We start from the raw sequence: 229384 nt of genomic DNA, 5'->3' as shown, positions 1-229384 counted from the left end.
GCCGCCTCGGCTTCCAGAACCAACAGGCCCTGTACGGCGACCGCCTGGCCGTCCTGGCGCAACTGGAGGTCACCACTGCCGACGGTGAGACCCACGTGTTCGCCACCGATGACACCTGGACCGCCCGCGAGAGCCAAATCCTCGCCGACGACCTGTACGACGGCCAGCGCACCGACTTCACCTACCCGGCGGCCGACCCGACGCCGGTCGACGTACTGCACGCAGACCTCGGCCTGCTGGTCGCTCCCGACGGCCCACCCGTTCGGATCACCGACGTACTTCCGGCCGTCGAGATCACCACCTCACCCACCGGCAAGACGCTCGTCGACTTCGGCCAGAACCTGGTCGGCCGAGTCCGCCTCCGGGTCCGTGGCGGCAACAGCGGCGACGAGGTCGTACTACGCCACGCCGAGGTGCTCGAGAACGACGAACTCGGCGTCCGCCCTCTCCGCACCGCGAAGGCCACCGACACGTACGTGCTCGCCGGCCCCGACGAGCAGACCCTCGAGTCGCCCCTCACCTTCCACGGCTTCCGCTACGCCGAGGTGACCGGCGTCGGCAACCTCGCCAAGGAGGACCTCGAAGCAGTAGTCCTCGGCTCCGACCTGCAACGCACCGGCTGGTTCGAGTCGTCGGACGACCTGCTCAACCGCTTCCACGAGAACGTCGTCTGGGGGATGCGCGGCAACTTCCTCGACGTCCCCACCGACTGCCCACAGCGCGACGAGCGACTCGGCTGGACCGGCGACATCCAGGTCTTCTCCCCCACGGCCTCCTTCCTCTACGACAGCGCCGGCTTCCTCACCAGCTGGCTGGCCGACCTGGCCGCCGAGCAGCACAAGGACGGCTCGGTGCCTTTCGTCATCCCCGACGTACTCCGTGACGCCGGTCCGTCGACCGCTGCTTGGGGTGACGCGGCAACAGTCGTCCCCTGGGTGCTTTACCAGCGCACAGGCGACCGGAGCCTCCTGGTCCGGCAACTGCCGAGCATGCGGGCCTGGGTCGACCGGATGACCGAGCTGGCCGGTGAGGACCTGCTCTGGTCGGGCGGCTTCCAGTTCGGCGACTGGCTGGACCCAACTGCCCCGCCCGAGGACCCGTTCCGCGCCAAGGTCGACCCGGACGTCCTCGCCACCGCACACCTGGCCCGCTCGGCCGAGATCGTCGGATGGGCTGCCGACCTGGCTGGTGACGCCGAAAGCGCCCGCCAATACACCGAGCTCGCAGCGAAGGTCAGGGCGGCGTTTGCGGCGGAGTACACGACTGAGGGCGGGCGGGTGCTCAGCGACTCGACCACGGCGTACGCGATGGCCCTGCAGTGGGCACTGCTGCCTACTGCTGACCAGCGCAAGCGTGCTGGTCAGCGACTGGCCGACCTGGTTCGCATTGCCGGCTTCCGGATCAGTACTGGCTTCGTCGGTACGCCGCTGATGACGGACGCGCTGTCCGACGCGGGCCAGCCTGACCTGGCGTACAGGCTGCTCCTGCAGACCAGCTGCCCGTCGTGGCTTTATGCGGTGACCATGGGCGCCACCACCGTCTGGGAGCGGTACGACAGCATGCTGCCCGACGGGAGCATCAACCCCGGCGAGATGACCTCCTTCAACCACTACGCCCTCGGCGCGGTCGCCGACTGGATGCACCGCCGGGTCGCGGGCCTGGCCGCAGGCTCACCTGGCTATCAACACCTGGCAATCCACCCACTGCCAGCGGCACAGCTCACAAGAGCCGCAGCTCACCACCTCACCCCGTACGGCGAGGCAAGCGTCGAGTGGACCCGCAGCGACGGCCGCTTCCACCTGGTCGTCACCATCCCCGTTGGTGCGACCGCGACGGTCCAGCTACCCGACGGCAGCGCACCCCTCGAAGTACGGCACGGCAAGCACGAATGGACCGTTGCCGACCCGCACTCCGACGTACCGCCACTCGGCTCCGATGCCACCATCCGGCAGCTCATCGACCACGAACCGAGCTGGCAATCGATTGTGAGCACGGCCGTGGAGGCCGGTGTCGCCAACGACGAAGCCCAGCTCGCCGGCCGGCTCGAGCACTACCTCGACGCGCCGGCGACCAAGCTCGTCGATCTTGCTGGCGGCAACTTCTCGCCCGCGGCCGAGGCCGTCCGGGAACGTCTCGACTCCTTGCTCACCCCGCAGTGAACCTCCGGAGGCCATCATGATCCGCTCACGTACGACCGCACTGGCCACCCTGGCCGTGGCCGCGCTGGCGCTGACCGCCTGCAGCGCGGGCAGCCTCGGCTCCAGCGACTCAGGCGGTGGCGGCGACGCCGTCACGCTCAACTTCCTCGTCGACAACGGAGAGCAGACGGTCAAGACGGCCGAGCAGCTCGGCAAGGACTTCACCGCCAAGAACCCCGGCATCACGGTCAAGGTGGAGACCCGTCCGGCCGGCAGCGAGGGTGACAACATCGTCAAGACCCGGCTGTCCACCGGCGACATGACCGATGTCTTCATGTACAACTCGGGCTCGCTGTTCCAGGCGATCGCGCCGCAGAAGAACCTCGTCCCGATGGGCGACCAGCCGTGGGGCGCCGGGCTGGACGACAACTTCAAGAGCACCGTCACCGCCGGCGGGCAGATCTACGGCGCGCCGTACGGCGGCTTCATGGGTGGCGCGATCCTCTACAACAAGCCGGTCTACGCGCGGCTCGGGCTGCAGGTCCCGAAGACCTGGGCGGAGTTCATGGCCAACAACGCCAAGATCAAGGCGGCCGGGATCGCGCCGGTGATCCAGACCTACGGCGAGACGTGGACGTCGCAGCTGTTCGTGCTCGGCGACTTTCACAACGTCGCGGCGGCCGAGCCGGACTTCGCCGACAAGTACACCAAGAACCAGGCGAAGTACGGCACCTCGCCGGCCGCCCGGAAGGGATTCGAGCACCTCCAGCAGGTGCACGACCTCGGCTACGAGAACAAGGACTTCGCCTCGGCCAAGCTGCCGGACGGACTCAAGTTGCTTGCCCAGGGCAAGGGTGCGCACTACCCGATCCTGTCCGCGGTGGTCAGTGACCTGGCCGCTACCTACCCGAACTCGACCAAGGACGTCGGCCTGTTCGCCATCCCCGGTGACGACGCCGCGAAGAACGGCCTGACCGTCTGGGCTCCGGCCGGCGTCTACATCCCGACCAGTACCACGGGCGCCAAGCTCGACGCCGCCAAGAAGTTCCTCGGATTCATCGCCAGCAAGGAAGGCTGCGACTCGCAGGCGAAGGCCGGTGCGGTCACCGGGCCGTTCGCGGTGAAGGACTGCAAGCTGCCGGCCGACGTACCGCAGGTCGTCCAGGACATGCAGCCCTACATCGACAAGGACGGCTCGTCGAGTCTCGCGCTGGAGTTCCTGTCGCCGGTGAAGGGGCCCTCGCTGGAGCAGATCACGGTCGAGGTCGGCTCTGGTATCCGCAAGGCCGCCGCCGGCGCCTCGCTGTACGACGAGGACGTCAAGAAGCAGGCGCTGCAACTCGGCCTGGCGGGCTGGTGAGCCGTGGCCACAACGTCGATCCATACGTCCACCAAGACGCGCACGGCCGTCGCCGGACGCGACCGTGGCCGGCTGCGCAGCCCGTACTCGACCTGGTTCTATCTCCCGGCGGCCGTCGTCTACGGAGTGCTGTTCGCGGTCCCGACGTTCGCGTCGTTCTACTTCAGCCTGACCCGCTGGAGCATCTTCGAGTCGAGGTTCATCGGGTTCGGCAACTTCACCACGTTCTTCCAGGAGCCCGCCCTGGTGAAGGGCTTCACCAACACACTGATCTACGCGGTCGTCACGTCCGGCACGAAGGTGGTCCTCGGGCTGCTGCTGGCGGTCCTGCTCACCTCGCAGATCGTTGCCCGCGGCTACCTGCGGTCGGTCGTGTTCTTCCCGGTGCTGGTCTCCACGATCGGCGTCGGCCTGACCTTCACCGTCTTGATGAACCCCGAGCGCGGGCTGATCAACAGCGGGTTGTCCGTGCTCGGGATCGACGGGCCTGGGTGGCTCACCGACCCGAAGTACGCGCTGTTGTCGGTGGCACTGGTCGATGTGTGGAAGGGCGTCGGGTTGGCGACGCTGATCTACATCGCCGGGATCGTGTCGATTCCGGCGGAGTACCTGGAGGCGGCGAAGGTCGACGGCGCGACCGCCTGGCAGAGCTTCCGGCGGATCATCCTGCCGCTGGCCCGGCCGGCCACCGTGACGGTCATCATCTTGTCGCTGATCGGTGGGTTGCGTTCGTTCGACCTGATCTGGGCGATGACGCGCGGCGGGCCGGGCTTCACCTCGGACGTGATCGCGTCGGTGATCTACAAGCAGTACCAGGCCGGGTTCTACGGCTTGTCGACCGCGGGCAACGTCGTCTTGTTCGTCGTGGTGACGGCGATCGTGCTGCCGTTGTCGCGGTTCCTCAACCGTAAGGAGGTGGAGCTGTGAGCACAGCTGTCGTCAGTGGCCCGAGGCCGCACAAGAACTACCTGCTCAGCGTGGTGGCGATCCTGGTCTCGATCGTCGTCTTCCTGGTGCCGTTCGCCTTCATCGTGCTGACCGCGGTCAAGGACCGCCAGCAGGCCTCGCTGCTGGACTTCTCCTGGCCGCACCAGTTCCATTTCGTCCAGAACTTCGCCGACGTGGTCAAGGCCCGCGACTACATGCTGATCATCGCGTTCATCAACAGCTCGATCCTGACCGTGGCCAGCGTGGCCGGGATGGTCGTGCTGGCCGCGATGGCCGCCTTCGTCCTGCAACGCAGGGCGAGCCGCTGGAACGGCCTGATCAACTTCCTGGTCCTGGCCGGGCTGATCATCCCGCCCGCGGTGGTCCCGACGATCTGGGTCCTGCAGCGGATCGGCCTGTTCCGCACGATGCCCGGGCTGATCCTGGTCGAGATCGCCTTCGGGCTGTCCTTCTGCGTCCTGCTCTTCCGGGCGTTCGTCGCGACCATCCCGCGGGAGCTGGACGAAGCCGCCGTCATCGACGGGGCCGGACCGCTGCGGCTGTTCTTCCAGGTGATCTTCCCGTTGCTGCGCTCCGTCATCGTGACGGTCGTGGTGGTCCAGTCGGTCGTCGTCTTCAACGACTTCGTCAACCCGCTCTACTTCCTGCCCGGGGACAAGAACGCCACCGTCCAGCTGACCCTCTACAACTTCTCCAGCCAGTTCACCACGCAGTACAACCTGCTCTTCATGAACATTCTGTTGATCACCGTTCCACCCCTGGTGATGTTCCTCTTCTTCAACCGCCAGATCGTCGCCGGCATGACGGCCGGCGCGGTGAAAGGCTGATCTAGCATGAGGCCATGGGCTTCTACTCCGAGCGGGTGGTACCCCGGCTGGTCAACCTGACCTGCGGTTCCAAGCTGGCCGAGCCGGTGCGGCAGCGGGTCTGCGAAGGGCTGCACGGCGAGGTCGTCGAGATCGGATTCGGGTCGGGCCTCAACGTGCACCACTACCCCACGACCGTGACGGCGGTGACCGCCGTCGAGCCTTCTGACGTCGCCTGGCGACTCGCCGCGCATCACCTGGACGCGGCCCGGATGCCGGTACGGCGTGCGGGGCTCGACGGCCAACTGCTGCCGTTCGAGGACCAGAGCTTCGACAGCGCGCTGTCCACCTGGACGCTGTGCACCATCCCGGACGCCACCGCGGCGTTGCACGAGATCAGGCGTGTTCTAAAACCAGGAGGCACGTTCCACTTCATCGAGCACGGACTCGCCCCCGACGAGCCGGTACGCCGCTGGCAGCACCGCTTGGAGCCGGTCCAGCGCCGCATGGCCGGCGGTTGCCACCTCACCCGACCGATCGCCGACCTGGTCACCGGCGCCGGGTTCACGATGACCGACCTCGACGTCTTCTACCAGGCCGGCGCACCGAAATTCATCGGCGCCTTCACGCTCGGAAAAGCAAGCTAGAGCATCGGGGGCAACCACTCGGCCAGGCGCTGGTAGTCGTGGAGGCTGTTGTAGGCGTGGGCTGACAAGCGGATGAAGACCCGGGTGTCGAACCCCGTCAGCGTGATCTCCGCCTTCAGCTCGCGGGAGACCTTCTCCTTGAACGCCTCCCCTGCGTCCGGCGAGCGCTCGCCGGGGAAGGGCAGCTCGACCAGGCGCATGGTGGCGGCGGGGTGGGCGACCTCGGCCACCGAGGTGCCGAGCGACTTGGCGAGGATTCGCGCGCCTTCGTCGACGAGGGTGGACAGTTCGGAGCGACGGCGGGGCCACTCGAGGTCCGCCAGGACCCGCAGGGACTCGGGGGCGGCGATCCAGGAGGCGTAGTCGGCGGTGCCCTGCTGGTCGAAGCGTTCGGGGAGGCGTTCGTCGTACTCCGACCAGCTGACGATCAGCGGAAGGGTCGCCGTCCGCCACTGCTCCGCCACCACGAGGCCGGCCGTCGCGCGGGGCGCGGCCGGCCACTTGTGGAAGTTGCCGGTCCAGAAGTCCGCGCCGTCCTCGGCGGGGGCGTCGAGCAGAGCCGGTGCGTGCGCTCCGTCCACGATCGACGCGATGCCCAGCGACCGGCACAACGCGGCGAGTCGCCGGATCGGGAACACCATCGCGGTCGCCGAGCTGATCTGGTCGACGATCAGCGCCGCGGTCCGCTCGTCCAGCACCGCCTCGACGGCCGCCACCACTGCGTCGTCATCGGCTTCCAGAGGCACGTCGACGACGACAATCTCAGCCCGGTTGGCCTTGGCGAAGCGCTCGGCGGCGTACCGGACCGCGCCGTACGCGTGGTTGGTCAGCACGAGCTTGCTGCCGGCGGGGATCGGGATCGTGCTGAGGGCGGCCGTCACGCCGGCGCTGGCGTTGGGGACGAGCGCGAAGCCCGCCGGGTCCGTCTGCAGGAAGGCGGCCAGCTCCAGCCGGCTCGCCGTCAGGCGCTCCGGGACCGAGCGGAACCAGCGCATCGGGTTCGCCTCGGCCTCGGCGCGCAGCAAGGCCAGCAGCTCCTGCGTACGCCGCGGCACGGCGCCGAACGAGCCGTGATTCAGATGCACGTAATCGGGGTCGAGGGTCCACAGGTCGGGGCGGGGGCTGAGTACCGTCACCTGCTGAACGGTACATACTTCTCGGCGTGTATCCCTATCTCGACCACGAGGGGCCGATCGCGATGGCCCACCGCGGCGGCGCCTTGCACCCGGACAACGTCGGCTACGAGAACTCGATGCACGCCTTCGAGCAGGCGGCCGGCCTCGGCTATCAGTACATCGAGACGGACCTGCACGCGACGAGGGACGGAGTCGTGGTCGCCTTTCACGACCACCGGCTCGACCGCGTCACCGACCGCACCGGGGTGATCGCGCAGCTGCCCTGGTCCGAGGTCCGGCAGGCGAAGATCAACGGGCACGAGCCGATCCCGCTGCTGTCCGACGTACTCGAGCACTTCCCCGAGATCCGCTTCAACCTCGACATCAAGGCCGACAACGGCGTCCAGCCCGCCGCCCGGGTACTGCGCGAGCACGACGCGATCGACCGGGTCTGCGTCTCCTCCTTCTCCCAGGCCCGCGTCGACCTGATCCGCCGCGAGCTCGGCGAGCGCCTGGCCACCGGCTTCGGGCAGCGCGAGATCGCCAGGCTCCGCTTCGCGCCGTACCGGATGGTGTCGCGAGGAGCCTGCCTGCAGATCCCCGAGTACTACGGACGCCTGCGCGTCCTCACCCCCGGCCTGCTCCGGCGGGCGCATGCCCTCGGCAAGCAGGTGCACGTGTGGACCGTGGACGACCCGGCCGCGATGCACCGGCTGCTCGACGCCGGCGTCGACGGGCTGATCACCGACCGGACCGACCTGCTGCGCGACGTACTGATCGAGCGGGGTCAATGGGTCAGATCGTGACCCACGTCCGGCATCCCTTCTGCCACACTCCTCCGCATGGGAATTCTCTCGGCCCCGGCGAGTGTCGACAAAAGTGAGTACTGGGGCTTCAGCCTGTACGACTGGGCCAACTCCGGCTACGTCACGACGGTCGGCACGGTGCTCTTCGCGCCGTACCTGACCTCGGTCGCCGAAACGGCCGCCTGCGGCCGGGTCGGCACGACGGACGACCCGTGCACCACGAACCTGCACGTGCTCGGGCTCGGTATCTCGCCCGGCTCGCTCGCGTTCTACGTGGTCACGGTCGCGACGTTGCTCTCGGCGCTGCTGCTGCCGATCGTCGGGGCGATCGCGGACCGGTCGGCACGCAAGAAGATGCTGATGTGCGGCTTCGCGTGGGCCGGTGCGCTGGCCGCCTGCTGCATGGTGTTCGTCGGCGACGGGCGGTGGGCGCTCGGCGCGTTGCTGCTGTTCCTCGGCAACCTGTGTCTCGGGTCGTCGCTGGTGGTCTACGACTCGATCCTGATCGACATCGCCGGGCCGGATGACCGGGATGACGTGTCGTCGCGGGCCTGGGCCTTCGGGTATCTCGGTGGGTTCATCCTGCTGGCGCTCAACCTCGGAGTGGTCACGGCGCATGACGCGTTGGGTCTGGACAAGTCGACGGCGGTTCGGCTGAGTCTGCTGAGCGCGGGGCTTTGGTGGGGGTTGTTCACGTTCATCCCGTACCGCAAGCTCAAGAACAGGCCGCCGGCGAACGTCGTACCGGTCGGTGGCGGGAACCTGATCCGGCAGAGCTTCGGGCAGCTGTTCGCGACGCTGAAGCACGTGCGGACGTATCCGATGACGTTGCTGTTCCTGGTCGCGTATCTGTTCTTCAACGACGGGATCCAGACGGTCATCTCGGTGTCGTCGACGTATGGGGAGAAGCAGCTCGGGTTCGAGACGCAGATCCTGATCATGACGATCCTGCTGGTGCAGTTCATCGCGTTCTTCGGGGCGCTGGCTTTCGGGCGGTTCGCGCGGAAGTACGGGACCAAGCACACGATCATGGGCGGGCTGGTGGTCTGGATGGTGATCGTGATCGCCGGGTTCCTGCTGCCGGCGCATCAGATCGCGCCGTTCCTGGCGATGGGCGCGGCGATCGGGATCGTGCTCGGTGGGACGCAGGCGCTGTCCCGGTCGGCCTTCAGCCAGCTGATCCCGCGGGGACGGGAGGCGGAGTACTTCAGCCTGTACCAGGCGGGCGAGCGCGGTACGTCGTGGCTCGGCACCCTGGTCTTCGGCCTGGTCCACCAGATCACCGGCTCCTACCGTCCCGCGATCGTCGCCCTCGGGCTCTTCTTCGTCGTCGGACTGGTACTGCTCTCCCGCGTCGACATGCGCCGCGGCATCGACCAGGCCGGCAACACCCAGCCGACCGTCCTCGTCTAGCCCCCAGGAACGCGCGGTGCCTCGGTGAGGAAGAAAGGCCCGGCCAGGAAGAGGCGAATGCCTCTGGCCGGATGAGGCCCCGGGACCGACTCTCAGGCCATGCGAAGAATTGCCATGGTCCTGGTGGTGGCGCTTGCCGGAGCTGGGCTCGCGGCCCAGTCCGCGGCGGCGGAGTCCCCGTCCTCTCGAGAAGTCAGCGCGTACGCCGAGGCGCTCTGGTACCCCGCGGACGGTGGGGAGCACTACCTGCACACCTTGGCCGTTCGGACCTCAGCCGGTGTGTCGATCGGCGCCGACGGGTACGCGCGCGAACCCGTCACGTGCGCCGACGGCTCCACGACCGAAGCGTTCACGTACTTCAGTGGCGCGGGGACAGGCCCTGTGACGGTGACAGGGGCCCTGGACCATGCAGTCGTCCGGACGACTCTCGACCTGACGTACGAGACCTTGCTCGGGTGCCCGGAGTCGGTCGGACAGACGGTCGTCGCGCCGGATCAGGCCGTCCTGTTGGTACTCGACCAGGTCGGCGCGCCGCTGCGCGAGCGATCGGCCGCCCGGATCCGCATTCCCGGCGCCCGTAACGACTCCTACATCCAGCGGGTGGACCTCCACAGAGCTGCCGGCACTCTGACGATCGGCTCCGAGACGAGATCGACGACCAGCGCTGGGATCGAGCGCGACCTTACGGTGACACACGGTTCGGTGGAGGCGGCCGGCGTACTGACCACGCCGTCCTTCTTCGCAGACCTGGCGGCGGTGACCCGTACCCGGTCAACCATCCTGCAGGCCCGAGGTGGGCTGCTGGAGCAGGCGACCGGTGATCCGGCTCCGGGCTCGGTGCTGAGCCGGTACGTCGATGTGACGGCCGAGACCGTGGATCGCACCGGTACGACGGTCTACGCGCTGGTGGTGACCGACACGGTGGTGCGTTGCGCGGATGGCGCGCTCGGCGTGGTCACCACGGAGCGGTATGGCTCGGCGACCGGAACGCTGACCGTGGGGCCGCAGTACCGGACCGCGCAGGCGACCGCGACCGTTCCGCTGACCCTCACGACGTTCAACGGATGCGACGACAGTTCGTCGACGGTGGAGCTGGGGGCGGCCCCGGTACGACTCGACCTGATGGGCACGGCTGCTGTGATGACAGCCGTCGACTCGCGAGTGTTCACCTCCCCACCCGACGTCCGCGGGCACGAGCGGACGGTTCTCACCGGCCGCGGATCCGTCCAAGGCACGGTCGGCGTCGGCGACCTGACAGTGACGCCCACTTTCGGCGGAATCGGCCAACGCAAGTTCGCCTCGCAGCAAGTCGGCTAGGTCCTGTGCCGATGGCGTGAAGCATCACGCCAGCGGCACGAAACCCGCAGCGAACCCCCCTTCTTCGCCGGCTGACGCCCTGCGGGTCCCCAGCGGCCGAACAACCCGCCAGCCGACCCATGCCACCACCTCCGGGGACGATTCCGCCGATCCGTCGCCGCACAACAGCATCAACCTCACCGACACACCTGTCGCCCCGCGACGAAGCGCGCCCCCGGACCGCCACGCACGCATAACCCACCCGAACCGCCCCGACAGGCCCGGGGCAAGCTCTTCCCGACCGGGTTAGGTATGCACACCGATCCGGCCATTGCCTCCAGCAACCAATCCCGAGCTCCATCCCGAGGGTTGACCCCCGAACTGGTGGGTTGCCCCACCAGAATCCGGGCAGGCAACCCACCACCTGCGGGGTTAACCCCGCCCAATCCACGCCACCCTCACCGCGCCCCCACCCTCACCGCGAGCGCCCCGGATGGCGATCGTCAGGCGGCGGGTGGCGGTCGGTGGCACCGCACGCGGGGCCGGGCCGTCTCGCCGACGTCGCGCTGGCGGCACGGGTTCGGCGGGAGGGGGCGTCGAGTCGGCGGGAAGCGGCGGTGGGAGGGGGTGGTGGGTCGGCGAGAGGCGGCGGTGGGTCAGTGGGAGGGGGTGGTGGGTCGGCGAGAGGCGGCGGTGGGTCAGTGGGAGGGGGTGGTGGGTCGGCGAGAGGCGGCGGTGGGCCGGTGGGAGGGGGCGGTGGGGCGTTAGGGTGCGGTGGGGCCTACGTCGGATGGGGTTAGTGGGCGGCGTACTGGTGACGCGGTTGAGTACTCGTCGGCGCCTACGTCGTACGGAGCTGTACGGGTTTGGCCGTCGAGGTCGTCGGTTACCTCGCTTGCGTGGTTGACGCTTGCTGCGTTGATGGCGGCGCTGCCGGAGCCCAGGCGGTAGATGCCGTCGGTGCCGGCGGTGAGCTTGGGGTCGGCTCGGGTGAAACCGGAGGTGGGGATGTTGCCGTTGGGTGCCGCGCCCCAGAGGATGTTGCCGGACCAGGTGATGCCTTGCTGGTAGGGCATATCGGTCAGGGAACCGCTGGCGCCGACCAGGAGGTTGTCGGTGATTTTGCAGGCGAGCGGGGGGATCGTGCGTTGGGATTCGCCGGCGATCGCGCCGTTGTTGTTGCGCAGCGTGTTGAGAGTGATCGTCACCCGGTCCGGAGCGTCGTTGCCCTTGCGGGAGGTGTCGGACTCACCAGGGGTGTGGTCGCGTTCCGAGCCGCTGCCCAAGATGATGCCGGCGCTGGCGACATCGCCTACGTAGTTGTTGATGATGAGGTGGTCGTTGCCGTAGATCCGGATGCCGTTCTCACCGGACAGCAGATAGTTGCTCTCCACCCGGTTGTTGTTGCCGTGCCGCAGCACGATGCCGCCGGCCGACGAGCGCACCGTGTTGTACCGGATCGTGCTGCCCGACGACTTCACCGAGATCGCCTCGGGGTCGCCGTTCACCCGCTCGAACAGGTTGTACTCGACCGTCGCGTCGGCGTCGGCCAGCGCCCGGCTGCTGACGCCGAGCCGGATCGGCTCCCCGCCGTTGTCGCCGGTGAACGAGTGGTCCCGGAAGTGGTTGCGCAGGATGTACGTCCGCTGCGCGATCACGTCGTCACCCGACGGGCCGTCGACCACCAGGTAGCAGCCGGCCGTCGACTTGTCGTGGAACACGTTCCGGTCGACCTTCACATCGTTGCCCCGGACAACGACAGAGTGGCTGACCGAAGAGGCGAGCTGGAAGTCGTTGCGCGTCAGCCGCAGCCGCGACGAGTTGGCGGCCAGGTCCAGCGTGACGCTCTGCCGGAAGTTGAAGCCGCTGATCGTGACGTAGGACGAGTTCGAGAACACGAAGGTCTGTGACCCGGTCAGCGTCACCCCGCCCCGTGTCTCGGCCTGGATGACGATCGGCGCGGCGCTGGTCCCGTTCCGCCCGCTGATCGTGATCGCCGAGTTCACCGCGTACGAGCCGTTGGCCAGCGTGATCGTCGTACCGGCGGTGGCGGAGTTGATGGCGGACTGGAGCTGGGACAGGGAGGTGACCAGAGCGGTCGTCTGAGCGGCGACCGATCTGGGCCTTTGGAGCTCTACAGCGGCGATCGCTGCGACAGCGATCCCGCCGACTAAGAACGCACGACGATCCATGGCAAGTCTCCTCAACCGTTGGGGCGGTACAGCTTGCGGTATTCGCTCGGCGTCACCGAGCTGACTTGACGGAACACTTTGGAGAAGTACGACTGGTCCATCCCGACCTCGGCCGCGATCTCCTCCATCGGCCGGGTCGTCGAGGCGAGCTCACGCTGCGCCCACTCGATCCGGACACGCTTGATGTACTGCTTCGGCGACAACCCGAACTCCGTGCGAAAGCGCCGCACGAAGGTCGCCAGATCCTGCCCGAAGTGCGCGGCCAGTTCCTCGACCGACAACGCAGTACCGAGGTTCTGCTGGATGTACTGGACGACGCTGGTCTCCTCGGTCTGCTGCTGCGCCAGCCGCACAGATCCAGCCGGCGCACTGTCCAGGTAGTGCGCGAACAGGGCGGTCAACGCGGACCGCAGCCGCAACGGCGTCGCCAGACTCGGCGGATCGCGGTCAGCCGCACCGACCTGCTCGAAGAGCGTCGCAGCCTCTTCCGGCGCCTTGCTCGGCACGATGTACGGCAACGACAGCAGCTCGCCGATGTCCCGGTCGCCGATCAGCGCGGAGAAGTGCAGCCAGTGCTTGCGGAACACGTTGTCGCTGATCGTCTCGTACGACACCGGTACGTCGGCCGGCAGATAGCAGAGCTCCCCCGGCTTCGGGTAGAGCTCCTGCTCCCCCACCACCAGCCGGCCCTCGCCTTCGAGGATCAGGTACAGCCGGGAGAACGGATCCGGCTGCAGCGGACGCGACCATTCGCGGTGCACCTTGGTGATCCTGGCGGCGACGACGAGGTCCAGCCGCAGCCGGTCCAGATGCGTCCGGATCAACTCGTCCTCCCGCCGGGTGCTGACGCCAAGCTCCTGGGTCTTCATCACGCGTTCGGCCCGACCTCGGCGGCGGTGAGCGGGCGGAGTACCGGCCGCCGCCGCGAGTACTCGTCGGCCCCGACATCGACCCGGCCGGTACGCCGGTCGCCGTCCAGGTCGAAGTCGACATCCCGGTACGACCGGCTCGCGGCGTTGATCGCCGGGCTGCCCGCGGTGAGCCGGCGGATCCCGTCCACTCCCGCCGCCAGCTTCGGATCCGCCCGGAAGAAGCTGCCCGCCGGAGCGTTCCCGTCCGTCGCCGCGCCCCAATGAAGGTTGCCCGCCCAGCTGATGCCGTCCTGGAACGGCATGTTCACGTGTTGCCCGTTGTCAGCCACCAACAGATTGTCCGTGATGATGCAACCGAGCGGCGGGACAGTCCGATGGCTCTCGCCACTGATGGCGGTCGTGCTGTCCAGCACGGTGTTCAGCGCGATCAGCACACCGTCCGGAGCGTCGTTGCCACGCCGCGACGCCGGCGTCTCTCCCGGCAGGTGGTCCCGCACGCTCCCGCTGCCGAGCACGATGCCCGAGCCGGCGATCCGCTCGAGGTAGTTGTTCACGATGTAGTGGTCGTTGCCGTAGATCCGGATCCCGTTCCTGCCCGACAGCAGGTAGTTGCCCTCGACCCAGTTCGCGTTGCCGTGCCGCAGTACGATCCCGCCGAGGCTGTCGCGGATCGTGTTGTGCCGGATGATGTTGCCGGTCGACTTCACCGAGATCGCCTCGGGGTCGCCGTTGGCGCGCTCGAACAGGTTGAACTCGACCACCGCGTCCGCCTTCGACAACGCCCGCGGGCTGACCCCGAGCCGGATCGGCTCACCACCGTTGTCGCCGGGGAAGCTGTGGTCGCTGAAGTGGTTGCGATAGATGTGCACCCCGGTCGCCATCTCGTCAGTCCCGGCGCCCTCGACGCCGAGGAAGATGCCCAGCGTCGTCTTGCCGTGGAACGCGTTGTGGTCGATTGTCGAGTGGTCGGCCCGGACCATCACCCAGTGCAGGCCCTCGATGTCGGCCAGCTGGAAGTCGTTGCGGGTGAGCCGGATGCGCCGGCAGTCCGGCGGGATGTCCAGCGTCGTGCTCTGCCGGAACCCGAACCCGCTCAGCGTGATGTCCGACGACCCGGTCAGCACGAAACTCTGCTCGCCGGTCAGCACCACCCCGCCCGGCGACTCGGCCCGGATCGTGATCGGTACGCCCGGCGCACCGCGTTTGCCGGTGATCGCGATCGGCTCCCCGGCCGGTACGGGATAGTGGCCATCGGCAACGGTGATGACGGTGCCCGGTACGGCGGTGGCGAGCGCGCGGCGCAATTCGTCGAGCGTACGGACGTACCGGCGATCGCGGCGGTGGGCGACGGCGGGCAACGTGCCGGTCATGGAGATACCTGCCAATCCGGCTGCGGTGCCGGCGGCGAGAAAGGTGCGGCGGTTCATGGGTTCTCTCCAGAGGCGGTTGGTGAGAGGAACAGTTCGATGACCGGTACGGCGACCTCGGGGCGGCGTACCGGGAGTTGGAGAGTCAGCGTCCCGGGCGGCTGGGCGCCGGGCTGGGTGTTCTCCGCGACCCGGCTCGGGTCAGGCTCGATCAGGTGGATCTCCGACGCGTCCGAGAGCAGTTGCGCGTAGCTGACCTGGCCGGCCAGGTCAGGCAGGTGGACGTGCTTGAAGGGCCAGCTGAACAGGTGCAGGTAGAGCCGGTCGCCGTTCTGGGTGTAGCGGGCGTCGGGCGGAGCGGCGTACTGCGAAGCGCCGGCGCCCCGGATCGACCGCTCGTGCAGCCGCATCCAGTCGCCGATCGCCTGGAGTGTGCCCTCGGCGATCGGATCGATCAGCCCACGGCCGGTCGGACCGACGTTGAGCAGCAGGTTGCCGTCCTTCGAGACGCCGTCGATCAGCATCCGGACGAGCAGGTCGGGACTCTTGTAGTCGAAGTTGTCCCGGTCGTAGCCCCAGCTCCCGTTGAGCGTCTGGCACGCCTCCCACGCGATCGGCCCGTCCGGACCCTCCATCGGTCCGGCCGGCTGGTACTGCTCCGGCGTCACGAAGTCGCCGGGCAGTCCGGTCCGGTCGTTGACCAGGATGTCCGGCTGCAACTCGCGGACCATCGCGAGCAGCTCCTCGGAGCCCCAGTCCTCCGCGCCCTTGCCGCCCCACCACAGGTCGGAGCGGCCGGCGTACGAGAAGTCGAAGAAGAGGTAGTCGATCTGCCCGAAGTCAGTCAGTAGCTCGCGGACCTGACCGTGCAGATACGTCCGGTACGCCGCGATGTCCCGCGGCTGCTTCTTCGCCTCCTCGTCGTCGCGCTGCGGGTGCACCCCGTCGATCGGGAACGACGGGTGATGCCAGTCGATCAGCGAGTGGTAGAACCCGACCTTGAGCCCCTCGGCCCGGCACGCCTCGACGAACGGTTGCAGGAGATCCCGGCCGTACGGGGTGTTGGTGACCTTGTACTCCGTGAGCGCGCTGTCCCACAGGCAGAACCCGTCATGGTGCTTCGTCGTCAGTACGACGTACCGCATCCCCGCGCCTCGAGCCGACCGGGCCCACTCGCGCGGGTCGTACAGATCGGGGTCGAAGCGTTCGAAGTACCGGTCGTACTGCGCATCCGTCATCCGCTCGCGGTTCTTGACCCACTCGTGCCGGGCCGGCAACGCGTACAGGCCCCAGTGGATGAACATCCCGAACCGGTCGTGCCGGAACCACGCCTTGGACATCGTGCATCAGCCTTTCAGGGCGCCCGCGGTCAGGCCGCGGGCGAAGGAACGCTGGAAGAAGAGGAACACCATCACCGATGGAAGCAGGGCCAGCAGGGACGCCGCCATCACCACGCCGGGCGTGACGACCGGGTCGATCCGGAGCGTCCTGAGCGCCAGCGGCAGGGTGTAGGCGTCCGAGTTGGTTGCCACCAGCAACGGCAGCAGGTACTGGTCCCAGATCATCGTGAAGCCGAACACCCCGATCACGCCGAGCGCCGGCTTGCACAGCGGCAGGATGATCTGGCCGAAGATCCGGAACTCGCCGGCCCCGTCGATCCGGGCCGCCTCCTCCAGCTCGGGCGGCACGTCCTTCATGAACTCGGTCATCACCAGGATCGAGAACGCCCACGCGCCGAGCGGCACGATCATCCCGGCCAGCGTGCCCATCAGGTTGAGATGGACGAGCGGCAGGTCGGCCAGCACGAGGGTCAGCGGCAGCGCGAGGATCTCCTCGGGCAGCATCATCGTGGCCAGGATCGCGACCATCACCAGCGTCATGAAGCGGAACTTCTTGCGGGCCAGGGCGTAGCCCGCAAGAACGGAGACCGCGACCTGGAGCAGCAGTCCGAAGCCGACGACGAAGAACGAGTTCGCGAGATAGCGCAGTACGCCGTGGTCGAACGCGACCCGGAAGTTGTCCAGCGTCGGGCTCTTCGGCAGGATGCTCAGCTGGGTCGGGTCGGACACGTGGTTGAACGAGCTGACCAGCAACGCGAGCAGCGGGCCGGCGAAGATCACGAACAGTCCGGCGTACACGACGAACTTGATGGCCTTGGCGATCGGCCCGGTTCTCTCGGTGAGGCCGAGGGCGGTCTCGGTGGCGGCGCTCATACGGTCCTCCTTCTCCGGAGCAGCTGCACGCAGACGGTCAGCACGAGCGTCGCGACGAACAGCAGGACGGCGCCGGCCGAGCCCACGCCGAGCCGGTTCTGCTCCAGCCCCAGCTTGTAGATCAGGGTCATCACGACCTCGGTCGAGCCGTTCGGGCCGCCGTTGGTCAGCAGGAAGACCTCGGTGAAGCTGCGGAACCCGCGGACTGCAGCGAGTACGAACAGAATCGCGAACACCGGCCGCAGACCGGGCAGCGTGACATGCAGGATCCGCTGCCTCGTCGACGCGCCATCGACCGTCGCCGCCTCGTACAGACCGCGGTCGATCCCCGCCAGCCCGGCCAGGAAGATCATCATGTCGTACGGCGCGCCCCGCCAGATGCCCGTGACGGCGATCGACGCGAGCGAGGTGTCCGGGTCGTTGATGAACCCGGACGGACCGAGCCCGATCAGGCCGAGCAACTGGTTGAGCAGGCCGTCACTCGTGGGGTGGTACATGATCCGCCAGAGCTCGGCGACCACGGCGATCGGTACGACGACCGGCAGGAACGCCGCCGACCGGATGAAGGTGAGCTTGCGGGTCTGGCCCTCCACCAGCAGGGCCAGACCGAAACCGAGCACCATCGAACCGAACGTCTGGCCGATCGCCAGCACCACCGTGTTGCCCAGCGCCGAATGGAAGCTGTCCGACGAGAGGATCTCGTGGTAGTTGGCCGAGCCGACCCAGGTGTTGCCCAGGTACGGCCGGACCTCCTGCACGGACATCGAGACGGCCTGGGCCATCGGGATGAACTTGAAGTACAGGAAGAGGATCAGCGCCGGAGCGAGGAAGAGCCACGGGATCCACCACTGGCTGTTCTTTCTCTTGGGACGTGTCTTGGGCTGTTGTCGTCTGGGCGCGGCTCGCGGTGGAGCGGCTTCCTTGACGCTCACGATGCGGCGATGCCTTGCTTGCTGAGCGCGGCGGCCAGCTTGCCGTCGAGCGTCGACATCTCGGTCTCGAGGTTCAGGCCGCAGTCGGCGATCAGGGCGTTGATGGTGTCGGCCGAGTCCTGCCGGATCGGCGTCCAGTTCGGGATCGACGGCGCGTACCGGGCGTGGTCGCGGTAGACGTCGGCGTACACCTTCCAGCGCGGGTCACTGCGAACCGTGGTGACGTCGACGGTCTTGTTGACCGGCAGCTGCACGTTGAACGCCTTCTCGCCCTGCATTCCGACCTTCTGCCCCTCGGCGGAGATCACGTAGGAGGCGAAGGCTTCCTGCGCGGCTTGGTTGGCCGAGCCGGCCATCAGGTAGACGCTGCCGCCCTCGGCGAGCACGGTCGAGTCCTTCGCACCCTTGGGAACGGGTACGACCTCGTACTTGTCCTTGCCGAGCGACTTGTCGAAGCGCGGCATCAGGTACGGGCCGACGACGTACATGCCGGTCTTGCCCGCCTCGAACGTCTCGTTGGTCGGGGGCGTGTCCATCGTCGCGGCCCCCGGCTGGATGACCCGGTCGGTGCACGCGAGGTCGCGGAACCACTTCACCGCTGCGGTCGACTCCGGCGTCGACATCGACGGCTTGTAGTGGCCGTCGGGCTGCTTGGTGATGAAGTCGCCGCCGGCGCCCCAGAGGAAGTTGGAGAAGTACCAGGAGGCGTACCCACGCTTGGTGGACCCTGGCACGGCCAGCCCGTAAGTGTCGGCCTTACCGTTGCCGTCCGGGTCCTGGGTGGTGAACGCCTTCGCCAGGGCGGTGAACTGCTCCAAGGTCTTCGGCACGGGGAGGCCGGTCTTGGCCCGCCAGTCCTTGCGGATCAGCAGGGCGCTCGCCTGCGCGGAGTACGGGACGCCGTAGACCTTGCCGTCGCCGGCCGTGGCCGACGCCAGCGCGGAGGCGAGCAGCTGGTCGGTGCCCGGCACCTTGCTCAGATCGACCTCGCGGACGATCCCCTGGCTGACCATCGTGCCGAGCTGGGACGAGTCGTTCATGACGATGTCCGGCAGATCCTTCTGCGCGGCCCGCTGCGACAGCTTCGTCTCGAAGTCGTCGAAGATCGCGGTCACCGTCACCTTCCGCCCGGTCTTCGCCTCGAACGCGGCCGCGAGCTTCTTCATCCCCTTCTCACCGTCCCCACCCGGCGTCGTCCGCGTCCACAGCTCCAGCGCCGCGTTCGGATCCTGCTTCACTTCGGCTGCCCCGCTGGTGCCGCACCCACCCACGGCGAGCACCGCCCCCAACCCCAGAGCAACCCACGTCAACGCCTTACCCATGCCGTCTTCTCCTGTCGACGAAGAGGCGATTTGTACTTTTTGCGCCTCATTTCGTCGGAAGATAGCGCTTTCCAAGCCAGCCCGTCAATCATCCGACCCACTGCTGCCGATGAGAGCGCGACCACCCAACCCCCACCAGGCGACGGGTTTTCGGCTAGTGGGTGATTGAGATGGCGAAGGGTTTGAAGCCGGTAGCCCGGATTACGTGGGGGACGAAGAGGATGGCGGCTTCGGGGGCTCTGGCGGTTTGGATGGTACCCAGGTCGGTGATCCAGTCGGGGTGCCAGCCGAGGTCTGTGAGGAGGGCGCGGACGGATTGTTTGGCTTGGGGGTCGTCGCCTGAGAGGAAGGCCGTGGGGGTCGCGGTGAGCATGGTCGGTGCGGTCATCACTGGGTAGAGCATGGTGTTGAGGGTTTTGACGACGTGGGTGTCGGGGAGGGCTTGCTGGAGTTGCTCGGCGAGGCTGGAGCCGGGGTAGAGGAGGTCGGCGGGCAGGCCGTCGGGCCCGTCGACGGTGGCGTTGGAGACGTCGATCAGGAGCTTGCCGCGCAAAGGGTCGCGGAGGGCGGTCAGGCGTTCTAGGGAGCCGGCGCCGGGGGTGGCGTTGATGATGATCTCGGCGGCAGAAGCGACCTCGGCAGCGGCGCCGGGCGTGCGGTCGGCGGTGGTTACTTCGTGGCCGGCGTTGGTGAGGGCGGCGGCCAGGTTGGCGCCGACGCGGCCGTTGCCCAGTACGGCGATCTTGGTAATCACGCCACCGCCTTGGAGAGAGTCGAGACAGCTTCGGCCTGCACGCCGGGCGCGGCGGCCAGGAAGCTCTCGCTGGCCGGCGTCCAGTCGTTGCCTTCGGCATCGGAGATCCGCCCGCCTGCCTCGGTGACGAGCAACGCGCCGGGCGACAGGTCAGCCCGCGCACCGGCGTACTGCCAGAACGCGTCGGTGCGACCAGCGGCCACGTTCACCAGGTGCAAAGTCGCCGGTACGGACGTACGCACAACAAGTGCCTCGTGGAGCATCGCGGTGATCGAACCGCCGACGCGCCGGGTGACCGCCTCGGCTTCATCCGGCCGCGCCTGGCTCGTCGCGACCACGCTCAGGGCGAGACTCGAGGTCTGCGACACGTGGAGCGGCTGGCCGTTCCAGAACGCGCCCGCACCGGCGACGGCGGTGTAGGTGTCCGCGGTCAGCGGGACGTGGACGACGGTCAGCACCGGCTGGTTGTCGCGCACGAGGGTCGCAGTCACAGCCCACTCGGGGATGCCGCGCAGGTGGTTGATGTTGCCCTCCGCCGGATCCACGACCCACCACTCGCCGGGCGGCAACGCTCCGCCGTCGAGCTCCTCCTCCACCCAGCGAGCGTCGGGCCGAAGCTCTGTCAGGCGGGGCCGCAGGATCGCGAGGGCCGCGTCGTCGTTGGCGGCGAGCGCGGTCATCAGCTGGTCGAAGGTCTCGTACCGGACGACCGGACCGAAGCGGTCGAGCAACTCGGAGCCGGCTGATCGCACGGCCTCGATGGTGTTTTCCAGAAGCTCATCAGTGGTCATGGCTCGACGGTAGGTAGGCCGTGGATTAACCGCAAATGCATGCTATGCACGTCTAGGATTACTCTCATGCAACTGGATTTGAACCTGCTCGCCGCGCTCGACGCCCTGCTCGAAGAAGGCAGCGTGCAGGCGGCCGCCGATCGTCTGCACGTCACCTCGCCCGCGATGAGCCGGAGCCTGGGCCGGATCCGGCGGACGACCGGGGACCAGATTCTGGTCCGCACCGGTCGCACGATGACGCCGACGCCGTACGCGATCGCCGTCCGCGAGCAGGTCCATGAACTGCTTCAGCAGGTCCAGGGCGTGCTGGCACCGAGTCGCGAGCTCGACCTCGCCACCCTCGACCGCACCTTCACCCTGCGCTGGCACGACTCACTGGTCGCCGTCGCCGGCCCGAAGCTCCTCACCGCCGTCCGCGAGCAGGCGCCCGGCGTACGGCTGCGCTTCATCGCGGAGTCGAGCGGCGACACTCCCGGACTCCGCCGCGGCGAGGTCGACCTGGAGGCCAACGCCAACCACACCCCCGCGGCCGACATCCGCAACGAACTGGTGGTCGGCGAGATCCGGCAGGTCGTCGCCGTACGCCGAAATCACCCGCTCACCAAGCGCAAGACGATCACCGCCGCGCAGTACGCCGCAGCCGAACACGTCACCGTCTCCCGCCGCGGCCACCTCACCAACGCCATCGACGAGGTCCTGGCGCAACGAGGGCTCACCCGGCAAGTCGTGGCCTCAGCAGCAACCGAAGCCGCCGCGTTCGCGATCATCCGCACAACCGACCTACTCGTCACCGTTCCCGAGCTAACCGCAACCACAGCAGCCCAAGACCTCGACCTGGCCCTACTCCCCCTACCGCTGGAAACCCCACCAGCAGCCGTCTACCTCTCCTGGCACCAACGCTACGAAACAGACCGAGCCCACACCTGGCTCCGCAACCAAGCCCGCACCGCCCTCCGATCAGCCAGCGAGTAGGGCGCCGTTCAGCTGGCGCGTGATGGCGGCGCCCCGCAGGTGCGTGCGCACGCGTCGCGCCCCGGTGCGGGGCCTCCCAAGAGCCTCGCACCGGGGGCGGGTCAGCGGGTTGAGGGGGTGGCGTTGGGGTTGCGGCCGAAGCCGGTCTCGCCTTCTCGGACTGTGCGGGCGGTGAGGGTGCCGTCGGTGGTTTCGCCGCTGACGATGACCTGCTGGCCGGCCTTGAGGTCGGCAGCGGTCCCCTGGGTCGTGGTCGTGATCGCGGTGTCTCCGGTCAGCTTGATCGTGACGTCGCCGTTCTGCGTCTTCACCACCAGCTGCGAACTGGAGGCCGACACGACCGTACCGATCGCCGCACTCCCCGGAGCGCCGCCAGGTAGTTGCCCTTGGCCACCACCACGGAAGCCGCCGTACCCACCGGCACCACGCCCAGCACCAGGCCCAGCAGCGGCGGCCGGCGTGGAGTCCTTCGCGAAGGCGGCGTGCAGCCCGGCCCCACCGGCAAGGCCGATCGCCAGGACGACCACGCCGGCCAGTACGGCGGTTGCCGCGGGCAAGTTCAGCGTCTTCTTCGGCTTCAGCGCTTCGCCGACCTCTTCGTCGGTACCGATCTGCGCGAACTCGTCATCGGGGTGTTGCGTGCTCATGGCTGGTCCTTCTTACTCGTGGCGGAGTGCATCGATGGGACGGAGACCGGCGGCCCGGTGCGCGGGCATGCTGCCGAAGAACAGGCCGACGGCAGCGGAGACGCCGAAGGCGAGAGCGATCGAGGAAGGCACCAGCACCGGCTGTACTCCGGCCAGCTGGAACCGGCTGACGATCAGCGCCGCGACCACGCCGACCGCCCCGCCGATCAGGCTCAGCAGCGTCGCCTCGATCAGGAACTGCCCGAGGATCGTCCGCCGCCGCGCACCGAGCGCCTTGCGGATCCCGATCTCACGGGTCCGCTCGGTGACGGTGACGAGCATGATGTTGGTGACGCCGATCCCGCCGACGATCAGGCTGATCGCCGCCACCGTGGCCAGCAGCGCGGTGAACGTCGCGGCCGTGTCCTGGCTGGTCTGCAGGATCTGCGCGGAGTTCTGGATCCGGAACGGCGATGTCGTCGTCGCAGGTACCTGATGCCGCGCCGTGAGCAACTGCGTCACCTCGGCCTGCGCGGTGTCGACCCGCTCTTTGCTGGTCGCCTGGACGACGATCTGCGACAGCGCGCCGTACCCCGCCTGCGTCTCCCGCAGCGTGCTGATCGGCACGATCACCGTCGCGTTCGGATCGGTGAACCCGGCGGCGTCCTTGGCCGCCAGCACTCCCAGTACGTCGAACTCGACCGCGCCCAGCTTGATCGTCTGCCCGACCGCCGAGTTCGCCCGCCCGAACAACTCGGTCGCCGCCGTCTGCCCCAGCAGCACAACCCGCTGCGAACTGTCGACGTCCTGCTCGGTGAACGCCCGGCCGACCCCGACCGGCGTGTTCGTCGCAGGCAGGTACTCCGGGGTCGTACCGATCAACTGGCTGACGGAGTAGCTGACGTCGCCGTTGGTCGCCGTCCCACCCGTAGCCGTCATCACGGGAGCCACTGCCGCCACGTCAGGAGCGAGCCGGTCGTCCCCCAGCGCGTCGGCATCGGCCATCGTCAGGCTGTACTGCTGCGCCGACGGCCCGGCCTGGCCGCGAGCGAAGCCGCCGCCTCCCCCGGTCGTCGAGACGGTCAGCAGGTTGGTACCCAAAGCTTCGAGCCGGTCCTGCACCGCCTTCCCCGAGCCGTTGCCGACAGCAACCAGGACGATGACGGCCCCGACGCCGATGGCGACACCGAGCACGGTCAGCAGCGAGCGCAGCTTGTTGGCGCCGAGGCCGCGCAGAGCGGCCCCGAGCAGATCCCGAGGAGACATCAGCCGGTCACCTCGTCAGCGACGATCCGCCCGTCCGCGACCCGGATCAGCCGCCGCGCCCGCCGCGCCACCTCGTCCTCGTGAGTGATCACGACGACGGTCCGGCCCTCCGCGTTCAGCTCGTCGAACATCCCCAGTACTTCGTCCGTCGAGTGCGCGTCCAGGTTGCCCGTCGGCTCGTCCGCGAGCAGGATCCGCGGCCCGGTGGCCAGTGCCCGCGCGATCGCCACCCGCTGCTGCTGACCACCGGACAGCTGATTCGGCCGATGGTCTTCGCGATCCGACAACCCGACCAGCTCCAGCGCCCGGCGCGCACGCCGCCGCCGCTCGGCCTTCTTCAAGTGCGCATAGGTCAGCGGCAACTCGACATTCGCCAGCGCCGAGGTCCGCGGGATCAAGTTGAACGACTGGAAGATGAACCCGATCTTCCGCCCCCGTACGAGCGCCTGCTGGTCCTCCGACAGCCGGGCCACATCGGTCCCGTCCAGCCAGTACTCGCCCCGGCTCGGTACGTCGAGACAGCCGAGGATGTTCATCAACGTCGACTTGCCCGACCCGGACGACCCCATCACCGCGACGTACTCGCCCGCATCCACCCGCAGCGACACCCCGCGCAGCGCGTGCACAGCGGTCTCACCCAGGCCGTAGGTCTTGGTGACGCCCCGGATCTCGATCAGGCCATCAGCGGCCACGGTTCGCCCCCGTACCTGCACCCGGGAACTGCCCCGTGCCGCCGCCCGGAAACTGCCCGGTACCGCCGCCCGGGAACTGTCCCGTGCCGCCGGCCCCGGTCCGTCCCTGACCAGCGCCACCCGTACCGATCGCGCCCTGGATCAGCTCGATCTGATCGCCTTCGTCGAGCCCCGACGTGATCTGCGTGAAGCTTCCGCCCTGTACGCCGATCTGCACCTCACGGCTGCCGGCTCCGTTGGCCATCGTCACCGTGTGCGTCGTCCCGCTGGTCACGATCGAGGTGGTCGGCACGTAGAGGACGTTGGTCGCCTTCGCCGTCTGCACCGTCACGTTCGCGGTCTGCCCGATCCGCGCCGACGCCGGCACCTTCGCCAGCGTGAAGGTCGCGGAGTACGAGACCACGCCGTTCGTCGTCGTGGGAGTCGGCGAGACCGACGTCAGCGTCGCCGTGAGTGTGCTGCCGGGCTCGGCGTTGAGGGTGACCGTGGCGGCCTGCTTGGTCTTGATCTTGACCGCGTCCGCCTCGGGGAAGGACGCGACCACCTGCAGCGTCTTGAGGTCGGAGATGTCGACGAAGCCGGTACCGGCCGCGCTGCTCGTCGTGGTGCTCGAACTGCCGCCGGTCGAGCCCTGCCCGGTCGCGCCGGTTCCGGTCGAGCCGGTCGAACCCGAGCCGCTCGACCCGCCGGCCACTGAGCCGACCGAGCCGTTGATCGCTGTGATGGTGCCCGCGATCGGCGCCTTCAAGGTGGTGTTGGTGACATCGGACTGGGCCGCCTCGAGGTTCTGGTCGGCCTGCTCCTTGTCCGCCTTCGCCCGAGCCAGGCTCGCCTCCGCGTTGGACACCGCGACCTCGGGACTCTGCCCTTGGCTCTGCGACTGCGCCTGGGCCTGGGCCTGCTCCCCCGGGGTCGGCGTGGGCGTCGGCTCGGCCGCTGCCTCGTCAGCTGCTTGCTTGGCGTCCTCGGCGTCGTCCAGCGTCTCCTGGGCGGCGGTGACCGAGTTCGCCGCCGCGATCTGGTTCTGCTCGGCGATCCGTACTTCGCGCTCCGCGGCCGCCGGATCGATCCGCGCGATCGCCGCGCCCTTGGCCACCACCTGGCCCACCTTCACCAGGACGGCTGTCACCGTCCCCGAGGTGGCGAACTGCGGGGACGCCGTCTGGGAACTCTGCAGGGTCCCGCTCGAACTGACCCCCGCGGTCACGTCGCCGCGCGCGACGGTCACCGTCGGGCGGGTGGTACCGGCCGCTTCCGGCTCGCCGCGGAAGAAAAGCAGGTAGGCGGCTGTTGCAATGGCCAGAACGATGGCCACCAGGGCGACGTTCAGCATGCTGAGACCACGGAGTTTGTGCCGTGGGAGGAGACTGGCTTTGGTCACGGACGCAGACGCTAGGGCCCGTAACTGAGGAATGGATCGGGCCTTCCTGGCAACTGGCTGTGAAGATCAGGCGGCGCGATCACTGTGGTCTGCGACACACAGTGATTCGTGAACACCTGATGACAGGGCGTGATGACGGTGCTGTCAGGTGCGTACCTGGAGCTCGGGCATGCCAAAATGGGAATGATCCGGGTCGGCCGACCGTTGTCTCGGATGACGAATCTCGGAGGTTTGACATGTCTAATCGCGTTCTGCGTGGTTCGGGGCTGGGTGGGGTCAGCTTCGAGGATGACCGCGGCGTCGAGTTCGCGCCGCGTCAGATGATCACTTACGACTGCCCCCGCGGGCACGTGGTCGAGGTAACCATGGCGCACGACGCCGAGGTGCCGGCGATCTGGGAGTGCCCGCACTGCGGCAGCGAGGCCGCCCGTTCGACCGGTGAGAAGCCGGAGCCGAAGCAGGAGAAGCCGGCCCGGACGCACTGGGACATGCTGCGCGAGCGTCGCAGCATCTCCGAACTGGAGGAGCTGCTCGCCGAGCGCGTCGCGTTGCTCCGGTCCGGCGAGATCGGCCCGGCGCACCTGCACCGCGCCCCCCGCGCCTCGACCAAGCGCACCGCCTGACACAGCGTCAGTTCAGGAACGCCGAACGGGCCGTCACCACATCGGTGGTGACGGCCCGTTCGTCATGCCTGGCCGCATCCGGTCAGTCGGGAGCGGTGTCTTGTCCGCGCCTCCCGCCTGCGCCTACGTTTCGCTGAAACGATTCAGGATCCGGTGGATCAGGTGACGGAGGACGATCATGAACGGCAAGGCGATCGCGGCGGTCTGCGCGTGGGTTCTGCTGCTGGCAGGGGCGGCAGCACTGCCGGCCCAGGCCGTCGACGGCTCAACGGCGCTGCCACCTTCGGGCCTGAGAGTGGCAGGGCAATCGGCTGATGTACTGGTCGGCACGGAACACCCGACGCTCTCGTGGGTCGTCAACGACTCCGGCCGGGGCCAGGTTCAATCCGGCTATCAGGTCAGGCTGTCCGGCGTACCGAGTGACCGCGGCAGCGCCCGTCCCCTGGTCTGGGACTCAGGGCGGGTCGCCTCGGACGAATCGACCGGCGTCGTCTACGCAGGCCCTGCGCTCGAGGCTGACCACACCTACGAGTGGGTCGTGCGCACCTGGAACCGCGAGGGACAGGCTTCGTCCTGGTCGCCCGTCAGCACCTTCGATGTCGGTCCGATGACAGCACCGGACTGGACGGCGTCCTGGTTGCAGGCGCCCTCCGGCTCCCTGGTCCGCCGGTCGTTCGACCTGCCCAAGCCGATCGCCCGCGCACGCCTGTACGTCGGTGCGCAGGGGCTGGTCGAGCCGCACCTCAACGGTTCCCTGGTCGAGCCGAAGCAACTGCTCGACTCCTCCGTCACCGACTACGCGAAGCGGGTCACCTATCGCGCCTTCGACGTGACCAACCACCTTCACCAGGGCCGCAACGCGCTGGCCGTCATGCTGGGCACCGGCCAGCACAGCGGTCAGCCGACGTTCGTGGCGCAGCTCTCGGTGACCTTCACCGACGGCACCCGGATGACGGTCGCCGGCGACGCGGCGTGGCGCAGTGCCGCCGGGCCGGTCACCCGGGACGACTTCTACTACGGCGAGAGCTGGGACGCCCGCAAACTGCCGAAGGGCTGGGACAGCGCGGCGTACGACGACAGCTCGTGGGCTCTCGTACCGGTGTACTCCCCGGTCTCCGGCCCAGTCAGTCTCGCCTTGCGCCAGCCGGTGACCGCGTCGGATGAGACCGCGTGCTGCGGCTGGTCGCGGGCGAATCTCGTGGACGGCATCACCACCTCCGTCACCGCCAGCCAGGGCTTCCACTCCGCGGTCGCGGCCACTCCGGACACGACCAAGTGGGTGCAGGTGGATCTCGGCAGCAGCCAGCCGATCGCCGGTGTCACGCTGTATCCGGCGAGGCCGACCAACGACCCGGCCGGCGACTTCCCCGGCGCGGGCTTCCCGGTCCGGTACCGGGTCGAGGTCAGTGATGATCCCGCCTTCGCGACGGCGACGACTGTTGCCGACCGCACCGAGAGCGACCAGCCGAATCCGGGGACGGCTCCGGTCTCGATCAGCGCGCCTGGCAGCGGGCGCTATCTGCGGGTCACCGCGACCAAGCTGGCGTGTCGCGACACGAGTTGTACCTTCCGGCTGGCGGAGCTCGGCGTCTTCGCGCCGCAGCCCGAGCTGTCCTGGGCCCTGACCGCGCTCGAGGCGGACTCCACTCCACCGACCCGGATCGTCAGCACCGTCGGACCGAAGAAGATCACCAGTCCGGCCACCGGCGTTCAGGTCTACGACTTCGGTCAGAACTACTCGGGTCAGGTGACGCTGCGCGCGGAGGCCCCGGCCGGCACGAAGGTCACCATCACCAAGGGCGAACTGCTCGACGCGAGCGGCCGGGTGAGCACGGCGAACATCAGCTTCTCCCCCGCCGAGACCGGCCGCCAGATCGACGACTACACGTTCGACGGCTCCGGCAGCCAGACCTGGATGCCCCGGTTCAACTACGCCGGGTTCCGGTACGCCGAAGTGTCCGGGCTCCCGGCGGGCACCAAGGCCGATGTTCTCGCCCAGGTGATCCACAACGACGTCGCCACGACCGGCTCGTTCAGTACGTCGAACCCGCTGCTCAACCAGATCCAGAACGCCCTGGTCCGGACCCAGCTCAACAACCTCCAGGGCATGCCACTGGACTGCCCGACGCGCGAGAAGCACGGCTGGCTCGGCGATGCCGGCGACACCGCCGCCGAGGCGATGGCGAATCTCGACCTGCAGTCGTTCTACGCCAAGTGGTTCGGCGACATCAGGACGAGCATCAACCCCGATGGCAGCGTGCCTTCGGTGGCACCCGATCAGGGTGAAGGGCCCGGCCGGTGGTTCACCGACCCGGCGTGGGGCTCCGCGTATCCACAGGTCGTCTGGGACAGCTACACGCAGTACGGCGACGCCAGTGTGCTCCGGGACAACTACACGCATCTCAAAGGCTGGGTCGACTATCTCGGCACGATCAGCAACGACCGGCACATCGTCACGAACGCTCCCGGCTCGTGGGGCGACGACTGGCTGTCGACCGTGAGCACTCCGCACGTCTACTTCCAGACGCTGTTCTACCTGATCGACAGCCGCATCCTGGGGGACATCGCCGAGGTCCTGGGCAACCCGGCCGACGCGGCGAAGTACCGGCAGCTGGCCGAGGCGATCCGGACCGGTTTCACCGCCGAGTACTTCGATGCCGCGACGAACAAGTACGCCCCGAACACCCAACTGGCCTACGCGATGCCGCTGGCTCTCGGGATCGTCCCGGCCGGGCACGAGCAGGCGGTCCTGGATCGGCTGCTCGCTGATCTGGCCGGCCACGGCAACCACGTCACCACCGGCTTCGTCGGCACGAAGTACGTCTACCAGGCGCTCGGCAAGTACGACCGCAACGACGTCGCCCTGGCTGTCTCCGAACGCGTCGACTTCCCGAGCTTCGGCTACATGGTGAAGAACGGTCCCGGCACGATCTGGGAGAGCTGGGTGAACTCCTCAGCCGCCAACGGCACCTCGTCCAAGGACCACATCGGCCTGGCCGGATCGATCGGCCAGTGGTACTACGAGCAACTGGCGGGCATCCAGCCCGGCACCCCCGGGTGGCGGACGTTCACCCTCGCGCCGAGCGTGGTCGGTGACCTCACCCACGTGACGTCGGCTCAGCAGACTGTGCGCGGACCGGTGGAGAGCTCCTGGCAGCGCTCGGGCAGCACCCTCACGTACCACGCCGTCGTCCCGGTAGGCAGCACGGCGACAATCGAGCTGCCACTGCTCGGTGGCTCTGCCTCGACAGTCCGCGAGGGCAACCAAACCCTCTGGTCCGCTGGACATCCGGCCGATCCGGTGGCCGGACTGACCGTCGGCTCCGCCACCGAGAAGTCGCTGCGCCTCACCGCGGGCTCAGGCGACTACACCTTCACCGTCACAGCACCGGACACGACGATCACCGCCCTCACGGTCACCTCCGGCGGGAACCCGGCGCCCATCGTCGCCGGGCACAGCGGCGACGTCAGCCTGCTCGTCGAAGGACGCTCGACCGGCGGCGGTACGGCACGAATCTCCACCGACGCGCCGGCGGGCTGGACCGTCCAGGCACCGACGATTCCCCTGTCCCCCAGCCAAACGGCCACCCTCGCGACGCTGCACTTCGCCGTACCGGCAGGTGTTCCCGGCGGAAAGTACCCGGTGACGGTGACGGTCACGGCGCCCGACGGCACCCGGGCCACGACCACGGTGGAGGTGCTGGTGTTCGGGAGCTGGCCATCCGGCACGACCGCGGTCGCGTCGAGTGAGCATGCCCCCAACGACGTCGACGGCAGGACGCGGACCTATCTCGCGTCCAACGCGCTCGACGGCGATCCAGCGACGTTCTGGAACGACGACACCGCAAACGCCTACCCGGACAGCCTCACGGTCAGCTCACCGACCGCGGTGGAGCTGCGCGGTGTGGGGCTGACGTCGCATCCCGACGGCGTGCCGACAGACTTCAGCGTGCAGACCTGGGACGGCACGCAATGGTTGACCCAGGCAACTGTCACCGGGAACACGGCAGTCGCCCGCTGGGTCCCGTTCGCGGCGCCGGTCAGTACCGCCAAGGTCCGCGTCGAGGTCACCGGAGCGCAGGCCTCGTTCAGCCGGATCGCCGAACTCACGCCCTAGTGGTGGTGGGGCCGGCGCTGCAGCGTAGCGCCGGCCCCCGTGCAGGTCAGTCGGGTGGGAGTACCGAGACAGGTAGTCCGGCCAGACCGTGCAGCAGGGCGCTGCTCGTCCACCGCACGTCGTCGGCCGGTACTGCGAGCCGCAGGTGCGGGTAGCGGGCCAGCAGCCGCTCCAGCGCGATCTCGATCTGCATCTTGGCCATCGGGATGCCGATGCAGTAGTGCACGCCGTGCCCGAAGGAGAAGGTGCCCTGCGGGCAGCGGGTGACGTCGAGCCGGTCCGGGTCCTCGAACTTGGTCTCGTCCCGGTTCGCCGATCCCCAGGACAGAGCCAGGATCTGGTCCTTCGGGATCACCACGCCGCCGACCTCGATCTCGGCCTTGGTGAACCGGAAGGTGCCGACCGAGGCGGCCGGGTCGTACCGCATCAGCTCGTCGACCGCCGCCGGGATCAGCGACGGATCGTTGCGCAGCTTCTCCAGCTCCTCGGGGTGGGTGAGCAGGTTGAAGACGCCGTTGCCGATCGAGTGGACCGTGGTGACGTGGCCCGCGGTCACGACGATGAAGATCATCCCGACCATCTCGCTCTGGGTGAGCTGGTCGCCGTCGATGTCCATCTTGAGCATCTCGCTGATCATGTCGTCACCGGGACTCTCCCGGCGGGCGTCGATCAGCGAGTTCGCGTACTCGGTCATGTTCTTGGACGCGGACGCGACCTCTTCGGGGTCCTGACCGGCACCGGTCAGCGTGCCCGACCACTTGCGGAAGTTCTCCCGGTCCTCTTCCGGCATCGCGAACAGGTCGCAGATCGTGCCCAGCGGCAGCGGCCAGGCGAACTCGGCCAGCAGGTCGACCACCGGCGCTTCCTCGAGCTTGTCCAGCAGCCGCTCGACGGCGACCTCGACCTTCGGGCGCAACGCCTCCTGGCGGGCCGGCGTCACCGCCTTGATGGCGAGCTTGCGCAGCCGGGTGTGGTTCGGCGGGTCGCTGTTCAGGACGTGCGCGGCGAGTTCGTCGTCGAAGCCGGGCTCGGCCTCCTCGTCCTCGTCCCTGGTCGAGTGCATCGGCGAGCTCAGCGTGGAGTGCTTGGCATACATCTCGTTCAGCCGGCGGCCGTCCTTGCCGACCCGCGGATCCAGCGCCAGCATCTTGCAGTCGGCGTACCGCGTCACCAGCCAGACCTTCGCACCGTGCGGGAAGATCACCTCGTGCACCGGGCCCTCGCCGCGGAACCGGCGAAGATAGTGCGCTTGCCTCTGGACAAAATCCTCGCCCAGCTCTTCAATCGTTTGAGTTACCTCTTCTGGCATATCCGGGTTCCCCTCCTAGGTGGACGCGCGGGCTCCAGGCACCCCCGCTCCGCAACGCCTTCAGACTTGAAGAGGCGCGAGACCGGCCAGTTCTGATACACGCGGGCGCGGGCCGTTCGGCCCTGCCTGAACGGGCAGTCCGCCGGATCTGTATCAGCGGGGCCCCGCCGCGCCCTCAGTAACCAGAGCAGCGCCAGTCGCTGGGTGTGGGGGAACAGAAAGGTGAATCGCCGATGAGCGGTGAGGTAGCGGACGAGACGGGGACGAAGGCCCGACCGGGGGTGTTCGAGACCTGGCGGCAGACTCCACGCGAGGCCAAGGCGCTGCTGGCCGGTGTGTTCGTCAGCAAGCTCGCCTCGTTCTTGCAGATCTTCCTGGTCCTGTTCCTGACCCATCGCGGGTTCTCGGGCAGCCAGGCCGGCTGGGCGCTCGGTGTCTACGGCGCGGGCGCGGTGCTCGGCACCGCGATCGGCGGCTGGCTCAGCGACCGGCTCAGCCCGCGCTCGGCGACGGTGATCTCGATGATGGGATCCGCGGTGCTGATCGCCTCGCTGATCTACATCAAGTACTACCCGCTGATCCTGCTGGCCGTCCTGCTGGTCAGTGCGGTCGGTCAGTTCTACCGCCCGGCGGCGCAGTCGATGATCACGCAGCTGACCCCGCCGGACAAGCTGGTGATGGTCACCGCGATGTACATGCTGTGCGTGAACCTCGGTACGACGGTCGCGCCGCTGATCGGTGTCGCGCTGGCCGAGATCTCGTACAACCTGCTCTTCTGGGCCGAGGCGCTGGCCGTCCTCACCTTCGGCGTGATCGCGCTCGTCGCGCTGCCGAAACCGGATCGCAGCGCTGCCGCAGCAGCGGCCAAGGCGAAGGCGGAGGAAGCCGACCCGCCGATCCGCGGCCGCTACGTCGACGTCCTTCGCGACTACCGGTACTCGCTGTTCATGGTCGCGTTCTTCCTCCAGGCAGTCGTCTACGTCCAGTACACGGCGGCCCTGCCGCTCGCGATCAAGGCGGCCGGGCAGAGCATCTGGTGGTACGGCGCGCTGATCACGATGAACGCGATCATCTGCGCGACCTGCCAGATGATCGCGACCAAGTTCGTCCAGGGCTGGCCGATCCGGGTGGTGCAGCTGACGGGATTCACGCTGGTGGCGCTGGGCTATGCGATGTACGCGATCGACATGCTGCCGGTGTTCCTGATCCTGGGCACGCTGTTCTGGACGCTGTCGGAGATCGTCGGTGTGCCGACGATGTTCGCCTATCCGGGCATGATCGCGCCGCCGCATCTGCGCGGCCGGTACATCGGCGCGATGCAGACCATGTTCGGCCTCGGCGCGACCGTCGGCCCGGTGCTCGGTGTGCTGCTGTTCGAGCACATCGGCCAGCGGGTCTGGATCTGGATGACGCTGATCGAGGTGGTCGCCACGGTCATCGGCGCGATCGGCATCCGCCGCGCGACAGCCCCTGGAACCGACGACACTCCGACGCCCGACTCGGTGGTCGAGTCGCCGACCGGTGTCGCCGTCGACCCGGCGGACTGACCTACTTGGTGTCCTGTGGCCGTTCGGGGTCGACGACCTCGCCCTGAATGACCTCACCCTGTACGACGTCGTCGCGGGCCTCCCGCTGACGGTGCGCCCGGTCGGCGTCCTCAGCAGTGGGCGGCCGGAACGTACCGGGCATGAAGCCGGTGATCGGATTGCCGCCCAACTGGGCGGCAATCCGGCGACTCAGGAACGCGGCCAGCGCCTTGCGCGCCAGCGGCCGGGTGAACGGCAGCACGAAGAAGAACCCGAAGATGTCGGTGATGAAGCCCGGCGTCAGCAGCAGCGTGCCGCCGACCAGAACGAGCGCCGCGTCGGCGAGCTCGCGGGTGGGCATCCGCGCCGTCTCGGTGGCCTGCTGCAGCGCCTTCCACGCCCGCCGGCCCTCCCGCTTGATCAGCCAGGCACCGAGCGCGCTCTCGAACAGCAGCAGCGCGACCGTGGGCCAGCCACCGATGGCCTGGCCGACCTGGATGATCACGTAGATCTCCGCCACCGGAACGACCAGCAATGCGATTGCGACGAACCAGGGCATCCTCAACACCTTCTTACTGAACCTCTCGGCACTTAGACGGGAACAGTCTCACGGTCTGGGGTCGTGGTGGGCGGGTTGCCGGGGTCCTCGGTGCGTGGCTTGCGCCGGGCCAGCAACGCCAGTACTGCTCCAAGGATGCCCAGGCCGGTCAAGATCCACTGCGGCCAGCCGCCCAGCGTGGTGGCCAGCGTCTTCTGGTCGCGGACCGGAACCTTCGCCACGTACACGTCCGGGACGAACTGACCCGACTTGTGCTCGACCTTGCCGTCGGGGTTGATCACGCCCGAGATGCCGCTGGTCGAGGCGATCAGCACGGTCCGGCCGGTCTCGATCGCGCGCATCCGGGTGATCGCGAACTGCTGCTCCGGCTGCCCGGTGTCGCCGTAGGTCGCGTTGTTGGTCTGCACGATCAGGATCTGCGCGCCGCCCTTGGCCACGTCCGACACCACGTTGTCGTAGGCGAGCTCGAAGCAGATCAGGTCGCCGTACATGACGCCCTTGATCGGCATCAGCCCGGGACCGACGCCGGGGATGGTCTGCCGGCCGATCATCTCGAGCCGCTTGATGTAGGGCAGCAGCTGGTCGCGGAACGGGATGTACTCACCGAACGGCACCGGGTGGCGCTTCGCGTACCGCTGACCCGGTCCGGTCGCCGGGTCCCAGACGATGCCGGTGGTCTGGCGCTCGTTCGGGCCGGGGCCCTCGGTCACCGCGCCGACCAGGATCGGCACCTTGACCGCTTGCACGGCCGCCTCGATGTCCTGCTTGGTCTCGAAGTCCTTGTACGGATCGATGTCGGTCGAGTTCTCCGGCCAGATCACCAGGTCGGGCTTGACCTGCGAGCCGGCCTCCACCTGCTTCTCCAGGTCGAGGGTCGCGTTCATGTGGTTCTTGGTGACGGTCCTGGCCCGGCCGAGGAACTCCAGTCCCTTGCCCGGCACGTTGCCCTGGATCATCGCGGCGGTGACGGTCTTGCCGTTGCCCTCGGTCGAGAGCGTGACGAGCCCGCTGAGGCCGACGATGGCGATCCCGGCGACGAGGCTGACGGCGCGCAGGCTCAGGGCGCTGCGGCGACGGAGTACGGCGTACACGAGAACGCCCAGCAAGGCGATGACGAAGCTCAGGCCGGCGATCCCGACCAGGGAGGCGAGCCTGCCCAGTGGGGAGTCGGCGAAGGCCCAGGCCAGCCGGCCCCACGGGAAGCCGCCGAACGGGACGGAGCCGGTCGCATACTCGGTGGCGACCCACAGGCTCGGCACCCAGAGGATCCAGAGCTTGTGCTTCAGCGTCTGGCTCGCGAGCGCCCCGAAGACTCCGTAGAAGAGTCCTTCGAGGATGGCCAGCGCGATCGCGGCGTCGCCACCGATCACGGTCAGCCACGGCACCAGTACGGCGTAGTACGTGATGCCGAAGCCGGCGCCCACCAGGAAGCCGCCCTTCATCGAGACGCCGTTGAGCATCGCGAGCAGTAGCGGGACGGCGGCGATCGCCAGCCACGGATGATCGTGCGGCTGATAGGCCAGCCCGAGCAGCGCGCCCGCGCCGACCGCGACGGCCACCCTCGGCAAGATGCGCACCAATGCCCTCAGCCGCTCCACAACCACGCCCCTTCGCCTCACCATCCGGCTGCCACCGGTCGGACGACCGTACAACGTCCGGTGGGCGCAGATATATCCGGTCAGTAGCCGGGACAGGTACGCAGGCCGATCCGAGACCGTCGCGGGCCGGAATGGGGAGGAAAAGGAAAGAGGCTCGGCGCTCCTTCGGACCAACCGTCGACCCGCTGGATGCGAGCCACCCGGTTGTTGTCTACTGGGCGCCGAGCCTCTTCCACCTCTGCCCCGCGGGGGGCTAACCACCAGCGATCTCAGCCCCCGTCGACTCAAGCCTGGCACTGGCCTGGTCAGCGTCGCGGGATCATCCGGTGGCCGAACTTCTTTGAACCGTTGAAAAAACGGGTGGTGACGACTCCCAAAACGATGCTCGTTCGCCGCCGATGTGTCAACCTTTCCGGCGCTGACTTGAAGTCGTTGTAACACATTTGGCTGCCCTGACAGGACAAACGAGCAGCCGCCACCGATGTCACGTTACAGAGCCGTCTCAGCACTCCACGTGATCGTTACCCAGGGCAACTAATCGTCACGCGACCGGTACGACGACGGTCCCGGTTGCGCGTGTGATCACAAGCGGTTCGGCCAGTACTTCGGCCGCCGACTCCGACAGATCCGTGCGGCCACGGCACACCACGGTGGCGACGAACTCCAGCTCGCGGCTGCGGTTGCCGACCCGGGAGATCGTTGCCTTCACCTCCACAACGTCGCCGGCCCGCAACGGCTGCAGGAACTGCACGTCCGAGTAGGAAGCGAAAAGTCCTTCATCTCCGTCGGCCTGGATGCACACCTCGGTCGCGACGTCGCCGAACAGGCCGAGGACATAGGCGCCGTCCACCAGGTTGCCCGCATAGTGCGCATGGCTGTACGGCACGTAGCGACGGTGGACTGCGGTCAGGCCGATAGTTGCCTTGGTCATGCACTTCTCCGAACGGTTGCGTGCTTGCGACGGGTGACGAGCGCATCGACGAGATAGCTGGCGACCTCGCCAGGAGTGGTACCGCGGCCGAAGACCCGGTCGACGCCGAGCTCCGGCGCCATCGCCTCGGTGAAACGGGGGCCACCGGCAACCAATACGGGCCGGGCGTCCTCGGCGTACGCCTCGCGGAAGGCGGCCGACATCTCCTTGGTGTTGAGCACGTGCGCCTCCCGCTGGGTGACGACCTGCGAGACCAGGATCGCGTCGGCCTTCTCCGCCTTGGCGCGACGGACCAGCTCCGGTACGGCGACCTGGGCACCGAGGTTGACCACCTTCAGCTCCCGGTAGTACTCCAGGCCCTTCTCCCCCGCGAACCCCTTGATGTTCATGATCGCGTCGATGCCGACGGTGTGCGCGTCGGTGCCGATGCAGGCGCCCACGACGGTCAGCCGGCGGCGCAGGCCCTTGCGGATCGCCAGGTTCGCGTCCTTCGGCGTCAGCAGCGGGTAGTCGCGCTCGATCACCTCGACCTTGTCGGTGTCGACCAGATGGTTCACCGGCCCGTACACGACGAAGAAGGTGAAGTCCGGACCCATCGGCTTGGCGTGCACGACCAGCGCGGGATCCATCCCCATCTTGTTGGCGAGCTGGATCGCCGCGCCCTCGGCGCGCTTGTCGTGCGGGATCGGCAGCGTGAACGACATCTGCACCATCCCGTCCCCGGTGGTGTCTCCGTACGGCCGGATGATGCTCACTGTGCCTCCTCGAGGAGCTCGATCGCTGGGTTGTAGTACTCGCTCGACCGGCGGGCGACGCCGTCGAGGCCGCGGCCGGCGTCCTGCGGGCGCTTCATCAGGCCGAAGGTGCCGTCGCCGATCGCGTTCAGCAGCCCGTCGTCGACGATCCGTTCCAGCAGTTCGACCGACTCCCCCAGGACCTGGCGCGCGCGTTGAGCGATGAAGCCGTTCGGGGACGGGTGGAAGTCCTCGTGAAGGTTGCCTGCGGCACCCAAGACGTAGCGGACGTTCTGCAGGGCGAGGTCGCGGTCGGAGATCCACGGAGTGACGACGGCCTCGGTCATCATGCCGACCAGCAGGATGCCCTGGCCGGTCATCGCGCCGACCAGGTTGAAGAAGCCGTCCAGCAGGTAGCCGCGGAAGACGTCGCCGGTCATATGCCGGGTCGGCGGCATCCACTTCAGCGGCGCGTCCGGGAACAGTTGCCGGGCGAGCATCGCGTGTGCGAGCTCGAGGCGGAAGGAGTCCGGGATCTCGGGCGTGATCTCGAAGGCGTGGCCGAGCCCGAGCTGCCAGTCCTCGAGACCTGCCTCCTTGGCGAAGTACTCGTTCAGCAGCTGCGACACCGTCACGGTGTGCGCGGCGTCGACCGCGTCGGCGGTGGTCAGGTAGTTGTCCTCGCCGGTGTTGATGATGATCCCTGCGCGGGCGTGGATCTGGCGGCTGAACCGCTGGTCCACGAAGGTGCGGATCGGGTTGATGTCGCGGAAGAGGATGCCGTACATCGAGTCGTTCAGCATCATGTCCAGCCGCTGCAGACCGGCCAGCGTCGCGATCTCCGGCATGCACAGGCCGGACGCGTAGTTGGTCAGCCGGATGTAGCGTCCGAGCTCTCTCGACGACTCGTCCAGCGCCGCCCGCATCAGGCGGAAGTTCTCCTGCGTCGCATACGTACCGGCGAAGCCCTCGCGGGTCGCACCTTCAGGGACGTAGTCGAGCAGGGACTGTCCGGTCGAGCGGATGACCGCGATGATGTCCGCGCCGGCCCGGGCGGCCGCCTGTGCCTGCGGGATGTCCTCGTAGATGTCGCCGGTGGCGACGATCAGGTAGATCCAGGGCCGCTGCTCCGGGTCGCCGTGCTTCTTGATCAACCGGTCGCGCTCACGCCGCCGCCCGTCGACCAGCCTGAGCCCCGCGGCCGCTGCCTTCCGCGATGCGGCACGCGCTCGTACGGCGTCGCGTCCCTCGGGCAACCGGAAGGTCACCGACCCGGATGCAGCCTTCTGCGCCAGGACGGACAGGTCCTCCGCCTCGCCGCGGAGCAACGCGTCCCAGACCGGCAACGCGAGTCCATGCTCCAGGCCGACGTCGGCCCGGACAGTGTCGGCGAGCCGGTTCACCCACGGGATGCCCTCGGTGTCGGCTCCGGCCAGGCCGGCCAGGCGTAGTACGGCTCGCTCGACGGAGACCGTCGTGTGCTGCTTGGCGATGTTGACGATCGGCCGCCCGGCCTTGCGGGCCAGGCTCCGTGCTTTGCGCACGGTGACCGGGTCGAGGTCGAGCTTCTTCACTGCACGGGTCACGATGACCATCCTTCGGATTCATACACGACACGACCGCCTACTACGGTCCGCCGGCAGGTCGGTACGGGTGCCTCATCACTCAAGTCCGGCAGAACCGGTACGCCGGCGCGCGGGTCGGTCGACCACGCGGCAACCCGGTCGTCCGGGGTCTGCACGACCAGGTCGGCGTCGCTCTCCCAGACCGCATAGGTCGCTGCGGTTCCCGGTGCGAGTACGCCGGCGTCGTCGATGCCCGCCGCTCGCCAGCCACCTCGGGTGTGAGCGGCGAAGGCGGCTCGGACGGTGATTCGCTGGCCGGGCTCGTGGTGGAAGGCGGCTGCCCGCACCGCTTCCCAGGGGCCGACCTCGGTCACGGGCGAGTCGGATCCGAACGCCAGTACTACGCCCGAGCGGGCCAGCGAACCGAATGGGTTCATGCCCGACCAACGGTCGCCCACGCGTTCGGCGTACATGTCGCTCGGTCCGCCCCAGAGGCGATCGAACATCGGCTGGACGCTGGCGACGACTCCGCAGCGGGCGAGGGTGGCGATGGCCGCGTCGTCGACCATCTCGACGTGTTCGAGCCGGTGCCGTGCGGCCACGAGTGCCTGGACGCCGACCTTCTCGGCAGCCAACTCGAAGCCGCGCGCGATGTTGTCGAGCGCCAGGTCGCCGATGCAGTGGAAGCCTGCCTGGATGTTCTTCTCGGTGCAGGCGATCACGTGCTCGGCGATCTGCTCGGCGGTGAGATAGGCGTGGCCGCGATGATCGGCCAGGTCCTCGTACGGCGCACGCAGCGCGGCCGTGCGCGAGCCGAGGGCGCCGTCGGCGTTGAGGTCGCCCGCCAAACCGGCCAGGCCGTACGTGGTGACGTTGTCGAAGACGCCGGGCTCGCCCCAGTACAAGGTTGCCGAGAGCCCCAATTCGCCTGCGGCCTGGCGGACGAGCGGCAGCTCCCACAGAGGGCCGATGTGCGGGGCGGCCATCTCGTGGAAGGCGCCGACGCCGCGCTCGGCCATTGCCTTGACTGCTGCGCGCGAATCGGCGAGGCGTTGCTCGGGACCGACCAGCTCGCTCAAGGCGTCGCGGACGTCGTGATGGGCGTCGCGTTCCACCCGGCCGGTGGCGTCGTAGCCGGCCTGGTTCTTCAGGTTCGGAACCGCTGCGGCGAGGGAGGACGAGATGACGCCGGAGTGGCCGTCGACTCTCGAGAGGTAGACGCGCCGGCCGCCGGCGGCGCGGTCCAGTTCTTCGGAGGTCGGCGGGCGGTGCTCGGGCCACTTCGTCTCGTCCCAGCCGGAGCCGTCGATGACGGCGTCCGGTCCGAGGCCGGCGGCGAAGGTGGCGAGGCGGTCGAGGGCTGCGGCGAGGTTCGCCGTACCGGTGAGGTCGAGGCCGGTGAGCAGGGCGCCGGTCTGCGCGGTGTGGATGTGCGCGTCGACGAACGCGGGCGCGACGAGTTTGCCCTGCAGGTCGATGACCTCATCGGCGCCGTTCGCGTAGGAGGCGGCGCTGATGTCGTCGCCGAGCCAGGTGACGACACCGTCGTCGAAGGCGATCGCGGTGGCGTGGGGATCGGCGGGTGAGTAGACGGAACCGTTCGTCAGAAGTGTGCGCACGGGGTTAATCCTCCGCCAGCCTGCCCTCGAACAATTCACGGACACCCGGCTCGTCCCGCAACAGCGTCAGCGCGTACTCCGCGTGGCCGGGAACGTACCCGTTGCCGACCAGCATCGTCACGTCGGCCGCCAGTCCCTCAGCGCCGAGCGCGGCGGCGGAGAAGGAGGTCGCCATCGAGAAGAAGATGACGGTCCCACCGGCCTTCGTCGACAGCACGGCACCGTGCTCGCACCCCGGCACGTCGACACAGACGACGGTCACGTCAGCGGGACCGCCGGCTTGTTCGACAGCCTTCAAGAGAGCTACCGGGTCACGGGCATCAGCAAGGGCGACGGCATCGGCCAGGCCGGCCTTCTCGAGCTTGCCGGCCTCGGCCTGGAACGGGACGATGCCGATCGTCCGGGCGGCGCCGGCATCGCGGGCAGCGGCCAGCGAGAGCGAGCCCGACTTACCTGCGCCGCCAATTACTGACACGACAGGCTTTATGCCTTTGTCGACATATGAGCGCACCACGCGAGCGGTCAGCGCGGGTGCTCCACAGACGTCCATGACCGCCAGCGAGAGCTCCGGAACCAGGTCGTCCGGGAGCTTCGCGACGATCGACCGGGCGAAGAGAATCGCGTGCCCCTTGGCCGGCACCTGCTCGCTGCGACCGTCCCAGTCCGCCAGCCCGTCGGTGATCTGCAACGGGGTCAGCGTCAGCGACACGAGGGTGGCGACCCGGTCACCCTTGGCGACACCGAGCGGCGACTCCGGGCCGACCTCGTCGACGGTGCCGACGAGCATGCCGCCCGAGCCGGTGACCGGGTTCTGCATCTTGCCGCGCTCGGCGACGATCCGCAGTACGGACTGCTTGACCGCCTCACCGTCGCCGTCGTGCGCCTCGGCCAGCTGCCGGTACGACGCGGCGTCCAGGTTCAGCCGCTCGACCGAGATCCGCACCTCGTCCGGCCAGATCTCCGCCCGCGAATCGAGTCGCTGCGCAGCCTGCGGCAGCACGCCGAGCGGCTCCAGGACCCGGTGCAGACCGACCGGGGAGGCAGTAGTATCCGGCACGAGCGCTCCTTCAAGGGAAATCTTGCGGTGTTCTAATGGATCTACCATAAGTTCTATCGCTATCCTCACATGAGACCGACACCGTCGTTGAGCCCCCAGGAGGACTCGTGACCGATTTGATCAGCCCGGAGCTTGCTGTTGCCGAACAGAACGGGCAGCCGTACGCGTACCGTCGGGCCGACCTGATCGAGCCTGACTGGACCCGGATGCCGGGCTTCAAGGACACCACCGCCGAGGAGTGGCGCTCGGTGCAGTGGCAGCGCTCGCACTGCGTGAAGAACGTGAAGCAGTTGCGTGACGTGATGGGCGACCTGCTCGAGGAGCGCGCCTACGAAGACCTGAGCCGCGACCAGGCCGAGCGCGCGACGATGTCGATGCTGCTGCCGCCGCAGATGCTCAACACGATCGTTCCGGCCGGCGCTGCCGCCGGGCACGACTACACCGAGGCGTTCTACGCCGATCCGGTTCGCCGCTACATGCTGCCGATGTTCAGCGACCGCCGCGCTGACTGGCCGTCCCACCCGCACGCGACGAGGGACTCACTGCATGAGCACGAGATGTGGGCCACGGAGGGGTTGACCCACCGGTACCCGACCAAGGTCCTGGCGGAGATCCTGCCGACGTGCCCGCAGTACTGCGGCCACTGCACGCGGATGGACCTGGTCGGGAACTCGACCCCGGTGATCGAGAAGCTGAAGTTCACCATCAAGCCGCAGCAGCGGCTGGACGACATGCTCGACTACCTGCGCCGCTCCCCCGGCGTCCGCGACGTCGTGGTGTCGGGCGGCGACGTGGCGAACATGCCCTGGCCGCGGCTGGAGTCGTTCCTGACCAGCCTGCTGGAGATCGAGAACATCCGCGACATCCGGCTCGCCACCAAGGCGCTGATGGGGATGCCGCAGCACTGGTTGTCGGACGACGTCCGGGCCGGCGTCGAGCGGGTCGCCCAGCTGGGCCGCAAGCGCGGCGTGATGATCGCGATGCACACCCACGTGAACGCTGCCCAGTCGGTGACGCCGCTGGTGGCCGAGGCGACCAAGGCGATGTTCGAGGCCGGTCTGCGTGACGTCCGCAACCAGGGCGTGCTCATGCGCGGGGTCAACGACTCCGTGCCGCAGTTGCTCGACCTGTGCTTCGCACTCCTCGACGGCGCGACCATCACGCCGTACTACTTCTACATGTGCGACATGATCCCGTTCTCCGAGCACTGGCGGGTCTCCGTCAAGGATGCCCAGCACCTGCAGCACGGGATCCTCGGCTACCTGCCCGGCTTCGCGACTCCCCGCATCGTCTGCGACGTCCCGTACGTCGGTAAGCGCTGGGTGCACCAGTTGTCGGAGTACGACGAGGTCCGCGGCATCTCGTACTGGAAGAAGAACTACCGCACCGGGATCGAGCAGCAGGACCCGGAGGCGTTGAACCGCACCTACGAGTACTACGACCCGATCGACACGCTCCCGGTCGAGGGCCAGGACTGGTGGAAGCAGCACGCGGGCGACTCGCTCGCCCAGGCCGAGAAGCAGGCCGCCGCGTCCCGTGAGGCCGCCGAGGCCCAGAAGCTCCTCCAGATCAACTGACCCTCGGGTTTCCGCTGGTGCCGTTCCACAGGGGATGACGGCACCAGCGGAAGGGCACCCTCAGGGCAGCTTCACGGTGGCCGTACTGCCGTCCCGGTAGGTCACCTGCAGCAGTACGCCGACGTCGATGGCATGCTCCATGTCCTTGCCGGGCAACCACAGCACGAAACGGCCCCCAGCCACTGTCCCCTTCACCTTTCCGTGGGTCCGGCTGTTGTAGGAGACCCCGACGACGTCGCGTCCGGCGAGGCCGTCGATGAGCGACAACACTCTTCCGTCCAAGAAGCTGGTCCCGAAACTGTTGACCTGGAGTTCACGACGGCCGGGGTATTCCGTGACCGAACCGGAGGAACCCATGAACCACCGCGAACCAGGCTCGATCCGGTCATCGATGCAGAGGGCGTTCACCCCGCTACGACCGGTCAGTACCACCAGGGACCAAGGCCCGCGCCGCTCCGAGATCGCGACGGTCGCCGCCGACAGGGCGGCCTGCTCGTCCGCATCCATTCCGCCGTACCGGGCACCGCTCTCGACCATCTTGGTGCGGCAGGTCGCCGCAGCCCTCGCGGTGTCCTCCGCCGAGAGGGTGGTTGGGTCGGCAGTCCAGTTGGCGATCGCCTGATCGCCGCCAACCAGCGACGGCACGACGAAAGCGATCGCCGTCGTCGCAGCAACGACGCCGATGGCCGCGCCCAGCCGCCTGCGACTCCGCCACCCCTTCTTCCTTCCTTTACTTGTTTTCAGCGTGGGATCAGTGGCGAGGATGCGCTCGAGGTCGGTCAGCGCACGCGGGCAGTACAGGTCTACGTCTCCGGCGGCCGGGTCGAGGGTCTTCAGGACGGCCAGTTCGTCGATGCGGCTCATGAGGTCTGCCCTTCGGGGATCCCCGCGGCGGCGGGAGCTGTTCGCGGGAGGTGGCCGAGCTGAAGGCGCAAAGCACGCCGGGCGCGGCTGAGGCGTAGCCGGAAGGCCACCGGCGAGATGCCGAGGACCACTGCCGCTTGAGGCGCGGCCAGGTCCTCCAGGACGGACAGCGCGAGCGCCTCCTGGTGGACGGCCGAGAGCTGGTTCCAGGCGGTCTTGAGGTCGAGCTGGGCGGCTACGAGATCGGCATCGCCGCCTGGTGGTGCCACGGTCGTCTCGGCCAGTCGTACGGCGAGTGCTTGCTGACGTTCGGCGCCGCGGCGGGCGTTCAGCATCGTGTGCCGGACGATCCCGAACAGCCACGCGCGGGCGTCCAGCGTTCCGTCCGGTACGTCGTCCAGCCGGCGCCAGGCGACCAGGAACGCCTCCGCGACGATGTCGTCGGCGTGCGTGGGATGCGCCCGGCGCCGGGCGAAGCGGATCAGATCGGCGTACGCCGCGTGGTACAGCGCGGTGAAGCGAGCCTCGCGATCGGGACCGCGGGAAGGATTCGTCATGCCCCGTACCTGTCCGGCACGGTGTGGAGTGTGTCGCGCCTCCGCTCAATTATCGCCCGGGGGCGGGTCAGTTGTGGCTGATGATGACTCGGCCGAAGGGGGTGCCGGTGCGGTAGTACTGGAGGGCTTCGGGGAGGTCGTCGAAGGTGAAGACTCGGTCGATGAGTGGGCGCATCGCGGTGGACTCGACGGCGCGGTTGAGTTCGAGGTGTTGGCGGCGGCTGCCTACCGCCATCGGGCGGATGGTGGCGCCGGAGCGGAAGACTGTTGCTGCTGACAACGGTTCCGCGTTGGCGGCCTTGCCTTGGCTGGCGCCGACCAGGGTGACCTCGCCGCCTTGGGCGACTACCCTGACGGACTGGTCGAGGACGCCCGCGACGTCGATCACGTGGTCGACGCCGCGCTGGCCGGTGAGGGCCCGGACCTCTTCGGACCAGTTCGGGTTCTTGCTGTAGTCGACGACGGCGTTCGCACCGAGGGCCTTCAGGCGGTCGGTCTTCGCCGGGCTGGACGAGGTGGCGAAAACGTCTGCGCCGGCCAGCTTCGCGAGCTGGATGGCGAGGAGGCTGACGGCGCCGGTGCCGAGGGTCAGTACGGTCTCCCCTGCTCGAAGGCCCTGGCCGCCCGTCAACGCGTTCCAGGCGGTCAGGCCGATCAGCGGGAGGGCGGCGGCTTCGTCGTACGAGAGGTGCTCGGGGATCGGGACGACGCCGGATTCGGGCAGTACGGCGTACTCGGTGAAGACGCCGTCGAGGGATGAGCCGAGCTGGGCGGCGTACTCGAACTGGAACGGGCCGTCGATCCACCGCGGGAAGACGGAGGCCGCGACGCGTGCGCCGACCTTGACGCGGCGGACCGCATCGCCGAGCGCGACGACCTCGCCGACACCTTCGCAGCCGGCGACGACGCCGGGCGTGATCGGCAGCGGGTAGTCGTTTTCGAGGACCTTCAGTTCACGCAGGCTGAGCGCGCCGGCCCGCATCCGGACCAGCACCTCGCCGGGGCCGGGCTCGGGTATGGGCCGCTGCCTGGTCTCGAGTTCGCCGATCCCCTGGCCCGCGGTCACGTGGTAGCTCTTCATCGTCTCGGTCATGCCCGCAATCCTTCGGCGTGGCGATCTGCGCGGCAATTCCCGGCAGGGAATGGGGCGGAGGCGCTAGTGTCGTCGGACAGGGGAATTGGGGGTGGGTTCGATGGGTTGGTACAGCGTTCGCTGCATCTTCCAGCTGAACGGCATACCGGCGGGGACGGGGCCGGACGAGGGGCCGTACGAGGAGCGGATCACGCTCTGGCGCGCGGACGACTTCGACGCGGCGATCGCACTGGCCGAGAACGAGGCCCTCGACTACATCGAGGACACCGACTGGGCCTACCTCGGCCTGGCCCAGTGCTTCTACCTGGGCGACGACGTCACCCAGATCCTGCAAGGCACCGAGGTCTACTCCCTGATCCGCAGCAGCCCACTCGCCCCCGAGCCCTACCTCGACACCTTCTTCGACACCGGCACCGAACACCAGCGAGAGGCGGACTAGCCCCTTGGGTGGTTAGCCTCTCGGCGTGACCGATCTTCTTGCCGCCACCAGGGCGTCCTACGACGCTGTCGCCGAGAACTACGCGGAGTTCATCGCGGGCAAGCTCGAAGGGCTGCCGATGATGCGGGCGGTGCTCGGGGCGTTCGCGGAGCTGGTCGATGGGCCGGTGGCGGAGATCGGGTGCGGGCCGGGCCACATCACGAGCTATCTGGCGTCGCTCGGGGTGGACATCAGCGGGATCGATCTGTCGCCGCGGATGGTGGAGATCGCGCGTACGGCGTACCCGGCGCTGCAATTCGAGGTGGGGTCGATGACGTCGCTCGAGCTGGGTGACGGCTCGTTGCGGGGGTTGATCGCGTGGTATTCGATCCATCATCTGCCGCCTGCAGAGCTGCCTGGCGTCTTCGCCGGATTCCACCGGATCCTGTCGCCCGGCGGCCGGTTGCTCATCGGGAGCCACGCGGGCGTGGAGGAACACCGCAAGCCGACCGAGGGCTATGGCGGCATACCGGTCTCGTACGAGTCGTTCATCCAGCCGGTGGACCGGATCGTCGAAATGGTCCGGGCGGCCGGGTTCACGATCACCGCGGAGCTGGTCGAGCCTGGGGACAAGCCGGGCCGCAAGTACCTGTCGCTGTTCGCGCAGAAGGACTAGAGCGCGGGTGGGCGGCGCTCGTACGGCGTGCTGAGCACGATCGTCGTCGTGGTGGACACGTTCGCCCGGGCCCGGATGACGGCCAGCAACTGCTCCAGCGCGTACGGCGTCGCGACCCGGACGATCAGGATGTAGCTGGAGTCGCCGGCCACCGAGTAGCAGGACTCGATCTCCGGAACCTCCCGCAGCCGCTCCGGCGAGTCGTCCGGCTGGGATGGGTCGATCGGCCGGATCGAGATCAGCGCGGTCAACGGCAGATCGAGCGCGGTGTGGTCGATGGTTGCCGCATACCCCAAGATGATGCCGCGCTGCTCCAGCCGCTTGACCCGCTGATGCACCGCCGACGTCGACAACCCGGTCGCCTTCCCCAGGTCGGTGAAGCTCATCCGCCCATCAGAAGCGAGCAACGCGACAATCTTGCGATCCAGGTCCTCCATGCGCAGACCTTACTCTGAGAAACCGTTCCCCAGCAGCAGGCGCCCAGCGCCGGCCCGGAGCGGGCCCGGGATGTGAAAGCATCGGCGGCATGGCTGAGAGGTTGATGTTGCTGGATACGGCGTCCCTGTACTTCCGTGCGTTCTTCGGGGTGCCGGACACGATGAAGGCCGCGGACGGTACGCCGACCAACGCGATCCGCGGGCTGCTCGACTTCATCGCGCGGCTGGTGGACAACCATCGGCCGACGCATCTCGTCGCGTGCTGGGACGACAGCTGGCGGCCGTCGTGGCGGGTCGCGCTGATTCCGTCGTACAAGGCGCAGCGGGTCGAGTTCGTCGCCACGGGCGGGGTGCAGGTCGAGGACGTGCCGGACCGGCTCGAGGTGCAGGTGCCGTACATCCGCGCCTGTCTCGACGCGCTCGGCATCGCCATCGTCGGCGCGCCCGACCATGAGGCCGACGACGTGATCGGGACGCTCTCGCACCAGGCGACGATGCCGGTCGACGTCGTCACCGGCGACCGCGACCTGTTCCAGCTGATCGACGACTCGCGCGGGATCCGGATCATCTACACCGCTGCGAAGGGGGTCGGCCGGGCGGACGTGTACGACGAGAAGGCGCTGCTCGCGAAGTACGAGATCCCCGCCAACCGGTACGCCGACTACGCGACCCTCCGTGGGGACGCGTCGGACGGGCTGCCCGGCGTGAAGGGGGTCGGCGAGAAGACAGCCGCGTCGCTGGTCACGGCGTACGGGGATCTCGCCGCGATCCGGCTGGCCGCGGCCGACCCGAGTACGCCGATGGCGCCGGGCGTCAAGCGCAAGATCCTCGACGCGAGCGACTACCTCGACGTCGCGCCGAAGGTCGTCGCGGTCGCCAAGGACGCACCGGTGGGCATCTTCGACGCGACGATGCCGACGCAGGTGCACGACCCGGAGAAGTGGCTCGACCTGGTCGAACTGCTCGAGCTCGGCGGCAGCGCCCAGCGCGTGATGTCCGCCCTTAACCTCGGGCCGAAGGCATGAGTCGCACGGTCGAGCTCGCCGGGAAGTACGGCGAGAGCATCATCGACTTGCGTCGTGCTCTGCACCAGGTACCGGAGTACGACCTCGATCTCCCCAAGACCCAGGGCCTGATCCTGCAGGCGATCGAGGGTCTCGACCTGGAGATCACACTGGGCAAGGAGCTGTCCTCGGTCACCGCCGTACTGCGAGGTGGCGCCGGCCCCGGCCCAGTCGTGCTGCTGCGTGGCGACATGGACGCGCTGCCCGTGACGGAGCGGGTGGACGTGCCGTTCAAGTCGACGCACGTCGGGTTGATGCACGCCTGCGGCCACGACCTGCACGTGGCCGGTCTGGTGGGCGCGGTCAAGATCCTGCACGAGCTGCGCTCCGAGTTGGCCGGCGATGTCGTCTTCATGTTCCAGCCGGGTGAGGAGACCACGGGTGGGGCACCGATCATGATCCGCGAGGGCCTGCTGGAGGCGGCCGGGCGGCGCGTCGATTCGGCGTACTGCCTGCATGTCCAGTCGGCAGGCGACCCGCTCGGCGTGTGGAACAGCAAGGCGGGCCCGTTGATGGCGGCCGCTGACCAACTGAGCGTGCGTGTGGTCGGCGCCGGTGCGCACGGCTCGGAGCCTTATCGCGGCAAGGACCCGATCCCGGTGCTGTGCGAGATCGTCGGCGCGCTGCAGACGATGGTGACCCGGCAGTTCGACGTGTTCGACCCGATCGTGCTGACGGTCGGCAAGATCGCCGGCGGCACCAAGGAGAACATCATTCCCGACGACGCCTTCTTCGACGCGACCATTCGCAGCTTCTCGGTCGAGGCGCAGGCGAAGGTCCAGGAGTCGAGCGTCCGGCTGGTCGAGCACATCGCCGCCGCACACGGCCTCACCGTCGAGGCCAACTACCGCGTCGGCTACCCGGTGACCGTCAACGACGCCGCCGAGTACACCTTCGCCCGCCAGGCAATCGTCGACCTCTTCGGCCCCGACCGCTTCCGCGAACGCGCCCACGCCGAGTGCGGCGCCGAAGACATGTCCTACGTCCTCAACGAGGTCCCCGGCGCCTACGTCAACCTCAGCGCCTGCGCCGCCCCCGACCCCGAAACGGCAGCCGACAACCACTCCCCCTTGGCCGACTTCGACGACTCCGTCCTCCCCGACGCCGCCGCCCTCCTGGCCGAACTGGCAGTACGCCGCCTAGCCCGGGGCGTGTAATGCGGCGTCGAGCCAGTTCATGAATGCCGGGTAGTCGACGCTGGTTGACATGGTGATCTCGGTACCCGGCTCGCTTCGGGTCATCCGGCCGATCTCGTCGAGGGTGACTCGTTCGCGGGCGAAGCGGATACCTGGCCAGAGCATCGCGGCTGCGAGCGTCAGGCCGTCGTGCTGCATCGATCCCGGGTACCGCTCCATCCAGCGATCGGAATGCGCTCGCAGGATCCGCGCCCACAGTGGTGCGTCGAGGTCCGTCCAGCGCTGGTAGATCGTGGCCTTCGGGGTGATCTCGATCGCCGGATTGAACGTCACGTCGGACACGACAAATGTCGGCTGCCAAGGCTCGAGGACCGGCAGCATCCGAACCACCGCGTCCACGTCGACCCGGAAGTTGTGCTCGGCCCGCGATGGATCCCGGTAGACGATCGCCCCACCCATCTGCGTCACCACCAGCCGAGCAACCAGCTCCGGCCGCTCCGCCTGCAGCGTCGCCAGGTTCGACAACGGCCCCATTCCGACCCATCGAATCGGCCCCGCCGTGGCGTCACAGACCTCAGCCACCGCTGCGACCACCGAGCCGTCCTGCTTGGGCACATCCGGCGGAAACAGCCCATCCACGAAGTACAACCGGCTGTTCCCCAGATCCGATCCGGCGACCACCTTCACATCCGCCCGCCCCACCACATCGAGCAGATGCCTGACAAACCGAGCCCGCTCTCCACCGAACTCGTCACTGGTGATCACCAGCTTCAACTCCGGCACCCTCCGGGCCGCGGCCACCAACGCCACCGCGTCATCCGGATCGCCGCCGGCATCGGTATCGATGATCATCGGCGCGCGTGAGATGGCTGCCGGCCCTACCGCGGGCGGAGGCCCGCCCTCGATCAGCGCGTCGGCGACCTCACCGAACTCCTCAAAGCTCTCGCCCAGCCCCGCGAGCGCCATCCACTCGCCGCCCGGATCCCGGTCGCTCCGGCTGCCGCCCATCCATACCTCCGCGTGGTTGTGCTGAGCTGAGAACATTCTGTACGAAGACCCGCTTGTCATCGTCGCTGCCACAGCGGTCGTAGGCGGCCCAGATCGCGGCGCCATCGGTGGCCGGCGCCCGCACACTGTCCAGCGTCCGCTGCAGCAGCTCGGCATGCTGCTTGTCGCCGCGACGGACGAACGAGTCGAGAAACTCCTTCAGCCGCGGATCGGTCTCGCCGCCGCTGATCCATGCCCTGATCTCGGCACGGTACCGGAGCGCGTCGTGCTCCAGGCGAGGGCGGTACTCCCGGCCCGCGTCCCGAGCCGAGGCAGCATCCTGCGCACGGCCGGCGACCGCCAGGAGGTTCACCACCTTCACGCCCTCCCGCACCCGCAATCCCTGAAGCCGCGCAGAGATGCGTCCTCGACTCAAGCCCGTGAGTAGCTCGGGAGCGTTGCGTTGCCCCGTCTGCGCGGGCCCTCCTGCGCCGATCCGCACCGGACTGGTCATCGGGCCGTCGAACTGCTCCTCGATGCTGTTGATCGCAAGCTGATGCGCGAAAGTTTTCGACTCGTCCGCCGGTAACACGTAGAACGGTTTACCCTGTCGCGTCTGCGCCGCGCTCAGATGCACCTCGTAGCCCTTCTTGCTGCCCGGATGCGGATCATGCGGCGACTCCCCCAGAAACGCGTACCTGCCGTTGAAAGTCGTCTCCGGATACGTTGCCGAGAGCAACTCTTGCACGGTGCCCTTGAAACTGGTGTCGAACACGGTGACCCGGCTGTCCGGCCGGCCCACCGGAATCCGATGCCGCTGCAGGTAGTCGCTCAGCACTCGCAAGCCACCGACCGTGTCCGCCGGATCGACCCGGGAGGCGACCCGCCGAAAGCCCTGGACCTGCGGAAACTCCCGCCCGAGGTGATGCTCGAGATCCTGCAGCGCGTTCTCCACCAACGCGCGCGACAGGACGATGTTCGAGCAGTGTCGCCGGAAGAAGCGTCCGTCGAGGCGTGCCATGGCGATCGCGAGACTGTGCCCGTCTCGCCCAAGAGCGACAACCCGGTCGGTACGCCGGGAGCCGATGTCTGACCGTAGATCGGCCAGCATGTCGTCGGCGACCCTGACGATCAGGGCCGCCGGAAGATCGTACGCAACGTTGTAGGCGTCACGCAGGGTTTGGATGTCGCCGTCATCGATGATGCCCAGCTTCGCGGCGACGCGGCGGGCTGCCAGGTCGCCGCGGTCGGAGGTGGATTCCCCGGGTTCCATCGCCATGCCTCAAGTACCTCATGGATGGCGACACCGCGTCGGGAGTTATCCACAGGGCCGACCGCCCTGGGCGGGGACGCCGAGTCGGCATCCCCGCCCAGAAAGGCCAGGCTCGGTCAGGGTGTGAAGTTCTCCTCGGTTTCGTCCTCGTCCCAGCGGGCCGGGGGGCCGGCGGGGACCGGGGCCGGGATGGCGGCCAGTTCGTCGTCGAGTTTGGCGACCGCGCCGCTGAACTGGGCGTTGTAGAGGCGGGCGTAGGCGCCGTCGACGGCCAGGAGCTGGGCGTGGGTGCCTTGTTCGACGATGGAGCCGTTCTCCATCACCAGGATCAGGTCCGCGTCGCGGATGGTGGAGAGGCGGTGGGCGATGACGAAGCTGGTGCGGTCGGAGCGCAGGGCGGCCATGGCGCGTTGGACCAGGACCTCCGTGCGGGTGTCGACCGAGCTGGTGGCCTCGTCGAGGATGAGCAGTTGCGGGTCGGACAGGAAGGCTCGGGCGATGGTGAGGAGCTGCTTCTCACCGGCGCTGACGTTGCTGCCTTCCTCGTCGATGACCGTGTCGTAGCCGTCCGGCAGGCTGTGCACGAAGCGGTCGACGTACGTCGCCTTGGCCGCGGCGAGCATGTCCTCCTCGGTCGCGTTCAGGTTGCCGTACAGGATGTTGTCCCGGATCGTGCCGCCGAACAGCCAGGTGTCCTGCAGCACCATCCCGATCCGCCGGCGCAGGTCGTGCCGGGTCAGCTCGGTGATGTCGACGCCGTCGAGCGTGATCCGGCCGCCGTTCAGCTCGTAGAACCGCATGATCAGGTTGACCAGCGTGGTCTTGCCGGCGCCGGTCGGGCCGACGATCGCGACGGTCTGGCCCGGCTCGGCGACCAGGCTCAGGTCGGTGATCAGCGGCTTGTCCGCGGAGTACGAGAACGACACGTGCTCGAACTCGACCCGCCCGTGCGAGTCGTTCAGCCTGGCCGGCGTCTTGTCCTCCGGCACCTGCTCCACAGCGTCCAGTACTTCGAACACCCGCTCGGCCGACGCCACACCGGACTGCAGCAGGTTCGCCATCGACGCCACCTGGGTGAGCGGCTGGGTGAACTGACGGGAGTACTGGATGAACGCCTGGACGTCGCCCAGCGACATCGAGCCGTTCGCGACCCGCAGCCCGCCGAGCACCGCGATCACCACGTAGTTCAGGTTCCCGATGAACATCATCGTCGGCATGATCAGGCCGGAGATGAACTGCGCCCCGAACGAGGCCTGGTACAGCTCCTCGTTCTTCTGCGCGAAGCTCGCCTCGATCTCCTTCTGCCGGCCGAACACCTTGACCAGCTCGTGGCCGGTGAAGGCTTCCTCGATCTGGCCGTTCAGCGCGCCGGTGTGCCGCCACTGGGCGACGAACCGGCCCTGGGACCGCTTCGCGATGACCGCGGTCAGGATCATCGAGATCGGCACCGTGACGAGCGCGATCAGGGCCAGTACCGGCGAGATCACGAACATCAGCGTGATCACGCCGATCACCGTCAGCAGCGAGGTGAGCAACTGGCTCAGCGTCTGCTGCAGGCTGGTCGAGATGTTGTCGATGTCGTTGGTGACCCGGCTCAGCAGCTCACCGCGCGGCGCACCGTCGAAGTAGCTCAGCGGCAGCCGGTTGAGCTTGTCCTCCACCTCGGAGCGCAGCTCGAACACGGTCCGCTGGACCACGCCGTTCAGGATGAAGCCCTGCATCCACGACAGCAGGAACGAGCCGACGTACAGGGCCAGCACCAGCATCAACACGTTGCGCAGGGCATCGAAGTCGATGCCGACGCCGGGGATCAGGTCGATCCCGCCGAGCAGGTCGGCCTTCCGGTTGTCACCGGAGGCGCGGAGCTGGTCGATCAGCTGTTGCTTGGTCTGCTCCTTGGGCAGCAGCTTGCCGATCGCGCCGGCGAAGATGATGTCGGTGGCGCGACCGAGGATCTTCGGCCCGATCACCGACAGCCCGACGCTGGCGATCGCCAGCAGGATCACCCCGCCCACCTGTAGCCGGTGCGGCCGCAGCCGCCGGAGCAGCCGCTTGGCGGACGGGACGAAGTTCATCGATTTGTCCCCCGGGATGCCGCCGGGAGGTCCGAAGGCGCGCCCGGTCGTCGGGCGCTCGGTCGCCTTGACCGTCTCGGCCGGCTGGTCCTCGCCGGGGGTCTCTACCACGGTCTGATCGGTCATGCTGCTTCCTCCGCGGACCGCTGGGACTCCACGATCTCGACGTACGTCGGACAAGTCTGGAGTAGTTCCTGATGGCTGCCCTTGCCGACGATCGCGCCGTCCTCGAGCACGACGATCTGGTCGGCGTCGATGATCGTGGACACCCGCTGCGCGACGATCACCACGCACGCCTCGGCGGTTACCGGTCGCAGCGCGGCCCGGAGCCGGGCGTCGGTGGACAGGTCGAGCGCCGAGAACGAGTCGTCGAACAGGTAGATCTCGGGCTTGCGGACGAGCGCCCGGGCGATCGCCAGCCGCTGCCGCTGACCACCGGACACGTTCGTCCCGCCCTGCGAGATCGGCGCCTCGAGGCCGAGGGCCATCGACTCGACGAAGTCCTTGCCCTGGGCGATCTCCAGCGCCTCCCAGAGCTCCTCGTCGGTGGCGTCGGGGTTGCCGTAGCGCAGGTTGCTCGCGACGGTGCCGGAGAACAGGTACGGACGTTGCGGGACCAGTCCGATCCGCTCCCACAGCGCCTCGGGCTCGATGTCGCGGACGTCGATGCCGTCGACCAGCACCCGCCCGTCGGTGGCGTCGAACAGGCGCGGTACCAGCGAGAGCAGAGTCGTCTTGCCCGCACCGGTGCTGCCGATGATGGCCGTCGTCTGGCCCGGCGACGCGGTGAAGGTGACGTCTCGTAGTACGGGCTCGGCCGCGCCCGGGTACTGGAAGGTCGCGTCGTCGAAGACCAGCTCGCCGTGGCCGATGAAGTTCTTGATCGGCGTGACCGGTGGGCGGACCGAGGACTCGGTGTCCAGTACTTCGGTGATCCGGTCCGCGCAGACCGCGGCGCGCGGCACCATGATCAGCACGAAGGTCGCCATCATCACCGAGAACAGGATCTGGATCAGGTAGCTGATGAACGCGGTCAGCTGACCGACCAGCATCGCGCCGCTCTCCACCCGGGACGCGCCGAACCAGAGCACCGCGACGGTGGACATGTTCAGGATCAGCATCACGACCGGGAAGACCAGCGCCATCAGCCGGCCGGCCGAGATGGCGGTGTTGGTGACGTTGGTGTTGGCCTCGCCGAAGCGCTGCGTCTCGTGCGGCTCGCGGACGAAGGCCCGGACCACCCGGATGCCGGAGATCTGCTCGCGCAGCACCCGGTTGACCGAGTCGATGTTGACCTGCATCTTGCGGAACTGCGGCACCATCCGGCTGGCGATCAGCCCGATCGACGCCGCCAGCAACGGGACGGCGACGGCCACCAGCCAGGACAGGCCGGCGTCCTCGCGGACCGCCATGAAGATGCCGCCGATCATCGTGATCGGCGCCGCGACCAGCATCGTGCAGGTCGTCACGACCAGCATCTGTACCTGGGTGACGTCGTTCGTACTCCGCGAGATCAGCGTCGGCGCACCGAACTGGTTGACCTCACGGGCCGAGAACTCGCCGACCCGGTGGAACACCGCCGCGCGGACGTCACGGCCGAACAGGGCGGCCGTCTTCGCGCCGAAGTAGACGGCCGCGACCGTACAGATGATCTGCGCCAGGCTGATGCCCAGCATCCAGCCGCCGTTGCGGACGATGTAGCCGGTATCGCCCTTGGCGACCCCGTTGTCGATGATCTTGCCGTTCAGGCTGGGCAGGTAGAGAGAGGCGACCGTCCCGATCAACTGCAGGACGACCACCATGGACAGGTTGCCGGCGTACGGCCGTAAGTGCGTACGCAACAGGCGAAGTAGCATCAGCGGTCCCCGGGTTCGTGGATGCGGACACCGTCGAGCGCGAAGTCGACGATCTCCTCGGCGGTCATGGTCCGACCGTCCGAAATCAGTGGGTGGGTGGCGGCGAACGTCATCAGCCGCAGCCGGTGGACGACCTCGTCGGGCGTCAGCCGCAACTGGTCGGCGTCGGGTTTCAGCAGGTCGGCGAAGGCTGCGTCGGCGCGCAGACCGTCGGCGCGCGCCTTGTCCCGCTCCTCGGGCGCACCCTTCCAGTCCGGCCGTTGGTGCATCCGCATCGCCATGAAGAGCTTGAAGACCTTGCTCAGCCGGCTCTGCGAGATCTCGACGGCGGCGATCATCCGCTCCCGCAGCGGCAGCAGCCGGTCGACCCCGGCCAGCTCCGCCAGGAACGGCTCGACGTCGAACGCGGTCTTGAAGGTGGCGTCGATGAGCGCGTCCTTGCTGCCGAAGGCGCGGAAGATCGTGCCTTCCGCGACGCCGGCCGCCTCGGCGATCTGCCGGGTGCTGACATCGACGCCGTACTTCTCCAGCAAGGGCATGGTCGCCGCGACGATGGCCGCGCGGCGCTCGTCGGGGGGCAACGGGGTTGCTCGTGGACTCACCCGATCGACACTAACTGAGTGAGCACTCACTCACAACTGCATTAATCCGGTGCCGACGCCTTGTGCCGGATGGTTAGACTCGGCCACGTATTTTCGTACGGCATACCGGATCTACAGGGGCGGGGAGCTTGACCTCTAGCAATGTTGAGGTTCTACGGTTCGAAACTGTCGGTGGTCGGGAGGATCATCGTCCTTCTCAAGTCCTCGACACCGGAGCCACACCGTGAGTATGGAAATGACCGCGTGGAACTCGATGTACCACGCCATGCACGCCCAGGACGAGAAACGTCCGTTCTCCAAGGTGACGCTGAAGCGGATCCTCGCCTTCGCCCGCCCGCACCGGCGGCAACTGATCCTGTTCCTGGTGCTGAGCATCGGCGCGGCGATCCTCGCGGTGGCCACTCCGGTGCTCGCCGGCAAGGTCGTCAACGCGATCGTCGGCGGCAAGGAGTTCGGTCTGGTACTACGGCTGGCGATCCTGATCGCGCTGATCGCGGTCGCCGAGGCGGGCGTCGGGCTGCTGACCCGGTGGTTGTCGGCCGGCATCGGCGAGGGACTGATCCTCGACCTGCGGACGGCTGTCTTCGACCACATCCAGAAGATGCCGATCGCCTTCTTCACCCGGACCCGGACGGGTGCCCTGGTGTCGCGGCTCAACAACGACGTGATCGGGGCGCAGCGCGCGTTCAGCGACACGCTGTCCGGCGTGGTCAGCAATCTGGTGACCTTGGTGCTGACGCTGGTCGTGATGCTCGGGGTCTCGTGGCAGATCACTTTGCTGGCGCTGGTCATCCTGCCGGTCTTCGTCATTCCGGCACGCCGGATCGGGGCGCGGCTGGCGGGGCTGCAACGCGAGGCGGCCGACTACAACGCGACGATGAGCACGCAGATGACCGAGCGGTTCTCGGCGCCGGGGGCGACGCTGGTCAAGTTGTTCGGGCGGCCGGCCCGGGAGTCGCACGAGTTCGCCGTACGGGCGCGGCGGGTGCGGGACATCGGCGTACGGACCGCGATGGTTCAGTGGGTGTTCGTGACCTCGCTGACGCTGGTCTCGGCGCTTGCGCTGGCTGTCGTCTACGGGCTGGGCGGGTTCTATGCGCTGCGCAATCAGCTCGACGCCGGTGACGTGGTGGCGATGGCCTTGCTGCTGACCCGGCTCTACTCCCCCTTGACCGCGCTGGCGAGTGCGCGGCTCGAGGTGATGACGGCCCTGGTCAGCTTCGAGCGGGTCTTCGAGGTGCTGGATCTCGAGCCGTTGATCAAGGACAAGCCGGATGCCGGTGTGGTGCCCGCCGGGCCGGTGTCGGTGGAGTTCTCCAAGGTGCGGTTCGCTTATCCGTCAGCGGACAAGGTGTCGCTGGCTTCGCTGGAAGAGGTGGCGAAGCTGGATACACGGGGTGGCGAGGAAGTACTGCATGAAGTGTCGTTCCGGGCCGAGCCGGGACAGATGGTGGCGCTGGTCGGATCGTCCGGCGCCGGCAAGTCGACGATCGCCCAGCTGATCCCCCGGTTGTACGACGTGGACTCGGGGTCGGTGAAGCTCGGTGGAGTGGACGTGCGTGACCTGACGGCGGAGTCCCTGCGAGACACGCTCGGGATGGTGACGCAGGACGGGCACCTGTTCCACGACACTCTCCGGGAGAACCTGCTGCTCGCCAATCCCGAGGCGTCCGAGGACGACCTGTGGGAGGCGTTGCGCCGGGCCCGGCTCTACGACTTGATCCACGCGTTGCCGGACCAACTGGAGACGGTCGTCGGTGAGCGGGGCTACCGGTTCTCCGGCGGTGAGCGGCAGCGGTTGACGATTGCTCGGTTGCTGCTGGCGCAGCCGCGGGTCGTGATTCTGGATGAGGCGACTGCGGCGCTGGACTCGACGTCGGAGGCCGCCGTGCAGGCTGCTCTGGCGGAGGCGCTCGACGGGCGGACGGCGGTGGTGATCGCGCACCGGCTCTCCACGATCCGGGCGGCCGATCAGATCCTGGTGATCGAGGCGGGCCAGATCGTCGAGCAAGGCACGCACACCGAGTTGCTTGCCGCTGGTGGGCGGTACGAGGAACTGCACCGGACACAATTCGAGCAAGCCGGAGATGTTCCGGTCGTCGCGGTCTGATCCAAACAGTTACTGCAGATAAGGGAGAGCGGCTTGGCCGGGTATGTGCACGCGGGGGCGCTGGCAGGTTTGGCAGCGGTGTTCGTCCCGGCCGATCCACCACGCGACAGCAGCGTCGCCTTCTGGGACCCCTCAGGAGGCGAGCTGCCGCTCGGCGTCGGCGAGCAGGCCACGCACGAGTTGGTGGTGAAGGACGGCGACACCTTCACCACCCGCACAACCCGAACCATCCACCTACCGATCGACCGTGCCGTCCCGGTCCTGGGTCGCATCCGCACTACCCCAGGCGCCCACCCCGCATCAGCCTTCTGGGGAGCCGTCTCCCTCATCGCCCTCCAACTCGTAGCCCGAGGCCGCCTACTTCCCGGCGTCTCCCCCGCCGGCCACGACGCCTGGCGAGCCGGCCCCCTGGACCCCACCGACGTAGACCGAATCCTCAAACTCTCCGAAGCCATCCCCTTCGAAGCCCGCTGCCTCCCACTCCCCCACACCCCGGAATCCCCAGCCACCGACCGGACGCCCCGCCAACCCACCAGCCAGCCGGGGCGTGCCGCCGCTTCCGCACCTTCTGCGCCAACGGGTTCGGCCTCCCAATCCACAGTTGCAGCGCAGCTGCGGGTGCCGGTCGGAGAGGACTTGGTTCGGCAGTTCATCGACGCTGTTGCCGATGGCATGCCTCGATCGCCCGGCGCGGTGAAAGCGCATGGGTCAGCTCTCTTTGCGGCTCGGCAGCCGCAGCAGGCTGGGCGGTTGCGGGGATGGGCTGATGAGGTGTCGGCTGGGCTCGATACCGGGGTGCGGATCTCGCTCAGGATCGATTTGCCGGAATCGCTGGGGTTCCGGGCTGTGGTGCAACTGCACAGCTTGAAGGATCCGACGTTGGTACGGGACGCGGCTGAGGTCTGGGCGGAGGATGTGAGCGGCTTCGGCCCTCGCGCTCGCATCGATGCGACGCTGGCGATCCGGCGGGCCGCTCGGGTCTGGTCGCCGTTGAGTCGCTTGCTCGACTCCGCAGTACCGGATCGGCTGGAGCTGGCGGACGAAGAGGTCGCCGGGCTGCTCGCTTCCGGCGCGCAGCGTTTGGCCGCGGCGGGCATCGAGTTGCACTGGCCGCGCAGTCTCGGGCGTGAGCTGACCGCCCGCGCCGCGATCACCTCCACCGACGGCCCACCGTCCGACATGCCCAGCTTCTTCGGCGGCGGCAAGACCCTCGAGTTCAGCTGGCAAGTTGCTCTCGGCAACGACCCGTTGACCGAGGAAGAACTCGACCAGCTGGCCGAGGCGACCCGCCCGGTCGTTCGCCTCCGCGACCAGTGGATGCTCGTCGACCCAGAGCTCGCCCGCAAAGCCCGCGAGCGCATCCTCAAGCCCGTCACCGCGATCGACGCCCTCGGCGCCGCCCTCACCGGCACCACCGAGATCGACGGCAAACAGATCGCCATCACCCCGACCCGCTGGCTCGAAGAGCTCCGCGCCAAGATCGCCGACCCCGAGCGCTCCCAGGACCCGATCGACCCACCAGCAGCCCTGCAAGCAACCCTGCGCGACTACCAACTCCGCGGACTCCGCTGGCTGGCCCGGATGACCGACCTCGGCCTCGGCGGCTGTCTCGCCGACGACATGGGCCTCGGCAAGACGATCATGCTCATCTCCCTGCACCTCCACCGCCAGCTCACCCCCGATACCGCCGGCCCGACTCTTGTCGTCTGCCCGGCCTCGCTGCTCGGCAACTGGGAGCGCGAGGTCCAGCGCTTCGCGCCAGGCACGCCAGTACTGCGCTTCCACGGCTCCGGCCGCTCACTCGACGGCGCCGACCACGGGTTCGTGCTCACGACGTACGGGACCCTCCGCCGCGATGCCGCCCGACTCTCCCAACACCCCTGGGCACTCCTGGTCGCCGACGAGGCCCAGCACGTCAAGAACCCAACCTCCGGTACTGCGAAAGCCCTCCGCACCGTCCCAGCGCGCGCCCGAGTCGCCCTCACCGGCACCCCGGTCGAGAACAACCTCTCCGAACTCTGGGCGATCCTCGACTGGACCACCCCCGGACTGCTCGGCCGGCTCAGCGTCTTCCGCACCCAATGGGCGCAGCCGATCGAAGCCGACAAGGACGAAGCCGTCGCCGAGCGACTCGCGAAACTCGTCAAACCGTTCCTGCTCAGGCGCCGCAAGTCCGACCCCGGCATCGCCCCCGAGCTCCCGCCGAAGACCGAGACCGACCAACCGGTCTCGCTGACCCGCGAGCAGGTCGTGCTCTACGAAGCAACCGTGCGCGAACTGCTCGACGAGGTCGCCGCAAGCGACGAGATGGCCCGCCGCGGGCTGATCGTCAAGCTCCTCACCGGCCTCAAACAGATCTGCAACCACCCGGTGCAGTACCTGAAGGAAGGCGACGGCGCCCGCCTCACCGGCCGCTCCGGCAAGCTCGAACTCCTCGACGAACTGCTCGAGACGATCATCGCCGAGGACGGCGCCGTGCTCGTCTTCACCCAGTACGTCGCCATGGCACGGCTGCTCGAACGCCACCTGGCCGACCGCGGCATCGCCACCCAGTTGCTCCACGGCGGCACCCCGGTCCGCAAACGCGAGGAGATGGTCGAGCGGTTCCAGGCAGGCGAAGTACCGGTGTTCCTCCTGTCCCTCAAGGCGGCCGGCACGGGTCTCAACCTCACCCGGGCCGATCATGTCGTCCACTACGACCGCTGGTGGAACCCAGCCGTCGAGGACCAAGCGACCGACCGGGCGTACCGGATCGGCCAGACCCGCCCGGTGCAGGTGCACCGGTTGATTGCCGAGGGCACCATCGAGGACCGGATCGCGGCGATGCTGAAGAGCAAACGCGCGCTCGCAGACGCAGTACTGACGGCTGGGGAGGCCGCCCTGACTGAGCTCACCGACTCCGAACTGGCCGACCTGGTCGAGCTGCGAGCCGCCCGATGAGCGGCGAGGAGGCACGCGGATTCCCGGCCTTTCCCCGACAGGCGGGACGTAGTACACGCGGGAAGTCGTGGTGGGGACGCACCTGGGTGCAGGCGCTCGAGGACACGTCCCTCGACCTCGACCAGCTCCGCAAAGGCCGTCGTACCGCGAACACCGGGCAGGTCGGCACCATCACCATCAGCCCCGGACGGCTCGCCGCGACGGTCTACGCGCCCGACGACACCTACGAAGCCGTCGTGCACATCGATCGCCTCGACGACGGCGAATGGGAGCGGTTCCTCGACCAGGTCGCGGCGCGCGCCGGCCACATCGCGGCGTTGCTCGACGGCGAGATGCCCCACGACCTGGTCGACGCCGCGTCCGACGCCGGAGTGGCCCTGCTTCCCGGCATCGGTGATCTCGATCCGTCCTGCACGTGCGGCAGCTGGGAGCTCCCCTGCCAGCACGCCGCCGGCCTCTGCTACCAAACCGGCTGGCTGCTCGACGGCGACCCTTTCGTCCTGCTCCTCCTCCGCGGCCGCTCCCGCGAGACTCTGCTGGACGACCTGCAGCGCCGCTCGTCCACTCCACCTGCAGAGCAACCGGCCGAAGAGGACGGCGTCCCGGCAGTCGCCGCAGCAAAGCAGGTCGGCGAGCTCCCCGACCTGCCGCCCCTCCCGCCCAAGCTCGCCATCGAGGACCTGGCGGTCAGCGGCATCCAGCCGCTCGCCGACCTCGAGCCGGCCACGTTGCCCCTGCTGGTCCTCGACGCCGCCAGGAGAGCCCGCGCCCAACTCAACGCCCTGCTGTCCGGCGCGCCAGATCCCTGGCTCCTCGACGAGTGGCAAGACAGCGTTCGCCTGGCCACCGACTACCCGGTACTCCGTGAGCGGCTGTCCGCCGCGTGGGAGCGGCCGGCCGCGCTCAGCCTCGGCGTACAGGCCTGGTCGTACGGAGGCGCCGCCGCGCTCGACGTCCTGGAACACGTGTGGACGCCTGACCCGGGTGACCTTGCCCGCGCCCGGACTGAATTGCTGGCCGCTGCCGACGACGACCTCGCCATCACCGCCGACCACAACCACCTCACCACCTCCGGCTCAGTCCGCTGCCAGACCCGACTCGACCACACCGGCCGCTGGCATCCGTACCGGCTCATCGACGACGAGTGGCATCCCGCCGGCCCACCCGACCGCGACCCGACCATCGCCCTCGCGCCTCCGGACACCTGGTAACGGCTGCCCCCTCCGCCTGATTGGTTGGTCCGACTGGGGATGCAACCAACTTCGCGCTCGCAGGCGTGTCTAACCCGGTATCAAGGATCGGGGGAAACAGATGACTGATCGGGACGCCGCATTCGAGGCGTACTTCTCGGCGCGATCCGGCGCCATGCGCGGCACGGCATTCCTGCTGTGCGGCGACTGGCATCGGGCCGAAGACCTCGTGCAGCAGACGTTCACGAAGATCTATCTGGCCTGGCGCCGGATCGAACAGCGCGAGTCGATGGACAACTACACCAGGCAGACGCTGGTCCGGACGTTCCTGTCCGAACGGCGCCGGGCCTGGTTCCGGCACGAGTCCGTCGGGTCACCGGCCGGCGATCGGGCCGCGCCGTCGGCCGAGCTCACCGAGGAGCGGCTGGTGCTGATGGAGGCGCTCGTGAAGGTGCCGCCGAAGCAGCGTGCCGTGCTGGTCCTGCGCTACTGGGAGGACCAGTCCGTCGAACAGACGGCCGCCCTGCTCGATTGCTCGACCGGAAATGTCAAGAGTCAGGCCGCCCGCGGACTGGCGACGCTGCGGGGTCTGCTTGAAGGGGAGAAAGTTCGATGAACGAAGAGGATCTCAAAGAGGCAATGCACGATGTGATCGTGCGCAGCACTCCACCGGAGCCGATGGATCCCGCGCGTGCTCTCAACCAGGGCCGCAAGGTGCGCACGCGGCGCAGGGTGGTGTGGGTTGGGGCGGCCGCCGTGACGCTGACGGTCGGCGCCGCGGCCGGTCCCACGCTGGTAGCGAACCTGGCTGACAACGGGCCGGCCGGCCAGGGGGTGGCAGGCGGCGGCACCCCCTCGCTGGCAGGGCCGACGACGGCGACCTCCGTGGTGCCGACGCCGAAGTCAGGCTCCACCGTAGTGCCGTCAGCGCCGACCACACGCAAGACCGGCGACCCGTGGCCTGAGGGGCAGACCGATCGCACGGCGAGCGCGGGTCCACGCGCCGTTCGGGTCGGCGGACTGATGGCGGACCTGAGCTCGGCTGTACCAGCGGGCTTCAGCACGCCGAACCTGAAGTACCCGGACGGGCGCTCGGCGAGATGGCCGCAGGCCCAATATGCGTCCGCCGACGGGGAGCCGGACTACTGGGAGTACATGGCCACCATCCCCGTTCAAAAGGACAACAAGGTCGGACGGTTGCTGGTCATGTCGACCACGCCCAACGGCAAGCCGGCGACGAGCCCGTGCCAGCTGGCGCTGACGTTCTGGGGCTCGACCGGTACCTGCGCCGTCGTGGACGTCGACGGCAAGAAGGTCGGCGTGGTGACCGCCAAGAAGGGCAGCGACTACGACCAGAGCGCTACCTACCGGTACGACGATGGCACCGTCGTGGTTCTCGCCCAGGCCAAGAAGACCGATCTTCCCGGGAAATCGGCGCTCACCCAGCCGGTGTTCAGCACTCAGCAGCTGGCCGAGCAGGTGACCTCGGCGAAGTTCAAGATCAGCGAATGAGCATGCGCTGATCACGACCGATGACTCCTCGTGCCGACGGGCACGGGGAGTCATCCGTCTACGTAACGGTCGTGACTCGCGGTAAAAGGTTTCCAAGAACTCGCCGAATCACTTGCGCGGGTGCCTTGTATACATGAAACAGTCGACGGAACCGCTCCTACCGGGAGGACGAAATGCCCCGTCGAACTCCGCCGTCACTGAACCGCTCCAGTTGGCTCGCCCGCTCTCCCCACCCCGCCCGAAGGCTGTCGGCGGCTGTGGTGGGCGTGATTGCGCTGGCGATCGTCGGCGCCGCCTGTTCTCCGGTGGAGCCGGCCGCCGAGCAACCGAGTGGGCAGACCGGCAGCTCGGGCCAGGACGTCTTCGGTGATCCGGCCGATCCGGCCGCGGTGAAGAACGGCGGCACGCTCACAGTCGCGCTCTCGGCCGACCCGGACAAGCTCGACCCGACGCTCTCGCGCAGCCTCTACTCGCGGTACGTCTTCCACACCATGTGCGAGAAGCTGTACGACCTCGGCCCGGACGCCAAGATCGTGCCGCAGCTCGCCACCGCGTTGCCGACGGTCTCCCCCGACGGCCTCAGCCTGAGCATCCCGTTGCGCGAAGGCGTGAAGTTCGCCGACGGCACCACGCTCGACTCCGCTGCCGTGAAGCTGTCGATCAACCGTGGCCTGACACTGCCCGCTTCCGGACGCAAGAGCGAGCTCGGCCCGATCAGCTCGATCGAGACGCCGGACGCCAAGACAGTCGTCATCAAGCTCTCCAAGCCGTTCGCCCCACTGACCGCGGCGCTCGCCGACCGGGCCGGTATGGTCCTCAGCCCCGCCGCCGTGAACAAGCTCGGCGCCGACTTCTCCACCGCGCCGGTCTGCGTCGGCCCGTTCAAGTTCGCCAGCCGGGTCGCCCAGAACTCGATCAAGGTCGTCAAGGATCCGCTGTACTACGACGCCGCCAAGGTGCACCTGGACGCGATCGAGTACCGGATCATCACCGACTCGAGCATCCGCTCCGCGAACCTCCGCTCCGGCGACGCCCAGGTCGCCGACTCGTTGTCCAGCCAGGACGCACCGACCCTGCAGAAGGACAGCAGCCTGAGCGTGCTGCAGTCCCAGTCGCTCGGCTACCAAGGCCTGACCATCAACATCGGGAACGCCGACGGCATCGGCAACCCGATCAAGCAGCTCGACACCCCGATCGCCAAGGACCCGCGGATCCGGCAGGCGCTGGAGGCGTCGATCGATCGGGAGGCGCTGGTCAAGTCGATCTTCAACGGGCTGAACACCGTGGCCTGCTCGCCGATCTCGCCGAAGAGCGAGTTCAGCTCGGAGGCCGCGCAGAAGTGTCCGGCGCACGACCCGGCGAAGGCTCAGGATCTGCTCAAGCAGGCGGGGGTCGCGACGCCGTACAAGGTCTCGATGATCACCTCGAACAACCCGGACAGTCTGCGGCTGGCACAGGCGTTGCAGGCGATGGTGAAGGAGGGTGGATTCGAGCTGGTGATCAAGCCGGTCGAGTATGCGTCGCTGCTCGACCAGCAGGATCGGGGTGACTTCGAGCTGCTGCAGCTGGGCTGGTCCGGCCGGGTTGATCCGGACGCGAACATCTTCAACTTCGTCGGGTCCGAGGGCAGCCAGAACGTTGCCGGATACAAGAGTCCGGAGGTCGACAAGCTGCTCACGGACGCGCGGCAGTCGAAGGACCAGGCGCAACGCGTGCAGCTCTACGGGCAGGTCGTCACCAAGCTGCAACAGGACGACCCGCTGATCTATCTCTACCGCCAGCGCAACCTGACCGGCGTCACCAAGAAGGTCCTCGGCGTCCAGACCTACCCCGACGGCGTCATCAGGACGGCCTTCGCCGGCTACGCCAAGTGATGGCGGGGCTGATCACGCCGGGGCCGGCATGAGGCGATACCTGCTCGGCCGCCTCTGGCAATCGCTGGTGACGTTGCTGCTGGCAACGATCGTGGTGTTCCTGGGCGTGCGGGCGCTGCCGGGAGATCCGGCGCTCGCGCTGGCCGGAGAGGATCGTGATCCGGAGTCGTTGCGGGCGATCCGGGAACAGTACGGGCTGGACGACTCCGTGCTCGTTCAGTTCTGGCAGTTCGTCAGCCATGCCGCGCGCGGCGATCTCGGCCGCTCGATCAGAACGGGACAGAGCGTGACCTCGATGCTCTCCAGCGCTCTCCCCGTGACGATCGAGCTCTCCGCCCTCGCGATCTTCGTCGCCGCCCTGCTCGGAGTCGGGGCCGGCGTGGTCGCCGCCGTACGCCGCGGCCGTCCTGCCGAATGGGCCGCCAACGCCCTTGCCCTGCTGGGCCTGTCGGTCCCCAACTTCTGGCTCGGCCTGATGGCGATCCTCTACCTCTCGGTCGCTCTCGGCCTGTTCCCTGCCTCCGGCTTCGTACCGTTCTTCGACAACCCGATCGACAACCTCCACCACCTCGTCCTGCCGTCGCTCATCCTCGGTACCGGACTGGCGGCGGTGATCATGCGCCAGACCCGTTCCTCGATGCTGGACGCGCTCTCCGCCGACTACATCCGTACCGCCGAGGCCAAAGGCCTACCCCCGCGAGCCGTCATCGGCCGCCACGCCCTCCGCAACAGCCTGATCGTCGTCGTCACGATCGTCGGCCTCCAACTCGGCGCGCTCATCTCCGGCGCCGTCGTCACCGAGCGCATCTTCGCCCTCCCCGGCTTCGGCAAACTCACCGTCGACGCCGTCTTCCAGCGCGACTACCCGGTGATCCAAGCAGTCGTCCTGGTCACCGCGACGGCGTACATCGTCATCAACCTCCTGGTCGATCTCCTGTACTCCGTCATCGACCCGCGCATCCGGGTGCGAGGTGAAGCCTGATGGCCGTCGTCGACACCACCGTCACCACAGCACCGGCCACCTCCCGCCGCCGCAAGGTGGTCCGCCGGGTGCTCCGCAACCCGCTGGCGATCGCCGGTCTCGTCGTCCTCGCGATCGCGGCCCTGGCCGCCGCCTTCGCACCTTGGCTGGCACCCCACGAGCCGACGCTGACCCACCTCGACCGAGCCTTCGCACCGCCCGGTACTGCGGGTTACGTGCTCGGCACCGATGATCTCGGCCGTGACGTGTTGTCCCGGATCATGTTCGGCCTGCGTGCCTCGCTGCATGTCGGGTTGCTGGCGGTCGCGACCTCGCTGCTGATCGGCGTACCGCTCGGCCTGATGGCTGGCTACTTCCGGGCGATCGACGCGCTGATCTCGCGATTCACGGATCTCGTGCTCGCGTTTCCGTTCCTGATCCTCGCGGTCGGGTTGGCCGCGATCCGGGGCGCGAGTCTCGGAAACGCGGCGATCGCGATCGGGATCGCGCAGATCCCCGGCGTGATCCGGATCGTCCGGTCGGAAACGCTGCGGCTGAAGTCGCTGGATTTCGTCTCTGCGGCGATCGTCGACGGCGCTGGGGATCTGTGGGTGCTCGGGCGGCACATCCTGCCGAACGCGGCCTCGGTGATCATCGTCCAGGCAACCGTGGCGATCCCGGCGGCGATCCTGGGCGAGGCGGTCCTTTCGTTCCTGGGCCTCGGCATCCAGCCGCCGGCGCCGAGTCTGGGCACGATGCTGTCCGACGCGCAGCAGTTCGCGACCCGAGCGCCTTGGGCTGCGGTGATGCCTGGTGTCGCGATCATGCTGCTCACGCTCGCGTTCAACATCGTCGGCGACAGCCTGCGCGATGCCCTCGACCCGAAGGCGAGTCGCCGATGAGCGGGTCAGTGCTCGAGGTCAAGGATCTCTCCGTCACCTTCCGGACCGAGGACGGGCCGCTGTCGGCCGTCGATCACGTCAACCTGCAGGTCACCGATGGCGAAGTGCTGGCCATCGTCGGTGAGTCGGGGTGTGGCAAGAGCGTGACGGCGATGAGCCTGGCCGGGCTGCTCCCCCGCTCTGCGACTGTGGATGGCTCGGTGCGGCTGGACGGTGTCGAGCTGATCGGTGCCGACAAGCGGACGCTTCGGTCGATTCGTGGGCGGGAGGTGGCCTACATCTTCCAGGAGCCGATGACGTCGCTGAATCCGGTGTTCACGGTCGGGTATCAGATCAGTGAGGTGCTGCGGATCCACATCGGTCTGTCCAAGGCTGCAGCACGCAAGCGGGCCGTCGAGTTGCTCAAGCTGGTCGGCATCTCCTCGGCGGAGCGGCGGGTCGACGACTATCCGCATCAGCTGTCCGGTGGGATGCGGCAGCGGGTGATGATCGCCATGGCGGTCGCTTGCGATCCCAAGGTGCTGATCGCGGATGAGCCGACTACTGCGCTCGACGTGACGATTCAGGCGGGCATTCTCGATGTACTACGCGCGCTGCGGGAACGGCTCGGCACCAGTGTCGTGCTGATCACGCACGACCTCGGGGTGGTCGCGGATCTGGCTGATCGGGTGGCGGTCATGTACGCCGGACGGGTGGTCGAGACTGCCGAAGTACACGAGCTGTTCGCTCGGCCTCAACACCCTTACACGGCAGGCCTCCTGGGTGCGTCGCCGTCGGCCGGGCGCCACGCTGGTACCGACCGCCTCAACGAGATCCCAGGTCTCGTACCGGTGCTGGCCTCGCAACCCGACGCTTGTACCTTCGCCGACCGATGTCCGCGCGTTATCGACACCTGCAGGACTGCCGAACCCGTGCTGACCGCCGGTGTCGCCTGCTGGAATCCGGAGGGTCGATGACCGAGTACGCGTTGGAGCTCGAAAACCTGGTCATGCACTTCGGCCCCGTCCGCGCCGTCGACGGCGTCTCCCTGCGAATCCCGAAAGGCTCCGTAGTCGCCCTGGTCGGAGAGAGCGGCTCCGGCAAGTCCACCGTCGGCCGCTGCGTAGTCCGCTTGCTCGAACCAACCGAAGGCACCGTCCGGCTGGCCGACGCCGACATCACCCACCTCACCCGCCGCCAACTCCGCCCCCACCGCCGAGACGTCTCCATAGTCTTCCAAGACCCAGCCGGCTCCCTCGACCCACGCCTCTCGGTAGGAGACATAGTCGGCGAGCCCCTCCGCCTCATGCGCCGCTGGCGACGACGCTCCACCGAGAGCGGGCCTAGCACGCCTCCCGCTCCGTCCGCCCCCGAGACTGAAGCTGAGGGCAGAGCCCGGGCCGGCGTCGACAGCGTCGTTCCGGCGCGCGCATCTCAACGGCGTGACGTTGCCGCCGCGGTCGCCGACGCGCTTCGGCGGGTTGGGCTCAGGCCGGAGGTGGCTCAGCGGGCGCCTCATGAGTTGTCAGGTGGGCAGCGGCAGCGGGTGAGTATTGCTAGGGCGTTGATCTCGTCGCCTCGGTTGCTGGTGGCTGATGAGCCGACCAGTGCGCTGGATGTATCGGTGCAGGCTTCGGTGCTCAACCTGTTGGCCGACCTGCAGCGGGATCTGGGGTTTGCGTGCTTGTTCATCACGCATGACTTGTCGGCCGTCGAGTATCTGGCTGATGAGGTTGCGGTGATGTATCTGGGGCAGCTGGTCGAGCAGGGGCCTCGGCAGCGGATCTTCGGAGTACCGGCTCATCCGTACACGCAGGCGTTGCTGTCTGCGGCTCCTGTGCCCGATCCGTCTACCCAGCGGGCGCGGCGACCTGTGCTGCTCGGGGACGACCTACCGTCGGCTATAGACCCGCCACCCGGTTGCCGGTTCCACACGCGGTGCCCGGTGGCGATCGAGAAGTGCAGGACCGTCGTACCGGAGTCCAGGGTGATCGGAGAGGGTGGACACCGCGTCGCCTGTCACCTGGTCGGCGACGATGGGAGCGGACCCGACGTACGCGATCAAGCAGACACCACTAGAGGAGTTGCTCGATGACCTTCACCACCCGGCCCACTCTGCGCGGCACGTTCGGGATGGTCTCGTCCACGCACTGGCTGGCGTCGCAGTCGGCCATGCGGCTCCTGGAGCTGGGTGGCAACGCCTTCGACGCCGCTGCGGCTGCTGGGTTCGTGCTGCACGTCGTGGAGCCGCACCTCAACGGTCCTGGTGGTGAGGTACCGGCGATCATCGCTACCGCGGCTGACCCGACTCCGCGGGTGCTGTGCGGACAGGGGGTGGCTCCGGCGGGCGCCACCATCGAACACTTCAAGGGGCTGGGGTTGTCGCTCATCCCGGGCTCCGGGCCGCTGGCGGCCGCAGTGCCGGGTGCTGTCGACGCCTGGTTGCTATTGCTGCGGGACCACGGCTCACTGCCGCTCAGGACGGTGCTGGAGCCAGCGATCGGGTATGCACGCAACGGGCACCCGGTGCTCGCTCGGGTCGGCGACACAGTCAACACGGTCCGGGAGTTGTTCACGGAGCACTGGCCGACCTCTGCCGAGCTGTGGTTGCAGGGTGGCGAGGCGCCGCGGGCCAACGAGTTGTTCCGCAACCCGGCGTACGCCGACACGCTCGAGCGGCTGGTGATCGCGGCCGAGGAGGCTGGCGCGGACCGGGTCGCGCAGCTCGAGAGAGCGCGTACTACGTGGCGCCAGGGGTTCGTCGCCGAGGCGATCGACCGGTTCTCGCGGCTGCCGCACCGCGATTCGAGCGGTGAGGACCATTCCGGGCTGATCACGGGTGACGACGTGGCGTCGTACTCGGCGAGCTGGGAGGAGCCGGCCACCTTCGACTGGCACGGGCACACGGTCGCCAAGACGGGTCCGTGGGGTCAGGGGCCGGCGCTGCTGCAGTCGCTGGCTGTCCTGGCCGAGCTGGGTGACCCGTCGGCGCTCGATCTGACGGGTGCTGAAGCCGTCCACGTGACGACGGAGGTCACCAAGCTGTCGTATGCGGATCGGGAGGCTTGGTACGGCGACGGGGTCGACGTACCGCTCAAGACGCTGCTGTCGCCGGGGTATGCGGCTGAGCGGGCGGCACTGGTCGGCGCAGCCGCGTCGTACGAGATGAGGCCGGGTAGCCCGGATGGGCGGGTGCCACGGCTGCCGTTGCTCGTGGCTGGAGTTGTGGGCGACGCGAGCACCGGCGAGCCGACGGTGGCGCCGGATGGGGCTACCCGCGGCGACACGTGCCATGTCGACGTGATCGACCAGTGGGGCAATGTCATCTCGGCGACGCCCAGCGGTGGCTGGCTGCAGTCGTCCCCGACGATCCCTGAGCTGGGCTTCTGCCTGGGGAGCCGGTTGCAGATGTTCTGGCTGGAGGACGGGTTGGCGTCGTCGCTCGCTCCTGGGCTGCGGCCGCGGACCACGCTCACGCCGACGCTGGTACTGCGGGATGGAGTGCCCGTACTGGCATGTGGCTCGCCTGGTGGCGACCAGCAGGACCAGTGGCAGCTGCTGTTCCTCCTGCGCCATCTTGCGGGCGGCCAGGAGCTGCAGGAGGCGATCGATGCGCCTGCGTGGCACACCACTGCGTTCCCGTCGTCGTTCTACCCGCGGGCCGCAGTACCAGGCAACCTGACCGTGGAGAGCCGCCTCGGACCGGTGGTCCGCGACACGCTGATCAGCAAGGGCCACCAGGTCGTCGAGTCAGACCCCTGGAGCCTCGGCCGCCTCTGCGCCGTCTCCCGTACCCCAGACGGCGTCCTCTCCGCGGCAGCCAACCCCCGAGGAATGCAGGGCTACGCGACGGGCCGCTAGGACGTAGGACCGGCCAGAGCTGCGGTGGCTGCGGCTTCTACGTGGTCACGGGCTGCTGCTGTTGCGGCATTCCGGTCGCCGGCGGCTATGGCGTCTACTACGCGGATGTGTTCTTTCCACGAGTGCGGAGCGCGTTGAGCCGCGCCGAGGCGGAAGACCCAGTGGACGTGGTGGTACATGGCCGCCGACAGCGACGCCAGCCACCGGTTGCCGCTGATCTCGATGACCGCGAGGTGCAGCGCGCTGTTCAGCTCGGCGACCTGGTCGAAGTCCTCAGCCTCCGTCGCGGCGCTCGCATCATCCAGCAGCTTCCGCAACCGAGCGACGTCCTCCTCGGTCGCCCGCTCAGCCGCCAACCCCGCAGCCAACGTCTCGAGCTGCTCCCGTACGGCGAACAGATCCCGGATGGCCGTCTCATCGAGCGTCGCCACCACCGCACCACGCCGGGGCAGGATCTCCACGAACCCCTCGGTCTCCACCACCCGCAGCGCCTCACGCACCGGATTCCGCGACACCCCGAAGTCATCGGCCAACCGGTTCTCGGTCAGCCGCTCACCCTGCGCGTAGTCACCATCGACAATCCGTCGCCGCAACTCAGCCAACACCTGATCCCGCAGCGCAAGATGATCACCACCGATCGTCCGAGACGACTCCTTGCCCCCACGCAGATCTCCGCCCCCACTCGCCTCTCCCCCGTACCGCTGGTCCACCCCGAGCTCCCCTCTGGCCATACCTGGTTCCGCAGCACCCTACCCGCCAACAGCCCCACCACCCCGCAACGACAACACCGGCACCACCACCCCTGGTAGGCAGGGGCGGTGGAAAGCGCTCAGATGAGGCCGGCCAGGCGGTAGAGGACCAGTGATCCGGCGACGGCCACGTTGAGGCTTGCGCCGGTGCCGAACATGGGGATTTCTACTACCAGGTCCAGGTGTTCGATTGCGTCGGGTGGGATGCCGTTGCGTTCGTGGCCCAGCACCGCGATCGTGCGGTTGCGGGCTGCCGGGAGGTCGCCCAGCCGGATGGACTCGTCGGCTAGCTCGACCCCGACGATGGTCGTGTTGTCGCGCTGCTTCTGGTCGATCAGCCAGCGAACGGGGTCGTGGCCGGTCCAGTGCACGCAGGTTCGGCGTTTCAGCGTGTTGCCGTGGGCGAGGGCATCGGGCACCCACGGCAGCTTGGGTACTGCGAGGCAGGCGCCGACCGCATCACACGTGCGGAGCAACGTACCGAGGTTGACGCCGTACTTCGGCCAGAGCGGCGCGATCAGGAGGTGGTCCCAGCAGGAATGGGATCGGAGCCGGCGTTGGCGTTTCAGGTCTTTCGGGCTGCGCACCCGCGCGGCACTCATGCCGAAGCGGGAACGAACCTCCCGCACAAGAGATGTGTCATGGCTAGAAGTCTAAGCGAGGCCGGCGTCGTGGGCCAGGAGAGCTACTTGCACCCGGTTGTTGAGGCCGAGTTTGAGGAGGACCCGGGTGAGGTGCGTCTTGACGGTGGGGACGCCCATGGCGAGATCGGCGGCGATCTCCGCATTGCTCTTGCCTTGGGCAACTGCCGCGGCGACCTCGCGTTCGCGATCGGTCAGCCTGGCCAGTACTTCGAGAGCCTCGTCGCGCCGGCTCTGCTCATCAGGACCGGACACATAATCCATCAGCTGACGGGTGACCGCGCCGGACAGGATCGGGTCTCCGCCGGCGACCTTCACCACCGCGTCGACGATCTCCTGGGGCGCCGCGTCCTTCAGCAGGAAGCCGGCCGCACCCGCGCGCAAAGCATGCAGCAGGTGTTCCTCCGAACCGAAGGTCGTCAGGATCACCACCTCCGGCGCATCCGCACCCGATCGGATGGCCTCGGTCGCGGTCAATCCGTCCATCACCGGCATGGTGATGTCCATCAGCACGACGTCCGGCTTGGCCGCCCGTACGGCGTCGATCGCGGCCCGCCCGTCGGCGGCCTCCCCCACGACCTCCAGCTCGGCGGCGCCACCCAGCATGCTCTTCAAACCAGCCCGTACCAGCGGATCGTCGTCCACGACAAGCAACCGAACCCCCGTCCCCACCATGCCGGCCATCGTAGGACACCGGCTCAGCGACAGGTCGGCAACAGCGTGCGGCGCATTCCTATCGAGCTGGCCAGGGTAGCCAGGCGTGGAGGCGGAAGCAGTTCGTGGTGGTGGGACCGTGGTCGAGCGTGCCGCCGGCCAGCTTCGCCCGCTCGGCCAGACCCACCAGTCCTACGCGTGACCCGTCCCCAGGATCCGCGGAAGCCAACGGATTGCGGATCTCGATGGAGAGGCCGTTGCCGGCGGCCCCGGACAGGACGATGGTGACCGGCTGGCCCGGTGCGTGTTTGCGTGCGTTCGTCAGCCCCTCCTGGACGATCCGGTAGCCGTGCCGCCCGGTGGTCAGCGGGATCGATTCCGGAGGCGACGAGAGCGGCGTGAACATCACGGTCATCCCCGCGGTGCGCGACTCCTCCACCAGGGTGTCGAGGTCTGCCAGGCCAGGCTGCGGCCGCCTACCACCCGAGACCGCGGCATCGGGCGCACGTAGTACGCCGACGATCTCCCGCAGATCTTCCATGCACTCCCGCGCACTCGACCGGATCACCCCCGCCGCCTGCGCAAGCTCATCGGACGGCATGTCCGGCCGAAACTCCAGCGCACCAGCATGCACGCTCAGCAGCGACAACCGATGCCCGAGTGCATCATGCATCTCCCGAGCGATCCGCTCCCGCTCACGCCGCCGCCCCTGCTCGACCCGCAGCTCCTGCTCCTCCTCGGCCCGCCGAGCACGCTCAGCCAGCGAAAGCATCAACTGTCGCCGCGTCCGTACGACGATGCCCCAGGCAACCGCCGCCACGCAGAGCAGGCTGGTGAGGCTGACCACCATCCAATAGACATACGGAATCGACCGCGCCGGCGGATAGATCCAGAACTGCACCAAGCACGACAACACCGCCGCAACACACCCGAGCGCGCTGACCAGGGTCCGCCGATGCACCGCCAGGCTGAAAAGCGCCAACCCACTAGAGCTCCCCACAGCCGGGAAGAACGCGGACAACCCGATCAACGCCAACGCGACAGCGAGCGGCCACCTCCGCCGCAACATCAGCGAGAGCGCAGCCAGTACGCCGATCGTCGCATGCAGCACGACCGGCGGGTTGAGCCTGGACCCGTCGGGAATCGCCAGCCCGATCACGCTCAACCCCGTACCGAGCGCGACGAACGCCACGTCCACGACCCAGTCCCGCGGCGTACGCCGACCCTCGCCCGGGGCAGCGCGCGACCCCGGGCTGATCATCGCCGTCAGCAGCCCCGGCCGGTCCAGCTCGATCGACATACCTCAGACGGTAACCCGCAAAGGCTCAGCGCTTGAGGATCTTGAGCACCGCCGCCGTCGTGATCGGGTGATAGCCGGGTCGCGCGGTCTCGAACACCTGACTCGCGAGCTCCCGGCCGCCCTCGGTCCGTACCAGCGCCTTGTAGACGGGCAGCACCAGCTTCATCCGCCCCACCCGGGTCAGGAAGACGGCCAGCTCGTCGTACGCCGGGGTGTAGGTGCTCGCGGCAACGATCGAGTACCAGCGACGGGCGATCTCGCCGTTCGCAGTACCGGTCAGGTCGAACTCCCGATCGAGCTGCTGCAACTGTTCCGCCGTCAGCACATCCGGCGCGGCGTCGAGGAAACGCAGCCACTCCTGCGTCGTCCAGTGCTTGGCGCCCTCAGGCAGCTCGCCGGTCGAGAGCCAGCGCTCACGCGACTCGTCGACGACCTCGAACCGCGCAGAGATCGCTCTCTCCGCGAAGGCGGGGATGCCCGGCTCGTCCAGCCAGGCGGCGATCTCCGCTGCCGTCACCACGCCCGGGTGCTTGTCCAGCAACTGCTCCTGCAGGTGCTCGACGAAGTCGTCCGAGTTGATGCTCTGGAACGCGAAGCGATCGAAGTACCCGCGCAGGAAGGGATCGAAGACCTCCCGCGTGAACCGCTCCTCCAGCCAGGTCAGGAACCAGCAGCCCTTCAGCGGTCCGAGGCCGGTCGTACCGTGGTACTGCGACCGGTGGTTGAGCCCCGGCAGCTCGGCCGCCTGCTCCGCCGCCGAGAGCGGATCCAGCTTGACCACGGTCGCGTGCTGCTTGATCGCCGTCTCCATCACGGCCAGCTCGTTGCCGTAGACGGCCTCGACGATCCGGTACTCGACGTAGGCCGTGAAGCCCTCGTTGAGCCAGATGTCGTCCCAGCTGTCCTGGGTGACGAGGTTGCCCGACCAGCTGTGCGCCAGCTCGTGCGCCACCACGTTGACCAGCGACTTGTCGCCGATCACCACGGTCGGGGTGGCGAAGGTCATCCGCGGGTTCTCCATCCCGCCGTACGGGAAGGACGGCGGCAGGACCAGGATGTCGTAGCGACCCCACCGGTACGGTCCGAAGACCGCCTCGGTGACCCGCATCATCTCCTCGATGTCGGCGAACTCGGTCGCCGCCCGCTTGGCCATCTCCGGCTCGGCCCAGACACCGGTCCGGGCGCCGATCGGCTCGAACACCAGGTCGCCCGCGGCGATCGCCAGCAGGTACGACGGAATCGGCTCCGGCATCACCACGTCGTACGAGCCGATGCGGCGCGACTCGGTGCCGTTGTCGGCGCTCATCAGGACCATCAGCTCAGGCGGGGCCGTGACGTGCGCGGAGTAGCTGAAGCGCACGCTCGGGGTGTCCTGGACCGGGACCCAGCTGCGGGCGTGGATGTGCTGGGACTGGCTGAACATGAACGGCATCACGCCGCCCGCGGTCATCGCCGGCTCCAGCCACTGCAGCCCGGTCGCCGTCGGGGCGGTCCGGTAGCTCACCCGCACCTGCCCGTGCTGCCCGGTCCGGATCGTCAGGGCTGATCCCAGCTCGTTGTCCGGGACTGCCAGGCTGTACTCGAGCGGCTCCCATTCCCCGTCGACCGCACCCTCCACCGCGAGGACGGTCAGGTCCCGCGTATCGAGGACCAGCCGATCGCCCGGGCCACTCCAGGCGAGCGTGTGCGTGGCCGTACCGGACAGCACCTTGGCGGTGAAGTCCAGGTCGAGGTCCAGCGCGAGGTGGGTGGTGCGCACCAACGCCGGTTCGGCGTAGGAGTGGCGATCGTGGCTCACAGGGGCTCCCGAGGCAGAATGTCGTTCGCAGGACATTACCCACGGAAAGGCCCGATGACGCGGCCTATTAGGGCCACGGGCAGCACCGTGCCAAAACCGGTTCAGACGGGGAACCCCTGCTGGACCAGCGAAACGGGGACAAGATGGCGCAGGGACGGCCGGAGCTCGTACTGCAGCGGAAGCCGTTCGGATCGTGGCTGCTCGGCCCGGCCGGCCAGTCGCCGCGGCTGCTGCGGATCCGGGCTCAGGTGCTGTTGAGCGTCTTCTGCATCGGCACCAACATCATCGGCGCCACGACCGTCTTCGTGCTGGCCGTCTTCGTCCTGCCGGGCCCGCCGGCCAACGACGAGCTGAGCCTGGTCCGGGCGATCGCCGTGCCCGCCTTCTTCGTCGTCGCACTGGCCGTCGGCGTGGTGGTGAGCACGCGGCTGGCGGTCCGTACCACCAGCTGGGTCCTCGAGGACCGGCCGGCGACCCGCCGGGAGCAGATCGCCACGCTCCAGCTCCCGCTGCGGCTGACCCTCGTCGAGGTAGTGCTCTGGTTCCTGGCCACGGTCTTCTTCACCGGGCTGACGCTCGCGCTGCAGCCAGAGAGCGTTCTCCGGGTACTGGTGACCATCGTCGACGGCGGAATCGTCACCTGCACGGTCTCGTATCTGCTGGCGGAGTTCACGCTGCGGCCGATCGCCGCGCGGGCACTGGCCGATCAGGCGCCGCCCAAACGCCTGCTTGCGGCGGGGCTGAAGGCGCGGACGATGTTCTTCTGGGCGGTCGGTTCCGGCGTACCGGTGGCCGGGCTGATGCTCACCGCGGTGCTCGCCCTGATCGACGGGGAGGTCTCGCCGACCCGGTTGGCCGTCATCATCCTTGCCCTTGGCACCCTTGTGCTGACTTGTGGCGGATTCCTCACGTTTCTGACCGCGCGGTCGGTGGTTGCGCCGGTTCGCTCGGTGCGGAACGCGCTGACGGTGATCGGCGACGGGGAGCTGAACGTTCACATCCCGGTCTTCGACGGTACGGAGCTGGGCTCACTCCAGGCGGGCTTCAACCGGATGGCCGCCGGTTTGCGTGAGCGGGAGCGGATCCGCGATCTCTTCGGGCGGTATGTCGGGCCCGACGTGGTCCGGGAAGCATTGGCCAGTGATGCTCTTGGCGGGGAGGAGCGCTTCGTCGCAGTGCTGTTCGTGGATCTCGTGGGGTCGACCGAGCTCGCGGCGGTCCGGCCGCCCGGCGAAGTCGTTGCCTTGCTGAACAGGTTCTTCGAGATCGTGGTCGACGAGGTAGACCGCCAAGGTGGCTTCGTGAACAAGTTCGCCGGGGATGCGGTGCTGGCGGTCTTCGGTGCGCCGGCCGAACTGCCCGATCCGGCAGGGAGCGCTCTCCAGGCGGGCCGGGCGCTTGCTCGGCGGCTGGCTCAGGAGTTGCCCGAGGCAACGGCCGGGATCGGCGTCACCGCCGGTACGGTCGTTGCCGGGACTGTCGGAGACGTGCGCCGCCACGAGTACACCGTCATCGGCGACCCGGTCAACGAGGCATCCCGACTCACCGAGCTGGCCAAGTCTGTCCCCGGCCGATTGCTCGCCTCGATGGCCGCCGTCGAGGAGGCGGCCCCCGCCGAGGCCCGGCGTTGGAAGGCGGGCGAAGAAGTCACCGTCCGAGGCCGCAACCGCCCGACCCAACTCGCGATCCCGGCCCAGGTACCAGGTAGTGATCCGATCTGACCAGCTAGCGATCCCCGCCTAGGTAGTCGTGGAGCAGGGCCGAGCCGTGCAGCATCGCGCGGGTCCGTCGGTCATGTGCTGCTCGTCGCTCCGCCACCGCCGCGCGCAACGCCTCCGTACTCCCGGTCTGCCGCAGCCCGTCCAGTACAGGCCGGATCTGGTCGAACCCGTATCGCCCGCGCCGCAGCATCGCGATGATCCGCGCATCCCTCACCTGCAACGGACCGTACCGCCGGTACTTCGTCCCCGCCTCCCGCACCGGCATCAGCAACTCCGCCGACTCCCACACCCGCAACGTCGACGTCCGCACACCGAGCTGCGCCGCCAGCTCCCCCACCAGCAGATCCGGCCCATTCACCACCGGTACGCCGTCCAGGAACTCCTCAGCCGCCTCCCCCAGCGCCTCGCTCGCCACGTCCGTCGCCAGCCGCTGCTCGTGCAACGCAGCATGACTAGCGTCGATCAACCGAAACGCGAGCGCCTGGTCCCCAGCATGAACCGCCTGCATGATCCGCGTAGAGGTCTCATGCCCGAATCCAGGCACCAGCGCCCGAAACGTCAGCATCGCCTGCAGATGCACGTCGTCGTACTGCCGGTAGCCCGACTCGCTCCGCGGCACCTCGGGCACGATCCCGGCCGTCTCGTAGTTGCGCACCAACTGCGTCGAGATGCCGGCCCGCCGCGCCAAGTCGACCGGTCGCAACCCCATCCGTCAGCGCCCGCCCGCCACGTCGACCATCGAGCCGGTCATGTACGAGGCGCGCTCCGACGCGAGGAACGCGATCAGCTCGGCGACCTCTTCGACCTTGCCCGGACGGCCCAGCGGCGGCGTACCGCCGATCCGGTCGAGCCGGCCCTCCTCGTGGATGTCCGTCTCGATCAGCCCGGGCCTGATGCCGAGCACGCGGATGCCTTCCTTCGCGACCTCGTTGGCCAGCCCGATCGTCATCGTGTCGACCGCCGCCTTGCTGGCCGCGTAGTCGACGTACTCGCCCGCCGACCCCAGCACCGCACCCCGCGACGACACGTTGATGATGACTCCGCCGGCGCCGCCACTCGCGGTCGACATCCGGCGTACCGCCGCACCCGCGACCAGGAACGCCCCGATCGTGTTGATCCGGAACACCCGCTCCAACCGCTCCACGTCGTAGCCGGCCACTCGCCCGCTCGGCGACACGATGCCCGCATTGTTGACTACGGCACCTATCGCGCCGAGCTCGCCGGTCACCGCGTCGAAGAGCTGCTCGATCTGGTCGGCCTCCGCGACATCAGCCTGTACGGCGTACGCGCGCCTGCCCAGCTTCTCGCAAGCCGCGACGACCTTTGCTGCCTCGTCCTGACGGGTGCGGTAGCTGATGCCGACATCCCAACCATCCGCCGCCAACGCACCGGCCGCCGCCGCTCCGATCCCACGACTCCCACCAGTGACCAACGCCGTACCCCGGCGAGCTGCAGTCTCAGTCATGCCGCCCAGCCTTTCACGCAGGCCGCCTGAACACCGCCAGCTGCACCTCGTTGTCGTCGAACCCCAGCGCCCGGTAGATCCGGATCGCGAGGTAGCCGGGATCCGCGACCATCACCAGCGTGTGCGCGGCCAGCTCGTCGAACCCGTACCGCGAGGCCCGGTGGACGAGCGTGCCGGCGATCCCCTGGTTGCGATCCGCCGGCCGGGTCTGCACGTTCTGGAACCGCGCGACTCCCGACCCGTCCCACGCCAGCCCCAGCGAGGCCTGCAATCGGTCACCGTCGAACGCGCCGAACCAGCGGGCGTGCCCGGACTCGCACAGCTGCCGCTCCGCCTCCATCCGGCGCCGGCTGAAGACCCGGTACTCCTCGTCGACCGTCATCGTCGCGCACTCCAGCGACACCGCGAAGGACTGCTCCCAGTCGTCGTCGCTGCTCAGCTGCCGGTACTGCGAGGTCTCGTTCGGCCGGGCCGGCCCGCGTACCTCTCGCGCGGTCATCACCGTGCTGCGGTCGACCTCGAGACCCTGCGCCTTGACCTCGTCCTCGCTGCCGACCACCCCGTCGATCGTGTCGACACCCAGCGCGAGGTGCTTCGCGTCCGGGAACTCCCGGTGGAAGATCTCCTCCCGCGCGGCGGCGTCGCCCGGCCCGAACGCAGTACGGAAGAGCAGGTAGTTACCCCACCAGAAAGACGGGTTGGCCGGGGTCCGGACGACGACGTAGTCGCCTTGATCGGTCAGTACGGAGCCGCTCAGCTGCAGCAGCATCAGGTCGGTTCGGTAGCCGAGGCTGGTGAAGTCCACCTCACCATCGTCGGGGCCGCGTCAAGACGATTTGCGCGACTGCCGCCATCTGGGGGCGTCCTTGCGCTGCGCCGCCGCGGCGATGTTGCGCTGCATGCCGCCGAAGACGATGCCGTGGAAGGGCTTGATCGCCCACCAGTACAGGTGTCCGGGCAGTCCGTGCGGATGGAAGAGCGCTCTCTGACGGAAGATCGTGCGGTTGTCGTCGTCCGTGTCGACGATCAGCTCCAGCCACGCGAGACCAGGAAGGCGCATCTCGGCACGCAGCCGGAGCAGCTTGACGTCCTCGATCTCCTCCACCCGCCACCAGTCGAGCGGGTCGCCGACGGACAGGTCGTTCGGGTTTCGCCGGCCGCGGCGCAGACCCGGGCCGCCGAAGACGCGGTCGAGGACTCCCCGGGCCCACCAGCCGAGTCGCCAGGAGTACCAGCCGTTGCCGCCGCCGATGCCCTCGATCACCGACCAGAGTTGCTCGGGGGTGGTCGCGATCGCGCTCTCCCGCTCGTCGACGTACAGGGAACCACCGGACCAGTCGGGGTCGCCTGGCAGCGGGTCGCTCGGTGCGCCGGGCGTGGACGCCGAAGCCCAGCTAGTGGTGACGTCTAGGTCCTGGACTCGTTTGAGCGCGAGTTCGACGGCTTGGTCGAAGCCGATCAGGCCGGTGGCGGGGTCAGCGACGTACTGCTCGATGTCGTGCTCCTTGCAGACGACCTCGTGGATCAGGCTGTCGACGAGGGGTCTGGCGATGCTGTTCGGGACGGGCGTCACGAGGCCGACCCAGTGGCTCGACAGCGACGGGGTGAGGAGCGGGAGGGTGACGATTCGCCTGGTGGTGAGGTGGGCGACTGCGGCGTACCGCTGCATCATGTCGCGATACGTCAGTACGTCGGGCCCGCCGATGTCGAAGCCTCGGCTTACGGTCGCGGGCATCTCGGCGCTGCCGACCAGGTACAGGAGGACATCGCGTACTGCGATCGGCTGGATCCTGGTGTGGAGCCAGCGTGGGGTGACCATCACGGGCAGCCGGTCGGTGAGATACCGGAGCATCTCGAAGGACGCCGAGCCTGAGCCGAGGATGACCGCGGCGCGCAGGACCGTCGTCGGGACGCCGGACGCGAGCAGGATCTCGCCGACCTCGCGTCGGGAGTCGAGGTGTGGGGAGAGCTCCTCGCCCTGTGGATAGAGGCCGCCGAGGTAGACGATCCGTTGGACTCCGGCGTCTCGGGCAGCTGCGCCGAAGGTCAGCGCGGTATGACGGTCGCGGGACTCGAACCGCTTGCCGGTGCCGAGGGCGTGGATCAGGTAGTACGCGACGTCGACGCCTTCGAGCGCCTTGTCGAGTTGGTCGCGGTCGCCGGCGTCGGCCTCGACCACCTCGACTTCGTCGTACCAGTCGCGGTCGCGGAGCCGGCGGGGATTGCGGGCCATCGCACGGACCCGGTAGCCGGCTTTGAGCAGCTCGGGGACGAGCCGGCCGCCGATGTAGCCGGTGACGCCTGTGACGAGGACGAGCTTGTTCGTATCCATGTGGATCGTCCGGTGCCCTTTGAGCGTCCGCTTCATTCTTGGCCTTTGACATGCAGCCGCATGGCTGCCTATTGTGGTTAGGCAGCCGATTGGCTGCATGAATGGAGTGGTGATGGACGACGAGGTGTTCCGGGCGCTGGCCGATCCGAGCCGGCGGCAACTGCTGGACAGCCTGAACGAGCGCAACGGACAGACCCTGAGCGAGCTGTGCGCCGGGCTGTCGATGGCCCGGCAGTCGGTCAGCAAGCATCTCGCAGTACTGGAGAGCGCGAACCTCGTCACCACCGTCCGGCGCGGCCGGGAGAAGTTGCACCACCTGAACGCCGAACCGATCAACGCCATCGCCGACCGGTGGATCAACCAGTACGACCGGCGGCGGGTAGAGCTGTTCGCCGACCTCAAGACAGCATTGGAGACAGAACCAGTGAGCGACAACGACTTCGTCTACACGACCTACATCAAGACCACGCCCGAGCGGCTCTGGCAGGCCCTCACCAACCCGGCCTTCACCCAGCAGTACTGGGGCGTGCAGCACCGGACCGACTGGAAGGTCGGCTCCCCCATCGACTGGGTGATGGGCGACGTCACCATGTCCGGCCCCGGCCAGGAGGTCCTCGAGTACGACCCCTACCGCCGCTTCGCCTTCACCTGGCACCACATCACCCCCGAGTTCGCCCGGGCCACCGAGATGGACGACGACCTCTACGCCAAAGCCAGCGCCGAGCCCCTCTCCCGGGCCAGCTTCGACCTCGAGCCAGACGGCGACCAGGTGAAACTCACCGTCATCCACACCGGCTTCGAACCCGGCAGCGCCATCCGCGCGATGATCGACGAGGGCTGGACCAAGCTCATCTCCGACCTCAAGTCCTTCGCCGAAAAGGTCAGCTAGTTTTGAAGACGTGCCAAATCGTCTAGGTGAGTACCTCCGGGCAAGACGCGAACAAGTCCAACCCGAAGACGTGGGCCTGCCCCCAGGCGGAAGACGCCGAGTCCAAGGCCTCCGCCGCGAAGAACTGGCCCTCCTGGCCGGTATCAGCAGCGACTACTACATGCGCCTGGAACAAGGTCGCGATCTGCACCCCTCGGACCAGGTCCTGGACGCCCTCGCTCGGGTCCTGCAACTCTCCCCCGACGCAACGGCCCACCTCCACACCCTCGCCCACCCACCCCGCCCCCGCGGCTTGGCCGGCACCCCCGAAGACGTCCCGGCGAGCTTGATCCGGCTGATCAACTCCTGGACCACCACCCCGGCGTACGTCCAGGACAGGTTGCTGAACATCCTCGCCTCGAACCCAATAGCGGTGGAGCTCTCCCCCGACTACACCGTCGGCAGCAACCTGCTCCTGAAGGTCTTCCTGGACCCGGCCGAACGCACCTTCCGCCGCGAATGGGCCGAGGTGACAGCCAACGGGGTCGCCGCCCTCCGAGCCCAAATCGGCTCCAACCTCGACGATCCCGACCTGCTGGCTCTGGTCGACCAGTTGTCCGCCGGCAGCGACCACTTCCGAACCCTCTGGAACCGCCACGACATAGTCGCCAGGTTGGGCGGCATCAACCGCCTGAACCACCCCGACGTAGGCCCTCTGGACCTACGCGCCGAAAAGCTCCAACTACCAACCCCCGAAGGCCTAACCCTCTGCATCTTCCACGCAGACGACCACACCCCCACCGCAGAAGCCATGGCGTCACTCGCGGCCCGCCTCGACACCCTGACCTACTGACGCGCTCGCAGAGCCACCAGCCAGACGAATACCGACGTGAACGCGAACAACGCGACCAGGCTGGCGAGCGGCACCCAAACGCCGGCGCTCTCGCAGACGTTCACCAGTGCCTGCACAACCGCATAGGCGGCCGAGACCACGAAAGCGATACCAAGGGCCGGCATCGTCCAATGCCGGGTCGAGATGTCCTTCCGCCTGGCCGATCCCTTCAGCACCTGACGAGTCTTGCGATAGGCGATCAGGCTGACGATTCCGCCGCCCGCATCAACGGACCGGTTCCGTCCGCCAACTCGGCGACGGTCTCGAGCGTCAGCACAATCGCGTAGATCATCAGGATCGCCGCAACCGCGAGCCCAACCCCAGCCAGCAATTCGCCGGCCGCGGCGCGACCACCTGAGGTCGGCTCTCCGCCCAGCACCGCGTAATTGATGCTGGCCAGCACCAACGCCAGAAACGCACTCACCAGAACCCTCGCCGCATCAGCGATATGCCCGGCAACCTCCTCACCGAGCCGACGCCCCGTCGAGAGCACAAGACTCGGAACCAGAATCAGCGCAGTAAACGCAAACCCAGCAAGAACCCCGGTCAACGCCGAGTAAAGACCAGCCGTAGCAGCAATATCGAACGAAGCATCATTCAGGCAGACAACATCCATCCGACTCCCCCACCAGTTGGCGCAGCAACAGCGGTCAGATCGCACAGAGCGCCAGACCTTCGTATCAGACGACGAAGCCCCCGTCGACGTTCCAGCCGACTCCGGTGACGCACCACCCTGCCTGACTTTGTCAAGACTCTGCACGACGCTGTAATACCGCCGACCGTGAACCCGCTCCTCCATAAGTTCCCGACAGCAGGAACACCGCTCCCCCTGATCGGAGAACCGCCGTGCTCAGGAAATCCCGTAGCCGAGGCAGGTCATCAACTCACCACCGCAGCCGCCTCACAGCCCTCGCCGCCGCCCTCGGCGCCCTGATGCTCCTCACCACCACCCTCACCGCCTCAGCAACCGAGCCCACTCCCGACACCACCACCCGCTCGGCCGCCACCCCCGCCGGCATCCTCGACCCCTGGGTCAGCCCCAACCCCGAAAACTCCGCCTTCGGCAAATGGACCCAGCAACAAGCCACCGACTGGGTCAACAACTGCCCCGCCGCCCGCTTCTGCACCTGGATCCGCAAAGGCGAGTACTACACCATGTTCCAGTTCTACAAGTGCGGCACCTACTCCCTGAGCGGCTGGCTGGGCACCACCAACTTCTACAACCACCAAAACGTCCAGGTAGAAACCCTGGGCTCCCGCCACGAACACATCGGCTACATCCCCACCAACTGGAAATTCATCACCAACTGGGACAAGGTCTGGTACATAAACCTCTGCACCTGACCCCCGACGCGCCACCGTCAACCAGCGGTGGCGCGTAACACTTCATGGCGACAACGCGATGAACCGGACAACGGGGGCGGGGGAACTTGGATGGAATCCATGTCCGGCGGTGTCATCGGTCTGAGTGAACGTGGACCAGGCCATGCGGTATTTCATGCGCTCTTCACCCAACCAGGGATGTTGCGCTCCCGCGGCCGTCTTGCTCAATTCTTCGGAGTCTCGCCCCTCACCGAGGCGGGCAGGCGTTGGTACGACGGAGCGCTGGGCGAGATCGCAGTCGGCGAACTGCTCACGAAGCTGGACTCAGGCTGGACCGTCCTGCACTCGGTTCCGGTGGGCCGGCATGGCTCCGACATCGACCACGTCTTACTGGGTCCGGCAGGCGTGTTCACCGTGAACACCAAGAACCACTCCGGCCAGCGGATCTGGGTAGGCGGAGGGACCCTTCTTGTCTCGGGAACCCGGTGCGACCACGTCAGAAACTCCGAGTACGAAGCGAGCAGAGCTTCCCGGCTGCTGACGAGTTCAGTCGGCTGGCCGGTACCGGTCCGTCCAGTGCTCGCGATACTCGATCCGGCACTCCTGCAGATCGTGCAGAAGCCCACAGGTGTCGATGTCATCGACGCACGGAAACTAGTCAAATGGCTCAAGCGCAGGCCGACCGTACTCGATGTCAACCAGCGGGCCGAGGTCGCAGCAGTCCTCGCCACACCGGCAACGTGGCGCCAGCAACCCGACACCGAGGCCGACCTCAACCGCAGCCAGGCCTTCCAAACCCTCCAAACCGCCGACCGTCAAGCCAGACGCCGACGACGCACCATCGCTGTGCTGACGTTCATGATCATCTGCGCCACGGTCCTGACCGCCTACGAACTGATCAAGCCACTGCAGCTCGTACCGTGAATGGCTGCCGACCGCAGACCAATCCCTGTTCGCCTCGACACGTGCTTCTCACCACCGGATTGAGGATGCAGCTGCTTTCCCTGGTACTCGACATCGACTAGTGGATTCGATTCCTCGCCGGGTCGTCGCCTGCCGATACGCGCCCCCTGGCACTAGCCTACGGAGATGGACACTGCGGGGGTGGTTCTCACGGCGATCGGTACTGTCGCCGGACTGGCGGGGGCGTATTTCGCATGGCTAGCGGTCAGACCGCGCAGGAAGGCCAAGGCAGCGCAGACCTCCGCATCGAGTACAGGTCAAGGAAAGGCTGCTGCAGTGGGCGCAAAGTACGACGTCTTCGTCTCCTATGCACATGAAGACCTCGACTGGGTCTTGGGCCTCGCCACGCAGCTAGAAGGCGCAGGTCTGGTCGTAGCTCGCGACGAGGTAATCCTCAAACCGGGCGATCTGCTGGTGCATACGATCGAGGAGGCGATCCGCGATTCCGCGGACAGCATCCTCGTATTCAGCCCGGCATCCGTTGCGAGTGGCTGGGTGCAGCAGGAGTACGCGGCGTTGATGCAGCGCTCCATCGAGGCCCACCGCAGGTTCATACCGGTGGTCATCGAGGACGTGGAGCTGCCGGCCTTCGCCGCGACCCGGTACTACGCCGACTTCCGGGATGTCTCTGATACCGAGTACGAGCGCGTGGTCGCCAAGATCATCGCTGCCTTGCAGTCGTAGGGAACTGACTATGAACAGTGAGAGCGTGCCGGACAACGAGGCCGTCGAGTCGAATCTGGACTTCTACATCAGCTATGCCGGACAGGACCGGCTGTGGGCGGAATGGGTCGGCACTACGCTGATGGAGGCTGGCTACACCATCGAGCTCGACGTGTGGAGCTGGCTGCCGGGCGACAACGTCATCCTGGCCAGAGAGGCGGCACTGCGGCGGGCCAAGCGAGTAGTCGCCCTGTGCTCGAACCGGTACTTCGGTGGCGGATTCACCGAGCAGGAGTGGACTGCCGTCATGGCGGCGGCCGGGCGCGGCCAAGGCGGCCGTCTCATCCCAGTCTGGATCGAAGACCTGCAGGTCGGACAACTTCCCGACCTCCTGCAATCAGTCCAGCCGATCAAGCTGTTTCAGATAGCAGAACCAGAAGCAAAAGACCGGATTCTGAATGCCTTGGCGGGCAAGGTCGGTCCGAGCGGCAACTCGGACTTCCCAGGCTCAGCTGCCCGCTACCAGCGCTCGCAAACAGGCGCGCGACTCCCCGGAACGCACCCCCGCCCGGCTGTTTGGCGTGTCCCCCTCAGAAATCCCGACTTCACCGGCCGCGACGACTTGCTTGTATCAGTACGCGAAGCACTTCTCCGGGGATCACCGGGCGTAGCCATCCTGCAAGGGCCAGGTGGTGTCGGCAAAACACAGCTGTCCATCGAGTACGCCCAACGCTTCGCAGCCGACTACGACACTGTATGGACGATCGCGGCCGAACAGCCGGACCTGATCACCGCCCAGCTGGCGGAACTCGGCGTCGATATTGGTGCCGCAAACGCAGTGGCTGACGCCCAGACGGCAGCATCCGCAGCGCTTTCCGCCCTGCGGGATCGCCAACGCTGGCTACTGATCTTCGACAATGTCGAGGACCCCGATCATCTCCTCCCCTTCCTTCCCGCAGGCCAGGGCCACACCATCGCGACCACCCGTCTAGGGCATTGGCAAGAGATCGGCCATGTCACCGCCGTCGAGGAATTCAGTCGCTCTGAATCCAAGGCGATGCTCACATCCAAAGTGACAGGTCTGCAGGATGCCGATGCCGACGCCGTTGCGGCCGCGCTCGGAGATTTGCCCTTGGCACTGGCCCAGGCTGTCGGCGTACTCCAGGCAGGCCTGCCTGCCACCGAATTCCTGCGGCTACTTGACGGCCAGGCAACCAAACTGCTGTCGCAAGGCAAACCTCGCTCCTACCCGGCCTCGCTAGGCGCGTCAACCATCCTTGCACTGGAAAAGCTGTCCGCCTCCCATCCAGCGGCCGCGGAACTACTGCACCTGTGCGGCTACCTCGCTCCTGAACCCGTTCCTGCAGTCTGGTTCGGTAGGCCATTCACCCGGAGCGAGAATGCCCCTCCGCTCCCTACCGACATCTTCGAAGCCACACATGCCTTCAACCAGATACGCGACCTGGGCTTGGCCCGCCTGGACCAGAACGGCCTCCGCGTACATCGCCTGACGCAGGCCATCCTCAGAGATCACACCCTGCAGAACCAAACCGCCTATCTGCAGGCCGTCATCGCTCTGCTGAGCACACAAACTCCTCCTGATAACACCAGCCCGGCCACGTGGCCTCAGTGGTCCCAATTGGTGCCTCATCTGCTCGCGACTGATCTCGCGGCCGCAGAAGACCGGCTCCGTTCGATGGCGTGCGCCGCTGCTCACTACCTGCTGCTCAGCGGCCAGACGGACGCAGCGCTCACCCTCACAACGACTTTGCACAGCTCTTGGACCCGAAACCTCAGTCCCAACGCGCCCGACACTCTCATGATGGCTCAGTTCTTGGCTCACGCGATATTCGACAAGGGCGACTATGCGCTGGCCGCGAAACATCAACGCGAAACCCTGGCACGTCGACGGGAAACACTTGGATACGATCATCCGGATACTCTGAACTCCGCCAACGATTTAGGAGTCAGTATCTCGGCGATGGCACTCATGGGCGAAGCCACCCTACTGAACCAAGACACCTACGAGCGCCGCCGCCGCATACTCGGCGACGATCACCCGGATACCCTGACCACCGCGAGCAACCTGGCTAGCACATACCGCGAAGAGGGTCGCCGCGACGAGGCACTAGCGCTGAACCAGGACACATACGGCCGGCTACGACGGCAACTCGGCGAAGACCACCCCCACGCCCTTCACTCCGCCAACAACCTCGCCAGCACGTACGACGACGCGGGTCGCCGGGACGAGGCACTGGCGCTGCATGAGGACACCTACGAGCGCCGCCGCCGCGTACTCGGTGACGATCACCCGGACACCCTGACCTCTGCCAACAACCTCGGCGGCATGTACCACGACATGGGCCGCCGCGACGAAGCCAAGGTGCTGCATGAGGACACCTACGAGCGCCGCCGCCGCGTACTCGGCGACGACCACCCGGACACCCTGACATCCGCGAATATCCGCGCGATGATCCTTCATAACCTCAAGCGTCGAAAGGAGGCGCTCAAGTTGCTGGAGGACACTTACCGGCGCCGCCGACGCGTACTCGGCGACGACCACCCGGACACAATTAGGTCATCTCACAACCTTGCCACTGCCTACACCGCGCTCGGGCTCCACCGTCTGGCGCGTCGAGTGGCAAGCTCGAAAAAGACTGGCGAATCCAAATCCCCGAAGCAGAAGAAGCGAAAAGGTCGATAGGCAGGGATCCGGTTCACCAGGGACGTCGGCAGTTCCAGAGCTCCGTGGGAGGCAGCCGGCGAACGCCTGCTGGAGTGCGCGCAATCAACCTTTGAACCTGCCGAGGGCCTACTGATTGGCGATCCGGCTACGCCAACTAATTCCTCTCTCTCCCATGATTGGCGAGGTTACTCGACTCTCACACCAGCTATCACTTCTTGTTCTTGTTCTTGCAGGGGGCGCCGGGGGGCGCCCCACTTCTCTCTGTACTTACCTGATTCGCATTCCTGAGATGGCTCGGGAGATTACTAGGCGCTGGATTTCGCTGGTGCCCTCGAAGATGGTGTAGATCTTTGAGTCTCTGTGCATGCGCTCGACCGGGTATTCGCGGGTGTAGCCGTTGCCGCCTAGGATTTGGATGGCGTCTTCGGTGGCCTTGACGGCTACCTCGCTGGCTTTGAGTTTGGCCATGGAGCCTTCGCCGTGGCGGTAGTCGGGGGTTTGGCCTCGCATGAGGGCGGCTGACATGAAGCCGGCTCGCCAGACCAGGAGGCGGGCGGCGTCGATTTCCATGGCCATGTCGGCGAGTTTGAAGGCGATGCCTTGGTTGTCGATGATGGGGCGGCCGAATTGTTCGCGGCCCTTGGCGTACTCCAACGCGAATTCGTAGGCGGCTCGGGCGATGCCGATGGCCTGGGAGCCTACGATGTGGCGGGTCATTTCGAAGGTGGCCATCGAGGCGTTGACGCGCGCAGCGGAGCCGTTGTTTTCGCGGGCTTTGGCCAGGCGGGCGTCGAGTTTCTCCTTGCCGCCCAGGACGTTGGCGGCGGGGATCCGGACGTTGTCGAAGAAGACGTCGGCGGTGTGGGAGGCGCGGAGGCCGTGCTTCTTGAGCTTGGTGCCTTGCTCCAAGCCCTTCACCTCAGACTTCGGTACGACGAAAGCGGCCTGGCCGCGGCTGCCCAGGGACGGGTCGACGGTGGCCACGACGACGTGGATGTCGGCGATGCCGCCGTTGGTGGCCCAGGCCTTCTGGCCGTTGATGACCCACTCGTCGGTCTTCTCGTCGTACGTCGCCTTGGTACGGATCGCCGAGACGTCCGACCCGGCGCCCGGCTCCGACGAGCAGAAAGCGGCGACCTGTACGTCGTCAGGCGTGCCGTAGCAGCGCGGGAGCCACTGGCTCCACTGCTCGGGGGTGCCGTTGGAGAAGACGGCCGAACTGGCCAGGCCGGTGCCGACGAGCGACATGCCGATGCCGGCGTCGCCCCAGAAGAGCTCCTCCTGGACGAGCGGCATCAGCAGCCCGGACGGGTCGATGAACAGGTTGATCGACCCGTCCATCGAGTACAGCCCGATCTTGGCGGCCTCCTGGATCACCGGCCAGGGGGTCTCTTCGCGCTCGTCCCACTCGGAGGCGGCGGGGCGGATCACGTCGGCGGCGAAGGTGTGCGCCCAGTCGCGGATCTCGATCTGCTCGTCGTTCAGGTTCAGGTTGAACGTCTGCCACTCCGGCTTGGACCGCTCGGCCGCGAGCTCGCCGGCCAGCGTCATCACGTCGGCCGACAAGGGGGGCGGGGTGGACTCGGTCATGGTCATCGATTCCTCCGGAGCGAGCTGCAGGGTGATCGTACGGGAGTGATGTTACCCACGAGTGTAACTATCGTTTGCACCCAGGGGTACCCGTATGACTAAGATCGGTGCATGAGCTCCGCGCTGCTCGCGATCGGACGCCGCCGGACCACGGCGGAGCGTCGTCGCGACCGCGAGCGGGACATCATCCGGGCCACCCGGGAGCTGTTCGACGAGCGCGGCACGATCGACGCCCAGATCGACGACATCGCCAAGCGGGTCGGGATCAACAAGGCGCTCATCTACCGGCACTTCGCGGGCAAAGAAGAGCTGTTCGCGCTCACGTTGGTCGACTACCTCGGCGAGTTGGACGAGCGCCTTCAAGAGGTGGACGGCCCACGCAAGGCGCCGATGAACAGGCTGCGGAGCCTCAGCGAGGTCTTCGTGGACTTCTGCCTGGAGTATCCGGCCTTCGCTGACTGTGCAATGAGTCTGCTCCGAAAGACCGGCGAGGAGTTGTTCGGGGAGATCACCGAGCCGGTGATGATCAAGCTGGGCAACGCGATGGCGGCGGCGCTCGACCGGATCTCGACGATTCTCAAGGCGGGGCAGAAGACCGGCGTCTTCGACGAGGTCGACACGGACTACCTGGCCAACCACCTCTACACGCAGACCCTCGGCGCGATGCACATGGCGCGTATGGGCCTGATCGTCTCGCGCCAAACGGGAGACAAGGCACACCCGGTGGTCCACCACGCCGACATCAGCACAGTACGAGCGACAGCGATCACCGCAACGCTCGCCACCGCGGTCGGCCGCAAGGCGCTAGCCGGTACTACGCCCGCCAAGCCGGGCCCCAAAGCACTCAAGACGAGCACCACGCGCAGTACCAAGAAGGCCACCGCCAGGCGCTCACCCTCAAGTACCGCAGGAGAGAACCAGTGACCGAGATCCGCAAGGTGGCAGTCGTCGCCGGCAACCGCATCCCGTTCGCCCGGCAGGACAAGACCTACCGGCACGCGTCGAACTCCGACATGCTGACCGCCGCCCTCAACGGTCTCGTCGACCGCACCGGACTGGGCGGCCAGGAGGTCGGCGAGGTCGTCGCCGGCGCGGTCCTCAAGCACGCCCGCGACTGGAACATGGTCCGCGAGGTGGTCCTCGGCTCGAAGCTCGCGGCGACCACCCCGGCGTACGACATCCAGCAGGCGTGCGGCACCGGACTCGAGGCCGCGATCCTGGTCGGCAACAAGATCGCCCTCGGCCAGATCGACGCGGGCATCGCCGGCGGCGTCGACACTGCATCCGACGCCCCGATCGCGGTCAGCAATGAGCTCCGCAACGTGCTCCTCGACCTCAACCGCGCCAAGTCGCTCCAAGAACGCCTCAAAGTCCTAACCCACCTAAGGCCGAAGGACATCGTTCCGGAGATCCCCCGCAATGCGGAGCCGAGGACGGGCAAGTCGATGGGCGACCACGCCGCCCTCACGGCGCTCGAGTGGGGCATCACCCGCGAGGCGCAGGACGAGCTCGCCTACAACTCGCACATCAACCTGGCCAAGTCGTACGACCGAGGCTTCCAGGACAGCCTCATCACCCCCTACCTCGGCCTCGAGAAGGACCAGAACCTCCGCGCCGACACCACCCTGGAGAAGCTGGCCAAGCTCAAGACCGTCTACGGCAAGGGCGAGACGGCGACGATGACCGCCGGCAACTCGACTCCCCTGACCGACGGCGCCTCCACGGTCCTGCTGTCCACCGACGAGTGGGCCGCCGACCACGGACTCAGGCCGCTCGCGTACCTCACCCACTCGCAGACCGCCGCGGTCGACTACGTGAAGGGCGCCGAGGGCCTGCTGATGGCCCCCGCGTACGCCGTACCGCGCATGCTCCAACGCGCCGGCCTCACCCTCCAGGACTTCGACTACTACGAGATCCACGAGGCCTTCGCCTCCCAGGTGCTCTCCACCCTGAAGGCTTGGGAGGACCCGATCTTCTGCAAGGAACGCCTCGGCCTCGACGCCCCCCTGGGCGAGATCGACCGGGCCAAACTCAACGTCAACGGCAGCTCGCTGGCGGCCGGCCACCCGTTCGCAGCGACCGGCGGCCGGATCGTCGCCGCGCTGGCCAAGCAGCTCGACGAGAACGGCGGCGGCCGCGGTCTGATCTCGATCTGCGCCGCCGGTGGCCAGGGCGTTGTCGCCATCCTCGAGAAGTAGGAGCAGACCGAAGATGACGGATCGCTACCAAACTTTCACCCGTACGCCGCTGGGCCGCACGCTGGTCAAAAACCTGGGACTGCCAGACCCGACCCCGCTGCCGCGGTGGACCGACGGATCCCCCGTGATCGACGGCCAGGTCGTCTTCGGCGCGATCACCGAAACCGACACAGGCAAGGCGATCCAGGCCCTCCTGCGCGACATCGGAGCCTCGTTCAGTACTGCCGCCGAAGGCGTCGCATCAAGCACCCTCCGCCCCAAGGCACTCGTCTTCGACGCCACCGGCGCGAGCTCCACCGCCGACCTCACCTCGCTCCAGCGCTTCTTCTCCCCCGTCATCCGCCAGCTCGCCCCGGCCGGACGCGTCATCGTCGTCGGCCGCACTCCCGAGCTGTCCGCGACCCCCGAGCAGCAGATCGCGCAGCGTGCGCTCGAAGGCTTCACCAGGTCGCTCGGCAAGGAGGTCAAGCGCGGCGCCACGGTCAACCTCGTGTACGTCGCCCCCGACGCTCACGACCAGCTCGACTCGACCCTGCGCTTCTTCCTCTCCCCCAAGTCGGCCTACGTCGACGGCCAGGTCGCCCGCATCGGCACCGGCCCCCTGGTCGGCAACGACCCGACCGCTCCCCTGGCCGGCAAGGTCGCCCTCGTCACCGGGGCAGCCCGAGGCATCGGCGCGGCCATCGCGCAGACCCTCGCCCGCGACGGCGCGACGGTCCTCGGCGTCGACGTACCGCAGAACGCCAATGACCTCCGCAAGGTGATCACCAAGATCGGCGGCCACGAGCTGCTGCTCGACGTCACCGCGATCGACGCGCCGCAACGGATCGCGGCGGCCGGCGCGGAGCTCGGCGGCCTCGACATCGTGGTCCACAACGCCGGCATCACCCGCGACAAGCGGCTGGCGAACATGCGTACCGACGCCTGGGACGCCGTCCTCGACGTCAACCTCCGCGCCCCCGAGCGGATCACCGCCCACCTGCTCGAATCCAAGGCCCTCAACGATGGCGCATCGGTGATCGGCGTCGCCTCGATCGCCGGTATCGCGGGCAACAACGGGCAGACCAACTACGCCACCTCCAAGGCCGGCGTGATCGGTCTCGTCCAGGCTCTCGCGCCCCGGCTGGCCGAGCGCAACCTGCGGATCAACGCGGTCGCCCCCGGTTTCATCGAGACCGAGATGACCGCGAAGGTGCCGTTCGCGATCCGCGAGGTCGGCCGCCGGATCAACTCGCTGCAGCAGGGCGGGCAGCCGATCGACGTCGCCGAGACGATCGCCTGGTTCGCCGACCCGGCCTCCGCGGGCGTCACCGGCAACGTGGTCCGCGTCTGCGGCCAGAGCATGCTCGGCGCCTGAGATGCCCACCCGCCGGTACGCCGATTCGCCGGGCTTCGGCGCGCTCTACGCCCGCACGGTCAAGGCCACGCTGCGCAAAGCGGAGTACGAGCCGGACCACGACGGGCTGACCCTGGAGTTGCCACGGGCAACAGTCGACCAGGACCACCTGACGGCGTACCGGGAGGTCACCGGGTTCGCGGCCGGACCCGCGCTGCCGGTCACGTACCCGCACATCCTCGCGTTCCCGCTGCACCTGGATCTGATGTCGGATCCGTCGTTCCCGTACAAGCCGATGGGCATCGTGCACCTCGGCAACACGATCACCCAGCTCAAGCCGCTGCCGATGCACGCCGAGTTCGCGATCACCGTGCACAGCGGGCCCGAGCGTCCGCATCCGAAGGGCACGGTCTTCGACGTGCTGAGCTCGGTCAGCGTGGACGACGAGGTCGTCTGGACCGACACGACCACGCTGCTGAGCCGGTCGTCCGGCGAGCCGACGGCACACGCTGACCTGCTGCCCGACCCTGGTCTTGAGCCGACCGCCGTCTGGGATCTCAGGGCCAACCTCGGCCGCCGGTACGCCGCCGCGTCCGGCGACCGGAACCCGATCCACCTGTTCAAGCTCTCGGCACAGGCTTTCGGGTTCCCCCGCCAGATCGCGCACGGGATGTGGGCCAAGGCTGCCTCGCTGGCCTCCATCCAGCGATCCGGCGGGCTCCCCGACGCGTACACGGTCCGCGTCGACTTCCGCAAACCGCTCCTGCTCCCCTCCCGCGTCACCTTCGCCCACCAGCGCTTGGGCGACGCGGTCGACTTCGCCATCTACAACCAGGACCAGACCACGACCCACTTGATCGGCCAACTCCAACCACGCTGAGTTTGTCCCGATCGACAGGACATAGTGCCCCGATCACGGCCGGTCGCCGCCTCCGTGAGCGCGGCGCTCGGCTGAGTCACCGACTATGTCCTGTCGATCGGGACGCCCATCAATCACGCCGGAGTGGGTCACACTCGGCGGTGAGCCGGTCGAGGGCCTCGCCGATCGGCGCCGGGGGCAACTGTTGTCCGTCGCGCAGGCGGAGGGCGATCGCACCCGCCGCAGCCTCGCGCGCGCCGATCACGGCCTGGTACGGCGCCAGCCGGTTCTCCCGGATCCGCGCACCCAGCGACCCCTCGTCGGCATGCGCGATCTCCACCCGGAGCCCACGATCCCGTGCCCGGCGCGCGACCTGCTCGGCAGCCTGCTCCTCGTCATCAGAGATCGGCAGTACTACGAGTTGCACCGGCGCGAGCCACCCGGGGAACGCGCCGCCGTGCACCTCGATCAGATGCGCGACGGCCCGCTCGATGCTGCCGACGATCGCCCGATGCACCATCACCGGCCGATGCTTGTTGCCGTCAGCACCGATGTACTCCAGCCCGAACGCCTCCGGCTGATGGAAATCGACCTGGATGGTGGACAGGGTCGACTCCCGGCCGGCCGAGTCGACGATCTGGATGTCGATCTTCGGCCCGTAGAAGGCGGCCTCGCCGGGCTCCTCGGAGTACTCGAGTCCGGACTTGTCCAGCACGTCGCGCAGGAGATCAGCGGCGAGCGCCCAGCTCTCCGCGTCGCCGACGTACTTGCTGGACGGGTCGCCGAGGTTTGCATCCTCAGCGGGTAGGGACAGCACGTAACCCGATGCGCTGATGCCGAGGTCGCTGTGCGCTTGCTTGATGAGCTCGAGCGCTGCGAGGGCCTCATCGGCGACCTGCTCCAGCATGCAGAAGATGTGGCCGTCGTTGAGTTGCATCGCGCGGACTCTGGTGAGGCCGCCGAGTACGCCGGACAACTCGGAGCGGTACTGGCCACCGAGCTCGGACATCCGCAGGGGAAGCTCGCGATAGCTGTGGGATCGGGAGCGGTACATGAGGGCGTGGTGTGGGCAGAGGCTCGGGCGGAGTACGACCTCCTCGTCGCCGATCGACATCGGCGGGTACATGTCCTCGCTGTACTTCGACCAGTGGCCGGAGATCTCATAGAGCTCGCGCTTGCCCAGTACAGGCGAGTAGACCTGCTGGTAGCCGGCTCTTCGCTCGACGTCGGCGATGTAGCGCTCCAGGGCCTGGCGGATCGCGGCGCCCGCGGGCAGCCAGTACGGCAGGCCGGCGCCGATCAGCGGGTCGGAGTCGAACAGGCCGAGCTCGCGGCCGAGCTTGCGGTGGTCAAATCTGGCTTGGTTGTTCACGGGTGTGGCTCCTCAACGATGAGTGAGGCGAGTGTCCACATGGCGAAGCCCCGGGGCACTCGCCCCGGGGCTTCGAAAATCGACAGTCAGCTGTCAGCGCGCCGGGACGTACCTCGGCGTCGTCGTCACCACTGCGCGCTGATTCATACCGGCAACGCTAGCAGATCGCTCAAGCTTCTTCATCGTCCAATTCGAGACCGATCGGCCGGATCAGCCCCTCCTGCGCGACCGAGGCGACCAGCCGCCCGTCCTGACTGAACAGCCGCCCCGTCGCGAATCCACGAGCACCCGACGCCGACGGCGACGCCTGGTCGTAGAGCAGCCACTCGTCCGCGCGGAACGGCCGGTGGAACCACAGCGCATGGTCGATCGAGGCCGGCTGGATCCGCCGGTCGCCGATGATGATCCCGTGTGGCAACAAGCTTGCCCCGAGCAACGTCAGGTCGCTCGCATAGGCCAGAACGCAAGCATGCAAGGCGTGGTCGTCGGCAAGCTTGCCCGAGGCCCGGATCCAGAACTGCCGCCCGGTGAGGCCGGCCAGCCGGACGTCGAGGGCCGCCCACTCCTTGTTCCAGTCCTCGGCCTTGCGACCGCTCGCCGCCTCGAAGACCGACGCGAGCGTCGGCGCCTCCTCCGGTGGGACCAGGTCGTCCGGCATCTTGTCGGCGTGGTCCAGCCCCGGCTCGGGCACCTGGAACGACGCGGACATGTAGAAGATCGTCTTGCCGCGCTGGGTCGCGACCACGCGCCGGCTGCTGAACGAGCGGCCGTCGCGGATCAGCTCGGGGTGGTACTCGATCGGTACCGACGTGTCGCCCGGGCGCAGGAAGTATCCGTGCAGGGAATGCACGATGCGGTCCTCGCCGACGGTGCGGCCGGCGGCGGCGAGCGCCTGGCCGAGCACCTGCCCACCGAACACCCGCTGGGCCGTCGTCTGCGGCTGCCGGCCGCGGAACAGGTCGTCGTCGATCTTTTCCAGGTCGAGCAGCTCGACCAGATCCTCCAGGGACTCGGGCATGCCTCATCCTGACAGCTTCTGTCTGTACTACGGACGCGCGCCCGCGCACTGCTCGTGTGTCGCCGCTCACCCGGGCATTTTCGGTGAGCTTTCGGTCGCTGCTTGTAAGTTGATGAGCACTCAACCATCAAACGAACGATTGACAGGAGTAGCTGTGAGCCCCCTCCGCACGCTGACCCGGCCCGTCCACGCTTCCCGCGACCTGGTCCTGCTGATCGCCCGCGTCGGCCTCGGCGTCGTCTTCATCGCCCACGGCTGGCAGAAGTTCCGCACCAACGGCCTCGACGGCACCGCGGCCGGCTTCGACCAGATGGGCGTGCCCGCCCCCACGCTCTCCGCGTACTACGCGGCAGCGGTCGAACTCATCGGCGGCGCAGCCCTGGTGCTCGGCGTACTGACGACCGTCGCCGGGGTCCTGTTGGCACTCGACATGGCCGGCGCGTTCCTGTTCGTGCACATGTCGAACGGGGTGTTCGTGGCAGACGGCGGTTGGGAGCTGGTCGTCGTACTGGGCCTCTTCGCCCTCGCACTGGCAGCCACCGGCCCCGGCCGCTTCAGCGTCGACGGCACGCTCACCCGGGGCGGTCAGCGCGCGCGGGTGACTGCCTGAGTCAGATCCCGCAGAGGACGGTGGCAGCGAAGCGTTCGGTGGACGAGGTCTCGTTGCGGACCGAGACCATCCACTTGGTGACGTCGGGTTGCGGGTCCGGGATGCTCATCACAGTGCTGGAGCCCAACGGGCCGCCGCTGATGATGGTGCGATTCGGCGGGCAGGTCGCCTCGGAGATTCCGTTCTGGCCCGGCGCGACGTCTTCGTAGAAGTCGGTGACGAAGGCGTCGGGGGTGATCCCGTTGGCGCAGATGGTCTGGATGGTCATCGTCCTGGGGACGGAATCCCAGTTCCGGAGCTGCCCGAAGTACGCGTTGCGCGGCTGGGAGGCGCTCATCTCCCGGAGCGAGACGTTGTAGGTGTCGGCCCAGACGCCGCCGCCCAGTACCTTGCCGCCGAGGGTGCAGTCCGACCAGCCGTTGCTGACGTCGTTCGGGGCGGCGGCCGCTGTCTCGGTGCGTACCTGGTAGTTCGTCAGGCCGCTGTAGCAGATGGCATAGACCGAGAAGACCACTGATTGGTCGGTGGGGTTCGCGATGGTTACGTCCCAGCCGGTGCCGCCGTCGATGGCCTGGGTGGAGACCAGCCGGACCTCATTTGCGCCGCCACCGCCGCCACCACCTGTGGCGAGCATGCCTGACGGGCAGTGGGTGAAGGCGTGCCAGTACTTGTGCGCGTCGGCTGTCACGAAGTACCGCACGGTCGTTGTCCTCGGGACCGCAGCCGCGGGTTGGAGCGACAATCCAACTATCATCGCGGCTGCTACGAGTGGTCCCAGCAGTTTGCTCGGTCGCATTCGGCTCCCCCAGAGCTAGCGTGTGCAGGCGTTCGTCCTGCACACGCTAGGGAGTCGCCGTCTCACGGCGATTACACCGCGATCAGTTGTCGTCTTCGCGGTTCAGTTCGGCGAGGAACTGTTCGACCTCGGCGCCCAGCTCGTCGGCTGAGGGGGTGGAGCCGGCTAGGAGGCTGCCGCGGCTTACTGAGCCGGCGGCTGCGTCGTACTGCGTCTCCAGGGCGTTGACTACCGAGGAGGCGTCTTCGGAGGCTTCTACCTGCTCGTCGACCAAGCGGCCAGTCACTGCGGCCTCATCCAGGAGGGCCTTGCTAGGGAGCAGCAGGCCGGTCGCGGCGGAGATGGCGTGGACCAGGGCCAGCGCTGCGCCCGGGAAGCGGTTCTCGGCCAGGTAGTGCGGGACGTGCACGGCGAAGCCCATCGCGTCCTTGCCGGCCTCGCCCAGGCGGACCTGCAGCATGGTCATCGCGCTCGCGGGGAGGCGCATCTCGCCGTCCCAGATGTTCGAGCGGGTGACCAGCTCCGGCCGGGTCGCGTGGGACGTCAGGCCGAGCGGGCGGGTGTGCGGGACGCCCATCGGGATGCCGTGCACGCCGATGGTCAGGGTCACGTTGTACATCTCGATCAGCTGACGGACCGCGCCGGCGAAGCGGTTCCAGTGGTTGTCGGGCTCGACGCCCTCCAGCAGCAGGAACTCGACGCCCGCGTCGTCCTTCATCAGGTGCAGCGACAGCTGCGGCGGGCTGTAGTCGATGAACCGGTCCTCGGCGAACGTCACCTCGGGACGGCGGGCCCGGTAGTCGTGCAGAAGGTCGACGTCGAACCGCGCGAGCAGCCGGTTGTCGAGCACCTCGAGCAGGTGGTCGGCCGTCACCCGGCCGGCCTGACCGGCGTCCATGAATCCGTCGAGCGAATGCACCAGCACCTTGGGCGTCGCCGCCGGGCCGGTCGCCACCGACTCGTCGACGATCTCGTAGAGGTCGTCCGGTCGCAGCATCGTCGTCTCCTTCTTAGTGGCCTTCAGGGCGGTCGGCCCCTCTATCCTGCCTTCTCTTGTGACAACGCCCGCACGCTGGGCGGTAATTCCGCCTGCTGGGATCTTTCTCACTTGGTCCTCCGATCCGCGCTGCGCCCGGTGCGTCGTCGTGTCCGGATGTGGTCAGACATGCCCGCGGACGAGCATTCTGGGAAAGCGCTTGCTAGCGTGCTCCTGTGCGCACCGAATCCGAGCCGACCCAAACCGCCACCTCGTCGTCCCCGGAGACCGCCTCCACCGCGGCCCGGCCGGCGCCGCCCGTCGACGCGGCGACGACTCCCGCGACCGCCCCGACCGCTGCCGTCACGAGGCGGCCGAGGGTGATGCTCGCGATGAACGAGTCCAGCCGCGCCCGCGTGCTGGTGCCCGCCGTCCGGGAGCGTCTGGAGCGGGTGGCCGAGGTGCTACCGGTCGGCCCAGGCAGCGTCCCCGGCAGCGGTAGCCCGAGGCACGAGCCCGGCAATCCGTTCCTCGACGACCCCGCGATCCGGGCGTCGCTCGCGGACGTGGACGTGCTGCTCACCGGCTGGGGTTGCCCGGCGATCACGCCCGAGGTGCTGGCTGTGGCTCCGAGGCTCAAGGCGATCATTCATGCGGCCGGCTCGGTCAAGGGGTTCGTCGACCCTGCCGTTTTCGAGCGCGGCGTCCAGGTCTCGTCTGCGGTCGTGGCCAACGCGCTGCCGGTGGCCGAGTTCACCGTGGCGACCATCGTGCTGAGCGGCAAACGGGCGTTTCGGCTCGGAGCGGAGTACAGGATCAACAAGCAGCGCCCGGACCCCAGCGCGGTGCCCGGCAGCTACGGGAGCACCGTGGGGCTGCTCGGCGCCTCGCGGATCGGGCGGATGGTGGCGGAGCGGCTGCGCGCGTTCGATCTCGAAGTACTGATCAGCGACCCGTACCTGAGCGCGGCCGAGGCTGCAGAGCTCGGCGCGGAGCTGGTCGAGCTCGACGACCTCTTCACCCGCAGCGACATCCTGAGCGTGCACGCGCCGCTGCTGCCGGAGACGGTCGGCCTGGTCGACGCCCGCCTGCTCGGGCTGCTGAAGGACGGCTCCGTCCTGATCAACACCGCCCGCGGCCGGATCGTCGACGCCGCCGCGCTCGAGCGGGAGTGCGTGGCCGGCCGTCTCGACGCCGTCCTCGACGTCACCGACCCGGAGCCGCTGCCGCCCGACTCGCCGCTGCTCGACCTGCGCAACGTCTTCCTCACCCCGCACCTGGCAGGCGCGGTCGGCAACGAGGTCGCGAGGCTCGGCGAACTGGCCGTGAGTGAATTGGAACGTTTTGCCTCCGGCGCTCCTCTTCATCACGTCATCAGTTCCACCGAACTAGGGAGGATCGCATGAGCCGCCTCGTGCTCCCTGACACCGACCGTGTGCTGTCCCGCCAGACCGGCTGGTCGCGCGCCCACTGGGAGGCGCTCGCCGACCACCTACTCGATTCGCTGATCCCGTACTTCTCCCCCGGCGACGCCCGCGTCGTCCTGCCCGGCCGGCCGAGCCGCTCCGGTACTTCGTCCGACGAGCTGGAAGGGTTCGCCAGGTCGTTCATGCTGGCCGCGTTCCGGATCGCCGGCGTCCGGGGTGTCGGCTGCGAGAAGTTGATCGAGCGGTACGCGCGCGGCGTCGCCAACGGCGCCAACCCGGACCACCCCGAGGCGTGGCTGCGGCTCACCCCGCGCTCGCAACAGATGGTCGAGGCGGCCGCGATCGCCGTCGCGCTGCACGAGTCCCGCGAGTGGATCTGGGATCGACTCGACACCCGCTCCCAGGAGCACGTCGCGGAGTGGCTCGGCGGCTTCATCGGATCGACCACGCACGACAACAACTGGCGGCTGTTCCAAGTCGTCAGCGAGCAGTTCCTCGCGTCGGTGGGCGCACCGTACTCGCAGGAGGACATCGACGGCGGGCTGGACCGGATCGAGGACTGGTACGTCGGCGACGGCTGGTACTCCGACGGCGACGGGCAGAACTTCGACAACTACATCGGCTGGGCGATGCATCTCTACCCGGGCCTCTGGACCCGGATGGCGGCGGCGACGCCAGGGGCGCAGTACGACGACCGGCTGAAGGTCTATCGCGAGCGGCTGGCGCTGTTCTTGGAGGACGCGGTTCACCTGGTCGGGAACGATGGCGCTCCGGTCTATCAGGGGCGGTCGCTGACTTACCGGATGGCGGCTGCGACGCCGTACTGGATGGGGCAGATCCTCGACGCGTCGCCGCTGACGCCGGGGCAGACGCGGCGGTTGTGTTCGGGGATCGCGCGGCACTTTGTACAGCACGGCGTACCGGATGAGCGAGGGCTGCTGACGCTGGGTTGGTACGACACATTCCTGCCGACTACCCAGCCGTACTCCGGACCTGGGTCGCCCTACTGGGCCTCCAAGGGCTTCATCGGGCTGCTGCTGCCGCCGGAGCACCCGGTGTGGTCGGATCCCGAGGAGACCGTGCCGCTGGACGAGGCCGACCAAGTACGGGCGATGCCTGCGCCTGGATGGCTGGTGCACGCGAGCCGGCACGACCAGGTGGTCAAGCTGATCAACCACGGCGCGGACCATGCTCCCCCGGCCGAGCCTGACGGCGTCGAGCCTGCCGCCGACCCGCACTACGACCGGCTGGCCTACGCGAACCACGCCGGGCCGGAGATCTCCGATGCGGCCTCCCTACAACGGGTGGACAACCTGACGTCCCTCGTCGACCAGCACGGCAAGTCGAGCTACCGCGGGCGGATCCGGCGACTGGGCGTGGGGACGCGAACGGCGGCGTCCTGGAACAACGCGTGGCTGGGCAGCGACGGACCGTGGGCGATCGAGACCGCGTCGGTGGTGCATGGCGGTTGGGAGATCCGCTGCTCACTGGTTGACGGGCCTGCCGGCGTACTGGTCCGCAGCGGTGGGTATGCGGTTGCCGGGCAAACCTTGCCAACGGCAACAGTCGGCGAAGGACCGGCCTGGGCGTCGGCACGGAACTCGGACGGACTGATGGCCGCGGTGGCCAACTTGCACGGGTACGACGAGGCGGGCGTGCACCGCGATCTGGGAGCGAACCCGTTCGGGCCGCACTCGGCCACGCCGTACCTGACCGCGGCTCACAACGGCGAGCCGCTGGTGCTCGTGCACGCGGTGTTGCTGACCCGTGACGCGATCCGCCCCGAGGCTCTCGCCGAGGGCATCGCGGTCGCCGTCGACGGGCACGAGATCACTCTCACACTGCCCGGTGACGACACCGAAATTGTGCGCATGAGGAACCGCTGACCTCGTACCGTGGGGGTATGACGGAAACGATCGAACCCGCTGCCACCGACGCGTTGTCGGAGGCTGTCGCGGCCGACCCCAGCACGGCCAACCAGGAGAAGTTGTGGGCGGCAACCTTCGGGCTGGACCGCTGGTGGTTCGTCCAGCGCGGTGAGCCGGAGAACCCACAGCCCTTCGTCGGAGTGCATCAGGACCAGCCCTTCCTGATGGCGTTCACGTCGGCGCAGCGCGCCCGCGGGTTCGCGATCGAGAACGGCTTGAGCCCGGCCGACGCCGAAGTACTGGTGCTTGCCCTGACCCCCGACGACGCGGTCGCGCAGGCGCCGATCTGGTTGCAGCAAGGGATCGCGGCGATCACCTTCGACCACGGCATCGCCGGCTACTTCGCCCCTCTGGGCAACCTACCCGCGATCAGATCGCATGTGGAAAGCCTTACCTGACAACCATCTGACACGCTGTTAGGCGAGCCTCGCCAACGGTGAGAAAACCACCTGCGAGCACTACATTGGCCTGCATGAGCACGTACGAGAAACTTCTTCAAGAGCAGATCAGGAACGAATTCACGGCGTCCCACCAGTACACGGCGGTGGCCGTCTGGTTCGACGACCAGGATCTCCCGCAGCTCGCGTCGCACTTCTACAAGCAGTCGCTGGAAGAGCGCAACCACGCGATGATGATGGTGCAGTACCTGCTGGACAAGGACATCCGGCCGCAGATCCCCGGCGTCGGCGAGGTCGCGGGCGACTTCAAGTCCGCGCTGGAGCCGCTCGAGCTCGCGCTGCAGCAGGAGATCACCGTCACCAAGCAGATCGAGACGCTGGCCCGGACGGCTCGCGACGACGGCGACTACGTCGGCGAGCAGTTCATGCAGTGGTTCCTCAAGGAGCAGGTCGAAGAGGTCTCCGCCATGACCACCCTGGTCAACGTCGCGAAACGCGCCGGCGACAACCTCTTCCACCTGGAGGACTTCCTGGCCCGCGAACTGGTCGGCAACGAAGGCGCCGACCCCACCGCCCCCAAGGCCGCCGGCGGCGCTGTCTAGCCTCCCCCGCACTCCAGGACCCCTAGTCCTGAACCGCATCCACGCCCGTGCTCAGGGCCGCCGCCATCCGCGCGGCGGCCCAGCCGAACCTCCAGTACCACCGAGAACTACCGGGCCTTCTGCCACCGCCCTGTTACCAGGAGCTGGTGCCGCCTCCGCCGCCTCCGCCGCCGGAGAAGCCGCCGCTGAAGCCTGAGGAGCTGCCGCCTCCGCCGCCGCTGCCTGCGGGAGCGGGTGGTGGGTCGAAGGTGTTCGCTACGGTTTGGCTGATGCTGCCGGCCGCGAAACCTGAGCTGTAGTAGGACGGGCCGGTGTACCAGTAGGGGTCTGGGGTGATCCGGCCGGCTGCGACAAGTTGGGCACAGACGCGCTGCCAGCGGTCGGCCAGTTCGAAGGCGATGGCCCAGGGCAGGTACTTGCTGAAGATGTCCTCGCCCTCTTCGAACTTGAGCTGATCCGCCTCGGCGGTCGCGAGATAGGTGCGGAAGCCGACCAGCTGGTCGGTCACCGCGCGACCGGCGGCAGTTCGTTGCCCGCGGCCCCGTACTCCGAACCAGATGGCGATCGCGATCACCACGGCCAGCGCCGGCACCCCGAAGAGGATCGCCCGGCCCAGACCGCCGGTGGCCGCGCCGATCGCCGTACCACCGATCAGTCCGCCGAAGATCCAAGTGCCGAGGATGCCGAGGCAGGCGACTCTCGCGCCGCCCGACACGGCCTTGCCGCCGCCGGCGCGCGGCATCCGGACGTACCAGTTGCGCTGCCTGATCTGCTCGCGGAGCTGGGCGATCATCGCGTCGTGTGCCTCGCGCATCGAGGTGTCGCCGGTCGGGCGGCGCTCCAGCACGATCTCGGCACCTGGCTGCAGGCCGGGGAACAGTCCCTGCATCAGGTACTGCTCGTGCGGCGCCGTCGCCACCGCGGGGTTCACCAGCACGGCCTTCTGCTGCTCGCCGGTGTTGTCGATCCGGATCCCGCCGCGGACGGCGAGGTCGATCAGGGTCGCGGCGGTCTCGGTCGTGTTCGCCTTCGCGTCGATCAGCAGGCCGCCCTCGGCGACCGGGATCCTCGGCGGCGAGAACGCGACGGGGAGCTGGCTCTCCTTCAGGTCGTCCTTGACCGGCGCGGCGACCATCCCGTCCGGCGGGAAGCTGCCCGGCGGCATCCCGGCGAAGCGCTGGTCCTTGTTGCCGTTCTTGCTGTAGAGCACGGCCGCGAGGATCGCCGCGAAGCTGACGGCGCCCGAGCCGATCAGTCCGGGGACGGTGAGGCCGTTTCGCTGCAGGAAGCCGGGCGCGTCCACGACGATCGGAGTGTCGTTCTTCACGACACCGGCCGGGATCGCGGCGACGACGGTCAATCCGCTGTGGGGTGCCAGCTCTGCCTGGCTGTAGACGCCGGTGCCGGCGGTCACCGTCGCCTGGTCGCACGGAGTCGAGCTGCCTTGCGGTCCGGCGAAGCAGGTCGCGCGCTGCACGCCCTCCGGCACGGTGACCTTGACCGAGACGTTTCTGGTCACGGCGTCGGTGAGGGTTCCGGTGGTGTCCCAGTAGAGCTCGCTGTGGTCGGCGAAATGCCGGAGCGCGCCGCGTACGTCGTACTGGAGAACGTAGGTCGCGGTCGGGCCCTTCACGGTCCGGTCGGCGGCGCCGATCTTGATCCGGAGGCTCTGGTCGCGGTCGTTGTTCGTCTTGTTCACCGTCTGGGTGAAGTCGGCGCTGTCTCCGGACGGGCTGGAGACGCGCACGTTGGAGATTCGGTACTCCTGGTCCTTCGACTTGTCGTCGACGTAGACCTCGCGGGTGATCAGGTCCCGGATGATGCCGTGCCGGTCGGCGGCCGGCAGGAAGCGGTAGACGATCTGCTCGCGGACCTTCAGCACTCCGTCGGCGGTCACCTCGTACGTGAACTGCATCGAGTCGATGACGTCCGTGCTGCCGGTGGTCGCCGCCTGTGACGGCACTGCCGACCCAGCCAGGACGAGCCCGGCGAACACAGCGGCGACGGCTGTGAAGAATCCCCTACGCATGTCGCGACAGTACCGACGCCAAGGGTCCGTCAGTACCCACGACTGGCCGGTGTGTCGCCCGAATGCCTCATCGGGTCGGCGGCCTGGATTGCGGCGGCTACCAGGTCGGCGGCTGTGGTGTCTCGGGTGCGGCGGTTGCGGTCGTAGTACTGGGTGGTGGCGATGGTGGCGTGGCCTACGTCTGCTTGGACGTGCTGGATGCGGGCGTCTTGTTCTAGGGCGATGGTGACGTAGGCGTGGCGGAGGGCGTGGGGGTGGATCCGGTCGGCTACCTCCGCCAGTGCCGGGCCGGCCTGTACTGCGATCCGCCGGAGCAGTGCATTGATGTCGAAGCGGGAGCAGCGGGTGCCGTCCTTGGTGGCGATCATCGGGGCGCGGTTGGCGCTGGTCCTACCGCGGAGTGCCGGCGTGGCGGCGTCGCTGGTGCGGTCGCGTTCGGCCAGGTACTCAGTGAGCGCTCTCGCGGCGAGGTCGGTCAGGTAGACCTCGCGGTGGAGCCCGCCCTTGCCGAGGACTCGCAGCATGGGCTCTCCCCCGGACAGCACCAGGCTGTCGCGATCCAGACCGACCAACTCGGAGACCCGGAGCCCGAGAGTCAGCAGACCGACTACTGCCACTGCCCGGCGCGCGTAGAGGTCTCGGTACCGCGTGCGGTTAGGCAACTGAGCAGCTGCATCCAGGAGCGCTCTCAACTGACCAGCTGTAAGCCTGATAGTCGGCGACGCATCACGAGCAGTACTCCCAAGCCCAAGCCGCGCCCGATTAAGCGCCGCCGGATTGGCCGGTACTACGCCCGCTTCGGTGAGGTGCCCGTAGAACGCCGACAACGTAGACAACATCCGCTGCCGAGTCCGCTTCTCCGCGCCCGCCGCATCCAACTGATGCAGCCACGCCTTCACCTCAGCTCCCGTAGCCGCCCGCGGATCCATCCCCCGCCCCGCACACCACCGAAACCAAGCCAACTGATGCAACACCCCCAGCTTCCCAACCGGCGGTCGCCGGCCACCCGCTCCAGCTACCTCCCCCACACCCGCCCGCCGCCCGGTCGCACCGTCAGCGCCGCTCGCACTCGGCGCGCCCCCGCCGGCCCCACTTCCCTCAGCCCCAGTTGCCCCCCGGCCGCCGGTCAAGGCGTCGACCCAGGCGGCGGGGAGGCCCAGGGCGTAGGCGTAGGTCTTGCGGGTTCCTGCGTTGCCGTACTGGGTCAGCCAGTCGGCAATCTGCGCCTGCAGCTCGGCTGGGTCGTCGACGCCCGGCCAGTCTCTCCCGGGATCTTCGTTCCCTGGCCGGCCTCCCGCAGGCTGCAGCTCGGCGCTGGCTTCTCTGAGTGTCTCCAGGACGACCAGGGCATCCAGTTCTGCACGCATTCGTCGATCCTCGCCGACGACCCGGCCCACCGCAGGGGACTCGCCGAGCATAAGCCGGCGACCTTGAACACCTTCGCCGGATACCCAGTTTCGTGTCAGGCCGAGCGAACACACAGAAGGGATGTCCGGCCAGGCTCGCGCACACGGAGTGTCGGCAAGCACGCTGCCACCAGCCGCAGACGAGCTGGCGCGCGGGGCAGGGCGGCCAGAGAGACGGAGATCGCTAGTATGTTGTCAAGATCGAGGCTTGTTGAGCTGAGCTGATGGCATTCAGCTTGACGAAGAATGATCCGGCATAGCCTGCTGCGCAGCCATACCCGAAGTGTTGACCGTGGGCGAACGCATTACCCGTGACGCTCTGCGTGGTCAACCACGGACCGCCCGAGTCGCCTCCCATTGTGAAGTGATCCCACATGAGGACGCCCACCAGTCCCTGGCCTTCTCCGCAAGATGGGAAATAAGGCAGGGTGTACGTCGGAAACCTGACGGTCGTCACAGTGAGGCCGCTCGTTGATCCGCTCATGGCAACAGGAACCCCAGCCACCCAGGACGTGATGACACCCACAACTGGTCGATAGTCGGTTGTTGTCTGGTTCCCGACGAATACAGACGGCGAATAGCCGTTGGAATTCGACATGAATGCAGAGTCAGCGATTTTCTTACTCGAGTACACCGTCCCTACGTAGACTCCATTGTTGTCATAGACAAGGTTAGGGCAGTGTCTCGCGGTGGAACCGACGATCCCGCCATTGCTCCACAGCCTCCACGCCCATCCGAGTGTGCAGTACTGGCTTGGGTCGCCACCCGAGTAGTGAATCTTGGCTCCGGTAGTCCAAGGGGCAATATCGGCATCCCGACTCTCCGGCTTCCAGTTGTCCACTGGCTCAACTCGCTCGAGCGTAACGCGCGGATCATTTAGATTCTCGATGGCGCGAATAAGAGTGGCGGCATCCTTGCCGCCGGGATACACCTGCAGGAGGACTCTATTTGAATATGCATCGTAGCCGCCACCGATGCCAGATGCCCCCGCCCATTCGACCTGGTTCCCTAGAAGTTTGTTAGCAAGATCATCCAGTTCCTTTGCAGTATATTGCACGCGCGCAAAATTGATCCGGAGATTTGTTTCGGCACTTGCTATCAGGATTCGCGCTTGGTCAACGGCTTCATCAGAAGTCAGTTGAATGGTTAATGCCTGAGTTGCTGCATCCCAAATCATGCCACCGTCGTGGTCCAGCAACCGCAGGCAGCAGCGCCCCGCTCAGCAAGATACTCGCACCCACCCCGGCGGCCACGAACCTTAGCCCTCGACATATACGTGTACTCATGGTAGGACGCTAGGCTGGTATTCGTGCGCAGACAATGGTTACTCGTGGTTGTTGCATCGACAGTGGCCCTGGCGGCCGTGGCCAGCGCGTGCTCATCCTCCCCTCCCCCTCGAATCGTCGAGTCCGATTCAGCGATGCCGAGCAGCATGGAGGCTCTCTACGGGGGCATCTTGACCGTCGACGCGAGCGGATGTGTTCAGGTGCAGGGGTCTCAAGAGCTGGTGACTCTTGTCTGGCCCAAGGGATACACCGTACGAGGCGATTCAAGGTCCTTTGAAATCCTCGACGGTGGCAAGAACGTCGTGGCGCGCTCTGCGACACACCTTGCTATTAGCGGAGGTGGCGCTGACAAGGTTCAGGACACGTGGACTGAACGCGAATGCGTCACTGGCAGCAAGCTATGGATGGTCGGAAGCATCCGCGAGGGATAACCATGACCCACCGCTGTTGAGGCCGAACAGGCTATCGATGGGCCTGGCAGAGACAAGGCCTCCCCGCGGTGGCGGGCCTGCCTGGGTTCGGCCTCCGCGCCGAACGGATCTACCTCGGCGCAAGGTCGCACCGGCACCAACCGCCGTGGACTCGACCAGGCAGAAGCCGCTCGCGGCGTCGGGCTGGCCTCGGCCCGACCTGGTATGACCGATCGACCGCCGGTGGACCCCACCTAGCGCAACTGCACACCGCCGGCGGACCCAGCATCGCCGAACTGGCCGTGTTCGCCGTCTCCCGCCCACCGCGTACCGAGTCCTCGGACACCGGTCCCCGTTCTGATGTTGTCTCGTCGTCCCAACAAAACACTGGTTTCGTTGGTTGACGGTTTGGTTTTGGAAACGCCGAACCGGTTTCGCGGTTTTGTATCCGCAAACCTCTACGCTCAGCGGCATGAGTGAGGAGACTGGGCGCTGCGGTTACAGCAAGTGCCGGGCGGAGTTGCCGGCGCCGGGGATGCAGGGCGGGAGACCGAGGAGTTTCTGCCGGGATACCCGCTGGGATGGCGGCCGGACCTGCGCGCAGATGGCGAGGGCCGAGAAAGAGGCGCTGGGAGCGCTAGGCCTGGACGCGGGAAGTAACACCTTCCGGCTGGATGCTGAGCGGCTGCGAGACCACCTGGAGACGATCCGGGAGCCGGTAGACGCCCTGACCGCAGCACTGGCAGCGGTGACTGCACGCCTGGATGAGGTGGAGGCTGCTGCGGTCGCCTCTGTCGAGACCGCCCACACGCAGGTCGCAGAAGCAGAACGAGCCCGGCTGGCTGCCGAGGAGGCTCGCGAGAGTGCCGAGCAGCGGACGAGGCAGGCGATCGCTGCTGCTGAGCGGGCGGCTAAGGAGCGTTCAGAGGCGGTCGATCGCGCGGCTGCGGCAGCGCGCCAGGCGCTGGAGTCGACGGAAGCTCTCGGCGCCGCCCGGCAGCAGACGCAGGACGCTATCGGCGCGCGAGACATCGCAGTACAGAGGTCGAAGACAGCAGCCGCACTACTGGCAGCCGCAGAGGACCAGCTGCAGGCTGGTGAGCGGGATCGCCTGGAACTCGCGGCAGTGGCCGAACGGACGTCGGTGGAGCGAGATACCGCGCTCCGGGGCGAGCAGGAGCGCCGGGCGGAGGCCGAGGCGCTTCGAACCGAGCTCGAGGCCGGTCGCACCGAGCTGGAGGCTGAGCGGCGGCGCAGCACCGAGGGCGACACGGCACGGCTGCTGGCCGAAGGTGCGGCGGTTCGGTTGGAGGCGGCGCTCCAAGAAGCCACCCGGGCGGAGGCCGCCCAGCAGGAGACTGTGATCGAAGTCCGGGCGGCTCTGGCGCGGGCGGAGGCGGACCTTGCTCACCAGCGCGAGAGTGCCACCCGGACGGCGGCCGAGCTCAACCGTCAACAAGAGGCGACAGCGCAGGCGCTTGCTGAGCTGGCTGCGCTGCGCGCCGAGCTGGCCGGCAGGACGGTCGCTCGGCTGCATCCCGAGGATCTCCAAGCGATGCTCAGCGCCCTGACGCCCTCCACCTGACCTCCCCGACTCGCGAGCTGGCCATGTCCGCCCCTACCTGACCCCGCCCGACATCGCCAACTGGCGATGGCCGCCTTGACCTGACCTCGCCTGCCTCGATCAGCAAGCGCTACGTGGGGGCTTGTGCTGGGTGGGCGGTTGGGGGAATGGTGGGTGAACCAGGAGGAAACGTCATGGCAGACAAGGCGAATGCTTCCCAGGGCGGTGGTGCTGCTCCGGTCGCGGACAGCCCGGCCGCTATCCGTAACGTGGCGCTCGTCGGGCCGTCGGGTGCCGGCAAGACCACACTGGTGGAGGCCTTGCTGGTCGCCTCCGGAGTGCTGAACAGACCGGGGACCGTCGTCGACGGTACGACGGTCTGCGACTGCGACGACGCAGAGATCCGGCAGCAGCGCTCGGTCGGGCTCGCCCTGGCCCCGCTCCCCCACAACGGCGTCAAGGTCAACCTGATCGACACCCCTGGGTACGCCGACTTCGTAGGCGAACTCCGCGCCGGTCTCCGAGCAGCGGACTGCGCCCTCTTCGTCCTCCCGGCCAACGAGGGTGTCGACGAGCCGACCAAGGCGCTCTGGCAGGAGTGCGACCAGGTCGGCATGCCGCGCGCCGTCGTGATCACCAAGCTCGACCACGCCCGGGCGAACTACGAGAACGCGCTCGCCACGGCCCAGAGCGCCTTCGGGGACAAGGTTCTCCCGCTCTACCTCCCGGCCGGCGGCAACGGTCTCGTCGGCCTGCTCTCGCAGACGCAGTACGACTACGCCGATGGCAAGCGCACGACGCACGACCCTGACCCGCAGTACGCCGATCAGATCGAAGAGCTCCGCGGCACGCTGATCGAGGGCATCATCGAGGAGTCCGAGGACGAGTCGCTGATGGAGCGCTACCTCGAGGGCGAGCAGATCGGCCAGGACGTGCTGATCGAGGACCTCGAGAGAGCGGTTGCCCGCGGTTCGTTCTTCCCTGTCATCCCGGTCTGCAGCGGTACCGGCGTGGGCACGATGGAGCTGCTCGAGGTCGCGACGAGTGGGTTCCCCTCGCCGCCCGAGCACCCGCTGCCCGAGGTGTTCACGCCGCACGGCGTACCGCGCAAGCAGGTCGCCTGCGACCCGGACGGGCCGCTCCTGGCCGAGGTGGTGAAGACGACGTCGGATCCGTACGTCGGCAGGGTCAGCCTGGTGCGGGTGTTCTCCGGCACCATCAGGCCCGACACGACGGTTCACGTGTCGGGCCATTTCACGTCCTTCTTCGGGGACGCGAACAGCCACGCCGACCACGACGAGGACGAGCGGATCGGCACCCTCTCGTTCCCGCTCGGCCGGCTGCAACGACCGGCCAGCGCGGTGGTCGCGGGAGATCTCTGCGCGATCGGCCGGCTCACCCGGGCGGAGACCGGGGACACGCTCTCCGACAAGTCCGACCCGCTGCTGCTCAAGCCGTGGACAATGCCCGAGCCGCTGCTGCCGATCGCAGTACAGGCGCATGCGAAGACCGACGAGGACAAACTGGGAGTCGGGCTGCAGCGGCTGGCCGCCGAGGACCCGACGCTACGGATCGAGCAGAACCCGGAGACGCATCAGATCGTCTTGTGGTGCATGGGCGAGGCGCACGCGGACGTCGTCCTGGACGCGCTCGCCAACCGGTACGGCGTAACCGTGGACACCGTCGAGTTGCGCGTGCCGCTGCGGGAAACGTTCGGTGGCAAGGCCAAAGGGCACGGGCGGCACGTCAAGCAGTCGGGCGGGCACGGGCAGTACGCCGTCTGCGATATCGAGGTGGAGCCGTTGCCGGAGGGCGCGGACTTCGAGTTCGTCGACAAGGTCGTCGGCGGGGCGGTACCGCGGCAGTTCATCCCGAGTGTGGAGAAGGGCATCAGGGCGCAGATGGAGAGGGGTGTCGGCGCCGGGTATCCGATGGTGAACATCCGGGTGACGCTGCTCGACGGGAAGGCGCACAGCGTCGACTCGTCGGACATGGCGTTCCAGATGGCCGGCGGCCTGGCGCTGCGCGAGGCGGCGACCGCGACGAAGGTGAACCTGCTGGAGCCGGTCGATCTGGTCTCCGTACTGACGCCCGACGAGCTGGTCGGCGCGGTGATGAGCGACCTGTCCGGCCGTCGCGGCCGACTGCTCGGCACCGAACGCGTCGGCAACGACCGCACGCTGGTCAAGGCCGAGGTGCCCCAGGTCGAGATCACCCGCTACGCCATCGACCTGCGCTCGCTGTCCCATGGCGCAGCATCGTTCACCCGCAGCTTCGCCCGGTACGAACCCATGCCCGACTCAGCTGCCGCCCGGGTCAAGTCGACGGTCTGACTGTCAGCTGAGGCGGCGCCGGATGTCCTTGCTACGGAGGTACTCCGCGACGTCGTCGTAGCGCTCGGACTGGTTCGCGAACTCGATGTACGAGCGAACCCGATGCAGCCAGTCCAGCGTCGACGGCTTCACCGTCGGGAGCGCCGCCGACAGATGCTGCATCGACAACGGCGGCTCACCACCACTCGTCAGCGCCTCGTCGATCACCCGATCCACCCCGCGCTCGACCAGCGCCCGCAAGTCGGCACCACTGAACATCGGCGTCTGGCCGGCCAACGACTTCAGATCCACCCCGGTCGTCGGTACGTCCTTCAGCACCACCGACAGGATGTCCGCCCGAGCGGGCTCGTCCGGCGGCGGTACGAAGATCACCCGGTCGAATCGTCCCGGCCGCAGCATCGCCTCGTCCACATCCCACGGCGCGTTCGTCGCCGCGAGTACCAGCAGCCCCTCGTTCTCCGAGCCGATCGCGTCCAGCTCCTGCAGCAGTACGTCGACCAGCCGCCGCGACTCCGACCCGCCGTGCTTGTGTCGCGCGAAGGCGAGCGCGTCCAACTCGTCGAGGAACAACACACACGGAGCATTCGCCCGCGCCCGCTCGAAGGCAGCATGCAGATTCCGCTCGGACACCCCGAGGTACGGATCCATCACGTCCTCGATCCGGACGTTGACGAACGGCAGCCCACACTCCCCCGCCGTCGCACGCGCGAGCAACGTCTTCCCACAACCGGGCGGCCCGTAGAGCATCACGCCACCGCCGGACCGACGGCCGTACTTCGAGTACAGCTCGGGCCGGCTCAGCGGCAGGATCACCATCCGGTGGATGACCCGCTTGATCTCGTCCATCCCACCGACCTGGTCGAAGGTAGTGGTCTCCTTCACCGTGTCGCTCTCGACGACAGCCTCGTCCTCCGGACCGACCTTCACCCGTACGCCGCTACGCTCGGAAATCATCTCGTCGACCAGTTGCTGTAGGCGGCCGGTCCCTTCGACGACACCGGCCTGCCGGGCTGCCTCCAGGCAACTCCGCAGCAGCGCCAGCCGCCCGTTGGCCGCCGCCAACTCACCGACCGGCACGAACTGATCCGCCGGCAGGCCGTGCTGATCGAGCAGCACGACGTACTCGTCGAGCGCCGAATCGGTCTCGTCCGCGGCGACCAGCGTCTCGGCCAGGATGAGCCGCAGCAGCACGTCGTCGGGGCTGGCCTCGACCGCCTTGCGCAGCGCGGAGATCCGGTCGTTCGTCATGAGCCCCACTTCCGGTTGATCATGCGGCGTACCAGTGGCGGCGCGACCCATGAGTAGATGCAGAACGCGAACCAGCCGATCGCCGCGACGCTCGCGAGCAGCCCGAATCCGGCGTACCGGAGTCCGTAGATGACGGCGATCGCGCAGATCCAGACCACCAGCGGATTGAAACGCTGGAAGGGACGCAAGGGCGCCAGCAGCGGGTGGTTGATCAGCTTGGCTTCCCGAGCCGCTCCGCGCAGATCGCTGTCCGCCGGGTTGCTCGCGGCGGCCGAAGCGAGAGAGCGGTATCCCGACCTCGCATCGCCCGTGAGCATCGACGCCGTACCGTGCAACGCCTGGGCGCCCGGGTCCTCGGGATCGACAGAGAGCGCTTCCTGGCTGTGCCGCCGCATGTCCTTGTGCCGGCCTTGGGCGAAGGCGACCTGCGCGCGGGCCGACGACACGGCCGCGCTCTCGGGCGCGAAGGATGCGGCTCGCTCGACGAGAGCAGAAGCCTTCTCCGTCTGGCCCGCGGCCAGGCAGACGATCGCGTAGCCGAGTAGCAGGTCCGGCTCGTTCGGGTCGAGGCTGAGGCCCTGCAGGTAGACAGCCTCGGCCTCCTGCAGCTGCCCGGCTGCACGGAGAGCAGAGCCGAGTAATTGGAGCAGAGGCGTTGACTGGCCGTAGTGCGACAGCCCGGCACGTAGTACGTCGATGGCCTCGCTGTTGCGGTCGAGAGCGTGCAGCGCGGCGCCACGGAACAGGAACGCGCGGTAGTCGAGCGCCGCGTCGCCCCACAGCCCTTGGAGTTCGTCGAGCGTGCGCTCGGGGTGGCCGATCTGCAGCCAGTGGCCGGCCAGCTGGAGCCTCGCTTCGGTCGGCTCGCTCACAGCACGGCCTCGATCAGCATCAGCAGGACGACCTCGAGCACTCCGCCGGCGATCACCGCGGCCAGCCCCGGCCACCAGAGCGACTTGTACTCCGCGCCGCGCAACTGGAACGCGCGATCCATCGGCTGCTGGATCCGCAGCTGGACCAGGCAGGTCAGCACCGCGATCACCCGGATCACCACGCGCGTCCCGGACGCGACCGTCACCTCACCCGTCAGCAACTCGAGCACCACCGCGACGGCCACGAACCCCGCCAAGCCGGAGCCCAGGATCAGCCACCGCCCACGAGCCGGTACGCCGAGCCTGCGCGCGTTCAGCCAAGCGATCGCGGTGACCGCGAGGACCCCGCCGAAGAACGCCACATACGCCTGCGACATCAACCGCCAAGGGCGCACGGTCACGTCCACGTCCGCGCCGATGGTCGGGCGCAGCAACTCGTCGGACATGGGACTCCCTCGGCCTTGATGCGGGTTGGCGCAGTTTAGCCTGGGGCGATGACCGAGAACTGTCTTTTCTGCGGGATCGTGGCCGGCACCATCCCGTCCCAGCGGGTCGCCGAGAACGAGCGCGCGATCGCCTTCATGGACATCAACCCCGCCACGCGCGGGCATCTGCTCGTCATCCCGCGCGAACACTCGATGGATCTGCGCGAGGCTGCTCCGGAAGACCTGACCGCGGCGACTCTGCTCGCGCAGTCCTTGGTCAGTCGCGTGATCGACCGGTTGGACGCCGATGGCGCCAACCTGCTCAGCTGCATCGGCGCCGACGCTTGGCAGTCGGTGTTCCACACACACCTGCATGTCATCCCGCGGTACAAGGACGACCCGCTGCAACTCCCCTGGCACCCGACCCCCGGCGACTTCGACGCCATCGCAGCCACCGCTACTGAGCTGCGCTGACCACTGCTGAGTCGCGCTGACCACTACCGAGTTGCCCGACCGCCGACGGGCTGGTCGCCTACCGCCGAGCGACCAGCTCGTAGACCGCCACCAGGTCGTCCACCAGAACGCCCCAGTCGTACGCCGGTACCGCTGCGCGACCCGCATCCCGTAGCTTGCCGCGCTCGTCCGGCGACGCCAGCAGCCGGGCCGCCTGGCTAGCGAGCGCCTCCGCGTTGCCTGGCTCGAACAACTCGCCCAGCCGTCCCCCATCGAGCACCTGCCGGAACGCCGCCAGGTCGCTCGCCAGCACGGGAGCGCCAGCGGCCATCGCCTCCAGCAGTACGATCCCGAAGCTCTCGCCACCGAGGTGCGGCGCGACGTACACGTCCGACCCGGCCAGCATGTCCGCCCTGGCGACATCGTCGATCGCGCCGAGGAAGAGCACGTTCTCCCGGCAGTGCTCCGGCAGCGAACGCCGCGCCTCGTCGGCCTGTCCAGTGCCTGCAACCAGTACCTTCACCTGCGGCCGCTTGGCGACCAGCCGCGGTACGGCTGCCATCAGGACGCCGAGCCCCTTGCGTGGTTCGTCCATCCGGCCGAGGAAGCTGATCGTGCCGTGAGCGCCTTGCCACTCGGGTCGGATCCGGCCGGCGAAATGGCTCGTGTAGAGACCGTTCGGGATCACCACTGCCTCGCCGCCGATGTGCTGCACCATCATCGAGCGCGCGTTCTCCGAGACCGCGATCCGCGCGTCGAGCTTCTCCAGCGCGGGCCTGAGCAGTCCGGCGGCCGCGCTCATCGCGCGGGAACGCACTTGCCAGGTGTGGAAGGTCGCGACGAACGGGCCGTCGCCGGCCCAGAGCGCGATGATCGAGGCGCTCGGCGTCGTCGGCTCGTGCACGTGGACGACGTCGAAGGCGCCCTCGGTCAGCCAATTCCTGACCCGTGCGGCGGTACGAGGTCCAAACGTCACACGGGCGATCGAGCCGTTGTAGGGCACCCCGACGGCATGGCCGGCCGATACGACGTACGGCGGGCCGTTGTCGTCGTCGACCGGCGCGAGCACCGAGACTTCGTGGCCTAGGGCAAGCAACGCCTCGGCCAGGTCGCGGACGTGGTTCTGGACCCCACCCGGCGTACCGAGCGAGTACGGGCAGACCAGGCCGATCTTCATCTCAGTCCAGGAAGATTCGCTGCAGCATGTGCCAGTCCTGCGGGTGTTCGGCGATGCCGAGGGCGAAGGCGTCGGCGCAGCGCTGGGTCATCTGCGCCGGGCCGCCGGTGCGGTCGATCGGGTCGTGGAAGGCGATGACGAGATCGGGGCCGTCGTAGTGCAGGGTCGCGGGGATCAGCGGGGCACCGGTGCGGATGCTGAGGGCCGCTGGGCCGGCGGGCATCCTTGACCGGCGGTCGAAGAACTTCACCGGGACACCTCGCTCGGAGAGGTCGCGGTCGGCGACGAGGCAGACGAAACCGCCTGATCGCAGTCGCTCCGCCAGTACTCCGAACACGTGCTCGTCGCTTCCCGTCAGGGGAAGCACCTCCATACCGAGCTTGGCACGGTAGGCGACGAAACGGTCGAACAACGACTCGGGGCGCAGACGCTCGGCGACGGTCGACACCGGCATACCGGTACGACCGGCCCAGGCACCCGCGTGGTCGTAGTTGGCCAGGTGCGGGAGGGCGCAGATGACGCCCTTGCCCGCGTCGTGGGCGTCGCGGAGGAACTTCTCGTTGACCGTACGAACCCGGCCGACGATCCGCTCGTCATCCCACTCGGGGAGCCGGAACGCCTCTTGCCAGTACCTGAGATAGGACCGCATTCCGGCCGCTGTCAGCGCGTCCAGCTCGGCCGGGGTTGCTTGCGGCCGGACGACGGCGAGGTTGGAGCGCAATCGCTGCACGCCGCGCCCGTTCCGGCGTACGACGAAGTCCGCCACCCGCCGGAACACCGCCGACACCACAGACTCCGGCAAGCGCCGCACCAACGTCCACGCCAAGGCGAACGCCAGATCAACGGCCCGCTGCCGCACCCCTTCCACTGGTCAGGAGGAGGCGGGCGGCGTGCCGGCCCCGGGGCCGGTGGTGCCGCTGGCCGCTCCGCCGGTGGTTCCACCGGCCGTTCCACTGTCCGGCGCGCCAAGGCCGAGGTCGCTCGGCGCCACGCCCTCGGTACCCGCCGAACTCGTCGCCGAGCCGGCGCCAGCGGGCGCGGTGCTCCCGCCACCGGTGCTCTCCGCTCCAGCGGCACCGCCCGGCGCAGTACCCGCAGCGCTGCCCGATCCGGCCGCGCCCGGTGTCGTACCGGCGGTGGGTGCTCCAGCCGGGGCCGGCGCACTTCCGGGCGGGGTGCCGAGGGCGGCGTTGGCTGGGTCTGAGAGGACTTGTTTGCGGACTGAGAGGGTGCGCTGGACGACCGTGATGGTGCTGGCGACGGCCAGGGCGCAGAGCACGATCTTGAGCAGGATCGGGAGGTTCAGGACGTCGGAGAAGAAGCCGATGACGAGCACCGAGACCAGCCGGTCCGAGCGCTCGGCCAGGCCGCCGCTGGCGTGCAGGCCGAGGCTTTCGGCCTTCGCCCGCGCGTACGACGTGGTCGCGCCCATCACCAGCGCCCAGAGCGTCACGCCCGCCATCCACGGGGTGTGCCCGTGGCTGCCCGCGTAGTACAGCACCAGTCCGCCGAAGATGGCGCCGTCGCCGAGCCGGTCCAGCGTGGAGTCCAGGTAGGAACCCCACTTCGACGACGTCCCCGAGGTGCGGGCCATGTAGCCGTCGATCAGGTCGGAGAAGACGAAACAGGTGACGACGACCACACCCAGCCAGATCTGGCCGCGCGGGAAGAAGATCAGCGCACCGGCGCAGACGCCGATGGTGCCGACCAGCGTGACGGCATCGGCGCTCACGCCGAGCCTGAGCAGGAGGTTGGCGATCGGTGAGATCACCTTGGTCCAGAACTGCCGGAATCTGTTAAGCATGGCGACGCGATCGTAGACCAGTCCGGCCCCCGGCAGGTGAAGCGCCACCCCGGACGACTATCGCCACCCCCACTCCCAGGCGCACCATGGGCTCACGCCCACCCCCGACGGGAGGCCCGATGACCGACCCCCGCCTCCCTGCCGCGCGCCCCCGCGCCGGTAGCCGGACGCCCACCGAACACCAACCCCCGGCGGCCTTGCCCGAGGGCCGCCGCTCAGGCGTAGAACGCCACCGCGTCACCCGGTTGCTGTGTGGTGGGGACCCGCGACCGGAGCGCTGGAGTCCGCGGTCGGACGGCCGGGGGTCGCGGTCAGGCGGTTGGGGGTCGCGCCCGGGCGGGTGGGGTATGTGGCTAGGCGGTTGGGGGTCGCGGCCGGGCGGTTCGGGTGTGTGGCTAGGCGGCTGGGGGTCGCAGTCAGGCGGGTGGGGCGCGTGGCTGGGCGGTGGGGGTATGTGGCCGGGCGGTTGGGGTGGGTGGCTTCGGCGGGTGGTGGTGGGGTGGGCGGTGTTGGGGCTGGTGGTGGGTTGTTCGGTGGCTCGGCGGGCTAATGAGGGGGTGCCGCCGACTCCGGTGGTGCCTGCGGTCGTGCCGACTGCTATCGCGCCGCCTCAGGCGGAGGGGTTGGACGGGACGTCCGGCGAGGCGGGCGTGAACATCTGTACTGCGGTCGCCTGGCCGCTGAGCAAGGAGCTCGGAGTGACGGTGACCGCCAAGCCGTTCTCCTGGAATGACGGTGGGCTACCGGCGCTCGACCTGTGCACGCTGCTGCTGGACAGGCGGGCCGTGACCGTCGGAGTCACTGCATTGCCGAAGCAGCCGGACTCGGTCGACCGGTTGGCCGCCGGGTCGGGGACGCTTGAGTTGCTTCCGGAGCTCGGTCCGGATGCGCGGATCAGTCCGTCACGAGTCGTCTTCCCGGTGGATGACCGGGCGGTCCAGGTGCTTTCGACCGGCGGGATCGATCGGTATCCGACCGGCATCGACCGGGTGAAGGCCGTCGCGATCAGCCGGGCGGTGCGGGACGTAGTACCGCGATTGCTTCGCACTGCGCGGCAAACGGACTCCGCGTGTCAGTTGTCGACGCCCGAGGCTGAGAAGTTCATCGGCACGCTGGTGCAGCTCAGGCGCGACTACCGGGTCAACGGCGCACTGACCTGCATCTGGGGCAGCTTCGACGCGACGGTGTCGATCGTCGAGTCGTTCCACGCCGACACGATCCCGGAAGCGGTCCGCACCCCACCACCCCGCTTCGCACCGATCGGCAAACCCGGCTACTACCTCCCCGACCAGGGCGAACTCGTCTTCCGCCAAGGCCGCCGCGTCGTCCGAGTCAGCGGCCTGACCAACCCATCCCGAGAGGTCCCACTCGACACCCTCCTCGGCGTAGTCGGCCCGCTGCTACCACTCTTCATCAAGTAACCGCCCACGGCCCCGCCGATCAGCTCATCGGCTGGGGCTCCGCGAATCAGCCCGTCGGCTGGGGCTCCGCGAATCAGCCCGTCGGCTGGGGCTCCGCGAATCAGCTCGTCGGCCAGGACTTCGCAAGCAAGGCGCGAGTCTCCGACAGCAACTGCGGGAGCACCTTCGTCTGGGCGATCACCGGCATGAAGTTCGCGTCGCCACCCCACCGCGGCACCACGTGCTGATGCAGGTGAGCCGCGATCCCCGCCCCCGCGATCTCGCCTTGGTTCATCCCGATGTTGAACCCATGCGCCGCCGACACGATCCGCACCGCCTGCATCGCCTGCTGCGTCAACGTCGCCACGTCCGACACCTCGTCCGGCGTCAGCTCGGTGTAGTCCGCGACATGCCGATACGGCACCACCATCAGATGCCCCGGGTTGTACGGATACAGATTCAGCACGGCGTACGCCGCTGCCGACCGCCGCACGATCAACCCGTCCACATCAGCCAACGTCGGGATCCGGCAGAACGGGCAGCCCTCCCCCGCCTCACCCGTCGTCGGCTTGTTCTCCCCGGCGATGTAAGCCATCCGGTGCGGAGTCCACAGCCGCAGGAACGGATCCGGCGTACCGACCCCGTCCTGCTCCTCCACACCCTCCAGCTCGTACGGCGTATCGCCGGGGAGATCGGTCATACCTGAACGCGCTTCTTGACTGCCTCGACGATCTCGGCGACCGCGTCGGCGATCGGGATGCCGTTCTTCTGGGAGCCGTCGCGGTAGCGGAAGGAGACCGAGCCGGCCGCCATGTCCTCGTCGCCGGCGATCAGCATGTACGGGACCTTGGCCTTCTGGGCGTTGCGGATCTTCTTCTGCATCCGGTCGTCGGAGTGGTCGACCTCGATCCGGATCCCCTCGGCCTTGAGCTGCTCGGCGATCTCGTACAGGTAGTCGACGTGGCCGTCGGTGATCGGGATGCCGATCACCTGGACCGGCGCGAGCCACGGCGGGAAGACGCCGGCGTAGTGCTCGGTCAGCACGGCGACGAACCGCTCGATCGAGCCGAACAGCGCGCGGTGGATCATCACCGGCCGTTGCCGGGAGCCGTCGGGGGCCGTGTACTCCAGCTCGAACCGCTCCGGCAGGTTGAAGTCCAGCTGGATCGTCGACATCTGCCAGGTCCGGCCGATCGCGTCCCGCGCCTGGACGGAGATCTTCGGTCCGTAGAACGCGGCGCCGCCCGGATCCGGGACCAGCTCCAGCCCGGAGCCTTCCGCGACCTCGCGCAGCGTGTTGGTGGCCTCCTCCCAGACCTCGTCCGACCCGACGAACTTCTCCGGGTTCTTGGTCGAGAGCTCCAGGTAGAAGTCGTCCAGGCCGTAGTCGGCGAGCAGCCCGAGCACGAAGGTCAGCAGCCCGCGAAGCTCGTCGCGCATCTGCTCGCGGGTGCAGTAGATGTGCGCGTCGTCCTGGGTGAAGCCGCGGGCCCGGGTCATGCCGTGGATGACGCCCGACTTCTCCAGCCGGTACACGGTGCCGAACTCGAACAGCCGCAGTGGCAGCTCCCGGTACGACCGGCCGCGCGAGTCGAAGATCAGGTTGTGCATCGGGCAGTTCATCGGCTTCAGGTAGTAGTCCTGACCCTGCTTGCGGATCTCGCCGTCCGGCCCGCGCTCCTCGTCGAGGTGCATGGGCGGGTACATGCCGTCGGCGTACCAGTCCAGGTGACCCGAGGTCTGGAACAACTGCGCCTTGGTGATGTGCGGCGTGTAGACGAACTCGTAGCCGTCCTCGACGTGCCGCTGGCGCGAGTAGTCCTCCATCACCTTGCGGAGCACGCCGCCCTTGGGGTGGAAGACAGCCAGACCGGAGCCGATCTCGTCGGGGAAGCTGAACAGGTCCAGCTCGGTGCCCAGCTTGCGGTGGTCGCGCTTGGCGGCCTCCTCGAGGTGGTTCAGATAGGCCTTCAGGGCGTCACGGGTGTCCCACGCGGTGCCGTAGATGCGCTGCAGCTGCGGGTTCTTCTCGCTCCCCCGCCAGTACGCCGCGGCCACGCGCATCAGCTTGAAGTTGCCCAAGTACCCAGTGGCCGGAACGTGCGGACCGCGGCACAGGTCCTTCCAGGCGACCGAGTCGTCGCGCCGGATGTTGTCGTAGATCGTCAGCTCGCCGGCGCCGACCTCGACCGAAGCGCCTTCCGCGGCGTCGGCGGAGGCCGAGCCCTTGATCCCGATCAGCTCCAGCTTGTACGGCTCGTCGGCCAGCTCCGCGCGCGCGTCGTCGTCCGAGACCACCCGGCGGCTGAACCGCTGCCGCTCCTTGATGATCTGCTGCATCTTCTTCTCGAGCTTGCCCAGGTCCTCAGGGGTGAACGGAGTCGCCACGTCGAAGTCGTAGTAGAAGCCGTTCTCGACCGGCGGGCCGATGCCCAGCTTGGCGTCCGGGAACAGGTCCTGGACGGCCTGCGCCAGCACGTGCGCGGTCGAGTGCCGGATGATCGCCAGCCCGTCGGGCGACGACGCCAGCACCGGCTCGATCTCGTCGCCGTCGGAGACCACCCGGGCCAGGTCGCGCAGCTCCCCGTTGACCTTGGCGGCGATGGCAGAGCGGTCCTGACCGAAGATCTCGGCGAACAGCTCTCCGACGGTCGTCGTCTCGGTCACACTCCGCTCAGCCTCGCCCTCGACGCCGATCAGATGGACCTTGACTTCCGACACGTTCACTCCTCGAGTACGCCGGTCCGCCGTGCGCGGCCCGTCACATCGCAGATGGTATCGAGTCGCGTCGCCGCGCGTTGCGGCCCATCCACAGGCGGACCCGGAACCGCCCGGACCTGACGAAAGTCAGGGGTCGCTGCCTCCCATGGTCCGATGTGCCGGCCCCCTCCGGATTCCTAGGTTCGTAGTGACACCGACGAACCGGGAAGGGCCCCGCGTGATCACCCTCGAAGCACTCAGCAAGCGCTACGGCGAGACCACCGCCGTGGACGCGCTGGACCTGACCATCTCCCCCGGCCGGGTCACCGGCTTCCTCGGCCCGAACGGCGCCGGCAAGTCGACGACGATGCGGATGATCCTCGGCCTCGACACCGCCACCGCGGGCCGCGCGCTGGTCGACGGGCGCCCGTACGCCGATTGGCCCGTCCCGCTCGCCAAGGTCGGAGCCCTGCTCGACGCCAAGGCGCTGCATCCCCGGCGGACGGCTCGCAACCACCTCATCGCGATGGCGCGCAGCAACGGGATCCCGGTCAGCCGGGTCGACGAGGTGCTGACGATCGTCGGGCTGGACCAGGTCGGCCGCAAGCGCGCCGGACAGTTCTCCTTGGGCATGGGCCAGCGACTAGGGATCGCTGGCGCATTGCTCGGGGACCCAGAGGTGCTGATGTTCGACGAGCCCGTGAACGGTCTCGACCCGGACGGCGTCCGCTGGGTACGCCGGTTGATGCGCAGCCTCGCCGCTGAGGGGCGGACCGTCTTCGTGTCCAGCCACCTGATGAGCGAGATGCAGCTGACCGCCGACCAGTTGGTCGTGATCGGTCGCGGCCGGTTGATCGCCGATGCGCCGATCGCCGAGGTCATTGCGGGGTCGTCGCGGACGTCCGTGCGCATCCGGATCCCGTCGGCGGCCGATCTCGCAGTACTCCGCGACCGGTTGATCGCGGAGGCGGAGCAGGTGGAGTCGCTACCTGGCCAACTGGTCGTTACCGGCGTACCGGCTGAGCGGGTCGGGGATCTCGCCCATGAGCTCGGAGTACGGCTGCATGAGCTGCATACCGAGCGTGCCTCGCTCGAAGAGGCGTACATGGAGCTGACCGCGGAAAGCGTCCAGTACGGGGTGGTGGCGGGATGAGCGAGTCGATCCTGCACTTCACCCAGGAACTGATGTCGTCGTGGTGGATCTACCTCGCCCTGTTCGGCTTCGCCGCGCTGGACGGCTTCTTCCCCGCGATCCCGAGCGAGACCCTCGTCGTGACGGCCGGCGTCTTCGCCGCGACCGGCGGGCCCAACCTGTACGTCGTGATCGCGATGGCCGCGGCCGGTGCCTTCCTCGGTGACCACGCCTCTTACGCGCTCGGCCGAGGCGCGGGCAGCCGGCTGCTCGACCGCTTCGAACTGGGGACGAAGCGGCACAAGATGACCATGTGGGCACGCAACGCGCTCGAGGAACGTGGCGGGCTGGTGCTCGTCGTGGCTCGCTACGTGCCCGGCGGTCGCACCGCGGTGACGCTGACGATGGGCGCGGTCCGGTATCCGCTGCGGAACTTCTCGCTCTTCGCTGCGCTGGCCGCGGCGAGCTGGGGTCTGTACTGCTCGCTGGTCGGCTACATCGGCGGCAAGGCGTTCGAGGACAACCCACTCAAGGGCGTCGTGCTCGGGATCGGGCTCGCCCTCGGGGTGACGTTGATCGTCGAGGTCGTCCGGCACAAGCGGCGTACACGTCAACCTCAGGTCGAGGCTGAGCCCGAACTAGTCGAAGCAGGAGAACGATGACAACGGCAACCATCACCGTCCACCGCAGGTCGAGCGGCCTGCGCGGCGCGGTCGCGGCGGAGTGGACGAAACTCTGGACCGTCCGGTCGAGTTGGCTCAACATCGTCGCGGCCGTCCTGCTGACTGGCCTGCTGGCGTTGCAGTTCGGCTTCTCGACCGCCTACGACAACGAGACCCTCGCGCCGGAGGAGGTCCCTGCGCGGTTGCCCGAGCTCAGCGCGGTCGGCGGGGTGGCGGTTTCCGCGATGACGATCGTGCAGGTCGTGGTCGCCGCGTTCGCGATGCTGCTGGTGACGTCGGAGTACTCGACCGGCAGCATCCGCTCGACACTGCAGTGGACTCCGGTACGGCGGAACGTAGTACTCGCGAAAGCCGTCGTCCTCGCCCCAGTTCTCTTCCTGTACGGCCTGCTGCTCGGCCTCGTCGCGTCGATCGTCGGCGGCCTGGCGATGGGCCAATGGGCCGACTGGGACCTGGCCACCCTCGTGGCCGACCTACTCGCGGTAGCGACCTACGCCACCCTCGCCGGCCTCTTCACCGCCGGCATCGCCTTCATCATCAGAAGCACAGCCGGCACCCTCACGGCCGCCTTCCTCTTCCTCATCGTCATCCCGATGATGCTCACTCAAAGCAGCATCCGAGCCCTCGTCTGGCTAGGCGCCCTACTCCCCGGCGGCGCCGGCCAGAACTTCCTCTCAGGCGCCACCGACACCCTGTCCCCCACCCTCAGCTTCCTGGTTCTGATCACCTGGGCAGCAGCCGGCCTCCTCGCCGGCACCACAATCCTCAACCGCCGCGACGCCTAACCCCCACCCCGGGCAAACCCACCACTTCTTGTCCAAGCCCACCACTGCTTGGCTCGCACAGCAAAGCGGCACCTTGAACACCAAAGGGCGACCTTGAACACGTTATTGCTTGTTCAAGGTCGCCGCTGGGTGTTCAAGGTCGCACCTTCTCGAGGGTGCGAGTGGTTCAGCGCGGGACGTTGAGGGCGATGGTGATCTGTTCGGCTACCTTGGCGGCGAGCTCGAGGGCCGCACGGCGGGTGGCTGGTTGGAGGGCCGAGTGGTCGAGTGGGCCCTCGGCGGCGATGTGTGGGTCGGTGGGGATGTCGACGACAGCGGCCGCGCGCGATTCGAAGTACGGGCGGAGCTGCTTCTCGACCTCCTTGTTGACGTCGCCGGGGCCGTTGCTGACCGCAATGACCGCGCGGCGGATCAACCGCTGCGCGTCCGGACCCTGGTGGTCGAGCTCCTCCAGCATCTGCACGGCGGCGGCGCAGGACAGGCTCTTCCACTTGATCGGGATGACCAGGACGTCGGAGGCCTTCATCGCCTCGCGCCAGTTGCTGGAGCCCTCGTTGTTACCGGTGTCGATCACCAGCACCTTGTAGAAGCGGCTCAGCAGCCGGTGGATCTGGTCGAAATCCTTCGCCTCGATCTGCGCGTACGTCGTGGTCGCAGACGTCAGTACGTCGTACTGCCCCGACACCTGATGACGCAGGTACGCACCGACATCGCCAAGCCGCGCATCCGGCTGTGTGAGCATCTGCATCGCCTGGAGCAGATCCGTCACGGTCGAGCGGCTGTTGGTGTCGTGCGTGCGCAGGTGCATGTTGCCGCGCAGCTCGTTGTTGTCCCAGGCCACGACCCCGCCACCACGCGCCTGACCGAGCGCGCCGGCCAGCAGCAGCGTGGTCGGCGTCTTGCCCGACCCGCCCTTCGGGTTGGCGATCGTCACGGTGACGGGCCGGCGGAAGGCGGTAGCCGCAGTGGCGCGCGCAATGCGCTCCAAGCGCTCAGAGGTGCCCGGGCGCAAGCGCAGTACGCTGCGAACGCCCTTCTCGGCAGGAGCCTCCCGCGGCAACGGCAGGGCCTGCAGCAGCTCGTCAGCGCGGTACGAGACCGGCCGATCCTGCTGCGGCGCGCCCTGGCCGGGAATGCCCTGCGGGAAGAAGTGCTGCGCGGCCGGCGAGAGCTGAGGCCCAGCGGGCTGGCCGGGCTCCTGGGCGGGCTGCGTCCACGGGTCGCCTGCAGGCTCGCTGGATCTCGTCCAGGCTTCGCCGGTCGGCTCATAGCCAGCGGACTTGCTCCACGGGTCCGCAGCGGGCTCCTTGGTCCGTGCGGCCGGCTCTGCGGCCGGCTGGTTGCTCCACGCGTCCGCAGCGGGATCCTCAGCCGGCTGCTTGGTCCATGCGTCGGCGGCGGGCTCTGCGGCCGGCTGCTTCCACGGGTCCGGGTTCGCCTTGGGCGTCTCGGCGGGCTGCGACCACGAGTCGCCAGGGAACTCCTGGGACAGCGCGTCCGGCTGCTCTTCCTCCACTGCCTCCTCCTCGACCTCATCCGGGTCGGGAGTCGCCTGACTGCTCACCGGCGGCTTCTGCGCGGGAGGCGGGGGCGGCGGAGTGGTGGGAGCGGGGTTGGGATCCGGCTGGGTCCAGGACGGGGTCGGCTGCCACATCCTCCGGACCTCGGCCGCTGCCGCTTCCCGGTCCTTGTGCTGTCCGGAGTTGTGCGAGTCGGTCACGACCTAGATCCCCCGATTCTGTGAGAGGGGGGCGGGGCTGCCGCTCCCCTGGGGCTGGTAATTGGGTGTCTGGCTGGATATCCCGGGTAACGATCCACCCGGGAGGTCCCACTATCCCATGACCGGGTGTCCAGGCGATGTCACCCGCCGGAGCGTCGGCCGGCCACCCGGATACTGCCCGACGAAGGCAGACGTCACCGGGCGCTGGCAGTAACGGTCAATCCGCGACCAGGCCGGCTTCGTAAGCGACGATCGCGGCCTGGACCCGGTTCTTCACCGCTAGCCGGGTGAGTACGGCGCTGACGTAGGCCTTGACGGTCCCCTCGACCAGGTACAGGCGGCCGGCGATCTCGGCGTTGGACAGTCCCGCGCCGACCAGAGCGAGGACTTCGCGTTCACGCGGGGTCAGTACGTCGATCTGTTCCTTGGCGGCCGCGGCACGTGCCATCCGGCCACCACCGGTACCGGCGCTGAGCTCGGCGATCACCCGGTGAGCGACCTTCGGCGACAGGTACGCCGCGCCTCCGGCGACCGCCTTCAGTCCCGCGATCAGCTCATGGGGATCGCCGGACTTCAGCAGGAAGCCGCTGGCGCCGTCGCCGAGTGCCTTGGCGATGTACGCGTCCTCGGAGAAGGTGGTGAGCATCACGACGGCCGTCTCCGGAACGGTCCGCTTGATCTCGGCGCCGGCCGCGAGACCGTCCATCCGGGGCATCCGGATGTCGAGGACGGCGACGTCGGGCCGATGGCGCTGGGTGAGCGCGACGGCTTCGTGTCCGTCGGCCGCCTCGGCGACCACCTCGATCGCCTCGTCCGAACCGAGAATCGCCCGCACCCCCGCCCGGACCATCGCCTCGTCGTCGGCCAGCAACACCCTGATCGTCACGGCGTCCCTTCGGTGGTGGGTTCGTCATCGGCGGTCGGCTGGCCCTCGGTGGCCGGGAGTTCCGGTTGCACCGAGCCGGTCTGGATCACGCTCTTGGCCACCAGTACTCCGTTCTGGAAGCACAGCCGGTAGGCGTAGGTGGTCGAGAACGGCGCATCCGGCCGATAGAAGCGGCAGCTCCACTCCTTCGGCTGCTCAACCCCATCACTTGGCGGATCGACCATCTGCATCGCCGGCAGCCGCGCCTCCACCTGATCGACCGGCTGCCCGAGCCGGAGCGCGTCGTAGTCGGCCGGCCGCAGGATCGAGCTGTACCCGACGATCATGTAGTAGCCGAAGGCAACCAATCCGACCACTGCACCGATCGCAACCGGCACGGTGACTGCGGTGATCAGCCCGCGCCGGGCATTCCGCCGTACGGTCGCCCGCTCATCCGCCGCCCCCGACCCAGCGGGCCTGTCAGCCTCAACCCGCCCACCCGCCCGCGGAATCCGAGCCCGTACTTCGAATCCGCCCGTACTCAGCCTCTCCGCCCGCAAAGTCCCACCCACCAAGCGAACCCGCTCCCCCAGCCCCGCGAGCCCTCGACCGCCCACCGCGCCCCGCCCCACTGCCTCGGGGTTGGCGACGCCGGACGGGGCATCGTTGAGTACCCGGATGGCGACGTGCTCGTCGACGTGCGACACGGTGACGACGACCTTGGCGCCTGGTGCGTGCTTGCTGGCGTTGGTCAGCGATTCCTGGACAACCCGATGGACAGCCCGGTCGACCATTGGGGACAGCTCGGAATTGCCTTCCTGGACGAGCTTCACCGCGAGCCCGGACGCCGCCGCACGGTCGACCAGCTCCGCCACCGTCTCCTGTGCCGGTACGACGGACGCCTCACCGTCACGTAGTACGCCGATGATCTCGCCGAGCCGTTCCGTCGCGGTCGCGGCGGCTTCGCGGAGCTCAGTGGCGGCTTGGCGATGACGCTCGGACAGTTCTGCGTCGACCTCCAGCGCGGCGGCTCGGAGCGCGATCAGGGAGAGTTCGTGGCCGACCGAGTCGTGCATGTCCTCGGCGATCCGGGAGCGCTCTCTGAGCCGTTCCTGCGCGATCTCCATCCGGTGCTCGCGCTCGATCCGCTCGGCCCGATCCCAGCCGGCCGTGGCGAGCAACGCCTGCTGTGCGCGGTACCGGCCGATCAGCCACGGCAGCACCACGACGAGCAGCGAGAGCAGCAAGATCAGCAGCCAGGTCAGTACGGCCTCGGTCACCGGAACGTCGCGATGCACGGCCAAACTCAGGATCAGTAACGCCGCCAGCTCGCCGCTGCACATGAGCACGAACGGTCGCAGCCGCGTCTCCCGCCGTCCGGAAACGTAGCTCAGCAACGAGATCGCCGGGATCAGCGCGATCGGAACGCCCATCGTCGTCCCGAGACTGCCCGCCAGGATCACCACCTCGGTGGCGATCACCAGACTCAGCCCGATCACCGGACGCGAGCGGCGGAGAAGGACAGCAACGGCCAGTACGGCGAGGCAGCCGGCCCGCATCCAGAGCGGGTCGTTCCGCGCACCGCTCTCGGTGAGCACCAGCAACGAGAGTCCGGCCCACAAGCCGAGGTCTCCCGCGCGCGTCCACTTCACAGCCCCGACGCTACACAGGAGAGCGCGACCCGGAGTACTGCCGAAAGTCAGTTGCGCTCAGCATCGACCAACTGGAACGGAACCAGCGACAGCTTCGGAACCGATTCGCCGCGAAGCTGGGCCAGCAGCAGCTCGACCGCCTGCCTGCCCATCTCGCGCTGATCCTGCCGGACATGCAGGAACGGCGGCCCCGCGATCGGATCGCCCGGAGAATCGAAGCAGCTGATCACCAGATCGCTCGGTCTGAGAGCGCGGTCCAGCATCCTGGCCAGGTTGTACTCGCATGCGACGAACGCCGTCACCTCGGGGAAACGGTGCCGGAACGCCCGGATCAGCCCGAGATCGGAGCGCACGCTCTCCGGCGTGAACGATCCCGGCAACGTACTGCGCAACTCGGTCAGCTGATGCGGCTGGTACCGCCCGGGCGCCCGTTCCGCGAACGCTGCCCGGAATCCTTCCAGCCGGTCCTCGATACTCGACGTGTTCAGCGGCGGCGGCGAGACGAACGCGATCTGCCGATGCCCCCGATCGAGCAGCCGCTCGGTCAGCGCGCGTGACGCCGCGACGTTGTCGGTATGGACGGCCGACACCGGTATGCCGGACAGATGCCGGTCGACGAGCACGAGCGGGAACCCGTCGAGCACCTGCCGCAACAGGCTCGCGTTGTAGAAGTCGCCGTGCACCGGGAACACGATCAGCCCGTCCACCTCGCCGGACGCGACCAGGGTCTCGACGGCTTGCTCCTCGTCCGACTGACGGCCGCGCGTACGCCGTACGATCAAATTCGCGCCGGCTTCGGCGCAGTGCTCCTCGATCGACTGCAGCAGTTCCAGGCCGTATGCCTCGGAGACATCCGGTATCAGGAGGGCGATCGAGCCCGGCCGGTGACCGCGACGGACCGGGCGGAGCGCGCCTTTGAGGGGCGCGGTCACGCCTTCCAGGTCCGGCAGGTGCTTGACGACGAACGACCCTTTGCCCCGGATCCGTTCGATCAGGCCGGCTTCCCGGAGTACCTCGAGAGCGCGCTTGGAGGTGATCCGGCTGACCTCGAACTGCGCCGCCAGTTCCATCTCGGACGCGACCCGGTCCCCCGGCCCGAGCACTCCACTGCGGATCTCCTCGAGCACGTGGGTACTGATCCGCTCGTACAGCAGAACCACAGCGATCCCTTCCCGCTCAACAGGTTGATATACCAAACCAGCCCCGTGCGCCTGAGGCAAGCGAGCTGGTTGACCTATACCAACCTGTTGCACCAGGCCCACCCACCTCGGAGCCGTCGCGGATTTCCTGTCGGTGGGTTCGGGGAGGGTGGCGGGTGGAGGTGAGTGGCATGCAGATTGCAGGTCAGCTGGCGGTGGTGACCGGTGCGGCGGTGGGGATCGGGCGGGCTGTCGCTCAGCGGTTGGCGGTTGAGGGTGCGTCGGTCGTGTTGGCGGACATCGATGAAGAGGGCGGGCGGGAGGCCTGCTCGTTGATCGGCGCGGGCGCGCGGTTCGTGCGGGTGGATATGCGCGATGACGACGCGGTGGCTGAGTTGATGGGGTGCCGGCCGCGGATTCTGGTCAACAACGCGGGCGGTGGGGCGGTACTGCGGCCGTGCTTTCCCGAGGCGGGTGTGGAGCGGTGGACTGCTTCGCTCGACCTGAACCTGCGGGCGCCGATGCTTGCGACGCAACTCGCGCTCGGGGCGATGCGTGAAGCGGGTGGTGGTGCTGTGGTCAACATGAGTTCGACTGCTGGGCTGGGGTTCGGGGAGCATGTGTCGCCGGAGTACAGCGCTGCGAAGGCCGCGCTGATCCGGCTCACGGCGACCCTCGCGCCGCTGCGGGAGTCGCATGGCGTCCGGGTGAATTGCGTGGTGCCTGATTGGGTGGCGACGGAGCGTGGCATTTCGGAGTACGAGGCATTGCCGGAGGCCGAACGCGGCCCCACCCAGGTCCCGTTGGCGACGCTGACCGACGCCGTCGTCGAGCTCATCACCGACGACTCACTGGCGGGCCGATCGATCCACCTCCCACGCGCGGCGGCGCCGTACTTCCTCGGCTGAAGACGAAAGCTTCCCGGTGCACCCGGTGGGCTGACAGCATGCCGCCATGAATCGTCCCGGGGTGGGGTTCGCGGCGCGGCCGGTGGCTGGGGTCGCGGTGACGCTGGCCGTTGTACTGACTGCTCTGTCGGGGCGCTACGGATTCCATCGCGACGAGCTGTACTTCCTCGTCGCCGGCGACCACCTCGCCTGGGGATACGTCGACCAGCCGCCCCTCACCCCGCTGCTGGTCCACATCTCCACCACGATCTTCGGCGAGACCCCGATGGGCATCCGGGTGATCTCAACCCTCAGCAGCGCACTGACCGTCGTAGTGGTCGCCTTGATCGCCCGCGAGTTCAGCGCCACCCGCCGAGCCCAGACCCTGGCCGCCATCTGCACCGCCGTCTCCGGCTTCGTGATGGGCGTAGGCCACCTCGCCTCGACGGCGACCTACGACCTACTCGCCTGGATGACCATCACCCTCCTGGCCATCAAGCTCCTCCGCACCAACAACCCCCGCTGGTGGATAGCCCTAGGCCTGGCCGCCGGCATCGCCCTGGAGAACAAGTACTTGGTCGTACTTCCGCTAGCCGCCCTCCTGATCGCCGTCCTCATCACAGGCCCCCGCTCCGTACTCCGAACCTGGTGGCTCCCCGCCGGCCTGGCCGTAGCCGCCCTCATCGCCACCCCCAACCTGATCTGGCAAGCCACCCACGACTGGCCCCAACTGACAGTCGCCGGCGGCATCAGCGAAGACGACGGCACCGAGAACCGCATCATGTTCGTCCCCCTCCAGATCCTCCAGCTCTCCCCGTTCCTGGTCCCGATCTGGATAGCCGGCTTCCTCAACCTCTGGCGCACCCCCACCCTCCGCTGGGCCCGCCCGATCGCCCTCGCCTACCCCATCCTCTGCGTGATCGTCCTGGCCCTAGGCGGCAAGCCGTACTACGCCCTCCCCCTGCTCCTGGTCCTGATCGCCGCTGGCTGCCAACCCACCATCAACTGGCTAACCGCCGCCCGCACCCGATCCCGCCGCACCACCCTGGCCATCGGGCTGACCCTGACAGCCTTGACCTCAGCACTGTTCACCCTGCCCGTCCTCCCCGCCTCGGCCGTCAACTTCGCCATCCCCGTCAACGCCGAACAGGGCGAACAGATCGGCTGGCCCGAACTGACCACCGCGGTCGCCAACGCCTGGCACCAGATCCCCGAAGACCAACGAGCCCGAGCCGTCCTCTTCGCCGGCAACTACGGCGAAGCCGGCGCGCTCACGAAGTACGGGCCGGCTGTTGGCCTCCCCCGCCCCTACTCAGGCCACATGAGCTTCTACGACTGGTCCCAGCCCTCCGACATGCAAGACGGTCCGGTCCTCCTCGTAGAACAAGAACGCGCCCCCGCCTACGAGGCCAACTTCACCAACTGCCACCAGGTAGGCACCGTCGACAACGGCGTCAACGCGGACAACGAAGAACAAGGCACAGCCCTAGTCCTCTGCACCGGCACCAAAGCCCCTTGGTCCCAACTCTGGCCAGCCCTACGCCGCTACTACTGAGATCCGTCCGAGCCTGGCTGCTCGGTGCGTCCCGAACGAATGGATCGCCAGCGTGGCAGACGCGGCGTCGAGAGCTGCGGCGGGTCGGCTGGTCGTCGGATTGGCTGGGGGCGGAGGCAGGCTGCGCCGGGGGTGGTCACCGCGACGGAGGCGCGGCAAAGGAGGGTGGGAGCGGCCAGAGCTGGGGGCGAGGGACGGCGGCCGGCGCGTGGGGAGTTGTCCGGCCACGCGTGGCGAGTTGCCGTACCAACGGAAAAGCCGGTCGCCTTGTGGGCTGACCGGCTTGATCTCGGGTGGGCGATACTGGGTTCGAACCAGTGACCTCTTCGGTGTGAACGAAGCGCGCTACCACTGCGCCAATCGCCCGGATCTGCTTGCGTCGTACTGTGTTGCGGGTGAAACCATAGCGCATTGGTCCGCGACGTACGAATCGGGCCGGGCTACTCTTGCTGCAAGACGGAGACCCCGTCGCGTTGGAGACGTGATTGTGACTTTCTCGCACGACACCGAGCACGCGCTCGGCACGCTGGTCCGGCTGGTCAACACGATGCCCGGACCGAGTAGCCAGGTCGACACCATGGCAACGCTCGAGGACCTGGAGAAGTTCGTCCACGAGCAGGAGTTCAGCGCGGTGGGCAACCTGACCGAGACCGATCTGCAGGAGATCCGGGAGTTGCGGCCGCTGTTCGCGCCGGTGTTCACGACGGCGTCCGACGCGGAGGCGGCGGCGATGATCAACGCGATCGTCGCGAGCGGTACGACGACGCCCCGGCTGACCAACCACGACGGTCATCCGTGGCACATCCACTATTCGCGCGACGGTTCGTCGCTGACCTGCCGGATCACGGTCGAGTGCGGGATCGCGCTTGCCCAGGTGATCTCGGCCGGTGAGCGCGAGCGGCTGCGGCGCTGCGAGGCGCCGGATTGCGACGACGCGCTGATCGACCTGTCGCGCAACCGCTCCAAGCGGTACTGCGACGCCCGCACCTGCGGCAACCGGCTGCACGTCGCGGCGTATCGCGAGCGCCGCAAGACAGCCGGCGAGTAGCCGACGCGCAGCGTCCGGAGTACCAATTGGTGCTCCGGACGCTGTCGTTTGTGCCCTGTACTACGTACGCCGTCCTGCCCTTACGGGTCGAGGTCGTCGGCGGAGCGCTCGGCGAAGACCTTCGCGACGGCGGTCGTCACCTCACCCGGTACTGCGAGGTCGCGGTCGTCGGCCCGGTGGATCGCCTGGACGTCGCGGGTGGTCGACGTGAGGAAGATCTCATCGGCCTCGGCCAGCTTCGCCAGCGGCACGTCGCGCTCGACGCCGCCGAACCACGCCAGCACCAGATTGCGGGTGACGCCGGACAGCGCGCCCGACTCCAGCGTCGGCGTGACGAGCTCACCGCCGAAGACGCAGAAGACGTTCGAGCCGGTGCCCTCGCACAGGTCGCCGACGGTGTTCGCGAAGATCGCCTCGCTGCCGCCGCGCTCCTTGGCGTAAGCGAGTGCGCGGACGTTCTCGGCGTACGACGTGGTCTTCAGCCCGGCGACGGCGCTGCGCTCATTGCGCACCCAGGGCACCGTGACGATCGCCGAACTCGGCGCCGGCCTCTCGATCGCCTGGGCCGCCACGATCAGCGTCGGGCCGTCGGTACCGCGGTCGGACGACAACGGCGAGACCCCGCCGGTGTACGTGATCCGCAGCCGGCCGAACGCGATGTCCGGGTCGGCCTTCACGACGGTCGCGATCGCGTCCCGGACCAGTGCCAGATCGGGCGCCGGCAATCCGAGCCCGGTCGCGGAGGCGACCAGCCGGTCCAGGTGCCGAGTGACGGCGAACGGCTGTCCGTCGACGATCTTGATGGTCTCGAAGACGCCGTCACCGGTGGTGAGGCCGTGGTCGAGCGGCGAGACGCCAACCGTGCCGTTGATGGCAGCGGCGTCCTGAAGAGCGCCGTTCAGCCAGATGTGCATACCTGCTCCTTCCAACCCCGGACACCCTATGCCGCAAGGCTTCCTGGGCCCGCCACGACGTCCACGAGTGACCAGTCGATGACACGCGGTTGGCCGGAAGGTGACCCCCGTTTTTGAACTCACCCGCAGGGTGCGCTAGTGTTCTTCTCGCACCGAGGGGAACGAAAAACCCGGTTGCAACGCGAACGTAGCTCAGTTGGTAGAGCGCAACCTTGCCAAGGTTGAGGTCGCCGGTTCGAACCCGGTCGTTCGCTCGGAGAGGGTTTCTGAAGGCCTGCTTTCTCTCATGGTGGAGTGGCCGAGAGGCGAGGCAACGGCCTGCAAAGCCGTGTACACGGGTTCGAATCCCGTCTCCACCTCGATCAAACCCTGATGCTTGGACGATTGGCGCAGCGGTAGCGCGCTTCCCTGACACGGAAGAGGTCACTGGTTCGATCCCAGTATCGTCCACGAGATCGATGAGCGATCTGTGTCCGCCAGAAATAGGCGGAGCAGGTCGCTCTCGTCATTTGTGCGGCTTCGCTTCGCTCGCCGCGTTGTGGGGGCTTCGCCACCCACACCCCCTCCGCCCCGGCCTACCCTCGTTGGTCGGCGACTCCCCTTGCTCCCGCCCTATTGGCGAGCGACTCCCTTGCGGCCACCCTCGTCGGTCGCGAACTGCCTGCGCCCGCCCCTCGTTTGTAGGCAACTCCCCTGCGCCCGCCTCGTTTGTAGGCGACTCCCCCGCGCCCGCCTCGTTTGTAGGCGACTCCTCTGTGGCCGCCCTCGTTGGTCGGGGACTCCCTGCGCACGCCCTCGTTGGTCGGCGACTCCCCTGTGGCCGCCCCTGATTGGCGGCGGCTCTCTGCGCCGGGCGCCGTTGGTGGCCGCGTCCGGGCGTCCTTGGTGCCGACGCTCTGCGGGCGGGCCGGGTTGGGTCAGATCAGCCAGGTGCTGTTGAGCATCAGGTCTCTGTCGGGGATTTCGTTGACTTCTCGCCAGGCCTGGATTCGGGTGGGGGTTACCCGGAAGAACGGGTAGTTGGACTGGCGGGGGTCGAAGCCGGCTTTTTGGGCGAAGGCTTCTGCGGCGGGCGTGGGGAGGGTGTCGAGCAGTTCGGCGGTTCCCCAGATCAGGACTACGTCTCGGGTCTCGCCCAGTGAGAGCTGGATCAGGCCTGTCGCCTGGATGTTGAGGCTGGTGGGGTTCTTGCGGGCGGTGGACAGGAGTAGGGCGCCGTCTTGCCAGAGGAACGAGAGGGGCATGAGGTACGGCGTACCGTCGGGGGACGCCGTCGCCACCCACGCGTCCACGTCGGTTTCGAGGCGGTGGAGGGTGTCGGCTTTGCGGATTTCCGCGGAGCGGGCGGCGGCGTGTGGCATCGGGATGTCCTTCTGTCGGGGGCTTCATCATGCGATGGAAACGGGTGCAACTGGTGGGGCTGGAGTGGTGAGATTCACGCCTGGGAAGGTGTGTCGTGGTTGCCCCAATACCGATTTCCACCCGTGCGGAAAGTGCGCTACTGTTCTGCTCTCGCACCGAGCAGGTCGAAGAAGTTCGAACAGCTCGGTTCGATGCGAACGTAGCTCAGTTGGTAGAGCGCAACCTTGCCAAGGTTGAGGTCGCCGGTTCGAACCCGGTCGTTCGCTCGGTACAGGTCAGTAGGCTGAGACTCTGTGGTGGAGTGGCCGAGAGGCGAGGCAACGGCCTGCAAAGCCGTGTACACGGGTTCGAATCCCGTCTCCACCTCGAAACATCCTGAAGCTTGGACGATTGGCGCAGCGGTAGCGCGCTTCCCTGACACGGAAGAGGTCACTGGTTCGATCCCAGTATCGTCCACGAGATCGATGGGCGGCCTGTGTTCGCGGAAGGCGCGAACCAGGTCGCTCTCGTCATTTGTGCGGCTCGCTTCGCTCGCCGCGGGGTGGGGGCTTCGCCACCCACACCCCCCTCCGCGCCGGCCTACCGCAGTTGGATGGGCGAACCTCATAGGGCCTGCTGTCACCAGTGCCTGCTGCTCCGTCGCTGCGTCGGCTCCGTCGTTGGTCGTGATGTTTTTGCTACATGCGTAGGTGGGAACCGCCGTTGAAGTCCAGGACTGTGCCGGTGGCGAACTCGGCCAATGGGGATGCCAGGTAGACGATTGCTGCGGCTACTTCGGAGGGGGCTGCTACTCGTTCTAGGGGGCTCTCTAGGCGTCTTCTGTCGTAGCCGTCTCCGGACAGGGCTTCGGCTGCCATGTCTGTGGTGGTCCAGCCGGGGGCTATGGCGGTTACTGCTATGCCTTCTGGGCCTAGCGAGCGGGCTAGGGATTGGGTGAAGGAGACCAGGGCGGCTTTGCTGGCGCCGTAGGCCGGCTGGTTGGGTTCGCCCCGGAAGGCGCCTCTGGAGGAGACGTTGATGATTCTGGCGCCCCGGGTCATGTGTTGGGCTGCGCACCAGGTGACGTTGGCGGTGCCGGTGAGGTTGACGTCGAGGGTATTGCGCCAGGCGGTTTGCCATTCCTCGTACGTCGTCTCGCGGAGCGGGTGGGGTTCGTAGATGGCGGCGTTGTTGACCAACACGTCGATGCTGCCTAGGGCGGCTGCTGCACTCTCGACCATCTGCTGGATTGCGGTTGGGTCGGCCAAGTCTGCTTGGGCCAGGACGTGGCCCTCCCCCGGTAGGTCGTTCAAGACCTTTTCGGCGGAGTCTCTCGAGGAGCCGTAATGGACGGCGACCCGGTCGCCCTCGGCGGCGAAGGCGTGGGCGGTGGCGGCGCCGATGCCGCGGGAGGCGCCGGTGACCAAGACTGAGCGATCCATGGGACCGAGTCTTGCATCCGCAAAATCAAGGACGCGGTTTGATGTCTCGGCGGTAGTCCTTGGTTTGGCGGACCCAGGCTTTGCGGGCCTCGGCCTGGAGGCGGCTGTCGGCTCGGCGGGCCATGTAGGCGGCTTCGCGCTGGAGCTTTACCCAGCTTTCGTAGCGGCGGACGGAGAGAGTGCCTTCGTCCAGGGCTTCTCGTACTGCGCAGCCTGGTTCTGTCAGGTGGACGCAGTCTTTGAAGCGGCATTGCTCGGCCAGGGCGGTCACATCCGGGAAGGCGGCTGAGAGGCCTTCGCCGGCCTCTTGCAAGCCGATCCCCCTCAGCCCGGGGGTGTCGATGACGACTCCACCGCTGGGCAGGAGGATCAGTTCGCGGCGTACGGACGTGTGGCGGCCTTTGCCGTCTTCGCGGATTGCTTGGACGTCCAGGAGTTGCACGCCGGCCAGGGCGTTCACCAGGGAGGACTTGCCCGCGCCACTGGTGCCGAGGAGGGCCATGGTGGCGTTGTCGTCCAGGAGGGCCCGTACCGTCTCTAGGCCCTCTCCTGTGGTGGCGCTGCAGACCAGTACGTCGGCGCCGGGGGCAGCGGTCGCTACATCCTCGGCGACTGTGTCTGCGTCGCCTACTAGGTCGGCTTTGGTCAGTACTACGACTGGGCGGGCACCACTTTCCCAAGCGAGGGCGAGGAAGCGTTCTATCCGGCCGATGTTGGGCTCTGGGTGCAGGCCGACCACGATGGCGACTACGTCGATGTTGGCCGCGAGTACCTGGCCGCGGGAGCTGCCGCCGACCTCAGCTCGGACGATCGCGGTACGCCGGGGTGCGACCGCCTCGACGGTGATGCGGTCGTCCGGCCAGTGGCGTAGAGCGACCCAGTCGCCGGTACATGGGGTTGCTTGTGGGTCGGTGGCGATAGCCGCTAGAACCGCGCCTGACCAGCTGGCGCGGACGGGGCCGTCTTCGGTGAGGACGGTGGACAGGCCCTTGTCGACGCGGACCACGCGGCCCGGTACGAAGTCCTCGGAGAGTGTTGCGAGGTAGTCGGCCGTTTCGGGGTCTAGTCCGAGGGCCAGGAGTTGTGCTGACATCGTGCGACGAACCTTTCGGGAGGCCCGGCCGCGAGTTCAGCTCAGCGGACGGACGAAGTGGGAGACGACGGCCCGATGGGCCTGGTACAAGTTCATGACACCGTCAGCTCCCTTCCATGTCCTGGGCGCTCCGTACGCACGGAACGCTGCTGTCACGTCGCAATCAGCCTAGGTCGTCGGGTTCGGTAGGCGCACCGGGTTTTCCGACCGTCGCCGGCTTCCGCTCCTCCACCAGTTCCTCCGGCGCCGCCGCGACGGGCGACTGCTTGGGGGGTGGGGCCGGAGCGGGTGCAGGCGGGGCGGGGTCTGCGGGCGGTGAGGAGGGTGCCTTGGCGACCGGTTCGACGACTTCAGCTGGGGAGGCGGGCACTCGTGGTTCGCCGAGCGCCTCGATCGCCTTGGCCATCTTTACTTCGGGGCGTTCGTCGTCGGGGGCGGTGTCTTCTTCGTGGTGGACCTTCGAGTCGGCCTTCATCACCGGCTCGGAGGCTTCGGCGGTGACGTGTTTGCGGGACTTGTGCGGCCACATGCGGTCGACCACCGCGTTCAGTGCGGCGCCGATCAGTACGGCGATGGCTGTCATGTAGAGCCACATGAGGACGGCGATCGGGGCCGCGAGCGGGCCGTAGATGGACGTGCCGCCGACGGTGGTCTGCAGGATCCAGCGGAGGACGAAGCTGCCCAGGATCCAGATCGAGAGGGCGAGGAACGAGCCGGGGAGGTCGGAGATCCACGGGGTCCGCACGGGGACCGAGAGGTGGTACAGGGTGTTCAAGAAGCCTGCGGACAGGATCGTCACGACCGGCCAGTAGAGCTGGTTCAGGAAGTCGAGGCGCTGGGGCAGCAGGGCGTCGACGGCGCCGGGGCCGGCCAGGACCAGCGGGAGGACGATCACGCCGATCACCAGCGCACCGCAGTACAGGCTGAAGGAGAGCGCCCGGGTGCGGATGATGCCGCGCCGGCCGCCCATCCCGTACATGATCGTGATGGTGTCGACGAAGACGTTCAGCGCGCGGCTGCCGGACCACAGCGCCAGCACGAAACCGACCGAGATCACGTCCGGCCGGCCGCCGTCGTCGAGCACCTTCTCCAGGGTCGGAACGATCACGTTGTTGACGGCGTCCGCGGTCAGCGCCCGGCCGGCCAGCTCGGCGATCTGCAGCTTGATGTCGTCGATCGTCTCGACCTGGAAGTACTTGCCGGCGATGAAACCGATGCTGCCGGCCAGTCCGAAGATCAGCGGCGGCAGCGACAGGATCGCGAAGAACGCCGCCTCCGCGGCCAGACCCGTGACCCGGTAGCGCAGGCAGGTGCCGACCGTCTGGGTCAGCAACCGCCACGTGGTCCCGGGGAGTCGTCGGGCCCATGCAAGTGAGACGGAGGTCTCGGACCCAGAGCGTGCCATACCGCTTACCGTACTGACATGGCGGACCCAAACGCTGTAACGAATCAGGCTCCCCCACTGCAAGGGGTGAACTTCTTCACGCGGGACACCGCTCTCGGTGACTCTCTGCGTCCGTACGCTGACCTGTTCGACGATCCCGGCCTGACCGCGATCGGCCAACTCGCCGGCTCCGAGGAAGCGCTCTCGCACGCCCTCCCGGCCAATCAGAACAGCCCGGTACTCCGTACGCACGACCGCTACGGCCACCGCATCGACGAGGTCGAGTTCCACCCGTCCTGGCACTGGCTGATGAACAAGGCGGTCGGCTTCGGACTCCAGGCCGCGCCCTGGACCAGCGACCGCCCGTCGCCACACCTCACCCGCGCGGCCGGCTTCTACGTCTGGTCGCAGGTCGAGCCCGGCCACGGCTGCCCGATCTCGATGACGTACGCCGCCGTACCGGCCCTCCGCGCAGACAAGACGCTGGCTGACCAATGGGTCCCCCACCTGGCGGCCACCGAATACGACCCCCGCCGGCTTCCACCCGCCGCAAAGACCGGCGCGCTGGCCGGCATGGGCATGACCGAGAAGCAGGGCGGCTCCGACGTCCGCGCCAATCAAACGACCGCCACCCCGGCCGGCGCCGACGGCGAGTACATCCTCAACGGTCACAAGTGGTTCTGCTCCGCGCCCCAGGCCGACGTCTTCCTCGTCCTGGCCCAGGCGCCCGACGGTCTGACCTGCTTCGTCGTCCCCCGGGTCCTTGCCGACGGCAACCGGAACGCGTTTGCCCTGCAGCGTTTGAAGGACAAACTCGGCAACCGGTCGAACGCGTCCAGCGAGGTCGAGTTCCACTCCACCGTCGGCTACCGGCTCGGCGACGAGGGCGCCGGCGTCCGGACGATCATCGAGATGGTCGCGGCGACCCGGCTCGACTGTGTGCTCGGCTCGGCCGCGCTGATGCGCCGCGCGCTGGTCGAGGCGACCTGGCACACCGCGCACCGGAGCGCGTTCGGCGATCTGCTCAAGAACAAGCCCGCGATGCAGAACGTTCTCGCCGATCTCGCCATCGAGAGCGAAGCAGCAACCGCTGTCTCGATGCGCTTGGCGGCGGCAGTCGACGCGTCGCTGGCCGGTGACGACCAGGCAGCCGCATTCCGCCGGATCGCCTTGCCGCTGGCCAAGTTCTGGGTCTGCAAGCGGACCTCGTTCACCGTCGCGGAGGCGCTGGAGTGTCTCGGCGGCAACGGCTATGTCGAAGAGAGCGGTCTCCCGCTGCTGTTCCGCGAGTCGCCGCTCAACTCGATCTGGGAAGGCTCGGGCACGGTCAACGCCCTCGACGTGCTGCGGGCGCTGAGACGACCTGAGTCGCTCGAGGCCTGGCTGCTCGAGGTCGGGGCGGCCCGAGGAGCCGACCAGCGGCTCGACGCGGCGGTGACCGACGTACTGGAGTCACTCGCGGACCTGGCCGGTGCCGAGGCGGGGGCGCGACGGCTGGCCGCCCGGATGGCCGTTTGCCTGCAGGCATCGCTTCTGGTGCGGCACTCCACGCCTGAGGTGGCCGACGCCTTCGTCGGCTCGCGGCTGGCCGGCGACTGGGGTGGCGTCTTCGGAACGCTGCCGCGCACCACGGCGTACCGTCCGATCATCGACCGCATCCTCTAGCGGGAGCCCCCACACGCTAGGGTTACCGCGTCGCGACTGGCGCTGAGGTGGGATCGACCACCGGGGAGCGAAAAGACCGTCGGCACCGTGCGCCTGGGTGCTACGACCTTGTCACAGGAAACCCTGTGCGACCTCAGGAGAGAGACGAAGATGACTCAACCCTTCGACGCCGCGACGGCGTCGGCCGCGTACCGCAACGCGCTCGAGGTGATCGGCGCGGTGGAGCCCACCATCGCCGGCGCGATCAAGGCCGAGCTGGCCGACCAGCGGTCCTCGCTGAAGCTGATCGCCAGCGAGAACTACGCCTCCCCCGCGACCCTGCTGACGATGGGCAACTGGCTCTCGGACAAGTACGCCGAGGGCACCGTCGGGCACCGCTTCTACGCCGGCTGCCAGAACGTCGACACGGTCGAGCAGACCGCCGCGGACCACGCCAAGGCGCTGTTCAACGCACCGCACGCGTACGTCCAGCCGCACTCGGGCATCGACGCCAACCTGGTCGCCTTCTGGGCCATCCTGGCCAACCGGATCGAGGCCCCGGCCCTCGCCGAGGCGAGCGCGAAGCACGTCAACGACCTGTCCGACGAGGACTGGGCCAAGCTGCGCAAGGCCCTCGGCGACCAGAAGATGCTCGGGATGTCGCTCGACGCGGGCGGCCACCTGACGCACGGTTTCCGGCCGAACATCTCCGGCAAGATGTTCCACCAGAGCTCGTACGGCACCGACCCGGAGACGGGCCTGCTGGACTACGACAAGGTCGCCGCGACCGCCCGTGAGTTCAAGCCGCTGATCCTGATCGCCGGCTATTCGGCGTACCCGCGCAAGGTGAACTTCGCCAAGATGCGCGAGATCGCCGACGAGGTCGGCGCGACCTTCATGGTCGACATGGCGCACTTCGCCGGACTCGTCGCCGGCAAGGTCTTCACCGGCGACTACGACCCGGTACCGCACGCCCACGTCACCACGACCACCACGCACAAGTCGCTCCGCGGCCCGCGTGGCGGCATGGTGCTGTGCCAGCCGGAGTACGCCGATGCCGTCGACCGTGGTTGCCCGATGGTGCTCGGCGGCCCGCTCAGCCAGGTGATGGCGGCCAAGGCCGTCGCGCTGGCCGAGGCCCGTCGCCCCGAGTTCCAGACCTACGCGCAGAACGTCGCCGACAACGCGGTCACGCTGGCCGAGGGCCTGATGAAGCGTGGCGTCAAGCTGGTCACCGACGGCACGGAGAACCACCTCGTACTGCTCGACGTCTCGTCGTACGGCATCACCGGCCGGCAGGCCGAGTCGGCGCTGCTCGACGCGGGCATCGTGACGAACCGCAACGCGATCCCCCGCGACCCGAACGGCGCCTGGTACACCTCGGGCGTCCGGATCGGTACGCCGGCGCTGACCACCCGCGGCTTCGGCGCCGACGAGTTCGACAAGGTCGCCGAGCTGATGGTGGACGTGCTGTCCAGCGTCACCCCGACCACCACGTCGGCCGGTGCCGCGTCCAAGGCGAAGTACGTCCTCGCCGACGGTGTGGCCGACAAGGTCCGCGCCGCGTCCGCCGAACTGCTCGACAAGCACCCGCTCTACCCGGGTCTCGACCTCAACTGAGGATCGCGACGGCCCGCTCCCGGTACGCCGGAAGCGGGCCGTTTCAATTATCCGATATTTGTAATAACTGAGCTAGGGTTTCGTCATGCCACCGGAACCCACACCCGCCGAGATCAGCCAGTTCGTCGAGCGCTTCGCCGGCGTGCTGACCAACAGCGGCGTACCGACGATGTCGGCCCGGGTGATGGCCCGGATCCTGGTCAGCCCCGAGGGCACGATGACCGCCGCCGAGCTGGCCGAATCCCTGAAGATCAGCCAGCCCGCCGTCTCCGGCGCCGTCCGGCAGCTGATCCAGGTCTCTTTCATCACCCGCGAACGCCTCCCCGGCTCCCGCAAGGATCACTACCGGATCCGCGACGACGTCTTCGCCGCGGTCCTCGAACGCCGCAACAACGCCCTCGGCGAGTGGGAGTCCTCCGTCCTGTCCGGCGTCGACCTCTTCGGCGCCGACTCGGTCGTCGGCCGACGCCTCGCGGCCAACGCCGAGTTCTTCGCCTTCATCCGCGCAGACCTCGCCCAGCTGATCAAAACCTGGCGGGCCGGCCACCCCAAAGACTGATCCGCGCCCGGAGACCCCAGCGCCTCCTCCAGCGCCCGGAGACTTCAGCGGCCGGTGAGCTCGGCGACCGCCGGCGCCAGCACCTCGGCGGCGTTGGCGCCGATCACGATGTACGAGAAGCCGCCCTCTTCCCGCCGCCTCAGGAGCTCCTCGACAGCCGCCTTCGGATCCGCGGGAAGCACCAGCAGCGAGTCCTTGGCCCGCAGTGCGGCGATGTCCGTGTCGGGACCGGCCATGAACGCGGACCTCTCATCACCGACCACCGCTACGTGCAAGGCCAGTTCCATGTCGCGGGTAGCGCGTGCAGCCGTCGCCATCCGCACAGCCTCGTCTCGTGACTCGCTGGGTACCGCGCAGATGATCGTGTCGGCAAGCTCGGTGGCCAGCGCCCAACTCTTCGGTCCGCGGGCCGCGACGACAACCGGCGTGTGCAGATCCGGCCCATCAAGCTCGCGTAGCGCCGAGATGGCATCCCGTACCTGCGCCAACCGCCCGCTCGGCGTCGCGACCGGGAGCCCCGACTGCCGCAGTTCCTCTTCCATCCCAGGCCGGCCGGGACCGATGCCCATCTCGAAGCGCCCCTCGGTGAGCACCGACAACGAGTGCGACTCCCATGCCACGCTGGAGGCGGCACGAAGAGGCGAGGCGTAGACCCAAGTGCCCACTCGCAGCTCCGGCGCGAGAGTCGCCGCGATCGCCAAGGCCGGCCCTGGCGCCGGCTGCCACTGCTGCACATCCGGCATCAGAACCGTCGAATACCCGCTGTCCGCGATCCGCCGCACCTGATCCCGCCAGGCCGGGAGTCCGTTCAGAATCGGCGCGACAACCCCGAACCGGAAGGGTCGTACTCCGCTGCTCGTGTCGGTACCGGTCATCGTCGCCGTCCTCTCACCGATGCCCGAGCCTTGTACCCGGGATCTACCACCACCACGAACGACCCCGGGCCAATCCGACAGGCGCTACCGAGTCAGGGCGTAGACGGCGATCGCGGCGAAGTCGTCGGCGGGCTCTGACGCCTGCCAGGAGCGGACGTCGTCGACGTACCGGGAACCTCGGCCGGTGAACTGCTTGAAGGTGTCGATGCCGTTGGCGGGGCAGGGCCTCATGTTGTCGAGGTTGTCGCCCAGGCCTTCTTCGAAGAGGTCGGCGGAGTTGGGGCCGTTGACGACGCCGCCGACCAGGGGGCGGCCGACGATGTTGGCGATCTGGTGGTGGGGGCAGCGTTGGGCGGGTTCGCCGATGCCGACCATGAAGGAGACGCCCCACGGGTTGGCGCCGAAGTTCCAGTTGAGCTGACCGTTACCGAACGCGTCGTAGCGGCGGTCGCCGGTGGCGGTCCGGTAGAGGCGAGCGGTGGCGGCGAGGCCGAAGGCGTGCGGAACGGCGTCGAAGTTGTCGTACTGCGCGCCGGCGCCGAACGGGTCCTTCGCGGCCCGCTTCACCCCGATCTCCAACTGGGCGCGGAGATCGTTCTTCAACGCGGCGACGTCAACCGTGCGGTCGAAGCGAGCCGCACGGATCAGGTCCGCATGCGCGAGCGCGCTCACGTCGTACAGGTTGAGGGTGTCGCCGCCCGCCTCGTGCTTGAGGTACTCCCCCGCCCAGTGCTGCGAGGCCTTCAGCCATCCACGTGCCCTGGGATCGTGAAGCTTCCGTGCAGCCAGAGCAAGCTCGGCAGCACCGAGTTCGAGGTCGTCCCGCCAGGCGCTCTCCGGATAGAAGGCGAACGGTAGCGACGTGGTCAGCTGCTTCACGTTCGTCGTCTGCGCCATCGCGAAGATCTGCGCGGCGGTCGCCAGATGCTGACGTGCAAGACGAGGCGAGGTGCGTGCTTCCACCTGTGCAGCAAGGGCAAACGCCGCGGCGGTACGACCGGCCAGGTTCGGGCTCAGCGGCTTGCCGGGTGCGGCCGCGCGGAAGACCGGGCGGTTCTTGATGAACTGGTGGCCGGGCGCGTTGTCGTGGTCGTCCGCCTCGGGCAGCCGCCAGATGTCATGGTCGCCGATGAAGGTCTCCTCGACGTTCCCGGTACCCGCGCCGACCTGGATGTAGAGCGTCTTCGTCTTCTCGTCCCACATCTTGTCCAGCCAGGCCAGCCCGTGCCGGGCTTCCTTCAGGACGGTCGAATCCGGCCACCGGCTGTCCCGGGCCGATGCCCAGAGCAATGATTCCGAGTACGCCGCGATGTGGGTGAACTTGAGATAGTCTCCGGCGTCGTACCAACCACCCTCGACATCCACCGGCCCGCCGATCCTGCGCAGCTCGCCCACCGTCTGATCGGTGTCGGGGTCGACGAACTTCGGTGTGTCGTAGACCGACGCGGCCCGGTCCGTGAGGTGCGCGGGCTTCCGCCCGAGCGACCCCTTCACGACGTTCGCGCCATCCCGCTGCTCGGTGAAGAACGTCACCGCCTTGTCCTTCGCCCCGCCCAGCAACCGGAGGTCGGAACCAACCTCGAACGCAGGCGAGGTCGGCACCCCAGCCACCTTCACCCGGTACGTCCCCGGCCGCCGCAACCCGGACAGATCCAGCTTGTAAACATGCTGGTACGCCGAGTTCCACGACCCGGCGTCAGCACCGGCACGCCCGGTCAGCACCCGATGCCCACGCCGGTCAACCACCTCGAATCGAGCACCCGCCGCGACCTGCCCGGTCATCAGATACGCCGCTTCGCCCGCCGCCCCCGTATAGCCGAGCTGGTTCACCCGGATCAGCCCCGAGTACAGCGGCGAATGAGCAGCGGCCGCAGCGGGTGACACCGCCAGCCCGGCAGCCAGAGTGATCGAGATGACGCGGCGCAACGTTCCCATCGCGGAGCTCCCCTCCAACAACCGTTAGGAAACCTTCCTATTGATTGCCGACACGCTAGCGCAGCCGCGCCGCGGCGTACACCGTCCGAAGCCCGGAAAATCCGGGTCACCGTCGGCCGGGGACGGCATGGGCGAAGACGAAGACGTCATGGGCGTCGGCACCTTCGGACGGATCGTCGTGGTACTCCCGGATCAGGTTCTCGATCCTCGCGCTGAGCTCATCGAGCCGTTCGGGCGTCAATGTGAGCCATCTCTCGGTGGACCAGGAGTAGTCGACCGCCGTCGCCACCCGCCACCACCGCTCGCGCCGCGTCTTGGCCAACTCCGGCACCTCCGCGATGACACCGGCGGTCGCCAGGACCTTGAGGTGGTGGCTGACATTACCGACCAGTTCACCGGTCGCCTCCGCCAGCCGGCTGGCCGTCGCGGGCCCGTCGGCGCGCAGCAGATCCAGCAGTCGGTGGCGGAGCGGATGGTGGATCGCGGCCGGAACCGAGGAGTCGACGGTCCGGCGGTTGGCAGGGCTCATCGAGCCACCCTAGCTTCCACAAGAATTGTTGTACAAGAATTCTTGCCGATGACCTTTCACGCCTGGAACAATCCGCAGCAGACTGGTACACATAGCCACATCGTGAGATCGCATCTCACGATGCAGGAATGGGAGTTGATTTACCGGCCGATTCCGCTGAGTCTTATCAGCATGCTCGCTGCCCGCTCGACTCATCTCGTAGGTCGGATTCACGTCGACCTCGGTCGCATGCGCAGCGCCATCTGTCGTCCTTCGATGCTCTGACAGCCACCCCGCTCGAAACATCTGCTGGGTGCGCACCGCGCAGACCAGATCGAATCGACGACGCTTCGAGCTAGCCTCACGCGGACGCACCTGTCTCTAGGACAAGGACACCGTTCCGGATGACTGGCGTCTCCTCCCCACAGCAAGCCACACCGGCCAAGAAGGCCCCCCGCCCCCGCAAGGGGAAGGGCGAGGGCCAGTGGGCGCTCGGCTATCGCGAGCCCCTGAACAAGAACGAAGAGAACAAGAAGAACGACGACGGCCTGAACGTCCGGGCCCGGATCGAGAACATCTATGCCCACCGCGGGTTCGACTCGATCGACCCGGCCGACCTGCGCGGCCGGTTCCGCTGGTGGGGGCTCTACACCCAGCGCAAGCCCGGCATCGACGGCGGCAAGACGGCCACCCTGGAGCCGGAAGAGCTGGACGACAAGTACTTCATGCTCCGGGTCCGGATCGAAGGCGGCCAGCTGAGCGCCGAGCAGCTCCGGGTGATCGCCGAGGTGTCCAGCACGTACGCCCGCGACACCGCCGACATCACCGACCGGCAGAACATCCAGCTGCACTGGATCCGGGTCGAGGACATCCCGGCGATCTGGCAGAAGCTGGAAGCCGTCGGCCTCTACACGACCGAAGCCTGTGGTGACGTCCCGCGCGTGATCATCTCCAGCCCGGTCGCCGGGATCGCCGCGGACGAGATCATCGATCCGACGCCGGCCATCGACGACATCGTCGAGCGGTACATCGGCAGCAGCGAGTTCTCCAACCTGCCACGCAAGTTCAAGACCGCGATAACCGGTCACCCGTCGCACGACGTGGTGCCGGAGGTCAACGACATCAGCTTCGTCGGCGTCGTCCACCCCGAGCACGGCCCCGGCTTCGACCTCTGGGTCGGCGGCGGCCTGTCCACCAACCCGATGCTCGCTCAGCGCGTCGGGGCGTGGGTCCCGCTGGACGAAGTACACCTGGTCTGGAAGGGCGTCGTCGGGATCTTCCGCGACTACGGGTACCGCCGGCTGCGGACCCGGGCGCGGTTGAAGTACCTGGTCGCCGACTGGGGCATGGACAAGTTCCGCGAGATCCTCGAGAGCGACAAGTACCTCGGCTACAAGCTCGTCGACGGACCCGCACCGGAGATCCCCGCGGTCCAGGGCGACCACATCGGCGTCCACAAGCAGAAGGACGGCCGGTACTACGTGGGCGTCGCGCCCGTCGTCGGGCGGGTCTCGGGGAGCGCTCTCGCCAAGGTCGCCGACGTCGTCGCGGCCCACGGGTCGGACCGGATCCGGACCACCGCGCAGCAGAAGTTCATCGTGCTCGACGTCGAGGAGTCGAAGGTCGAGTCGCTGGTCTCCGCGCTGGACGGCCTCGGCTTCCAGGCCCGGCCGTCGGCCTGGCGGCGGAACACGATGGCCTGCACCGGGATCGAGTTCTGCAAGCTGGCGATCGTCGAGACCAAGGCCCGGGCCGCCGAGCTGATCGACGAGCTCGAGGAGCGGATCCCCGATCTCGACGTACCGATCACGGTGAACGTGAACGGCTGCCCGAACTCCTGCGCCCGGATCCAGGTCGCCGACATCGGCCTCAAGGGCCAGCTGGTACTCGATGCCGAGGGCAAGCAAGTACCCGGCTACCAGGTCCACCTCGGTGGCGGGCTCGGGCTGGACGCCGGCTTCGGCCGCAAACTTCGCGGCCACAAGGTCACCTCCGAGGGGCTCGCCGACTACGTCGAGCGGATCACCCAGAACTACCTGAAAGAGCGGTCCGAGGGCGAGCGCTTCGCCCAGTGGGTCGTCCGTGCCGAGGAAGGAGCTTTGCAGTGAAGGAGCGTAGCGAGTTCACAATCCAGCACAGCAGCCATCGCTCACTCATCGGTACCGCAGCGAAGCGAGGACACCGATGAGTGAGCGAGCAGCGCCGTTGTACTGCCCGTACTGCGGTGACGAGGACTTGCGTCCTTCTGAGGAAGGGCACGGCGCCTGGGAGTGCCGGCCCTGTGCACGGGTGTTCCAGCTCAAGATGATCGGACTGCGGGTGACGGTGGAATGAGTACCGACTTGAAGACGCTCGCCGAGGAGGCGAACGAACGACTAGCCGACGCCTCGGCGCTGGAGGTGCTGGCGTGGGCGCGGGAGACGTTCGGTGACGAGCTGGTGGTCACCGCGTCGATGGCCGACGGAGCACTCCCCCACCTGGCGGCCGAGGCGGCGCCCGGCGTCGACGTCCTGTTCCTCGACACCGGCTATCACTTCGCCGAGACGATCGGCACCCGGGACGCTGTCGCCGCGACCCTGCCTATCAACCTCATCAACGCGACGCCGCAGCAGACCGTCGCGGAGCAGGACGCGGAGTATGGGAAGGATCTGTTCGCTCGCGAGCCCGACAAGTGCTGCGCGCTGCGCAAGGTCGAGCCACTCAACCGGGTGCTCTCGGGCTACAAGGCCTGGGTGACCGGCGTACGCCGCGAAGAGGCGCCGACCCGGGCCAACACGCAGGTCGTCGAGTACGACGAGAAGCGCGACATGGTCAAGCTCAACCCGCTCGCGCCGTGGACCCAGGAAGACCTCGACGGGTACATCAGCGACAACGGCGTACTCGTGAACTTGCTGCAGTACGACGGCTACCCGTCGATCGGCTGCCAGCCGTGCACCAAGCAGGTCGCTCCGGGCGAGGACCCGCGCAGTGGCCGCTGGGCCGGCCAGGGCAAGATCGAATGCGGGTTGCACACATGACTCTGCTATTGGCCGCGCCTGCGGCACGGCGGGTCATCGGGCTGAACTCCCGGCCTTCCCTCGTCCCTCCGGTCGCTTCGCTCCCTCCACTCCTCAGTCCAGGCCGGGAGGCCCGATGACCGCGACAGCACTGCCTCCACGCACCGTGACCGAGCTGGACGCGCTGGAGAGCGAGTCGATTTTCGTCTTCCGTGAGGTGGCGGCCGAGTTCGAGCGGCCGGTGATTCTCTTCTCCGGCGGCAAGGACTCGATCGTCATGCTGCACCTGGCGCGGAAGGCGTTCGCGCCGGCGGGGGTGCCGTTCACCTTGCTGCACGTCGATACCGGGCACAACTTCACCGAAGTACTGGAGTACCGGGACGCAACCGTCGCGGCTCTGGGGCTGCGGCTCGAGGTTGCGAAGGTCGAGGACTACCTCGCCGACGGCCGGCTGCGGGAGCGCTCGGACGGCACCCGGAACCAGCTGCAGACCATTCCGTTGCTCGATGCAATCAACGGGCACCGGTTCGACGCGGTCTTCGGCGGCGGTCGCCGCGACGAGGAGCGGGCCCGGGCCAAGGAGCGGATCTACAGCCTGCGCGACGAGTTCGGCCAGTGGGACCCGCGCAACCAGCGGCCCGAGCTGTGGTCGCTCTACAACGGCAAGCACAAGCCGGGCGAGCACGTCCGGGTGTTCCCGCTGTCCAACTGGACCGAGCTGGACATCTGGAACTACATCGAGCGCGAAGAGATCCCGCTGCCGAGCATCTACTACGCGCACGAGCGGGACGTGTTCGAGCGCGACGGCATGTTGCTTGCCGTCGGCCCCTACTCCCAGCCGCGCGCCGGTGAAGAGGTCGGCAAGCGGCTGGTCCGGTACCGGACCGTCGGCGACATGTCCTGCACCGGAGCGGTCGCGTCCACCGCGACCACCCCGGCGGAGGTCGTGATCGAGGTCGCGGCCAGCGAGATCACCGAGCGCGGCGCCACCCGCGCCGACGACAGGGCCAGCGAGGCCGCCATGGAAGACCGCAAACGAGAGGGGTACTTCTGATGAGCACCCCGTTCCAGCGGCAACTGCTCCGGCTCGCCACGGCGGGTTCGGTCGACGACGGCAAGTCCACGCTGGTCGGCCGGCTGCTGCACGACTGCAAGGCGATCCTCGCCGACCAGATCGCGCACGTTCAGACGGTCTCCGAGGCCCGCGGCGGCGACTTCGACTTCGCGTTGCTCACCGACGGTCTGCGCGCCGAGCGCGAACAGGGCATCACGATCGACGTCGCCTACCGGTACTTCGCGACCGACAAGCGCTCGTTCATCCTGGCCGACTGCCCCGGGCACGTGCAGTACACCCGGAACACGGTCACCGGGGCGTCGACGGCCGATGTCGTCATCATCCTGGTCGACGCGCGGCACGGCGTACTGGAGCAGACCAGGCGGCATCTCGCCGTCGCGGGCCTGCTCCGGGTGCCGCACGTCGTCCTGGCGGTCAACAAGATCGACCTGGTCGGGTACGACGAGGCTGTCTTCAAGGGAATCGCGAAGGATGTGTCGCAGCTGGCTGACCAGCTCGACATCAGCGACGTCCAGGCGATCCCGGTCTCGGCGCTCGTCGGCGACAACGTCGTGGAGCAGTCGGCCTCGACCACCTGGTACGACGGCCCGACGCTGCTCGAGTACCTGGAGAGCGCGACCGGTCGCGACGACATCTCGGCCCGGCCGCTGCGGTTCCCGGTGCAGTACGTGATCCGGCCGCAGACGGACGACGAGTACCGCGACTACCGTGGCTACACCGGGACCGTTGCCTCGGGCACCGTTTCTGTCGGCGACCAGGTGATCGTGCTGCCGGCAGGCCGGCGTACGTCGGTCTCCGGTATCGACCGCGCAGTCATCAGCGCGACCGGTACCGCGGTCGCCGAGCGGCCGTCCGCGGTCGCCGGTGAAGCCGTCACCGTCCGGCTCGCGGACGACCTCGACGTCGCCCGCGGATCGGTCATCGTCGCGGCCGACTCCTCCCCCGGCACCCGCCGGGAACTGTCGGCCACCCTGTGCTGGCTGTCGGAACGCCCGCTGACCGTGGGCGCCCGGCTGCTGATCAAGCACACCACCACCACTGCCCAGGCGATCGTCACCAAGATCAACGGTGCGCTCGACCTGGACACGCTCGGAGTCATCGACGCCACCGGGCTCGAACTCAACGACATCGGCAAGGTGCAGCTCAAAATCGCCGCACCGCTGGCCGCTGACCCGTACTCCAGCAACAACATCACCGGATCGTTCCTGCTGATCGACGCCCACGACGGGTGGACGCTGGCGGCCGGAATGATCGACGACGAAGAAGGGGAACTGCTGTGACCGCACCAGCGCTCGTAGTCCTCGCCCACGGCAGCCGCGATCCGCGATCGGCCGCCACCGTCCACTCGCTCGTGGCCTGCCTGCGCGAGATGCGGGACGACCTGCGGATCGAAGCCTCCTTCCTCGACCACTGCCCGCCGACGCCGTACCAGGTGATCGGGAAACTCGCCGCCGAGGGCGTCGAGGAGGTCGTGGTGCTGCCGTTGCTGCTGTCGACCGCGTTCCACGCGCGGACCGACATCCCGGCCGTCATCGACGAGGCGCGCAGCCGGTTCCCGGACCTGCGGATCATCGCCTCCGACGTGCTCGGGTACGACGACACCCTGCTCGACGTCCTCGACCGCCGGATGCGCGCCGAACTCAAGGACGGCCGGGTGCGGGAACTCGACGCCCTCGTCCTGGCTTGCGCCGGCTCCAGCGACGCCCAGGCCAACGCAGCCGTCACCCGGCTGGCGCGCCTTTGGGGCCAACGCCACAAGCTCCCGGTCACCGCTGCCTTCACCACCGCAGCCACCCCGAGCCCAGCCGAAGCAGTCCTCCAATGGCGCCTGGAAGGCCGCCGCCACGTAGCAGTCGGCTCCTTCTTCCTGGCCCCCGGCGTCCTCCCCGACCGAGCCGAAGAAACCTCCCGCAAGGCCGGCGCGGTCGCCGTCTCCCGCCCCCTGGGCGTCAGCGCCGAGGTAGCCCGCCTAGTCCTCCTACGCTACGGCGTAGCCGGCCTAGACCTCCTAACCCTCGCCCCCGCCCCGCGCCCGACGCTCCTCCGCCCGGAGCTCGTCCGCACCGCCTAACCCACACGCCCAAAGCCCCGCCGGAGCCACCATCCCGGCGGGGCTTCAGCGCGCCACCCCACGGCGCCTCGAGTCGGAGGGCGGCAGGCGGCAGGCGGCAGGCGGCAGGCGGCAGGCGGCAGGCGGCAGGCGGCAGGCGGCAGGCGGCAGGCGGCAGGCGGCAGGCGGCAGGCGGCACATCCACGCACGCACAACCCCACCCAGCAAACGCTTCCCCCGGCGCGTCGCGCCCTCCGGCCGCGGTTATGCGTGCGCGGAGCTACGGATGAAGACCGGGACGGTGAGGCTCAAGCGGCGCGACGGGCGGAGACCGGGGCGGTGAGGGTCAGGCGGCGCGGTGGGCGGTGGATGGGGGCGTGGCCGGACGGCGGGTCAGGGTGTTGAGGGACGTGGCGACCCAGGAGTCGTCGAGGATCACGTCTTCCCAGGAGTAGCGCAACAGGGTCCAGCCGCGGATCGCCAGTTCGACGTATCGGCGGCAGTCCTTGCGGAGGGCTTGCCGGGTGCCGTGATGAGCGAAACTGTCGGCCTCCAGCACGATCCGCAGCGCCGGATCGGCCAGATCGACCCGTGCGTAGAAGGACCGGTCCCTGATCCTGTACTGCGGAACGAACCCGGCGAACCCGGCCGCCAGCACCCTTGCCCTGAGCATCGACTCGAGCGCCGACTCCGAACGCCTGTCTGCCGCCGCGGCCACCCGCAGTACGCCGGTCCGCCCCGGCCCCCGAGACGCGCCCGCTGCCTCGGCCAGCGCGCCCGGGTCGACCTTCTTCAACCGCAGGGCCGAGTCCGCGACCGCCAACGCCTCTCCGAAGGGCAGATGCCTGGCGCAGTCGAGCACCGTCTGGAGTGGCGACGTGACGTGGTCGGTCAATGGGTTCCCGGCGGCCAATGGGGTGCCGGCGGTCAGTGGGGTCGCGGCGGTCAGTGGGGTGCCGGCGGTCAGTGGGGTCCCGGCGGTCAGTGGGGTGCTGGCGCGGTGGAGCACGCAAGCCAGCTCCGTCTCGCGCGGACGCTGAGTGCGGCTGATCGTCACGTGCGGGACCAGGGGCCGGGTCACCACCTCGAAGCCGTGGTGGATCGCCGCGCTCTGCCGGGACAGTACGCCGCCGTTGGCGATCGCCACGGTCAGGTCGGATGCCTCGCTCGGCAGCGCGTAGACCCCTTTGGCGACGCGACTGATCTCGTCACGCTCGAGGGCGCGACGGATCGATCGACCTGACGTGAGCGCTGCCAGGTCGGCGTACCGGACCGCCCCGCCGGCGCGTTGGAGGATCTCCAGGACGTCGGCCATGGGACGAGTCTGGCGGATTCGGGGCCTGACTGGTTCGAGTTGTCCACAGGTCCCGCACGCACGCATAACCCCGGCGTCGGCCCCGACCTCCCGCTCAGCCGCCGGGCGATCAGCCGGTTATGCGTGCATGGGCGGTCATGTCGCAGCCAGGCGAGCCTTCTCGGCTTCGATGTCGAAGTCGGGTTTGGGCCATTCGGGGTTGATGTCCTTCAGGGTTTCCAGGAGGAGGGTAGTGACGGCCCAGTTGCGGTACCACTTGCGGTCGCTGGGGATTACGTACCAGGGGGTGGCGGGGTTGTTGCAGTTCTCGAGGGCTGCTTGGTAGGCCTCGGCGTAGGCGGGCCAGAGTTTGCGTTCCTCGACGTCGCCCGGGTTGTACTTCCAGTACTTCGTCGGGTTGTCGAGGCGCTCGGCCAGCCGGACCTTCTGCTCGTCCTCGGAGATGTGGAGGAAGCATTTGACGACCGTGACCCCGCTCGCGGCCAGCTCGGCCTCGAACTCGTTGATCTGCTCGTAGCGGCGGTTCCAGACCGGCGGGGCGACCAGGTTGCGGACGCGGGCGATCAGCACGTCCTCGTAGTGCGACCGATCGAAGACGCCGATGATGCCGGGGCCGGGCAGCGCCTGGCGGATGCGCCAGAGGAAGCCACGCCGCTTCTCAGCCGGAGTCGGCGCCTTGAACGACGTGATCTTCAGCCCCTGCGGGTCCATCAGCCCCGCGCCGTGCCGGATCACCCCACCCTTGCCGGAGGTGTCCATCCCCTGCAGGACCAGCAGTACCCGGCGCTCGCCGCCTGACCGTCCCTCGGCGAACAGCCGTTCCTGCCAGTCGGAGACCTCGGGCCCGATCGCGTCCAGCGCGAGCTTGCCCTCGTCCTTGCTGCCGGTGAACCCGGTCGTCGCCCTCGTGTCCCAGGCGCTCAGATCGACCGGACCCTGCGGTACCCGCAACTGGTCCAGCAGCCTGCCGCCCGCCACGTCATCCGGCTTGGGAGCCTTCTTCTTCGCCATCCGCCCATCCTGCCTCATCAACGGCCGGGAGCGGCTCAAGCAGGCGTACCGACCTTCCGCTGCTGCCGCCGGACCACCTCGGTGACGAGGATGACGACCACCCCGACGGCCAACGCGATCAGGCTCCCGGTCACGCCCCAGCCGAGGCCGGTCAGATCGTCGGCGTCACAGCCCTCGGGCCGCCCGCAGTACTCCGCTTCGTACAACCGCACGCCGACGAAGAAGCCGACGATCACCGCAGCGACGACCCCGGACAGGTACAGGGCCGCCCGCGCCGGCCACTGCAGACCACCGGCCGAGGCAGCTGGGCGTGGCAGCTGGAGGGACAAGGCGAGCAGCAACAGCGCGATCAGCCCGATCGCGACCTCCAGCAGGATCAGCTCGCCCTCATCGGCCATCCAGACGAACCGGAAGCCACTGTTGCTCGCGCTCTGCCAGACCAGTACGACGTCGAGCAACACCAGCGCGCCCCCGACCCACCGCCTCGACTGGGTACTGACGAAGGCGACACCAACCCCGCCCGCCGCGACCAACGCGGCCAGGACCCCGAGCGGCAGGATCCACCGATCGCTTCCCGTCCCCGAGTTGTCGTGGAACCGGACGAACCCACCGACGCCGAGCAGGACGATCCCCAGGCCCAGCAGCCCGAGGCCACCCACCACCGGCGAGGGAAGCGATCGCTGCTCTTGTGTAGTCATGTCCTCAGCGAACCACGGCACCGGCCCACGACGCGTGAGTAGGACCACTCAACTCGCCGGAGGCATCCCCACATGCGCCAGCGCGATCAGCCGAGAGAGCGCTCGCAGATACTTCTTCCGGTATCCGCCCTTGAGCATCTCCGGCGTGAACATCCGATCGAGCGGCACTCCCCCGGCCACCAGCGGGATGTCGCGGTCGTACATCCGGTCGGCGAGCACAACGAGCCGCAGCGCGACGTTCTCGTCGGTCAACTCACGGATGTCGGTGATACCGACCGTCGTCACCCCGTCGAGCAGCGCGCCGTACTTGCTCGGATGCAACTCCGCCAACTGCCGATAGAGATCCACGAAGTGATCGCACGAAGCACCCGCGATCGACGCCGCGGTCTCCTCCACCCGGCCATCCGCCCAGGGCTCAGGCGCAACCGGCAATCCACGATGGCGATAGTCCGGACCATCGATCCGCCGTACGTCGAAATGCGCCGCCAGCCCCTGAATCTCGCGGAGAAAGTCCGTCGCCTGGAACCGCCCCTCACCCAGCTTGTCCGGCAACGTGTTCGACGTCGCCGCCAGCTCGACCCCCGCCTCGACCAGCTGCCCGAGCAGCCGCGAGATCAGCACCGTGTCGCCCGGATCGTCCAGCTCGAACTCGTCGATACAGATCAGCCGGTACGCCGAGAGCGCCTCGACCGCCGGCCGCATCCCCAGCGCCCCGACCAGATTCGTCAGCTCCACGAACGTGCAGTACATCTTCGGCCCCGCCGACTCGTGCCACAGCGACGCGAGCAAGTGGGTCTTACCGACGCCGAACCCGCCGTCCAGATAGAACCCGGGTTTGCTCGCAGAGAGTGCTTTCGCCCCGCGCAGTCGGCTCCACACAGAGCGCTCCCTGCGTGGTTCCGCCAAGGCCAGCCCGCGCTGCCGCAGTACCGCCAACGCCTCCGACTGGCTCGGCTCATCCGGGTTGGGGCGGTAGGTATCGAAGCGGACGCCGGCGAAGCGTGGCGGCGGCACGCACTCGGACAGCAACCGGTCCGGGCTCACCTCCGGCCGGCGCTCGCTGAGTCGGATCGGCATGCCCTCACCCTACAAAGAGTTGACCTCAACTGCTCTTGAGGTCATAGCTTCGAAAGCATCGACCCCCAGTGAGGAGAGCTGATGCACGCGGTACGGCTGCACGAGTTCGGTCCCGCCGAGAACCTGACCTACGAGGAAGTACCGGACCCCGAAGCCGAACACGGGCAGGTGCGGATCAAGGTCGAGGCGGCCGGCGTACACCTGATGGACACCGTGCTCCGCGCGGGCAACGCCGGCGGCGGACCGATCGCCCCGCCCGAGCTACCGACCATTCCCGGCCGCGAGATCGCAGGCCGCGTCGACGCGGTAGGTCCAGGCGTGGCCAAGTCCTGGGTCGGCAAGCGCGTCGTCGTCCACCTCGGCCCGAACCCCGGCGGGTACGCCGACCTGGCGGTGGCCAAGGTGCAGTCCTTGCACGAGATCCCGGACCACCTGGACAGCCCGACGGCGGTCGCCACAATCGGAACCGGGCGCACGGCGGCCGGCATCCTCGAGCAGGCAGCACTCCAGGCCACCGACGTCGTCCTGATCACCGCCGCAGCTGGCGGCATGGGCAGCCTCTTCGTGCAGGCTGCTCGCAACGCCGGGGCTCTGACCGTTGGCCTCGCCGGTGGACCGGAGAAGGTCAAGCAAGTGCAGGACCTCGGCGCCCAGATCGCGATCGACTACACCGCAGACGACTGGCCGGACCAGGTCACCAAGCAACTCGACGGCCGCGAGCTCACCGTAGTACTGGATGGCGTGGCCGGTGAGATCGGTCAGCGGGCCTTCGACCTGCTCGGCATCGGTGGCCGCCTGCTCATGTTCGGCTGGTCCGGCGGCGGCCCGATCCAGCTCACGACGGATGACCTGATTGCCCGCGGCCTCACCGCCACCTGGGCGATCGGTCCCAAGCTCATGCGCAACCTCCGCGCCCTCGAGGCCGAAGCGTTGAAGCAGTCGATCGAGGGCAACTGGACTCCCCTGCTCACGAAGTACCCGCTCGCCAAGGCAGCGGATGCGCACAGAGCGCTGGAGAATCGGGAGACCGTCGGGAAAGTCGTGCTGATCCCCGCTTGACCTTCACACCGTGTCAAGCCTCACCGTTGACCCATGTTCACCATCGGAGACTTCGCCGCCTTCGGGCGGGTGTCGGCGCGGATGCTGCGGCACTACGACGCGATCGGCCTGCTGCGCCCGGCCGGCGTCGACAACGCCACCGGCTACCGGTACTACACCGCCGACCAGTTGCGCCGGCTGAACCGGATCGTCGCGCTCAAGGAGCTCGGCTTCACCCTCCAGCAGGTCGGCGCCATCGTCGACGCCAAGGTCGGTCCCGAGGAGCTGCGCGGCATGCTCCGGCTCCGTCGCGCGCAACTGGCGCAGCGGCTGGCCGAGGACGCGATCCGGCTCGACGCGGTCGAGGCGAGGCTCCGGATCATCGAGAAGGAGGGGCACATGTCCACTGACGACGTCGTCCTCAAGACGATCCCGTCCGTCCGCGTCGCCGAGCTGTCGGCCGTGGCGGCGAGCTACGACGGACCGGACATCACGCCGGTCATCCAGCCGCTGTACGGGCAGATCTGGGAGCGACTGGGGATGGCCGGGGTCGAGCCGGACGGTCCGCCGGTCGCGTACTACGAGAAGACCGACGGCGAGGCCGTCGTCGTCCACGCCGCGGTGACGGTCAAGCCCGATCAAGCCGAGACCGGCGACTTCCAGGTCGTCGACCTGCCGGAGCTGGCGACCGCCGCGACGATCGTCCACCAGGGCCCGATGGACGACGCCGACCAGAGCATGCAGATCCTCGCCCGCTGGATCGACGACGGCGGCTACCGCAGCGTCGGCTACGCCCGCGAGGTCTGCCTGGCCTTCGACCCCGACGACGAGTCCAAATGGGTGCACGAGTTCCAGATCGAGGTCACCAGGCCCTGAAGCAACGCAGAGCGCCCCGGGCCGCCTGGTGGACGGTCCGGGGCGCTTGCCGCGTTGGCTGCTTACCAGATCGTGTAACCGAAGGTGGCGCTACCGCTCGCCCCGCCGCTGTCGGTCGCAGTCACTGTCGCCGTGTAAGAGCCGCGGGTCGTCGGCGTACCTGACACCACTCCGGCCGCGCTGATGGACAAGCCTGCTGGCAGGCCTGTCGCCCGGAAGGTGATCGGCAGGCCGGCGCTCGAGGTGGCCCGGATCTGCAGTGGGAAGGACGACCAGCCCATGAACCCGTACTGGCTGCCCGGGTTCTGCACGGTCACGGTGCCCGTCGAGGAGCCCGTCACCGTCAGGCTGTAGGTCGCCTCGTGGCTGACCGCACCCGTGCCCTTCACGACCACCTGGTACGTCCCGGCCGGCGTTGTGGCCGACGTCGCCAGGGTGAGCGTGGAGGAGCTGCCCGACGTCACCGTTGACGGCGAGAAGGATGCGGTCGCACCCGACGGCAGACCGCTGGCAGACAGTTGCACCGACTGCGGGTCGCCGCTGCTGGTCGTAGTGCTGACCGTCGTCTGCACCGAGCTGCCCGGGGCAACCGACCCCGAGGTGGGGCTCAGTGCGAGCGAGAAGTCGCTGCCGGTCGGCGGGGCATCGCCGACTGCCAGCTTCCACAGCCCGTACGCCGCGGCGTCCGCGCTCCGGTCCAGCACCGTCGAGGAGATGTTCGACGGGTACTTGTCACAGGCCGAGTGGTAGCAGGAGTCGTAGGCCTGGTTGGCCGTGCCGCCCCACTTCTGCGCTTGTGCGGTGGTCTTGCGGGCACTGGCGCCGGATGCGACGCCACTGGTCGGGATACCCGCGTTCTTGAAGGATGCGTCGTCGGACCGGCCGACGCCTTCGGTGTTCTCCTCCGGCTGCAGGTTCAGGCCGTCGTAGAAGGCCTTCAGCACCTTGCCGGTGTCGGTGGTGATGTTGTTGACGAAGTAGCCGGCGTTGGTCGAGGAGACCATGTCGAAGTTGAAGTACGCCTTGATCTTCGCCTTGTCCGCCGAGGACAGCTGGCCGACGTAGAACTCGGAGCCGTTCAGGCCCTGCTCCTCATCGGTCCACCAGCCGAACCGGACGTGCTTGGCCAGTGCCGGCTTGTCCTTGGCCAGCTGCAGTGCGACCTCGAGGATCGTCGCTGATCCCGAGCCGTTGTCGTTGCTGCCCGGTCCGGCGCTGACGCTGTCGAGGTGCGCGCCGAGCATGACGACCTGGTTGGCGTCACCACCCGGGAAGTCCGCGATCAGGTTGTCCGACGGGTACTGACAGCTCGTGCAGCGTTGCTTGACGACCGTGTAGCCGGCGTCGCGCAGCTTCTGCTCGATGTAGCTGACCGACGCGGTGTGGCCCGCGCTGCCGGCCCGGCGGTTGCCGCCGTTGTTGTCGGCCGCCTGCTGCAGCGCGGCCAGGTGCGCCTTGACCTTCTCGACGTCGATGTCCGGTACGCCGGCGGGCGGGGTGGAACCGCCGACGGTGAGCCGGTACGTCGCGGTCTTGTCGACGTCCGTGCCGTCACCGGTGATCGTCACGTTGTACGCGCCTTCCGGCGTGCTCGACGTGGTGGCGATCGTGAGGCTCGACGAGTTGCCCGACTGGACCGAGCTCGGGTCGAAGGTCGCGGTCGCGCCGCTCGGCAGCCCGGTCGCGGTGAACCGGACGGTCTGGGCCGAGCCGCTGCCGATCACGGTGTTGACCGTGGCGGTCGCGCTCTCCCCCGGCTTGACCGACCCGCTGGCCGGTGAGACCGACAGGGTGAAGTCGTTGCCGCTCGGCGTACAGGTCGCTTCCCCGGACTGGGCGCCGACGGAGACGGCATCCCAAGCGGCCTTTACCTTGGCGTGCAACGCGCAACTGCTGTCCAGGTTCTTGGCAGCGGTGAGCGTGGTCGAACGCCACTTGCCGTAGGACATGTTCGACGTCTTGATCAGCATCGAGTTGTAGAACAGCTTGCCGGCTTCCTGGTGGCCGATGCCGGTCAGCGTGGTGTTGTTGCAGGTGGGGCTGGTCGGCTGGCCGTTGGTCGGGTTGGTGCCCTCGGCAAGCAAGTAGAACCAGTGGTTCATCGGGCCGGCCGACGCGTGGATCTCGCTCGGCAGGCTGGACGAGTTGCAGTCCGGGTGCCCGGAGACCTTCGACGGCTGGTACATGTACCGGATCGGGCCGCTGCCGGTCAGGTTGATCGTCTCGCCGATCTCGTAGTCCGGCTTGTCGTTGGCGTTGTTCAGGTAGAACTCGCTCAACGTGCCCCAGATGTCGGCGACGGCTTCCTGCGACGGGTAGCCGGAGATGCCGCCGGGCGTCATCGCGTCCAGGCCGTGCCCGTACTCGTGGGCGACCACGTCCGTCGCGGTGATCCAGTTGCGGGCGTTGTTGTAGCCGAAGACGACGCCGTCGGCGTTGTACTGCGAACCCCAGTAGGCGTTGACGTCGCCGAGCCCGACGAGCGCGTCGGCCCATTTGCCGTTGCCGTCGAGCCCGTTGCGGCCGTACCAGTTCTTCAGCATGTCCCACTCGCCGGCGGCGACGTACATGACGTCGGTGCAGCCGGCTTCCTTGTCGGTCTTCGACGTGCTGCCCCACACGTCGTCCGAGCCGGAGTAGGTGCTGCCGGTCGACTGGTCGCCACACCGCAGGTTGGGGCGGGCCGGGTCTGTCATCGAGTACGTCGTACCCGACTTGGTGGTACCGATGGTCAGGTTCGAGCCGTTCCAGATCCCGGTGCCGGTGCCGGCCGCGGTCTGCTCGATCGCCTGCAGGAACTTGCCGGTGCGCGCGTCGACGTACACCTTCTGCCGGCTCAGCTCGCCGTGGTTGCGACCCTGCACGATCGCTTCCCAGGCCAGTACCGGCTTCTTCGTACCGGCGTAGACGACCAGCGCCGGCTCACCAGGAGCCGCCTTGCCGTCGGTGATCGCCTTGAGGGCCGTCTTCTTGGCGGCGGCCCTGGTGACCACCGGGTGCCGGTCGACGGTGATGACGTCCTGCTGAGCCACGGTGAGGCTCTTGGCGTTGCCCAAGGCATCGGTCGCGACCACGAAGTCGCCACCGATCACGGGCAGGTCCTGGTACGTGCGCTGGTAGCTCACGTACTGCAGGCCCCAGGGCGTGCTGATGTCTTGCTGGCGGATGAACTGGTCGCTCGGACTCGCCTTGAGTTCGGCGACCCGGCCTTGGACCAGGCGGTCCGCCGTCTTGAGCGCGGCGGCTCGCGGATTCACCGGTGGTGCCGCGTCCTGCTGAGCAGATGCCGACGGCATCCTCATGGCGATCACCGCGGTGGCGGCTGCTGCCAGGCTCAGGACGCAACCGGCTGCGACGACGCGCAGGGCTGTGCTCTTCACTGGGACACTTCCTCACTGAGGGGGCGGGAGCCCCCGCCACGGGCCGGGGGGCTGCAATCCACGGCCGGCCGATGGCGGGGGCGAGGATGCCTGATGACGCACGTGGGCGTGCGCGCCGCAAGAGTTCCGTGGGCAGGTGGATGAACTCCCGGCTTCCTCTGTTGGAAGAGATTGACACCTGCGAGTTATGGCTGTCTTATCCCAGCAGGGCATAACCTCACCGCTATGGAGTTGGAGCTACGCCATCTGCGGGTCGTCTGCCGCCTCGCGGACACCGGCAGCGTCTCGAAGGCCGCGGCCGCCCTGGGCGTCTCGCAGCCGTCTTTGACCGCGCAGCTGCACAGAATCGAGGACGCGATCGGCGGCGTCCTGTTCGAACGCGGACCGTACGGCGTGGTCGCGACGCCCCTCGGCAAGCACGTGCTCGGCCGCGCCCGGGCGATGCTCGCCGACATGGACGAGCTCGTCGGCAGCAGTCGACGTTATACGGCTACGTCCTCCGTACTACGCCTCGGCGCGGTCCGGACCGTGATGTTCGGGGCCTGGCTGTCGCGACTCGAACAGCTCCTGCCGGGGCGCCAGATCGCGGCGCAGGTGGATCCGTCGTGCGCGGTACTGACTGATCTGCTGGCTGCCGACGTGGTCGACGTGGTGATGCTCGGGCGGTGTGACGATGCGTATGCGCCACCGTGTCCGCCGGGGATCCGCGAACAGACGATGGTCTGGCCCGAGCCCTTCGCGGTCGCGTTGCCCGCCGACCACCGGCTCGCGGGCAAGGACACGATCGACTTGGTGGACCTCGCCGAGGAGATCTGGATCTGCCCGCCGGCGGGCAAGGAGGACGGCGATCTCGCGTACCTGCGCAGCATCTGCGAGTCGGCCGGGTTCACGCCCGAGTTCCGCTACGCCAACCTCGACACGTCCGAGATCGAGCAGCTGATCGGGGCCGGGCGAGGTATCAGCCTGTGCGCGCCGACGGTGCGCGAGATCCCGAACACGATCGTGCTGCCGATCACCGGGGCGCCGCTGCTGTGGCGCCGGGCTCTTCGCTGGCGCGCCGACAGCACACCGCAGACGGACGTCGATCTCATCCATCGCGCGTTCACCGACGTCTACCGCCAGACCATCGCCACCCACGCCGCCACCCGGCCCTGGTGGTCCCTCAACCCAGGCGCACATCCGACCGTGCTCAACCCCATGAGCACCTAGAATCCGGTGCATGGACGTCACGCCTACCCGCCCCAAGGTCTTTTTGCTCGATGAGCAGGATCGCAATTTGGTTGCCAACGGCCCCGCCCTGACGGATCCGTCCGGCGCGCGGCACGACATCCCGCCGAAGGTCTACGAGGCGATGGCGTACGTCGAGGCCGCGCTGCGCGAGGGGTACGCCGTCCAGATCACGCCGCTGCGCCAGGAGCTGCCGATCGACGAGGCGGCCGACGCGGCGCTGATGCCGCGCAAGGAGCTCCGGCTGCTGGCCAGCCAGGGTGAGATCCCCTTCCGGTCGTCCGACTACGTCGACTGGGTGAAGCTGTCCGACGTACTGGCCCTGAGCGCCCGGCTCGACGCCGCGCGGGAGGAGATGCTCCAGTCGTTCGCCGAGGAAGAGTCGTGGGACGACCCGCAGGACGGTGACCGATGACGAATCCCCGGAGCGCGTTCCTCGACGCGAACGTCCTGCGCGGTCAGCTCACCACCGACATCATGATGAGCCTCGCCGCTGAGCGTCTGTACCAGCCGCAGTGGTCGCAGGACGTGCTGAACGAAGCCGGGCGCAACCGGCCGCCGGGAGTCAGCGAAGAGCAGGTCAACAAGCGGTTCGCGCAGATGAACAAGGTGTTCCCGGCCGCGATGACAACCGGGTACGAGGGACTCGCGCCGCAGATGCAGGCGGACGAGAAGGACAAGCACGTGCTGGCCGCGGCCGTTCAGGGTGAGGCGGACGTGCTGGTCACCGAGAACACCAAGGACTTCGACCCGCCGGCGACCGGGCCGCACGCGATGAAGGTCGAGCGGACGTCCGAGTTCCTGAACCAGCTCGCCGACGATCACCCGCGGGAGGTGGTCGGCGCGATGCAGAAGATGGTCGACCGCAACCGGCGGGCGCCGCAGACGATGCCCGAGCTGATCGACAAGATGGCGACCCAGCAGGACCTGAAGGGGTTCGCGCACAAGCTCAACTCGATGGTCCCGCCGGAGCAGCAGGGCTCACACCCGAATCTGCAGGTCTCGAAGGCGTCCCAGGCAGCCCTCCAGGGCACAGCCCCGGCCAGCCAGGCGGTGAGCACGCCAAGTGCTGCCCCCGAGGCCCGCAAGGCCGGCACCGACGGCCCAGAGAAGTCCACCGGCCAGGAGCGCTGACCCGGTCGGCCCAGCGTTGCCAAGCGGCAGCGCTGGTCCGGCCGACAGGTGGTCGCTGCCAAGCGGCAGCGCCGGGTCCGGGCGACAGGTGGTCGCTGCCGAGCGGCAGAGCTGGGTCCGGCCGACAGGTGGTCGGTGCCGAGCGGCAGCGCTGGTCCGGCCGAGCGGTGTCGCTCTTGGGCCTGCGCTAGCCCGGTCCCACGAGCGTTAGCTCTGGTCGGTCCAGGTCAGGCGGTAGGTGACTGCGCCGAAGCGGATGTGGTCGCCCGGGCGGACGCGGACCGGGGTGGTGATGCGCAGGCCGTTGAGGTGGGTGCCGTTCATCGAGCCGAGGTCGCGGAGCAGCCAGCCGTCGTCGACGTGGCGGAGCTCGGCGTGGAAGCGGGAGACGGACAGGTCGGTCTCCCGGAGCGTGGCGCCGGGGCCGCGGCCGATGCGGACCGTGGGTGAGTCCGGCGACGGCAGGGCCAGACCTTGCGGGCGGACGTACGGCGTCGTGGTGCGCGGGGTGATCGTGAGGCGCGGAATGCGGGCGAGCAGCCGGTTGAGCAGCTGGACGACGCGTGGCTCGGTGCCGGGGAGGTCGTGCGTCGCGTTGGCGAGCTCGCGGCGGCTCTGCGCGCGGAGTACGAAGTTCATCCGGCGGATGAAGGTGTCGTGCGAGAGCCGACCCGAGCCGGCTCCGTCACGCAGGATCGCGAGCGCCCGATCACGCTCGGCGTCCGAGGGACGCGCCAGCTCGATCCGATCCGCCGTCATGCCTGGATTGTCCGTGCCCCCGGGTTCACCTGTCCAGCGTGCCTCAAGGGCGCGCGGTCAGCACGTCGGCCAGGTCGAACTTGATCGGCTCCTCCAGCTGCTCGTAGGTGCACGACTCCGGCGTCCGGTCCTCCCGCCACCGCACGAACTGGGCCGTGTGCCGGAAGCGGACCCCCTCCATGTGGTCGTACTTCACCTCGACCACCCGCTCGGGCCGCAACGGCACGAAGCTGAGGTCCTTGCCCGCCTGCCACCGGCTGCCCTCCGCGTTGCGGGGCGTCCGGTTGCCCTCCTCCTGCTTCGCCCACGCCCACGGGTGGTCGTCGAAGTCGGTGACGAGCTCCTGCATCTCCACGAACAGCTCCTCACGACGAGCCATCGGGAATGCGCCGATCACGCCCACGCTGGCGAGCACGCCGTCGGCGTTGTACAGCCCGAGCAGCAGCGACCCGATCCGGTTCTCGCCGCTCTTGTGCACCCGGTACCCCGCGACGACGCAGTCCGCGGTCCGCTCGTGCTTGATCTTGAACATCGTCCGCTTGTCCGGCTCGTACAGGCCGTCGAGCGGCTTCGCGATCACGCCGTCCAGCCCGGCCCCCTCGAACTGGTGGAACCACTCCGTAGCGGTCGCCTTGTCGGTGGTCGTCCGGGTCAGGTGGATCGGCGCCGCGGCCTTGGCCAGCGCCTGCTCCAGCGCCTCCCGCCGCTCGGCGAACGGCCGGTCGGTGTAGTCGGTGTCACCGAGTGCGAGCAGGTCGAACGCGACGAACCGGGCCGGCGTCGTCTCCGACAGCATCTTGACCCGGGAGGCGGCCGGATGGATCCGCTGCTGCAGTACTTCGAAGTCGAGCCGGTCCCCCGACGCGCCGACCACGACGATCTCGCCGTCGATCACGCAGCGCTCCGGCAGGTTCGCCTTGATCGCCTCGACCAGCTCCGGGAAGTACCGGGTCATCGGCTTCTCGTTGCGGCTGCCGATCTCCACCTCGTCGCCGTCGCGGAAGATGATCGAGCGGAATCCGTCCCATTTCGGCTCGAAGCTGACGTTCCCGTCCGGGATCTGCTTGATCGGCTTCGCCAGCATCGGCGGGACCGGCGGCATCACGGGTAGCTTCATGGCGGCCATTCTGCCCCCATTTGCGGCCACCGAGGCCGAAGCGGGGGCATGATGGAGGCAATACCGACTGGTACGAACCGGAGGTACCGAGATGTACGACGTCGTACTGCTGGTCGAGCAGGAACTGACCGAGCCTGATGCCCAGCGGGTGGTCGAGCTGCACCAGGACATGCCGGAGCCGGTCAAGTACCACGTGCTCGTGCCGTGCCACAACGCCGAGGCCGGCGTCGAGGCGTCGATCAGCGCGCTCGGGACGGCGGATCTCTACGGGCCGGGACTCACCGAGCAGCGCGCGGACCTCGCCGAGGCACAGAAGGCGATCGACAGCGAGGCGACCGACTGCACCGGGCGCAGCATCCAGCGGCTCCGCGATCTCGGTCAGCAGGCCGAGGGCGGGATCTCGCACGACCGGCCGATCGACGCGCTGACGGCGACGGTGGACAAGGTCGGTGGGCGCGAGGTCATCATCCTCACCCGGCCGCACATCGTGGCGGAGTTCTTCCACCTCGACTGGACCAATTCGGCCCGCCGGCATCTCGGCGTACCGGTTCTTCATCTGCTGGAACAAGACGAAAAGTAGTCAGCCTCGTTAGACAGGTGTGAGTCCAACCCTCTACACGACGGACGAGGTCGCGGAGCTGCTGCGGATCTCGGTGTACGCCGTCTACAAGCACGTCGCGGCCGGGACTGTGAGCCCGCTGCGCACGCCAGGGCCGCTGCCTGCCGAGCTGCGCTTCACCAGTGACGACGTGGTGCGCATGCTGCTGGCGATGAGGCCGGCGGTCGCGGCGCCGGTGCGGCGCCATCTTGCGCTGGTCAGTGGATGAGCAGAGCGGCGTAGGTGCAGCCGGCCGCCAGCGCGGCGAAGACCAGGGAGAGCGTGGCCCGGAGGCTGTGCTCGCCGACCTTGCCGTAGTGGCGGCCGTCCTCGGAGTGGTACGCGAGTTTGTAGCCGGTGTAGCCGGCCCCTAGGACGAGCGCGAACTTGATCATCCGGCGGACTCCCCTCACGACCTCACGTCAGGACAAACGCTACCTGGTCAGGTGGTTACACGCCCGCGGCTGAGCCGGATTCGGCGAACTGGGTGCGGTAGAGGTCGGCGTACTCGCCGTCGAGGGCGAGGAGTTCCTCGTGCGTGCCCCGCTCGACGATGTTGCCGTGGTCAACCACCAGGATCTGGTCGGCGTTCCGGACCGTCGACAGGCGGTGGGCGATGACGAGCGAGGTCCGGCCCTCGAGGGCGGTGTCGAGTGCCTTCTGCACTGCGACCTCGGACTCGGAGTCGAGGTGGGCAGTCGCTTCGTCCAGTACGACGATGTGCGGCGCCTTCAGCAGGAGCCGGGCGATCGCGAGGCGCTGCCGCTCGCCGCCGGACAACCGGTGGCCACGGTCGCCGACGACTGTGTCCAGGCCGTCTGGGAGGTTCTTCACCAAGTCCCATACTTGCGCCGAGCGCAACGCGTTGGCCATCTCGTCGTCGGTGGCGTCCGGTTTGGCGTAGGCGAGGTTGGCGCGGATCGTGTCGTGGAACATGTGGGCGTCCTGCGTCACGTACCCGATCGCGTCGTGCAGCGACTCCAGGGTGACCTCGCGGACGTCCTCGCCACCGATTTTGACCGCGCCTCCCGTTACGTCGTACAGGCGGGCGACCAGGTTGGTGATGGTCGTCTTGCCGGCGCCGGACGGGCCGACCAAAGCGATCATCTGGCCCGGCTCGACGGTGAAGCTGATGTCTTCGAGGACCTGCGCGTTCACCCGCTTGTCGAGAACGGCCACGGACTCGAGGCTGGCCAGTGAGACCTCGTCGGCGGTCGGGTAGCCGAAGGCGACCTTGTCGAAGGTGACGGAGGCCGCGCCGGGCGGCAGCGGTTTGGCGTCCGGGGCGTTCTTGATCATCGGCTCGAGATCGAGGACCTCGAAGACTCGCTCGAAGGACACCAGCGCGGTCATCACGTCGACGCGGACGTTGGAGAGCGCGGTCAGCGGGCCGTAGAGCCGGCCGAGCAACGCGACCAGTGCGAGCAGGGTGCCGACGGTCAGGGTCTGGCGGACTGCGAGGTTGCCGCCGACGCCGTACACGAGAGCTGTCGCCAGCGCCGCGACCAGGGTCAGGGCCGTGAAGAAGACCCGCCCGAGCATGGCGATGCGGATGCCGAGGTCGCGGACCCGGCCCGACTTCTCGCCGAACTGGGCGTTCTCGATTTCGGGCTTGCCGAACAGGGTCACCAGGAGTGCGCCGCCGACGGAGAAGCGCTCGGTCATCGCGGTCGACATCTCGGCGTTCAGGGTCATCTGCTCGCGGGTCATCGCGGCCAGGCGGCGGCCGAGGTACCGGGCTGGGAGGAGGAAGACGGGGAGGAGCAGGATCGCGACGACGGTCAGTTGCCAGCTCAGGAGGAGCATCGCGCCGACGACGAGGATCAGGCTGATGACATTCGAGACGACGCCGGACAGGGTTGAGGTGAAGGCCTGCTGGGCGCCGATGACGTCGTTGTTGAGGCGGGAGACCAGGGCGCCGGTCTGCGTCCTGGTGAAGAACGCGACCGGCATCTTTTGGACGTGCGCGAAGACCTGCGTCCTGAGGTCGTAGATCAGGCCTTCGCCGATGCGTGCCGAGAACCAGCGCTGCATCAGGCCGAGTGCGGCGTCGAAGAGCGCGAGGAGCGCGACGATCAGGGCGAGGGCGGTCACCAGGCCGCCGTTGCCCTTGGTGATGCCGTCGTCGACGATCTTCTTGAACAGCAGCGGGGAGGCGATCACCAGGAACGCCGAGATGATCACCAGCGCCAGGAACGCGGTGATGTGCCACTTGAACGGCTTGGCGAACCGCAGGATGCGCCGCAGCGTGCCCTTGGCCAGCTTCTGATCGACCACCGACGCGTCCTGGCGCCGCCACATCATGGCGCTGCCACCGCCGCCCATTCGCATCCCTGAGGACATCCGGTCCCTCCCCACAGTCATCTCGTCAACGTTGACAACACCTGACGCCAGCTGTTGCTTCCCTGCCCTGCGGTTTCGCTCAGCCGAAGGCGGCGATCAGCTCGGCCAGGCGCCGCGCCTGGGCCTCGCGCTCTGCCTTCAGCTGCTCCTCGTACGTACGGTCCGCCGCGCCCAGCAGCAGCGCCTTCGTCTCCCGCACCGCACCGACCAGCGGCGACAACACGGCCTCCGACAGGTCCTTCACCGTCGCCGCCAGCTCTTCAGCCGGTACGACGATGTTGGCCAGCCCGATCTCCTTGGCCTCGGCCGCCTCGACCCAGCGCGACGTCACGCAGATCTCCAGGGCTCGCGAGTACCCGACCAGTTGCACCAGCGGTTGCGTCCCGCCCAGGTCAGGTACCAGCCCGAGCGCCGGCTCCCGCATGCTGAACTTCGCGTCCGGCGTCACCACCCGCAGATCGCAAGCCAACGCCAGCTGGAACCCGGCGCCGACCGCATGCCCCTGCACCGCCGCGATACTCACGATCTCCGGCTTCCTCAGCCACGAGAACCCACCCTGAAAATGCGAAATCAACTCCTGCAACTCGTCAGCAGGCCTCTTCCCCAGCGTGAGCAACGGCTCCTGCCCGTCGACCGGCTCCCCCATCATCAAATTGCGATCCAGCCCCGCCGAGAACGACTGCCCCTCCCCCGACACCACAACAACCCGAACCTCGTCAGGCAGGCTCGCCCCGAAGTCCGACAAGGCGGCCCACATCCCCGGAGTCTGCGCATTCCGCACCTCCGGCCGATCCAGCACCACCCGGGCCACAGCCCCCTCAACCGACAACCGCAATCCAAGTTCACCCATGCCAGGAACATACGTCACCACAACCCCACAGTCCGTGAGGCGTTCGTCGCACTCAGGCGGTCTTGGCCAGCAGCGCTTGGAGGCGGCGGAGGGTTTCGGGGGCGCCTAGGGCTTGGGTGGTGGCGTGTAGGTCGGGGCTGCGGGTGGAGCCGGTGATGGCTACCCGGACCAGCTGGGAGGCTTCGCGGATCGAGCCGGGGTAGGCGTCGGGGTTCTTCTTGTATTCCTTGGCGTTGGGGGCGAAGCCCTGCTTTACGGCCAGGTCCCGGATCTGGGCGAACCAGGCTTGGGGGTCGTCGAGGTGCTCGTAGCCGGCGATCAGCTCGGAGGCGAAGGAGGTGATGACGTCTGGCGCGACGTTCAGGGCGGCCAGGCGTTCGTCGGTGGGGCCGGCGACTGGGGTGAAGAGTTCGGGGAAGAAGAAGCCGTACTCGGGGCGGAAGGTCGACCACTTGCGGAGGTCCTTGCGGGGGTTGTCTACGCCGTCCCGCTCGACAGCCAAAGCACGTAGGGCGAGGTCGGGGTTGCTGTCGAGGACGGTGACCAGCTCGGGGTCGTACGTCGTCGCCCACACCCGCACGGCGTCGAAGATCTGCTGGCCGGTCAGCGTTGCGATGTGGTTGGCGCTGATGTCCTCGAGCTTGACCAGGTCGACGAGCGGGCCGGCGACGCCGCACTGGTCGAGGTGGATCGGGGCCGCCAGCGCCTCGGGCAGTGGGAGCTCGGCCAGTCGGCCGTTCGCGAGGCCGCGGAGGTAGTACAGGACCGCCTCGGCCGGGAAGCCCTCGGCGATGTAGAAGTCGACGCCGGCCTCGGGGTCCTTGCGCTTGGAGAGCTTTCGTTTGCCGCCGGGGATCTGCTTCATCAGCGGCGCGATGTGCGCGTACTCGATCGGCTCGAACTCCAGCGCCGCGAACAGCTGCTGGTGCAGCGGTACCGACGAGATCCACTCGTCGCCGCGGATCACCAGGTTCACCCGCATCAGGTGATCGTCGACGGCGTGCGCGAAGTGGTACGTCGGGAGCCGCGGCGACTGGTCCGACGACTTGAGGATGACCGCGTCGTTCCGGTTGGCCTCGTGCTCGAGCCGGCCGCGGATCGCGTCCACGAACGACGCCCGCTGCCCGTCGGCACCGTCGGGAGCGCGGAAGCGGACGACGTACGCCGCGCCTTCGGCGAGCTTGGCCTCGACATCGGCCGCCGGTGCGTCGCGCCAGATCGCCCACTTGCCGTAGTACCCGCTCGGAACCTTGGCCGCCTGCTGACGCTGGGTCGTCTCGGCGAGCTCCTCCTTGGTGGCGAAGCACAGATACGCCTTGCCCTGCCGGAGCAGCTCCCGGACGAAGCTCAGGTAGATCTGCTCGCGCTGCGACTGCAGGTACGGACCATAGGAACCGTGGTTCGCGTCCTCGTCGGAGTCGATGCCGAAGTACGCGAACCCGCGCGCGAACTGCTCGAGCGCGCCCTCCACCTCCCGCGACTGGTCGGTGTCCTCGACGCGGACCAGATACACCCCGCCGGTGTTCGTCGCGATATCGCGGTCGATCATCCCGACGTAGATGCCGCCGATGTGAATGAATCCGGTCGGCGACGGCCCGAGCCGCGTGACCTTCGCCCCGTCCGGCAACTCGCGCTGCGGGAACTGCTCCTCCCAGTAGGCCGGTTCCGGCAGGTCAGCGGGAAAAAGAGCGTCGACGTTCATGCGCGCAAGCCTAGAGTGCGTGGGTGGACTTTTCGTCTCTCGGTACGCCGATCAGGCCGATGACCCGTGTGCACGGCGGATTCGCCAACCGGATGTACCGGCTCGACACCGACCAGGGATCGTTCGCGGTGAAGGAACTGAACGTCGCCGACCGCCGCTGGACCTACCGCGTCGAGGACGTCTTCAGATTGGAGCGCGCAGCCTTCGCCGCTGGCATCCCGATGCCGGAACCGATCTCGGCCGACCACCAAACCCTGGTCCATCGCTGGGTCGACGGCGAGAAGGTGCCCGAAGCACCGGTGTCGGAGGCATACGCCTTCGAGGTCGGCGAGATCCTCGCCCGTATCCACGCGTTGGACGTCGAGTGGACCGCTTCAACCGAGGAACCCACGCCCCAGGACTGGCCCGTACTCGCCCAGCGCGCGGCGGAAACCGACCAGCCGTGGGCCGGCGAACTCGCCTGCCAGGTCGACACCTTCCTGGCAATCGCCCATTTCGTCGACACCTGCGAACGGCCCGGCCCCGTCGTCCTGACCCACAAAGACATCCAGCCCTGGAACCTCCTCGCCCGAGACGGCCGCCCGGTAATACTCGACTGGGAACTCTCCGGCCTACTGGACCTCTCCGGCGAACTAGGCTCCACCGCCCTCAGCATCGCCAAGGGTCCCGGCCTGGACACCATCGACCCCACGATCTTCCGCGCAGTCCTCAACGGCTACACCAACGCCGGCGGCGCACTCCCCCCACCCGGCCCCAGCTGGTTCGCCTACCTGATCGGCGGCTGGCTAGGCCACACCAGATGGAACATCCTCCGAGCCCTAGCCGGCACCGAAGCATCCACAGGCCCCGACCTCGCCCTCTCACATGAGTCCGCACGTGCCGGCATCCAAGGCCTCCCCGACCTGTACGCCCGCCTCCCAGCCCTCCAGACACTGCTCGCCTGACGGCCTCCCACCCCGACCACGCGGTCGTCGGTGGGGTCAGGCGAGGGAGACCAGGTCTGCGTAGTCGTTGGTCCAGAGGTCTTCTACGCCGTCTGGGAGGAGTAGGACGCGCTCGGGCTCGAGGGCTTCTACCGCGCCTTCGTCGTGGGTCACCAGGACGATGGCGCCCTGGTAGGCGCGGATTGCGTTGAGGACCTCGGTGCGGGATGCGGGGTCCAGGTTGTTGGTGGGCTCGTCGAGAAGGAGCACGTTGGCGGCGGAGACAACGAGCGTGGCCAACGCCAGGCGGGTCTTTTCGCCACCGGAGAGGACGTTGACGGGCTTGTCGGCGTCGTCGCCGCTGAACAGGAAGGAGCCGAGGACCGAGCGGGCCTGGGTTTCGTTCAGGTCGGGGGCCGCGGACTTCATGTTCTCGATGACCGTGCGGTTGACGTCCAGGGTTTCGTGTTCCTGGGCGTAGTACCCGAGCTTGAGGCCGTGGCCGTCGATGACCTCGCCGGTGTCCATCTTCTCGATGCCGGACAGCACCCGGAGCAGGGTCGTCTTGCCGGCGCCGTTGAGGCCGAGTACGACGACGCGCGAGCCGCGGTCGATGGCGAGGTCGACGTCGGTGAAGATCTCCAGCGAGCCGTACGACTTCGACAGCTCCTTGGCCATCAGCGGGGTCTTGCCGCAGGCGGCCGGCGTCGGGAAGGAGATCTTCGCGACGCGGTCCGACTGGCGCTCGTCCTCGAGCCCGGCCATCAGCTTCTCGGCCCGCTTGAGCATCTGCTGCGCGGCGGTCGCCTTGGTCGCCTTGGCGCGCATCTTGTTCGCCTGGGCGATCAGCTGCGACGCCTGCTTCTCGGCGTTGCCGCGCTCGCGCTTGCGGCGGCGCTCGTCGGTCTCGCGCTGCAGCAGGTACGCCTTCCAGCCGACGTTGTAGATGTCGATCTCGGCCCGGTTCGCGTCCAGGTGGAAGACCCGGGTGACGGTCTCCTCGAGCAGGTTCACGTCGTGGCTGATCATGATCACGCCACCGGGGTAGTTCTTCAGGAAGTCACGCAGCCAGACGACGGAGTCGGCGTCCAGGTGGTTGGTCGGCTCGTCGAGCAGCAGCGTCTCGGCCTGGGCGAACAGGATCCGGGCCAGCTCGACCCGGCGCCGCTGACCGCCGGACAGCGTTCCCAGTGGTTGCCCCAGCACCCGATCCGGCAGGCCGAGGTTGGCCGCGATACGGGCCGCTTCGGACTCCGCGGCGTACCCGCCAGCGGCGTGCAGGTCGGCTTCGGCGCGCTCGTACCGCCGCATGCCCTTCTCGCGGGTCTTGTCGTCGGCGCTGGCCATCGACTTCTCGGCGTTGCGCATCCGCCGGACCACCTCGTCCAGCCCGCGTGCGGCCAGGATCCGGTCCCGGGCCAGCATCTCGAGGTCGCCGGTGCGCGGGTCCTGCGGCAGGTAGCCGATCTCGCCCGAAGACGTCGCCGAGCCGGACGCGGGCAGGCTCTCGCCGGCCAGGATCTTGGTCAGCGTGGTCTTACCGGCGCCGTTCCGCCCCACCAGCCCGACCTTGTCGCCTGGGCCGACGCGGAAAGAGGCAGGCGAGAGCAGTTGCCTGGCCCCGACGCGTACCTCGAGGTTGGTGGCTGTGATCATGGCGGCGCAGGTGTCCTCAGGTCGGAATGAACGGGCTCGGTCGGGCGGGCGGCAGCGGCGAGATGCGGGCAGCGCCGCGCGCCGCGTCACAAGGCAGCCTCTTGCGGCGACGAGGTCTAGTGTATGTGCTGTGAAATTCAACCCTGACGCCGACTTGGACACCAGCGGCGTCGAAGACACCCGAGGCAGTGGCGGTGGAGGCGGCGGGCTGCTTCCGGGCGGGATGGGAATCCCGGTCGGCGGCGGGATCGGCGGCGTCATCCTGCTGGTCGTCATCCTGCTCCTGAACGGCACCCTCGGCGGCGGAGGCGGCAGCGACCAGCCCGCGGCCAGGAACACGGCGGCGGGCAATCTGGGCTCCTGCAAGACCGGCAAGGACATCAGCCAGAACCCGGACTGCGCCTTCGTCGCGTACCAGAACTCGATCGAGGGCTTCTGGGCCGCAGAGCTCCCCCGCCGCGGCAAGAAGTACACCAAGGCGCCGATGCGGGTCTTCAGCAACTCGGTCAACACCGGCTGCGGGCCGGCGACGGCGGCCGTCGGGCCGTTCTACTGCCCACCGGACAAGAGCGTGTACCTGGAGCTGGGCTTCTTCAAGACGCTGGAGACCGACCTGGGCGCGAAGGGCGGCCCGTTCGCCGAGGCGTACGTCGTGGCCCACGAGTACGGCCACCACGTCCAGGACCTGTACGGCATCCTCGACCGGATCAAGTCCCGCGAGGGCGCCAACTCCGACTCGGTCCGGTCCGAGCTCCAGGCCGACTGCCTGGCCGGTATCTGGACCAACCACGCGACGACGGTCCCGACCAAGAGCGGCAAGCCGTTGATCACCGAGCTGTCCCAGGACGACATCGAGCGCGGCCTCGACGCCGCCGCCTCGGTCGGCGACGACCGCATCCAGGAGAAGACGCAGGGCCAGGCCAACCCCGAGTCCTTCACCCACGGCACCGCGGCGCAGCGGATGAAGTGGTTCCAGATCGGTATGGATTCCGGCGACATGACCCGCTGCGACACCTGGTCGGCCGACCCGCTCTGACCCCGCGACAGCAAACCGCCCCCGGGAGGAGTTCCTCCCGGGGGCGGTTTCTTGCTTGAGGGCCGGTACTACGCGACGGCCGCCGGCCGGTGATACCCCGGCAGCAGTTCGTCGACCAGAGCGTCCGTCTCGGCCTCGGCCCCACGCGGGGCGCCGTGCTTGGCCAGGGCGGCGTACATCTGGGCGGCGACGTTGCCCACATCCTCCGAGGTACCGAAGTGAGCGGCCAGCCGCAGCGTGGCCCGCCACAGGTCCTCCGAGGCCGGCGAGAAGCTCAGACCGGTCTGGAGGGCCGTACGGGCCAGGTTGCCGTCGTTGTGGCGCAGGCTGGCCTCTGCCAGGCGCAGTGCCGCGTCGACGACCGACTCAGCCATCTTGCGCTCGACACCGGACGCCGCCAGCCACGAGTAGCGGCCTGCGGGCAGGTTCGACCAGGACTGGCCGTGCACCAGGCTCAGAGCCGTCGACAGCGGGCCACGCGGGTCCTCCATCATCGACGCCTGCTTGGCCAGCGTGCGGAAGACGTCCCAGTCGACCCGGACGACGCTGCGGTTCAGCAGCCAGCGGCCGGATTCGTCGGCGTACATGGCGTCCACACCGACCCAGTTGCGGGTGTGCTCCAGCGCCGCGTTGCGCAGCTCGTCGCTGATGCCCCGCGGCCAGATCGCGCCGGCCAGCACGTTCGGGTGTACGCCGTAGTCCTGGCTGGCCAGGAACGCCACGATCTCCGTCGACAGCGCGACCCGACCTGGGTCGATCTCGCCGCGCGCGTCTACCTCGACCGGGCCGAGCAGGTCGATCTCGACCGGCGCAGGCTGGCTGAGGTCGGTCGCGGAGAACTCGTACGCCGGCATGTCCAGATCCGCGCGCCGCTTGTCCAGCGCCTCCGCCTCGGCCACGCCGAACAGCGCGACCAGGTCGGCGAACTGGGACGGGTTGATGCTGTGGGCATCGACCTCGAGGCCGAGCAGCCGGCAGACAGCCTGGTTCTTCTCGTCCACCACGAACCGCCACGGCGAGCTCATCACGTCGCCGACCACGACCACCGCGACGCTGCGCTTCGAGTCCGCGGCCAGCTTCGCGAGCTTCGCCTCTTCCTCGGGCGACGGCGGCGCGGAGACGAAGATGATCTCGGCACCCCACAGCTGCGCGTCCGGGAACGCCATCCGCGCGTCGGCCACCGAGTCGGCGTCCCGCCGCCCACAGGCCTGCACCTGAGCATCGGTACGCCGGGTTACCTCCCGCAGCGCATCGTCCAGGCTCACCCAGTAGCTCAACCGGCTCGGCGCCAGCGTCGACAGGTCGTCACCGAAGCCGACCATGCTGATGTGAGCGCCTTCGGACCACAGGTTCGTGGCCAGCTCGGCCGCCAGCGAGCCGACGACGTCGCGGGAGGCGTTGGTGACGCCACCGAAGCTGACGATGCCGTCCGCGGTGTCGAGGTCGACCAGCACGGTCGCGCCGTCGGCGTTGCTGCCGAGCGTCACGAGCGTCGGGTAGGGAGCGGGCGCGTCCACATCGCCCTCAGGTCCGTACGCACGGCGCAGTACCCATCGAGTGCCGTCGGCAATGGCCTGCCACGGGCCAGGAGGCGCAGCCTGCGTCTCGCCCGGCTCCAGTACCAGCGTCAGCGCCCGATCGGTCACCAGCGCGGCGACGACGGTCGGCATGACCCGGTTGTCGTTGGTCATCGTGGCACCCAGCGAACGCAGCGCGTTGTCGACGAACCGAGCAGTCGGTACGTCGGACGCCAGCCGCAGCCCGATCTCGGTCTGCCGGTGCCCCGCCGCCTTCGGACCCGGACCCTGGGCCCAACCGCGACGACGCTTCAGCGCGATGGCCAGACCAGCGGCGAGCAACGTCGCCCCGAGGCCGTAGATCCCGGCCTGCTGGACGTCGAACCCGCTTGCCGCCGGCGCCTCGACCTTCGCGCCGTCCACGGCCGGGTTGGCGGCCTCGGTGCCCGTCGTCTCCGGCGTGGACGCGTCAGGCTTGGTCGTCGTACCGGCCACGCCGACGGACGAACCGGCCTCTTCATGCTCGAACCAGCGACTGCCGACCGCGTTCGTGCCTTCCTCGGCGGTCCGCGTCTCGGTCGCCGGGTGCGCCTGGGCGGTCGGCCGCTCAGCGGGCTTGGCCACCGGCTTGGCGGCGGGCTTCCCAGCCGGGCTCGTGGTGGTCTTGCCGGCCGGGTGGTGGTCCACGTTGACGAGGACGGTGTGCACGCCGGCGCCCTTGGCGTCAGCGGGCAGCCGCACCTGCCAGCCCGGCAGGATCAGATCCGGGTTGGTGAGGCGGCGACCGTCTGGCTGCAGCTTGTTGTGGTTGAGGTCGTAGATCTCCTTGTACCGCCGGCCCTCGCCCAGGTACCGCTCGGCGATGTCCCACAGGCAGTCGTAGTTACGCCCCTGTGGCGGCCGGACCTCCGTGTACTTGACGACCTGACCGGTGTGGTCGCTGTTCGTCCGTACGCCGGTGTGCGTGTGCTTCACGGTCGGCGCGACGCCGATCTGCACCGAGCTGCGCGGCTCGGTCTGCCGGAACGACTCGACCGAGCTGTTGTCGTTGCCCTGGGCAACGCTCACTGACGTCGGGTTGCCGACGGATGTCGCCGTCACCGCGTTGGCGACCGGCAGCGTGACGCTGGCGGTGCCCGCGATCAGCACAACACCCGCGATCAGCCGGCGGGCCAGCGTCTGCGAGCCGCCGCCGAGTGGGATCCGTGGTGACAGGCCATGGCCCCGGACCTCCGCGACTGCCTCGGCGAGCAGGCAGATCACGAAGTGCAGCCACGCCACCCAGATGAAGAACGCGATGATGCCGATGATCGTCTTGGCGCTCAGCTCGTCGAACAGCACGTCCCGGCTCGGCATCCGGCTCGGCCACGGCTTGCCGAAGTAGGTCAGCAGAACGTACGGAACACCGCCGACGATCGCGACGATCGCCAGCAGCGAGGCCAGGCCCTTCAGCCGGTCGCCGGCTCCTCCGCCGGCCCGCTGCGGCAGCCGTGCGTTCCGCACCGGCTCACTCGTCTTCACCATCGTCGCCCCTCCCTTACCCACCGATTGCCTGAACTTCCTGCACAGGCAGGCGCTGTACCGCGTGAATCTCGGCCTGGCCGACCGGGTTCCAGGTCGGCCCACCCTTCCAGTAGTCCACCGACCAGGTGATGGTCAGCTTCACCGTGTACATCCCGTCCGGCTGACTCGCGCTCGACTTGGCGTACTTGTGCGAGCAGGTGCTCATCTGGTGGAACGGATCGTTCGTCCCGTCGTACCCGTCGTCGTTGTCGTCCTTCTTGCCGACACCCATCAGGCAGGTGAAGGGCTCGGTGCCGTCACCCGGATCGACCACCATCGACGTGACCAGCCCACGCATCGTCAGGTTGTGGGTCGCGTCGTAGAAGGCGCTGTTCAGCTCCGGGTCGCCCTGCTCGTTCTTCAGGATCATCGAACTCTCGCGGGTCAGCGAGAAGTAGGCCGGAACGTTCACCCGCGGTGTGTAGGTCGGCATCACCTGCAGAGCCGGGTCGGGATAAGTACTGGCGAACTCGGCCCAGAACGGGTCCATGTAGTCCTCGTCGCGGCACTGGTTGCGCTCGTCACCCGAGACCGGCACGATGGCCCGCTCCAGGTGCACGTTCTCACCGCCGTTGACCGTGTTGAGGTCGTAGTCCTCGATCGTCACCCGCAGCACCCAGGTCTTGCCATCCGGCGCCGGACCGAGCTTGATCCCCTTGGGGATGTCGAAGTCACGGCACGGGATGAAGATGTTGTTGCCGAGTCGCGCTTTCCAGGTCGGCGGCGGCGAGCCACCGAAATAGGCCGCACCCGAACTGCAGAAGGCGCCGAAGCCGATGCTGTTGACGTACATACTGCAGACCCGGTCGCCCTCGCTGATCGTCTCCGCGCTGGCGGTCGAGGCCGGGTAGACACCCAGAAGGGCAAGCACGGTGGTCAGGGTGATCAACCCTCGGCTCACTCGGTTGCGCATCCTCACTCCAGAGTCTCGGTCGGCTACTCGTAGGTTATGTTCAGCCAGGGGCATCATGCCCGGTGAACGCTGTCCAGTCACGCCGTTGCGCAAATGGTTATGCAGTGGTCTAGGCCGGATAACGCACCTTGCCGCAGCTGATCCCCTTCGACGGCGCGACCCGGTAGGGCAGCCACCCCAGCCCGGTCCGGACCATGTCCAGTGCCTGCGGCGTCCCCTTCGGCGCGGGCACCACCCAGCTCTTCGTCTTCGGGTTCCAGAACTGGGTGGTCTGGGACAGGCACAGCTTCAGCCGGACGATTCCGAGCGGCTGGTTCGAGGTGCCCATCACGACCACACTGCCCGGTGGCTTCATCACCCACCCGTTCCGCTTGGCGTCGTCGACGGCCTGCGACGTGTCGGCGTAGAAGTAGGCCGGGAAGTTGTTCTGGATGATCTTGGAGTCCCGGGCGACCAGGGCGCTGAAGTAGACCGGGTAGCTCGTCACGAGGCCTTGGACGGCGGGGATCGACGCGAAGTTCCCCGGTACGACGATCACCTGGTTCGCCGGCGGTGGCGGCGCGGCGGTGACGGGCGGCGCCGAGGTCTTGCCGGTGGGCGCTGACGTGGGGTCGGCGGACGGCGTACGGCTGAGGGTGATCGTGGGCTCCGAATCGCCGCCACCGTCGCCGACGGGTACCGGCATGCCGCCGTCGTCCTTACTGCCGCCGCAGGCGGACAGCAGCAGGGTTGCGGCCAGCAGGATGGCTGGGATGCCGGCACGTCGCACGACTCGGGCTCCTCGAAGGTCGGTCATCAGTTGGCTCCCGGGGGCTGGGAGTTCTGCGGTACACCAGCGGGGGCGCCGCCGCCCGGCTTGGTGGTCTTCGTCTTGGTCGGTTTCGGAGTGCTGGATGGCGGCGGGCGCTTCGTCGGCGGCGTTGTCGGCTTCGTCGGAGGCGTGGTCGGTGGGGTGCCGGGCGCCGACGGGGTCCCGCTCGGCGTACAGGTCGCCGGGAACGGGAACGGAAGGGTCCAGATGGGGGTCGGCGAGCCTTCGTACCAAGGGGACGGGCACGGAAGGTCGAGGGTCGGCGGGACGGCGATGCTGGTGGGGATGTTGCCGGGGCCGTCGGTGCGGCCGCTGACGACGATCGGGGGGATCTTGGGGCTGTCGTCGGCCTTGTTGACGCCTTGTTCGGCGTGCGCCTCGCCGGTGCCGGTGGCGTCGAGGTGGCCGATGCCGACCATGCCGAGGAAGGTCGTCTGGTTGCCGATGACCACCTGGACCTTGAGGCCGTCGTCGGTCAGCTCGGTGGCGCCGCAGCTCTGGACTGCTTTGTCGTTGGACGAGACCTCGGCGCAGAACGCGGCGACCGCGGCGCCGGCCTTGGTGGTGTCGATCTTGGCTTCGGTGGTGTTCAGCTGGATGGTGGCCGCGCCGACGCGGGCCGCCTCCTGGGCGTACCCGACCGCGCGCGACTTGGCGCCGAGCTGGCGGCCGCCGTCGATGACGAGGCCGGCCAGCGTGAAGATCATCACCGCGAGAATCGCCACGGCCGGGCTGAGCGCGCCGCGATGGTTGCGTGGGGCATCGACTCGCAGGAACCCGACGAGCCGCGCCACGGGCTCAGGGAGTGTCGCCACTGCGCACTCCTCGGTAGGGGTCGATGGATGAGCTGAACCGCTTGGTGATCGTGGTGTCGCCGCCGATGCCGAGCAGACCCAGGTCGCGGTAGTTGATCGTGCAGGTCACCTCGACCGACAACGTCGCCCCCGCCGCGAACGCGCTCGTGATGCTCCCGCCCGCGCTGTCCTTACAGGACTTCACAGCCTGATCCATGGTCCGCGTCACAGCGGAATCCACCTGCGTCTGAGCATCCCCCAACGACCGGGTCTGACTGGCCGACCGGGCGCCGTCCCGCGCCGCGTTCTCCAGCAACGAAGACGTCTGGAAATACCGCCCACAAGCCAGCAGAAACATAAACAGAATCAGCAGCAACGGCGCCAGAATCACCATCTCCAACGCCATCGTCCCGCGCTCACCACGTGCGCGCGGGCAGGCGTCAGCACCGCGGGGAGCGCGGGGGCGGCGCGTCCTGATCGGGTTCATGCCTCGCTCATTTGTCGGCTTGGAATTGTTCGATGGGGCCGGTCGCGGTGCGGGTGACTGTCAGTTTCAGGCCGGGGACCAAAGAGATGGTCTCGCCGGTGACGGTGAAGGAGACCATGCCCTCGGGGGTGTTGTAGGACGGCGGTTCGACGACGGCGTCACCCAGGGTGTTGCCGCCCAGCTGCTGGGCGTAGGCCTCGATGTCGCCGCGGACCTTCTCGCCGATCGCGCTGGTGTAGAGCGGCGGCTGGACGAGTCGCAGGCGGGACACGCCTTCCTGGGCCGCGTTCAGCGCGACGGACCGGCCGTACAGCCACAGCGCGGTCTGGATCGAGATGAAGATCAGCGCCAGGATCGACGGCGCCAGGATGGCCAGCTCGAGCGAGGACGCTCCTCGCTCGGACCGCCTCCGAGGCACTCCACCGCTGCCGACCCGACGCGATCGGCTTCGGCCGCGCCCGCTCCGGTCCGCCGAGTTCCAACGGCCGTGCGCACTTCGTTCCCCAGCACGAGGTGACCGCGACAACGCCTCAGCCGTTCTGGATCTCGCCCGTGCGCTTGTCGATCACGCCCCGGACCACCAGACCGATGGCCAGCGCCGCGGCGACCAGGATCGCCGAGATGATCGCCCACTCCAGCGCCGACGCGCCGAGCTCGTCGCGACGGCGGGCGCCGCGGGCCTTGGCGGCCGCGCCCCGGGCCCGTTGGGTGTGGGCCCGCGCCAGCGCGTAGCCGACCATCGCGCGCACGAACTGCGTTTCCACGTTCATCCGGTTAACCCTCCGAAACTCGTTACTTCAGTCCTGAGCCCGATTCGAGCCTCAGTATGCCCTGTAGGACGGACACAAATGCCCGATGGATCCCTGTTCCCCGTGACCGCCGTCACTAACTGCCCAGGATGGCGGCGCCGGCCGGGTAGCCGAGGAACAACATGAACGCCGCGCACATCACCAGCTGCGCGACGAGCATCGACTGCGACCGCTCGCCTGCCTTGCCTTCCACGTCCGCAAGCTCTTTCCGCCGCAGCGACGCCGCCCGGGCCAGCAGCGAGGCCCGGATCTTCGCGCCCTCGTCACCTGCCAGTGCCAGCGCCGACGCCAGGTCGCGCAACTCCTCGACCCCGAGGTCCTCGCCCAGCCGGGCCATCGCGTCCCACGGCGTGATGCCGATCAACCGCGCGTTGGCCAGCGCCTGCCGGATCCGGGCCATCGCCCAGTGGTCGCCGATCGTGGAGGCCGTCATCAGCGCCTCCGGCAGACCGCGGCCGCCGGCCAGGTTCATCGCGACCAGGTCCAGGAAGCTGCCGACCACATGCCGGAAGTCGCGCCGCCGCGCCTCCGCCTCCTGCCGCAACGCCAGGTCGGGCAGGAAGAACGCGAACGCCATCGCCGCCAGCGTGACGATCGCGGGCGAAGCGCCCGGCGCCTTGAACCTCAGCAGCGCGAACAAGAACAGCACGAACGGGATGAAGATCAGCGCACCCAGAGCGAAGAACACCTTGGTCGCGAGCATCGCCGCGAACGGCTGGTTCATCACCGCCAGGTCGCGGCGCAACCGCCCGAAGGTCCAGCCCCGCGCGTTCGCCTCCGCCTCGAGCCGCTGGCCGAGCGTCTCGCGCGCCCGGTCGACACCACCGAGCACCCGCTCCCCCGCGGCACTCGCGGTCGCCGCGCTCACGTACCCGGACCGACCGGCGTCGATCCGCGCGATCGTCGAGAGCACGTTGGCGCGCGGCCGGATCAGCATCCGGACCAGCAGGTAGACACCGAGGCCGACCATCGCACCTGTGATGAAAGCGCCGGTCATCCGCCCACCACCTCCATCCGCTCGTCACCACTGCGGGCCGCCCGCCGATCGTCACTGCGGATCAGGAACCGGTCCGGTACCTCGATCTTCGCCAGCTTGCGCAGCCAGACCAGCCCCACGGCGTACAGGGCGATCACGATGAACAGCACGAACTGGCCGATGAAACTCGTGTACGGCCTGACGTACGTCGGGTTGAACAGAATCAGCGCGGCCGCCACCAGCAGGGTGATCGCCACGACGACCTGCACGCTTCGCCGGGTCGATCGACGCTCGGCCGCCACCTTCCGGCGTACGTCGAGCTCCTCGCGGGCCGAGTCGGCCAGCGCGCTCAGCACCTCGCGCAGACCGGGTCCGCGCAGGCGCGCGTTCAGCACCAGCGCGGCCACGATCAGGTCGGCCGACGGGTCGTCGAGGTCGTCCGCGAACCGCATCAATGCCGAGGGCAACGGTTCGCGGATCCGGAGCCGGTCGACGAGCAGGTTCAGGCCGGGCTTGATCGCGGGCGCTGCGTTGATCGCAGTGGCCGGGATCGCCTGCTCCAGACCGACCGCGCCGGCGATCGTGTCGCGGAGCGCCTCGGTCCAGGTGGCCAGCGCCTCCAGCCGCTCGATCGCGCGCCGCTCTTCCCCGGTACCACCGAAGAAGCGATCGGCAAGCGCAGCAAGCAAGCCGAGAGCCGCCGCCAGCACCAGCCAGTGCGTGACGACGAGCACGATCAGCCCGACTCCGATGCCGGTGCCTAAGCGGATCAGCTGCTTGCGGCCCTCGACGCTGCCGCCGCGCTTGAACAGCGACGGGGTCGACTCGCGCGGCGTCGTGCCACGGATCGCGACGATCAGCAGCAGGATCGCGCCGCCGACGACCGCGCCGGACAGCAGGGACAGCAGGGTTTCGTTGCTCATCAGGCCCACCGACCGTGCACGAGCGGCTGGTAGCCGTAGTGCTCCAACTCGTCCATACAGGCGATCGGTGCGTGCGCCGCGGCCCGGCCGTCGGGGCCGGGAGCGAACACCTCGCCGGACAGCACGCGGCCGTCCCAGCCAGTCACCTCGCGGATGCTCTCGATGTACCGACTGAGCGTGCCGCCGTGCTGGTAGTCGTTGTGTTTGCGGACGAACACGACGAAGTCGAGGGCACCCGAGATCAGCATCTGGGTCGCCTCCATCGGCAGCCGCTCGGACGCCTGGATCGCGTAGGTGCTGATTCGGTTGAACACCTCCATCGAGCTGTTCGAGTGGATCGTCGACAGCGAGCCGTCGTTGCCCTGGCTCATCGCGTTCAGCATCGTCACGATCTCGTCGCCGAGCACCTCACCGACGATGACCCGGCTGGGGTTCATGCGCAGTGAACGGCGGACCAGGTCGGCCATGCTGACCTCGCCGACACCCTCGGAGTTCGGCAGCCGCTCCTCGAACGCGACCACGTTCGGGTGCAGGTCCTTGAACTCCCCCAGCCCCAGCTCGAGCGAGCGCTCCACGGTGATCAGGCGCTCGTGCGGCTGGATCTCGTTGGCCAGCGCGCGCAGCAGCGTGGTCTTGCCGGAGTTGGTGGCGCCCGCGATCATCACGTTCTTGCGCGCGGCCACGGCGGCCCGCAGGAAGGAGGCGATGTCGGCGGACATGGTGCCGTTGGCAACCAGATCCTGCAGGAACACCTTGCCGAGCCGGGACCGCCGGATCGAGACCGACGGCCGCGACGTCACGCCCATCACGGCCGACAACCGGGAGCCGTCGGGCAGCCGCAGGTCGAGCTGCGGGTTGGCCGAGTCGAACGGCCGGCTGGTCAGACCCGCGTGTGCCGCGAGCACCTGGATCAGCTCGACCAGCTCGTCATCGCTGTCGGCCACCGGCCCGGGCCGCTCTTCGCGGCCGTCGCCGTACTGGATGAAGACCTGGTCGCACCCGTTGATGTCGATGTTCTCGACCTCGGGGTCGTCGATCAGCGGCTGCAGCCGGCCGACACCGAACAGCGAGGCGTGGATGGCGCCGGCGATCTGCGCGTCGTCGTCCGGAGTGGGCGGCGTGCGCCCCTCGGCCAGTTCGTACCGGGCGTGGTCCTCGAGCACCTGGACGATCAGCGACCGGGCGTACTCGCGCTCGTCTTCGGCGCTCATCGGCGGTACGCCGTTGACCTGGTCGCGCCGGCGCTGCTCGTTCAGCCGCTCGGCGACCTGGACCCGGAGCTTGCGGACGAGCTCCTGATCCGTGCTCATCTACCCTCCCGGCCGCCGTCGGGCGGGAACGCCGCCTGGGCCATGTCGAAGTCGTGCTGGGTCGGCCGCGAGACGATCGCCGCCATCTCGGCGGCGATGTCGGCAGCGGTCCGGATCAGCGGCGTACGGTCCAGCCGGCCCTGTCCGCGGCCGTCGAAGAAGGCCGCGCCGGCCGGGTCGTAGGCGAGGTGCCAGCGGTGCGCCAGCGGCACGGACATCGCGTCCAGCACCGACCAGACCTGCTTGACGCCTTCACGCTTCTTCGGGTCGGCGACCACGAGCACGCCGAGCTTCGCGTCGACGTGATGGATGAGCGACGACAGCCGCTCCCGCAGATGCGCGACGGACGAGCCGGTCGCAGTACAGACGAGAACGACCAGCCGAGCAGCCTGTACTACGGGAAGCTGCGGCGAAGCAGGCCCGATCCGGCCGCAGTCCGCGATCACGTCCGAGCTGAACATCTGGTTGAAGGTGATACCCAGCGGCTCCCACAGCCCGCCCATGCCACCGATCTGCTCGGGTGTGCGGACCCCGATCATCACATCGAGCCCACCGTCGAGCTGCTGACTGTGCGCCATGATGACGTCGTCGTCCAGCCCCTTGCGGCCGGCCGCAGCCAAGCTGACCAGCCCGCGATCGGAGTTGAGCGGCTGGCCACCCGGCGCCGTCATCCGGATCGCCACATCGCTACCGGCCGGGTCACACTCGGCCAGCAGCACCGGCCGCGGCCAGAGCGCACCGAGCACCAGGCTGGTCGTGGTCACTCCGGGCGAGCCCTTCGCGCTTGCCAGCGCAACGAGAGCCATCAGCCGTCTCCCTCGTTGGCCGCTACCTCCGGCTTGGTACCGGACGGCAGCTTCGTCAGTACGAGCGTCTTGGACGCGGCGGCCCCGGCCGTTGTGACCGACTGCGCGGCCGGCACCACGATGGTGACGTTCAAGGTGCTGTTCGCCTTGGTCTTGTCGTCGCTGATAGCGCCGCTGGCGGCCGTCACCTCGGCGGCCTTCACCAGGATCGAGGACACGCCACCGGCCTGGTTGGCGGCCGGCACCTGGACCACCTGGACGATGTCGCCTTCCCGCAGACCCGACGACGGGGCCCGGCCGGCCTCGAGGCTGACGCCGACCGCGACGCCGCCGGCGGCGATCTGCTTGTCGGTGAAGTTCTGGTCGGTGACGTACTGGCCCTTGTACAGCCAGCCGGTCGCGAACTTGCCGTCCACCCGCGTCTTCCACTGGTCGGACGGGATCAAGGCAGCGGTCTTGCCGGCCAGGTCTCCGGTGGCGAGGTCTTTCTGGGTCATCCTGTGGCCCGGGCTGATCGAATCGACGGCGATCGCGACATAGTTGGTCCGGTCGCCGCTGCGGAGGGCGATCAGGGCCGAGCCGGCGGCGCCGAGCAGGATCAGGATCACCGCCAGCGCGGCGAGCGCCGGACGGCGTTCGCGGCCGGAGGGAAGACGGTTCGAGCCACCGAGCGGCGCCTTGGAACCACGGGCGCCGGAGGCGGAGGGACGCGTGGGGGACGAGAAACTCACGCGCCTACCGTAATGGTCGGAGAGGACCATTCGGACCGAATGGTCATGCCGTTACCTCTTCGGTGCTCTGGCCGCGACCTGCTCGCGCTCTTCGCGGGTGAGCAGCCGGACGAACGTCCCCGGCCCGCCCGACAAGTGGTCTAGATAGCTGTAAAGCCCCTGCAACGCGCGGCCCAACTCGCCTTGCCAGTCGTCGGCCGTCGCCAGGTACGCCGCCAGCCGCCGACCCTCGGCCAGCGTCACGGCCGAGTTCACCGGCTGGTCCAGCCGGTCCAGCGGATCGCCGTCCGGGTCCGCCGGAGTGGCCGAAACCACACCCCGGATGACACCGCCCAGCTCGGCCGCCTGCGGTTCGGGCAGCAACTCGTCGAACCCGGTACCGCCGTACAGCTGATCCAGGTACTCGCAGAGCGCCGCGAACAGCTCGATGCCGTCGTAGGCGTCGCCCTCGGCGAGCTGACGCAGTTGAGCGATCAAGCTTCTGGCCTCGGAAACCGACCACTGGGAAGGAGAAAGTTTCACGTTCATCGCCGCCCAGCCTGACACGGCAGCGGCCGGAACTCAGCACCATCGAGCGGTAGCCGGATTGAAATCTTTTGCCGGTTGCCCGGGGGAACCCAGGAGGTTACTTTGCGGTCACACTCACGTCACCGACGACGAAGGAGCCGACTGGATGACCATCGCGGCACAGGGCGATCCGGCACGGGGAGACCTGGCCGCTGCCCGCGCCCGCGAGGCTCTCGGCATCGCGTTCGGCGTGATCGCGCCCTCCGGCGTCCGGCTGCGCGACGGCAGCTTCCGGCTCGATGCCGCCGAGACCCTCCCGGCCGGGGTCGTCGACGATCTGGACCGGCGCCTCAACCGGCGCGCGGCTGACCGAGCGAGCGACGAGCGCCTGCTGGCCGAGTCGGTCGCCCTGGTCGGCGCGGAGGTCGCCCGCAATCGCGAGCTCGACCCGGCCGACGGCGCGATCGCCGCCCTCGACCGGCTCCTGCACGTCCCCGGCCTCCAGCAGGCAAGACGTGACGAGGCCGGCGCGATGCTCCGGATCGTCCTCGAGAGCGCCGCCCCGTACTCCGAAACCGCCGCAGCCCGCCTAGCCGCGCTCCCCGGCCGATCCCAGCCGGCCAGGCCGACAGAACTCGTCGCAGCAGCACAACAGATCCGCCGCGACACCCACCTCCTGAGCCATCAAGCACCCGCCCAGCCACCACCTACCGGTACTACGCTCGCAATCGCCCCACCCCAGCCGCAAACCGGACAGCATCGATCCCAGCCCGGCGCGAGGCACCAGCGGCCCGCAAACGCCCGAACGGCAACGCCCGAGGTCCGTGGCTCCGGACTGGTCACCGGAATCGGTGGCCGCCCAGCCCTCGACCCGGACCTCGACGAGCGAACAGCTCTCGCGGCCCTCCGACAACTCGGGCGCGCCGAACTCGGTGGCTTCATCACCAGCAGGCCGGCCATCGACCCCCAGGCGCAACTTGCGGTACTCCAGACGGCGACGAGCGACGCACCGCAACACGTCCGGGTCGAGATCCTCCCCACTTCCCGCGGTCTCGTCGCCGAGGGCCGACTTCGCTCGGGCACCGCGAACGATCCCCACGTCCTACGGATCTCGCCGCGCCTCGCCGACGACCAACTGGCCCAGGTCTGGGTCCACCAGCTCAACCAGCTGACGCATGAGCTCAACCCCGCCAACTCGCAACGACCGGCCGGCGTGCTGGGCAAGCTGCGCTCGGCCTTCGGGCGCGACAAACGCGATCGCACGCTGAACGCCGACTACGCGTCGTACCAGTTCCTCAACAGCTCCTGGCAGCAGGCGCGGAACCAGCAGGATCCACAGCGCACGGCCGTACTGGAACGGGATCTCGACGCGCTCGCGACCTCGATCCGTCAGAAGGGCGGCGTCGCGCCCACACTCCCCTGGGCTGCCGACGCGATCCACGTCCGCGGAGCAGCGGCGGCAGGGACGGCGGCCGCGCTCGCGGTACGGGCTGAGGCAGCCGAGCTGGCGCCGTACACGCCGGCTGCCTTGCGGCTGAAAGTCGCTGACGCGGTCACTGGTCTGGAGTCGGAGGTCCAGGAGCTCCAGAAGCTTGCCGGCGCCAAGACGGCCAGCTCGGCCGCAGCCGCCGCGGAAGCCAAAGAGCTGTCCGGCAAAGCTGTTGCCGAGGGCAAGCTTCAGGACAAGGGTGCGACCGAGCGGGCGCGGGTCCTGGACGTCGAGGCGGCCGGTGCTGCCCGGAAGGCCAACCGGCACACGGAAATCGCCGCAGGCTACAACCAAGCGGTAGCGACGGCTGAGCAGGCACTGACCAGTCAACGAGACCTGCTGGCCGAACTCGACGCAGTGCTCACCGACCCGAGCCGTCCGCAGGCAGCACTCGTCACGCTGGCGCAGACCGCGGCAGAGAAGACCAGTGCGTACCAGGTCGCGTCGGATTCAGCCCTGCCCGTCAAGGCCGTCCTGCACACCGGCGTACCGGCCGGTGAACTGCCAGCGGTCCCAGTAGGCGAGATCAACCAGGTACTGGCCGCGCACGGCATCTCCGCGCGGCTCGGTGAGGGCAGTGGCCCGCTGCCGGTGCCTCCGGCGGCGTACCGGCGGCTGGTGACGGCCGAGGGGATCGAGTTCACCGTCGGCGGGAATCCCAACTCCGACGTGAACGAGCTGGCGCAGGTCCGGTTCCGGCTGAACGCGCAGGACGTGCGCGAGAACCTCGACCGGGACTACGACCTGGCCGAGCAGATGTCGGGCACGATCGGCGACGGCGGCCAGGGCGTCTCAACGACGGCAGCCCACTCGACCGGCGTCAGCTTCGGGGTGAGCGCGCAGCCGTTCATGGCGATGGCGCCGCCCGGGAGCACGGTCCACACGCTGTCCCAGTTCGCCGCTCCCCGGGTGGATGTGTCCTCCGGGCAGGGGCTGAGTGAGTCGAGCGGGTCCAGCTCGCACGAGAAGGAAGGCTCGGTCGACGACGACCGCGGCGAGTCGCTGCAGGTCGGCTGGACCGGTCAGTGGGAGATCGAGGTTCGTGCGTCCGCGACCGAGCCCTGGTCGGCACCTGCCGCCTTCGACGCCGGCCCGCAACTGACGTGGGTGTCAGCGGCGTACACGGTGAAGCCTGCGACCGAGACGGTCTCGCTCGCCCAGCTCGGCCGGGCGAACGAGGTCACCGGAGCCTTCCCCCGGCATACGGTCACCAACATCGACGGCATGTCCTCCATCCGCGACCGGCTCGTCGCGGGCGGCCGCGAGCGTTTCGGCAAGATCGACCGGGTCGCCTACGGCCAGATCGACGGCCTGCTCACCCAGGACATCTCCCGGCTGCTGCGCCAGACGAGCCGGCCAGGAGGGTACGGCCGGCAGATCGTCAGCGCGGGCGAGGCGGTCTACCACGTACAGCTCGAAGTCGAGCCGATCTGGAGTACGGCGAGACTCAGCGGCGAGGCCAGCTACGACCTGTGGCAGGAGAAGGTCGGCGTCGACTTCAACGGCGTCAGCGCGAGCCAGAACTCCAACACCTCCGCGTCGGTGTCCGTCGGTGTCGGCGGCACCTTCAAGGACATCGGCTCGACGACGGCCGATCTCGGTCCGAGTGTCTCGGCCGGTCGCAACGTCTCGCGGCAGGGCGGGCTGAGCGTCAGCGCGACCTCGATCACTCCGGTGGTTCACCGCAACCAGGGCCCGACGCAGGGCGTGGTGGTCGGCTTCCGGGTCCGGGCGACCTTGCGCGACCTCACCAAGCCCAAGGCGGACCCGGTCGTCATCAACGACTTCGTCGACGCCAGGCTCCGGGTCCCCGAGAACGACCTGCTGCGCGCCGGCGCGAAGGTCGACAAGTTCGCCGTACTCCGCAACCCCAACGACACCGTCCGCCTCGACCAGCACAAGCGGGCCCTGCTCCGCGGCGACCCCGAGCCGCCGACCGGAAAGCAGACGCTGCCACCCGTGATCGGCCCCGGCGCCGAGCAGATGCGTGGCGCGGGCCAGGCGCTCGTCCAGAACTTCACCGGCGATCGCGACGCGCTGGAACAGACCCTGCGCAACCTCAGCCGCGACGGGCTGGTCCCGCCGCTCGACGACAACCTCCAGCCGGTCTTCGCCGACCTGCCCGAGGACCGGCGACTGCGCAGCGGACAGCTGATCAACTACGACCGGGTGATCCAGACCATCGGGTCCGACCGGCTCGAAGCCGGCTACAACCAGGCTTCGCAGAGCGGCATCCCGATGGTCCTGATCGACCAGCGAACCGGGCATGCGCCGCGATACCGGACGTTCCGGGTCGCAGTCCGGCAGGACTTCAACGACGTCACCGGCGAGGGCACGAGTACGACGGACAACGTCGTACGGCTCGGCATCGCCTCCGACGCCAACAGCCGCTCCGGAGGCCGGTCGAAGGGCATGCCTGTGTCGGCCGGCGCCGGTGTCAGCAACGGCCCGGCCGAAGGTGTGCGCGGGTGGGCCGGGCGACTGGGTGTGAAGCTCAGCCGGAGCGCGGTCGGCCGGAGCTTCAGCTGGTCCGCGGGCCGGCGGGTCAACCGGGTGTCGCTGACCGAGACCACCGCCCCGGTCGACATCCTGCGGGTCGGGCACCAGATCGTCGTCACGGAGGTCACCCCGAAGGGCGACACCGCTCCCCTGGCCACTGCGCCCGGCAGCGCCCGGATCCTCGTCGACAGTGCGTTGTCGCGTGCAGAGGAACCGGTCCGCTCTGCGCAGCCCAAGGCGCCGAGTATGGCCGCGGTCAAGCAGTCGATGCCGGTCCACGTCGACGCGGGCAATCCGGTCGATCGGATCACCTCGGCCGTCGACGCGATCGAGCTGGGCTCCAACACGTACCAGGAACTGCACGCGATGCTCGGGCCCGACAGCCTGGTCGCGCACAAGGAGTGGATGAACGGGGAGTACCGGCTCCCGCTGACGATCGTCCCGCCGGCCGGCAACCCGGTCGACGCGGTCCGGCAGGGCACGATGCTGCCACGTGGCTACAGCGTGGTGGTCCGGGGTGAGGCGACCGATCGCGCGTTCGTCGCCGTCACGCAGCAGAACTCCGGCGACATCAACCTCACCATGAAGGACACCGGCTTCACCTCGGGCCGGTCGTCGTCGGGTGGGGTCGGGCTCGACGGCGGCGGTGGTCCGGTCCAGGCCGATGCGTCCTCGTTCGCGGGCAGCCTCAGCGCGGGACGTACCGGTGGTACCTCGCAGTCGACGAGCAACAGCCAGACGATGGGCGAAGAAGGCCTGCTGATCAACGTCGGCACACATCACCAGTTCGTCGACCGGTACAAGCTGGTCGCGGACGTGGTCGATGCCGATGGCAACGTCGTCCAGTCCGTGCCGCTGCAGGACGCCAAGGTGCAGACGACGATGCCGGAGCGGCGGGCGCTGAGGCTGTACGGCCGTCGCGAACTCGACCTGCCGCTCGAGGTCGTCACCGACGCGGCCGAGCGGTACCTGGCGGGGCAGCTCAAGATCAGTCCTCGCGACGCCGGGGCCTTCGTCCGTCGCTACAAGCAGGACAAGGCCGGTGTGACGACCGGTCTCGCGGCCGAGCACACCGACGAACGGCTGGCCGCGCGGCTCCTTGGTCAAACCAGAGACGTCCAGTCGACGCCCGCCGCACCCCCTGACCAGCGCATCGACGAGGTGCTGGTCGAGGTCGAGCAAGAGGCTGAGCAGCCTCGCGCGATGAGCTTGCCACCGCAGTACGACATCGGCCTGGCGTCGGCGCAGATCGAGGACATCAGCCCGATCGGCCAGCCCGGCGGGCACGTCGACCTGCTCACCCCGGCGCTGCGTCAGGTGGAAGAACTCGCGCCCGGGCTGATGGCGACCAACCCGATGCTGCGCGCGGCGCTGGCCATCGACCTCGGGACGGACGGTTGGCAGGGGCATCTGGGCGACATGTACGGCGTCCGCGGGTTCGTGACGGAGGTCGAGGTACCGGTCCCGGGACAACCTCAGCCCGACCTCGTCGTCGTCCAGGTCAAGGCGCAGTACGCCGGCCCGCCGATGGTCGACGGGACGCCGGATGTGCCCGAGGTGGACGCGATCGGACTCAAGCAGAACTACGACTACCTCGGGCAGGATCAGTCCGTCTCACACTCCACGACGTACTCGGCCGGAGCGGAGGTGAAGGGATCCGCCGACACCTCCCTGTCCGGTGGGGCCGGGACCGAGCGCGACCGGACCGTCGCGGCCAAACGCGGTACCCAGAAGACGCACATCGACCGGACGGGTCACTTCAAGCAGGCCGAGACTTACCGGGATGCGGTCTTCGACATCCAGGTGTCCCGGGTCCGCAGCGCGGGTGCTGCCACGATGGCCGGGGTGCGCTGGCGGCTCAACAAGACGCTGCCGGCCGAGCAGACGACCCACGCGACGCCGGTCCGGGTCGGTGCCCGGATGACGCTGATGGTGCCGCGGGAGCTGCTCAAGGAGGCCACTCCCGACGCTCCTGCCCAGCAGGCCTCGCAGCCCGATCACCGGTCGTTCCGGGTGCCGGAAGGCGCCACTGCGGAGGCGATGGTCCCGCACGGACTGGGAGAGCCGGAGACCGACCAGCTCCACGCGCAGATCCGCGGCTACCTGGTCGCCCACAAGGATCTGGGCGAGGCGGCGATGCGGGAGCACGACGTGGCGCTGGCGACCCAGCTCTCACCGACCGCGCTGCGGGCCGCGCTCAAGCGACTGACCAGCGAAGAGGGCTTAGAGCTGACCGCGATCGCCGGACGAGGCAACTCGGGTACCAAGTTCGTCGTCGTGGTCAAGGCCAGGCCGGTGGGCTGGACGATCCAGGACGATCCGATTCCAGGCGGTCAGGCCGGCCAGGTGTGGCGCGACATGGAGAGCAACGGGATCACGACGACCGGCAACAGGCTGACGCCGGGGACGGCGAGTGGCGGTGCGAGCGGCGGACCGGTCAACGTCGGCGGCTCGGTCAGTGAGCAGCTCAAGGAGACGTCGTCCGACTCGCAGGGGACGCGATTGGAGACCAGCCGTTTCCAGGAAGGCACACTCGGCACGGTCGAGGCGCCGATGGTCTACAGCGTCACGGTTCACGAGGTGGCCGACACGGGCAAGAGCGCACCGAAGGTCAAACACTCCGAGCACCTGCCCGAGACCTCCAAAGCCGTGTACTACCTCAAGATGCTGCAGCACGAGTACCTCGACGGGCTGCGGCAACTCGAGTCGGGCCGGCAGGCTGCTCCCCCGCTGGAGGCCGCGTCGCCTCGGCTCGGCAAGCCCGAGCTGCGCGCATCGGAGTACCGGGTCGATGCCGCTGGCAACAGAGTTCACCAGCCGTACCAGCCGATGGTGGCCGCGTTGAGCAAGGCGGTGAACGAGAAGCGGACGGTGAATCTGACCATCGAGGAAGCCGGTGGCGTGCGAAACTACCAGGCGTTCGCGGACGGCACGATGACGGAGATCGGCGACAACAGCGGTTATGCGGAGGCGTTCGCGCAGTTGCATCCGCGGGTGGCGCTGATGTGTGAGGGACGGGTGCCGCTGCGCGAGCTGTACAACGCGACGCCGCGGTCGGAATCGTTCAACGCCAAGGTCGCCTTGGAGCTGGTGGACAAGGGCGTACCGCTCGCGATGCTGAAGGGGCTCGACCACTCCGCGACGGTCCGGCAGTTGCCCGCGGCATCCGGGCAGGGTGAGCGGCAGCAGATCGGCGGCGCCACCTCGGCCAGGACGATCAGCGGGCACGGGCCGTCATTGGCTGGTTCCTGACCGGGCCGCGGCCGGACAGCGGGCATGATGGTCCGACGACGACGAGAGGGAGACCGATGGCGTTCGCGGTCGCACGCACGAGGGACGAGGCGTTTCTCTACCTCGAGCTGCAGCCCTGCCCGGACTGCGGTTCGGTCGAGGCACCCTGGCAGCATGCGCTGATCGAGGTCGACGGCGAGCTGGTCATCAGTTATGCCGCGGTCTGTCCTGGTTGCGACGCGGAGCGCGAGTACCTCTTCGGGCTGCCGGCCCGGGAGACGGCGCCGGATTCCTGGCCGGCCTTCGGGGGTACGGAGCCTTCGGAGCTGCTCGACGCCGGTCAGTGGATGGCGGTGGCCGATCAGGCTGCGGGCAACGTGCCGGTGGAGCCGGGCGAGGCACGGGTCGCGCTGTCGATCGCGCGGGCGGCGGTCGGTGAGGTGATCAAATTCGTGCCGGCCGGGCTGGACGGCGTACCGGCGGATGCGTTCTGGACGCCGGAAGGCCGCCGGGTATTCGACGCCGAACCGGGTAGGTTCCGGCTGGACCGCCTGCTGGTGGTCCAGGACACGTATTCCGAACTCGTACGGGAAACAGGAGCGAACTAACCGATGCTGACCGCAAGGACACTGGCCGAGGCGCAGGTCTACGTGAGCTTGTCGACGGTGGTCGACGAGTCGCTACCGGCCGTCGCGCCGGCCCCGATCGAGCCGGGCGTGAACTCCGTCGAGGGCGAGGACGCCTGGACGCTGACCACGACGGCCGGCGAGATCGTGGTGCCGTACGTGACCGAGCAGGCGGCCAGGACGGTCGGCTCGCGCTACGGCCTCGGGGTCTCGCAGCTCGTCGACGCGGCGCAATGGGTGCTGGTCGCGGAGGCCTACGCGCGCCGGGCGCTGACCGCGGACCTGGCGTACACCGGTCAGCCGGACCAGGACCGGTACAGCGTCGAGCTGAACTGGGAGTTCGCCGCGGATGCGGTCGGCGAGGCGCTGAAGTTCCTGCCGGAGGGCGCCGAGGACGTGCCCGAGGCGGGCGTGTGGTCCGACCTGGGCACCCGGACCCGTGCGAAGAACCCGCAGATGCTCACCCGCGGCAAGCTGGTCGACGACCTGCAGTACTACCGCGGCACCCTCGACGACTTCCGCGCCCTCTACGGCCCCGCCTGACCCTCATCGGCCTGGGCCGGGTCAACCGGCGTCCGGCGGGTCGGTGAGCTCGATCCGGATCGCGCGGGCGTCCACCCCCGCCTGTTCCAGCACCTTCTGCTTCGGATCGGCCACCCCGAGAAAGGGTGGCCGGACCAGCGGCCGCAGCGCCTTCAGCCGCGGATCCTCCAGCACGGTGTCGATCGCCTTGCGGTCTCCCCCACAGACCAGTACGTCGAGCTTGGCCGGCGCCAGAATCCGTACCGCCACCTCGGTCGCCGCATTGAACGCCTCCCGGGCCTGGTTGTCCCGCCGCCGCGCAAACCGCTGCTGCGACCACCCACCGGCCTTGGTGGTCCCCTGCACGTGCCGGGACCCGACCTTCGAGTCGATCAACTTGCCTCCGTCGAAGACACCCGCGCCGTAGCCTCCTCGGCGTACCAGCAAGACCCCCAGCCGCCGGTCCTTGAGCACATGCGCGACCAGCCCCTCCGCGCTCAGCTCCTCCAACGGCCCGAACGGCACGACGATCTCCGCCTGCGCCCCGTCCTCCGCGACCGCACTCAACCGCTCCGCCGTCACGTCGTACGACGTCATCCCGTGCCGCTCACTGAAGCCCGTCAACCACCGCTCCAGCCGCTCAGGCCCCACCGACACGATTCGAGTCACCCGCCGACGCTAACCCATGGCATGCGAAAGCCCGGGCCACCTGACCCGGGCTCTCACGGACTGGAGATGTTGCTCAGACGTTGAAGCCGAGCGCGCGCAGCTGGTCGCGGCCGTCGTCCGTGATCTTCTCCGGGCCCCACGGCGGCATCCAGACCCAGTTGATCCGGAAGTCGTTGACCAGGCCGTCCAGCGACATCCGAGTCTGGTCCTCGATCACGTCGGTCAGCGGGCAGGCCGCGGACGTCAGCGTCATGTCGATGATCGCGGTGTTGCTGTCGTCCACGGTCACGCCGTAGATCAGGCCGAGGTCGACGACGTTGATCCCGAGCTCGGGGTCGACGACGTCCTTGAGCGCCTCGGTGACGTCCTCGACGGCGACCGGAGACGTACCAGCCGGCTGCGCGGCCGCCTCGAGGTCGACCTCGGGCAGCTCGATCTTCTCGTCGGTCTGGTCAGACATTGTTTGCTCCTTCTTTCTTCGCCTCGGACTTCGCCAGCGCCTGGGCGGTGGCGTCGCGCCAGGCCGACCAGCCCAGCAGTGCGCATTTCACCCTTGCCGGGAACTGCGCGACACCCGCGAAGGCGACGCCGTCTTCCAGAACCTCTTCGTCCGGTTCGACATTCCCCCGGCCCTGCATCAGTTCCAGGAACTTCTCGTACGTCGCCATGCCCTCGGCGACCGGCTTGCCGATCACCAGGTCGCTCATCACCGACGTGGCCGCCTGGCTGATCGAGCAGCCGACGCTCTGGTGCGTCACACCGGTCACGGTGTCCCCGTCGAGCTCGACGCGCAGCGTGACCTCGTCCCCGCAGGACGGGTTCACGTGGTGCACCTCCACGTCGTACGGGTCCGACAGCCCCGCGTGGTGCGGGCTGCGGTAGTGATCCAGGATGATCTCTTGGTACAGGCTGTCGAGCTGCATATCAGTCCACCTTGAAGAATGACCGGACGAAGCCGAGGCCGTCGACGAGCGCGTCGATCTCGGCGGGAGTCGTGTACAGGTAGAAAGACGCTCTGGTCGACGATTGCATTCCGAACCGCTCGTGCACCGGACGCGCGCAGTGGTGCCCGGCCCGGACGGCGATGCCGCGAGTGTCCAGCACGGTCGACACATCGTGCGGGTGCACGCCGTCGAGCTCGAAGCTGATCGCGCCACCGCGGTCGGCGATGTCGGTCGGCCCGAGGATCTTCAGCCCCGGCACGGTCTGCAGCCCCTCCAGCGCGTACGCCGTGATGGCCTGTTCGTGCGCCGCGACCTTCTCCATCCCGACACCGGCCAGGTAGTCGAGTGCCGCGCCGAGTCCGACGGCCTGCGCGATCGGCGGCGTACCGGCCTCGAAACGCGCCGGCGGCGGGGCATAGGTCGAGCCGGTCATCCGGACGACCTCGATCATCTCGCCACCACCGAGGAACGGCGGCAGCTCGGCAAGCAGGTCGTACCGGCCCCAGAGCACGCCGATCCCGGTCGGCCCAACGGCCTTGTGACCGGTGAAGGCGAGCAGATCGGCACCGAGCGTGGACACGTCGACCGGGAACTGCGGGACGGCCTGCGAAGCGTCGACCACCACGGTCGCGCCGACCGCATGGGCCTTGGCGGCGATGTCGGAGATCGGGTTGATCGTGCCGAGCGCGTTCGACACCCAGGTCAGCGAGACGACCTTGGTGTGCTCGTTGATCAGCTCCTCGATGTTGCCGAGGTCGAGCCGGCCCTCGTCGGTGACGCCGAACCAGCGCAGCGTCGCGCCGGTCCGCTCACAGGCGAGCTGCCACGGGACGATGTTGCTGTGGTGCTCCATCTCGGTGATGAGCACCTCGTCCCCCGGCTTGAGCGACGCGCCGAGCGTGTGCGCGGCCAGGTTGAGCGCCTCGGAGGCGTTCTTGGTGAAGACGATCTCGTCCCGGTTGGTCGCGCCGATGAAGGCCGCCACCTTGTCCCGGCCGCCTTCGTACGCCGCGGTCGCCTCGGCCCCGAGCTGGTGCATCGCGCGGGCCACGTTGGCGTTGTGGATCAGGTAGTGATCCTCGATCGCCTTGACCACCTGGCGCGGCTTCTGCGAGGAGTTCGCCGAGTCGAGGTAGACCAGCGGGTACCCGCCGGCCAACTCGCGCGCGAGGATGGGGAAGTCCGCCCGGACCGATTGCAGGTCCAGCGGACTGCTGAAGGTCCGGGCGTCGCTCATGCCTTGGCGCCTGTCTTCAGGAACCGCTCGTAGCCGTTGGCCTCGAGCTCGTCGGCCAACTCCGGGCCACCCTCTTCGGCGACCTTGCCGTCGACGAACACGTGCACGAAGTCCGGCTTGATGTAGCGCAGGATCCGGGTGTAGTGGGTGATCAGCAGAACGCCCTTGTCACCCTTCTCGGCGAACCGGTTGACGCCGGTGGAGACGATCTTCAGCGCGTCGATGTCGAGGCCGGAGTCGGTCTCGTCGAGGATCGCGATCTTCGGGTCGAGCAGCTCGAGCTGGACGATCTCGTGCCGCTTCTTCTCACCACCGGAGAAGCCCTCGTTCACGTTCCGGGTGCCGAAGTCGGCGTCCATGTCCAGGTCGGCCAGCGCCTTGTTGACGTCCTTGACCCAGGTGCGCAGCTTCGGCGCCTCGCCGTCGATCGCGGTCTTGGCGGTGCGCAGGAAGTTCGACACCGACACACCGGGGACCTCGACCGGGTACTGCATGGCCAGGAACAGGCCGGCCCGGGCGCGCTCGTCGACGGCCATGTCCAGCACGTTCTCGCCGTCCAGCGTCACGGTGCCGCTGGTGACGTTGTACTTCGGGTGGCCGGCGATCGAGTACGCCAGCGTGGACTTGCCGGAACCGTTCGGGCCCATGATCGCGTGCGTCTGACCACCGGCGATGGTCAGGTCGACGCCGCGCAGGATCTCCTTCGGGCCGTTCTCGGTGTCGACCGACACGTGCAGGTCGCGGATCTCGAGTGTCGCCATGGGGTTTTCTATCTCCGTCTTTACTAGGAAGCCTGGTTCAGGGGGTTCTTGACGTCGACCAGCAGATCGTCGCCGTCGACACGCACCGGGTAGACCGGCACCGGGTCGTAGGCCGGCAGGCTGAGCGGCTCGCCGGTCTTCAGACTGAAGCGCGAGCCGTGCAGCCAGCACTCGATCTCGCAGTTGCCGACGTCGCCCTCGGACAGCTGGATCTGCGCGTGCGAGCACTCGTCGCGGACGGCGAAGTACTGGCCCTCGCTCTTCACGACGGCCACCTCCACCCCGCCGACCTCGGTGGCGACGACCCCTTCGTCGGGGACGTCGGCCACCGCGCACGCGCGTTCGAACGAGTCGCTCATGCTCAGGCCTTGGCCGCCGCGCTCAGCTCGGCCGCGCGGGCCAGCTTCTGCTCGATCACGTCGTGCAGGTGCTCGGTCACCTCGGGCACGCCGATCCGGCCGATGATGTCGTTGAAGAAGCCGGACACCACCAGTCGCCGGGCCTCGTCCTCGGGGATGCCGCGAGCCTGCAGGTAGAACAGCTGCTCGTCGTCGAACCGGCCGGTCGCCGAGGCGTGCCCGGCACCCTCGATCTCGCCGGTCTCGATCTCCAGGTTCGGCACCGAGTCGGCGCGGGCGCCGTCGGTGAGCACCAGGTTCCGGTTCAGCTCGAAGGTGTTGGTGCCCTCGGCCGCGGCCCGGATCAGCACGTCGCCGATCCACACCGAGCGGGCGTCGTCACCGGCGAGCGCGCCCTTGTAGAGCACGTTCGACTTGCAGTTGATCGCCTCGTGGTCGACGAACAGCCGGTTCTCGTGGTGCTGGTTGGTCTCCGCGAAGTACACGCCGAGCAGTTCGGCGTCGCCACCCGGACCGGCGTACCGGACGTTGGTGGACAGCCGGACGATCTTGCCCCCGAGCGTGACGGCCACGTGGTTGAGCTTGGCGTCGCGGCCGATCACGGCGTCGTGCTGGCCGACGTGGATCGACTCGTTGTCGCCCTGCTGGATCGACACGACCCGCAGCTCCGCGCCGTCGCCGACCACGATCTCGACGTTGCCGGCGTACTCGCCGCTGCCGGTGTGGTCGATGATCACGGTCGCCCGGCTGTGCCGGCCGGCCTCGATCACCAGGTGGCCGAAGCCGCGGCCGCCGAGGCTGGCCACGTTCACGTGCACCGGCTCGGACAGCTCGGCCTCGGCCGGGATCCGGACGGCATGGGTCTCGGCGGCCTGGTTCCAGGCGACGGCCGCGATCCGGTCCTGCGGGGTGAGCGCCTTGACGGCGTCGGCCGCGATGCCCTCGAGGACGATGCCCTCGGGGCCGCGCCCGTCGATCTTCGGGGTCTCGGTGCCGGCCTCGTCGGCGAACAGCGCCTTGAGGGCCTTGACCGGGGTGAAGCGCCACTCCTCTTCACGGCCGTTCGGCACCGGGAAGTCGGCCACGTCGTACGACGTGGTCCGCTCGCTCCGGGCCTGCAACGGCACCGGCGAACCCGGTCCGTGGGAGTGCGCCTGGTTACCGGTCGCAACCAGGGTTTCGGTGGCTGACATCAGCCGACGGCCCCTTCCATCTGCAGCTCGATCAGTCGGTTCAGTTCCAGCGCGTACTCCATCGGGAGCTCGCGGGCGATCGGCTCGATGAAGCCGCGGACGATCATCGCCATCGCCTCGTCCTCCGCCATCCCCCGGCTCATCAGGTAGAAGAGCTGGTCGTCGCTGACCTTCGAGACGGTCGCCTCGTGGCCCATCGCGACGTCGTCCTCGCGGACGTCGACGTACGGGTAGGTGTCGGAGCGGCTGATCGTGTCGATCAGCAGCGCGTCACAGCGCACCGTGGACTTGCTGTGGTGCGCGCCCGGCGCGACCTCGACCAGACCCCGGTACGACGTCCGGCCACCGCCGCGGGCGACCGACTTGGAGATGATCGAGCTGGACGTGTACGGCGCGTTGTGCACCATCTTGGAGCCGGCGTCTTGGTGCTGGCCCTCGCCGGCGAACGCGATCGACAGCGTCTCGCCCTTGGCGTGCTCGCCCATCAGGTACACGGCCGGGTACTTCATCGTCACTTTGGAACCGATGTTGCCGTCGATCCACTCCATCGTCGCGCCCTCTTCGCAGGTGGCGCGCTTGGTGACCAGGTTGTAGACGTTGTTCGACCAGTTCTGGATCGTCGTGTAGCGGCAGCGGGCGCCCTTCTTCACGATGATCTCGACCACGGCCGAGTGCAGCGAGTCCGACTTGTAGATCGGCGCCGTACAGCCCTCGACGTAGTGCACGTAGGCGTCCTCGTCGACGATGATCAGGGTCCGCTCGAACTGGCCCATGTTCTCGGTGTTGATCCGGAAGTAGGCCTGCAGCGGGATGTCCACCTTGACGCCCTTGGGCACGTAGATGAACGAGCCGCCGGACCAGACCGCCGTGTTCAGCGCGGCGAACTTGTTGTCGCCGACCGGGATGACCGAGCCGAAGTACTCCTGGAACAGCTCCGGGTGCTCGCGCAGGCCGGTGTCGGTGTCCATGAAGATGACGCCCTGCGCCTCCAGGTCCTCGCGGATCTGGTGGTAGACGACCTCCGACTCGTACTGCGCGGCGACGCCGGCGACCAGGCGCTGCTTCTCCGCCTCCGGGATGCCGAGCTTGTCGTAGGTGTTCTTGATGTCCTCGGGCAGCTCGTCCCAGCTGGTGGCCTGCTTCTCCGTCGAGCGGACGAAGTACTTGATGTTGTCGAAGTCGATCCCGGACAGGTCCGCGCCCCACGACGGCATCGGCTTGCGGTCGAAGAGCTTCAGGCCCTTCATCCGCAGGTCCAGCATCCACTCCGGCTCGTTCTTCAGCGTCGAGATGCCGCGCACCACATCGGCGCTGAGGCCTCGCTTGGCGATGGATCCGGCAGCGTCACTGTCGGACCAGCCGAACTTGTACGTGCCGAGCCCTTCGAGCTCGGGGTGAGCGGTTTGCGTCATCGAGTGGTCCTCGCAGATTCGCTGTCGGATACAGGGGAAACCGGTGCCGGGGCACCGGGAATGTGCGTCGTGCAGACACCGTCGCCGTGGGCGATGGTGGCCAGCCGCTGGACGTGCCGGCCGAGGAGTCTCGAGAACACCTCGGTCTCGGCCTCGCACAGCTGCGGGAACTGCTCGGCCACGTGCGCGACCGGGCAGTGGTGCTGGCACAGTTGCTCGCCGGCACCGGCTTGCATGGTCGAGGCGGCGTAACCGTCCGCGGTGAGCGCCTTGGCCAGTACCTGCGCCTTGTCGCTCTCGGGAGCGGCCGCCAGCAGCTCCCGGTACCGCGTCTCCACGTCAGCCACCCGTTGCCGGGCGAACTCCACGACGGCCTCGTCGCCACCGGACTCCGCGATGAAGCGGAGGGCGGTCGCGGCCAGGTCGTCGTAGGCCTGGTGGAAGTCGTGCCGGCCGGTGTCGGTCAGCACGAAGACCTTGGCGGGACGGCCACGGCCGCGGGGGCCGTAGACGCGCTCCTCGCGGCTCTCGACCAGGCCCGCTTCGAGCAGGTGGTCGAGGTGCCGGCGGACCGCCGCCGGGGTCAGTTCGAGTCGCTCGGCCAGCACCGCGGCGCTGGACGGCCCGTTGGTCAGGATCGAGCGGGCGACCCGGTCCCGGGTGGACTCGTCCCGCGCGACAGCGGTGCCCTCAGGGGCTGTGCTGGTCTGCGCGGAAGTTTTCACAACATCAGTGTCACCTAATTGCCGGAGCCCTTCAAATAAGGCTGCCCTAACCGGTTCACACCGCCGCGCCTGCCACTTGGGGTGACCGTGAGCAGCGTCACGTCAAGGCGTTTACTACGCTGCACTTGTGCCAGTCGCGGTGGAGATCGACAACCTCGTCGTCCGGTACGGCGAGAAGGCCGCTGTCGACGGGCTCAGTCTCACCGTAACCGGCGCAACAGTGACGTCCGTGCTCGGCCCCAACGGAGCCGGCAAGACGACCACGGTGGAGACCTGCGAAGGCTTCCGCCGGCCGGACTCGGGTCAGGTCCGGGTGCTCGGACTCGACCCGATCGCCGACCATGACGAGCTGATGCCCCGGATCGGCGTGATGCTGCAGGAGGGCGGCGCCTGGTCGGGAGTCCGCGCGCTGGAGATGCTCCGGTACGTCGCTTCGCTGCACAGTCATCCGCTGGAGTTGGCGGCTCTGGTCGAGCGACTCGATCTGGGTACTTGTGGGCGTACGCCGTACCGGCGGCTGTCCGGTGGGCAGAAGCAGCGGCTGTCGCTGGCGATGGCGATCGTCGGGCGGCCGGAGATCGTCTTCCTCGACGAGCCGACCACCGGGCTGGACCCGCACGGGCGCCGGGAGATCTGGCAGCTGATCCGGGACCTGCGCGACGACGGGGTCACTGTCGTGCTGACCACGCATGCGATGGACGAGGCGGAGCAACTGTCCGACCAGGTGCACGTGGTGTCGGCCGGCAAGGTGATCGCCTCCGGCAGCCCCGACGTACTGACCGAGCACGGCGCCAAGTCGCTCGAAGATGTGTACCTGGCGCTGACGGCTCGGGAGCGCACCAAGTGAGCATTGCTGTGCTTTCGGCCTCGCCTTCGGCTCGGCGGGTCATCGGGCTGAACTCCCGGTCCTCCCTCGTCGCTTCGCTCCTCAGTCCAGACCGGGAGGCCCGATGACCACGTATGCACCTCATCCGCAAAGTGCTCCGTGGCCGCGCAAGGTCTACTCGCATGCGGTGATGGAGTTCCGGCTGCTACTGCGTAACGGGGAGCAGTTGCTGCTTGCTCTGGTGATCCCGTTGGGGTTGTTGCTGCTTCTGGGCGGCACTGGGCTGGGTGACCGGTTGCCGCTCGGGGACGGGCCGGCGGTGGACCTCGCGGTACCGCGGGTGCTGGCATTGGCAGTGTTGTCGACGTCGTTCACGTCGCTGGCCATCGCTACTGGGTTCGAGCGGCGGTACGGGGTCATCAAGCGGCTGGGGGCCTCTCCCCTGTCCCGCACTGGGCTGCTGGCCGGGAAGATCGGGTCGGTCCTGGCGATCCAGGTGATCCAGCTGACAGTGCTGATCGGTGCTGGGTTCGCGCTGGGGTGGAAGCCGGTCGGTGGAGCTACTGCCGTCGTTGGCGTCGTACTGATGGTGCTGTGCGGTACTGCGGCCTTCGCGTCGCTCGGGTTGCTGATGGCCGGCGTACTGCGGGCCGAGGCAACCCTGGCAGCGGCGAACCTCCTGTACCTGCTGCTGTTGGTCGGCGGGGCCATCATGACGCCGGTCGAGGAGTACCCCGAGAGCATGCAGGGCGTAGTACGGCTACTGCCGAGTGCTGCGCTCGCCAACGGACTGGCGAACTCCACCCTGGAAGGCGTTGTGCCGTGGGCCGCCGCACTGTCCCTGGCGCTCTGGGCGGCGGTGCTCGGATACCTGGTGTCCCGGACCTTCCGGTGGGACTGAGCAGAGCCTTCTCTAGAGTGTGCCGGTGACCACGGAAGCGCCCGCCCACCCGACCGAGCCCGTCAGCGGATTCTGGCGACTGGTGCCAGAGCCGAGTCTGGACGTCGTCCGCCGCTGGGGCTGGGCCTCGGTGATCGTCAACATCGGCATCGTGGTGACCGGCGGACTGGTCCGGCTGACCGGCTCCGGACTGGGCTGCCCGACCTGGCCGTCCTGCACCGACGAGTCGTACGTCCCGCACAGCGCGCTCGGGTACCACGGCGCGATCGAGTTCGGGAACCGGATGCTCGGGTTCGTGGTCGCCGCGGTCGCGATCTGCACCTGGCTCGTCGTGATGCGGTACCGGCCCCGGCGTACCGACCTGCGCCGGCTCGCGACGGCGGCCGCACTAGGTGTGCCTCTGCAGGCCGTCATCGGTGGAATCAGCGTTCTCACCGGCCTCAACCCGTGGATCGTGTCGGCGCACTTCCTGGTGTCGCCGATCATCATCACGCTGACCGTGGCGATGATGCGGCGATCGCGGACCAGTCCTTATCCGCACACTCCCCCAGTGGTCCGGGCGCTGGCAACCGCTTCTGTGGTGTGCGTCTGGCTGACCGTTGCCCTCGGCACTGTCGTCACCGGTGCCGGGCCGCACTCAGGAGACCCGGAGACCGGCCGCAATGGCTTCGACCCAGAGATCATCAGCCAGCTGCACTCTGACAGCGTGTTCGCGCTGCTGGGTGTCTCGATCGCGCTGGTGATCGCGACCCGCGTGACGGCGACCTCCCGCACCCTGCGCAAGCTCGCTGCCTGGTTGCTGGCGGTAGAGCTGTTACAGGGTGCGGTCGGCTTCACTCAGTACTTCACCGGCCTGCCGTGGGGTCTGGTACTGGTCCACATGTTCATGGCCGGTCTGCTGATCGCTCTGGTCACCGCGGTGTACGGCGAACGCGGAACGCCGGCTACTTGATCCGGTAGATCGCTCCCGGGCCGAAGAGCGGCGATGACACGAACACATCGCCCCACTTGTTGATCGCCGCACCGGCCGGCAGGACGAGCTTGCCCTTGGCAAGTTCCTTCTTGTAGCCGGCCTTGTGGTTGCGACCCTGGTACTGCAGGTAGAGCGAGCCGATCACCGGTTCGGTGCTGGGTCCCTCGGCTGCGAGCCAGGTGGCCTTGGCCAACTCGACCACTGCGATGGTGCCGTGCGGCCCGCCGGCCAGGTCGACGATCGAGGTGTAGCCATCGGCGTACCGCTTGCAGTTGCCCTTGTTGGGCTTCAGCGGGTCGCAGACCGCGTTGACCGAGCCTGGTTTGATCCGCCAGATCTCCGACGTCCCTGCCGTCGCGGGGAAGCCACGCAGCTCGCCCACGTAGTAGTAGCCGTCGGATCCCACGGTCACCGACGTGGCAACGGCCTCGGCCGGCATCAGCTGACCACCGAACTCAGCCGGTGCCTTGACGACGCGCGGCTTCAGCCGGGCCACCGTCTTGATCTTGCCGTTCGGCCAGACGCGCAGCAGGTCGTTGCCCGCCGCATCGGAGACCAGGACGGTCCCGTCACGCAACGCAGCCACGCCGAACGGATTCGACTCGGTCGGCTCGTCGGCCAGGTTGTACGGATCCGGGTCGTGTGCCTGGTACTTCGCGATGTTCGCCACCGCGAGCGGTGCCTTACCCGGCCGCATCCGGAACAGGGTCGCGCCACCTGGCGGAAGCGGCTGACCAGGCTCACCACCGGCGCCCGTCAGCGCGTACGTCCTGCCCCACCGATCGGTATCGATCGCCGGTGGGAAGCCGCCCGGCACGGTACCGAGCTTCTTGATCCCCTTGTTGGTCGCATACCCCCAGGCCTCGTAGACCGACCCGTCGCCGACGCTGTAGACGATCTTGGACCCCTTGGCCGCAACCCCTCGCGGCCCGTTCAGCCCGGTTACTACCGGCTTAAGGCTGCTGTGTCCCCCAGTACCTTCAGCCTGCCCCGCCACGAGCCCCGACCCAACCAAGGCCACCACGGCCACAGCCGCTATTCGTACCGTTCTCCCTCGCACTACTGCCCCCTACATTCCCCGTCCCCCCAGCGTGGAGCCGCCCCCCACGGACCCTTCATGGCAACACCGCATCCCTTCCGGGTCAACGGGAAAGCACACCGCCACCACCCGTGTACCGACGGCACATAGGCCGATGAGGCAACCACCCCTGCCCCAACGGGCACCTTGTGTACGCGGGGTTCGCGGGGTGCGTGGCCGGCCACGTGAGGCCGGTGTGGATGCGGGGTGCTCGCGGTGAGGGACTGTGGTGCGCGGTCTGAGCCGATGGGTCACCTTGCCAAGGCGGCTCGTGTCCCGGGGCGGCGATGGCAAGGCCGGTCGAGGGGCAAGCGGGGAGGCTTTTACGCCCTATCCGGGCCATTTGGCACCCCAGCGGCGAGGAGAATCCTCCCCAACCCACCGAGCTGACCAATCCACGGGGATAAGCGGCAACAACCTTGCACCCAGCGACGACCAATCACCAACAACGTGATCCCGCAGCCGATCACACGCCCCGGCGGGTGTTCGTGGGGTTGGACGGCGGCTTGTTCGGCCGCTGGCGGCCTGTAGGGCGTCAGCGGGCGAAGAAACGGTGTTCGCTGACGGGTTTGGTGTCGATGGCGTGATGCTTGACGCCAGCGGTACGAAGACCTGGCAGTGGGAGGGCGAACTGGCTGCGCCGGACCCATCCCGGGCCGAAAACCCGTCAATGGCGGGTGGAGTACTTGGTGGATGGTCGGCGACGCGATCCAGAGCACCTCGGCCGCACCGACCCGCAAGTACTAGCGAAGCAGCGGGTCGATGGCTGCGGCGATGAAGAGGAGGGCCAGGTAGATGTTGGAGAAGTGGAACAGGCGCATCGGGCGGAGGGCTGCTCCGTCGGCGCCGGTGTTGGCCCGGGCGAGGAGGGCGAAGGCTTCGCGGAGGAAGACGACGCCTAGGACAACAGCAGCCAAGGGATAGACCCAGCCGGTACCGCCGACCGGCCACAGCGCGATCGACGTGATGACCATGACGATCGAGTAGACGAGGATCTGGCGGGCCGTCTGGACCGCGGTGGCGACTACCGGGAGCATCGGGACGTCCACGGAGGCGTAGTCCTCGCGGTAGCGCATCGCCAGCGCCCAGGTGTGCGGCGGCGTCCAGAAGAAGACCACTCCGAAGAGCACCAGCGGGGTCCAGGCAAGCGAGCCGGTAACCGAGGTCCAGCCGATCAGGGTCGGGAAACAGCCCGCGATCCCGCCCCAGACGATGTTCTGGACGGTACGGCGCTTCAGCACCATCGTGTAGCCGAAGACGTAGAACGCGTTCGCCGCCAGCGCGAGCAGCGACGAGAGCCAGTTGACCAGCAGGCCGAGCTCGATCGTCGCCAGGATGCCCAGGACGATGCCGAAGACGGTCGCCGAGCGCGGGCTGACCGCGTGCCGGGGCAACGGACGGCGGCGGGTACGGCGCATCTGCTCGTCGATGTCGCGGTCGAGCACGCAGTTGATCGTGTTCGCGCTACCGGCGGCCAGGATCCCACCGACCAGGGTGGCGGCGACGACACCCAGCCCGGGGACTCCCCCGGCGGCCAGGAACATCACCGGCACGGTGGTGATCAGCAGGAGCTCGATGATGCGCGGCTTGGTCAGACCGACGTACGCCTTGATCACGTCGCGTACCGACGGACCGGGCACCTCGAGGGCTGGGTCCAACGGGAGCGGCGCCGGGTACGACGTCGTCGCGGCTGGACGCGGGTCGACGGCCGTCACGAACACCTCGAACTGAGTGGGTTGACGCCGGGGACCGGCGCTGACGGTTCGACAGTCTACGACGGCCCGTAGGAGTCCTTTGCACCCACCCGTACCGGGGTGTCGCCGGCCCGCCGGTGACAGTCCGCCGGACAACCGTGGCGGGTAAGTAACGCGCCCGTCGGACAGCGGTAATCAAGCTGTGGAATAAGGAGCGTGGACACCGTCGAGAGGGGTACCGATGTGATCTGCCAGACGCCGCGGCCGACCGGGGAACAACGACGCCCCGGTCCCGGTTGCGGAGGTATGAAGGGCTCGGGACGACTGGGCGAGTAGGCTCGCTCACGGTGACGCGAGGGGGCGCGACGGCGTGGGACGCAAGCGTCCGGCCGGATCCTCGAGCGTCAGTGTCTGCAGTGTCAGCAGCTATCGAGAGGAGCGCCGCCGGCGTGACGGAGAAGACCAGCCCCAAGCTTGACTGGACCGAGCTCGACAAGCGCGCGGTCGACACCGTGCGGGTCCTCGCGCTGGACGCCGTGGAGAAGGTCGGCAACGGCCACCCCGGTACGGCGATGAGCCTCGCCCCGGCAGCGTATCTGCTGTTCCAGAAGGTGATGCGGCACAACCCCGCCGACCCGCACTGGGCCGGCCGCGACCGGTTCGTCCTCTCGGCCGGGCACTCCAGCCTGACCCTCTACATCCAGCTCTACCTGGCCGGTTTCGGCCTGGAGCTCGACGACCTGAAGTCGCTCCGTACCTGGGGCAGCGCGACTCCTGGCCACCCGGAGTACAGCCACACCCCCGGCGTCGAGACCACCACCGGTCCGCTGGGCCAGGGCGTCGGCAACGCGGTCGGCATGGCGATGGCCGCCCGTCGTGAGCGCGGCCTGTTCGACCCGGACACGGCCAAGGGCGAAAGCCTGTTCGACCACCAGGTGTACGTGATCGCTTCCGACGGCGACCTGGAGGAGGGCGTTTCGTCCGAGGCCTCCTCGCTCGCCGGCCACCAGAAGCTCGGCAACCTGACGGTCATCTACGACGCGAACAAGATCTCCATCGAGGACGACACCAACATCGCGTTCTCCGAGGACGTCGCCGCCCGCTACGCGGCGTACGGCTGGGACGTCCACGACGTCGACTGGACCAACGGCGGCACCGGCTACGAGGAAGACGTCCAGGCCCTGTACGACGCGATCGAGGCCGGCCGCGCCGTCACCGACAAGCCGACCTTCATCCGGCTGCACACGATCATCGGCTGGCCGGCCCCGAACGCGCAGAACACCGGCAAGATCCACGGCTCGGCCGCGGGTGCCGCCGAGGTGGCCGCCACCAAGACCGTCCTCGGCTTCGACCCGGAGCAGTCGTTCGAGGTGGCCGACGACGTGATCGCGCACACTCGCAAGGCGGTTGAGCGCGGCAAGGCGGAGCAGGCCGAGTGGACCACGAAGTACGACGCGTGGCGCCAGGCCTCCCCCGACCAGGCCGCCCTGTTCGACCGGCTGGGCAAGCGCGAGCTTCCGGCCGGCTGGAAGGACGCGCTGCCGAGCTGGGACGCCGACGCCAAGGGTGTCGCCACCCGCGCCGCATCCGGCGAGGTGCTGACCAAGATCGCGCCGGAGCTGCCCGAGCTGTGGGGCGGGTCGGCCGACCTGGCCGGCTCCAACAACACGACTCCGAAGGGCCAGCCGTCGTTCATCCCGGCTGAGCACGCCACCAAGGAGTTCCAGGGCAACGAGTACGGCCGCGTGCTGCACTTCGGCATCCGCGAGCACGGCATGGGTTCGGTGCTGAACGGGATCGCCCTGCACGGCGGCACCCGTCCGTACGGCGGTACCTTCCTGGTCTTCAGCGACTACATGCGCCCGTCGGTCCGGCTGGCCGCGCTGATGAAGCTGCCGGTCACCTACGTATGGACGCACGACTCGATCGGGCTCGGCGAGGACGGCCCGACCCACCAGCCTGTGGAGCACCTGGCCGCTCTGCGCGCGATCCCCGGCCTGGACGTGGTCCGCCCGGCCGACGCGAACGAGACGGCCGCCGCGTGGGCGACCATCCTCGAGCACACCGACCGCCCGGCCGGCCTGGTGCTGACCCGGCAGAACGTCCCGACGTACCCGCGCGGTACCGACGGCTACGCGACCACGGAGAACGTGCACAAGGGCGGCTACACGCTGCTAGACACGGACGGCACCCCCGACGTGATCCTGATCGGCACCGGCTCGGAGGTCCAGCTGGCCGTCGAGGCGAGCAAGACGCTGGCGGCCGAGGGCATCAAGGCCCGGGTCGTCTCGCTGGTGTCGCGTGAGTGGTTCGACGAGCAGGACGACGAGTACCGCAACTCGGTCATCCCGGTCGACGTCCGGGCCCGCGTCTCGGTCGAGGCGGGCATCAAGCTCGGCTGGCGCGAGCTGGTGGGCGACGCCGGGCGCAGTGTCAGCCTGGAGCACTACGGCGCTTCGGCCGACTACAAGAAGCTGTACACGGAGTTCGGCATCACGGCCGAAGCCGTCGTACAGGCAGCGAAGGACAGCATCGCCGCGGCAGCCGAGCTCGGTGGCAGCGGTGTACCGGCAGGACGTGCCGCGGCCGGGCCAGTGGGTCCGGCAGACACCTACGCCGCCAACTAAGCAACCACAACAGAACATTTCGGAGGCTTCGGACATGACCGATCGTTTGAAAGACCTCGCCGACGCCGGCGTTTCCATCTGGCTCGACGACCTGTCCCGGCAGCGGCTGACCAGCGGCAGCCTGGCGAACCTGATCCACGACCAGCACGTCAGCGGGGTGACCACCAACCCGACCATCTTCGCCAAGGCGATCTCCGACGCCGACGCGTACGCCGAGCAGGTCAACCGCCTGGGCGCCGAGGGCGTCTCGACCGACCAGGCGATCCGGGTGATCACCACCGACGACGTGCGGGACGCGGCCGACCTGTTCAAGCCCGTGTACGACGACACCGACGGTGTCGACGGCCGGGTCTCGATCGAGGTGGAGCCGGGCCTGGCCCGCGACACCGCCAAGACGATCGCCCAGGCCAAGGAGCTGTGGGCGACCGTCGGCCGGGAGAACGTCTTCGTCAAGATCCCGGCGACCAAGGAAGGCATCCCGGCGATCACCGAGACGCTGGCGAACGGGATCAGCGTGAACGTGACGCTGATCTTCTCCCTCGAGCGCTACAAGGCGGTCGTGGACGCGTTCCTGAGCGGCGTCGAGAAGGCGATCGACAACGGCCACGACGTGACCAAGCTGGCCAGCGTCGCGTCGTTCTTCGTCAGCCGGGTCGACACCGAGATCGACAAGCGCCTCGATGCCATCGGCACCGACGCGGCGTTGGCCCTGAAGGGCAAGGCCGCGATCGCCAACGCGCGGCTGGCCTACGAGGTGTTCGAGGAGGTCTTCGCCTCCGACCGCTGGCGCGAGATCGAGACCACCGGCGCCAAGGTCCAGCGGCCGCTGTGGGCCTCCACGGGCGTGAAGGACCCGGCGTACAAGGACACCCTGTACGTCGAGGAGCTGGTGGTCGGCAACGTCGTCAACACGATGCCGCAGGCAACGATGGACGCCTTCGCCGACCACGGTGAGGTCCGTGGCGACACCGTCACCGGCGACTACGACGGTGACCGCAAGGTGATCGCCGACCTGGAGAAGCTCGGCATCTCCTACGACGAGGTCGTGCAGCTGCTCGAGGACGAGGGCGTCAGCAAGTTCGACGTCTCCTGGACCGAGCTGCAGAACACCGTCACCGCGGCGCTGAAGGCGGCCGCGAAGTGACCGAGCCGGCTGTTTCCACTGCGAACGGCGAATGGGCCGAGACGATCGACCGGCTGGTGTCGGAGAAGATCGCCTCCCGGATCGCCGCGAAGGACGCGACCATCTGGGGCCCGGATGCCGAGTCCGAGTCCGCGATCCGGCTGAACTGGGTCGACCTGCACGACACCTCGCGGCCGCTGCTGGCCGAGATCGAGGCGCTGCAGGCCGACCTGCGGGCCGAGGGCCTGGACCGGATCGTGCTGGCCGGCATGGGCGGCTCGTCGCTGGCCCCCGAGGTCATCACCCGTACCGCGGGTGTGGAGCTCGTGGTCCTCGACTCGACCAACCCGAGCGTGATCGCCCGGGCGCTGGCCGGTGACCTGCAGCGCACCGTGATCGTGGTGTCGAGCAAGTCCGGCGGCACCGTCGAGACCGACAGCCAGCGGCGCGTGTTCGTCAAGGCGTTCACCGACGCGGGCATCGACGCGGCCTCCCGGGTCATCGTCGTGACCGACCCGGGTTCGCCGTTCGAGAAGCTGGCGGCCGACGAGGGCTACCGCAAGACCTTCTTCGCCGACCCGAACGTCGGCGGGCGGTACAGCGCGCTGACCGCCTTCGGACTCGTTCCCTCGGCTCTCGCCGGGGCCGACGTGGCCGAGCTGCTGGACCAGGCCGCTGAGGCGGCTCCTGCGCTCCAGGCCGACTCCGTCGACAACCCGGCGCTCGTGCTGGGCGCAGTACTGGCTGCCAGCGGTGGCCGGGACAAGGCGATCGTGGCCGCTGAAGGCTCCGACATCGTCGGGTTCCCGGACTGGGCCGAGCAGCTGATCGCGGAGAGCACCGGCAAGCTCGGCAAGGGCGTCCTGCCGGTCGCGGTGAAGGGTGTCCACGCACCTGAGCTCAACAGCGACTGGCCGGATATCGTCCACGCGCTGCTGGCCGACAAGGCGAACAGCGGCGTACCGACTGCTCTGACGTCGGGTTCGCTCGGTGGGCAGTTCCTGCTGTGGGAGACGGCGACCGCGGTGGCCGGCTACCTGCTCGGGATCAACCCGTTCGACCAGCCGGACGTCGAGAGCGCCAAGAAGGCCGCTCGCGGTCTGCTCGACGCTCAGCCGGAGCCGGAGGCGGCCGCCTTCACCGACGGCGCGATCGAGGTCCGGGGCACGGACGGCCTGCTCGACGGTGTCGACACCGTCTCGGGTGCGCTCGACTCGCTGCTGGGTCAGCTCGGCGAGGATGGGTACGTCGCTGTCATGGCGTACCTCGACTCCGAGCGGGACGAGAAGCTGCACGCGATCCGGCCCGCGCTGGCGAGCAGGACGCAGCGTCCGGTCACCTTCGGCTGGGGACCGCGCTTCCTGCACTCCACCGGGCAGTACCACAAGGGCGGCCACCCGCAGGGTGTCTTCCTGCAGATCACCACCTCGGAGTCGTCCGACGTGGAGATCCCGGACCGTCCGTTCAGCTTCGGCACGCTCATCTCGGCCCAGGCCGCGGGCGACGCCGGCGTACTGGCCGACCGTGGCCGTCCCGTACTACGGCTGCACCTCACCGACCCCGCCACCGGTGTAGCGCAGCTCATCTCCCTACTCGACGCACCCGACAAATCGGAGGCTGGCGGCGCATGACTCTGCTTTTGGCCTCGTCTGCGGCTCGGCGGGTCATGAGGCTGAACTCCTGGCCTTCCCTCGTCGCTTCGCTCCTCAGTCCAGTCCAGGAGGCCTCATGACCGAGCTCGCTGAGGAATCGACGGGACCGGTGAACCCGCTGCGGGATCCCCAGGACCGGCGGCTTCCGAGGATCGCCGGGCCTTGCAGCCTGGTCATCTTCGGCGTCACCGGTGACCTGGCCCGCAAGAAGCTGATGCCGGCGGTGTACGACCTGGCGAACCGGGGCCTGTTGCCGCCCGGCTTCGCGCTGGTCGGCTTCGCCCGCCGCGACTTCACCAACCAGGACTTCGCCCAGATCGTGCACGACTCGGTGAAGGAGCACGCCCGGACCCCCTTCCGGGAGGAGGTCTGGCAGCAGCTCGCCGAGGGCTTCCGGTTCGTCCCCGGCGACCTGACCGACGACGAGGCGTTCAAGCGGCTCAAGGAGACGGTCGACGAGCTCGACGTCAACCGCGGTACGGGTGGCAACCACGCGTTCTACCTGTCCATCCCGCCGGGCCTGTTCCCGCAGGTCGTGCAGCAGCTGAACGAGCACGGCCTGACCAAGGAGACGCCGGGATCGTGGCGCCGGGTGGTGATCGAGAAGCCGTTCGGGCACGACCTGAAGAGCGCTCGTGAGCTCAACCAGGTGGTCGAGTCGGTCTTCCCGCCCGAGGCGGTCTTCCGGATCGACCACTACCTGGGCAAGGAGACCGTCCAGAACATGCTGGCGCTGCGGTTCGCCAACGCCATGTTCGAGCCGGTCTGGAACAGCCACTACGTCGACCACGTGCAGATCACGATGGCCGAGGACATCGGCATCGGCGGCCGCGCCGGGTACTACGACGGCATCGGCGCCGCCCGGGACGTGATCCAGAACCACCTGCTTCAGCTGCTCGCGCTGATCGCGATGGAGGAGCCGGTCTCCTTCGACGCGTGGTCGCTGCGGCAGGAGAAGAAGAAGGTGCTCGCGGCGGTCAAGCTGCCCGAGGACCTCAGCCTGCACACCGCACGCGGCCAGTACGCCGCCGGCTGGGCCGGTGGTGTCAAGGTCAAGGGCTACCTGCAGGAAGACGGCATCCCGAAGGACTCGGCGACCGAGACCTTCGCCGCGCTGCGCGTTGACGTCGACACCCGCCGGTGGGCCGGCGTCCCGTTCTACCTGCGGACCGGCAAGCGGCTCGGCCGTCGCGTCACCGAGGTGGCTGTGATGTTCAAGCGCGCGCCGCACCTGCCGTTCACCAAGACGGAGACCGAGGAGCTCGGCCAGAACGCCCTGGTGATGCGGATCCAGCCGGACGAGGGCATCACGATGCGGTTCGGCGCCAAGGTGCCCGGCACGATGATGGAGATCCGGGACGTGAACATGGACTTCGCGTACGGCGGCTCCTTCACCGAGTCGTCGCCGGAGGCCTACGAGCGGCTGATCCTGGACGTGCTGCTCGGCGACCCGCCGTTGTTCCCGCAGCACACCGAGGTGGAGCTGGGCTGGAAGATCCTCGACCCGGTGATCAACTACTGGGCCGAGCACGGCAAGCCCGAGCAGTACGAGTCGGGCGCCTGGGGCCCCACGTCCGCCCACGAGATGCTCGCCCGCGACGGACGCGCTTGGAGGCGGCCATGATCATCGACCTCACCAACACGACGTCCAGCGAGATCGCGTCGGCGCTGCTGCGAGCCCGCCGCAACGCCGGCTCACCGGCGATGGGCATGGTCGGCACGATCGTGGTGGTCGTCGACGAGGCGTCCCACCACGACGCGATGAAGGCCGCGAACGAGGCCGGCCGCGAGCACCCTTCGCGGGTGCTGGTGGCGATACTGCGTCCGGGCCGGGGCGCGGGTGGATTGGACGCCGAGGTACGGGTCGGCGAAGGCATTCCTGGCGAGGCTGTGCTGCTGCGGCTGCACGGTGAGCTCGCCAAGGTGCCAGAGTCGGTCATCACCCCGCTGCTGCTGCCCGACTCCCCCGTCATCGTCTGGTGGCCGGGTGGCGGGCCGAAGGTGCCGCACGAGGACCCGCTGGGTGCGTTGGGCCGTCGCCGGGTGACCGACGCGGCTGCTGGTCGCCGGGCCGCGGTGGACTTCCCGGCGCGCGCCGAGGGCTATGCGCCGGGCGACACGGACTTCGCGTGGTCGCGGCTAACCCCGTGGCGGGCGCTGATGGCTGCTGCGCTCGACCAGTACCCGACGAATGTGTCCGGGGCCGAGGTGGTGTCGGCGAAGGGCAACGCGTCGGCGGATTTGATGGCGGCTTGGCTGCAGTGCCGTCTCGGCGTACCGGTGGAGCAGCGGAACTCGCGAGGGCCGGGCATTACCGCAGTACGGATGTTCACGCCGGCCGGGCCGATCGCGCTGACGCGGCCGGACGGTGCGGTGGCGACGTTCAGCATCCCTGGTCAGCCGGACCGGCCGGTGGCGCTGAAGCGGCGGAACACGTCCGAGCTGCTGAGCGAGGAGCTGCGGCGGCTGGACCCCGACGACGTGTACGCGCAGACGCTGGCGTGCATGGTCAAGCGGGAGAACATGCCGGAGTCGGCCAAGGTCGTCAGCGAGGCCGATCGCCGGTCCGCGCAGACGGCGGCCGAGAAGGCGGCCCGGCGTACGGCAACACCGGCGAAGACCGCCTCGCCTGAGCTCGAGGCGCACGCGGCCGGGACCCGGAAGACGGCGCCGAAGAAGCCTGGCGCGAAGAAGGCCGCCGCCACCAAGGCAGTGGTCCGCAAGGCGAGCGCGGCGGTGAAGTCGGCCCGGAAGTCGGTGGCAGCCAAGAAGGCGGCGCCGGCCAAGACGACGGCCACCGCGAAGAAGACCACCGCCAAGAAGGCGACGGCCAAGAAGAGCACGAGCAAGAGGGTGGCAGGACGGTCATGACCGAGCCGTCGATCCTGATCAACCGCGACGCCGAGGGCCTGGCCCACGCCGTCGCGGCCAGGCTGATCACCAAGCTGGCCGACGCCCAGAGCAACGGCGGGGTCGCGCAGGTCGTACTGACCGGCGGCCGCGTCGCTGCGGTGGTCTACAAGGCCGTGGCGGATTCACCGGCCCGTACTGCGATCGACTGGGGCCGAGTCGAGTTCTGGTGGGGCGACGAGCGCTTCCTGCCCGAGGGCGACCCGGAGCGCAACGAGACGCAGGCGTGGGACGCGCTGCTGTCCCATGTGCCGGTCGACAAGGCGCTGGTGCACCCGATGCCCGCTGACAGCGGTCAAGGCGCTGAGGCGGCCGCTGCGGCGTACGCCGAGACGCTGGCGGCCGCGGCTGGTCCGCGTGACGGCGCTGTCGACAGTGAGAGCGATGGGCCGGCGTTCGGGGACGGCGTACCGGCGTTCGACGTACTGATGCTCGGTGTCGGGCCGGACGGCCATGTCGCGTCGCTGTTCCCCGAGAACCCGGCACGGGTCGTCGTGGACAGCTCGACGGTCGCGGTGTTCGACTCCCCCAAGCCACCGCCGACCCGGGTCTCGCTCACCTTCCCGGCGCTGGCGAACGCACGGGAGACCTGGTTCGTGGTCTCCGGCGAGGACAAGGCGGACGCGGTCGCCGACGCTCTGTCCGGCACCAGCGATCTGCCGGCGGCGATCCCGCAAGGGATCGACCGGACCCTGTGGCTGATCGACGACGCAGCCGCGTCGAAGCTCGCCAGGAACTGAAGTACCGAAGGCCCGCTGCTCTTTCAGGCAGCGGGTCTTCGCTTCGGTGCGGGCCGAACTGTGCCGATGGCACGATGGCCGGCATGACGACGTTCCGAGAGCTGCACGACGCGACCACCGGATTCGTGATGCCCAACGCGTGGGACGCGGGCAGCGCCGTACTGCTGGCCGAGGCCGGCTTCCCAGCGATCGCGACCACCAGCGCAGGCATCGCCTTCTCGCTGGCCAAGGGCGACCACACGCTCCCTGACGGGGCGAAGGCGGTCTCCCGGGAGCAGATGTTCGAGCGCATCCAGCAGATCACCGAGGTTTCCGGCGTACCGGTGAACGGCGATCTGGAGGACGGGTACGGCGAAAGCCCCGAACGAGTCGCCGACACGATCACCCTGGCCCGGCAAGCAGGCCTGGCCGGCGGCAACATCGAGGACTACGACGGCAACACCCTGTACGCCGAACAGCTCTCCGTCGACCGCATCGTCGCCGCCCGCGAGGCCGCCGGCCCCGACTTCGTCCTGACCGCCCGCACCGACGGCCAACTCCTGGTCTCCCCCACGTCGCTGGCCGACTCGATCCACCGAGCCAACCTCTACCGCGAGGCCGGCGCCGACTGCCTCTACGTCCCCGGCGTCAACGACCTCGACTCGATCGCCACTCTCGTCAAGGAGATCGACGGCCCCCTCAACGTCGTGATCGGCCTGGGCACCAGCACCCTCACCACCCACGCCCTACTCGACGCAGGCGTCACCCGAATCAGCCTGGGCGGCAGCATCGCCAGAGCCGCCCTGGCCTTCATCCGCGAAGCCGCCGCCGAACTCCAAACCACCGGCACGATCACCTTCGCCACCAACCAAATCCCCCAAGCCGAACTAAACCAACTCTTCGGCTCGCGCTAGCCGGCGACCCATTGCCGCTTCCGCTGCCCAGGCTCATGTACTGACCACTCTGGTAGTTCCGGAAGGCTGCAACCAGTCCCGCAACGTCCCAGAACTGGTCGAGCGACTGTGAGCACTGTCGCTGAACAAGCCACGACCCGTTGTTCCTGACCTCCTCAACCGCAAGGCACTGCCCGCTGTTGTGATTGCGAATGTGCCAGGCCGGCCCCTCACCACCCCACAACGTCCAGTACTGATCCCGCCCACCGGTGCAGTCCCACAGAATCAACCGCTGCCCCGGCGTCGTACTCCCCGCCGGAACGGTGACACACCGCTGCGGCTGCGCCGTACTGATAAACCGGAACGGCCCGTAGTAGAACGCCGCCGCCGCAGTGTTCACACCGCTCACCAGACAGACAACAGTCAGCACAGCTGTGCTCAGCAAGATTCGTGCGCGCATGAAGGTCCGCTCCCTAGTAGCTGAAGTACCAGTTCTGGTCCGGGCAGGCGCAGCCATAGTTCTGGACGACGGGAACGCCGTCGCGGCCGGCTACGTTGCCCAGGCTGAAGTACTGGCCGCTCTGGTAGTTCCGGAAGGCGCCGTAGCGATCCCCTTTCGGCTCTGGGGTGTCCCAGTACTGGTCGAGCGCACCCGAGCACTGGCGCTGGACGAGCCAGGAGCCGTTGTTGCGGACCTCTTCGACGCCGATGCACTGACTGCTGTGATCGTTGATGATCCGCGAAGCCGGACCGTCCTCGGTGCGTACGAACCAGTACTGGTCCTCGCCCCCACTGCAGTTCCACAGGATGAGCCGCTGTCCCGGGGTCATGCTCCCGGCCGGGTCGGTGAGACACGAGTACCGCTGGGTGTTGATGATCCGGAACGGCCCGTACAGGCTCTGCACTCCCGTGGAGGTCAGAACCTTGCCTGCCGGGTACGCCGTGATGTTCGTGACTTGGGGTGGCAATGGCTCCGGTGGCGCGGTGACCGCCGTCGACGGCAGCGCGGTCGTCAGCAGGAAGGTGACGGCCAGCAGGGCTGTGCTCAGCAGGATTCTTGGGCGCATGCGGAAGAGACTGGCAGGCCGCGTCCGGCCGTCCCAGCTTTTCGAGAAGGTGTGAAATGTCAGCGCCCGGTCCGTCGGTGACGGGCCGGGCGCTGGCAGGGAGCGAGGATCAGAAGATGATCTCGCCGCGGGCGCGGCGGGCGCGCAGTTTCTGCAGGGCTTCGTCGAGGATCTCGGCGGCCTCCTGCTCGCTGCGGCGTTCCTTCACGTACGCGAGGTGGGTCTTGTACGGCTCGATCTTGGTGGGGGGCGGTGGGTTGTTGACGTCGGTGCTGGTCGGCAGACCGCACCTCGGACAATCCCAGGCCTCCGGTACGGCCGCCTCCACCGCGAACACCGTCGCGGTCTCGTGCCCGTTGGCACAGAAGAAGACGACCCGCTGGCGGGGCGCGGTGTCGCCGCGCTCCGCCTCACCCATCGGTCCGGCGCCTACCCGGCTGCCACGAATAGCACTGCCACCACCAGCCACGGGAGCGTCTCCCCTCTCAGCCGAGCTTGTACAGCAGGCCGAGCCCGACGATGGCGGCGAACCAGATCAGGCCGACGCCGATCGTGATCCGGTCGAGGTTCCGCTCGGCCACCGACGACCCGCCCAGGCTGGACGAGACGCCGCCGCCGAACAGGTCGGAAAGGCCACCACCGCGGCCTTTGTGCAGCAGCACGAGCAGCGTGAGGATCAGGCTGCAGATGATGACGACGATCGAGAAAGCGAGAATCACGAGGAGTAGCCTAACTGAAGGTCCAGGTAACGGCAGATACCGGCGAACTCGTCCACCTTGAGGCTTGCTCCACCCACCAGGCAGCCGTCGACATCCGGCTGGGCCATGATGCCACCTGCACTGGCCATCTTCACCGACCCCCCATAAAGAATCCGTACCGAGTCGGCCACTGCCGGTGAAATCTCCTCCAGCCGGCCCCGGATCGCGGCGCAGACTTCCTGCGCGTCCTCGGGGGTGGCGACCTCGCCGGTACCGATCGCCCAGACCGGTTCGTAGGCGATCACGATCTTGCGGACGTCGTCCGGCTTCAGCCCGGCGATCGCGCCGTCGACCTGGCCGAGGCAGTGCTCGACGTGGCCGTCGGCCTTGCGGACCTCGAGCCCCTCGCCGACGCAGACGATCGGGGTGATCCCGGCCGCGAGCGCCTTGGTGGCCTTGGCGTTCACGGTCGCGTCGTCCTCGCCGTGGTACTGCCGGCGCTCGGAGTGACCCGCCAGCACGTAGGTGACGCCGAGCTTCGACAGCATCGCCGCCGAGATCTCGCCGGTGTACGCGCCCTCGTCGTGCACGGAGATGTCCTGCGCGCCGTAGACGATCTTCATCCGGTCGCCGTCGACCAGCGTCTGCACGCTGCGGATGTCGGTGAACGGCGGCAGCACGGCCACCTCGACCCGCTCGAAGTCGTGCTTCTTGTCCTGCAGCGTCCAGCTCAGCTTCTGCAGCAGGTGCACGGCCTCGACGTGGTTGACATTCATCTTCCAGTTGCCCGCCATCAACGGCGTACGGGCAGCGTTGTCAGCCATAGGTAGTCAGTCCTCTTCCAGCACAGCCAGACCCGGGAGCTCTTTGCCCTCCAGGTATTCCAGTGACGCGCCGCCACCGGTCGAGATGTGGCCGAACTGGTCGTCGGCGAAGCCCAGCTGCCGTACTGCGGCCGCGGAGTCACCACCACCCACCACACTCAGTCCATCCACCTCGGTCAACGCCTGCGCCACGGCCTTGGTTCCACCCGCGAACGCCGCCATCTCGAAGACACCCATCGGGCCGTTCCAGAACACCGTCTTGGCCGACGCGATCTCCGCGGCGAACGCCTTGCCGGACTCCGGGCCGATGTCGAGGCCGAGCTGGTCGGCCGGGATCGTGTCCGCGGCGACGACGGTGGCCGGCGAGTCGGCCTTGAACTCGGGCGCGACCACGATGTCGGTCGGCAGCACGATCTCGACGCCCTTGGCCTTCGCGGCCTCCAGGTAGCCCTTGACCGTGTCCAGCTGGTCTTCCTCGAGCAGGCTCTTGCCGACCTCGTGGCCCTGCGCCTTCAGGAACGTGAAGACCATGCCACCGCCGATCAGCAGCTTGTCGGCCTTGGCCAGCAGGTTGTCGATCACGGCCAGCTTGTCCGACACCTTCGCGCCACCCAGGACGACGACGTACGGGCGGGCCGGGCTCTCGGTGAGCTTCTTCAGCACCTCGACCTCGGCGAGCACCAGGCCGCCGGCGGCGTGCGGGAGCTTGCCGGCCACGTCGTACACGCTGGCCTGCTTGCGGTGCACGACACCGAAGCCGTCGCTGACGAACACGTCGGCCAGGCCCGCGAGCTCCTCGGCCAGCGCGCCGCGCTCGGCCTCGTCCTTGCTCTCCTCGCGGGGGTCGTACCGGACGTTCTCGAGCAGCAGCACCTCGCCCTCGTCGAGCTCCTGGACGGCCTCCTGCGCGCTGTCGCCGGTGACGTCGGTGGCGAACCGCACCTTGACGCCTTCGGGCTGCAGCAGCTCGCCGAGTCGCTTGGCGACCGGCGCCAGCGTGAAGTCGGGGTTCGGCTTGCCCTTGGGCCGGCCGAGGTGGGCGGTCACGATCACCTTGGCACCGGCCTTGGCCAGCTTCAGCAGGGTCGGCACGCTGGCCCGGATGCGGCCGTCGTCGCCGATCTCGTCACCCTTGATCGGCACGTTCAGGTCGGAGCGCACCAGCACCCGGCGCCCGGCCAGGTCGCCGAGGTCTTCGATGGTCTTCATCGTTCTTGCTGTCCTGTCTGGAAACAGGCTTGCGCCCGAAGCGACACCAGGGTCACCTTCGGACGCAAGCTGTGGAAAGGAACGTCAGAGCGAGGCGCCGACGTAGGTGACCAGGTCGACGAGGCGGTTGGAGTAGCCCCACTCGTTGTCGTACCAGCCGACGACCTTCACCTGGTTGCCGAGCACCTTGGTCAGGCCGGCGTCGAAGATGCAGGAGGCCGGGTCGGTGACGATGTCGCTCGACACGATCGGGTCCTCGGTGTACCGCAGGTAGCCCTTGAGCGCACCCTCGGCAGCGGCCTTGACGGCGGCGTTGACCTCTTCGACCGAGGTCTCCCGGCCGACGTTGACGGTCAGGTCGGTGGCCGAGCCGGTCGGGACCGGGACGCGCAGCGCGTAGCCGTCCAGCTTGCCCTTGAGCTCCGGCAGGACCAGGCCGATCGCCTTGGCGGCGCCGGTCGAGGTCGGCACGACGTTGATCGCCGCGGCGCGGGCGCGACGCAGGTCGGAGTGCGGGCCGTCCTGCAGGTTCTGGTCCTGGGTGTAGGCGTGGACCGTGGTCATCAGGCCCTGCTGGATGACGAACTCGTCGTGGATGGCCTTGGCCATCGGCGCGAGGCAGTTCGTCGTGCAGGACGCGTTCGAGATGACGGTGTGCTGGTCCGCGTCGTAGAGCTCGTGGTTGACGCCCATCACGATGGTCAGGTCCTCGTTCTTCGCCGGGGCGGAGATGATGACCTTCTTGGCGCCGTTGTCGGCGTGCGTCTTGGCCTTGGTGGCGTCGGTGAAGAAGCCGGTCGACTCGATCACGATGTCGGCGCCCACGTCGGACCACTTCAGGTTCGCGGGGTCGCGCTCGGCGAACGCCTTGAAGCTGTGGTCGCCGACGCTGATGTCGGTGTCGGTGGCAGACACGTCACCGGGGAAACGGCCCAGGATCGAGTCGTACTTGAGCAGGTGGGCCAGGGTCTGGTTGTCGGTCAAGTCGTTGACGGCGACGACCTCGATGTCGGCACCGGACGCCTGCACGGCGCGGAAGAAGTTACGGCCGATCCGGCCGAAGCCGTTGATACCTACGCGTACGGTCACGGGACTACGTCTCCTCAAACTAGCTTTCGAGCACTGCCGCTACACCCGAAACACTAGCCCAACAGCCCACTTGATCCACTGGTACCGTCCACATATAACCACCGTGACTCCCCGGTAGCCTTCCGAGCAGACCACTGAGAACATCCGATGGCCCCCGGGACTTCTCCCGAGGGCCATCGGTTCGTCACCGCTCGTCGACCGCGTCAGCTGACGACGTTCACCGCGCTCCAGGCCTTGCCGACCGCCAAGACCTCGGTGCTCCCGGCGCCGTACAGGTCGGTGGCCGCGGACAGACTGGCGGCCCGGGCCGCCTTGTAGTCCGACCGGGAGGTCAGGTAGGTGGTGAGCGCGCGGTACCAGATCTTCTCGGCCTTGCTGATGCCGATGCCGGTCACCGTGACGCCGTTCGCGGTCGGGCTGTTGTACGCGACCCCGTTGATCGTCTTGGCGCCGCTGCCCTCGGACAGCAGGTAGAACCAGTGGTTCCCGACGCCCGACGAGTAGTGCACGTTCAGCCGGCCGACGCTCTTGGACCAGAAGTCGGCGCTGGCACCGTCCAGCGACGGCTTGTCGAGCCGCCGGATGTAGTTCGTCGCCGGGTTGTAGTCCGTGAAGATCTCCTCACCCAGGACGTAGTCCGGAGTGTCGGAGGCGTTCGCGGCGTACCACTCGACCGCGGTACCGAAGATGTCGGAGGTCGACTCGTTCAGGCCGCCGGACTCACCGCTGTAGCGCAGGTTCGCGGACCGGCTGGTGACGCCGTGGCTCATCTCGTGACCGGCGATGTCCAGCTCGACGAGCGGGCCGATCCCCTGGCTCGGGTCGCCGTCGCCGTACTTCATGCAGAAGCAGGAGTCGCTCCAGGACGCGTTCACGTAGGCGCCGTCGTGGACGTAGGACTTCGCGCCCACCCCGTCGTTGGCGATGCCGTTCCGGCCGTGCACGTTCTTGTAGTAGTCCCACGTCTTGGCGATGCCGTAGTGCGCGTCGACGCCGGCCGACTGCGCGTTGCTGTTCGAACCGGTCCCCCAGACGTTGTCGGCGTCGGTGAACAGCACACCGGCGTTGTACGTCGCGTTGCCACCGCGGACCGGGTCCACCATCGAGTAGCTGCTGGTCCCGTGCGTGGTGTCCAGGCCGACCGTACCGACGTACAGGCCGGCGCCGCTGCCCAGGTCGTCCTGAACGGTGCTCCAGCTGTCGAGGACCTTGCCGTTCTGGGCGTCGACGTAGGTCTCGGTCCCGGTCGGCTGTCCGTCGGCCTTGCGACCGGTGCTGGTCACCTTGTACGCCAGCCGGGACTGGCCGGCGTCGGTGACGAACACGACGAGCTGCTGCTTGCCGGCCTTCTGCTTGGCGGCGGCCAGCGCGGTCGAGGCGGCCACGGCCGGCTTGACGGACAGGTTCAGCACACCGGCGCCACCCGAGGTGGACCGGACGGCACCCGCCTTGGTCTGGTGGACGACGAAGTCGCCACCGACCACGGGCAGTCCCTGGTAGCTGCGGTCGAAGCGGACATGGCTCGAACCGTCGGCGTCGACGACGACATCGCGGGCCTTGAGATCGGCCGGGCCGCCGAGGCCGAGCTTGGCCGCGTTGGCCTGCGCCGCGCCGAGCGGCGAAGGGGCCTTGTCGGCGGTCGGCGTCGCTGCTTGGACACCGCTGATGTTTGTCAGGCCGGCGACGGCGGCGATCGCCGCAACTGCCAGGCCCGCGCGGAAACTGCGCTTCATGTGTGTGCTCCCTCAGGGGCGGAAACCACGGGAGGAGCCGGTCTGGCCCCTACCGTGGAATGGGCACGCACACAATGCGCCGAGCCGATGGCTCAGCGGAACCGATCGGGCGGACAAAAGCCCGGAAACGCGCGGAATCCAGGGGAAATCCTTCAGCCCTCCGCGCTCCGCGGAGGGTTAGGGCGTCCTAAGCCGGGTCGAGCATGTCCGGGGTCAGATTGGCCTCGGTGTTCGGGATGCCGAGATCGGCGGCTCGCTTGTCGGCCATCGCCAGCAGGCGACGGATACGACCGGCGACCGCGTCCTTGGTCAGCGCGGGCTCGTGCAGCTGGCCGAGCTCTTCGAGGCTGGCCTGCTTGTGCTCGAGCCGCAGCTTGCCCGCCACCTGCAGGTGGTCCGGTACGTCGTCGCCGAGGATCTCGAGCGCGCGCTCGACCCGAGCACCGGCCGCGACGGCAGCCCGCGCCGAACGGCGCAGGTTCGCGTCGTCGAAGTTGGCCAGCCGGTTGGCGGTCGCACGCACCTCGCGGCGCATCCGGCGCTCTTCCCAGGCCAGTACCGACTCGTGCGCGCCGAGCCGCGTCAACAGGGCGCCGATGGCGTCACCGTCACGGATCACCACGCGGTCGACGTTGCGGACCTCACGCGCCTTCGAACCGATCCCCAGCCGTCGTGCAGCCCCGACGAGAGCCAGCGCAGCCTCCGGACCAGGGCACGTCACCTCGAGCGACGAAGACCGCCCAGGCTCGGTCAGCGACCCGTGCGCCAGGAACGCACCCCGCCAAGCCGCCACGGCGTCGCAGGACGCCCCGGAGACCACCGCCGGGGGTAGACCCCGCACCGGCCGGCCACGGTTGTCCACAAGTCCTGTCTGCCGCGCCAGCGCATCGCCGTCGCGGACCACGCGGACGACGTACTTGGTCTGCTTCCTGATTCCCGACGGCGAGATCACCACCACGTCCGACGGGTGCCCGAAGATCTCCGCGATGTCCTTGCGCAACCGCCGCGCGGCCGCCCCGCTGTCGAGCTCCGCCTCCACCACGATCCGGCCGGACACGATGTGCAGACCGCCCGCGAACCGCAGCACGGACGACACCTCGGCCTTGCGGCAACAGGGTTTGGTGACCTGGATACTGGTCAGCTCGGACTTCACCTGTGCTGTCATCGCCATGTAGTGAATCCTCCCACTCCTGTCAAAGACCCTCGCCCCATCCTCGCTCCGCTCGGATGGATGTGGATGGTCACCTGTGGTCCAACTGTCAGAAGTGGCTGGTGTTACGCGTTGCGGCAACCTTTCGTGCCGGTCCTGTCGTTACCCCTCCCGAAATGAGAGGAGCTCTGCATGCGAAGACGTGACGAACCGGAGTTCACCGAGTTCGCGGAGGCGAGTATCGGCAGGCTGCGGCGTACGGCGTACCTGATGTGCGGTGACTGGCACCGGGCCGAGGACGCCGCCCAGGACGCCCTGGTCCGGATCTACCGCCGCTGGCCCGAGCTCAACCGTGAGCACGGCCTCAACACCTATGCCCACAAGGTCGTCGTCTCGGCCGTGCTCGACCAGGCCAAACGGCCCTGGCGGCGCGAAAAAGCGACTGCCGAGCCGGGCGAGCCGCGGCGGCCACAGCCCGACCCCGTCGGCACGATCGACACCCGGCAGCTGGTGGTCGCCGCGCTGGCCCAGATCCCAGCAGGCCAGCGGGCATGCGTCGTACTCCGGCACTACGCCGACCTCAGCATCGAGGAGTCGGCCCAGGTCCTCGGCATCAGCCCCGGGACGGTCAAGAGCCAGACCGCCCGTGGCCTCGCGCAGCTGCGCGAACTCCTCGTCAGCCTCGAAAGGATCCCGTCATGAGAATCGAAGACCTTCTCACCGAGGCCGCCGACGACACCGGCCGCCCGCTCCGTCACTCCGTCGACGACATCGTCCGCCGCGGCCGTCGAACCACCCGCACCCGGAGACTCGCCACCGCAACCGCAGCCGCACTCACGACGGCCGCCGTGGTCGCCGGAGTCAGTACCTGGGTGGCCGACCGCCCCGACGCCACTCAGCCCGCGGGGAGCAGCGGGCAGACCTTCCGGGTGGACGTCACGACCGGCAAGCTCGTCGACCCCGTCAGCGGCAAGCTGATCGAGCCACCGCCGTCGGTCA

At 68.2% G+C, this 229384-nt stretch carries 202 protein-coding genes, 7 tRNA genes and 1 riboswitch (2 of these 210 cut by a window edge); of the genes, 93 read left to right on the top strand and 116 right to left on the bottom strand.

The window, feature by feature from the left end:
- The 5 genes in view from ABD768_RS02210 to ABD768_RS02190 are tightly spaced (at most 16 nt apart) and all read left to right on the top strand, a layout consistent with a single transcriptional unit that may run on beyond the window.
- Nucleotides 1-2159 carry the 3' portion of a family 78 glycoside hydrolase catalytic domain gene (locus ABD768_RS02210; protein ID WP_344836708.1) on the top strand. The gene continues 622 nt to the left of window position 1, outside the view, so only the last 2159 of its 2781 coding nucleotides appear in the window; the start codon falls outside the window, past its left edge; it ends in the stop codon at nucleotides 2157-2159.
- 16 nt (nucleotides 2160-2175) lie between these two features.
- Nucleotides 2176-3498, top strand: a complete 1323-nt coding sequence (locus ABD768_RS02205) for an ABC transporter substrate-binding protein (protein ID WP_344836706.1) — start codon at nucleotides 2176-2178, stop codon at nucleotides 3496-3498.
- 3 nt (nucleotides 3499-3501) lie between these two features.
- Entirely contained in the window at nucleotides 3502-4425 is a 924-nt protein-coding gene (locus ABD768_RS02200; protein WP_344836704.1) for a carbohydrate ABC transporter permease, read from the top strand.
- Entirely contained in the window at nucleotides 4422-5273 is an 852-nt protein-coding gene (locus ABD768_RS02195) for a carbohydrate ABC transporter permease (protein ID WP_344836702.1), read from the top strand. The genes ABD768_RS02200 and ABD768_RS02195 overlap by 4 nt, the downstream gene beginning before the upstream one ends.
- Before the next feature lie 14 nt (nucleotides 5274-5287).
- Nucleotides 5288-5899, top strand: a complete 612-nt coding sequence (locus tag ABD768_RS02190) for a class I SAM-dependent methyltransferase (protein WP_344836699.1) — start codon at nucleotides 5288-5290, stop codon at nucleotides 5897-5899.
- On the opposite strand, the gene ABD768_RS02185 is transcribed toward ABD768_RS02190, so the two are convergent.
- Complete coding sequence (locus ABD768_RS02185; RefSeq protein ID WP_344836697.1) at nucleotides 5896-7035, bottom strand: aminotransferase class V-fold PLP-dependent enzyme; 1140 nt, start codon at nucleotides 7033-7035, stop codon at nucleotides 5896-5898. The two genes, ABD768_RS02190 and ABD768_RS02185, sit on opposite strands and share 4 nt — an antisense overlap.
- A 26-nt stretch (nucleotides 7036-7061) precedes the next feature.
- On the opposite strand from ABD768_RS02185, the gene ABD768_RS02180 reads away from it, so the two are divergent.
- The 3 genes from ABD768_RS02180 to ABD768_RS02170 all read left to right on the top strand — a co-directional run bounded on the left by ABD768_RS02180 (nucleotide 7062) and on the right by ABD768_RS02170 (nucleotide 10550).
- A complete protein-coding gene (locus tag ABD768_RS02180) occupies nucleotides 7062-7820 on the top strand; it encodes a glycerophosphodiester phosphodiesterase family protein (protein WP_344836696.1) in 759 nt (252 codons plus the stop codon).
- Nucleotides 7821-7856: 36 nt separating this feature from the next.
- Nucleotides 7857-9233, top strand: coding sequence for an MFS transporter (locus tag ABD768_RS02175; RefSeq protein ID WP_344836693.1), 1377 nt, complete (start codon nucleotides 7857-7859; stop codon nucleotides 9231-9233).
- Between the two features lie 99 nt (nucleotides 9234-9332).
- On the top strand, nucleotides 9333-10550 hold the full coding sequence (locus ABD768_RS02170) for a hypothetical protein (RefSeq protein WP_344836690.1): 1218 nt from the start codon (nucleotides 9333-9335) through the stop codon (nucleotides 10548-10550).
- 743 nt (nucleotides 10551-11293) lie between these two features.
- On the opposite strand, the gene ABD768_RS02165 is transcribed toward ABD768_RS02170, so the two are convergent.
- The 9 genes from ABD768_RS02165 to ABD768_RS02125 all read right to left on the bottom strand — a co-directional run bounded on the left by ABD768_RS02165 (nucleotide 11294) and on the right by ABD768_RS02125 (nucleotide 20972).
- The gene (locus ABD768_RS02165; RefSeq protein ID WP_344836688.1) at nucleotides 11294-12721 is read right to left on the bottom strand and encodes a polysaccharide lyase 6 family protein; all 1428 of its coding nucleotides are present in this window, start codon (nucleotides 12719-12721) and stop codon (nucleotides 11294-11296) included.
- An 11-nt stretch (nucleotides 12722-12732) separates the two neighbouring features.
- Nucleotides 12733-13590 carry an AraC family transcriptional regulator gene (locus tag ABD768_RS02160; RefSeq protein ID WP_344836686.1) on the bottom strand — a complete coding sequence of 286 codons (858 nt, stop codon included), beginning with the start codon at nucleotides 13588-13590 and terminating at the stop codon, nucleotides 12733-12735.
- A complete protein-coding gene (locus ABD768_RS02155) occupies nucleotides 13590-15020 on the bottom strand; it encodes a polysaccharide lyase 6 family protein (RefSeq protein ID WP_344836683.1) in 1431 nt (476 codons plus the stop codon). Before ABD768_RS02155 ends, ABD768_RS02160 begins: the two co-directional genes overlap by 1 nt.
- Entirely contained in the window at nucleotides 15017-16300 is a 1284-nt protein-coding gene (locus tag ABD768_RS02150) for an alpha-L-fucosidase (RefSeq protein ID WP_344836680.1), read from the bottom strand. The genes ABD768_RS02155 and ABD768_RS02150 overlap by 4 nt, the downstream gene beginning before the upstream one ends.
- A 6-nt stretch (nucleotides 16301-16306) precedes the next feature.
- Nucleotides 16307-17173: a carbohydrate ABC transporter permease gene (locus ABD768_RS02145; RefSeq protein WP_344836677.1), complete on the bottom strand. Its 867-nt coding sequence runs from the start codon at nucleotides 17171-17173 to the stop codon at nucleotides 16307-16309.
- Nucleotides 17170-18105 (bottom strand): carbohydrate ABC transporter permease, encoded by a 936-nt coding sequence (locus ABD768_RS02140; protein ID WP_344836674.1) that lies wholly within the window; start codon nucleotides 18103-18105, stop codon nucleotides 17170-17172. Before ABD768_RS02140 ends, ABD768_RS02145 begins: the two co-directional genes overlap by 4 nt.
- A complete protein-coding gene (locus tag ABD768_RS02135; RefSeq protein WP_344836671.1) occupies nucleotides 18102-19427 on the bottom strand; it encodes an ABC transporter substrate-binding protein in 1326 nt (441 codons plus the stop codon). The genes ABD768_RS02140 and ABD768_RS02135 overlap by 4 nt, the downstream gene beginning before the upstream one ends.
- Nucleotides 19428-19581: 154 nt before the next feature.
- Complete coding sequence (locus tag ABD768_RS02130; protein ID WP_344836668.1) at nucleotides 19582-20181, bottom strand: NADPH-dependent F420 reductase; 600 nt, start codon at nucleotides 20179-20181, stop codon at nucleotides 19582-19584.
- A complete protein-coding gene (locus tag ABD768_RS02125) occupies nucleotides 20178-20972 on the bottom strand; it encodes an inositol monophosphatase family protein (protein WP_344836666.1) in 795 nt (264 codons plus the stop codon). The genes ABD768_RS02130 and ABD768_RS02125 overlap by 4 nt, the downstream gene beginning before the upstream one ends.
- Nucleotides 20973-21038: 66 nt before the next feature.
- Here ABD768_RS02125 and ABD768_RS02120 point away from each other — a divergent pair, with 66 nt between their 5' ends.
- Nucleotides 21039-21944 (top strand): LysR family transcriptional regulator, encoded by a 906-nt coding sequence (locus ABD768_RS02120; RefSeq protein ID WP_343971902.1) that lies wholly within the window; start codon nucleotides 21039-21041, stop codon nucleotides 21942-21944.
- Nucleotides 21945-22045: 101 nt separating this feature from the next.
- On the opposite strand, the gene ABD768_RS02115 is transcribed toward ABD768_RS02120, so the two are convergent.
- The 4 genes from ABD768_RS02115 to ABD768_RS02100 are packed head-to-tail and all read right to left on the bottom strand — an operon-like array spanning nucleotide 22046 to nucleotide 25909.
- The gene (locus ABD768_RS02115; RefSeq protein WP_344836663.1) at nucleotides 22046-22591 is read right to left on the bottom strand and encodes a DUF5666 domain-containing protein; all 546 of its coding nucleotides are present in this window, start codon (nucleotides 22589-22591) and stop codon (nucleotides 22046-22048) included.
- A gap of 12 nt (nucleotides 22592-22603) precedes the next feature.
- Entirely contained in the window at nucleotides 22604-23836 is a 1233-nt protein-coding gene (locus ABD768_RS02110; protein ID WP_344836661.1) for an ABC transporter permease, read from the bottom strand.
- Nucleotides 23836-24528, bottom strand: coding sequence for an ABC transporter ATP-binding protein (locus tag ABD768_RS02105; RefSeq protein ID WP_344836658.1), 693 nt, complete (start codon nucleotides 24526-24528; stop codon nucleotides 23836-23838). The genes ABD768_RS02110 and ABD768_RS02105 overlap by 1 nt, the downstream gene beginning before the upstream one ends.
- The gene (locus tag ABD768_RS02100) at nucleotides 24518-25909 is read right to left on the bottom strand and encodes an efflux RND transporter periplasmic adaptor subunit (RefSeq protein ID WP_344836656.1); all 1392 of its coding nucleotides are present in this window, start codon (nucleotides 25907-25909) and stop codon (nucleotides 24518-24520) included. The genes ABD768_RS02105 and ABD768_RS02100 overlap by 11 nt, the downstream gene beginning before the upstream one ends.
- 236 nt (nucleotides 25910-26145) lie before the next feature.
- Here ABD768_RS02100 and ABD768_RS02095 point away from each other — a divergent pair, with 236 nt between their 5' ends.
- A complete protein-coding gene (locus tag ABD768_RS02095) occupies nucleotides 26146-26532 on the top strand; it encodes an RNA polymerase-binding protein RbpA (RefSeq protein ID WP_343971917.1) in 387 nt (128 codons plus the stop codon).
- A gap of 178 nt (nucleotides 26533-26710) precedes the next feature.
- Nucleotides 26711-30649 carry a family 78 glycoside hydrolase catalytic domain gene (locus tag ABD768_RS02090; RefSeq protein ID WP_344836653.1) on the top strand — a complete coding sequence of 1313 codons (3939 nt, stop codon included), beginning with the start codon at nucleotides 26711-26713 and terminating at the stop codon, nucleotides 30647-30649.
- A gap of 46 nt (nucleotides 30650-30695) precedes the next feature.
- Here the strand turns inward: ABD768_RS02090 and ABD768_RS02085 are convergent, their stop codons facing one another.
- The gene (locus ABD768_RS02085) at nucleotides 30696-31862 is read right to left on the bottom strand and encodes a cytochrome P450 family protein (RefSeq protein ID WP_343971922.1); all 1167 of its coding nucleotides are present in this window, start codon (nucleotides 31860-31862) and stop codon (nucleotides 30696-30698) included.
- A gap of 329 nt (nucleotides 31863-32191) precedes the next feature.
- Here ABD768_RS02085 and ABD768_RS02080 point away from each other — a divergent pair, with 329 nt between their 5' ends.
- A complete protein-coding gene (locus tag ABD768_RS02080) occupies nucleotides 32192-33505 on the top strand; it encodes an MFS transporter (RefSeq protein WP_343971925.1) in 1314 nt (437 codons plus the stop codon).
- A gap of 1 nt (nucleotide 33506) precedes the next feature.
- Here the strand turns inward: ABD768_RS02080 and ABD768_RS02075 are convergent, their stop codons facing one another.
- From ABD768_RS02075 to kdd, 7 genes are all read right to left on the bottom strand, one after another.
- Nucleotides 33507-34043 carry an FxsA family protein gene (locus tag ABD768_RS02075; RefSeq protein WP_343971928.1) on the bottom strand — a complete coding sequence of 179 codons (537 nt, stop codon included), beginning with the start codon at nucleotides 34041-34043 and terminating at the stop codon, nucleotides 33507-33509.
- A 32-nt stretch (nucleotides 34044-34075) separates the two neighbouring features.
- A complete protein-coding gene (lnt, locus tag ABD768_RS02070; RefSeq protein WP_343971931.1) occupies nucleotides 34076-35641 on the bottom strand; it encodes an apolipoprotein N-acyltransferase in 1566 nt (521 codons plus the stop codon).
- 541 nt (nucleotides 35642-36182) lie between these two features.
- Nucleotides 36183-36572 carry a 3-aminobutyryl-CoA ammonia lyase gene (gene kal, locus ABD768_RS02065; RefSeq protein ID WP_344836650.1) on the bottom strand — a complete coding sequence of 130 codons (390 nt, stop codon included), beginning with the start codon at nucleotides 36570-36572 and terminating at the stop codon, nucleotides 36183-36185.
- A complete protein-coding gene (gene kamE / locus ABD768_RS02060) occupies nucleotides 36569-37327 on the bottom strand; it encodes a lysine 5,6-aminomutase subunit beta (protein ID WP_343971937.1) in 759 nt (252 codons plus the stop codon). Before kamE ends, kal begins: the two co-directional genes overlap by 4 nt.
- Complete coding sequence (kamD, locus tag ABD768_RS02055) at nucleotides 37324-38901, bottom strand: lysine 5,6-aminomutase subunit alpha (protein WP_344836647.1); 1578 nt, start codon at nucleotides 38899-38901, stop codon at nucleotides 37324-37326. Before kamD ends, kamE begins: the two co-directional genes overlap by 4 nt.
- The gene (locus ABD768_RS02050; protein ID WP_344836646.1) at nucleotides 38889-40490 is read right to left on the bottom strand and encodes an amidohydrolase; all 1602 of its coding nucleotides are present in this window, start codon (nucleotides 40488-40490) and stop codon (nucleotides 38889-38891) included. Before ABD768_RS02050 ends, kamD begins: the two co-directional genes overlap by 13 nt.
- Nucleotides 40491-40494: 4 nt before the next feature.
- Nucleotides 40495-41547: an L-erythro-3,5-diaminohexanoate dehydrogenase gene (gene kdd, locus ABD768_RS02045; protein WP_344836643.1), complete on the bottom strand. Its 1053-nt coding sequence runs from the start codon at nucleotides 41545-41547 to the stop codon at nucleotides 40495-40497.
- A gap of 107 nt (nucleotides 41548-41654) precedes the next feature.
- On the opposite strand from kdd, the gene ABD768_RS02040 reads away from it, so the two are divergent.
- A complete protein-coding gene (locus ABD768_RS02040) occupies nucleotides 41655-43124 on the top strand; it encodes a KamA family radical SAM protein (protein WP_343971949.1) in 1470 nt (489 codons plus the stop codon).
- Nucleotides 43125-43184: 60 nt separating this feature from the next.
- On the opposite strand, the gene ABD768_RS02035 is transcribed toward ABD768_RS02040, so the two are convergent.
- From ABD768_RS02035 to ABD768_RS02025, 3 genes are all read right to left on the bottom strand, one after another.
- Complete coding sequence (locus ABD768_RS02035; RefSeq protein WP_343971952.1) at nucleotides 43185-43988, bottom strand: hypothetical protein; 804 nt, start codon at nucleotides 43986-43988, stop codon at nucleotides 43185-43187.
- Complete coding sequence (locus ABD768_RS02030; RefSeq protein WP_344836641.1) at nucleotides 43985-44545, bottom strand: RNA polymerase sigma factor; 561 nt, start codon at nucleotides 44543-44545, stop codon at nucleotides 43985-43987. Before ABD768_RS02030 ends, ABD768_RS02035 begins: the two co-directional genes overlap by 4 nt.
- A 67-nt stretch (nucleotides 44546-44612) precedes the next feature.
- Complete coding sequence (locus tag ABD768_RS02025; protein ID WP_344836639.1) at nucleotides 44613-45638, bottom strand: zinc-dependent alcohol dehydrogenase family protein; 1026 nt, start codon at nucleotides 45636-45638, stop codon at nucleotides 44613-44615.
- Between the two features lie 100 nt (nucleotides 45639-45738).
- On the opposite strand from ABD768_RS02025, the gene ABD768_RS02020 reads away from it, so the two are divergent.
- Both ABD768_RS02020 and ABD768_RS02015 read left to right on the top strand, forming a co-directional pair.
- Nucleotides 45739-46077 (top strand): hypothetical protein, encoded by a 339-nt coding sequence (locus tag ABD768_RS02020; RefSeq protein WP_343971958.1) that lies wholly within the window; start codon nucleotides 45739-45741, stop codon nucleotides 46075-46077.
- Between the two features lie 25 nt (nucleotides 46078-46102).
- Nucleotides 46103-46732 carry a class I SAM-dependent DNA methyltransferase gene (locus ABD768_RS02015; RefSeq protein ID WP_344836636.1) on the top strand — a complete coding sequence of 210 codons (630 nt, stop codon included), beginning with the start codon at nucleotides 46103-46105 and terminating at the stop codon, nucleotides 46730-46732.
- Here ABD768_RS02015 and ABD768_RS02010 read toward each other — a convergent pair.
- On the bottom strand, nucleotides 46729-47169 hold the full coding sequence (locus ABD768_RS02010) for an Lrp/AsnC family transcriptional regulator (RefSeq protein ID WP_343971963.1): 441 nt from the start codon (nucleotides 47167-47169) through the stop codon (nucleotides 46729-46731). The genes ABD768_RS02015 and ABD768_RS02010 overlap by 4 nt on opposite strands.
- A 104-nt stretch (nucleotides 47170-47273) precedes the next feature.
- On the opposite strand from ABD768_RS02010, the gene ABD768_RS02005 reads away from it, so the two are divergent.
- Together ABD768_RS02005 and ABD768_RS02000 are read left to right on the top strand one after the other, a co-directional pair.
- The gene (locus ABD768_RS02005) at nucleotides 47274-48194 is read left to right on the top strand and encodes a 5'-3' exonuclease (RefSeq protein ID WP_344838646.1); all 921 of its coding nucleotides are present in this window, start codon (nucleotides 47274-47276) and stop codon (nucleotides 48192-48194) included.
- Nucleotides 48191-49390, top strand: a complete 1200-nt coding sequence (locus tag ABD768_RS02000) for a M20 metallopeptidase family protein (protein ID WP_344836633.1) — start codon at nucleotides 48191-48193, stop codon at nucleotides 49388-49390. Before ABD768_RS02005 ends, ABD768_RS02000 begins: the two co-directional genes overlap by 4 nt.
- Here the strand turns inward: ABD768_RS02000 and ABD768_RS01995 are convergent.
- From ABD768_RS01995 to ABD768_RS01975, 5 genes are all read right to left on the bottom strand, one after another.
- The gene (locus tag ABD768_RS01995; protein WP_344836630.1) at nucleotides 49373-50377 is read right to left on the bottom strand and encodes a nucleoside hydrolase; all 1005 of its coding nucleotides are present in this window, start codon (nucleotides 50375-50377) and stop codon (nucleotides 49373-49375) included. The genes ABD768_RS02000 and ABD768_RS01995 overlap by 18 nt on opposite strands.
- Nucleotides 50304-51635 carry a hypothetical protein gene (locus ABD768_RS01990; RefSeq protein ID WP_344836629.1) on the bottom strand — a complete coding sequence of 444 codons (1332 nt, stop codon included), beginning with the start codon at nucleotides 51633-51635 and terminating at the stop codon, nucleotides 50304-50306. Before ABD768_RS01990 ends, ABD768_RS01995 begins: the two co-directional genes overlap by 74 nt.
- A gap of 110 nt (nucleotides 51636-51745) precedes the next feature.
- A complete protein-coding gene (locus tag ABD768_RS01985; protein WP_344836626.1) occupies nucleotides 51746-53830 on the bottom strand; it encodes an ABC transporter ATP-binding protein in 2085 nt (694 codons plus the stop codon).
- Nucleotides 53827-55560 carry an ABC transporter ATP-binding protein gene (locus ABD768_RS01980; protein WP_343971978.1) on the bottom strand — a complete coding sequence of 578 codons (1734 nt, stop codon included), beginning with the start codon at nucleotides 55558-55560 and terminating at the stop codon, nucleotides 53827-53829. Before ABD768_RS01980 ends, ABD768_RS01985 begins: the two co-directional genes overlap by 4 nt.
- Nucleotides 55560-56162 (bottom strand): TetR/AcrR family transcriptional regulator, encoded by a 603-nt coding sequence (locus ABD768_RS01975; protein ID WP_343971981.1) that lies wholly within the window; start codon nucleotides 56160-56162, stop codon nucleotides 55560-55562. The genes ABD768_RS01980 and ABD768_RS01975 overlap by 1 nt, the downstream gene beginning before the upstream one ends.
- Before the next feature lie 235 nt (nucleotides 56163-56397).
- On the opposite strand from ABD768_RS01975, the gene ABD768_RS01970 reads away from it, so the two are divergent.
- The 11 genes from ABD768_RS01970 (at nucleotide 56398) to ABD768_RS01920 (ending at nucleotide 71491) form a co-directional block, all read left to right on the top strand.
- Nucleotides 56398-58272 carry an ABC transporter ATP-binding protein gene (locus ABD768_RS01970; protein ID WP_344838643.1) on the top strand — a complete coding sequence of 625 codons (1875 nt, stop codon included), beginning with the start codon at nucleotides 56398-56400 and terminating at the stop codon, nucleotides 58270-58272.
- Between the two features lie 33 nt (nucleotides 58273-58305).
- A complete protein-coding gene (locus ABD768_RS01965; protein ID WP_344836623.1) occupies nucleotides 58306-61212 on the top strand; it encodes a DEAD/DEAH box helicase in 2907 nt (968 codons plus the stop codon).
- An 86-nt stretch (nucleotides 61213-61298) separates the two neighbouring features.
- Nucleotides 61299-62423: an SWIM zinc finger family protein gene (locus ABD768_RS01960; protein ID WP_344836621.1), complete on the top strand. Its 1125-nt coding sequence runs from the start codon at nucleotides 61299-61301 to the stop codon at nucleotides 62421-62423.
- Nucleotides 62424-62523: 100 nt separating this feature from the next.
- Nucleotides 62524-63018 carry a SigE family RNA polymerase sigma factor gene (locus tag ABD768_RS01955; RefSeq protein WP_344836618.1) on the top strand — a complete coding sequence of 165 codons (495 nt, stop codon included), beginning with the start codon at nucleotides 62524-62526 and terminating at the stop codon, nucleotides 63016-63018.
- Nucleotides 63015-63914: a hypothetical protein gene (locus ABD768_RS01950; protein ID WP_344836615.1), complete on the top strand. Its 900-nt coding sequence runs from the start codon at nucleotides 63015-63017 to the stop codon at nucleotides 63912-63914. The genes ABD768_RS01955 and ABD768_RS01950 overlap by 4 nt, the downstream gene beginning before the upstream one ends.
- A gap of 173 nt (nucleotides 63915-64087) precedes the next feature.
- On the top strand, nucleotides 64088-65788 hold the full coding sequence (locus ABD768_RS01945; RefSeq protein WP_344836612.1) for an ABC transporter substrate-binding protein: 1701 nt from the start codon (nucleotides 64088-64090) through the stop codon (nucleotides 65786-65788).
- A gap of 28 nt (nucleotides 65789-65816) precedes the next feature.
- Nucleotides 65817-66770: an ABC transporter permease gene (locus tag ABD768_RS01940; RefSeq protein WP_343971999.1), complete on the top strand. Its 954-nt coding sequence runs from the start codon at nucleotides 65817-65819 to the stop codon at nucleotides 66768-66770.
- Nucleotides 66770-67651 (top strand): ABC transporter permease, encoded by an 882-nt coding sequence (locus tag ABD768_RS01935; protein ID WP_344836609.1) that lies wholly within the window; start codon nucleotides 66770-66772, stop codon nucleotides 67649-67651. Before ABD768_RS01940 ends, ABD768_RS01935 begins: the two co-directional genes overlap by 1 nt.
- Nucleotides 67648-68607: an ABC transporter ATP-binding protein gene (locus tag ABD768_RS01930; protein WP_344836606.1), complete on the top strand. Its 960-nt coding sequence runs from the start codon at nucleotides 67648-67650 to the stop codon at nucleotides 68605-68607. The genes ABD768_RS01935 and ABD768_RS01930 overlap by 4 nt, the downstream gene beginning before the upstream one ends.
- Nucleotides 68604-69725, top strand: a complete 1122-nt coding sequence (locus tag ABD768_RS01925) for an ABC transporter ATP-binding protein (protein ID WP_344836603.1) — start codon at nucleotides 68604-68606, stop codon at nucleotides 69723-69725. The genes ABD768_RS01930 and ABD768_RS01925 overlap by 4 nt, the downstream gene beginning before the upstream one ends.
- Nucleotides 69722-71491 (top strand): gamma-glutamyltransferase family protein, encoded by a 1770-nt coding sequence (locus ABD768_RS01920; protein ID WP_344836601.1) that lies wholly within the window; start codon nucleotides 69722-69724, stop codon nucleotides 71489-71491. Before ABD768_RS01925 ends, ABD768_RS01920 begins: the two co-directional genes overlap by 4 nt.
- On the opposite strand, the gene ABD768_RS01915 is transcribed toward ABD768_RS01920, so the two are convergent.
- From ABD768_RS01915 to ABD768_RS01895, 5 genes are all read right to left on the bottom strand, one after another.
- Nucleotides 71488-72222, bottom strand: a complete 735-nt coding sequence (locus ABD768_RS01915) for a GntR family transcriptional regulator (protein WP_343972012.1) — start codon at nucleotides 72220-72222, stop codon at nucleotides 71488-71490. The genes ABD768_RS01920 and ABD768_RS01915 overlap by 4 nt on opposite strands.
- Before the next feature lie 98 nt (nucleotides 72223-72320).
- Entirely contained in the window at nucleotides 72321-72842 is a 522-nt protein-coding gene (locus ABD768_RS01910; protein ID WP_344836599.1) for a TrmH family RNA methyltransferase, read from the bottom strand.
- Nucleotides 72843-72893: 51 nt separating this feature from the next.
- On the bottom strand, nucleotides 72894-73556 hold the full coding sequence (locus tag ABD768_RS01905; RefSeq protein ID WP_344836596.1) for a response regulator: 663 nt from the start codon (nucleotides 73554-73556) through the stop codon (nucleotides 72894-72896).
- 58 nt (nucleotides 73557-73614) lie between these two features.
- Nucleotides 73615-74835, bottom strand: a complete 1221-nt coding sequence (locus tag ABD768_RS01900; RefSeq protein WP_344836593.1) for a sensor histidine kinase — start codon at nucleotides 74833-74835, stop codon at nucleotides 73615-73617.
- 25 nt (nucleotides 74836-74860) lie between these two features.
- The gene (locus ABD768_RS01895) at nucleotides 74861-76633 is read right to left on the bottom strand and encodes a M1 family metallopeptidase (RefSeq protein WP_343972024.1); all 1773 of its coding nucleotides are present in this window, start codon (nucleotides 76631-76633) and stop codon (nucleotides 74861-74863) included.
- Between the two features lie 143 nt (nucleotides 76634-76776).
- On the opposite strand from ABD768_RS01895, the gene ABD768_RS01890 reads away from it, so the two are divergent.
- Nucleotides 76777-78354: an adenylate/guanylate cyclase domain-containing protein gene (locus ABD768_RS01890; RefSeq protein ID WP_344836590.1), complete on the top strand. Its 1578-nt coding sequence runs from the start codon at nucleotides 76777-76779 to the stop codon at nucleotides 78352-78354.
- Nucleotides 78355-78358: 4 nt separating this feature from the next.
- Here ABD768_RS01890 and ABD768_RS01885 read toward each other — a convergent pair whose 3' ends face one another.
- Genes ABD768_RS01885 through ABD768_RS01870 form a run of 4 tightly spaced genes read right to left on the bottom strand, consistent with a single transcriptional unit; the run spans nucleotide 78359 to nucleotide 82151 of the window.
- Nucleotides 78359-79063: a MerR family transcriptional regulator gene (locus tag ABD768_RS01885; RefSeq protein ID WP_344836587.1), complete on the bottom strand. Its 705-nt coding sequence runs from the start codon at nucleotides 79061-79063 to the stop codon at nucleotides 78359-78361.
- Nucleotides 79064-79066: 3 nt separating this feature from the next.
- A complete protein-coding gene (locus ABD768_RS01880; RefSeq protein ID WP_344836584.1) occupies nucleotides 79067-79819 on the bottom strand; it encodes an SDR family oxidoreductase in 753 nt (250 codons plus the stop codon).
- Nucleotides 79820-79832: 13 nt separating this feature from the next.
- The gene (locus ABD768_RS01875; protein ID WP_344836582.1) at nucleotides 79833-80624 is read right to left on the bottom strand and encodes a GNAT family N-acetyltransferase; all 792 of its coding nucleotides are present in this window, start codon (nucleotides 80622-80624) and stop codon (nucleotides 79833-79835) included.
- Nucleotides 80625-80645: 21 nt separating this feature from the next.
- A complete protein-coding gene (locus ABD768_RS01870) occupies nucleotides 80646-82151 on the bottom strand; it encodes an SDR family oxidoreductase (protein ID WP_344836580.1) in 1506 nt (501 codons plus the stop codon).
- 112 nt (nucleotides 82152-82263) lie between these two features.
- Between ABD768_RS01870 and ABD768_RS01865 the strand changes: the two genes are divergently transcribed.
- Complete coding sequence (locus tag ABD768_RS01865; protein WP_344836577.1) at nucleotides 82264-83040, top strand: ArsR/SmtB family transcription factor; 777 nt, start codon at nucleotides 82264-82266, stop codon at nucleotides 83038-83040.
- A gap of 10 nt (nucleotides 83041-83050) precedes the next feature.
- Nucleotides 83051-83872, top strand: coding sequence for a helix-turn-helix transcriptional regulator (locus ABD768_RS01860; protein WP_344836574.1), 822 nt, complete (start codon nucleotides 83051-83053; stop codon nucleotides 83870-83872).
- Here ABD768_RS01860 and ABD768_RS01855 read toward each other — a convergent pair.
- Complete coding sequence (locus tag ABD768_RS01855) at nucleotides 83866-84087, bottom strand: hypothetical protein (RefSeq protein ID WP_344836571.1); 222 nt, start codon at nucleotides 84085-84087, stop codon at nucleotides 83866-83868. The genes ABD768_RS01860 and ABD768_RS01855 overlap by 7 nt on opposite strands.
- A gap of 23 nt (nucleotides 84088-84110) precedes the next feature.
- Nucleotides 84111-84527, bottom strand: a complete 417-nt coding sequence (locus ABD768_RS01850) for a hypothetical protein (protein WP_344836568.1) — start codon at nucleotides 84525-84527, stop codon at nucleotides 84111-84113.
- 317 nt (nucleotides 84528-84844) lie between these two features.
- Between ABD768_RS01850 and ABD768_RS01845 the strand changes: the two genes are divergently transcribed.
- The 4 genes from ABD768_RS01845 to fxsT all read left to right on the top strand — a co-directional run bounded on the left by ABD768_RS01845 (nucleotide 84845) and on the right by fxsT (nucleotide 89564).
- Nucleotides 84845-85255, top strand: a complete 411-nt coding sequence (locus tag ABD768_RS01845; protein WP_344836565.1) for a hypothetical protein — start codon at nucleotides 84845-84847, stop codon at nucleotides 85253-85255.
- A 90-nt stretch (nucleotides 85256-85345) separates the two neighbouring features.
- Nucleotides 85346-86158 (top strand): nuclease-related domain-containing protein, encoded by an 813-nt coding sequence (locus tag ABD768_RS01840; protein ID WP_344836562.1) that lies wholly within the window; start codon nucleotides 85346-85348, stop codon nucleotides 86156-86158.
- A 165-nt stretch (nucleotides 86159-86323) separates the two neighbouring features.
- Entirely contained in the window at nucleotides 86324-86881 is a 558-nt protein-coding gene (locus ABD768_RS01835; protein WP_343972057.1) for a toll/interleukin-1 receptor domain-containing protein, read from the top strand.
- A gap of 25 nt (nucleotides 86882-86906) precedes the next feature.
- Complete coding sequence (gene fxsT / locus ABD768_RS01830; protein WP_344836558.1) at nucleotides 86907-89564, top strand: FxSxx-COOH system tetratricopeptide repeat protein; 2658 nt, start codon at nucleotides 86907-86909, stop codon at nucleotides 89562-89564.
- A 249-nt stretch (nucleotides 89565-89813) separates the two neighbouring features.
- On the opposite strand, the gene ABD768_RS01825 is transcribed toward fxsT, so the two are convergent.
- Nucleotides 89814-91142, bottom strand: coding sequence for an acyl-CoA dehydrogenase family protein (locus tag ABD768_RS01825; protein WP_344836556.1), 1329 nt, complete (start codon nucleotides 91140-91142; stop codon nucleotides 89814-89816).
- A 105-nt stretch (nucleotides 91143-91247) separates the two neighbouring features.
- Here ABD768_RS01825 and ABD768_RS01820 point away from each other — a divergent pair, with 105 nt between their 5' ends.
- From ABD768_RS01820 to ABD768_RS01805, 4 genes are read left to right on the top strand one after another with little or no spacing between them, the layout of a single operon-like run.
- Entirely contained in the window at nucleotides 91248-92060 is an 813-nt protein-coding gene (locus tag ABD768_RS01820) for a TetR/AcrR family transcriptional regulator (protein ID WP_343972065.1), read from the top strand.
- On the top strand, nucleotides 92057-93334 hold the full coding sequence (locus ABD768_RS01815) for an acetyl-CoA C-acetyltransferase (RefSeq protein ID WP_344836553.1): 1278 nt from the start codon (nucleotides 92057-92059) through the stop codon (nucleotides 93332-93334). The genes ABD768_RS01820 and ABD768_RS01815 overlap by 4 nt, the downstream gene beginning before the upstream one ends.
- A gap of 13 nt (nucleotides 93335-93347) precedes the next feature.
- Complete coding sequence (locus tag ABD768_RS01810) at nucleotides 93348-94691, top strand: 3-oxoacyl-ACP reductase (protein WP_344836550.1); 1344 nt, start codon at nucleotides 93348-93350, stop codon at nucleotides 94689-94691.
- Nucleotide 94692: 1 nt separating this feature from the next.
- A complete protein-coding gene (locus ABD768_RS01805) occupies nucleotides 94693-95550 on the top strand; it encodes a MaoC family dehydratase (protein WP_344836547.1) in 858 nt (285 codons plus the stop codon).
- A 109-nt stretch (nucleotides 95551-95659) separates the two neighbouring features.
- Here the strand turns inward: ABD768_RS01805 and thrS (ABD768_RS01800) are convergent, their stop codons facing one another.
- The gene (thrS, locus tag ABD768_RS01800; protein ID WP_344836544.1) at nucleotides 95660-96901 is read right to left on the bottom strand and encodes a threonine--tRNA ligase; all 1242 of its coding nucleotides are present in this window, start codon (nucleotides 96899-96901) and stop codon (nucleotides 95660-95662) included.
- A gap of 169 nt (nucleotides 96902-97070) precedes the next feature.
- Nucleotides 97071-97919, bottom strand: coding sequence for an acyl-CoA thioesterase (locus ABD768_RS01795; RefSeq protein WP_343972079.1), 849 nt, complete (start codon nucleotides 97917-97919; stop codon nucleotides 97071-97073).
- 154 nt (nucleotides 97920-98073) lie between these two features.
- Between ABD768_RS01795 and ABD768_RS01790 the strand changes: the two genes are divergently transcribed.
- Nucleotides 98074-98529, top strand: a complete 456-nt coding sequence (locus ABD768_RS01790; RefSeq protein WP_344836541.1) for a DoxX family protein — start codon at nucleotides 98074-98076, stop codon at nucleotides 98527-98529.
- 1 nt (nucleotide 98530) lies between these two features.
- On the opposite strand, the gene ABD768_RS01785 is transcribed toward ABD768_RS01790, so the two are convergent.
- Both ABD768_RS01785 and ABD768_RS01780 read right to left on the bottom strand, forming a co-directional pair.
- Nucleotides 98531-99229 (bottom strand): hypothetical protein, encoded by a 699-nt coding sequence (locus ABD768_RS01785; RefSeq protein ID WP_344836538.1) that lies wholly within the window; start codon nucleotides 99227-99229, stop codon nucleotides 98531-98533.
- A gap of 178 nt (nucleotides 99230-99407) precedes the next feature.
- A complete protein-coding gene (locus ABD768_RS01780) occupies nucleotides 99408-100322 on the bottom strand; it encodes a proteasome assembly chaperone family protein (protein WP_343972086.1) in 915 nt (304 codons plus the stop codon).
- A gap of 215 nt (nucleotides 100323-100537) precedes the next feature.
- Here ABD768_RS01780 and ABD768_RS01775 point away from each other — a divergent pair, with 215 nt between their 5' ends.
- The 4 genes from ABD768_RS01775 (at nucleotide 100538) to ABD768_RS01760 (ending at nucleotide 104656) form a co-directional block, all read left to right on the top strand.
- A complete protein-coding gene (locus ABD768_RS01775; RefSeq protein ID WP_344836535.1) occupies nucleotides 100538-101707 on the top strand; it encodes a hydroxyacid dehydrogenase in 1170 nt (389 codons plus the stop codon).
- A complete protein-coding gene (locus ABD768_RS01770; RefSeq protein ID WP_344836533.1) occupies nucleotides 101704-103614 on the top strand; it encodes a DUF2264 domain-containing protein in 1911 nt (636 codons plus the stop codon). The genes ABD768_RS01775 and ABD768_RS01770 overlap by 4 nt, the downstream gene beginning before the upstream one ends.
- A gap of 17 nt (nucleotides 103615-103631) precedes the next feature.
- Complete coding sequence (locus ABD768_RS01765) at nucleotides 103632-104054, top strand: hypothetical protein (RefSeq protein WP_343972094.1); 423 nt, start codon at nucleotides 103632-103634, stop codon at nucleotides 104052-104054.
- Nucleotides 104055-104128: 74 nt separating this feature from the next.
- Entirely contained in the window at nucleotides 104129-104656 is a 528-nt protein-coding gene (locus ABD768_RS01760; RefSeq protein WP_343972097.1) for a ferritin, read from the top strand.
- 133 nt (nucleotides 104657-104789) lie between these two features.
- On the opposite strand, the gene ABD768_RS01755 is transcribed toward ABD768_RS01760, so the two are convergent.
- The 3 genes from ABD768_RS01755 to ABD768_RS01745 form a co-directional block, all read right to left on the bottom strand.
- Nucleotides 104790-106685 carry a DUF2207 domain-containing protein gene (locus tag ABD768_RS01755; protein WP_343972100.1) on the bottom strand — a complete coding sequence of 632 codons (1896 nt, stop codon included), beginning with the start codon at nucleotides 106683-106685 and terminating at the stop codon, nucleotides 104790-104792.
- Nucleotides 106686-106714: 29 nt separating this feature from the next.
- On the bottom strand, nucleotides 106715-108052 hold the full coding sequence (locus ABD768_RS01750) for a tyrosine-type recombinase/integrase (RefSeq protein WP_343972103.1): 1338 nt from the start codon (nucleotides 108050-108052) through the stop codon (nucleotides 106715-106717).
- A gap of 223 nt (nucleotides 108053-108275) precedes the next feature.
- Entirely contained in the window at nucleotides 108276-109268 is a 993-nt protein-coding gene (locus ABD768_RS01745; protein ID WP_344836530.1) for a chymotrypsin family serine protease, read from the bottom strand.
- Nucleotides 109269-110259: 991 nt separating this feature from the next.
- Here ABD768_RS01745 and ABD768_RS01740 point away from each other — a divergent pair.
- Nucleotides 110260-111372: a coiled-coil domain-containing protein gene (locus ABD768_RS01740; RefSeq protein WP_344836528.1), complete on the top strand. Its 1113-nt coding sequence runs from the start codon at nucleotides 110260-110262 to the stop codon at nucleotides 111370-111372.
- A gap of 173 nt (nucleotides 111373-111545) precedes the next feature.
- A complete protein-coding gene (locus ABD768_RS01735; protein WP_344836526.1) occupies nucleotides 111546-113684 on the top strand; it encodes an elongation factor G-like protein EF-G2 in 2139 nt (712 codons plus the stop codon).
- A gap of 3 nt (nucleotides 113685-113687) precedes the next feature.
- Here ABD768_RS01735 and ABD768_RS01730 read toward each other — a convergent pair whose 3' ends face one another.
- The 3 genes from ABD768_RS01730 to ABD768_RS01720 are packed head-to-tail and all read right to left on the bottom strand — an operon-like array spanning nucleotide 113688 to nucleotide 116250.
- Nucleotides 113688-114932 carry an AAA family ATPase gene (locus tag ABD768_RS01730; protein WP_344836524.1) on the bottom strand — a complete coding sequence of 415 codons (1245 nt, stop codon included), beginning with the start codon at nucleotides 114930-114932 and terminating at the stop codon, nucleotides 113688-113690.
- Nucleotides 114929-115804: a tetratricopeptide repeat protein gene (locus tag ABD768_RS01725; RefSeq protein WP_344836521.1), complete on the bottom strand. Its 876-nt coding sequence runs from the start codon at nucleotides 115802-115804 to the stop codon at nucleotides 114929-114931. The genes ABD768_RS01730 and ABD768_RS01725 overlap by 4 nt, the downstream gene beginning before the upstream one ends.
- Nucleotides 115801-116250 (bottom strand): hypothetical protein, encoded by a 450-nt coding sequence (locus ABD768_RS01720; RefSeq protein ID WP_344836518.1) that lies wholly within the window; start codon nucleotides 116248-116250, stop codon nucleotides 115801-115803. Before ABD768_RS01720 ends, ABD768_RS01725 begins: the two co-directional genes overlap by 4 nt.
- A gap of 48 nt (nucleotides 116251-116298) precedes the next feature.
- Here ABD768_RS01720 and ABD768_RS01715 point away from each other — a divergent pair, with 48 nt between their 5' ends.
- The gene (locus tag ABD768_RS01715; RefSeq protein ID WP_344836516.1) at nucleotides 116299-116703 is read left to right on the top strand and encodes an HIT family protein; all 405 of its coding nucleotides are present in this window, start codon (nucleotides 116299-116301) and stop codon (nucleotides 116701-116703) included.
- A gap of 58 nt (nucleotides 116704-116761) precedes the next feature.
- On the opposite strand, the gene ABD768_RS01710 is transcribed toward ABD768_RS01715, so the two are convergent.
- The 3 genes from ABD768_RS01710 to pgsA are packed head-to-tail and all read right to left on the bottom strand — an operon-like array spanning nucleotide 116762 to nucleotide 119663.
- A complete protein-coding gene (locus tag ABD768_RS01710; RefSeq protein ID WP_343972125.1) occupies nucleotides 116762-117859 on the bottom strand; it encodes a glycosyltransferase family 4 protein in 1098 nt (365 codons plus the stop codon).
- A gap of 1 nt (nucleotide 117860) precedes the next feature.
- Nucleotides 117861-118718, bottom strand: coding sequence for a phosphatidylinositol mannoside acyltransferase (locus ABD768_RS01705; RefSeq protein ID WP_344836512.1), 858 nt, complete (start codon nucleotides 118716-118718; stop codon nucleotides 117861-117863).
- A gap of 12 nt (nucleotides 118719-118730) precedes the next feature.
- The gene (pgsA, locus tag ABD768_RS01700; protein WP_344836510.1) at nucleotides 118731-119663 is read right to left on the bottom strand and encodes a phosphatidylinositol phosphate synthase; all 933 of its coding nucleotides are present in this window, start codon (nucleotides 119661-119663) and stop codon (nucleotides 118731-118733) included.
- Between the two features lie 587 nt (nucleotides 119664-120250).
- On the opposite strand from pgsA, the gene ABD768_RS01695 reads away from it, so the two are divergent.
- Nucleotides 120251-121084 carry a hypothetical protein gene (locus ABD768_RS01695; RefSeq protein ID WP_344836506.1) on the top strand — a complete coding sequence of 278 codons (834 nt, stop codon included), beginning with the start codon at nucleotides 120251-120253 and terminating at the stop codon, nucleotides 121082-121084.
- A gap of 100 nt (nucleotides 121085-121184) precedes the next feature.
- On the opposite strand, the gene ABD768_RS01690 is transcribed toward ABD768_RS01695, so the two are convergent.
- Complete coding sequence (locus ABD768_RS01690; protein WP_344836503.1) at nucleotides 121185-121763, bottom strand: HIT family protein; 579 nt, start codon at nucleotides 121761-121763, stop codon at nucleotides 121185-121187.
- The gene (thrS, locus tag ABD768_RS01685) at nucleotides 121760-123784 is read right to left on the bottom strand and encodes a threonine--tRNA ligase (protein ID WP_343972152.1); all 2025 of its coding nucleotides are present in this window, start codon (nucleotides 123782-123784) and stop codon (nucleotides 121760-121762) included. The genes ABD768_RS01690 and thrS (ABD768_RS01685) overlap by 4 nt, the downstream gene beginning before the upstream one ends.
- 217 nt (nucleotides 123785-124001) lie before the next feature.
- Between thrS (ABD768_RS01685) and ABD768_RS01680 the strand changes: the two genes are divergently transcribed.
- From ABD768_RS01680 to ABD768_RS01670, 3 genes are read left to right on the top strand one after another with little or no spacing between them, the layout of a single operon-like run.
- Entirely contained in the window at nucleotides 124002-124916 is a 915-nt protein-coding gene (locus tag ABD768_RS01680) for an ATP-binding cassette domain-containing protein (protein WP_344836500.1), read from the top strand.
- On the top strand, nucleotides 124913-125557 hold the full coding sequence (locus tag ABD768_RS01675) for a DedA family protein (RefSeq protein ID WP_344836498.1): 645 nt from the start codon (nucleotides 124913-124915) through the stop codon (nucleotides 125555-125557). Before ABD768_RS01680 ends, ABD768_RS01675 begins: the two co-directional genes overlap by 4 nt.
- Entirely contained in the window at nucleotides 125554-126363 is an 810-nt protein-coding gene (locus ABD768_RS01670) for an ABC transporter permease (protein WP_344836496.1), read from the top strand. The genes ABD768_RS01675 and ABD768_RS01670 overlap by 4 nt, the downstream gene beginning before the upstream one ends.
- Before the next feature lie 166 nt (nucleotides 126364-126529).
- Here the strand turns inward: ABD768_RS01670 and ABD768_RS01665 are convergent, their stop codons facing one another.
- From ABD768_RS01665 to ABD768_RS01650, 4 genes are all read right to left on the bottom strand, one after another.
- A complete protein-coding gene (locus ABD768_RS01665) occupies nucleotides 126530-128083 on the bottom strand; it encodes a chromosome partitioning protein (RefSeq protein ID WP_344836493.1) in 1554 nt (517 codons plus the stop codon).
- Nucleotides 128084-128300: 217 nt separating this feature from the next.
- Entirely contained in the window at nucleotides 128301-128969 is a 669-nt protein-coding gene (locus ABD768_RS01660) for a response regulator (protein ID WP_343972167.1), read from the bottom strand.
- Nucleotides 128966-130600: a sensor histidine kinase gene (locus tag ABD768_RS01655; RefSeq protein ID WP_344836491.1), complete on the bottom strand. Its 1635-nt coding sequence runs from the start codon at nucleotides 130598-130600 to the stop codon at nucleotides 128966-128968. Before ABD768_RS01655 ends, ABD768_RS01660 begins: the two co-directional genes overlap by 4 nt.
- A 47-nt stretch (nucleotides 130601-130647) precedes the next feature.
- Entirely contained in the window at nucleotides 130648-131760 is a 1113-nt protein-coding gene (locus ABD768_RS01650; RefSeq protein WP_343972173.1) for a GntR family transcriptional regulator, read from the bottom strand.
- 170 nt (nucleotides 131761-131930) lie between these two features.
- Between ABD768_RS01650 and ABD768_RS01645 the strand changes: the two genes are divergently transcribed.
- A complete protein-coding gene (locus tag ABD768_RS01645) occupies nucleotides 131931-132647 on the top strand; it encodes an SDR family NAD(P)-dependent oxidoreductase (protein ID WP_344836487.1) in 717 nt (238 codons plus the stop codon).
- 46 nt (nucleotides 132648-132693) lie between these two features.
- On the top strand, nucleotides 132694-134181 hold the full coding sequence (locus ABD768_RS01640; protein WP_344836484.1) for an ArnT family glycosyltransferase: 1488 nt from the start codon (nucleotides 132694-132696) through the stop codon (nucleotides 134179-134181).
- 294 nt (nucleotides 134182-134475) lie between these two features.
- On the opposite strand, the gene ABD768_RS01635 is transcribed toward ABD768_RS01640, so the two are convergent.
- A tRNA-Val gene (locus tag ABD768_RS01635) sits at nucleotides 134476-134547 on the bottom strand.
- Between the two features lie 121 nt (nucleotides 134548-134668).
- Between ABD768_RS01635 and ABD768_RS01630 the strand changes: the two genes are divergently transcribed.
- Entirely contained in the window at nucleotides 134669-135229 is a 561-nt protein-coding gene (locus ABD768_RS01630) for a CGNR zinc finger domain-containing protein (protein ID WP_343972181.1), read from the top strand.
- Nucleotides 135230-135309: 80 nt separating this feature from the next.
- On the opposite strand, the gene ABD768_RS01625 is transcribed toward ABD768_RS01630, so the two are convergent.
- Complete coding sequence (locus tag ABD768_RS01625) at nucleotides 135310-136143, bottom strand: aminotransferase class IV (RefSeq protein ID WP_344836481.1); 834 nt, start codon at nucleotides 136141-136143, stop codon at nucleotides 135310-135312.
- 181 nt (nucleotides 136144-136324) lie between these two features.
- Between ABD768_RS01625 and ABD768_RS01620 the strand changes: the two genes are divergently transcribed.
- The 3 genes from ABD768_RS01620 to ABD768_RS01610 all read left to right on the top strand — a co-directional run bounded on the left by ABD768_RS01620 (nucleotide 136325) and on the right by ABD768_RS01610 (nucleotide 136593).
- Nucleotides 136325-136397: transfer RNA gene (locus ABD768_RS01620), tRNA-Gly, on the top strand.
- Nucleotides 136398-136431: 34 nt separating this feature from the next.
- Nucleotides 136432-136502, top strand: a tRNA-Cys gene (locus tag ABD768_RS01615).
- Between the two features lie 19 nt (nucleotides 136503-136521).
- A tRNA-Val gene (locus tag ABD768_RS01610) sits at nucleotides 136522-136593 on the top strand.
- A 467-nt stretch (nucleotides 136594-137060) separates the two neighbouring features.
- Here ABD768_RS01610 and ABD768_RS01605 read toward each other — a convergent pair.
- Nucleotides 137061-137504: a pyridoxamine 5'-phosphate oxidase family protein gene (locus tag ABD768_RS01605; protein WP_343972187.1), complete on the bottom strand. Its 444-nt coding sequence runs from the start codon at nucleotides 137502-137504 to the stop codon at nucleotides 137061-137063.
- Between the two features lie 194 nt (nucleotides 137505-137698).
- Here ABD768_RS01605 and ABD768_RS01600 point away from each other — a divergent pair.
- The 3 genes from ABD768_RS01600 (at nucleotide 137699) to ABD768_RS01590 (ending at nucleotide 137961) form a co-directional block, all read left to right on the top strand.
- Nucleotides 137699-137771 (top strand) — tRNA-Gly (locus ABD768_RS01600).
- A gap of 29 nt (nucleotides 137772-137800) precedes the next feature.
- Nucleotides 137801-137871: transfer RNA gene (locus ABD768_RS01595), tRNA-Cys, on the top strand.
- 18 nt (nucleotides 137872-137889) lie between these two features.
- Nucleotides 137890-137961: transfer RNA gene (locus ABD768_RS01590), tRNA-Val, on the top strand.
- Between the two features lie 221 nt (nucleotides 137962-138182).
- Here ABD768_RS01590 and ABD768_RS01585 read toward each other — a convergent pair.
- The 3 genes from ABD768_RS01585 to ABD768_RS01575 all read right to left on the bottom strand — a co-directional run bounded on the left by ABD768_RS01585 (nucleotide 138183) and on the right by ABD768_RS01575 (nucleotide 141424).
- Nucleotides 138183-138926, bottom strand: a complete 744-nt coding sequence (locus tag ABD768_RS01585) for an SDR family NAD(P)-dependent oxidoreductase (protein WP_344836479.1) — start codon at nucleotides 138924-138926, stop codon at nucleotides 138183-138185.
- Nucleotides 138927-138951: 25 nt separating this feature from the next.
- A complete protein-coding gene (gene rsgA / locus ABD768_RS01580; RefSeq protein WP_343972192.1) occupies nucleotides 138952-140019 on the bottom strand; it encodes a ribosome small subunit-dependent GTPase A in 1068 nt (355 codons plus the stop codon).
- Nucleotides 140020-140182: 163 nt separating this feature from the next.
- Complete coding sequence (locus tag ABD768_RS01575) at nucleotides 140183-141424, bottom strand: YihY/virulence factor BrkB family protein (RefSeq protein ID WP_344836475.1); 1242 nt, start codon at nucleotides 141422-141424, stop codon at nucleotides 140183-140185.
- Nucleotides 141425-141442: 18 nt separating this feature from the next.
- On the opposite strand from ABD768_RS01575, the gene ABD768_RS01570 reads away from it, so the two are divergent.
- From ABD768_RS01570 to ABD768_RS01560, 3 genes are all read left to right on the top strand, one after another.
- Nucleotides 141443-143068 carry an acyl-CoA dehydrogenase family protein gene (locus ABD768_RS01570; RefSeq protein WP_344836472.1) on the top strand — a complete coding sequence of 542 codons (1626 nt, stop codon included), beginning with the start codon at nucleotides 141443-141445 and terminating at the stop codon, nucleotides 143066-143068.
- A 22-nt stretch (nucleotides 143069-143090) separates the two neighbouring features.
- A riboswitch (ZMP/ZTP riboswitch) is annotated at nucleotides 143091-143174 on the top strand.
- Between the two features lie 44 nt (nucleotides 143175-143218).
- Nucleotides 143219-144667, top strand: coding sequence for a glycine hydroxymethyltransferase (locus tag ABD768_RS01565; protein ID WP_344836469.1), 1449 nt, complete (start codon nucleotides 143219-143221; stop codon nucleotides 144665-144667).
- A gap of 85 nt (nucleotides 144668-144752) precedes the next feature.
- The gene (locus tag ABD768_RS01560) at nucleotides 144753-145226 is read left to right on the top strand and encodes a GbsR/MarR family transcriptional regulator (protein WP_343972203.1); all 474 of its coding nucleotides are present in this window, start codon (nucleotides 144753-144755) and stop codon (nucleotides 145224-145226) included.
- A gap of 44 nt (nucleotides 145227-145270) precedes the next feature.
- Here the strand turns inward: ABD768_RS01560 and ABD768_RS01555 are convergent, their stop codons facing one another.
- The 3 genes from ABD768_RS01555 to ABD768_RS01545 all read right to left on the bottom strand — a co-directional run bounded on the left by ABD768_RS01555 (nucleotide 145271) and on the right by ABD768_RS01545 (nucleotide 148565).
- On the bottom strand, nucleotides 145271-146101 hold the full coding sequence (locus tag ABD768_RS01555) for an LLM class flavin-dependent oxidoreductase (protein WP_343972206.1): 831 nt from the start codon (nucleotides 146099-146101) through the stop codon (nucleotides 145271-145273).
- Between the two features lie 84 nt (nucleotides 146102-146185).
- Entirely contained in the window at nucleotides 146186-148036 is a 1851-nt protein-coding gene (locus tag ABD768_RS01550; RefSeq protein WP_344836464.1) for a glycoside hydrolase family 9 protein, read from the bottom strand.
- 106 nt (nucleotides 148037-148142) lie between these two features.
- Nucleotides 148143-148565, bottom strand: a complete 423-nt coding sequence (locus tag ABD768_RS01545) for a helix-turn-helix domain-containing protein (RefSeq protein WP_343972211.1) — start codon at nucleotides 148563-148565, stop codon at nucleotides 148143-148145.
- Nucleotides 148566-148948: 383 nt separating this feature from the next.
- On the opposite strand from ABD768_RS01545, the gene ABD768_RS01540 reads away from it, so the two are divergent.
- From ABD768_RS01540 to ABD768_RS01515, 6 genes are all read left to right on the top strand, one after another.
- Entirely contained in the window at nucleotides 148949-150652 is a 1704-nt protein-coding gene (locus ABD768_RS01540; RefSeq protein WP_344836461.1) for a nitrite/sulfite reductase, read from the top strand.
- Nucleotides 150653-150728: 76 nt separating this feature from the next.
- A complete protein-coding gene (locus ABD768_RS01535; protein WP_166665480.1) occupies nucleotides 150729-150878 on the top strand; it encodes a hypothetical protein in 150 nt (49 codons plus the stop codon).
- Nucleotides 150875-151561 carry a phosphoadenylyl-sulfate reductase gene (locus ABD768_RS01530; protein ID WP_344836457.1) on the top strand — a complete coding sequence of 229 codons (687 nt, stop codon included), beginning with the start codon at nucleotides 150875-150877 and terminating at the stop codon, nucleotides 151559-151561. The genes ABD768_RS01535 and ABD768_RS01530 overlap by 4 nt, the downstream gene beginning before the upstream one ends.
- Nucleotides 151562-151676: 115 nt before the next feature.
- Nucleotides 151677-152594: a sulfate adenylyltransferase subunit CysD gene (cysD, locus tag ABD768_RS01525; protein ID WP_343972230.1), complete on the top strand. Its 918-nt coding sequence runs from the start codon at nucleotides 151677-151679 to the stop codon at nucleotides 152592-152594.
- Nucleotides 152594-153895: a sulfate adenylyltransferase subunit 1 gene (locus ABD768_RS01520; RefSeq protein ID WP_343972233.1), complete on the top strand. Its 1302-nt coding sequence runs from the start codon at nucleotides 152594-152596 to the stop codon at nucleotides 153893-153895. Before cysD ends, ABD768_RS01520 begins: the two co-directional genes overlap by 1 nt.
- Nucleotides 153892-154686 (top strand): sirohydrochlorin chelatase, encoded by a 795-nt coding sequence (locus ABD768_RS01515; RefSeq protein ID WP_343972236.1) that lies wholly within the window; start codon nucleotides 153892-153894, stop codon nucleotides 154684-154686. Before ABD768_RS01520 ends, ABD768_RS01515 begins: the two co-directional genes overlap by 4 nt.
- 325 nt (nucleotides 154687-155011) lie before the next feature.
- On the opposite strand, the gene ABD768_RS01510 is transcribed toward ABD768_RS01515, so the two are convergent.
- The 4 genes from ABD768_RS01510 to zapE all read right to left on the bottom strand — a co-directional run bounded on the left by ABD768_RS01510 (nucleotide 155012) and on the right by zapE (nucleotide 158766).
- Nucleotides 155012-155980, bottom strand: a complete 969-nt coding sequence (locus ABD768_RS01510; protein WP_344836451.1) for a type IV toxin-antitoxin system AbiEi family antitoxin domain-containing protein — start codon at nucleotides 155978-155980, stop codon at nucleotides 155012-155014.
- Between the two features lie 135 nt (nucleotides 155981-156115).
- Nucleotides 156116-156991, bottom strand: coding sequence for a PPK2 family polyphosphate kinase (locus ABD768_RS01505; RefSeq protein WP_343972242.1), 876 nt, complete (start codon nucleotides 156989-156991; stop codon nucleotides 156116-156118).
- A gap of 35 nt (nucleotides 156992-157026) precedes the next feature.
- Entirely contained in the window at nucleotides 157027-157689 is a 663-nt protein-coding gene (locus ABD768_RS01500) for a hypothetical protein (RefSeq protein ID WP_344836447.1), read from the bottom strand.
- Nucleotides 157690-157737: 48 nt separating this feature from the next.
- Nucleotides 157738-158766, bottom strand: a complete 1029-nt coding sequence (gene zapE, locus ABD768_RS01495; RefSeq protein ID WP_344836444.1) for a cell division protein ZapE — start codon at nucleotides 158764-158766, stop codon at nucleotides 157738-157740.
- Between the two features lie 81 nt (nucleotides 158767-158847).
- Between zapE and ABD768_RS01490 the strand changes: the two genes are divergently transcribed.
- Together ABD768_RS01490 and ABD768_RS01485 are read left to right on the top strand one after the other, a co-directional pair.
- A complete protein-coding gene (locus ABD768_RS01490) occupies nucleotides 158848-159825 on the top strand; it encodes a zinc-binding dehydrogenase (protein ID WP_344836441.1) in 978 nt (325 codons plus the stop codon).
- Between the two features lie 33 nt (nucleotides 159826-159858).
- Entirely contained in the window at nucleotides 159859-160680 is an 822-nt protein-coding gene (locus tag ABD768_RS01485; RefSeq protein ID WP_344836438.1) for a MerR family transcriptional regulator, read from the top strand.
- A gap of 62 nt (nucleotides 160681-160742) precedes the next feature.
- On the opposite strand, the gene ABD768_RS01480 is transcribed toward ABD768_RS01485, so the two are convergent.
- Nucleotides 160743-164060: a M28 family peptidase gene (locus ABD768_RS01480; RefSeq protein ID WP_344836436.1), complete on the bottom strand. Its 3318-nt coding sequence runs from the start codon at nucleotides 164058-164060 to the stop codon at nucleotides 160743-160745.
- Nucleotides 164061-164285: 225 nt separating this feature from the next.
- On the opposite strand from ABD768_RS01480, the gene ABD768_RS01475 reads away from it, so the two are divergent.
- Genes ABD768_RS01475 through ABD768_RS01465 form a run of 3 tightly spaced genes read left to right on the top strand, consistent with a single transcriptional unit; the run spans nucleotide 164286 to nucleotide 166421 of the window.
- Complete coding sequence (locus ABD768_RS01475; protein ID WP_344836434.1) at nucleotides 164286-165269, top strand: LysR family transcriptional regulator; 984 nt, start codon at nucleotides 164286-164288, stop codon at nucleotides 165267-165269.
- 10 nt (nucleotides 165270-165279) lie between these two features.
- A complete protein-coding gene (locus ABD768_RS01470; RefSeq protein ID WP_343972261.1) occupies nucleotides 165280-165702 on the top strand; it encodes a hypothetical protein in 423 nt (140 codons plus the stop codon).
- On the top strand, nucleotides 165699-166421 hold the full coding sequence (locus ABD768_RS01465; RefSeq protein WP_343972264.1) for a PIN domain-containing protein: 723 nt from the start codon (nucleotides 165699-165701) through the stop codon (nucleotides 166419-166421). Before ABD768_RS01470 ends, ABD768_RS01465 begins: the two co-directional genes overlap by 4 nt.
- 207 nt (nucleotides 166422-166628) lie before the next feature.
- On the opposite strand, the gene ABD768_RS01460 is transcribed toward ABD768_RS01465, so the two are convergent.
- Together ABD768_RS01460 and ABD768_RS01455 are read right to left on the bottom strand one after the other, a co-directional pair.
- Nucleotides 166629-167180, bottom strand: coding sequence for an FHA domain-containing protein (locus ABD768_RS01460; protein ID WP_343972267.1), 552 nt, complete (start codon nucleotides 167178-167180; stop codon nucleotides 166629-166631).
- 43 nt (nucleotides 167181-167223) lie between these two features.
- Nucleotides 167224-168297 (bottom strand): ATP-dependent DNA ligase, encoded by a 1074-nt coding sequence (locus ABD768_RS01455; RefSeq protein ID WP_343972269.1) that lies wholly within the window; start codon nucleotides 168295-168297, stop codon nucleotides 167224-167226.
- Between the two features lie 91 nt (nucleotides 168298-168388).
- Here ABD768_RS01455 and ABD768_RS01450 point away from each other — a divergent pair, with 91 nt between their 5' ends.
- Both ABD768_RS01450 and ABD768_RS01445 read left to right on the top strand, forming a co-directional pair.
- Nucleotides 168389-168877, top strand: coding sequence for a hypothetical protein (locus tag ABD768_RS01450; RefSeq protein WP_343972272.1), 489 nt, complete (start codon nucleotides 168389-168391; stop codon nucleotides 168875-168877).
- Between the two features lie 19 nt (nucleotides 168878-168896).
- Nucleotides 168897-169124, top strand: coding sequence for a helix-turn-helix domain-containing protein (locus ABD768_RS01445; protein ID WP_343972275.1), 228 nt, complete (start codon nucleotides 168897-168899; stop codon nucleotides 169122-169124).
- On the opposite strand, the gene ABD768_RS01440 is transcribed toward ABD768_RS01445, so the two are convergent.
- From ABD768_RS01440 to ABD768_RS01425, 4 genes are read right to left on the bottom strand one after another with little or no spacing between them, the layout of a single operon-like run.
- Nucleotides 169114-169290, bottom strand: a complete 177-nt coding sequence (locus ABD768_RS01440; RefSeq protein WP_343972278.1) for a hypothetical protein — start codon at nucleotides 169288-169290, stop codon at nucleotides 169114-169116. The two genes, ABD768_RS01445 and ABD768_RS01440, sit on opposite strands and share 11 nt — an antisense overlap.
- 55 nt (nucleotides 169291-169345) lie before the next feature.
- On the bottom strand, nucleotides 169346-171259 hold the full coding sequence (locus ABD768_RS01435) for an ABC transporter ATP-binding protein (protein WP_344836427.1): 1914 nt from the start codon (nucleotides 171257-171259) through the stop codon (nucleotides 169346-169348).
- Between the two features lie 58 nt (nucleotides 171260-171317).
- Nucleotides 171318-172088: an enoyl-CoA hydratase/isomerase family protein gene (locus ABD768_RS01430; protein ID WP_344836424.1), complete on the bottom strand. Its 771-nt coding sequence runs from the start codon at nucleotides 172086-172088 to the stop codon at nucleotides 171318-171320.
- A 52-nt stretch (nucleotides 172089-172140) separates the two neighbouring features.
- Nucleotides 172141-173790, bottom strand: a complete 1650-nt coding sequence (locus tag ABD768_RS01425; RefSeq protein ID WP_344836421.1) for a glutamate--tRNA ligase — start codon at nucleotides 173788-173790, stop codon at nucleotides 172141-172143.
- A 23-nt stretch (nucleotides 173791-173813) separates the two neighbouring features.
- On the opposite strand from ABD768_RS01425, the gene ABD768_RS01420 reads away from it, so the two are divergent.
- Nucleotides 173814-174734 (top strand): phosphotransferase family protein, encoded by a 921-nt coding sequence (locus ABD768_RS01420; RefSeq protein WP_344836419.1) that lies wholly within the window; start codon nucleotides 173814-173816, stop codon nucleotides 174732-174734.
- Between the two features lie 36 nt (nucleotides 174735-174770).
- Here ABD768_RS01420 and abc-f read toward each other — a convergent pair whose 3' ends face one another.
- Entirely contained in the window at nucleotides 174771-176369 is a 1599-nt protein-coding gene (gene abc-f, locus ABD768_RS01415; protein ID WP_343972292.1) for a ribosomal protection-like ABC-F family protein, read from the bottom strand.
- A gap of 130 nt (nucleotides 176370-176499) precedes the next feature.
- Between abc-f and ypfJ the strand changes: the two genes are divergently transcribed.
- Nucleotides 176500-177405, top strand: coding sequence for a KPN_02809 family neutral zinc metallopeptidase (gene ypfJ, locus ABD768_RS01410; protein ID WP_343972295.1), 906 nt, complete (start codon nucleotides 176500-176502; stop codon nucleotides 177403-177405).
- Between the two features lie 68 nt (nucleotides 177406-177473).
- Here the strand turns inward: ypfJ and ABD768_RS01405 are convergent, their stop codons facing one another.
- From ABD768_RS01405 to ABD768_RS01345, 13 genes are all read right to left on the bottom strand, one after another.
- The gene (locus ABD768_RS01405) at nucleotides 177474-180446 is read right to left on the bottom strand and encodes an AfsR/SARP family transcriptional regulator (RefSeq protein ID WP_344836416.1); all 2973 of its coding nucleotides are present in this window, start codon (nucleotides 180444-180446) and stop codon (nucleotides 177474-177476) included.
- Between the two features lie 13 nt (nucleotides 180447-180459).
- Nucleotides 180460-181398 carry a hypothetical protein gene (locus ABD768_RS01400; protein ID WP_343972300.1) on the bottom strand — a complete coding sequence of 313 codons (939 nt, stop codon included), beginning with the start codon at nucleotides 181396-181398 and terminating at the stop codon, nucleotides 180460-180462.
- Between the two features lie 109 nt (nucleotides 181399-181507).
- Entirely contained in the window at nucleotides 181508-182194 is a 687-nt protein-coding gene (locus ABD768_RS01395; RefSeq protein WP_343972302.1) for a hypothetical protein, read from the bottom strand.
- A complete protein-coding gene (locus ABD768_RS01390) occupies nucleotides 182194-183024 on the bottom strand; it encodes a TadE/TadG family type IV pilus assembly protein (RefSeq protein ID WP_344836413.1) in 831 nt (276 codons plus the stop codon). Before ABD768_RS01390 ends, ABD768_RS01395 begins: the two co-directional genes overlap by 1 nt.
- Nucleotides 183008-183490, bottom strand: a complete 483-nt coding sequence (locus ABD768_RS01385) for a TadE/TadG family type IV pilus assembly protein (protein ID WP_343972306.1) — start codon at nucleotides 183488-183490, stop codon at nucleotides 183008-183010. The genes ABD768_RS01390 and ABD768_RS01385 overlap by 17 nt, the downstream gene beginning before the upstream one ends.
- A gap of 7 nt (nucleotides 183491-183497) precedes the next feature.
- The gene (locus ABD768_RS01380) at nucleotides 183498-183908 is read right to left on the bottom strand and encodes a TadE/TadG family type IV pilus assembly protein (protein ID WP_344836411.1); all 411 of its coding nucleotides are present in this window, start codon (nucleotides 183906-183908) and stop codon (nucleotides 183498-183500) included.
- Nucleotides 183909-184020: 112 nt separating this feature from the next.
- Complete coding sequence (locus tag ABD768_RS01375) at nucleotides 184021-184260, bottom strand: hypothetical protein (RefSeq protein WP_343972310.1); 240 nt, start codon at nucleotides 184258-184260, stop codon at nucleotides 184021-184023.
- Nucleotides 184261-184375: 115 nt separating this feature from the next.
- A complete protein-coding gene (locus ABD768_RS01370; RefSeq protein WP_343972313.1) occupies nucleotides 184376-185296 on the bottom strand; it encodes a type II secretion system F family protein in 921 nt (306 codons plus the stop codon).
- Nucleotides 185293-186198, bottom strand: a complete 906-nt coding sequence (locus tag ABD768_RS01365) for a type II secretion system F family protein (protein WP_343972316.1) — start codon at nucleotides 186196-186198, stop codon at nucleotides 185293-185295. The genes ABD768_RS01370 and ABD768_RS01365 overlap by 4 nt, the downstream gene beginning before the upstream one ends.
- Nucleotides 186198-187508, bottom strand: coding sequence for a TadA family conjugal transfer-associated ATPase (locus tag ABD768_RS01360; protein WP_328324149.1), 1311 nt, complete (start codon nucleotides 187506-187508; stop codon nucleotides 186198-186200). Before ABD768_RS01360 ends, ABD768_RS01365 begins: the two co-directional genes overlap by 1 nt.
- Complete coding sequence (locus ABD768_RS01355) at nucleotides 187505-188314, bottom strand: CpaE/TadZ family protein (RefSeq protein WP_343972325.1); 810 nt, start codon at nucleotides 188312-188314, stop codon at nucleotides 187505-187507. Before ABD768_RS01355 ends, ABD768_RS01360 begins: the two co-directional genes overlap by 4 nt.
- On the bottom strand, nucleotides 188314-189045 hold the full coding sequence (locus ABD768_RS01350) for a hypothetical protein (protein ID WP_344836407.1): 732 nt from the start codon (nucleotides 189043-189045) through the stop codon (nucleotides 188314-188316). Before ABD768_RS01350 ends, ABD768_RS01355 begins: the two co-directional genes overlap by 1 nt.
- A 51-nt stretch (nucleotides 189046-189096) precedes the next feature.
- Nucleotides 189097-189522, bottom strand: coding sequence for a hypothetical protein (locus ABD768_RS01345; RefSeq protein WP_344836405.1), 426 nt, complete (start codon nucleotides 189520-189522; stop codon nucleotides 189097-189099).
- A 196-nt stretch (nucleotides 189523-189718) separates the two neighbouring features.
- Here ABD768_RS01345 and ABD768_RS01340 point away from each other — a divergent pair, with 196 nt between their 5' ends.
- The 3 genes from ABD768_RS01340 to ABD768_RS01330 are packed head-to-tail and all read left to right on the top strand — an operon-like array spanning nucleotide 189719 to nucleotide 197940.
- On the top strand, nucleotides 189719-196792 hold the full coding sequence (locus ABD768_RS01340) for a hypothetical protein (RefSeq protein WP_344836402.1): 7074 nt from the start codon (nucleotides 189719-189721) through the stop codon (nucleotides 196790-196792).
- A 56-nt stretch (nucleotides 196793-196848) separates the two neighbouring features.
- The gene (locus tag ABD768_RS01335) at nucleotides 196849-197379 is read left to right on the top strand and encodes a hypothetical protein (RefSeq protein WP_343972337.1); all 531 of its coding nucleotides are present in this window, start codon (nucleotides 196849-196851) and stop codon (nucleotides 197377-197379) included.
- 3 nt (nucleotides 197380-197382) lie between these two features.
- Nucleotides 197383-197940, top strand: a complete 558-nt coding sequence (locus ABD768_RS01330) for a hypothetical protein (protein ID WP_344836399.1) — start codon at nucleotides 197383-197385, stop codon at nucleotides 197938-197940.
- Between the two features lie 21 nt (nucleotides 197941-197961).
- Here the strand turns inward: ABD768_RS01330 and ABD768_RS01325 are convergent, their stop codons facing one another.
- The 9 genes from ABD768_RS01325 to ABD768_RS01285 all read right to left on the bottom strand — a co-directional run bounded on the left by ABD768_RS01325 (nucleotide 197962) and on the right by ABD768_RS01285 (nucleotide 205219).
- Nucleotides 197962-198588 carry an acVLRF1 family peptidyl-tRNA hydrolase gene (locus tag ABD768_RS01325; protein WP_344836397.1) on the bottom strand — a complete coding sequence of 209 codons (627 nt, stop codon included), beginning with the start codon at nucleotides 198586-198588 and terminating at the stop codon, nucleotides 197962-197964.
- Nucleotides 198589-198661: 73 nt separating this feature from the next.
- Nucleotides 198662-199018: a metal-sulfur cluster assembly factor gene (locus ABD768_RS01320; protein ID WP_425552112.1), complete on the bottom strand. Its 357-nt coding sequence runs from the start codon at nucleotides 199016-199018 to the stop codon at nucleotides 198662-198664.
- 22 nt (nucleotides 199019-199040) lie between these two features.
- Nucleotides 199041-199511: a Fe-S cluster assembly sulfur transfer protein SufU gene (sufU, locus tag ABD768_RS01315; RefSeq protein WP_343972348.1), complete on the bottom strand. Its 471-nt coding sequence runs from the start codon at nucleotides 199509-199511 to the stop codon at nucleotides 199041-199043.
- Between the two features lies 1 nt (nucleotide 199512).
- A complete protein-coding gene (locus ABD768_RS01310) occupies nucleotides 199513-200769 on the bottom strand; it encodes a cysteine desulfurase (RefSeq protein WP_344836396.1) in 1257 nt (418 codons plus the stop codon).
- Nucleotides 200766-201530: a Fe-S cluster assembly ATPase SufC gene (gene sufC, locus ABD768_RS01305; RefSeq protein WP_343972353.1), complete on the bottom strand. Its 765-nt coding sequence runs from the start codon at nucleotides 201528-201530 to the stop codon at nucleotides 200766-200768. Before sufC ends, ABD768_RS01310 begins: the two co-directional genes overlap by 4 nt.
- A gap of 23 nt (nucleotides 201531-201553) precedes the next feature.
- Nucleotides 201554-201889, bottom strand: a complete 336-nt coding sequence (locus tag ABD768_RS01300; RefSeq protein ID WP_328324176.1) for a non-heme iron oxygenase ferredoxin subunit — start codon at nucleotides 201887-201889, stop codon at nucleotides 201554-201556.
- A 2-nt stretch (nucleotides 201890-201891) separates the two neighbouring features.
- Nucleotides 201892-203082 (bottom strand): Fe-S cluster assembly protein SufD, encoded by a 1191-nt coding sequence (gene sufD, locus ABD768_RS01295; protein WP_344836392.1) that lies wholly within the window; start codon nucleotides 203080-203082, stop codon nucleotides 201892-201894.
- On the bottom strand, nucleotides 203082-204494 hold the full coding sequence (gene sufB, locus ABD768_RS01290) for a Fe-S cluster assembly protein SufB (RefSeq protein WP_343972359.1): 1413 nt from the start codon (nucleotides 204492-204494) through the stop codon (nucleotides 203082-203084). The genes sufD and sufB overlap by 1 nt, the downstream gene beginning before the upstream one ends.
- Entirely contained in the window at nucleotides 204491-205219 is a 729-nt protein-coding gene (locus ABD768_RS01285; protein WP_344836389.1) for a helix-turn-helix transcriptional regulator, read from the bottom strand. The genes sufB and ABD768_RS01285 overlap by 4 nt, the downstream gene beginning before the upstream one ends.
- 127 nt (nucleotides 205220-205346) lie before the next feature.
- Here ABD768_RS01285 and ABD768_RS01280 point away from each other — a divergent pair, with 127 nt between their 5' ends.
- The 3 genes from ABD768_RS01280 (at nucleotide 205347) to ABD768_RS01270 (ending at nucleotide 207898) form a co-directional block, all read left to right on the top strand.
- Complete coding sequence (locus ABD768_RS01280) at nucleotides 205347-206066, top strand: ABC transporter ATP-binding protein (protein ID WP_344836386.1); 720 nt, start codon at nucleotides 205347-205349, stop codon at nucleotides 206064-206066.
- A 103-nt stretch (nucleotides 206067-206169) separates the two neighbouring features.
- The gene (locus ABD768_RS01275; protein ID WP_343972365.1) at nucleotides 206170-206946 is read left to right on the top strand and encodes an ABC transporter permease; all 777 of its coding nucleotides are present in this window, start codon (nucleotides 206170-206172) and stop codon (nucleotides 206944-206946) included.
- A 25-nt stretch (nucleotides 206947-206971) separates the two neighbouring features.
- Nucleotides 206972-207898, top strand: a complete 927-nt coding sequence (locus tag ABD768_RS01270; protein ID WP_344836384.1) for a COX15/CtaA family protein — start codon at nucleotides 206972-206974, stop codon at nucleotides 207896-207898.
- Here the strand turns inward: ABD768_RS01270 and ABD768_RS01265 are convergent.
- Entirely contained in the window at nucleotides 207891-208916 is a 1026-nt protein-coding gene (locus tag ABD768_RS01265; RefSeq protein ID WP_344836381.1) for a ScyD/ScyE family protein, read from the bottom strand. The genes ABD768_RS01270 and ABD768_RS01265 overlap by 8 nt on opposite strands.
- Nucleotides 208917-209740: 824 nt before the next feature.
- Nucleotides 209741-210712: a heme o synthase gene (locus ABD768_RS01260; RefSeq protein ID WP_425552107.1), complete on the bottom strand. Its 972-nt coding sequence runs from the start codon at nucleotides 210710-210712 to the stop codon at nucleotides 209741-209743.
- 428 nt (nucleotides 210713-211140) lie between these two features.
- On the opposite strand from ABD768_RS01260, the gene tkt reads away from it, so the two are divergent.
- The 7 genes from tkt to ABD768_RS01225 all read left to right on the top strand — a co-directional run bounded on the left by tkt (nucleotide 211141) and on the right by ABD768_RS01225 (nucleotide 220636).
- Entirely contained in the window at nucleotides 211141-213318 is a 2178-nt protein-coding gene (tkt, locus tag ABD768_RS01255; protein ID WP_343972374.1) for a transketolase, read from the top strand.
- 34 nt (nucleotides 213319-213352) lie between these two features.
- The gene (gene tal / locus ABD768_RS01250; RefSeq protein WP_344836378.1) at nucleotides 213353-214462 is read left to right on the top strand and encodes a transaldolase; all 1110 of its coding nucleotides are present in this window, start codon (nucleotides 213353-213355) and stop codon (nucleotides 214460-214462) included.
- Nucleotides 214459-216072 (top strand): glucose-6-phosphate isomerase, encoded by a 1614-nt coding sequence (locus ABD768_RS01245; protein ID WP_344836376.1) that lies wholly within the window; start codon nucleotides 214459-214461, stop codon nucleotides 216070-216072. The genes tal and ABD768_RS01245 overlap by 4 nt, the downstream gene beginning before the upstream one ends.
- A 97-nt stretch (nucleotides 216073-216169) precedes the next feature.
- The gene (gene zwf, locus ABD768_RS01240) at nucleotides 216170-217717 is read left to right on the top strand and encodes a glucose-6-phosphate dehydrogenase (protein ID WP_343972383.1); all 1548 of its coding nucleotides are present in this window, start codon (nucleotides 216170-216172) and stop codon (nucleotides 217715-217717) included.
- Nucleotides 217714-218964: a glucose-6-phosphate dehydrogenase assembly protein OpcA gene (locus tag ABD768_RS01235; RefSeq protein ID WP_344836373.1), complete on the top strand. Its 1251-nt coding sequence runs from the start codon at nucleotides 217714-217716 to the stop codon at nucleotides 218962-218964. The genes zwf and ABD768_RS01235 overlap by 4 nt, the downstream gene beginning before the upstream one ends.
- On the top strand, nucleotides 218961-219743 hold the full coding sequence (gene pgl / locus ABD768_RS01230; RefSeq protein ID WP_344836370.1) for a 6-phosphogluconolactonase: 783 nt from the start codon (nucleotides 218961-218963) through the stop codon (nucleotides 219741-219743). The genes ABD768_RS01235 and pgl overlap by 4 nt, the downstream gene beginning before the upstream one ends.
- Nucleotides 219744-219826: 83 nt before the next feature.
- Entirely contained in the window at nucleotides 219827-220636 is an 810-nt protein-coding gene (locus tag ABD768_RS01225; protein WP_344836368.1) for an isocitrate lyase/PEP mutase family protein, read from the top strand.
- Here ABD768_RS01225 and ABD768_RS43075 read toward each other — a convergent pair.
- The 9 genes from ABD768_RS43075 to whiA form a co-directional block, all read right to left on the bottom strand.
- Nucleotides 220575-221075, bottom strand: coding sequence for an RICIN domain-containing protein (locus ABD768_RS43075; protein WP_425558398.1), 501 nt, complete (start codon nucleotides 221073-221075; stop codon nucleotides 220575-220577). The genes ABD768_RS01225 and ABD768_RS43075 overlap by 62 nt on opposite strands.
- A 13-nt stretch (nucleotides 221076-221088) precedes the next feature.
- Nucleotides 221089-221682, bottom strand: a complete 594-nt coding sequence (locus tag ABD768_RS01220) for an RICIN domain-containing protein (RefSeq protein WP_344836366.1) — start codon at nucleotides 221680-221682, stop codon at nucleotides 221089-221091.
- Between the two features lie 109 nt (nucleotides 221683-221791).
- Nucleotides 221792-222151: an RNA polymerase-binding protein RbpA gene (locus ABD768_RS01215; protein WP_026162441.1), complete on the bottom strand. Its 360-nt coding sequence runs from the start codon at nucleotides 222149-222151 to the stop codon at nucleotides 221792-221794.
- A gap of 16 nt (nucleotides 222152-222167) precedes the next feature.
- The gene (gene secG, locus ABD768_RS01210; protein ID WP_343972400.1) at nucleotides 222168-222401 is read right to left on the bottom strand and encodes a preprotein translocase subunit SecG; all 234 of its coding nucleotides are present in this window, start codon (nucleotides 222399-222401) and stop codon (nucleotides 222168-222170) included.
- Nucleotides 222398-223204 (bottom strand): triose-phosphate isomerase, encoded by an 807-nt coding sequence (gene tpiA / locus ABD768_RS01205; RefSeq protein ID WP_343972403.1) that lies wholly within the window; start codon nucleotides 223202-223204, stop codon nucleotides 222398-222400. The genes secG and tpiA overlap by 4 nt, the downstream gene beginning before the upstream one ends.
- Nucleotides 223205-223210: 6 nt before the next feature.
- The gene (locus ABD768_RS01200) at nucleotides 223211-224413 is read right to left on the bottom strand and encodes a phosphoglycerate kinase (RefSeq protein WP_344836361.1); all 1203 of its coding nucleotides are present in this window, start codon (nucleotides 224411-224413) and stop codon (nucleotides 223211-223213) included.
- Between the two features lie 84 nt (nucleotides 224414-224497).
- Complete coding sequence (gene gap / locus ABD768_RS01195) at nucleotides 224498-225502, bottom strand: type I glyceraldehyde-3-phosphate dehydrogenase (RefSeq protein WP_343972409.1); 1005 nt, start codon at nucleotides 225500-225502, stop codon at nucleotides 224498-224500.
- A 203-nt stretch (nucleotides 225503-225705) separates the two neighbouring features.
- On the bottom strand, nucleotides 225706-227235 hold the full coding sequence (locus ABD768_RS01190; RefSeq protein WP_344836357.1) for a M4 family metallopeptidase: 1530 nt from the start codon (nucleotides 227233-227235) through the stop codon (nucleotides 225706-225708).
- Nucleotides 227236-227422: 187 nt separating this feature from the next.
- A complete protein-coding gene (whiA, locus tag ABD768_RS01185) occupies nucleotides 227423-228406 on the bottom strand; it encodes a DNA-binding protein WhiA (RefSeq protein WP_020384835.1) in 984 nt (327 codons plus the stop codon).
- A gap of 171 nt (nucleotides 228407-228577) precedes the next feature.
- On the opposite strand from whiA, the gene ABD768_RS01180 reads away from it, so the two are divergent.
- Both ABD768_RS01180 and ABD768_RS01175 read left to right on the top strand, forming a co-directional pair.
- Complete coding sequence (locus tag ABD768_RS01180; RefSeq protein WP_344836352.1) at nucleotides 228578-229087, top strand: SigE family RNA polymerase sigma factor; 510 nt, start codon at nucleotides 228578-228580, stop codon at nucleotides 229085-229087.
- On the top strand, nucleotides 229084-229384 hold the 5' end (the start) of the coding sequence (locus tag ABD768_RS01175) for a hypothetical protein (protein ID WP_344836349.1). Its footprint extends 521 nt past the window's final position; 301 of the gene's 822 nt are visible here — the first part of the coding sequence; the start codon lies at nucleotides 229084-229086; its stop codon lies off the right edge, out of view. The genes ABD768_RS01180 and ABD768_RS01175 overlap by 4 nt, the downstream gene beginning before the upstream one ends.

It is taken from the genome of Kribbella ginsengisoli (assembly GCF_039537185.1).
In the GTDB taxonomy this organism is placed as follows: Bacteria; Actinomycetota; Actinomycetes; order Propionibacteriales; family Kribbellaceae; genus Kribbella; species Kribbella koreensis.
This window is presented reverse-complemented; position numbering and strand designations above follow the sequence as displayed.

What these genes read in the sequence shown, in the direction of transcription:
- ABD768_RS02205 (WP_344836706.1), top strand. Translation starts at nt 2,176, where the DNA reads ATGATCCGCTCACGTACGACCGCACTGGCCACCCTGGCCGTGGCCGCG.
- ABD768_RS02190 (WP_344836699.1), top strand. Translation starts at nt 5,288, where the DNA reads ATGGGCTTCTACTCCGAGCGGGTGGTACCCCGGCTGGTCAACCTGACC.
- ABD768_RS02175 (WP_344836693.1), top strand. Translation starts at nt 7,857, where the DNA reads ATGGGAATTCTCTCGGCCCCGGCGAGTGTCGACAAAAGTGAGTACTGG.
- ABD768_RS02170 (WP_344836690.1), top strand. Translation starts at nt 9,333, where the DNA reads ATGCGAAGAATTGCCATGGTCCTGGTGGTGGCGCTTGCCGGAGCTGGG.
- ABD768_RS02165 (WP_344836688.1), bottom strand. Translation starts at nt 12,721, where the DNA reads ATGGATCGTCGTGCGTTCTTAGTCGGCGGGATCGCTGTCGCAGCGATC.
- ABD768_RS02160 (WP_344836686.1), bottom strand. Translation starts at nt 13,590, where the DNA reads ATGAAGACCCAGGAGCTTGGCGTCAGCACCCGGCGGGAGGACGAGTTG.
- ABD768_RS02155 (WP_344836683.1), bottom strand. Translation starts at nt 15,020, where the DNA reads ATGAACCGCCGCACCTTTCTCGCCGCCGGCACCGCAGCCGGATTGGCA.
- ABD768_RS02150 (WP_344836680.1), bottom strand. Translation starts at nt 16,300, where the DNA reads ATGTCCAAGGCGTGGTTCCGGCACGACCGGTTCGGGATGTTCATCCAC.
- ABD768_RS02145 (WP_344836677.1), bottom strand. Translation starts at nt 17,173, where the DNA reads ATGAGCGCCGCCACCGAGACCGCCCTCGGCCTCACCGAGAGAACCGGG.
- ABD768_RS02135 (WP_344836671.1), bottom strand. Translation starts at nt 19,427, where the DNA reads ATGGGTAAGGCGTTGACGTGGGTTGCTCTGGGGTTGGGGGCGGTGCTC.
- ABD768_RS02125 (WP_344836666.1), bottom strand. Translation starts at nt 20,972, where the DNA reads ATGACCACTGATGAGCTTCTGGAAAACACCATCGAGGCCGTGCGATCA.
- ABD768_RS02120 (WP_343971902.1), top strand. Translation starts at nt 21,039, where the DNA reads ATGCAACTGGATTTGAACCTGCTCGCCGCGCTCGACGCCCTGCTCGAA.
- ABD768_RS02115 (WP_344836663.1), bottom strand. Translation starts at nt 22,591, where the DNA reads ATGAGCACGCAACACCCCGATGACGAGTTCGCGCAGATCGGTACCGAC.
- ABD768_RS02110 (WP_344836661.1), bottom strand. Translation starts at nt 23,836, where the DNA reads ATGTCTCCTCGGGATCTGCTCGGGGCCGCTCTGCGCGGCCTCGGCGCC.
- ABD768_RS02095 (WP_343971917.1), top strand. Translation starts at nt 26,146, where the DNA reads ATGTCTAATCGCGTTCTGCGTGGTTCGGGGCTGGGTGGGGTCAGCTTC.
- ABD768_RS02090 (WP_344836653.1), top strand. Translation starts at nt 26,711, where the DNA reads ATGAACGGCAAGGCGATCGCGGCGGTCTGCGCGTGGGTTCTGCTGCTG.
- ABD768_RS02080 (WP_343971925.1), top strand. Translation starts at nt 32,192, where the DNA reads ATGAGCGGTGAGGTAGCGGACGAGACGGGGACGAAGGCCCGACCGGGG.
- ABD768_RS02075 (WP_343971928.1), bottom strand. Translation starts at nt 34,043, where the DNA reads ATGCCCTGGTTCGTCGCAATCGCATTGCTGGTCGTTCCGGTGGCGGAG.
- kal (WP_344836650.1), bottom strand. Translation starts at nt 36,572, where the DNA reads ATGACCAAGGCAACTATCGGCCTGACCGCAGTCCACCGTCGCTACGTG.
- kamD (WP_344836647.1), bottom strand. Translation starts at nt 38,901, where the DNA reads ATGGTCATCGTGACCCGTGCAGTGAAGAAGCTCGACCTCGACCCGGTC.
- ABD768_RS02035 (WP_343971952.1), bottom strand. Translation starts at nt 43,988, where the DNA reads ATGAGCCGCATCGACGAACTGGCCGTCCTGAAGACCCTCGACCCGGCC.
- ABD768_RS02030 (WP_344836641.1), bottom strand. Translation starts at nt 44,545, where the DNA reads ATGACGAATCCTTCCCGCGGTCCCGATCGCGAGGCTCGCTTCACCGCG.
- ABD768_RS02025 (WP_344836639.1), bottom strand. Translation starts at nt 45,638, where the DNA reads ATGACCGAGACGATGAAGAGCTACCACGTGACCGCGGGCCAGGGGATC.
- ABD768_RS02020 (WP_343971958.1), top strand. Translation starts at nt 45,739, where the DNA reads ATGGGTTGGTACAGCGTTCGCTGCATCTTCCAGCTGAACGGCATACCG.
- ABD768_RS02010 (WP_343971963.1), bottom strand. Translation starts at nt 47,169, where the DNA reads ATGGAGGACCTGGATCGCAAGATTGTCGCGTTGCTCGCTTCTGATGGG.
- ABD768_RS02005 (WP_344838646.1), top strand. Translation starts at nt 47,274, where the DNA reads ATGTTGCTGGATACGGCGTCCCTGTACTTCCGTGCGTTCTTCGGGGTG.
- ABD768_RS02000 (WP_344836633.1), top strand. Translation starts at nt 48,191, where the DNA reads ATGAGTCGCACGGTCGAGCTCGCCGGGAAGTACGGCGAGAGCATCATC.
- ABD768_RS01995 (WP_344836630.1), bottom strand. Translation starts at nt 50,377, where the DNA reads ATGGGCGGCAGCCGGAGCGACCGGGATCCGGGCGGCGAGTGGATGGCG.
- ABD768_RS01990 (WP_344836629.1), bottom strand. Translation starts at nt 51,635, where the DNA reads ATGGCGATGGAACCCGGGGAATCCACCTCCGACCGCGGCGACCTGGCA.
- ABD768_RS01985 (WP_344836626.1), bottom strand. Translation starts at nt 53,830, where the DNA reads ATGACCGATCAGACCGTGGTAGAGACCCCCGGCGAGGACCAGCCGGCC.
- ABD768_RS01980 (WP_343971978.1), bottom strand. Translation starts at nt 55,560, where the DNA reads ATGCTACTTCGCCTGTTGCGTACGCACTTACGGCCGTACGCCGGCAAC.
- ABD768_RS01970 (WP_344838643.1), top strand. Translation starts at nt 56,398, where the DNA reads ATGACCGCGTGGAACTCGATGTACCACGCCATGCACGCCCAGGACGAG.
- ABD768_RS01955 (WP_344836618.1), top strand. Translation starts at nt 62,524, where the DNA reads ATGACTGATCGGGACGCCGCATTCGAGGCGTACTTCTCGGCGCGATCC.
- ABD768_RS01950 (WP_344836615.1), top strand. Translation starts at nt 63,015, where the DNA reads ATGAACGAAGAGGATCTCAAAGAGGCAATGCACGATGTGATCGTGCGC.
- ABD768_RS01945 (WP_344836612.1), top strand. Translation starts at nt 64,088, where the DNA reads ATGCCCCGTCGAACTCCGCCGTCACTGAACCGCTCCAGTTGGCTCGCC.
- ABD768_RS01940 (WP_343971999.1), top strand. Translation starts at nt 65,817, where the DNA reads ATGAGGCGATACCTGCTCGGCCGCCTCTGGCAATCGCTGGTGACGTTG.
- ABD768_RS01935 (WP_344836609.1), top strand. Translation starts at nt 66,770, where the DNA reads ATGGCCGTCGTCGACACCACCGTCACCACAGCACCGGCCACCTCCCGC.
- ABD768_RS01930 (WP_344836606.1), top strand. Translation starts at nt 67,648, where the DNA reads ATGAGCGGGTCAGTGCTCGAGGTCAAGGATCTCTCCGTCACCTTCCGG.
- ABD768_RS01925 (WP_344836603.1), top strand. Translation starts at nt 68,604, where the DNA reads ATGACCGAGTACGCGTTGGAGCTCGAAAACCTGGTCATGCACTTCGGC.
- ABD768_RS01920 (WP_344836601.1), top strand. Translation starts at nt 69,722, where the DNA reads ATGACCTTCACCACCCGGCCCACTCTGCGCGGCACGTTCGGGATGGTC.
- ABD768_RS01915 (WP_343972012.1), bottom strand. Translation starts at nt 72,222, where the DNA reads ATGGCCAGAGGGGAGCTCGGGGTGGACCAGCGGTACGGGGGAGAGGCG.
- ABD768_RS01910 (WP_344836599.1), bottom strand. Translation starts at nt 72,842, where the DNA reads ATGAGTGCCGCGCGGGTGCGCAGCCCGAAAGACCTGAAACGCCAACGC.
- ABD768_RS01905 (WP_344836596.1), bottom strand. Translation starts at nt 73,556, where the DNA reads ATGGTGGGGACGGGGGTTCGGTTGCTTGTCGTGGACGACGATCCGCTG.
- ABD768_RS01900 (WP_344836593.1), bottom strand. Translation starts at nt 74,835, where the DNA reads ATGTCGATCGAGCTGGACCGGCCGGGGCTGCTGACGGCGATGATCAGC.
- ABD768_RS01890 (WP_344836590.1), top strand. Translation starts at nt 76,777, where the DNA reads ATGGCGCAGGGACGGCCGGAGCTCGTACTGCAGCGGAAGCCGTTCGGA.
- ABD768_RS01885 (WP_344836587.1), bottom strand. Translation starts at nt 79,063, where the DNA reads ATGGGGTTGCGACCGGTCGACTTGGCGCGGCGGGCCGGCATCTCGACG.
- ABD768_RS01880 (WP_344836584.1), bottom strand. Translation starts at nt 79,819, where the DNA reads ATGACTGAGACTGCAGCTCGCCGGGGTACGGCGTTGGTCACTGGTGGG.
- ABD768_RS01870 (WP_344836580.1), bottom strand. Translation starts at nt 82,151, where the DNA reads ATGGATACGAACAAGCTCGTCCTCGTCACAGGCGTCACCGGCTACATC.
- ABD768_RS01865 (WP_344836577.1), top strand. Translation starts at nt 82,264, where the DNA reads ATGGACGACGAGGTGTTCCGGGCGCTGGCCGATCCGAGCCGGCGGCAA.
- ABD768_RS01850 (WP_344836568.1), bottom strand. Translation starts at nt 84,527, where the DNA reads ATGGATGTTGTCTGCCTGAATGATGCTTCGTTCGATATTGCTGCTACG.
- ABD768_RS01845 (WP_344836565.1), top strand. Translation starts at nt 84,845, where the DNA reads ATGCTCCTCACCACCACCCTCACCGCCTCAGCAACCGAGCCCACTCCC.
- ABD768_RS01840 (WP_344836562.1), top strand. Translation starts at nt 85,346, where the DNA reads ATGGAATCCATGTCCGGCGGTGTCATCGGTCTGAGTGAACGTGGACCA.
- ABD768_RS01835 (WP_343972057.1), top strand. Translation starts at nt 86,324, where the DNA reads ATGGACACTGCGGGGGTGGTTCTCACGGCGATCGGTACTGTCGCCGGA.
- ABD768_RS01825 (WP_344836556.1), bottom strand. Translation starts at nt 91,142, where the DNA reads ATGACCATGACCGAGTCCACCCCGCCCCCCTTGTCGGCCGACGTGATG.
- ABD768_RS01820 (WP_343972065.1), top strand. Translation starts at nt 91,248, where the DNA reads ATGAGCTCCGCGCTGCTCGCGATCGGACGCCGCCGGACCACGGCGGAG.
- ABD768_RS01810 (WP_344836550.1), top strand. Translation starts at nt 93,348, where the DNA reads ATGACGGATCGCTACCAAACTTTCACCCGTACGCCGCTGGGCCGCACG.
- ABD768_RS01805 (WP_344836547.1), top strand. Translation starts at nt 94,693, where the DNA reads ATGCCCACCCGCCGGTACGCCGATTCGCCGGGCTTCGGCGCGCTCTAC.
- ABD768_RS01795 (WP_343972079.1), bottom strand. Translation starts at nt 97,919, where the DNA reads ATGCCCGAGTCCCTGGAGGATCTGGTCGAGCTGCTCGACCTGGAAAAG.
- ABD768_RS01780 (WP_343972086.1), bottom strand. Translation starts at nt 100,322, where the DNA reads ATGCTGCGACCGGACGACCTCTACGAGATCGTCGACGAGTCGGTGGCG.
- ABD768_RS01770 (WP_344836533.1), top strand. Translation starts at nt 101,704, where the DNA reads ATGAGCCGCCTCGTGCTCCCTGACACCGACCGTGTGCTGTCCCGCCAG.
- ABD768_RS01765 (WP_343972094.1), top strand. Translation starts at nt 103,632, where the DNA reads ATGACGGAAACGATCGAACCCGCTGCCACCGACGCGTTGTCGGAGGCT.
- ABD768_RS01760 (WP_343972097.1), top strand. Translation starts at nt 104,129, where the DNA reads ATGAGCACGTACGAGAAACTTCTTCAAGAGCAGATCAGGAACGAATTC.
- ABD768_RS01755 (WP_343972100.1), bottom strand. Translation starts at nt 106,685, where the DNA reads ATGCGTAGGGGATTCTTCACAGCCGTCGCCGCTGTGTTCGCCGGGCTC.
- ABD768_RS01750 (WP_343972103.1), bottom strand. Translation starts at nt 108,052, where the DNA reads ATGCGTGCAGAACTGGATGCCCTGGTCGTCCTGGAGACACTCAGAGAA.
- ABD768_RS01745 (WP_344836530.1), bottom strand. Translation starts at nt 109,268, where the DNA reads ATGATTTGGGATGCAGCAACTCAGGCATTAACCATTCAACTGACTTCT.
- ABD768_RS01740 (WP_344836528.1), top strand. Translation starts at nt 110,260, where the DNA reads ATGAGTGAGGAGACTGGGCGCTGCGGTTACAGCAAGTGCCGGGCGGAG.
- ABD768_RS01735 (WP_344836526.1), top strand. Translation starts at nt 111,546, where the DNA reads ATGGCAGACAAGGCGAATGCTTCCCAGGGCGGTGGTGCTGCTCCGGTC.
- ABD768_RS01730 (WP_344836524.1), bottom strand. Translation starts at nt 114,932, where the DNA reads ATGACGAACGACCGGATCTCCGCGCTGCGCAAGGCGGTCGAGGCCAGC.
- ABD768_RS01720 (WP_344836518.1), bottom strand. Translation starts at nt 116,250, where the DNA reads ATGTCCGACGAGTTGCTGCGCCCGACCATCGGCGCGGACGTGGACGTG.
- ABD768_RS01715 (WP_344836516.1), top strand. Translation starts at nt 116,299, where the DNA reads ATGACCGAGAACTGTCTTTTCTGCGGGATCGTGGCCGGCACCATCCCG.
- ABD768_RS01710 (WP_343972125.1), bottom strand. Translation starts at nt 117,859, where the DNA reads ATGAAGATCGGCCTGGTCTGCCCGTACTCGCTCGGTACGCCGGGTGGG.
- pgsA (WP_344836510.1), bottom strand. Translation starts at nt 119,663, where the DNA reads ATGCTTAACAGATTCCGGCAGTTCTGGACCAAGGTGATCTCACCGATC.
- ABD768_RS01690 (WP_344836503.1), bottom strand. Translation starts at nt 121,763, where the DNA reads ATGACCGATCTCCCCGGCGATACGCCGTACGAGCTGGAGGGTGTGGAG.
- ABD768_RS01675 (WP_344836498.1), top strand. Translation starts at nt 124,913, where the DNA reads ATGAGCGAGTCGATCCTGCACTTCACCCAGGAACTGATGTCGTCGTGG.
- ABD768_RS01670 (WP_344836496.1), top strand. Translation starts at nt 125,554, where the DNA reads ATGACAACGGCAACCATCACCGTCCACCGCAGGTCGAGCGGCCTGCGC.
- ABD768_RS01645 (WP_344836487.1), top strand. Translation starts at nt 131,931, where the DNA reads ATGCAGATTGCAGGTCAGCTGGCGGTGGTGACCGGTGCGGCGGTGGGG.
- ABD768_RS01640 (WP_344836484.1), top strand. Translation starts at nt 132,694, where the DNA reads ATGAATCGTCCCGGGGTGGGGTTCGCGGCGCGGCCGGTGGCTGGGGTC.
- ABD768_RS01625 (WP_344836481.1), bottom strand. Translation starts at nt 136,143, where the DNA reads ATGCACATCTGGCTGAACGGCGCTCTTCAGGACGCCGCTGCCATCAAC.
- ABD768_RS01605 (WP_343972187.1), bottom strand. Translation starts at nt 137,504, where the DNA reads ATGCCACACGCCGCCGCCCGCTCCGCGGAAATCCGCAAAGCCGACACC.
- ABD768_RS01585 (WP_344836479.1), bottom strand. Translation starts at nt 138,926, where the DNA reads ATGGATCGCTCAGTCTTGGTCACCGGCGCCTCCCGCGGCATCGGCGCC.
- rsgA (WP_343972192.1), bottom strand. Translation starts at nt 140,019, where the DNA reads ATGTCAGCACAACTCCTGGCCCTCGGACTAGACCCCGAAACGGCCGAC.
- ABD768_RS01575 (WP_344836475.1), bottom strand. Translation starts at nt 141,424, where the DNA reads ATGGCACGCTCTGGGTCCGAGACCTCCGTCTCACTTGCATGGGCCCGA.
- ABD768_RS01570 (WP_344836472.1), top strand. Translation starts at nt 141,443, where the DNA reads ATGGCGGACCCAAACGCTGTAACGAATCAGGCTCCCCCACTGCAAGGG.
- ABD768_RS01565 (WP_344836469.1), top strand. Translation starts at nt 143,219, where the DNA reads ATGACTCAACCCTTCGACGCCGCGACGGCGTCGGCCGCGTACCGCAAC.
- ABD768_RS01560 (WP_343972203.1), top strand. Translation starts at nt 144,753, where the DNA reads ATGCCACCGGAACCCACACCCGCCGAGATCAGCCAGTTCGTCGAGCGC.
- ABD768_RS01555 (WP_343972206.1), bottom strand. Translation starts at nt 146,101, where the DNA reads ATGACCGGTACCGACACGAGCAGCGGAGTACGACCCTTCCGGTTCGGG.
- ABD768_RS01550 (WP_344836464.1), bottom strand. Translation starts at nt 148,036, where the DNA reads ATGGGAACGTTGCGCCGCGTCATCTCGATCACTCTGGCTGCCGGGCTG.
- ABD768_RS01545 (WP_343972211.1), bottom strand. Translation starts at nt 148,565, where the DNA reads ATGAGCCCTGCCAACCGCCGGACCGTCGACTCCTCGGTTCCGGCCGCG.
- ABD768_RS01540 (WP_344836461.1), top strand. Translation starts at nt 148,949, where the DNA reads ATGACTGGCGTCTCCTCCCCACAGCAAGCCACACCGGCCAAGAAGGCC.
- ABD768_RS01535 (WP_166665480.1), top strand. Translation starts at nt 150,729, where the DNA reads ATGAGTGAGCGAGCAGCGCCGTTGTACTGCCCGTACTGCGGTGACGAG.
- ABD768_RS01530 (WP_344836457.1), top strand. Translation starts at nt 150,875, where the DNA reads ATGAGTACCGACTTGAAGACGCTCGCCGAGGAGGCGAACGAACGACTA.
- cysD (WP_343972230.1), top strand. Translation starts at nt 151,677, where the DNA reads ATGACCGCGACAGCACTGCCTCCACGCACCGTGACCGAGCTGGACGCG.
- ABD768_RS01520 (WP_343972233.1), top strand. Translation starts at nt 152,594, where the DNA reads ATGAGCACCCCGTTCCAGCGGCAACTGCTCCGGCTCGCCACGGCGGGT.
- ABD768_RS01510 (WP_344836451.1), bottom strand. Translation starts at nt 155,980, where the DNA reads ATGGCCGACGTCCTGGAGATCCTCCAACGCGCCGGCGGGGCGGTCCGG.
- ABD768_RS01505 (WP_343972242.1), bottom strand. Translation starts at nt 156,991, where the DNA reads ATGGCGAAGAAGAAGGCTCCCAAGCCGGATGACGTGGCGGGCGGCAGG.
- ABD768_RS01500 (WP_344836447.1), bottom strand. Translation starts at nt 157,689, where the DNA reads ATGACTACACAAGAGCAGCGATCGCTTCCCTCGCCGGTGGTGGGTGGC.
- zapE (WP_344836444.1), bottom strand. Translation starts at nt 158,766, where the DNA reads ATGCCGATCCGACTCAGCGAGCGCCGGCCGGAGGTGAGCCCGGACCGG.
- ABD768_RS01490 (WP_344836441.1), top strand. Translation starts at nt 158,848, where the DNA reads ATGCACGCGGTACGGCTGCACGAGTTCGGTCCCGCCGAGAACCTGACC.
- ABD768_RS01485 (WP_344836438.1), top strand. Translation starts at nt 159,859, where the DNA reads ATGTTCACCATCGGAGACTTCGCCGCCTTCGGGCGGGTGTCGGCGCGG.
- ABD768_RS01475 (WP_344836434.1), top strand. Translation starts at nt 164,286, where the DNA reads ATGGAGTTGGAGCTACGCCATCTGCGGGTCGTCTGCCGCCTCGCGGAC.
- ABD768_RS01470 (WP_343972261.1), top strand. Translation starts at nt 165,280, where the DNA reads ATGGACGTCACGCCTACCCGCCCCAAGGTCTTTTTGCTCGATGAGCAG.
- ABD768_RS01465 (WP_343972264.1), top strand. Translation starts at nt 165,699, where the DNA reads ATGACGAATCCCCGGAGCGCGTTCCTCGACGCGAACGTCCTGCGCGGT.
- ABD768_RS01460 (WP_343972267.1), bottom strand. Translation starts at nt 167,180, where the DNA reads ATGACGGCGGATCGGATCGAGCTGGCGCGTCCCTCGGACGCCGAGCGT.
- ABD768_RS01455 (WP_343972269.1), bottom strand. Translation starts at nt 168,297, where the DNA reads ATGAAGCTACCCGTGATGCCGCCGGTCCCGCCGATGCTGGCGAAGCCG.
- ABD768_RS01450 (WP_343972272.1), top strand. Translation starts at nt 168,389, where the DNA reads ATGTACGACGTCGTACTGCTGGTCGAGCAGGAACTGACCGAGCCTGAT.
- ABD768_RS01440 (WP_343972278.1), bottom strand. Translation starts at nt 169,290, where the DNA reads ATGATCAAGTTCGCGCTCGTCCTAGGGGCCGGCTACACCGGCTACAAA.
- ABD768_RS01435 (WP_344836427.1), bottom strand. Translation starts at nt 171,259, where the DNA reads ATGACTGTGGGGAGGGACCGGATGTCCTCAGGGATGCGAATGGGCGGC.
- ABD768_RS01430 (WP_344836424.1), bottom strand. Translation starts at nt 172,088, where the DNA reads ATGGGTGAACTTGGATTGCGGTTGTCGGTTGAGGGGGCTGTGGCCCGG.
- ABD768_RS01425 (WP_344836421.1), bottom strand. Translation starts at nt 173,790, where the DNA reads ATGAACGTCGACGCTCTTTTTCCCGCTGACCTGCCGGAACCGGCCTAC.
- abc-f (WP_343972292.1), bottom strand. Translation starts at nt 176,369, where the DNA reads ATGATCACAGCCACCAACCTCGAGGTACGCGTCGGGGCCAGGCAACTG.
- ABD768_RS01405 (WP_344836416.1), bottom strand. Translation starts at nt 180,446, where the DNA reads ATGGTGAAGACGAGTGAGCCGGTGCGGAACGCACGGCTGCCGCAGCGG.
- ABD768_RS01400 (WP_343972300.1), bottom strand. Translation starts at nt 181,398, where the DNA reads ATGCGCAACCGAGTGAGCCGAGGGTTGATCACCCTGACCACCGTGCTT.
- ABD768_RS01395 (WP_343972302.1), bottom strand. Translation starts at nt 182,194, where the DNA reads ATGACCGACCTTCGAGGAGCCCGAGTCGTGCGACGTGCCGGCATCCCA.
- ABD768_RS01385 (WP_343972306.1), bottom strand. Translation starts at nt 183,490, where the DNA reads ATGAACCCGATCAGGACGCGCCGCCCCCGCGCTCCCCGCGGTGCTGAC.
- ABD768_RS01375 (WP_343972310.1), bottom strand. Translation starts at nt 184,260, where the DNA reads ATGAACGTGGAAACGCAGTTCGTGCGCGCGATGGTCGGCTACGCGCTG.
- ABD768_RS01370 (WP_343972313.1), bottom strand. Translation starts at nt 185,296, where the DNA reads ATGACCGGCGCTTTCATCACAGGTGCGATGGTCGGCCTCGGTGTCTAC.
- ABD768_RS01365 (WP_343972316.1), bottom strand. Translation starts at nt 186,198, where the DNA reads ATGAGCAACGAAACCCTGCTGTCCCTGCTGTCCGGCGCGGTCGTCGGC.
- ABD768_RS01360 (WP_328324149.1), bottom strand. Translation starts at nt 187,508, where the DNA reads ATGAGCACGGATCAGGAGCTCGTCCGCAAGCTCCGGGTCCAGGTCGCC.
- ABD768_RS01355 (WP_343972325.1), bottom strand. Translation starts at nt 188,314, where the DNA reads ATGGCTCTCGTTGCGCTGGCAAGCGCGAAGGGCTCGCCCGGAGTGACC.
- ABD768_RS01340 (WP_344836402.1), top strand. Translation starts at nt 189,719, where the DNA reads ATGACCATCGCGGCACAGGGCGATCCGGCACGGGGAGACCTGGCCGCT.
- ABD768_RS01335 (WP_343972337.1), top strand. Translation starts at nt 196,849, where the DNA reads ATGGCGTTCGCGGTCGCACGCACGAGGGACGAGGCGTTTCTCTACCTC.
- ABD768_RS01330 (WP_344836399.1), top strand. Translation starts at nt 197,383, where the DNA reads ATGCTGACCGCAAGGACACTGGCCGAGGCGCAGGTCTACGTGAGCTTG.
- sufU (WP_343972348.1), bottom strand. Translation starts at nt 199,511, where the DNA reads ATGCAGCTCGACAGCCTGTACCAAGAGATCATCCTGGATCACTACCGC.
- ABD768_RS01310 (WP_344836396.1), bottom strand. Translation starts at nt 200,769, where the DNA reads ATGAGCGACGCCCGGACCTTCAGCAGTCCGCTGGACCTGCAATCGGTC.
- sufC (WP_343972353.1), bottom strand. Translation starts at nt 201,530, where the DNA reads ATGGCGACACTCGAGATCCGCGACCTGCACGTGTCGGTCGACACCGAG.
- ABD768_RS01300 (WP_328324176.1), bottom strand. Translation starts at nt 201,889, where the DNA reads ATGAGCGACTCGTTCGAACGCGCGTGCGCGGTGGCCGACGTCCCCGAC.
- sufD (WP_344836392.1), bottom strand. Translation starts at nt 203,082, where the DNA reads ATGTCAGCCACCGAAACCCTGGTTGCGACCGGTAACCAGGCGCACTCC.
- sufB (WP_343972359.1), bottom strand. Translation starts at nt 204,494, where the DNA reads ATGACGCAAACCGCTCACCCCGAGCTCGAAGGGCTCGGCACGTACAAG.
- ABD768_RS01275 (WP_343972365.1), top strand. Translation starts at nt 206,170, where the DNA reads ATGACCACGTATGCACCTCATCCGCAAAGTGCTCCGTGGCCGCGCAAG.
- tal (WP_344836378.1), top strand. Translation starts at nt 213,353, where the DNA reads ATGACCGATCGTTTGAAAGACCTCGCCGACGCCGGCGTTTCCATCTGG.
- zwf (WP_343972383.1), top strand. Translation starts at nt 216,170, where the DNA reads ATGACCGAGCTCGCTGAGGAATCGACGGGACCGGTGAACCCGCTGCGG.
- ABD768_RS01235 (WP_344836373.1), top strand. Translation starts at nt 217,714, where the DNA reads ATGATCATCGACCTCACCAACACGACGTCCAGCGAGATCGCGTCGGCG.
- pgl (WP_344836370.1), top strand. Translation starts at nt 218,961, where the DNA reads ATGACCGAGCCGTCGATCCTGATCAACCGCGACGCCGAGGGCCTGGCC.
- ABD768_RS01225 (WP_344836368.1), top strand. Translation starts at nt 219,827, where the DNA reads ATGACGACGTTCCGAGAGCTGCACGACGCGACCACCGGATTCGTGATG.
- ABD768_RS43075 (WP_425558398.1), bottom strand. Translation starts at nt 221,075, where the DNA reads ATGCGCGCACGAATCTTGCTGAGCACAGCTGTGCTGACTGTTGTCTGT.
- ABD768_RS01220 (WP_344836366.1), bottom strand. Translation starts at nt 221,682, where the DNA reads ATGCGCCCAAGAATCCTGCTGAGCACAGCCCTGCTGGCCGTCACCTTC.
- tpiA (WP_343972403.1), bottom strand. Translation starts at nt 223,204, where the DNA reads ATGGCTGACAACGCTGCCCGTACGCCGTTGATGGCGGGCAACTGGAAG.
- ABD768_RS01200 (WP_344836361.1), bottom strand. Translation starts at nt 224,413, where the DNA reads ATGAAGACCATCGAAGACCTCGGCGACCTGGCCGGGCGCCGGGTGCTG.
- ABD768_RS01190 (WP_344836357.1), bottom strand. Translation starts at nt 227,235, where the DNA reads ATGAAGCGCAGTTTCCGCGCGGGCCTGGCAGTTGCGGCGATCGCCGCC.
- whiA (WP_020384835.1), bottom strand. Translation starts at nt 228,406, where the DNA reads ATGGCGATGACAGCACAGGTGAAGTCCGAGCTGACCAGTATCCAGGTC.
- ABD768_RS01180 (WP_344836352.1), top strand. Translation starts at nt 228,578, where the DNA reads ATGCGAAGACGTGACGAACCGGAGTTCACCGAGTTCGCGGAGGCGAGT.